Here is a 230,686-nt window from a genome sequence, read left to right as displayed (position 1 = left end):
GTGGCCGTCGGCCGCGCCACCCTGGACGCGGCCGGGGACGCCGGGAACCGCTGGATCTTCCCCGAGCTCACCGAGCGGGGCCTCGCGCCCTGGAACGGCGTCCGCTGGGTCGCCGTCGCCGGATCCGCGTCCCCCACCCACGCCGTCGACGCGACCCCGGGCCTGGAGCGGGCCGTGGCCTCGCTGCTCGAACACCGCGCCTACATCGAGGCGTTGACCGACGACGAGCCGGAGGCCTACGCGCGGAGCTTCCTGACGGAGGTGGCGCACTCCGTCGGCGAACGCTTCGACGGCCGGCCGGCGGTGGCGTTCGAACTGTTCCCCAGATAGCCGGCGCACACCGGCGCGTACGCGGGTGTGCGCCGGTCGGCGCAGGTCAGTAGGGTGGACCGAATGCGAGAACAGACGGTGGACCGGGACGACCTGCGCGGCGACTGCGAGAACTGCTTCGGACTGTGCTGCGTGGCCCTGCCGTTCGCCCGCTCCACGGACTTCGCGCTCGACAAGGACGCCGGGAAGCCCTGCCCCAACCTGGGCGAGGACCACCGCTGCGGCATCCACGCGCGGCTGCGGCAGAAGGGCTTCACCGGCTGCACCGTCTACGACTGCTTCGGCGCGGGGCAGAAGGTCTCCCAGGTCACCTTCGGCGGCCGGGACTGGCGCGCCGGCGGCCGTGAGCAGGTCCGCCGTATGACCGAGGCGTTCCCGGTGGTGCGCCAACTCCACGAGCTGTTGTGGTACTTGACCGAGGCGCTCGCCCACCCGGCCGCCCGCCCGGTCCACGCCGAGCTGCGCCGGATCCTGGCGAGGACCGAGGAGCTCACCCGGCGGTCGCCCGAGGAACTGGCCGCGCTGGACGTCCCGGCGCACCGCCAGGACGTCAACGTGCTGCTGCTGAGGACCAGCGAGCTGGCGCGGGCCCGAATACCCGGGCGCGGGAAGAGGGACCGGCGGGGCGCGGACCTGATGGGCGCCCGCCTCAAGGGCGCCGATCTGCGCGGGGCGAACCTGCGCGGCGCCTTCCTGATCGCCGCCGATCTCACCGGCGCGGACCTGCGCGGCGCGGACCTCATAGGCGCCGACCTGCGTGACACCGACCTCACGGACGCCGATCTGACCGACGCGCTGTTCCTGACCCAGCCGCAGGTCAACGCGGCCCGGGGGAGCGCCGGCACCCGGCTGCCGACGTCAGTCGAGCGTCCCGGCCACTGGACCGGACGCCGCTGACCCGGACGCCGCTGACCCGGGCGCCGCTGACCCGGGCGCCGCTGACCCGGGCGCCGCTGACCCGGGCGGCGTTGACCCGGCGGGCCCGGGAGCGCGCCGTCGTTCCAGGCCCAGCCGCAGCCCGTCCGGCATCAGCGTCAGCCGCTCGGTGACCCGCAGCCGGTAGGCCGGGTCGGGGCGCAGTTCGTAGCGGCGCAGCAGCAGACCCAGCACGAGCGTGGCCTCGTGCAGCGCGAACTGCCGTCCGATGCAGGCCCGTGCCCCCGTGCCGAACGGCTTGTAGGTGTGCGGGGCACGCGCGCGTACCGCGCCGGCGTCGAAGCGGTCCGGGTCGAACCGTTCTGCGTCCTCGCCCCAGACCTCGGGGTCGCGGTGCAGCATCGGCGTCAGCACCAGCGCCCAGCCGCCCCGCCGCATCGGATGATCGCCGGCCAGCACGGTGTCCTCGCGGGCCTCCCGCGCGAACGCGGGCGCGGTCGGCCACAGCCGCAGCGACTCGTCCAACACCCGCCGTACGTAACGGAGTTTGGCGACCTGTTCGTAGCCGGGTTGCGCGGCGTCTCCCCAGACCCGGTCCACCTCGGCGCGGGCGCGGGCGGCGACGTCGGGGTGGCGGGCGAGGTAGTGCAGGGCGAAGGAGAGCGCGCCGGAGGTGGTCTCATGGCCGGCGACGAGGAAGGTGATGACCTGGCGTCGCACGTTCAGCGCCGAGAGGTGTTCGCCGGTCTCCGGGTGGGCGGTCTCCAGCATCCGGTCGAGCAGGTCGCCCTTCCCCGGGCCGGTCTCGCGGCGGGCCTTCACCAGGTCGTCGACCGTGCGGTTGAGGTAGGCGATGTCGGCGTCGTTGCGGCGGGTGGCCCGTCTCAACAGCCGTGGCGAGGGAACGGTGTTGAGCCGCTGGGCGTAGCCGAGCGTGCCCACCATCGCCGTCACGAAGGGGTGCGGCCGGGACCGTTCGAAGGAGCCGAAGTCGTGCCCGAAGCCGGTGCGGGCGATCGTCTCCAGGGTCAGCTTGGTCATGTCGCCGGGCACGTCCACCGGCCGCCCCGCGTCGAGCACGCGGTCCCAGTGCCCGGTGAGCCGCTCCGCCACGTCCAGCATCATCGGGTGGTAGGCCGCCATCGCCTCCCGGCTGAACCCCGGGGCGAGCACGTCGTGCGCCAACTGCCAGTTGGGCTCGTGGTTGTACGCCGTGAACAGCGCGTCGCCCGCCACCGGCCGCAGGTTGGCGATGCCCAGCCCGACGTGCTTGGCGAACCGTGTCTCGTCCGCCATGTCGGCGGCGTAGCGCGCGCCCCACACGAACACGAACTCCCGGCCGAAGGCCCGGCGTCGGAACACGGGGCCGAGCCGGCGGGCGTGCCGCAGCGAGTCCTGGAGGGGCGTGCGCAGGCTCGCGCCGACCACGTCGCCGACCAGCGGGAGCCGGTACGGCGGATGCGGGATGCGGTCCAGCTCGGGCCACCCCAGCTCGGCGCCCCGGAACCCCTTCGGCGGCCCGCCCCCGGCCGCCGCCGCGGCCCCTCCCGTCACCCCTGCTGTCGTCTCCGCCATGACGCGATCCCCCTTGATCCAGCGGCAGGTCGAGCGTGTTGTGCGCGCGTGCGGAACCCGAGTGTTGTACGTGGGTTCAATAGCGCGCCCAGTGTCGTCCCGCCGTTGAACCGGCGTCAAGTAAAGTGCGGCCATGGCCGCGAACCCGGGGCGGCGCGTACGGCGTCGCCTCAGCACCGAGGAGCGCAGGGAACAGCTCCTGTCGGTCGGCGCGCGCCTGTTCTCGGAGGATCCCTACGACGAGGTGCGGATCGAACAGGTCGCCGAGATCGCCGAGGTCTCGCGGGGGCTGCTCTACCACTACTTCCCGACCAAGCGGGACTTCTTCGCGGCGGTCGTCGAGCGGGAGAGCGAGCGCATGCTGCGGCTGACGGCCGCGGTGCCCGGCGTCCCCGTCCGTGAGCAGCTCGCCGCGGGCCTGGACGCCTACCTGGAGTACGTCCACGCCCATGCCCACGGCTATCGCGCCTTCCACCGCGCCGACGCGGCCGGCGACCAGGCCGTGCGGCGCGTCTACCGGCGGGCCCTGGCCGCGCAGGAGGAGCAGATCCTGACGGCCCTCGCCGCCGACCCCGAGTTCGGCCCGCTCTTCGGGCAGCGAGCGGACGTCCGGCTGGCGGTGCGGGGCTGGCTGGCGTTCATCACGGCGGTGTGCCTGGAGTGGCTGCGGGGGGAGCGTGAAGCGCCCTCGCGCGAGCAGGTGCGCGAGCTGTGCGCGCGGGCGCTGCTGGGGGTCATCGCGGGCTGACCGGGCCGTCCGCGCGCCCAGACGTCTCACAGGTTGGCCCGCCCTGGTTGGCGTACACCGGGTTCTTCGGTAGGTTAGGCAAGGCTTACCTAAGGAGGTTCTGGGATGGGTGACAGCCACAGCTGGGCCGCCATGCCCGCCGCGGCCGAGCGGGCCCGGTCCGTGCTCGCCGCCTCGTGGTCCTGCGCGGTGACCGCGGACGGCGGACGTGAGGAGTTCGTCGGCGCGCACACCGTCGGCGAGGACGGGCGGGTGTTCCTGCGCGTGCCGGAGGACAGCGCCCTCCTCACGGCGGCGATCTGCGCGCCCCGCGGCGAGCCGTCCGCCGTGCTGGAGTTCGCGGACGTCGCCCCCGTCCCCCTTCGCAACCGTATCCGGTCCCGGCTCTGGCTGGCCGGCTGGTTCGCCCCCGAGGACGACGGGCTCGCCTTCCACGCCACCCGCGTCGTGCTGAAACAGCCCTCCGGGGCGGTCGTCGTCGACCTCGACGAGTTCACCGCCGCCGCGCCCGACCCGCTCGCCACGGCCGAGTCCCACCTGCTCACGCATCTCGCGGACGCCCACCCGGACGCCGTGGAGCGGCTCACCCGGCTCGTCCGGCGCGAGAGCCTGCACGGCGCGGTCCGCGTCCAGCCGCTCGCCGTCGACCGGCACGGACTGACGCTGCGCATCGAGCGGGCCCGCGCCCACGGCGACGTACGACTGCCCTTCCACAGCCCCGCCGACGACGTCGGCCAGCTCACCGAGCGCCTGCACGTCCTGCTCACCCAGGCCGCGGCCGCCGCCTGCCCGCGCGCCCTACAGCGGCAGCGCACAGACGGCGACGGGTGACGCGTACGGCTCGCCCGCGCGCCGCAGCCCGCCGTCGGCGGCGTCCACGCGGAACACGCCGACGGACCCGGAGCGCTGGTTCGCGGCGAACAGCAGGCGGCCGTCCGGGGAGAGCGCGATCTGCCGGGGGAATTCCCCGGCCGCCGGCACCGTGCCGAGCAGCCGCAGCCGGGCCCCGTCCGACTCGACCGCGTACCGGGCGATCGTGTCGTCGCCCCGGTTGGCGAGGTACGCGTACGCGCCGTCCGGCGTGACCGCGAACTGCGCCGGGTAGTTGACGTCCGCCTTCGCGCCCGTCGACTGCGGCCCGCCGATCGTCAGCCGGCCGGAGGACGGGTCGTAGGCGCAGACCGCGACCGTGTCGTCCACCTCGTTGGCGAGGTAGGCGTACCGGCCGCCCGGGTGGAACGTGAGATGGCGCGGACCGGCGCCCGGCCGGGTGTGCGCCCGCGCGACCTCGGTGAGCGTGCCCGACCCGGCGTCCAGACGGTAGGTGTACACGGTGTCGGTGCCGAGGTCGACGGCGAGGACGTGACCGCCGTCCGGCGCGGTGACGAACTGGTGGGCGTGCGGGCCCTCCTGACCGGGACCGGGCGCCGGCCGGCGGTGCACGACCAGGTCCGTGCGCTCGCCCAGCGCGCCCGAGGCGTCGATGGGGTGCACGGCGACGCTGCCCGAGCCGTAGTCGGCGCTCAGCAGCCAGCGCCCGCCGGGGTGCACGGACAGCTGGCACGTGTGCGCCCCGCCCGTCGCCCTGCTGCCCAGCACCGTGCGGTCCGACAGCCGTACGGCGGTCACCGCGCCGCGCTCCCGCTCGTTCACCGCGTACAGCGTGCGACCGTCCGGGTGCACCGCGAGGTACGACGGGTCCGGGACGCCGGTGATCGTGCCCGCGCCGGTGATCCGGCCCGACGCCGGGTCGTAGGCGGCGACGCCGATGCCCTTGCCGCCTCCGTCGGCGGAGGTGTAGGCGCCGATGTAGAGCGGACGGGGACCGGCGGGCGTCGCCGAGCCGTCGGTGGAGGCGCCGGTGGAGGCGCCAGGGGAGGCTTCGGGCGCGTTGGAGGCCTGTCCGGGGGCGGACGTCGGGCCGCCGCCGGTTCCCTGCCCGGCCGCGGGCGTCTCGTCCGCACCGCCGCACCCGGTCAGCGCCGGGGCCGCCGCAGTCGCCGCGGCCCCGCCGAGCACCCCGACGAACCGACGCCGACTCCAGCCGTCCGCCGCTTCCGTCCTCGTGCCCATGTCGCACCCCAGCTCGTCGTCCCACACGATCGTGACGCCCACCCTGACGCGAACGAACACCCGAACGCAAAACCGAGGACGGGCGTGCCGGGCCCCGCGTACGCGGCGTGATCCCAACGACGGGCCTAGGCGTCCGCCCGGTTCCGCCGCAGGCGGTCCGGTATGCGCAGCCGGTTGTGGAGCCGCTCCTGGATCCGGTACAGCCACGGCATGCGCCCGCGCTGCTCGCGGGTGGCGCGGTCCAGTTCCTCCAGGAGGCGGCGGGAGCGGTGCTCGGTGTCGAGCTCGTCGATGATCCGGTTGACCTCGGTCAGCACCGCGCCGTGCAGCTGCCACTGGCGGGCGTCCTGCTGGAGCTGCTCCAGCAGCAGCTGGGCCAGCTTGTCGCGGGTGGCCGCGGCCTGCCGCAGCTCCGCCGTCAGACGGGCTTCGGCGGCGTCCGCGTTCAGCGAGACCTGGGTGGTGACCAGCACCGCGAAGCTGACCACGGCGTCCGCGATCTCCGACAGCAGGCGTTCCAGCGTCGCGCCGGTCTCGGCCGGGAACAGCGGATCGGGCTCCGCCGCCGTCGCGGTGAGGGCGTCGGCGCCGAACGGGTCGGGCTCGCGTTCCTTGGCCAGGTCGGTGAGGGTGCGGGCGAGCACCCGCAGCACGACCGTGCAGATCTCCAGCGTGTCCAGACCGGTGCGCAGCACCACCCGGTGCAGGACGCCCTCCCGCACCCGGGGGTTCAGCCGCAGACTGTCCTCGGCCTGCCGCAGGGCCGCGTCCACCTCGACGATGTCGTGGTCGAGGCGGCGCGCCTCGTGCAGCCGGGCGGCGGCCTGCTCGGCGGGGGTGCGGCCGGCGGCCTCCTCGCCGACGCGCAGCATCAGCTGCCGGACGCGGCGGGCGAGTCCCTCGATCGACTCGCCGGCCTCCTCCACCCACACCGGGGGCGGCAGCAGCAGGTTGATCGCGAGCCCGACGACGGCGCCGATCAGCGTCTCCAGGACCCGCGCCCACGCCGTGTTGCCGATGGTGGTCACGCCCAGCACCAGCATGGCGCTGATCGCCACCTCCTGGACGTACTCCTCCACCCGCACCAGGTGCCCGACGGCCAGCGCCGCCACGATCACCAGCGCGAGGCTCCACCAGGTCAGCCCCACGAGCAGGCTGAACGCGATGGCGACCAGCACGCCCGCCACCACCGCGTTGACCCGGCGCACCCCGTTGGTGAGCGTCGCGAACAGGGTGACCTGGACGACGAGGAGCGCCGTCAGCGGCGCGGTGAGGGGGGCCGCCTCCGGACTGAGCCGGAGCGCGATGACGTAGGCGATCGTGGCGGCTGCGGCGGACCGCAGGGCCCGGACGACCACGGGGTCGCGATGGCGCTTGACGAACCGTACGAGCGGCGCGGTGCGCTCACGTACTTCTTCCATCCTCTGGCCAGTTCCCGTTCCTCAGCGACCTCGAACGTCTCACCGGCAAGGGGTCAGACGTCGAGCTTGTCGAGGAAGGCGGACAGGTTCGCCTCGGTGCGGGCGATCTGCTCCTCCAGCGTCAGGCTCTCCTCGAAACGACGCCCCGCGTCCAGGGCCTTCTTGCCCCGCAGGTAAAGGGAACAGGCCAGGTCGGTGCACATGTACAGCCCCACCGAGTTGCCCTCGCGGCCCGCCGCGCCGGCCTTGCGCGCCGTCATCAGCGAGACGCCGCCGCCGGGGTGGGTGGTCAGGCACAGCGAGCACATGCTGCGGTGCAGGAAGCCGCGCTGTGAGGCCGGGAAGCGCAGGGTCAGCCCGACGAGACGCCCTCGCCGCTCGGTGACGAGACAACTCCGGTCGGGAGCGCCGGGATCGCGCCACCCCAGGAAGTCCAGATCGCCCCACGGCCGCTCCCCGAGATCACGCGGCACGGCCAGCCGCTTGGCCTCCCCCTTGGAACAGTTGACGAACGAGTCGCGGATGTCGTGCTCGGTGAGCGGCCTCATGGGGGGAGTCTCCGTCTCCTAGGAAGGCTAGGTTTTCCAGCAGCATATGTAGGCAGGGAGCGGGACTTCCAGTGAATTTGCGTAAGGCTTCACGGAGAGCCGAGCGGCGGGACGGAAACTCGGATGCGGGTGCCCCGCGGCCACCCCTAGGCTGCGCTCACCGTTCGGTCGGGGCGCTGCGCCGGCCGTCAGGGGAGTGGAGAGGCACGGGGTATGAGCAGTCGACTGTCCGCGATCTGTTTCCACGCGACCGAGCCTTCGGGCCTGGCGCGGTTCTGGTCCGGGGTCCTGGGCTGGGAGCTGCTCGACGCTCCGGACGACGACGTGGAGCTCCTGCCCCCTGATCCCGCCGGGTTCCGCCTCCGCTTCGTGCCGGGCCAGGAGCCGAAGAGGGGCCAGAACCGGGCGCACTTCGACCTGACGAGCAGTTCCGCGGCGGAGCAGCGGCTCACGGTGGCCAGGGCGCTGGAGCTCGGCGGGAGGCACATCGACGTGGGCCAGCTCCCCGAAGAGGGGCATGTGGTGCTCGCCGATCCGGACGGCAACGAGTTCTGTGTGATCGAGGCGGGCAACACGTTCCTCGCCGACACCGGTTTCATCGGGGCGCTGGCCTGCGACGGCACACAGGCGGTCGGCTACTTCTGGAGCGAGGCGCTGCGCTGGCCGCTCGTCTGGGACCAGGACGAGGAGACCGCGATCCAGTCGCCGCACGGCGGCACGAAGATCACGTGGGGTGGTCCTCCGGTGGCGCCGAAGACGGGCGTGAACCGGCTGTACTTCGAGCTGGCGCTCCCCGCCGACGCCGACGCCGACCTGGAGACGGAGATCGACCGCTTGGTCTCGCTCGGCGCGAAGCGCACCGACACCGGCGAGGGGGACGGGACCCGGGTGCCGATGCTCGACCCCGACGGCAACGAGTTCTCCGTGCGCAGGCCCGGGTAGCGGGGCGTGATCTACAGATCCTCCGTCATCTCCGTGGCCGGCGTCACCGGCGTCGGCGGCCACACCCCCGGCGCCAGCACGCCCAGCGCGTAGGCGCGGGCCACCAGCTCCGTGCGGTTCGCCGCGTTCCAGCGGGTGGACAGCCGGCGCAGGTGGTAGGTCACGCCGTCCGGGGTGAGGCCGGTCTCCCGGGCGGCGCGGGCGGTCGTCGCGCCGCCGGCGAGGAGGGCGAGGATACGGGCCTCGGCGGCGGTCGCCCGGGGCGCGGGGGACGGCGGCGGGGGTTCGCCGTCGCCGAGGACGCGCAGCATGACCAGCAGGGCCGGCGTCTCGTCGACGGTGTCGCTCACCGGGTCCGCCGTCAGCTCGCCGTGGCGTACCGCGCCGTCGGGGCCGGGCCAGCGCACCGCCACCTGGTAGCGCGACCGGTGCCGCAGGCGAAGGGCCTCGGCGATGCGGTCCACCTGGGTCGCCTCCTCGGGGCGGAACAGATCGAGCACGTCCCGGCCGCGCAGCCGCCCCGGGGACGTACCGCACTCCGCCGCCATCGCCGGATTGGCGAGCAGGACGGCCCCGTACACATCGCACACCGCGACCGGCACCGCGACCCGGTCGAACAGGGTCAGCGCGCGGTTGCGCCAGACGACGGCGTCCTGCCCGTCCGCACCGCTCACGCCGCCACCCTCACACCGCTCACGCCGTTCACACCGTCACCCTCACACCGTTCACGCCGTCCCTCTCAACCCCGCACCGGATGCGCCGCCTGCCAGGCCAGTCTCCGGTCCGCGTCCTCGCCGACGCCAGGCTCACCAGCAGGTCCTCGACGGCCGTCCCCGGGGTCCAGGTGGCGTGGCCGGCGGCGAAGCGGGCCAGGTCGGGGCGGACGCCGTGGGCCAGGAGCAGATCGCGGCCGGCCCGCTCGTGCAGCGCGCCGGGGCCCGACAGCTCGGCCGGGTGCACGGTCTTGCCCACGTCGTGCGTGGCCGCGCCGAACAGCACCGCCCGCCGGTCCAGGGGCAGGCCGGGGCAGCGCCGGCCGGTCCACTCGACGAGCAGCGCGGCGACGTCGTGGACGGCCCGCAGATGGGCGACGAGCCGCGGCGGCGCGGCCACGACGGCCAGCAGCTCGGCGACCTCCGCGGGCAGCGGGCGCAGCGGGGGGTCCGTCGTCTCGTCCAGGGCGATCGACAGCACGTGCGCGGCGGTGGTCATCGGGACAGCCTAGTAACCGTCGTGGCAGCGCTTTCGCAACCCCTCGGGCTCGTTTCCCACTGCACGATCGTGTAGTGCCGGTGCGCGGCCCCCGTGCGTGAGTGGATCACGCTGGACGCGGTACGTCCGCACAGTGAAAGGCAGTTGTCGCGCCATGCCCCCCACCGCGCTGCACCCGCACCCCGCCGACGCCCCCGCGGGCGTCCCCGTCGTCGACATCACGGCCACCGGCCCCGGCCGCTCGCCCGTCCAGCAGGCCATGGACCTCATGCGCGAGCACGGCCCGCTGCTGGTGCGCCGATTGCACGGGCGGGACACCCTGTTCGTCGCCGACCTCGATCTGGTCGCCGACCTCGCCGACGAGCGGCGTTTCGCCAAGCACGTCGGGCCCGCCCTGGAGAACGTCCGCGAGTTCGCCGCGGACGGTCTGTTCACCGCCTACAACGACGAGCCCAACTGGGCGAAGGCGCACGACATCCTGATGCCGGCCTTCGCGCTCGGCTCGATGCGCACCTACCACCCGGTGATGCTGAAGGTGGCCCGCCGGCTCATCGGCGCCTGGGACCGCGCCGCCCTCGCCGGGCAGCCGGTGAACGTGCCCGACGACATGACCCGGATGACCCTCGACACCATCGGACTGGCCGGATTCGGCTACGACTTCGGGTCCTTCGAGCGGGACGAGCCGCACCCCTTCGTCGAGTCGATGGTCCGCTGCCTGGAGTGGAGCATGACCCGGCTCGCCCGCGTCCCGGGCGCGGACCACACGGCCGCCGACGCCGCCTTCCACGACGACGCCGCCTACCTCGCCCAGGTCGTCGACGACGTGATCGCCTCCCGCACCGGCGCGGGCCGCCGCAAGGACGCCTCACGCCCCGGCGGCGACGGCCAGGACGCCGACGACCTCCTCGGTCTGATGCTCACCGCCGAGCACCCGGCCGACGGCACCACCCTCGACACCACCAACATCCGCAACCAGGTCATCACCTTCCTCATCGCCGGCCACGAGACCACCTCCGGCGCGATGTCCTTCGCCCTGTACTACCTCGCCAAGCACCCCACCGCGCTGCGGCTCGTCCAGCGCGAGGTCGACGCCCTGTGGGGCGACACCGCCGACCCCGAGCCGACCTACGACGAGGTCGGGCGGCTGACGTACACCCGGCAGGTACTCAACGAGGCGCTGCGGCTGTGGCCGACGGCCGCCGCGTTCAGCCGGCAGGCCCTGGAGGACACCGTGCTCGGCGGGCGCGTCCCGCTCAGGGCCGGGCAGTCCGTCGTCGTCCTCGCGCCGATGCTGCACCGGCAGCCCGTCTGGGGCGACAACCCCGAGCTGTTCGACCCGTCCCGGTTCACGCCCGAGGCGGAGGCGGACCGCTCGGTGCACGCCTTCAAGCCGTTCGGCACCGGCGAACGCGCCTGCATCGGGCGGCAGTTCGCCCTGCACGAGGCGACCATGCTGCTGGCCATGCTCGTCCACCGCTACCGGCCGAGCGACCACGCCGACTATCGGCTCACGGTGAAGGAGACCCTCACCCTCAAGCCCGAGGGCTTCACCCTCACCCTCGCCCCGCGCACCCCCGCCGACCGCGTCCACCCCGAACTCCCGGGCATGGCACGGACCGAGGCCGCCCCCACGGCCGACACCGCCGCCCTCCCGGCACGGGTGCGCCCCGGCACCGCCGCGCTGTTCCTGCACGGCAGCAACTACGGCACCTGCCGCGAGTTCGCCGCCCAACTCGCCGACGAGGCGGCGGAGATCGGCTGCGAGACCCAGGTCGCCGCCCTGGACGCCTTCGCCGACAGGCTGCCCACCGACCGGCCCGTCGTCATCACGGCCGCCTCCTACAACGGCCGCCCCACCGACGACGCGACCGCCTTCGCCGCCTGGCTGGAGGAGACCCACGACCTGTCCGACGTCACCTACGCCGTGCTCGGCGTCGGCGACCGCAACTGGGCCGCCACCTACCAGCACGTCCCGACCCGCGTCGACGAGCGCCTCGCCGAACTCGGCGCCGACCGCCTCACCGACCGCGCCGCCGCCGACGCCTCGGGCGATCTCACCGGCGCCGTCCGCGAGTTCACCGCCCGGCTGCGCACCGCGCTCCTGGAGCGGTACGGCGACCCGGACGCCGTCACCGCCGCCGCCGGGCCGGACGACGCCGAGCCCACCGCCGCCTACGAGGTCCGCACCCTCACCGGCGGCCCGCTCGACGCCCTCGCCGCCCGCCACGGCCTCACGCCGATGACGGTCACCGAGGCGTACGACCTCACCGCGCCCGGACACCCGCGCCGCAAGCGGTTCCTCCGCCTCGCCCTGCCCGACGGCGTCACCTACCGCACCGCCGACCACCTCACCGTGCTCCCCGCCAACTCCCCGGCGCTCGTGGAACGCGCCGCCGCCGCGTTCGGCGTCGACCTCGACACGGTCCTGGACGTCCGGCCCACCCGCCCGCGCCGCGACGGCCTCGCCGTCGACCGCCCACTGACGGTACGTCAACTGCTGACGCACCACGTCGAGTTGCAGGAACGACCGAACGGCGCACAGCGGGCCTCCCTGGCCGAGGCCAACCCCTGCCCGCCGGAGCGCGCGGCCCTCGCCGCCCTCGCCGACGACGACCCGCGCACCCTGGTCGAACTGGCGGAGGACCACCCGGCGCTGCGCGGCGCGCTGAACTGGGCAGCACTGCTGGAGCTGTTGACCCCGCTGCGCCCCCGCCACTACTCCGTCTCCTCCTCGCCCGCCGTCGGCCCCCGCCACGCGGACCTGATGGTCTCCCTGCTGGAAGCCCCCGCGCGCTCGGGCAACGGCCTCTACCGGGGCACCGGTTCGGGCCACCTCGCCGGGCTCACGGCGGGCGACACCGTGTACGCCCGCGTCCAGCCCTGCCGCGAGGCCTTCCGCATCGACGCCACCGCCGAGACCCCCGCGCCCGTCATCATGGTGGCGGCCGGCACCGGGCTCGCCCCGTTCCGCGGAGCCGTCGCCGACCGTGTCGCCGCCCTCGCCTCAGGTGCTGAACTCGCCCCGGCCCTGTGCTACTTCGGCTGCGACGCGCCCGACGCCGACTTCCTGCACGCCGAGGAACTGCGCGCCGCCGAGACGGCCGGAGCGGTCGGTCTGCGTCCCGCGTTCAGCGCCGCCCCCGGGAACGGCGCGCTGTTCGTCCAGCACCGCATCGCCGCCGAGGCCGACGAGGTGTGGGACCTGCTCACCGCCGGGGCCCGGGTGTACGTGTGCGGCGACGGGACGCGCATGGCGCCCGGGGTGCGGGAGGCGTTCCGTACCCTGTACCGGGACCGCACCCCCGGCGCGGACGACACGGCCGCCGCGAACTGGCTCGACGAGCTGATCACGGCCGGGCGTTACGTCGAGGACGTGTACGCGGCCGGCTGAGACACGGGAAGAGGTGGGCGCACGGTGACGGACTCCTGGGCACGGGCCCGGCACATCCTCGAGACGGCCGGCATCCCGCCCGGCCGTCTGGCCCGCCTGCGCCCGCTCGGCGGCGGCACCTACAACACCGTCGAGGAACTCCGCCTCACCGACGGCGGCCGGTACGTCCTCAAGATCGCGCCGACCGCGCCGGGGCTGAGCCATGAGCGTGAACTGCTCGTCTCCGAGGCGGAGTTCTACCGAGTGGCGGCCGAAGCCGGCGTGACCGCGCCCCGGGTGGTCGCGCTCGACGGACCGCTCCTGCTGATGACCGCCTGCCCCGGCGACCCCTGGGACGAAGACCTCACCCCGGCCGAACGGGCCCGTCTGCGCACCGAGTTGGGGCGGCAGACGGCCCGTCTGCACCAGGTCGCGGGGACCGGCTTCGGCTACCCGTCCGGAGCCCTCGGCCCGCTCGCCGCCGACTGGCGCACCGCGTTCACCGCCATGCTCGACGCGGTCCTCGCCGACGCCCGCGCGTACGACGCCCGGCTTCCCCGGCCGGCCGACGAGGTCGCCGCCGTGCTGCGGACCGCGTACGACGCCCTGGACGAGGTCGCCGTGCCCCGCCCGGTCCACTTCGACCTGTGGTCCGGGAACGTCCTGGTGGACCGCTCGGCGGGGGAGCCGCGGATCGGGGGCCTGATCGACGGCGAGCGCATGTTCTGGGGCGACCCGCTTGCCGACTTCGTCTCCCTGGCGCTGCTGGGCGACATCCGCGAGGACGAGGCGTTCCTCGCGGGCTACCGCGAGGCGGGCGGGCGCGCCGAGTTCGACCGCCCCGCACGTCTGCGGCTGGCCCTCTACCGCGCCTACCTCTACCTGATCATGCTGACGGAGACGGTTCCCCGCGCGGTCGACGAGGGGCGCTGCCGCTGGGTCCTGGAGACCGTGGGCCCCGAACTCCTCGCCGCCCTGCGGGAGATCGGGAGCGCCACGGACGTCTCTCGGTCCGCTTAGTCCGAGCCTCTTAGCTCACCTCATGAACTAAGGGTCGGACGAACGGCGCGCCGAGCCCGCCCGCGGCGGTATGTTGCAGGTCGGGCAGGGTGTGAAGGAGAGGCGCATGACAGGGCGGAACGGGCGCACGGTACGCGATCTCAGGCGGGCGAACCGCACGGCCGTCCTCCAGCGCCTGTACTTCGACGGACCCCTCAGCCGCTTCGAGCTCGGCCCGGCCACCGGTCTGAGCTCCGGATCGGTCAGCAACGTCGTCGCCGACCTCGTCGCCGACGGACTGGTGGAGGAGGCCGGCAGCGTCGACTCCGACGGCGGCCGGCCCCGCACCCTCCTGCGTGTCGTGCCCGGCAGCGGCCACATGATCGGCGTGGACGTCGGCGAGACCCGGGTGCGGGTCGAGCTGTTCGACCTCACCCTCACCGAACTCGCCCGCGCGGAAAGGCCGTTGACCCACCACCGGTACGAGGTCGGCGGAATCGTCGGCCATGTCCGCGACGGCGTCGACGAGGTGCTGGCCACCGCCGGCGTCGCCCCCGCACAACTCCTCGGCATCGGCGTCGGCGTCCCCGGCATCGTCGAGCACACCCCCGAGCGGGGCGCCGTCGTGCACGGCCAGACGATCGGCTGGGACGCCGTCCCGCTGGAGCAACTGCTCCGCGAGGGCTCCCGGTCGTCCGGCGCCGTCCCGTACTTCATCGACAACGGCGCGAAGACCCTCGGCCAGGCCGAGATGTGGTTCGGCGGCGGACGCGGCGCCCGCACCGCCGCCGTCGTCCTCTTCGGCTCGGGCGTCGGCGCCTGCCTGGTCACCCCGGAGGCGGAGCACGGCCGGGCCGTCGAATGGGGCCATCTGACGGTACGGGTGGGCGGGCGGCGCTGCCGCTGCGGCGCTCTCGGCTGCCTGGAGGCGTACGCGGGGGCCGAGGCGCTCCTCGAACGCTGGCGCGAGGAGGGCGGCCGGCCTCCCGAGGACATCGACGAGGAGAGCGCGCTCACCGCGATGCTCGCCGCCGCCCACCCGCCCGACGGCCGCGCCGCCGACCCCGTCGCCCTGTCCGTCCTGGAGGAGACCGCCGAGTACGTGGGCGCGGGGCTCTCCGACCTCGTCAACCTCTTCCAGCCCGAACGGATCCTCATCGGCGGCTGGGCCGGCCTCCAGCTCGGCGCGCGCTTCCTGCCCGCCGTACGCCGGCACACCACCGCGTACGCGCTGCGCCACCCGGCCGGGAAGGTCACCGTCGAACTGGGCCGGCTCGGCCCCGACGCGGTCACCGTGGGCGCGGCGATCCTGCCGCTCGCCGACTTCTTCGCCCGGGGCGGCCGACGCCCCGAACCGCTGCCCGCGGGACCCACGCCCGCCTGGCGCACCGCGCTGGAGGAACGCGCCCCGCACTGAGGGTTTCGCCGGTCGGGGCGGAGGTACTCGCGGAGGGATCTACACATGAGGAGGACGCAGTGGCCGACCACCGCCTCGAAGGGCCCGGCGAGAACGGCTCCCCGGTCCCGCGCGACCTGCCCGACCAGCAGGCCACCGACGGCGAGGACCCCTGGGACGTCGCCCCCGCCCGCGCCGACGAGGAAGACCAGGGCGCCGGGGGAGACGCGGGAGACGGGGGAGCGGACACGGAGGGCGGACCCGCCGACGACGTCCCCGACACGGACGAGGCGGGCACCGGCCGTCAGGGCGCACCCCACTCGGCCACGGTCCACCCGGAACACCCCGTGCCGGAGGAACCGGCCGACTGAGCCGGCACCCGGCCGTCGACACCCGGCCGTCGACCCGACCGCGACCGACCCCCCGACCCGACCGCCGCCCACCGTCTCCGGTGGGCGGCGGTCCGCCGTCAGCCCACCTTCCGCCCCCGCATCGGCTCCGTCGGTTCGCCCTCGCCGGCCCGCATGCCGAGGAGGAACTCCTCCAGCACCTCCGTCGCCGTGTGCTGCGGACGCCACCCGAGTTCGACGCGCGCCCGGGTGCAGTCCATCAGGGGCAGGCGCAGCACCGCGTCGAAGAGATGCGGGGACGCGGGCAGCAGACGCAGGTTCCAGGCGGCGGCGATGGCCGAGCGGGCCGCCGTGCGGGGGAGCCGCACCGGACGGGCGTCGAACATCTGGCCGAGGAGTTCCGCGTCGATCGGCGGGTCGGCCGCCAGGTTGAACGCCCCGCGCACCTCGGTCCGCACCGCGAGCCGATACGCCTCGGCCGCGTCGTCGGTGTGCAGGGCCTGGACGCGCAGCCCCGGCACGTCCGGCAGGAACGGCAGCAGCTCAGGGCGCGCGATCTGCCCCGGCAGGAAACGCCCGCCGAAGATGCGCCGCTGCTCACTGGCCGACTCCCGCTTGAGGAGGAACGCCGGGCGCATCCGCACCACCCGCACCTCGGGACGGTCCCGTTCGAAGGTGTCCAGGGCCCGTTCCAGATACGCCTTCTCACGGCAGTAGGCGGCGTCCGGCCAGCCGTGGGTCGGCCATGACTCGTCCACCGCGCGGTCCTTCGGCCCCGGCGAGTACGCGCCCACCGACGAGGCGTGCACCAGGACCGGCACCCCGGCCGCGGCCACCGCCTCGAAGACCCGCATGCCGCCCAGCACGTTCGTCCGCCACGTCACCGCCGGATCGTGCGTCGGCTGGAACGCCCAGGCCAGATGCACCACCGCGTCCGCGCCCTCGAACACCTCGCGCGGGTCGGCCCGGTCGGAGCCCAGGTCGACCGCCGCCCACTCGGTCTTGGCGGGTGCCCAGTCCGGGACGCGCCGGGCCACCCCCACCACCGACGCGGTCTCCGGATCCTCCGCCAGGGCCCGCACCACACTCGTGCCGACATTGCCGGTCGCCCCCGTGACGACGACCCTCCTGCCCGACCCGTCGCTCACCGTCGTCTCCTCTCGCCCGTCGTCGCTGAACCGGGCGACCCGAGTACCCCGACCGCACGCACGAGAAAGCCCCGACCGGACGGGGGAATCACGGTCGGGGCGGTCCAGGCGTGGGCGCGGACGGCGGTCGCCTCTCGGCGAAAGGCTCCACAGGGCTTCAGCCGAACGATCGTCCCTGTGGGCGAATGGTGAGGCCCGGGGACACTGTCCCGTCCGCACCCACGGTCTGTTCAACGGGCGACCGGCGACCGGTGTTCCCGCACGTGTCCCCGTCCGCGGTAATCCGCGTCACTCGCCCCGTTTTCCCCCCCGGGCGCCCGGCAGCGCCTCCGCCCACAGGTTCTCCGCCTGGAGCAGCAGCGTCCCCAGTACGGCCGTGTGCGCCGCGCCCTGCCCGGCGTGGTCGCGCAGCGCTTCCTGGAGACGGCCGCGCAGCTCCGTCATCTCCGCCTGGCCGTCCTCGGCCTCCGTCCCGCCCTCGGCGGTCGGGGCGTGCTCGCCCAGCAGCCGTCGCGCCTCGCTCTCGCAGGCGTCGCCGATCAGCTCCAGCAGCCGGGCGTACACCTGGAGCGCCGCCGCCTCGGGCGGGGCGGGCGACCGCTCGTCGTCGGCGGCGACGACCAGCGTGCGGGTGAGGGCGGTGACATGGTCCGTGACCCGTTCCCAGCGGGCGTCCTCCGCCTCCGGGGGCGGGTTGAGCGGCACCCGGTGCAGCGCGCGCAGCGGGCCGCCCATCAGCCGGAGGCTCTCGCGGCACCAGCCGCGCGCCGCCCGCAGCCCGTCCCGCCGCCGCTCCAGCCGGTGGGCCGCGCTGGACCAGTCGGCGGCCGTCGACTCGTCCCAGTCGCCGTCCCGCAGCCCGTCGGCCACCGAACGCAGCACCTCGCCCGCCTCCCGCGCAAGCCACGCCAGGTTCTCCCGCACGTCCCGCAGATGCACCGGCGGCAGCACGAACGCGTTCACGGCGATCCCGATCACCGCGCCGAGCGCCGCCTGCTCCACCCGGTGCCCCACCGCCGACACCGACACCGCGCCGGAGGCCAGCGTGAACACCGCCGTGGTCGCCGCGTACACGCCCTGGTCGCCGAAGCGGGGCCAGTGCGCCAGCAGCATCAGCGGCGGCACCGACAGCGCGAGCGCGCCCAGCGTGTTCCCGGTGACGGCCTGCGCCGCCGAGGCGAGCAGCGTGCCCGTGCAGATCGCCGTCCACTGCTGGGCCGCCTGGCGCAGCGAGCCGTACACCGTGGCCTGCACCAGCACGATCGCCACCCAGGGCGCCATCAGCGCCATGGGGTCGCCCAGCCAGTCGCTCGCCACGAACCAGGCGAGCACCGCGGCCAGCGCCGCCTTGAGGGCCTGCACGATCAGGTCCCGTTCACGCCCCGGCCCGCTCCAGGCCGCGCGCACCGCGTGGCCTGCGGCGCCGGCCTCCCGGCGTACGGCCTCTCCCCACTGTGTCACGGGTACGTCCGTCCCCCGCGTCGCGACCTTGATGCTCATGCCAGCGGGCTGTCCTTCAGCGAGGCCAGCAGCTGGGCGGGGTCGGCGTAGACCGCCCGCGCGCCGGCTTCCTCCAGGTCCGCGCGCGGGATGCCTCCGCACAGCACGCCCACGCAGTGCACGCCCGCCTTGCTGCCGGCCCGCATGTCCCACACGGTGTCGCCGACGAGCACCGCGCGCTCGGCGGGCACCCCGGCCAGTTCCAGCGCGTGTTCGACGGGCTCGGGCGCGGGCTTGCCCTCCGTGACGTCGTCCGCGCTCGCGGTGGCGGCGATGGCCTCGTCGGCGTCGATGGCGCGCCGCAGCGCGGCCAGCTCCGAACCGCTCGCCGAGGTGGCGAGCACGACCGTCCAGCCGTCGCCGTGCAGCCGCTTCAGCAGCGACCCGGCGTCCCGCAGCGCGGGCAGCCGGTCGAAGTACTGCGCGTACAGGGCCTTGTGGGCGGCGCTCAGCTCGTCGGCCTCGCTCCCGTCCGGGCCGTCGCCGAGCAGATGGGCGACGAGATCGGCGGACCCGAGCCCGATGGCCCGGTGCACGGCGTGCATGGGCACCCGGTGCCCCGCTTGGCGGAAGGCCTCCCACCAGGTGACGACATGCAGGTGATTGGTGTCGACGAGGGTGCCGTCGACGTCGAAGACGGCGGCGCGTTTCATCCGTGGTCCTTTCTCCGTCGGCCCGTACGGGAGCCGACCCCGCGGGTACCCACCCCGCCCTGTGTCAAGCCCTCCCGGGCCGGCCCGTGCCGCCCGGTCCGCCGAGGTCAGGCGTCCGTCGTCCCCGGCGGCAGCCGCCCCTCCCGGGTCCAGGCCAGCAGGGCGTCGGCCGGCCAGGTCGTCACCACCCGCTCGGCGGGCACGTCGCACTCCTCCGCCCGTTCGCAGCCGAGGATCTGCCAGTCCAGCTGGCCCGGGGCGTGCGCGTCGGTGTCGATGGACAGGAGCGCGCCCGAGGCGACGGCCCGGCGCAGCAGCCGTCGGGGCGGGTCGAGCCGTTCGGGACGGCTGTTGATCTCCACGGCGGTGCGCGACTCGGCGCAGGCCGCGAACACCTCGTCCGCGTCGAACTGCGACTCCGGGCGTCCGCGCCCCGTCACCAGCCGCCCGGTGCAGTGGCCGAGCACGTCGGCGTGCGGATCGCGGACCGCGTTCACCATGCGCCGCGTCATCGCGCGGGCCTCCATGCGCAGCTTGGAATGCACCGACACCACGACGACGTCGAGCCGCTCGAGCAGTTCCGGCTCCTGGTCCAGCGAGCCGTCGTCGAGGATGTCGCACTCGATGCCGGTCAGCAGCCGGAACGGCGCCCAGGTCGCGTTGAGTTCCTCGACGACGTCCAGCTGGCGGCGCAGCCGTTCCGGCGACAGCCCGCGGGCCACCGTCAGACGCGGCGAGTGGTCGGTGAGCACCGCCCACTCGTGGCCGAGGGCTGCCGCCGCCCGGCCCATCTCCTCGATCGGGCTGCCGCCGTCCGACCAGTCGGAGTGCAGATGGCAGTCGCCGCGCAGCAGCGCCCGCAGCCGCGTGCCGCCGTCCGTGAGCGGCTCGCCGACCTCGCCCTCCAGCTTCTCCAGATAGGCGGGCGTCCGCCCGTCGAGCGCCTCGCGCACCACCTGCGCGGTCTTCGGCCCGACGCCCTTGAGCTGCTCCAGCGTCCCCGCGGACGCGCGTTCCCCGACCTCCCCGGCGGGCAGCCGCCGCAGCGCCCGTGCCGCGCCGCGGAACGCCCGCACACGGTAGGTCGGCGCCAGGGACCGCTCCAGCAGGAAGGCGATCCGGTCCAGGGCATCGACGGGATCCATCGCCACCTCCTCGCTCCCGGGTTCCCCCCGGCGCGCTCCGGACTCGCCCGAGTGATTCATACCGGTCGGTTGCGCTTTACCCTCTATGTCATGACCGAAAGTGCGAGCCCTTACATCTCCCACCCGCGGGTGACGGTGCTCGGAGTGCAGCCGGGCAGGTCGCCGTTCCGCATCGTGGAAATCGACGGCGAGGTGGTCGGCGAGGCGAGGACCGTCACCGACGTTCTCCAGACCGCCGCCGCGTTCGGCGTCACGGTCCACGACCTCGACGACCCGGACGTGGTGCGCTGGGTGGGCGGTGACCGTTACACCTGGACGCCGCGCTGACGGGTGTCAGGCGCGCCGCTCCCGCGCGTGCACGGCCCGGCTCATCCGCCGGCCGATGAGCAGGTAGCCGATCAGCGCGCCCGACGTGTTGAGGATGACGTCGTCGATGTCGAAGGCGCGTCCGGTCACCAGCGCGCCCTGCGCGAACTCGACGAGCAGCATCACCGACGCCGTCAGCAGCAGGACCCGCAGCAGCCCGCGCGCCTGCGGCGCGACCACCGGCACCAGGACGCCGAACGGCACGCCCAGCAGCACGTTCCCGCCGATCTGCTTCACCGCGTCGCGCAGCTCCGGCTGGTCCAGGTAGGCCCGCAGGGAGCGGCCCGGCTTCAGGTTGGAGTGCACGAGCGCCTCGGAGGCCGGGGAGGGCTCCAGGGTGAGACGGGCGAGCACGACGGCGAAGGCCACCATGAACGCGAAGGCGGCCAGTACGGCCAGGAGCCGCAGGGGGAACGGCAGCGGCCTGCGCTCGGACCGGGTCCGCCGCCCGTTCTTCTTCTCCGGCGGGGCGGGCGGCGCGGCGGACGCCGGGGGTGCTGCGGACGCCGGTTTCCCGGTCTTGGCGGTGCGCAGACGGAACACGCCCCGCGCGCGCTGTGCGGCGGTCCGCGGATGTGCTGCTGCCCGGGCCATGCGGTCCTCCAGTCTTCAACCTCGTTGAGTAGTAACGCGGTTACCCGCGAACGATCGGAGGATGCGGCCGGTCCCGTTCACCGCGCCGGAAGGGCGGTGAACGGGACCGGGTGAAGCGCAGTTCTCACGGTCGGGCGCCGTGGGTTCGTGCGGTCAGGCGCCGTAGGACACGCGCACCTCCTTGAAGCCGAGGGAGCGCAGCAGGCCCTGGAGCATGTCCGTGGTGTTGGACTCGGCGCGCGCGGTCAGCTCGCTGTCCTTCGCCGCGTCGCCGATGTGCTTGACGGCCAGCTTCTGCACGGCCTGCTCGCCGTTGGGGTTGTCCGAGAACAGGTCGCCCAGCCGGTCGAGGAGACCGCGCTGCTTGGAGACGGCGTAGGAGCGCTCGGGGTCGAGGGCCGGCGTGCCCAGCCGCGCGTGCGGCAGCCGGAGCGTGGCCGACGTGCGGTCCTCGTTGACCGTCACGTCCTTCTCGCCGACCTGGCCGAGGTCGACGTAGGCGTCCACGGTGCCCGCCCCGACGTACAGGGTGCGGGTGCCGCGGACCGCGTCGGGCAGGAACCTGGCGTCCTTCTCCAGGTCCACGACCACCTGGAAGTTGCCCGAGGCCGCCTCGTAGCGGCTCATGTCCTGGATGGACTGGAGCAGGGTGGGGCCCGTGCGGTCCCGGGTCTCGGTGCCGAAGAAGTCACGCAGTCCCGGCAGCAGGCTCAGCCGTATCCCGGCGAACATCACGGCGAGCACGACCACGACGGCCGTGAGCACCTTGGCCCAGCCGGGCATGCGCCTGGGCAGGCGTTTGATGGAAGTCGTCATGTCGACGCTCCTCCTTCCTGCTGACCGCATTCCCGCCAAATCCCGCGACAGACCGGGTTGTTGAAGAGCTGTGACGAAGAGCGGGACGTCCGGCCGGCCGAGCCGCGTCCGGCGGGGGGTGTCCCGCCTCACGGAACGGTGAGGATGACGGGGCCGGGAAGATCCGTCAGCATGTGAGATCGGAGCAGGAGAGCCCGCCGGACCGAGGTCATGCGAGGAGCCGATCGTGCGAGACATCTCCGTGTTCAGCGGCAGCGCCCATCCCGAGCTGGCCGCCGAGGTCTGCGCCCACCTCGGCGTCCCGCTGAGCCCCACCCGGGTGAGCAGGTTCGCCAACGACTGTCTGGAGGTCCAGCTCCAGGCCAACTGCCGGGAACGGGACGTCTTCCTGGTGCAGCCCCTGGTCAGGCCCGTCCAGGAGCATCTGGTCGAGCTGCTGCTGATGTGCGACGCGGCCCGGGGCGCGTCCGCCGGGCGGATCACCGTGGTGATGCCCCACTACTCCTACGCCCGCTCCGACAAGAAGGACGCGCCCCGTATCTCCCTGGGCGGGCGGCTGGTCGCCGACCTGATGGCGGCCGCCGGCGTGCACCGCGTCCTCGCCATGACGCTGCACGCCCCGCAGGTGCACGGCTTCTTCTCGATGCCCGTCGACCATCTGCACGCCCGCCGTGAGCTGGCCGCCCACTTCCGCCGCTACGACCTCACCCGCACCACCGTCGTCTCACCCGACCTGGGCAACGCCAAGGAGGCCGCCGCCTTCGCCCGGATGATCGGCGCCCAGGTGGCGGCCGGGGCCAAGCAGCGGTTCGCCGACGACCGGGTCACCATCAGTTCCGTGATCGGGGAGGTCGCGGGGCGGGACGTGATCGTCCTGGACGACGAGATCGCCAAGGGCAGCACCATGCTGGAACTGCTCGACCGGCTGAGGGAGCAGGGTCCGCGGTCGGTCCGCGTGGCGTGCACCCACGGCCTGTTCGCGGCGGGCGCGCTCAAGCGGCTCAGCGAGCAGCCCGACGTGCTGGAGATCGTGTGCACGAACACCGTGCCGGTGCCGGCCGAGGAGCACACCGACAAGCTGCGGATCCTGTCCATCGCGCCGGCCCTCGCGGAGGCCGTGCGGCGCATCCACAACGGGGAGTCGGTCAGCGCGCTGTTCGAGGCGCCCCGGGGCTGAGGGGCGGGGAGAGTGTGCGCCGAGCGCGGTCATAACGACCCCGACGCGGCCCCCGGCCGTTCCAGGGCCGCGTCCAGCGTCGGCGCGGGCGGCAGCAGCCGGGACAGGCCGGTGGCGCGCAGGACGCGCAGGGTCAGCGGGTGGGCGCAGACGAGGTGCAGATGACCGCCGTGGTCGACGACGCGCCCGCGGGCCCGGTAGAGGAGGCGCAGTCCGGAGCAGTCGAAGAACTCGATCCCGCTCAGGTCGATCACGACCCGGGGCGCGGGCGCCGCCGTGGCCGCGTCGAGGTGCGGGGCGATCTCGTTCGCTGCGAGGAGGTCGATCTCGCCCCGGAACTCCAGCACCGTGTACCCCCGGTCCTTGCGGACGCGCAGATGCGGGGTGTCCGCGGTGGGTTCCTGCTGCACGACGACATCGCCTCCAACACCGCGCTCCACCGGTCGGGAGCCTCCAACGGCGGGGAAGCGCACAGCAGTTCCCCGCCCAGCAAGTTACCCCCGATGGAGTGAATTCCAGCATGTTCGATTGACATATGTCTTCGAAATGCAACCGACTCTGCACGAGTTTTTTCGCATCGTGAGCGAAGGGGGTCTACGACAGCGCGTGCCACGCCTTGGACAGCGCCAGCCGGAACTGCTCGCTCTGGTGCGCCGTGAGATCCCGGACCATCCGCTCCTCCAGCTCCCGCACCGGCCCCTCGTGCCGCGCGAGCAGCTCGCGGCCCTCGTCGGTGAGCAGGATCAGCAGCTCCCGGCGGTTGCGCGGATTGCGCTCGCGCCGCACCAGGCCCCGGTTCTCCAGGGAGCGCACGAGATCGGCGATGGACTGGGCGGTCACGAAGGAGTCCCGGGCCAGCTGCGCGGCCGACAGCCCGTCGTGCCGCTCCAGCACGGTGAGCGCCGTGTACTGGAGCGCCGTGATCCCGGACGGCTTGACCAGCTCGTCCAGATGGGATCGCACGACGAGCTCCACCTGCTTCACCATGTAGAGGAGGGACGGGGGTGCCTTGGTTGTCTGGGTGCCGGCCATGAGAACGAGCGTAGAGCATTGACAGGAAACCTGTCTGTAATGAGACTGCGGACCAACAGGAATCCTGTTGGTTGAAATCTTGGCGACGATGCGGAGGAGTGGCGATGACCACCTTCGAGATCGACCCCGGCCGGCTCTTCGTCGGGGGACAGTGGCGCGAGGCCGCCGACGGAGCGCGCACCGAGGTGGTCGACCCGTCCCGCGGCGCGGTCGTGACCACCGTGGCGGAGGCGGGCGCCGCCGACGTGGACGCCGCCGTCCGCGCGGCCCGCGAGGCCTTCGACGCCGGGCACTGGTCCGGGCTCAGCGGACGCGAGCGCGGACGCGTGCTGCACAAGGTGGCGGAACTGATCCGCGCGGAGGCCGACGAGATCGCCCGGCTGGAGAGCCTCGACGTCGGCAAGCCGATCACCCTGGCCCACGCGGTCGACGTGACCAACGCGGCGAACGACTACGAGTACTACGCCTCCCTCGCCTTCACGCTGGACGGGGCCACCCGGGACGTCCCGATCAACGCGCACGCCTACACCAAGCGCGGCCCCCTCGGCGTGGTCGCCGCGATCACCCCGTTCAACTTCCCGCTGATCCTGTCCGGCTCCAAGCTCGCCCCGGCCCTCGCCGCCGGCAACACGGTCGTCCACAAGCCCGCCGACGAGACCCCGCTCAGCGCCCTGTACATGGCGGGGCTGCTCCAGCGCGCCGGCGTCCCCGACGGCGTCGTCAACGTGGTCACCGGCACGGGACCGGTCGCCGGCGAGGCCCTGCTGCGCCACCCCGGCGTCGACAAGATCGCCTTCACCGGCTCCACGGCGGTCGGCCGGCACGCCGCGAGCGTCGCCGGCGAGTCCCTCAAGCCCGTCACCATGGAGCTCGGCGGCAACGCCGCGCACATCGTGTTCGAGGACGCCGACCTGGAGAAGGCGGTCGGCGCGGTCATCAAGGGCTTCGTCTTCAACACCGGCCAGTTCTGCATGGGCGGCCCGCGTCTGCTCGTCTCCCGCCCGGTCTACGCCACCCTGCTGAACATCCTCGCCGCAGCCGTCCCCGGCGTCCCGGTCGGCGACCCGCGGCAGCCCGAGACCGTCGTCGGCCCGATGGCGGGGGAGAGGCACCTGCGCAAGGTCGAGGAGTACGTCGCCATCGCCCGCAAGGAGGGCGGCCGTATCGTCTGCGGCGGTGAACGGCTCGACCTCGACGGCGGCTACTACTACAAGCCGACCGTGATCGCCGACCTCCCCAACGACTCCCGGGTCGTCCAGGAGGAGATCTTCGGCCCGGTCCTCACCGTCCAGCCCTTCGACACCGAGGACGAGGCCGTCGCTCTCGCCAACTCGACGCCGTACGGCCTGGCTTCGGGTGTGCAGACCGGCAACCTGGCGCGCGCCCACCGGATCGCCGACCGGCTCCAGGCCGGCATCGTCTGGGTCAACGACTGGGCGATGCTCGACCCGGCCGTCCCCTTCGGCGGCGTCAAGGACTCGGGCTTCGGGCGCGAGTACGGCCCCGAGGCGCTCGCCTCCTACACCAAGGTCAAGTCCGTCGTCGTCTCGCTCGACTGAACGCGCTCGACTGAACGCGACCGATACTCAAGGGAGTTCGCAGGATGCCCCTCACCACCCGTGCCGCCGTCGTCGAGTCCGGCGGCGCCCCCTTCACCCTCTCCGACGTCGTCCTGGACGACCCCGCGCCGCACGAGGCGGTCGTCCGTCTGGTGGCGGCCGGCCTGTGCCACACCGACCTCGGCGTGGCGAGCGGCGGACTGCCCTTCCCACTGCCCGGAGTCCTCGGCCACGAGGGCGCCGGCGTGGTGGAGGCGGTCGGTTCGGCCGTCACCGGGGTGGCCCCCGGCGACCACGTCGTGCTGTCCTTCACCTCCTGCGGCGACTGCCGCAACTGCCATGGCGGGCACCCGGCTTACTGCTCCGCCTGGCTGCCGCTGAACCTCCTCGGCGGCCGTCGCGCGGACGGCACCAGCACCCTCAGCCGCGACGGCGAGCCGCTCGGCGGTCACTTCTTCGGCCAGTCCTCCTTCGCCGAACGGGCGTTGGTCGACGAGCGCAGCCTCGTCAAGGTCGACCCGGACGTGCCGCTGGCGTCGATCGCCCCGCTCGGCTGCGGTGTGCAGACCGGCGTCGGCGCGGTCTGGAACGTGCTGAAGCCGACCGCCGGCGGCACGGTCGTCGTCCTCGGCGCCGGCGCGGTCGGTCTGTCGGCGGTCATGGCGGCGGCGCTCTCCCCGGCCACCACCATCATCGCCGTCGACCGGGTCGCCGAACGCCTGGAACTGGCCAAGGAGTTGGGTGCCACCCACACCGTGGACGCCGGGTCCGCCGTCCTCGGGGAGGCGATCGCCGAGATCACCGGCGGCCAGGGCGCGGACGGCATCGTCGAGACGACCGGCAACGTCGGCGTGCTCCGCCAGGGCGTGGACGCGCTCGCCGCGCGCGGCACCCTGGTCGTCGTCGGCGCCCCGCCGTTCGGCACCGAAGTCGCCCTGGACGTCAACGGGTTGCTCGGCGGCAAGCAGGTCGTCGGCCTCACCCTCGGCGACAGCGAGACCCAGACGTTCATCCCGGCCCTCGTCGAGCTGGTCAAGGCGGGACGGTTCCCGCTGCACCGCCTGATCGGCACCTACGCGTTCGAGGACATCGACCAGGCGGTGCGGGACATGACCGAGGGCAAGACCGTCAAGCCGGTCCTGACCTTCTGAACCGCCCTGCGGAGGCCGTCAGTCGACCGTGAGGACCAGCTTCCCGGTGGTCCGGCCGGTGTCGCCGAGCCGGTGTGCCTCGGCGGCGTCGGCCAGCGGGAACGTCCCGGCGATCGTCGCCCGGAGCCGGCCCGCCTCGACGAGTTCCGCGATCGTCCGCATCCCGGCCCGGTCGGCGTCCACCAGCATCCGTACCGCACGGACGCCGAGCCGCTCGGCCTCGGCGGGGAAGTCGTCCGAGCCCACCGGCAGGATGGAAACGACGACCCCGCCCGGGCGCAGCACCCGCAGGGACGTCACCGAGGTCTGTCCGCCGAGCGTGTCCAGGACGACGTCGACGTCCTTCACGGCGTCGGCGAAGTCCGTCTCCCGGTAGTCGATCACCTCGTCGGCGCCCAGCTCCCGCAGGAAGTCGTGCTTGCCCGCGCTCGCCGTGCCGATCACGTACGCGCCGCGCTCCTTGGCGATCTGCACGGCCACATGGCCGACGCCCCCGGCCGCCGCGTGGATCAGCACCCGCTGACCCGCCCGCAGCTCCGCGTGCTCCACCAGGGCCTGCCAGGCGGTCAGCGAGACCAGCGGCAGCGCCGCCGCCTGCACATGGTCGATCCCGGCCGGCTTGTGCCACAGGGCGCGCACCGGGGCGACGACGTACTCGGCGTGCGCGCCGTGCCCGTACGGGTACGGCAGCATGCCGAAGACCTCGTCGCCGGGCCGGAAGGCGGCCACGCCGATGCCGACCGCCTCGACGACGCCGGAGACGTCCCAGCCCAGGACGAAGGGCGGTGCGCCGAGGAAGCCGCCGGTGGCGCGGTGCTTCCAGTCGGTGGGGTTGACGCCGGCGGCGCGGACGCGCACCAGCACTTGATTGGGGCCGGGCGCCGGACGCTCGAGCTGGATCTCCTGGAGGACCTCGGGGCCGCCGAGGACGTCCTGGCCGACGGCGCGCATGGTGTTCGCAGTGGTCATAGCCCCCAGCCTGCCCGGGACCGCCGTCCCGGAAAATGGCACGATTGCCAACTTCCGTTACGATCGTGCCATGCGCTTCCCGCACCGTGTCGTCGTCCTCGCCCTCGACGGCGTCTACCCGTTCGAACTCGGCATCCCGAGCCGCATCCTCGGCGCCGCCGACGGCCGTTACGAGGTGCTGACGTGCAGCGTCGACGGCGGGCCCGTGGACACCAACGCCGACTTCACGATCGGCGTGGAGCGCGGGCCGGAGGCGCTGGAGACGGCGGACACGGTGGTGATCGCGCCCGTCTCGCCCGAGCGGCTCACCGACGAGCTGCCGGACGGGGTCGCCGCCGCGCTCGCCCGGATCCGGCCCCACGCGCGCATCGTCTCCATCTGCACGGCCGCCTTCGTCCTCGCCGCCGCCGGACTCCTCGACGGACGCCGGGCGACCACCCACTGGTGCGTCGCGGAGAAGTTCCGTCGGCTGTATCCGCGGGTCCTGCTCGACCCGGACGTCCTCTTCGTCGACGACGGCCGGGTGCTGACGTCGGCCGGCGCGGCCTCCGGGGTGGACGTGTGCCTCCACATCGTCCGCGAGGACCACGGCAGCGACCTCGCCAACAAGGTGGCCCGCCGCTGCGTGGTGCCGCCCTTCCGCGACGGCGGCCAGGCCCAGTACATCGAGCAGCCGGTGCCCGAGGCCGGGGCGGCGAGCACGGCGGCCACCCGCGCGTGGGCGCTGGAACGCCTGGACGAGCCGCTCACCCTGACCGACCTCGCCGCCCACGCACGGATGAGCCTGCGCACCTTCGCCCGCCGCTTCCACGACGAGGTGGGCCTCAGCCCCGGCCGCTGGCTGATCCAGCAGCGCGTGGCCCGCGCCCGGCACCTGCTGGAGTCCAGCGACCTGACGGTGGACCAGATCGCCTCCCGCATCGGCTTCGCCACGGGCGCCTCACTGCGCCAGCACCTCCACGCGGCGATCGGCGTCTCCCCGCAGGCCTACCGCAGGACCTTCCAGGCGGCATCCCGCTGAACACCTCCAGCGGGTCGGTGGGGTCAGCGGCTCGCGTGGAGCGCGACCAGCAACTGCCATACCTGGTCGGCGATTTCGGCGGGGCCGGCGTCGAGCAGTCCGTGCAGCCAGTCCGCCAGCACTCCGGCGAAGGTCGCGGCGACGGCCGAGGCGACCAGCGGCGCGTCCGCCGCGCCCGCCCGCTGCCGCTCCCGCAGGCTGTACGCCCGCAGGTCCCGGTGCAGGACCCGGCCGAGCGGCCCGCCGCCGCCCGGGGTCAACAGGGCGCGGTACAGCGCCGCGTGCGGGGTCAGCGAGGCGAAGAACTCCGCGAGCGCCGCCGGGGCGCGCACCGGGTCGGGCCGTCCCTGCCAGGAGTGCAGCGCCTCCACGGCCTCGCGGACGACGTCGGCGCAGGCGTCGACCGCGAGGGCCTCCAGGTCGGGGTAGTGCACGTAGAAGGTGGCCCGGCCGACCTCCGCCCGCCGCACCAGCGCGGCCACGCCCACCTCCGCCAGCGGTCGCTGCGCGCACTCCGCCAGCAGCGCGGCCCGCAGCCGGGCCCGGGTACGGGCCGCCCGCGGGTCCTCGGGCTCGGCGCGGGTCATCCCGCGATCAGGACGGCGGTCAGGGCGAGGGCGCCGGGCAGCGCCTGCGCGACCAGGATGCGGCGGTTGGCCGTGGCCGCGCCGTAGACGCCCGCGACGATCACGCAGGACAGGAAGAACACCTGTACCCGGAAGCCGGTGGGATCGCCGGCGATCAGCCCCCAGACCAGCCCCGCCGCGAGGAACCCGTTGTAGAGCCCCTGGTTGGCGGCCATCGGGGCGGTGGCCCGCGCCATCTCCGCGTCGAAGCCGTGCAGGGCCCGGCCCGGCTTCTTCTGCCACAGGAACATCTCCATCACCAGGATGTAGAAGTGCAGCGCGGCGACCAGCCCGACCAGCACGTTCGCAACGGCTTCCATCGTCTCCCTCATCTTTCGCCCTCGTGGACGGACGTCCACTCCTGGACAGGTGTCCACTATAGCTGGACAACTGTCCAGGAAGTCCAGCGCGATCTTGCCGGGGGTCTGGCGGAGACTGAAGACATGACCACAACAGCCGCACGATCGCTTCGACAGCGCAGGATCGACACCTTGCACCGGCTGGAACACGACGTCGACGCCTGGGTCGCCACCGCCGCCGGGGACGGCGGGGCTCCCTACCTGGTCCCGCTCTCCTTCGTCTGGGACGGCGCGACCCTCCTCGTCGCCACCCCGGCCGCCAGCCGCACCGGCCGCAACCTGCGGACCACCGGCGTCGCACACCTCGGCATCGGCGCCACCCGGGACGTCGTCCTCGTCGACGGCACCGTCACCGCCGTGGAACCCGCGGATCTGCCGGAGGAGGACGCCGAGATCTTCGCCGCCAAGACCGGCTTCGATCCGCGCGAACTCACCACCGCCTACCTGTACTTCCACGTCCTGCCGCGCCGGATCCGGGCCTGGCGCGAAGTCGACGAGCTGGAGGGGCAGGAACTGATGCGCGACGGGGAGTGGCTGGTGGGCGACTGAAACCGGGGTATCCGCAAGGGTGGGGGCGGGACTCGACCGTCCCCGGTCCAAGACCTGCGGAGGAGACATGGCACTGGTGAACGCGGGGGTCGTGGTGCTCGACTGCGCCGAACCCGAGAAACTCGCCGAGTTCTACAAGGAGTTGCTCGACGCGGAGGAGACCGACGTCACCGCCAACCGCGTGGAGATCCTGGGTGCGGGCGGCACACGGCTCGCCTTCCGCCGCGACGTCAACGCGACCCCGCCGAGCTGGCCCCGCCCCGAGAACTCCCTCCAGGCGCACCTGGACTTCCTGGTCGACGACCTCGACGAGGCGGAGCGCGCGGTCATCGGCCTGGGCGGCCGGCCCCTGGAGACCAAGGGGGCCCCCGGCCCCTACGAGGAGCGAGGCTACGCCGACCCGGCCGGCCACTCCTTCACCCTGCGCCGAGTGGCGTCGACGGCCCCCAAACAGGGGTGAGACGGCGCGAGGAAGCGGGCGGGCCCTCGCCGCGAGGGAGAGGGCCCGCGTCGGACTCAGCGCGGGGTACGGGAGCGTGCCCGCACCTGGGTCAGTCCCGGCCGCCCTTCTCCTTCGACGGCCACACGCCAGTGGAGCGTTCGATGGCCTTCGCGCCGGTGCGGTCCGCGGCACTGCGTACCGCGGCGAAGATCGCGCCCTGGATCGCCGCGGCGAGCAGGACCTCCCCCCAGCCGCGGTCCCGGTCCAGGGCGTCGGGTGCGTCGTCCTCGTGCCGGATCGCCTTCCAGGCCTTGCGGAAGGCCAGCCCCGCCAGCGCACCGCTCGCCCAGCCCACCACGAAACCGACGGGCTGGTAGACGAGGGGGAGTTTCTGTTTCTTGCTCACGTGTGCCTCCTTGTGCGTAGGGATGAGTGCGTGGGGATGAGTGCGTAGGGATGAGAGCGTGGTCGGGGCGGGAGCGTCAGGGCCGGCCGGACGCCGGGACCTCCTCGCCCGCCCGCACCGGACCGGGCGGCGTCCCGTCCCCGAACGGACGCCCGCCCAGCTCCTGCCGGCCGTGCGGGGTCAGCCAGCCGGAGCCGTCGGGGCCGAGCGGCACGATCCGGGTCGGGTTGATGCCGGTGTGCACCCCGTAGTAGTGCCGCTTGATGTGGTCGAAGTCGACGGTGTCACCGAACCCGGGCGTCTGGAAGAGGTCCCGGACGTACGCCCACAGCACCTGATCCTCCGTCAACTTCCAGCGGTTGCACTTGAAGTGGCCGTGATACACCGCGTCGAACCGCACCAGTGTGGTGAACAGCCGGATGTCCGCCTCCGTGATCGTGTCGCCGACCAGATACCGCTGCCCGGCCAGCCGCGACGCAATCAGCTCCAGCCGCCGGAACACACCGGCGCATGCCTCCTCGTACTCGGCCTGCCCGCTCGCGAAACCCGCCCGGTACACACCGTTGTTGACGTCCTCGTACACCTCGGCCATGACCGCGTCGATCTCGTCGCGCCGCCCCTGCGGGTAGAGATCCGGCGCGCCGGGCCGGTGCAGCGCGGACCACTCGGTGGCGAGGTCCAGGGTGAGGCGCTGGTAGTCGTTGGTGACCAGCTGCCCGCTGGGCACGTCCACGATCGCCGGCACGCTCACCCCGCCGGGCGCGCCGGGCTCCCGCTTCTCGTAGGCCTCGGCGAGGTAGCGGATGCCGAGGACCGGGTCGCGGCCGTCGGGGTCCAGGGTGAACCGCCAGCTGCGGTCGTCCTGGATCGGGTCGGTGATCGCCAGGGACAGCGCGTCCTCCAGCCCGAGCAGCCGCCGCGAGATCACCGCGCGGCTCGCCCACGGGCAGGCGCGGCTGGCCACCAGACGGTACCGGCCGGCCTCCACCGGCCAGCCGTCCCGGCCGTCCGCGGTGATCCGGTCCGCGAAGTGGCTCGCGGACCGCTTGAACGCCTTGTGCCCCAAGGCGCGGTTCCCGTCGCCCCCGTCGCTCATGGTTCCTCCTGCTCGTGGTGCGTGCGTGCCCCCTCAACGCGTTCCCCGTTTTCCGCCGACGGCACGGTGTGAGCCCGATCGGCCGGGGCATCCGCCGGGGGTGACTGGGACACCCTCCGAACACGACACACGACAGCTCGCCGAGAACGGCGCGGTCCGCCGCGCCGAGAACGGCGCGGCGGACCGCAGAACCCGCGTCACCGTGCTGGTGGCGCTCGGGGCCAACCTGGTCATCGCCGTCGCCAAGGCCGTCGGCGGGCTGCTAGCGGGCTCACCGGCGCTGCTGTCGGAGGCGGCGCACTCCGTCGCCGACAGCCTCAACGAGGTCTTCCTCCTCGCCGCCCTGCGCCGCAGCCGCCGCCCCCCGGACCGCCGCCACCCCTTCGGCTACGGCAAGGAACGCTTCTTCTGGTCGCTCCTCGCGGCCGTCGGCATCTTCGTCATGGGCGGCTGCTTCTCCTTCTTCCAGGGCGTCGAGGCACTCAGAAACGGCGCGGAGGAGGAGTTCAGCGGCTATGTGGCGGGCCTCGTCGTGCTCGGCCTCGCCCTGCTCGCCGAGGGCGGCTCGCTGCTGCGGGCCCTGTACCAGGTGCGCCGGCAGGGCGGCGCCGCCGGACTGCGCGACCCCGCGCTGCGCACGGTCGTCGCCGAGGACGGCACCGCGGTGCTCGGCGTCACCCTGGCCGCGATCGGCATGGTCCTGCACATGGTCACCGGCCAGGTCGTGTGGGAGGCCTGCGCCTCGCTCGCGATCGGCGCGCTGCTCGTGTACGTCGCCTACGGTCTCGGCCGGGAGGCCCGCGACCAGCTCATCGGCGAGGCCGCCGACCCGGAGACCGCCGCCCGGATCCGCGCGCTGCTGGAGGCGCAGCCGGAGATCGACAGCGTGGAGGCGCTGTTCACCATGAAGACGGGCCTCGACTCGGCGTTGGTGGCGGCCCGCGTCGACCTGGTTCCGGGGCTGGACAGCGAGCGGGTGGAGGAGGTCGCCGTGCGCATCAAGCGCTCGATCGCCTGGACGGTTCCCGAGGCGGACCAGGTCTTCCTCGATGTGACCGACCGGCCCGCCGGCGAGGCAGCGGAAAGCCCCGCCGCGACGGGGGAACGCGGCGGGGCCTGAACTTCGGGTGCCCCGCCCGGGACGCGTCCATGCGCCCGGCGGAACAGATTTTTCTACGACTTTTTCCCGCGGCCCCCTTCGCCTTGAGAGCTCACCGGCACCTCACCGGCAGTTTCCGCAGGTCAGTGGCTGTCGGCCGGCTCCAGGACGAAGACGGGGATCTCCCGATCCGTCTTCTCCTGGTAGTCGGCGTACGGCGGATACGCGGCCACCGCGCGCTCCCACCACTCGGCCTTCTCCACCCCGGTCACCTCACGGGCCGTCATGTCCTGCTTCACAGGGCCGTCCTGGAGCTCCACCCTGGGATCGGCCTTGATGTTGTGGTACCAGACCGGATGCTTGGGCGCGCCGCCGAGGGAGGCGACGGCGGCGTACCGCCCTTCGTGCTCGACCCGCATCACCGGCGTCTTGCGGATCTTCCCGCTCTTCGCGCCCAGGGTGGTCAGCACGATCACGGGCCGCTTGGTGTTCTGAAGCGTCGTTCCCTCAGTACCGCCTGAGCGTTCGTACAGCTCCACCTGGTCGCGCACCCACTTCGTCGGGCTGGGCTCGTACTCGCCTTCGAGAGGCATGGCATCCTTCCCCTTCGCTCGCGTACTCGTCCCCCACCGAACCACAACACCGGTACGCCCGCCTTTCATCCGCGCCTTAGGTGGCGCCCCGTGTCACCACAGCATCCGCATCGCCAGCACCGTCATCACCCCGCTCGACGCCAGGGCCGTCGCCAACCGCCCGCGGTGGCCGGTCAGGGCTCGGCCCAGGAGTGCGCCGCCGCCGGCGAGCAGCAGCTGCCAGCTCGCCGACGCGGCGAACGCCGCCAGGACGAACACGGCCTGTTCCAGGGGGCGTACGGCGTCGGCGGTGCCGGTGCCGAGGACGAGCGCGGCGAAGTAGACCACGGTGGTCGGATTGAGGAGGGTGATGCCGAGCAGGCTCGCGAAGGCGCGGGCCGGGCTCGGTGGCGGCGGGTCGGACCGGGTGGCGAGGCGGTGCGCCCGGTACCGGCGCAGTGCGCTCACCGCGCTCCAGGCCGCCAGCGCCAGCAGCACGACGGCCGAGGCCCAGCGCAGCGGCGTCAGCACCGGCCGCAGCGCCACGGCGACGGCGGAACCGCCGACCGTCGCCAGCAGGGCGTAGAGCCCGTCGGCGGCGGCCACGCCCAGCGCGGCGCACACGCCGGTGCGCAGGGAGGTGCGTGCGGTGAGGGAGACGAGGTACGTCCCGACCGCGCCGACGGGAACGGCGATGCCGTACCCGGCGATCAGGCCGGCGACGAGCGCGGCCGTCACGGGCGCGCGGGATCGGGCCTCCGGTGACGCCCGGGCTGCTGCTGGGACCGCGCCGGAAGAGCGGCGACGGACGACAGCGGCGTGAGGGCTACGTGCGAGAACATGGCCAGATCATGAAGTCGGACGCGGACCGTCGGCAAGCCGTTTTCCGACGGCGGCGGGCCCGTTATCGTTCCCGCGTGACCGAACATGGTGGGAAGCCGTTCCTCTACGTCGTCGTCTGCGCCGCCGGGATCGCCGTCGACGTCGGCAAACTGATCACCGCCGCGCAGGAGCGGGAGTGGGAGGTCGGCGTCATCGCCACGCCCCTCGCCGCCGACGGGTTCTTCGACACGGCCGCCGTCGAGGCGCAGACCGGCCGCCCGATCCGCTCCGCGTGGCGGCGTCCCGGTGATCCGAGGCCCTTCCCCGCGCCCGACGCGGTCGTCGTGGCCCCGGCCACCTTCAACACGGTCAACAAGTGGGCGGCCGGGATCGCCGACACCCTCGCCCTCGGCACCCTGTGCGAGGCGGCCGGCCTCGGCGTGCCCGTTGCCGCGCTGCCCTGTGTGTCGGACGCGCTGGCCGCCCACTCCGCCTACCAGGACAGTCTGATACGGCTGCGCGGGATGGGCGTGCGGTTCGGGTACCCGTACTCGGGCGCGGAAGGAGAGGAAGGGGCGGGGGAGGAGTTCGGGTGGGAAGAGGGCCTCGACCTGCTGGGCTGACGCCGCGGTGAGCCCGCCGCAGGAGCACCCCGAGCCCGAGCACGACCCCGAGGCGACTCCGAGGCGACTCCGAGCACGTCAGACGGTGACCTCCGCGGCCGTTCCCGGTGACAGCCAGCGGAACCGTTCGCGCAGGTCCGCGGGCTCCCTCGTGAGCCGGGCCTCGACCGTGTCGCGGCCCTCCTGGAAGTGCGACCAGCCCTCGTAGTGCACCGGCAGCACGGTGTGCGGGCGCAGCGCCCGGCACAGCCGCACCGCCCGCTTCGCCGTCAGCGTGTACCGGACGGGCCCGGTGAGCGGGAAGCCCACCCCGCCCAGGTGCAGCAGGGCCGTGCCGACGGTGAGCCGGCGGGCCACCTCGCGCACCCCGCCGTACAGCACGGTGTCCCCGGAGATCCACAGCACCCCGTGCCGCTGGCCCTCCCAGCGCAGCGCGAACCCGGTGACCTCGCCCACCAACGGCCCTGACAGCGGCGGCCCGTGCCGGGCCGGGGTGGCCGTGACCTCGATCGCCGGCCGGCCCGGGGCCGGCTCCAGCCGCAGGGACGTCCACGGGGCGAGCCCCCGCGCCGTACCGCCGAGGCGTCTCGCCCCGGACGGCGTGGTGAGGACGACGCCGGCTTCGGGCAGCAGGGCGCGCCCTGCCGTGTCGAGGTTGTCGGCGTGGTGGTCGTGGGTGAGCAACACGGCGTCGATCGGCGGGAGTTCCTCCGGGCCGAGGGCGGGCCCGGCCGTCTTGCGGGAGGAGGTTCCCACGCCGAAGGAGTAGCGCCGTCCGGGCGGGTCGAACGTCGGATCGGTCAGCAGCCGCAGCCCGGCCGCCTCGATCAGCACGGTCGGACCCCCGATGTGGGTGACGCGAATCCCGGTCATGCGGTGGTCCCTTCATGGTCGGACACGGTGCGAGGACCCGGGCCCTGGGGCGGGCCCGGGGCGGACGACCGTCGGCAGGCCCGGGGCGGACGGCCACGGTGAGGCCCTGTGGTGGACGGCCGCGGTGAGGTCCCGGGGTGGACGGCGTGCCCGCCCCGGTCGGCACCCCGTCCTGGACGGCACCCCGCCTTAAACGGCACCCGGCAAGGAGCTGGACGGGCACCCCCGCCTTGGACGGGCACCCCCGCCCTGGACGGGCACCGCCGGACGCGTGAGCCTATTTCGCGTGTGCCAGTGCCCACTCCAGGGCGTGGTCGGCGACCTCCTCCCAGCCGGGTGCGGCCGGCAGCAGGTGGGGCCGGCCCGCGAACTCCTTCACCTCGGTGACCGTGTTCGACTTGTAGTGCCTCGCGTTGGACTGCTGCACCTTGGGCGGCATCAGATGGTCCTTCTCGCCCGCGATGAACAGCAGCGGCGCGCGGCCGTCGTTGTGGTAGTCGACGTACGTGCTCTGGTGGCCGGGGCGCAGGGTGGCCAGGGCGCTGTCCCAGAAGATGGCGCCCGAGGCGGGGACCGCGTAGCGCTCGTACAGCGCCAGCGACTCCTCCTCGGAGAACGTGTTGGTGAAGGCGTAGTGCCACTGCTCGGCGGTCAGACCGACCGCCCGGTGCCGGTTGGCCGGGTTCTTCAGCACCGGGAACGCCGCCTTGACCTGGGTCAGCGGCACCACCGCCACCCCTTCGGTCGGCGCGGAGTTGATCGCCACGCCCGCCGCGCCGTGGCCCCGGTCCAGCAGCAGCTGCACGAAGACGCCGCCGGCCGAGTGGCCGATGAGCACCGGGGGCTTGTCCAGGCCCCGGACCAGGGTCTCCAGGCTCTCCAGGATCTGCGGGACGGTGACCTGTTCGACCGGTGTGGGATCGGCGTTGAGGGACTCGACCTCCGCCTCGAACCCGGGATAGGCGGGCGCCAGGACGCGGAAGCCGCGCTTCTCGTAGTGGGCGATCCAGTGCTCCCAGCTCCGGGGCGTCACCCAGAAGCCGTGAATGAGGACGATGGTGTCCGGAGTGCTCATGACTGCCCCTTCCAGGAGCGTCGTAGGGTCAGCGGGTCGCGCGGTCGGCGGCGCGTATCTGCCGGACCACGGCGTCCGGGCGCGACATCATCACGACGTGCGAGGCGCCCCGGACCTCGACCGTGCGGCTGCCGGCGCGCCCCGCCATGAAGCGCTGCACGGCGGGCGGGATGACCCGGTCGGCGCCGGCGACGACGTACCAGGACGGCAGGCTCTTCCACGCCGGGACCCCGCTCGGGCTCCCCAACCCGCCCAGGCTGCCCGGCCGTTGGGCGGTCGCCATGATCCTCGTCCGGGACCGCGGCAGGTCCTGCGCGAACACGTCGTGGAACTTCGCCGGGTCGATGTAACCGTCCAGGCCGGGGTCCGGGCTGCCCGCGGGCACCGGGTAGGGGCGGGCGACGAGCGCGGGCTTCAGCCGGCTGCCGGGGTACTTGTCGGCCAGTTCGAGCGCCGTCTCGCCCTCGTCCGGCGCGAACGCGGCCACGTACACCAGCGCCTTGACGTGCGCGTGCCCGCGCCCGGCGTTGGTGATGACCTCGCCGCCGTAGGAGTGCCCGACGAGGATCACCGGGCCGGTGAGCGAGGCGACGACGCTGGAGACGTACGCCGAGTCGCCCGCGAGGTCGCGCAGGGGGTTGGCCGGGGCGATCACCTGGTAGCCGGCGTCCAGCAGGGAGGCGGTGACGGCGCCCCAGCCCGACGCGTCGGCGAACACGCCGTGCACGAGCACGACGGTGGGTCTCACGGTGCCGCCACCGCCGCTGCCGCCGGTGGCGGCGGACGCCTGGCCGGCCGCGCCCAGTGTGACGGCGCCGGCCGCGAGCATGCCGCCCAGGACACGGCGACGGGAGGTGTCTTCCATCGTTCCCCCTTCAGAAGAAGTCAGAAGAAGTCAGAACGAGCAGTCAATGACCGTTCGTGGAACAGGAGTTAAGGAGTTAAGGAGCAAAGGAGTTCAGGAGTTGAGGAACTCCAGTAGATCCGCGCCGAGTTGGTCCTTGTGGGTGTCCGTGATGCCGTGCGGGGCGCCCGGATAGACCTTGAGCGTCGCGTTCTTGATGCGGGCGGCCGACGCCTTGCCGCCCACCTCGAAGGGCACGACCTGGTCGTCGTCCCCGTGCACCACCAGCGTCGGCACGTCGATCGCGTCCAGGTCGGCGCGGAAGTCGGTCGCGGAGAACGCCGCGACGCACTCGTAGGCCCCGCGGTGCCCGGACTGCAACCCCTGCCGCCAGAACGCGTCCCGCACACCCTGCGAGACGTTCGCCCCGGGCCGGTTGTGCCCGAAGAACGGGCCGTCCGCCAGGTCCCGGTACAGCTGCGAGCGGTCGGCGAGCGAACCGGCCCGGATCGCGTCGAACACCTCGGCCGGGACGCCGTCCGGGTTGTCGTCGGTGCGCAGCATGAACGGCGGCACGGCCGAGACGAGTACGACCTGCGCGATCCGGGCGGTGCCGTGCCGGCCCACGTAGCGGGCCACCTCGCCGCCACCCGTCGAGAACCCGACGAGCGTGACGTCGCGCAGGTCGAGGCCGTCGATGAGCGCGGCCAGGTCGTCGGCGTAGGTGTTCATCTCGTTGCCGTGCCAGGTCTGGCTGGAACGGCCGTGCCCGCGCCGGTCGTGCGCGATCGCACGGAAGCCGTGGGAGGCGAGGAACAGCTGCTGCGCCTCCCAACTGTCGGAGTTCAGCGGCCAGCCGTGACTGAGGACGACGGGCCGGCCGACGCCCCAGTCCTTGTAGAAGATCTCGGCGCCGTCGGGCGTGGTGACGTGGGGCATGGGTGCTCCTGTCTGCTGGACGTGTCCGACAGGTCGATCCTCGTCCGGGAAGGGCGGCCCCCGTACCCCGTGAAGCGCGTAGTCATGACCGCGCGGACCGTGGTCCCGCCGTGCGCGGGGCGGACGCCGGCCGCCCGCGCACTACGCTCGGGATCGGCGAAGTACGCTCACGATCAGCTGTGGACCGACGTCAGGAGCGGCGACGATGCAGTACGTGAAGCTCGGTACGACTGGTCTGGACGTGTCCCGGATCTGTCTGGGCTGCATGACCTACGGGGTCCCCGACCGGGGCACGCACGAGTGGACCCTCGACGAGGAGGCGTCCCGCCCGCTGATCCGGCAGGCGCTGGACGCCGGGATCACCTTCTTCGACACCGCCAACGTGTACTCCGACGGCACCAGCGAGGAGATCGTCGGCCGGGCGCTGCGCGACTTCGCCCGCCGCGACGAGATCGTCCTCGCCACGAAGGTGCACGGCCGGATGCGGCCCGGCCCCAACGGCGGCGGCCTCTCCCGCAAGGCGATCCTGACCGAGATCGACCACAGCCTGACCCGCCTCGGCACCGACTACGTCGACCTCTACCAGATCCACCGCTTCGACGCGCACACCCCGGTCGAGGAAACGATGGAGGCGCTGCACGACCTGGTGAAGGCGGGCAAGGTGCGTTACCTCGGGGCGAGTTCGATGTACGCCTGGCAATTCTCCAAGATGCAGTACACCGCCGAACGGCACGGCTGGACGAAGTTCGCGTCCATGCAGAACCACTACAACCTCCTCTACCGCGAGGAGGAGCGCGAGATGCTGCCGCTCTGCGCCGACCAGGGCGTGGGCGTGCTGCCGTGGAGCCCGCTGGCACGGGGCCGCCTCACCCGCGACTGGGGCGCCGTCACCGGCCGCAGCGCCACCGACGACTTCGGCAGCCGCCTCTACGCGGACGGCGACCGCGCGATCGTCGAGGCCGTCACCCGCATCGCCGGAGCGCGGGACGTGCCCCGCGCCCAGGTGGCCCTAGCCTGGCTCCTGCGTCAGGCCACGGTGACGGCCCCGATCGTCGGAGCGTCGAAGCCCCGGCACCTGGAGGACGCGGTGGCGGCCGTCGAACTGGCCCTGACCGACGAGGAGTCGGAGCAACTGGAGCAGCCCTACGGCCCGCACCCCGTCGCCGGCCACTGAAGCGCCCCTGGCCCTTGAAGCGCCCCCGGCCACTTATGCGCCCCGGGGGCCGTGTCAGTGGGGCCCCTGCGGCGCGAACTCGGTGCCGCAGGGCCCCGCCCCCTCGCTCTCCGGCAGGGTCACCCGGTCCCCGCCCATCGACAGGGTGCGGTAGTACTGCCCGATGCGCTCGGCCGAGCGGCCGACGTAGTGCGCGATGAACGACCGGCGGAACCGGTCCCCGCTCCGGTTGGGCTGCGAACCGTGCACCAGACTGCCGGCGAAGAACAGCACGTCCCCCGGCGCCATGTCGACGGGCACCGCCGCGAGACCCGCCGGCGGCGGCACGTACTCCCGCGCGAACGACAGCTCCACGTCCGCCTCCTCCGGGCAGAACAGCCCCATGCGGTGCGTGCCCGGGACCACCTCCAGGCCGCCGTTCTCCCGGTCGATGACGTCACAGGCCAGCCAGGCCGCCACACAGGTCCCCGGCTCCACCCGCAGGTAGAAGTTGTCCTGGTGCAGCGCCTGCCCCCGGGCGCCGGGCGGCTTGAAGTAGAACATGCTCTGCGCGGCCAGCACCTCCTCCCCGAACAGCGTCTCCAGCACGTCCCGCAGCCGCGCGTCCAGCAGCGCCCGCCGGGCGAGCGGGACGAACTCGTGCGGCTGCATCACCCTCGGGTGGCGGTGCAGCGGATCGTCGCCGGGCCGCGGCTCGAAGTGCCCCGGCACCGGCCGCCCCGCCGCGTGCAGCGCGGTGAACTCCGCGCACAGCCGGTCCACCTCGTCGCGCCCGAACAACCCCCGTACGACGGTGAAACCGTCTTCCCGGTACTGCCGCAGCCCCTCCTCCGTCAGGATGGGGGCCGAAGCGCCGGCGGCGCCGATGTCCGTGACCGTCATGTGCGACCTCCCAGGTCGTGGGTCCCGCGTCCGCTGTCCCCGGCCCGTCACGCTAGGTCCCTGCGAGATCCGGGAGGATGCCCGTGCGTGCTGACGGCATGTCCGTGACTGCCGCGCCGGGGGACCCGTCCCCGCCGCCCGGCCTGGTGGTGGTGGGCCACTTCGACCAGGCCGCCGGATACGGCGCCAACCGCCCCGGAGGGTCCGACAGTTGGCTGTTCACCTGGACGACGGGCGGCCTCGGCCGGCTGCGCCAGGGCGGCACCGAGGTCCGGGCCCGCCCCGGCGACCTGGTCGCCCTCGCGCCGGGCGTCCCGCACCGCTACTCCACCGAACCGGGCGCGGACCGCTGGCGGTTCTGGTGGGCGCACTGCCAGGCCCGCCCCGCCTGGACCCAGTGGCTGCACCCGTACGGCGCGGGCGACGGCGTGTACGTCGTCCCCGCCGTCCCGCCCGCGACGCACCCCCGCATCGAGGCGGCCTTCAGCCGTATGCACACCGACGCCCGCCGCCCCGCCGGCATCACGCCGACGGCCGGACCCCACTCCCACTCCCACCCTCACACTCCCGCTTCCGCTCCCGCACCGGCCCCCACGGACCAGGACATCGCCGTCGCCCTCGGCGCGGTCGCGCGTGAACTCGCCCTGTGCGCACTGGAGGAGGCGGTGCTGCTCGCCACGGCCACCGCGGCCGCGGCCGCCGCCACAGCGCACGCGCACGCCTCCGCGACCGCCTCCCGGGTCCCGCCCGGCGTCGACGGCCGTGTCCGCCGGGCCCAGGAGCGGATCGCCGCCGACCCCGGCGCCCCGCACACCGTCCGCTCCCTCGCCCGGGAGGCCGCCCTCTCGCCCTCCCGCTTCGCCCACCTGTTCACAGAGCACGTCGGCCAGTCCCCGATGCGCGCCCTGCGCGAGGCCCGGCTGCGGCACGCCGCCCGCCTCCTGGAGAGCACCGGGCTGTCCGTCGAACGCGTCGCCACCGCGGCGGGGTTCGCCAGCCCGTTCCACTTCAGCCGGCTCTTCCGCGCCCGCCACGGGATGCCGCCCGGTGCGTACCGGGACGGAATGCGCGCCGCAATTGCGTCGCCAAAGGGACACCAATACAGGGACCGCCCCGAATGACGAGGAGCCCTCCCCGGCTCACTGACGTTTCGTCAAGACTATTCACGCGCTCGGGCAAAGCACGAAACCGCTGGATCACTTGTTCTGCCTGGTCCGCCTGTGCGAAGGTGTGCCGTGTCGGCGCACGGACAGCATTTTTCCCCGCGTGCGCACGAGGTGTCTCTCCCGTCCACACCCCCCACGCTTCAAAAGAGCTGCGCACTGCGGACGTTCGAGACACCGAACTTTGAGTGAGAGCATCCCGTCGCCCCACGGCGGGGGTCCCATACCGATTGGTATGGACCTGATGCCGTATGTCCCCGGAGGAATGCCGCCGTGAAAGACGCAGGCCTGTCGAATTCCCCTTCGGCGCGCCGCCTCGAGGTGACGGACGAACAGCTGAGCGCCGAGCTCAAGAACTGGTCGGGGGCGTCGCCCGCGCTGCACCCCGTCGGCGAACTGCTCGACCGGCACTGGGAAGCGGCCATCTCCTACGCCCGCCTCTGCGCCGACAGCGAGCGCGCGGCCGGCATGCTCACCACCGCCGCGTTCACCCGCCTCTTCGGCGAGACCCTGCGGCAGAACGGCCCCACCGCCGCCTGGCGCCCCTACCTCCTGGTCACCGTGCGCCGGATCGCCGCCGAGTGGGACTCCGACGGCCGCCGCGACCTGCTCCACCCCGAACTGCGCGCCGCCGAGGGCGACGCCGACCAGCTCGCCGCCCGGCTGCTCCCGCCGCCGAACCGCCGCCTGATCTCCCGCGCGTTCCAGCGACTGCCCCAGACCGCCCGCTGTCTGCTGTGGCACGCCGAGGCCGAGGTCGAGGCCCTCGCCTCCCCGGCCGCCCTGCTCGGCATGGAGGAGGAGGGCGCCCGCATCGAACTGCGCCGCTCCCGCGAGCGGTTGCGCGAGGAGTGCCTCCAGGTCCACCGCGAACTCGCCGTCGAGGAGGAGTGCCACCGCTACGACCGGCTGCTCGACGTCACCTGCCGCCGCGGCGGCGACGTCGACCCGGACCTGCGCGCCCACCTCGACCAGTGCCGGCACTGCGCCCACACCGCCGACCAGCTCCGCCAGTTCGAGGCCGACCTGGGCGCGGCGCTCGCCGAAGGCGTGCTGGGCTGGGCCGCGGGGGAGTACCGCGAGCTCAGAGCCGGCCGCGTCGACGCGCCCGTCGCCGAGCCCGAACGGCCGCGTCCCCGGATGATCGTGGGCGAGGCCTTCACGGACGACTCCTACCCGGCGCACCCCGGGCACCCCGCCCGTCCCGCGCACCCCGTCCCGTCCGCAGAGCCGGCCGAGCCCGCCGCGCACCCCGGGGCGGCCGCGTTCGCCGGGACCACCGCCGCTTCCGCCGCCGACGCGGGCCTCGGCGGCACGTTCCCCCCGTTCCCCACGGCCTTCACCGCCGCGCCGGACCCCGCGGCGGGTCCGCGCACTCCCGGGGCCGAGCTCGTCCCCGTCAACCCCCGCCCCCACTCGCGCCGTTCCGCGCAGAAGGCGGCCCGCCGCGCCCGCCGGCGCAACCTCGCCATCGCCGTCCTCACCGTCAGCGGCCTCGTCGTGCTGCCGCTCGTGCTGTGGTCCGCCCTCGGCTCGGACGGCGACGGCTCGGCCGCGGGCGACGAGGCCGCGGGGACGGCGGCGCCGGACACGGACGCCGCCGACGTCGACCCGTCCTGGGCCGGCGCCGCCGAGGAGAACCAGGGCACCCTGCGCGGCCGGCTGCACAACGTGTCGTCGGGGCTGTGCATCGGGATCACCGGCGGGAAGGCCGTCCAGGGCGCCGAGGCCCAGCTCGCCGTCTGCTCCTCCGCCGCCGACCAGCAGTGGACGTACGAGACCGACGGACTGCTGCGCAGCACCGCGGGCCCGGACCTGTGCCTCGACTCCCAGCTCGGCTTCTCGGTGCGGCTGTCCCCCTGCGCCGCCGCGTCCGCGCCGGAGGCCAAGAACGTCCGCTACGACTTCACCCTCCAGGGCACGCTGATCCCGCGCGGGAACCAGAACCTCGCCCTGGCCCCCGCCGCCACCGACGGCTCGGGCGCCCTCGTCCTGAAGAACCGTGCGGACGGCGGCGCGCAGCGCTGGGTGATCGACACCTCGCAGCCCGACCCGCAGATGCAGATCGTCAACTGGGACGCCGACAGCACCCTCATCGACACCTCGGGCGCGCCCGTCACGCCCAAGGCCGCGAAGAGCCCGGCCCCGAGCCCGGCGAACCCGTCGGCGTCCGCCCCGAAGCCGTCGGCCACACCGGCCCCGAAGTCCACGGAGACCGGTTCCTCGTCCGGTTCGGCGTCCGGCTCCGACGACGACTCGTGCTCGCCCTACGCCTGGTACTCCTGCTCCGGGAACGGCCAGCAGGGCTGGAACGGCGGCAACGGTCCCGGCGGCTACGGCTACGGAAACGGGTACGGGTACGGCGGTTACGGAAACGGCTACGGCTACGGCTACGGCGGTTACGGAAACGGCTACGGCGGAGGCCGCTGACCACAGCGCCGACGGGGCCGACAGGGCAGGCAGCGCCGGCAGTGCCGTCCGCCCGGCTCAGACCCCCAGCACCTGCACCGAAGCCCACAGCGCCACCACGGCCGGGATCAGCGTGGCCGGCACCGTGAGCAGTCCCAGCCGGGTGAACTCCCCGACCTCGACCCGCTCCTCGTGTCCCTGCACCACGCGCCGCCACAGCAGCGTCGCCAGCGACCCGGCGTACGTCAGGTTCGGGCCGATGTTCACGCCCAGCAGCACCGCGAGCACCGCCCCCGCGCCGGCCGGGGCGGCCAGCGGCGCCAGGACCAGCACCGCGGGCAGGTTGTTGATCAGGTTCGCCAGGACCGCGGCCAGCGCGGCCAGGCCGAGCAGCGCGAGCAGCCCCGAACCGCCGGGCAGGACGCGCTTCAGCGCGTCGGCGAGCCCGTGGTCGACGACCGCCCGTACGACGATGCCGAGCGCCAGCACGAACGCCAGGAACCCCGGGGCGGCGGACCGCACCACCGCCGTGGGCGTCACGCGCCGCCGCGCCAGCGCCCGCCCGGCCATGACGACGGCGCCCGCGAGCGCCGCCCACACCGGTTCGAGTCCGAGCGCGGACGCCACCACGAAGCCGGCGAGGGTGCAGCCGACGGTGATCAGCGCGAACAGCGGCACGGCGGGCGCGGGGCCGTCGTCCTCGGCGGGCTCGGCCGCCGGCAGGTCGGCGGCGAAGAAACGCCGGAACACCGCGTACTCCGCCGCGACCGCCACCAGCCAGGGCAGCGTCATCAGCGCGGCGAACCGGGTGAAGCTCAGCCCGCTCGCCGTGAACGCCAGCAGGTTCGTCAGATTGGACACCGGCAGCAGCAGCGAGGCCGTGTTCGACAGATGGGCGCACGCGTAGACGTGCGGCCGGGAACGCACCCCCATCCGGGCGGCGGTGGCGAACACCACGGGCGTCAGCAGCACCACGGTGGCGTCCAGGCTGAGCACGGCCGTGACGACGGAGGCCAGCACGAACACGGCCGTCAGCAGCCGCCGGGGGCGGCCCGCCGCCCGGCGCGCCATCCACGCCCCGCACGCGGTGAAGAGGCCCTCCACATCGCACAGGTGCGCCAGCACCAGCACCGCCGCCAGGAACCCGACCACCGGCCCGAGCCGCTCCGCCTCCGCCAGCGCGTGCTGCGGCGAGATCACCCCGGCCACGACGGCCAGCGCCGCGGCCGGGACCGCCACCAGGGCCTCCGAGCGGCCCGCGGGGCGCAGCACGGCCCAGGTGAGCGAGGCGACGAGCAGGGCGACGGACAGGACGACGGCGAGCGGGGCGTTCAGGGCGGATCTCCGGGGCGTGTTCGAGAAGGGGCGCCCCGCCATATAAACAGGCCCGGGTAAAAGCCGAGCCAAGAGCCCGGGGCCGGGGACCGACGGAGGCGGAGAGAAGCCGGAGGCGGAACCGATGGGGCGAGCCCGCCGAGTCCGGTGGGGCGAGCCCGCCGAGTCGGGTGGGGCGAGCCGCCCTCACTCCTCGTCGAACAGCGCCAGCTCCGCCCAGATCGTCTTGCCGTCGGCCGTGTGCCGGCTGCCCCAGCGCTGGGTGAGCTGGGCGACCAGCAGCAGCCCCCGGCCGCCCTCGTCCCAGGTCTTCGCCCGGCGCAGGTGCGGCGCGGTGTGGCTGTTGTCGGAGACCTCGCAGATCAGCGTGGCCGCGTCATGGATCAGCCGGAGCCGGATGGGGCGCGCGCCGTATCGGATGGCGTTGGTGACCAGCTCGCTCACCACCAGCTCCGCCGGGAACGTCGCCTCGCTCAGCCGCCAGCGGTCCAGCTGCTCGACGACCTGCTTGCGGATGGGCGCGACGAGCGCCGGGTCGGCGGGGATGTCCCAGGTGGCGACCTTCGAGGCGGGCAGCCCCCGGGTACGGGCGAGGAGCAGGGCCACGTCGTCGGCCGCGCCGCCCTGGGGCAGCAGGGCCCGCAGGACGCGGTCGCAGGTCTCGTCGAGGGAGTCCGTGTGCCCGGCCAGGGCGTCCCGGAGGCCTTCGTGATCGGCGTCCGCGTCGCCGGCGCGGGGCCCGATCAGGCCGTCGGTGTAGAACGCGAGGACCGAGCCCTCGGCCAGGGACAGCTCGGCCGACTCGAAGGGCAGCCCGCCCAGGCCCAGCGGGGGACCGGCGGGCAGGTCGACCTGGCGCGGGGCGCCCTTGGGCGGCAGCAGCACCGGCGGGGGATGCCCGGCCCGCGCCAGCGTGCAGCGCCGGGACACCGGGTCGTACACCGCGTACAGGCAGGTCGCCCCCATCTCCCCGGGGCTGCCGCCCTCGCCGCCGGCCTCCTCCGAGAGCCGCAGGACGAGGTCGTCGAGGTGGGTGAGGAGTTCGTCGGGGGCGAGGTCGATGTCGGCGAGGGTGCGCACGGCGGTGCGCAGCCGGCCCATGGTCGCGGAGGCCTGGATGCCGTGCCCGACCACGTCCCCGACGACCATGGCGACCCGCATCCCGGACAGCGGGATCACGTCGAACCAGTCGCCGCCCACCCCGGCCCGGGCGGCCGGCAGATAGCGGGAGGCGGCGTCGACGGCGGCCGTGCGGGGCAGCGAGCGCGGGAGCAGGCTGCGCTGGAGGGCGAGGGCGGTCTCCCGCTCGCGGGAGTAGCGGCGGGCGTTGTCGATGCAGACGGCGGCGCGCGCGGTGACCTCCTCGGCCAGCAGCACGTCGTCGGGGGAGAACGGGTCGGGCCGCAGGAAGCGGGTGAAGACGGCGACCCCGAGGGTCGCGCCCCGGGCCTGGAGCGGCACGGACATCGTCGAGTGGATGCCGTACTCGGCGATCCGCCGGAAGCGCCGGTCGTCCCAGGACAGCCACTCTGCCAGGTCGCCGGAGGGTGCGCCGGCCACCACGGCGCGGCCGGCGAGCAGGGAGGCGGCCTGCGGCGAGGTCTCCGGGTAGGCGTCCACATCGCCCGGCTGGACGACGGCCTCCGGCGCGCCCGGGTTGACCGAGTGGTGCGCGGCGCGCCGCAGCTGGACGGGGGCGGTCGGCGGACCGGCGGCCTCGCCCGCGTGCTCCTGCGGATCGAGCAGGTCGACGCTGACGAAGTCGGCCAGCGTGGGCACGCACACCTCCGCCAGCTCCTGCGCCGTCCGGGTGACGTCGAGGGTGCTGCCGACGCGCACGCTCGCCTCGTTGACCAGTTGGAGCCGCTCCCGGGCGAGGAAGTGCTCGGTGAAGTCGTGGGCGGTGACGCAGATGCCGCGCACCCGCCCGGCGGCGTCGGTGAGCGGCGCGATCCGGGCCAGCCAGGCGTGCGCCCGGTCCTCGCCGGTGGCCTTCATGAAGGTCTGCATCACCTGGCGCTCGCCGCTGGCGAGGGCGAGGCGCATGTAGTCCTCGATCTCCGAGTTCTGCGGCCGGCTGCCGATGTCGGTGGCGCGCAGTCCCCGGATGCGGGCGGAGGGCAGTTCGACGAGGTCGGCCATGGCGTCGTTGATGCCGCGCAGCCGCAGCTCCTCGTCGAAGATCATCGTGGCGCAGGGGGACTGGGTGAGGGCGGCCCGCACCAGCTCGTCGTCCTCCGGCGCGGGGTAGCCGCCGGCGAGCGGGGTCACGGCGAGCCAGGTGGCCGGGGCGTCGTCGCCGGGCCGTCTGAGGTGGGCGAGGACCCACACGGACACCGTGTGGCCGTCGCGGTGGCGCAGCGGGAGGGTGCCGCTCCAGCGCTCCTCGCCGGGCCCGGGACGCCGTGGCCGGGAGCCGACGACGACGGGTGCGTTGCCCTCGGCCGGTTCGTCGCCGCCGGCCCGTGCGTCGCCGTCGGCCGGTTCGTCGCCGTCGGCCGGTGCGTCGGCGAGCAGGGCGGCGGCCGGCCGGCCGACCACCTCGGACCGCTCGTAGCCGAGCAGCCGGCGGGCCCCCTCGCTCCAGCCCGTGAGCGTGCCGTCCTCGTGGATGACCGCCCGCGCCGTCGAGGCATCGTCGAACGGGTAGTCCGGGCTCATCGTCCCCACTCCATCGCGGACACTCACAGTGAACAAGCGGGCCACTTCAGTTCCACCTTAGTGCTTGTGTCCCCGGCAGGGAGGGGGAGTCCGTCCCCTCGCGGAACGGGGTGGTCAAGGGCGGAACCGGCCGAACGACCGGCGTGTGGGGGCCAGGGGACGGACGGCCCGAGCGGCACCCTTGACGGGCGGGCGCGGAACGACCTCAGATTCTGTTTGCTGACGATCAGTTGTGAGTACTTCTGGTTCCTGATGAGGGAGACGAGCCGCCATGACGGTCACTCGCAGATCGGTTCTGTTCGCCTCCACGGCGGCCCCCGTCGCCGGCGCGGTCCTCGCCACCCCGGCGTGCCATGCCGCCGGGCACGCCGAGAGCGCCTCGGGCCCCACGGGCCGCCGTACCCTCGCCCTGCGCGACGGCTGGCGGTTCGCCCAGGTGAACCCGGGCGGGATCACCGACCCGACCGGGCGGTACGCCGACGCCGCCGGCCCCGGCCACGACGACTCCGGCTGGCGGCGGGTGGCCGTCCCCGCAGGCTGGGCGCACGCCGACGGCGTCACCGAGAGCGTTCTCGCGGTCAAGTGGCAGAACCTGCTCCCCGGCAGCCGCTGGTGCTCCGACAGCGGCGCCTACCGCGAGACGGCCTGGTCGTCGCCGGGGCTCGTGCCGAAAGCTGCGGCGTTCCACGCCGGGTGAAATGCATCTCGGGCTCGCTCCGACCGGCGCCCGCACGCCGTCCGTCTCACCCCAGACCGCAAGTCCCTTCCCGCCGACGGCCGTTCGCTCGTCTTCGTCACCGCCGACGTCGTCGACGCGCGCGGGGTGGTCGTCCCCGACGCCGAGCACGTGATCACCTTCGAGGTGAGCGGAGGCTCCCTCGCCGGGCTGGACAACGGGCGCGAGGAGAGCGCCGAGCGCTACCAGGCCGGCACCCGGACCGCCTTCTGCGGCAAGGCACTCGCCATCGTCCGGTCGGGCACGGAACCCGGCGCCCTGAAGGTGACCGCGCGCGTGGACGGGCTGCGCCGGGGCACGGCCACCGTCCGCACCACGCACGCCCGTTCGGCGGCGACCACCCCCGCCGCCGCGTTCATGCCCGACCATCCCGCGCCCCTGAACTACCCGCACGCGGACGCCAGTTACTCCGGACGGCCGGACACCCTGCCCGCCGCCGTGCTGGACGGCGACCCCGCCACCGGCTGGTCCAACGCCTTCGCCAAGGCTGCCACCGCCCTGCTGCCCGCCTTCAACCAGGCACGGGCCCGGGACTGGATCTCGGTGGACTGGGGCCGGACGCGGAGCTTCGACCGGGTGGAGGTGTCGTTCACCGTCGGGCCCGCGCACAGCCTGCCCGCGGCGGTCGCCGTCGAGATCTGGGACGGCGAGCGGTACCGGCCGGCGACCGGGGCGGCCGTCGACTGGGCGCGGGCCTCGGACGAGCCCACCGTGATCACCTTCAACGCCGTCAGCGGCTCCCGGCTGCGGCTCACCCTGACCAGCGCCCGCCCCGGCGAGGTCCAAGGGGCGGTGCGCATCAGCAAGTTGGAGGCGTAGAGACAGGAGGGCTCCGGGCGGGACGGGACGGCAAGCCGCGCAACCCGTCCCGTCCGGACCGTTGACGGAGTGTCATGACTGCAACAAGCATGTCCTGCGACCGTCGTTGGGAGCGCTCCCATCTGTTGCGGAGGCGGCGTTCCCCCGAGGAGCCCAGGAGATCCGGACGTGAAACGACGCAGAACCACCCTGCTGTCCCTGGCGGCCCTGCTGGGCGGGGCGCTCACCGCGCTGCCCGTGCCGCAGGCCGGGGCCGAGGAGGTCGAGCAGATCAAAAACGGCGCCTTCGACGGCACCGCCGACGGATGGTGGACCGCCAACGTCACCGCCGGTCTCGCCGAGGGCGGGCTGTGCGCCGACGTGCCGGGCGGCACCGCCGACCGCTGGGACTCCGCCGTCGGCCAGAACGACGTCACGCTGACCAAGGGGGAGACGTACCGGTTCTCCTTCAAGGCCTCCGGCGTGCCCGAAGGACACGTGGTGCGGGCGATCGTCGGCCAGTCGGTCGCGCCGTACGAGACCTGGCAGGAGGCGAGCCCGGTGCTCGACGCGGCGGCCGGCTCGTACACCTACACCTTCACCGCGCCCGTCGACTCCGCCCAGGCCCAGGTCGCCTTCCAGGTCGGCGGCAGCGCCGACCCCTGGCGGTTCTGCCTGGACGACGTGTCCCTGCTGGGCGGGGTGCCGCCGGAGGTGTACCAGCCCGACACCGGACCCCGGGTCCGCGTCAACCAGGTCGCCTACCTGCCCGCCGGACCGAAGAACGCCACCCTCGTCACCGACGCGACCGCGAGACTCCCCTGGGAGCTGAAGAACGCCGCCGGGAAGACCGTCACCCGGGGCTGGACCGTGCCGCGCGGGGTCGACGCCTCCTCCGGACAGAACGTCCACTCCCTCGACTTTGGCGCGTACCGGGGGCGCGGCACCGGCTTCACCCTGGTCGCCGACGGCGAGACCAGCCGCCCGTTCGACGTCGACGCGAGCGCCTACGAGCGGCTGCGCCTGGACGCGGTCAAGTACTACTACACCCAGCGCAGCGGCACCCCGATCCGCGACGACCTGCGCCCCGGCTACGGCAGGGCCGCCGGCCACCTCGGCGTCGCCCCCAACCAGGGCGACACCGCCGTCCCGTGCCAGCCCGGTGTGTGCGACTACACCCTCGACGTCAGCGGCGGCTGGTACGACGCGGGCGACCACGGCAAGTACGTCGTCAACGGCGGCATCGCCACCTGGGAACTGCTGAGCACCTACGAGCGCTCCCTGCACGCCCGCACCGGCCGGCCGGCGAAGCTCGGCGACGGCACGCTCGCCCTGCCCGAGAGCGGCAACCACGTCCCGGACATCCTCGACGAGGCCCGCTGGGAGCTCGACTTCCTGCTGAAGATGCAGGTCCCCGACGGGCAGCCGCTCGCCGGCATGGCCCACCACAAGATCCACGACCAGCAGTGGACCGGACTGCCGCTGCTGCCGCACGACGACCCGCAGAAGCGCGAACTGCACCCGCCGACCACCGCGGCCACCCTGAACCTCGCCGCTGCCGCCGCCCAGGCCGCCCGCCTGTACAAGCCCCACGACAAGGCGTTCGCCGCCCGCGCCCTCACCGCCGCCCGCAAGGCCTGGACGGCCGCCCTCGCCCACCCCGACATCCTGGCCGACCCCGCCGACGGCACCGGCGGCGGCGCCTACAACGACAACGACGTGAGCGACGAGTTCTACTGGGCCGCCGCCGAGCTCTACCTCACCACCGGGGAACGGCAGTTCGCCGACCGCGTCCTGAACTCCCCGGTCCACACGGCCGACGTCTTCGGCCCCTACGGCTTCGACTGGGCCAGGACCGCCGCCGCGGCCCGCCTCGACCTCGCGACCGTCCCCAGCAAGCTCCCCGGCCGCGACAAGGTCCGCCGCTCCGTCGTCGCCGGCGCGGACAAGTACCTCGCCACCCTGCGCGCCCACCCCTACGGCACGCCCTACGCCCCCGACGGCAACCGCTACGACTGGGGCTCCGCCCACCAGGTCCTCAACAACGCCGTGGTCATCGCCACCGCGTACGACATCACCGGCGCCTCGAAGTACCGCGACGGCGCGCTCCAGAGCATGGACCACATCCTCGGCCGCAACGCCCTGAACATCTCCTACGTCACCGGCTACGGCGAGGTCAACGCCCACCGCCAGCACAGCCGTTGGTACGCCCGCCAGCTCGACCCGAACCTGCCCGACCCGCCCGCCGGCACCCTCGCCGGCGGCCCCAACTCCAGCATCCAGGACCCCTACGCGCAGTCCAAGCTCACCGGCTGCGTCGGGCAGTTCTGCTACATCGACGACATCCAGTCCTGGTCGACCAACGAGACCGCGATCAACTGGAACGCCGCACTGGCCCGCTTGGCGTCCTTCGCGGCCGACCAGGCATAGCGCTCCCGCCCTTCACGGTACCGTCCCGGCACCAGCGTGACCTGCGACTATTTACGGTGCGAGTACCCGAAAGGTACCGTGAAGGGCATGCCAGCCCTCAATGTGGAATTCAGCGATCGCGAGCTGGAGGACCTGCGGCAGATCGCCAAGGAACGCGGCACGTCGATGAAGGCGCTCGTCCGGGAGGCGGCCGCCGCCGACATAGCGCGGCACCGGGCGCTCCAGGAGGGCGCACAGGCCTTCCGGCAGTTCTTCGCCTCCCACGCCGACGAGTTCGCGGCGGCCTTCCCGGACGACGAGGCGCCCGTCCGGGGCGCGGGGCGGGTCGCCTGACCGATGACGCCCGTCATCCACATCGACGTGCCCTGGCTGCTCCAGCGGCACGAAGAGGTCCTGCCGGACCAGCCGACCGTCAACGACTTCTCCGCGCTGGTCGCCGCCGTCGCCCGGCACCGCGTCGACCCGCCCCGCCTCGGCGTGGACTCCGACCCGGCCTGGCGGGCCGCAGCGCTGCTGCACACCCTCGCCCTGCTCAAGCCCCTGCCCTCGGCCAACGCCCGCTTCGCCTGCGCCACGGCGGTGGCCTACATGTTCGTCAGCGGCGTCGGCATCGACCCGCCCTACGGCGCGCTCGTCGACCTGGCCCGTGACCTCTTCGACGGCAAGACCGACGTGTACGGCGCGGCCGACCGGCTGCGGTCCTGGCAGATCTGAGGGACTCGGATCCCTGACCCCGGTGAGGCGCGAGCCTCCCGGGCCGCCGGCCGAGGGCGGGAGGAACAGGGCCGGCGGCCGTTTCGCGCAGGAGAGCCGCCTTCCCGCGCGGGGCCTCCGAGGAAGGGCCGCGCACCCAGTCCACTACGCGGCGGCGCGCACCGGGAACGTGTGCGGCACGCCGGCGCGTGCGCGGGCTTCACACGGGGCGCACTGGGCGCGGGAAGCACGCGCGAAGGCGATGAAAGTCATGACGGAGAAAGAAAACGAGGCCCACAATCGGGCAGAAATTCACGGCCGTCTTATCGACTTCCTTTCAACAGTGGCCGGGAATCCCCGGCGGCTTGTTGTGTACGACTCAGTTGTGCGAAGGTGAACCACTCGTGCGGGGGGCCGGGGCCGGGCGCCCCGTGTTCGCCGGCGGAGGCGAATGCGTGCTCCCCGCCGCGCCAACAGGTACGTACCGAAGGACGCCGCTCAGTGCTCACCCCCCAACCTCCTCGCCCTCCCTACCCCCCGCCCGGCGGGGGCCCCGGAGAATCCGACGAGTCCCTCGCCGCGGGCACCCGCAGCGGCACGGACAGCGAGGTCGCCCAGTCCACCGCGCTGCTGATCGCGCGGCACTGGCAGCCGGTGCACGAGTACGCGGTCATCTGCCTCGCCTCCTCGACCGCCTCCGCGTCCATGGTCGCCACGGCCGCCTTCCACCAGGTCTTCGACCGGCTGAAGCTCGGCGAGCCGGGCACCGGACTGCGCCCGCGGCTCCTGGTGACCGTGCGGGACACGATCCGGATCTGGGCCGCCGACGAGGGACTGTCCGGGGTGCTGCCCGACCTGCGCAAGCCGGCGGGCGCCCGCGGCATGCGGACCGCCAAGTCGATGACCCCGGACAACCGGGTCCTCGCGGAACGCTCCTTCCAGGGCCTGCCTCCCGTCGCCCGCTGCGTCCTGTGGCACGTGGAGGTCGAGGCCGAGCCGATCACCGTCGCCGCCGGCCTGCTCGGCATGGACACCGACACCGTGACCTCCGTCCACGAACAGGCCCGCGACAAGCTCCGCGAGGGCTGCGTCCGCGCCCACAAGGAACTCGCCCCCAGCAAGGAATGCCGCTTCTACAACCGGCTCCTCGACGTCCCGATCGGCCGCGGCGGCGACCTCCTGCCCGACGTCCGCCAGCACCTCGACGCCTGCCGCTACTGCCGGGCCGCGGCCGAGCAACTCGGCCATTTCGAGGGCGACCTGGGCGTGCTGATCGCCGAGGCCGTGCTCGGCTGGGGCGCCCGCCGCTACGTCGACTCGCGCCCCGCCCGCCAGCAGGCCGTCCGGCTGCGCGGCTCCGCCCGGCACCGCGGCGGACGGCCGCGCGGAGGACGCCGCGCCGCCGCCGACGGGGGAGCGCGCGGGGGCGGACGCGCCCTGCTCGACCGCATACCCACCCCCGGCCGCCGCGGCTCCGGCGGACCGAGGTCCCCCAAAGCACTGATCACCGGCGTCGGTCTGGCCTCCGCCGGCCTGCTGACCACGCTGCTCGCCGCCGGCGTGTGGCCCGACGACGGGGGCGCCGACGCCGCCGCCTCCACGAGCTCCGCCGGCGGCACCGCCTCCGGCGCCGACTCCCAGACCGCGCCCGCCCCCGACGCCACGGCCCCGGACACCGCCCGGCTGCCCACCGTGCCCCGCGAGGCCCGGCTGCGCAACGCCGCCGCCGACCTCTGCCTGGACGTCCGCGGCGAGGCCCGCGCCGGCGCCGCCCTCGAACTCGCCGACTGCTCCGCCGAACCCGCGCAGCGGTGGTCCTACGAGGACGACGGGCAACTGCGCAGCGCCGCCGACCCCGCGCTGTGCGTCGACTCGCACGCGGACGCCGGGGTGGTCATCCTCGGCGAGTGCGCGGACGCCGGTGATCCCCGCGCCGACGACGTCCGCTACGACCTGTCCGCGCAGGGGGAGTTCCTGCCCCGCTGGGACGAGAACCTCGCCCTCGCCCCCGCCGGCGGGGAGCCCGGCGCCGACGTCGTCGTCAAGGTCCGCGACCGCTCCACGGGGCAGCGCTGGGTGACGGACGCGGGCACGGGTGCGGGTGCGGGTGCTCCGCAGGCTCAGCCGATCGAGTTGTCCGACCGTACTGCCTGAGCTGCGCGCGGCGCTCTGCGGGTTGTGCCGTAGCTGGTTGTCTGTTCGGCGCGGGTGCGTTGTGGCTGGTCGCGCCCCGCGGCGGAGCCGCATATCGGTACAGTCCCGCGCCCCCAGGCGGCGCTGTCGGGCCGTCTGGGGGCGACTCCCCGTCGGCGTCGGTGCTCAGTCGGTGCCCTGTTCCAGGTCTGTCGGGGTGATCGTGGTCGGGGTGGTGTGGCCTGACAGGGCTAGGGTGAGGTCCAGCTCGGCCAGGAGGCAGCGGATCACGTGCTCGACGCCCGGCTGTCCGTCCAGGGCGAGGCCGTAGACGTAGGGGCGGCCGAGCAGGACCGCCCGCGCGCCGAGCGCCAGCGCCTTGAAGACGTCGTCCCCGGTGCGCACCCCGCTGTCGAACAGCACGGTCAGCCGGTCGCCGGCCGCCGCCGCCACCCGGGGCAGCGCGTCGGCCGCGGCGACCGAGCCGGCCACCTGCCGGCCGCCGTGGTTGGAGACCACCACGCCGTCCATCCCGGCCTCGGCGGCGAGCAGGGCGTCGTCCGGGTGCAGGACGCCCTTCAGGACGATCGGGCCGTCCCAGTGCTCCCGCAGGAACGCCAGATCCGGCCAGGTCTTGCCCGGGTCGGCGAACAGGTTCACGAAGTGCAGCACCGCCGCGTTCGGATCCTCGTGCACCGGACGGGCCAGGCCCGCCAGGAACGCCGGGTCGGTGAAGTGGTTTGCGGTGCCCACGCCGTGCAGGAACGGCAGATACGCCTGGTCGAGGTCGCGTGGCCGCCACGCCAGCAGCGGGGTGTCCAGGGTGACGACCAGCACCGTGAACCCGGCCGCCCGCGCCCGGCCGAGGAAACTGCGGGTCACCTCACGGTCCTTGGACCAGTACAGCTGGAACCAGCGCTCGGCGTCGCCCATCGCCTCCGCCACCTGCTCCAGCGGCGTGCTCGACGCCGACGACAGCACGAACGGCACCCCCTGCGCGGCGGCGGCCCGGCCGGCCGCGCACTCCGCCTCCGGATGCATGATCGACAGCACCCCCACCGGAGCCAGGGCCAGCGGCGCGGGCAGCGAGCGGCCGAGCAACTCCACCGACAGATCCCGCTCATGGACGTCCCGCAGCATGCGCGGCACGATCCGGCGCCGTGCCAGGGCGGCCCGGTTGGCGAGCGCCGTGCTGCCGTCGCCCGCGCTGCCCGCGACATAGCCGACCGGCCCCGGGCCGAGCCGCCGCTCGGTCAGCTCCTCCAGCCGGGTCAGATCCGTGGGCAGCCGGGGGACCGCGCCCGTCATGCCGTTCAGGTAGATCTCGTACTGGAAGTCCGCCCAGTGCTTCGCCATCCGTACGTCCGCCTCTCGACATCGCCGACCGCTGATCGTCGACCGCCGACGATACGGCGACGCCCGTACGGATGAAATGCCCACGGCCCAGGCACCGACTCAGGGTGAACGCGGGGGAGCCGCCGGGCGGGGCGCGGCCGGGAAGCGGAATGTTTCCGGACGATTAACGAGCCTATGAAAACCGGTCACTTCGGCGAACCGGGGGATCACGAAGCGCTTGCTTGCGGGGTTGTAACGTTCGAAGTCCGTCACTTCACGCCACTACTTCAACACGAAAGGTTACTGAAACCTGTGGGGTCGATGTGAGATTCGGCTGCTTTCTCGGCAGACTCGCGCTCGCCGCGTCCGGCACCACCGACGCCGGACCGGCGCACTCCCGAATCGAGCGGAAGGATGCACACAATGCGGAACACCGCGCGCTGGGCAGCGACCATCGGCCTCACGGCCGCCGCCGTCTGCGGACCCCTGACCGGGTCCTCGGCGATCGCCGCCCCGGCCGCCCCGGACTCGCTGTACGCCCCGTCGGCCCTGGTGCTGACCATCGGGCACGGCGAGAGCGCCGCCGCCGTCAGCCCGGCCCGTGCCGTCACCCTGACCTGCGCGCCCGGCCCCTCCGGCAGCCACCCGGCCCCCGCCCTGGCCTGCGCCGAACTGCGCGCCGCCGGCGGTGACTTCGAGGCGCTGGCGAGCGGCACCGGCAACGTGATGTGTACGAAGCAGTACGACCCCGTCGTCGTCACCGTCGACGGCGTATGGCAGGGCAAGCGCGTCTCCTACGAGCGCGGCTTCGCGAACGAGTGCCTGAAGAACTCCTCCGGGAGTCGCCTCTTCGCGTTCTGAGACCGGGATCGCGTGGCTCTCGTGGACGCCGCTGGAGGCTCGTGACGTGGGGAGTACGAGCCACTGAACACGGGACATCGCGATCTCGCCCCCCAGGGGCCGGCCGGGCGGAGTGGGGCCGCCCGCCGGCCCCTGGGATCACCGTCCGGGGACACACCGTCCACGGACGGCGACCACCTCAGGGCCTGTCCGGCGCGATCCGCCGGGCAGGCCCTGTGCGTGGTCGTGGCGGTCGCGCGGCAGACGTCACGCGCGGTCGCGGTGGCTGGTGTCGCACCAGGGGTAGCGGCGGCTGCGGCGGCAGGTGCACAGGGCGACCCGGAAGCGGTCGGAGGCGACGACGGTGCCGTCCTCCAGCTCCACCTCCACCGGGCCCTCCACGAGCAGGGGGCCCTTGCGCTGCACGGTGATCCGGCGGGGCCGGTCAGCTGGGGAGTTCGGCACGGACCACCACCAGTTCCTCGTCGTCCTCGTCGGCGGAGAGCAGCCCCCGGCGGCGCAGCCAGTCCGCGCGCGAGCGCAGGACCGGGCCGAACGGTATACGGCGGCGGCGCGTCACGGAGGCCTTGAGCCCGGTCGCGCGCAGCCGCGCGAGGGTGGTGTCGGGGTCGCAGAGCGCGGAATGCACCATCAGCAGCACCCCGCCGGGCCGCAGCAGGGCGGGCGCCTCACGGCAGATCCGGTCCAGGACCAGCCGGCCGTCCCCGCCGGCGTCCCAGGCCCGGGCGGACCCGCGCGGCTCGCCGGCGTCGGCCGGGACCGGGGCCGGGACGTACGGCGGGTTGGTCAGGATGAGGTCGAAGGACTCGCCGCGCACGGGGTCGAAGAGGTTCCCGCGCAGTACGCGCAGCGGCAGGCCGGCCCGCCGGGCGTTCCAGCGGGCGACGCACACCGCCCGCCGGGACACGTCCACGGCGGTGACCCGGGTGTCCCGCCGGGCGGCCTCCAAGGCCAGCGCGCCGGAGCCCGTGCCCACGTCCAGGACGTCCGCGCCGCGGGCGAGCGGCTCTTCGGACAGCGCTCCCGTCAGCAGCTCGGTGTCCTCCTGAGGGGCGTACACGCCCGGGAGTACCAGGTGATTCACCTCGACCAAGTACCCCGACAATCAGGAAATATGAGCCATCTCGGAATTGAGGGGAGCGCGCAGGGAGGAGCGTCCCGCGCGCCAGGCGGTGAGCAGGCGGTCGCCGAGGCGGTCCTCCAGCAGGCCGGTGACGCCGATGCCGAAGGCGATGTCAGGGGCCAGGTGCGGTTCCTCCTCCAGCAGGCCGCCGATGACGTCGTGCCGTACGACCTGCTCGTGGACGGCGTCGGCCTCCACGTGCTCGTCGTAGAAGTGCGCGGCGGCGGGGCCGGCGTCCGCGCGGCGCATGGCCTCGGCGAGGCGGCGCGAACCGGGGGAGGAGGTGATCTCGACGGTGGCGAAGTGGCCGACGAGCGCGCCGCGCAGGGAGCGGTGCAGGCCCAGCAGGGACATCAGGTTGACGGTGGCCAGGGTCTCGGCGCAGGCCGCGTCGAGGTAGCGGCCGTACGCGGTGTCCAGGCCGAGGTCGGTCATCAGGTCCGCGAAGAGGCGGGCGTGGACGCGGTCGGGGCGGCCGCCGCCGTACTCGTCGAACTCCACCGCCGCCATCGCCGCCTTGGCCCTGCCCCACAGCCTGGGCAGCACCCAGGCGTGCGGGTCGGCCTCCTTGAGGTGGTAGAGGGAGCGCTGCGCGGCGTACTCCCGCAGCTGCCACAACTCGCCCTCGTCGCGCAGGAAGTGGGAGACGCCGGTGCCGTCGACCGGCTCGACGAGGAGTTCCGCGAGCGCGTCTTCGACGGTGTCGTGGACGGGGGTGTCGGCGCGCAGGGCCGTGAGGAACGTGTCCTCCAGCGCGGCGCGGACCTTCAGCAGGGCGGGATCCCATTCGCGCTCGGGGCTGACTCCGGCGAAGCCTCTGTAGTGCAGCTCGTAGCAGAGGTACAGGGCGAGCTGGAGGTCGTCCCCGTACGGCGACGCCTCGCCGACCGCCTCGACGGGGGGAAGCGGGCCGGTGCCGAGCAGGTACCCCCGCACCGCGGCGGAGAGCGGGCCCCGTCCGGCGGGGAGGCGAGGACCTGCGGGATCGTATGCCATACGGGCCGGGTACCCCACGACCAGGTGTGTCATCCGACGGGGTGGCTGCGCCCCGGGCTGCCTGGCTCACGCCGGGTTCTGCGGGGACGCGCGACCCGCGGTTCGAGGGGCAGCGTGGGTACGGGCGGACCGAGGGCCGGATGCCCGGCCCGGCGCTGCCGGGGCGCCGGGCTGCGGGGGCCGGCGGGTCGTGGGGTGGATGGTCAGTCGCCTGTTGCGTTTTCTTGGGCCTGGGTGTTTGGGGTTGCCGCCTCGGCGGCCTCGCCTCGGTGACCTCGTTCCTCGGGGGTGTCTTCCGAGCGGAGTTCGGCTTCCTCTATTTCGCGCAGTACCTCTTCGAGCGCGGTCTCGGCGGGGTGGTGTTCGGAAGGCTCGTTGTGCTTGTGCTGGGGGTCGTCCGACATGGGTTGCTCCTTTCCTCGGGTCAGTTCTTCGTCGCCGCGATCCGCAGCGGCACCGGCTCAGCGGGCGGGGCCTCCTCGGAGAGGCGGGTGACCTCCGCCCACCAGGACGAGCCGTCCTCGATGTGCCGCAGCAGCACACCCTCGCGGATCGCCCACGGGCAGACGGTGACCGTCTTCAGCCCGATCAGCTTCATCGCCGTGTGCCCCACCACCGCCCCCGCGAGGCTCTGCGCCGCGCGCGGTGCGGAGATGCCGGGCAGCCGGGCCCGCTCGGCGGCGGGCAGCGCGGCGAGCCGGGCGACCGCCGTGCCCAGGTCCCGCGAGTCCAGGGTGCGCGGGACGAACGGCCCGTGCCGTCCGGGCGGCGCCCCGCACAACCGTCCGAGCTGCTGGAACGTACGGGAGGTGGCGACCGCCGTGCGCGGCCCCTCCCAGCGGATCCGGGCGGCCACGTCCCGCAGCTGATGGCGGACCTTGCGCCGCAGCGCGTGCACCAGCTCCGGGGACGGCGGGTCCTGCCCCGCGAAGTGCTCGTGGGTCAGCCGTCCGGCCCCGAGCGGCAGCGAGGCCACGAAGTCCGGCAGCCGGCCCCGTCCGAACGCCACCTCGAACGACCCGCCGCCGATGTCCATCAGCGCGAGCGGCCCCGAGCGCCAGCCCATCCAGCGGCGGGCCCCGAGGAACGTCAGCTCGGCCTCCACCTCGCCCGGCAGGGTGCACAGCGGCACGCCGGTCCGGGAGCGGACCGTGCGCAGCACCTCCCGCCGGTTGGGTGCGTTGCGCACCATGGCGGTCGCGAAGGCCAGCGGGCTCGTCGCCCCCCAACGGGTCGCGGTGCGGCTCGCGGCGGCGACCGACGCGACGAGCTGCTCCACGGACTCCTCCGGGATGGGCTCGCCGGGCTTGACCCGTTCGGACAGCCGCAGCCGCCACTTGGCGGTGTGCACCGGCAGCGGGACCCCGTCCTGGGCATCCGCCACCACCAGCCGCACCGTGTTGGACCCGACGTCCAGGACACTGATTCTCATGACCGTTCGAGTACCCAGGCTTACACCTTCATGCTCCACGCTCCACGCCGGGGCGCACGCCCGTCACGTCATCTGACGCCGCACCAACTCGTGCAGCCGCCCGCCCGTGTCGGCCAGCAGCCGCGCCGGCGGCCCCTGTTCGGCGACCTTGCCGTTCTCCATGACGACCACCCGGTCGGCGTCCATCACCGTCGACAGCCGGTGCGCGATGACGACCCGGGAGGCGTTGAGCTTGCGGGTGCTCTCGATGACCGTGCGCTGCGTCTCGTTGTCGAGCGCGCTGGTCGCCTCGTCGAAGAAGAGGATGCGCGGCCGGCGGATCAGCGCCTGCGCGATCATCAGCCGCTGCCGCTGCCCGCCGGAGACCGACCCGCTGCCCGAGACGATGGTGTGCAGCCCCATCGGCATCCGCTTGATGTCCTCGGCGAGCCCCGCCAGTTCGGCCGCCGCCATCGCCTCCTCCGGCGTGTACGACCCGGTGCCGCAGATGACGTCCAGGATCGAGCCGGTGAACGGCTGGGCGTGCTGGAGGACGACCCCGCACTGCCGGCGCACCGCCGACTGGTCCAGGGCCGCCAGGTCCTGACCGTCGTACAGCACACTGCCCGACAGCGGACGGTCGAAGCCGATGAGCAGCCGGAGCAGGGTGGACTTGCCGCAGCCGCTGGGCCCGACGATCGCCACGAACTCGCCCGGCCCCACCTCGAAGGAGACGTCGTCCAAGACGAGCGGGCCGTCGTCGGAGTAGCGGAACGACAGCCGCCGGGCCTCCACCGCGCCGGACAGCGGGCCCGGCCGGGTGCTCGCGGCCCGCACCTCGGGCGTCGCCGCCAGCACCGGCCGGATCTCCTCGAACAGCGGCAGCGCGGCCACCGCCGACACGAACGCGCCGGTCAGCGAGGTCACCGAGGTCAGCAGCATCGTCATCGACGTGTGGAAGGTGAGGAAGTCCGCCGCCGACAGCGCGCCGCGCGCCGGACCCGCCAGCAGCATGAACATCAGCAGCGAGCACAGCGGCAGATACACCGCGCCCAGCACCGTGCTGAGGTTCTTGATCCGGCCCAGCCGCTGCTGGAGCTCACGGCTGCGGGCGAACCGTTCCGCCCAGGCCGCGTACGCGTAGTTCTCGGCGGCGGCCACCCGCAGCTTCGGCAGCCCGCGCAGGGTCTGGAAGGCCTGGTTGTTCAGCTTGTTGGAGAGCGTCACCAGCCGCCGCTGCCAGCGCACCTGCCACAGCCCGAGCCCCAGGAAGACGGCGGCCACGACGACGAGCATGCCGATCGCCGCCATGGCCATCGGGACGCTGTACCAGAGCAGCAGCCCCAGGTTCATGGCGCCGATCGTCGACGCCTGGGCGACCGACGGGCCGAGCCCGGCCAGCAGCCGGCGGATCCCGCTGATGCCCATCGCCGCGCTGGCCAGCTCACCGGTCGAGCGTTCCGCGAAGAACTTCGTCGGCAGCCGCAACAGCCGGTCCCACACCGCCGGTTGCAGCGTCGACTCGATGCGGCCCTCCAGCCGCAGGATGGTGAGGTTCTGGAGCAGCATGAACGCCGCGGCCACCACGCTGCTGACCATCACCGCCAGACAGATCTGGACGATCGGCTCCGACTGGGCCCTCGGCACGTACTCGCCGAGCACCTTGCCGGTGGCGATCGGCACCAGTGCCCCGATCGCCACCGTCACCAGCCCGCTGAGCAGCAGACGCGTCAGGTCCCGGCCGGTGCCGCGCATGCTGAACCGCAGCAGCCCGAGCGGCGTCAGCCGCTTCTCCGGCAGCGGCCGGTAGAACATGACGGCCCGCGGCTCGAACTCCTCCGCGTTCGCCTTCTCGACCGGCGTCTCCCGGCCCGTCGCGGGATGGACGGCGACATAGCCGCCGCGCCGCCACAGCAGCGCGACCGGCGCGCCGGACAGCGCCCGGACGCCGACCAGCGGCCCGACGTCGTCCCGCCACCAGCGCCCGTCGAGGCGTACGGCGCGGGTGCGCACCCGGGAGGCGAGGGCGATCTGCTCGACCGGGTCGAGGCGTTCGTCGTCGTCGCCCGCCGGGGCGGGTTCGACGAGGCTGATCCCGGCGGCCCGCGCGACCAGCCGGCACGCCGCGAAGGTGGCGTCCGCGTCGGCGGCCGTGGCGCGCCGGCGCCCCCGGTCGTCGTGCCGGCCGGGGCCGCCGTTCCCGCCGATCGACGCCAGCAGCGTCCGGTCGGCTTGCGCGCGCACCGCCTCACCGGCCTCGATGCCGGCGGCCGTGCGGGTCTCGTGGGTGCGTTCCAGCTGCTCGATCCAGCGGTCCAGGGTGGTCAGCAGGCGGTACTGCTGGTCCACCATGGACTGCCACACCGCCGGGTCCATCAGCAGGTCGGCTGCGGCGTCCGCGCCGTACAGCGAGCCGTACTGCACGCTGCCCGGCGGCACCTGCATCCAGAACACGTCGTCGTCGTCCCCCATGCTCGAACGCGCTCGCACGGGGGCACCCCCATCTTCCGAAGGCCCTTCCGAGGCCATCGGCGCCTGGAAGAGGACGGAGAGGCCGCGGCCCACGCCCAGCGCGAGGGCGTACTCCAGCGGGCTCGACGTCGGCGGCACGTACTGCGGGTTGCCGTACTCGTCGTAGGACCAGGTCTGGGTGCTCGCGGGCTGGTACAGCTCGCGCAGGCCGATGCGGTGGACCACGCAGTCCCGCAACGGGCGCGCCACCAGCGTGTGATGGGGCCCGGCGACCGGGCCGAGCAGCAGCGCGCCCGCCTCGAGCCGGCCCAGATGGTGCCAGTGGCCCTGCTGCTGGGCGTCCACCGCGAACAGGTCCAGCGCGCCCGCCGCGACCAGCCACAGCACCTGCGGGCCCTCGAGGTCGAGCCGGCCGGAACCCGAGCAGTCGGCGGGCGCGCCCGTCCCGCCGAGCGCGGCGAGCACCACGTCGCCTTCGTGCATGGCCGTCACCGCTCCCTGACCAGCGCCGCGTACGCCCCGCCGCGTGCGAGGAGTTCCTCGTGCCGTCCGCGCTCGACGACCGCGCCGTGCTCCAGGACGACGATCTCGTCGCTGTCGCGGACCGTGCTGAGCCGGTGCGCGATCACCACGCACGCGCAGCCGCGCCGGCGCAGGTTGTCCATCACGATCAGCTCGGTCTCCGCGTCCAGCGCGCTGGTCACCTCGTCCAGGACGAGGATGCTCGGCCGGCGCACCAGCGCACGGGCGATCTCCAGCCGCTGGCGCTGACCGCCGGAGAAGTTGCGGCCGTCCTGCTCCACCATGCTGCGGATGCCGCCGGGCCGCCGCATGACGACGTCATGGAGGGCGGCGTCCCGCAGGGCGTCCACCACGGCCTCGTCCGGGACCGACGGGTCCCACAGCGCCACGTTGTCGCGGACGGTGCCCTCGAACAGGAACACCTCCTGGTCGACGAAGGAGACGGAGGCGGCCAGCGCCCCGCGCGGGATGTCCTCCAGTCGCCGGCCGTCGATGCGGATCACGCCCTCCCACGGCGTGTACAGGCCCGAGATCAGCCGGGACACCGTCGACTTGCCGCTGCCCGAGCCGCCGACCAGCGCCACCTGCCGCCCCGGCCCGACGGTCAGGTCGAAGCCGGTCAGCAGCGGCTTGTCCAGGGGGCTGTAGCCGAAGGCGATGTTCTCGAGCTCGACGTGCCCGTGCAGCCGCCGCGTGGAGTCGGCGCCGCCGGGACGGTCGTAGAGCGGGTCGGCGCGGAAGCTCTCCACGTCCTTCAGCCGGGCCACGTCCGCCGCGAAGTCCTGGATACGGCCCGCGACGCCGTTGAGCCGGGTCAGCGGGGCGGTGAAACGGGTGACCAGCGCCTGGAAGGCGACCAGCAGGCCCACCGAGATATGCCCCTCGATCGCCCGCATCCCGCCGATCCACAGGATCAGCGCGCTGTTCAGCGTGGCGAGCGTCGGCGCGACCACCCCGAGCCAGGCGCTCGGCACGCCGAGCCGCTGCTGCTCCTCCAGCGTGGTGGCGTGCTGCCCGGCCCACTTGCGGAAGTAGCCGTCCTCCCCGCCGGTCGCCTTCATCGTCTCGATCAGCTGGAGCCCGGTGTACGCGGTATTGGTGAGCCGCGCGTTGTCCGCGCGCAGCTTCGCCGTACGGGTCGCCCGCAGCCGGATCACGATCCGCATGGCGACGATGTTCAGCAGGGCCACGCCGACGCCGACGAAGGTGAGCTGCGGGTCGTAGGTGTAGAGGAGGGCGGCGTACAGGACGACGACCACGGCGTCCACGCCCGCCGAGGCGAGGTCGCGGGCCAGGGTCTCGGCGACGGCGTCGTTGGACTGGAGGCGCTGCACCAGGTCGGCGGGGCTGCGCTGGGAGAAGAACGTCACCGGCAGCCGCAGCAGATGGCGCAGGAACCGCGCGCTGGACAGCGTCGAGGAGATGGTCCGCCCGTGGTGCAGGTTGGCCTGCTGGAGCCAGGTCAGGGCGAGGGTGAGCAGCACGCACGCACCCATGGACGCGAACAGCACGTCCAGCAGCGAGGTCTGCCCGCCGATCAGGAACATGTCGATGTAGGTCCGGCTGAGCGCCGGGACCGCCGCGCCCACCAGGACCAGCAGCAGGCTCGCCAGGACGGCGGCCGGCAGGGTGCCCGCGGTGCCGCGCAGCCGGGCCGGCATCGCCCCGAGCACCCCCGGCCTGCGTCCGCCGCGCTGGAAGTCCTCGCCCGGCTCCAGCACCAGCACCACACCGGTGAAGCTGCCGTCGAAGTCCTCCATCGGCACGAAACGCCGGCCCTTGCCGGGGTCGTTGACGAACACGCCCCGGCGGCCGAAGCGGCGGCCCATGCCGTCGTAGACGACGTAGTGGTTGAACTCCCAGAACAGGATCGCGGGCGCCTTCACCTCGGCGAGGGCGGCCAGGTCCATCTGCATGCCCTTGGCCGTCAGCCCGTAACTGCGGGCGGCCTTCAGGAGGTTGCTGGCGCGCGAGCCGTCGCGGGAGACACCGCACGCGATGCGCAGCTCCTCCAGCGGGACGTGCCGGCCGTAGTGGCCGAGGACCATGGCGAGGGAGGCGGCGCCGCATTCCACGGCCTCCATCTGGAGGACCGTGGGCGTGCGGACGGTCTTGCGGCGGGGCTTGGGGACGGTCCGGCGGGGCGGCGCGGCACGCCGTCTGCCCCGGGTCTCCTGCGCGGTGGTCACGGAAGCAGCCAATCGACGGGACGCTGGTCGGCCAGCCGGATCGAGCCCGTGGCCATGGTCATGGAGGCGAGCGGGTACGGCGGACCGTCCGCGGAGGACCAGCGGTAGCCGCTCTTCGTCGAGGCGGAGGGGTCCAGCCGGACGAGGACGGCCACCGGGCGGCCGTCCTCGGTGAACTGCTCGCCCAGCTGGCTGTCGCCGAGGTACGCGCCGATCTGCCGCGCCGACTGCGCCGTGCGGTCCACCGACTTCACATGGCCGCGCAGCACGCCGTACTGCTGGGCGGGCACGGTCTGCACGGTCAGGTCGACGGCCGCGTTCTCGGGGATGGCGGCGGCGTTCTCCGCGGGGACGTACACCGTGGCGTACAGCGGGTCGTCGGCGTCGGCGACCTTCTCCACGGCGGCGACGTTCGCGCCGGTGGAGATGATCTGCCCGATGGTGGCGGCGAGCGCGGTGATCCGGCCCGCGGCGACCGTGCGCACCACGGTCTCACCGTCGGGCGTACGCACCTTCAGGACGGGGGAGTTCGCCGGCAGCCGCTGGCCCTCGCGTGCGAGGACGGCGGTGACCTGGCCGGCGGCGGGGCTCTGGAGGACATAGCTGCCCTCGCCGTGGGTGAGGACGGCGGGTGCGCTCACGGTGGAGGCGACCGAGCCGGTCACCGCCCACACGGACGCGGCCGCGAGGGCGACCAGGGTCACCGACAGGACCAGCCATCCCTGGGGGCGCGCGAACCGCACCGGCAGGTCGAGTTCCTCCGGCGACTGGAGCTTGGCGAGGGCCTGTTGGCGGAACTGCACGGGCTTCTCTCGGGAAGTTTCGGGACGTCGGGGGTTTCCGGGACGCCGACGAGTCCCGGAGCCGAGGGACGGCTCCGGGACTCAGAAGGTCACACGTGGTGCGATCAGAGACCGGCGACCAGGTTGGTGACCGGGGCGGTGTTCAGGCCGGTGACACCCTCGACGGTGCCGACGGCCGTGTCGACCACGCCGGAGACCGGGGCGATGCCGTCCACCAGGCCGGTGACGGTGCCGAGGGCGTTCACGGACAGGCCGCCGGAGACGTTGTCGAGGTCGGCGTCGGCGATCTCTACGGTCTCAACCTGGGGGGTGGAGTTCATGGGGGAACTTCCCTTCATATGGATAACTCGTAAGGGGGGAGCGGCCCCCTCTGGGGACAGATGACGGCCGCGACCGCGGACGCCGGGCCCCGTCTCCGGGAGCCGCTGCGGCCTTGCGGTGCGATGGATCAAAGCAGGAAGACCGCCGCCGCTTCCAATCAATCACTGCTCTCACCAGGGAACTTGCGTCACAGGAGCGTCGAACGGTGCAGGTTCGCGCACCGCTTGTCGGCGACTTCTTCACACCTCGCCCGGCCTCGGCCCGCCCCGCCCGCCGGTACAGGCGCGGCGAATCCGACACACCCGCCCCAATGACGTGGAGAGGGGCGCACGGATGTGCAGAACCCCCGCTTCCCGTGACCCCCATGAGCATTCGATGTGCAGATTCTCTGAAGCAGGGATTCCGCTTGCCGTGCTGGACGGAGCGTCAGCGTCCGGCTCCGGACGGTGTTCCCTTGGCCCGAACCGCGTCCACTCCTGAACCGGCGTCAGGCTCTCCGGGCGAGGACCGAATGATTCAAGACATTCGAATCGGCCATCGCGCGCCCGAACGAGCCCGAACGAGGGGGATCGCCGCCCCGTCGTCATCGACGCGAAGGCCCCCCGGGCGGCCGGCGCGGCGATCACGGCGGCCGAGTGGGCCGAGGCCGTCAGCGCCCGCCCCGACAGCCCTCGCCCTCCCCTGCCGGCGTCCGTGACCAGGGGAGACGCGGAACGGCGCGGTCCGCCCCGAGGCCGCCCCCGAGGAGGCCCGCGACGGGCCCCCGGCACGCGAAGCCGCCGGAAAGGATCTTGTCGGCTTCGGCGGTCGTCATCGTCATATGGGCGATTGCTCCTCGGGCGGTTCGGTCGGCCCCCGGTCATGGCTGATTCATCGTTCTGCAAAGAGAGTTGGCAAACGGAATGAACACCGGACGGGCTCCCCGCGTACTCATCGGCAACCAGGCGCCGCTGTACGGAGCTGCCGACCACCGGCAGCCAGACCCCGTCCCCCAGGAGGTCGAGTTTTTTGAGTCACAAGCGAATTCCGAAGCGTAAGGCCGCGATCGCGGTAGGCGGCGTGGCAGCGCTCGGCGCGGCGGCACTCCTGCTCCCCAACGCCAACGCCTCCCAGGACGGCAGCAACAACGCCGCCGCGGCCGCGCCCAAGACGCTGAAGGCGTCGGACGCCTCGGACCTCGCCTCGCAGCTGGAGAAGCTGCTCGGCGACGCCTTCGCGGGCTCGTACTACGACGCCGGTCAGCAGCAGCTGATCATCAACGTGGTCGAGGTCTCCGGTGACGACAACAACGTCATCGTGCAGGCGAAGAAGGCCGGCGCGCAGGTCCGCCAGGTGGAGAACAGCACGGCGGAGCTCAAGACGGCCTCGCAGACCCTCAAGGCCAAGGCGACCATCCCGGGCACCTCGTGGGCCGTCGACCCGAAGACGAACAAGATCCTCGTCACGGCCGACTCCACCGTCACCGGCAGCAAGTGGGACCAGCTGGAGTCCACCGTCAAGAGCCTCGGCGAGGGCACGGCGACCATCAAGAAGTCGGCCGGCACCTTCAAGACCTTCGCCTCCGGCGGCGACGCCATCTTCGGCGGCGGAGCCCGCTGCTCCCTCGGCTTCAACGTCACCGCCGGCGACGGCTCCCCGGCCTTCCTGACGGCCGGTCACTGCGGGGTCGCGGAGGAGGCGTGGGCCGACGCGGAGAACGGCGAGCCGATCGCCACCGTCGACCAGGCGGTCTTCCCCGGCGAGGGCGACTTCGCACTCGTGAAGTACGACGACCCCGCCACGGAGGCCCCGAGCGAGGTCAACCTCGGCGACCAGACGGTCCAGATAACCGAGGCCGCCGAGGCGACGGTGGGCACCGAGGTCTTCCGCATGGGCAGCACCACGGGCCTCTCCAACGGCCAGGTCCTCGGCCTCGACGCCACGGTCAACTACCCCGAGGGCACCGTCACCGGTCTCATCCAGACCAACGTCTGCGCCGAGCCCGGCGACAGCGGCGGCTCGCTGTTCACCCAGGACGGCCAGGCCATCGGCCTGACCTCGGGCGGCAGCGGTGACTGCACCGTCGGCGGTGAGACCTTCTTCCAGCCGGTGACCACCGCTCTGGAGGCCGTCGGCGCGACCCTCGGCGCCGCCGGTGCGGGCGCGGGCGCCGGCGCGGAGGCCGGCGCCGGTGAGGAAGCCGGTGCGGGCCAGGAAGCGGGCGCGGGCGCCGGTGAAGAGGCCGGTGCCGGTGAGGAAGCGGGCGCGGGCGCCGGTGAAGAGGCCGGCGCGGGCCAGGAGGCCGGTGGCGAGAAGGCCGGCCAGCAGGTAGGCGGCCAGGACGCGGGCCAGGAGGCCGGCGGTGAAGAGGCCGGCCAGGAGGCAGGCCAGGACGCGGGCCAGGACGCGGGCCAGGAGGCCGGCGGCGAGGAGGCCGGTGCGGGCGCCGAGAACGGTCAGAACGACAAGCACTGATCCCGGTACCTGACGCGGACCCGCCGTCGGCCCGATCCAGCGGTTCCGGCTGACGGTGGAACGGTCCGGCCCTCCGGCGGGAGGGCCGGACCGACAGGCGCACGGCGGCCGATGCCCCACCATCGGCCGCCGTCGCGCGCGCCGGCGACCACCAGCGACTGACGACCCGTCAACTCCGTTCGTGTACAACTCTGCTCGTGTACAACTCTGTTGGGCACACAGCGGCTGACGTCCCGTCAGTCGCTTCCGCGTGCCCGCAGCAACAGCAGCGCCACGTCGTCGATCCGCTCCTCCGTCGCCGCGTAGTGCCCCACCAGCCCGTCGGCCAGCTCCTCCAACGGCGACTCGCCGGCCTGCGCCAGCCGCCGGCCCAGTGCGGCCACCGCGTCCTCGATGTCCACGCCCGGCGACTCGATCAGCCCGTCCGTGTAGAGGGCGAGGACACAGCCGGGGGAGAAGTCCACCTCCGTGGTCGCGTACGTCGCCTCGCCGTCGATGCCCAGCAGCGGACCGCCCGCCAGGTCGAGGACCTTCACCCGCCCGTCCGGCCGGCGCAGCAGTGGCGGCGGGTGCCCCGCCCGCGCCATCACCGCCCGCCCCCGGCCCGGATCGAGCCGCAGGTACAGACAGCTGGCGAACAGGTCCGAACCCAGGTCGAACAGCAGCCGGTTGGTGCTGCGCATCACCTCACCCGGCTCCTGTCCCACCGTCGTGTACGCGCGCACCGCGGTGCGGATCTGCCCCATCATCCCGGCCGCGGTCACGTTGTGGCCCTGGACGTCCCCGATCACCGCAGCCGGCAGCGGCCGTGACGACACCAGGTCGTAGAAGTCGCCGCCGATCTCCATGCCCCGGGTGGCCGGCAGATAGCGCGCGGTCGCCTCGATCCCGGGCAGCGCCGGCAGCGAGTGCGGCAGCAGCGCCGCCTGAAGCCCGTGGGCCAGCTGATGCTTGACGTCGTAGAGCAGCGCCCGGTCCAGGGCCTGCGCGATCAGCCCCGCCAGACTCGTCAGCACCGCCCGCTCGTGCGTGGAGAACGCCCGGGGCTCCGCGTACGCCAGCACACACGCCCCGACCGGGCGGCCGGACGCGATCAGCGGAAGGAAGGCCCAGGCCGCGAAGCCGTCGGGTGTCGCGTGCCGGGCCGGGTAGAGGCGCTCCAGCTGCCGCCGGGAGTCGAAGAACGCCGGCACCCCGTGCGAGACGGTGTGCGCGCCCGGCGTCGGCGCGTCGAGCGCCATCCCGTCGAACCGCTCCACCACCCGCGGATCGGGATACCCGTGGTGCCCCAGCACCCGCATCCGGCCCGCCCGCGCCCCCAGCAGCGTCAGCGCCCGGCTGCCCACGGCCGGCGCGATCTCGTCCGCGACCAGCCGCACCACGTCCTGCACGCTCACCGTCTCGGTCAGCGCCCCCGCCAGACTCAGCGCCTGCGACATCGACACCAGCCGGGCCGGCGCGTCCCCCTGCCCGGCGCGGGACGGCCCCGGCTCCGCCACACCGCGGGCCCGGCTGATCCGCACGCTGATCCCCGTGGTGCTCGGATACAGCCGGAACGACAGCCACTCGGAGGGCGGGCGCAGCGCCACGAACGAGGTGGCGTCCTGGCCGATCAGCGCGGCTCGGTAGCGCTCCTCGTACACGGGGTCGTTCAGCCAGGGCACCGACGCCCACAACTGCGTGCCCAGCAGCCCGCCCACCGGGACGCCGAGCAGATCGGCCGCCGCCCCGTTGGCGAAGCCCACCCGCCCGGTCAGATCCAGCGAGCACATCCCGTACGGCAGCCGCGCCACCATCCGCGCCGCCTCCACCGAGCCGAGCGTGCCGGCGACGCCGCCCAGCGGTCCCGCCTCCAGCGGATCCGTCTCCGCCCGCACCGAGCGGTTCTGCTCCGCCGCCCGCTCCAGCCGCAGCGCCAACCTTTCGCAGGCCGCCTCCAGGTGCTGCCGCTCCCCGTCCGCCAGCTCCGGCGGATGCGAGCCGGGCCAGGTCACGTAGACCGCGCCGTACACCTTCGTCCCGGTCGCCACCGGCATCGCGGCCAGCGCGAAGGGGTACGGCAGGACGACGGCGATGCGCGGATAGCGCCGGGCCATGTCCTCCTCGCCGCCCACCCACACCAGCCGGCGTTCGCGCACCGCCTCCGCGACCGGGATCGGCGCGCTCAGGCCCACCCGCTCCCAGGGGGCCGCGAAGGACCGGGGGAGCCCCGCCATCACCGCCATCTCCAGCACCGGCTCGTCACCCGGACGCAGGTACACCGCGCCGGAGTGCGCCCCGACGCCGTCCATCATCGACGTCAGCGCCAGCGACAGCACCGGTTGGCCGACCGGGGCGGCGACGGCCGCCGGCGGTCCGCCGGACGTCTCTGCCGAGGACACGGCGACCACCTCCTCGCCCGGCCGCACGCTCCCGGGAACCCGGGCCGCACGCTCCCGGGACCGGAGCCGCATGTTCCCAGGAACCAAATCTGCCCCCTGACGGCCGCTCGCGCACGGCGGACGGGCCCGCGGCGACGCACAGGGGCTGCGCGAACGTCACATAAGCGCTGTAATACCGACGTGGTCAGTGAGGGCGCTGCGGAGCGCGGAACGGGAGCGCTGCGTGCCGAGGCCGCCCTCAGAACGATCGCCTCCGACCCCGCCGCGCCCGGACGACTGCGCCGCGTCCTCGAACAGGCGCTCGTCTTCTCGGGCGCCGCCCTCGCCGCCGTCTACGCCCCCGCCGACGACGGCGACGACCTCCGTCTGGTGGAGTCGGCCGGCGTCCCCCGCACCCTCTACGGCCTGCGCGCGAGCTACCCCGCCGACGGCCGCTCCCCGGCCGCCCGCGTCCACCGCGAGCGACGGCCCCTCTGGCTCGGCCCCGCCCCGCCGGCCGGGAACGCCGATCCGCGTCCGGCGTCCGCCCGGGACGCCCACCTCGCCGCGCTGCCCCTGCCCGGCGGCGGCTGCCTCCTCGCCCTCGGCGAGCGCCCCGGCGGCTTCGACACCGACGACCGCGCGTGCCTCGACCTCGTCGCGGAGGCCGTCGCGGATGTCGTCAGGGACGCCGCCGTCCTCCCCACGACCGCCGCCCGCGCCACCACGACCTCCGCCCTCCCCGTCGAGAACGCCGAGAGCGGCCCCGGCGACTTCAGCCTCGCCATGGACAGCGGCCGGGTCGAGGCCGGCGACGCCCTCCTGGAGCTGTTCGGGCTGAGCCGGGCCGGCTTCGACGGCCGGGTGGAGACCCTCCTCGGCCTCACCGTCCCCGAAGACCTGCCCTCCCTGATGTCCGTCGTCGAGGCCGACCACATGACGATCGGCGAACGCGAACTGGAGTTCCGGGTGCTGCGGTCCGACGGCCCGCCCCGCTGGGTGCGGCTGCGCGGCCGGCTCCTGCCCGGCGGCACGGGCCGCCCGGCCCGCCTGGTCGGCACCGTCGCCGACGCCTCCACCCTGCGCTCCGCCGTCACCGACGTGGCCCGCGTCCAGCGGCTCGCCGCCTCGCTCGCCGCCGCCCGCACCGTCCGCGACGTCAGCCAGGCCGTCGTCTCCGCCCTGCGCGCCCCGCTCGGCGCCGACCGGCTGGCGCTGGCCGAGCTGGAGAACGACCGCCTCGTCGTCACCGTCCTCGACCCGCCCGAACCCGAGGCCTGGCCCGACCTGTGGCGGCTGGAGTGGCGCACCGAGTGGCCCGACGCGCCCGTGCGCGCCATGCCCACCCTCGCCTCCGCGCTGCGCGAGAGCCGCACCCGGATCTGGCCCGCCGGCACCGCCCTGGAACCCGCCCTCGCCGACGTCGGCCCCGGCGGCCTCGCCGTCCTCCCGCTGTCCGCCGCCGGGCGCATGGCCGGCGCCTGCCTCATCGGCTGGGACGAGCCGCACGAGTTCCGCCCCGAGGAACGCGCCCTGCTCACCGCCACCGCCGGCCTCGTCGGACAGGCCCTGACCCGCGCCCACGCCTTCGACGCCGAACACGAACTGGTCGGCATGCTCCAGCGCCAGCTGCTCCCGCGCCGCCTGCCCAGACTCCCCGGCGCGGTCGCCGTCGCCCGCTATCTGCCCGCCACCGCGGGGCTGGAGGTCGGCGGTGACTGGTACGACGTGATCCCGCTGTCCGACCACCATGTCGCCCTCGTCATCGGCGACGTCCAGGGACACAGCACCGCCGCCGCCACCCTCATGGGCCAGATGCGCACCGCGCTGCGCGCCTACGCCACCGAGGGGCACCCGCCGGACGTCGTCGTCGCCCACGCCAACCGCCTCCTGGTGGAGATGGAGACCGACCTCTTCGCCACCTGCTGCTACGTCGACGTCGACATGGAGGCCGGCACGGCCTGGTCCGTGCGCGCCGGGCACCCGCAGCCCGTGCTGCGTCACCCGGACGGCTCCACCGAGATCGTCGAGTCCGAGGGCGGGCCGCCGCTCGGCGTCATCAGCCAGACCGACTTCCCGATGACCCCGCTGCGGCTGCTGCCCGGCACCGTCGTCGCCCTCACCACCGACGGGCTCGTGGAGTCCGCCGACATGGACATCGACATCGGGATGGAACGCCTCGCCCAAGGGCTGTCCGTCTCCGACCCCGCCCACCTCGGCCTGGTCGCAGACGCCCTCCTCGGCAGCGCCCACCGCGGCGACGACGTGGCCCTCCTCCTCATGCGCTACGACGGCATGGCCGTCAAACCCCTGCGCGAGGGCTGGACGGTGTGGCGGGTCCCCGAGGCGGCCCGGCACGCCCGCCGCTTCACCCGGCGAACCCTGCGCGCGTGGGGCGTGCCCGCCGACGCCATGGACGCGGCCCTGCTCGTCGTCTCCGAACTCGTCACCAACGCCCTCGTCCACACCGACGGCCGGGTCCGGCTCGACCTCGGCCTGATCAGCCACCGCCTGCGCCTCGCCGTCACCGACGCCTCGCCCCGCACCCCGGTCAAGCCGCCCGGCCTCACCTGGGAGGCCACCGGCGGCCGGGGCATCCTCCTGGTGGAGGCGGTCTCCGACGCCTGGGGAACGGTGCCGGTCAGCGGCGGCAAGCAGGTGTGGAGCGAGATCCCGCTGGAGGAGCACCCCCAGGGGTCCCCCGACTGACCCCCAGGGGTCCCCCGACTGACTTTCCAGGGGTCCCCCGACTGAGGGAAAGCACACACCGCCGGGGGAGTGAGAGACGCGCGGGCGGGGCGTGTCCTGCCGAGGGCCGGGTACCCGGCGTGCATGGACACCATCGCCTCCGCCTACCTGGCGGCCTCCGGAAAGTCCGCGCTGGCGGTCGTCGCCTTCATCGTGGTCGGCGTCGTGCTCGTCGGCGCGCTGATCTGGGCCGTCCGGCTCGGTATCCGCGTACGCAGGCGCGAGCCGGGGCCGCCGCAGCCTCATGAGCAGCCCCGGATGCCCGCGTCCGGTCCCGTCCGTGAGAGCAGCCAGGCGCGCGAGCCGAACGAGATGCCGCACCCGGAGGAGGGCCGCCGCCTCACTCCGCACGAGCTGCGGCCCACCGGCAGCCGCCCCCGCACGGAGGAGGACTCCGGCGGCTCGTTCGGCGGCGGTGGATCCGGCGCCCGCTGATCCGGGCAAAGAGCTGATCCCGACACAGAAAGGCAGTGAACCGCAGTGACCTCGCAGCTCGAGGAGAAGCCCACCGTCCGCCGGCCCGAGACCGGCTGGGCCAGAGCCCGCCGCCTCCGCCGCGCCGGCGCCGCCCCGCGTACCTGCCTGCCCGCCGTGGAGCTCCCGGGCGCCGCGCCCGCGAGGCCGTACGGCGCGGAAGGCAACATCGTCAGGGGAGACGACTGAGCGGACGGACCCCGAACGACCGAGGGGCCGACGAGTCGATGGACCGAGCGCCGAGGAGGTGACGGCGTGCGCCTTCTGCTGATGTCCGACACCCATCTGCCGAAGCGCGCCAAGGCCCTCCCTGCCCCGCTGCTCGACGAGCTGCCGCGCGCCGACGTGGTGATCCACGCAGGTGACTGGGTGGACACGGCCACCCTCGACCTGCTGGAGCGGCGCAGCCGGCGGCTCCTCGCCGTGTACGGCAACAACGACGGCCCCGCATTGCGCGCCCGGCTCCCCGAGGTCGCCCGCGCCGACCTCGGCGGGCTGTGCTTCGGTGTCGTCCACGAGACCGGGCCCGCCCAGGGCCGCGAGGCCCGCTGCGCCGCGCTCTTCCCCGATCTCGACGTCCTCGTGTTCGGGCACAGCCACATCCCCTGGGACACCACCGCCCCCGGCGGACTGCGGCTGCTGAACCCGGGGTCCCCGACCGACCGCCGCCGTCAGCCGCACTGCACCTATCTGACCGCCGCCGTCGACGACGGCCGTCTCACCGACGTCGTCCTCCACCGGCTGCCGCCCCGGGCCCCGGCCGGCTGACCGTTAATCCGTTGCCGTCCCGCTCTCCGCTCTGGTGGACTGCGAGTGATCCGTCACCGCGGGAATCCCGCGGGAACCCCGCAGGAACCAGGAGCCGAGATGCGAGCAGCGTTCATGTCCCCCCAGGAAGGAACCCCTCCCACTCCCAAGGACATGACGCTTCGTGCACCTGCTCAACCTCGGAATCCTCGCCCACGTCGACGCCGGTAAGACCAGCCTGACCGAGCGCCTGCTGCACTCGGCGGGCGCCATCGACGAGATCGGCAGCGTCGACGCCGGCAGCACCCGCACCGACACCCTCGCCCTGGAACGGCAGCGGGGCATCACCATCAAGGCGGCGGTCGTCTCCTTCCCGGTCGACGACGTCACCGTCAACCTCATCGACACCCCCGGCCACCCCGACTTCATCGCCGAGGTGGAACGCGTCCTCGGCGTGCTCGACGGGGCCGTCCTCGTCGTCTCGGCGGTGGAGGGCGTGCAGGCGCAGACCCGGGTCCTGATGCGCACCCTGCGCCGGCTGCGCATCCCGACGCTGATCCTCGTCAACAAGATCGACCGGCGCGGCGCGCGCCCCGAGGGCGTCCTGCGCGAGCTCCGCGCCCGGCTGTCGGCACCGGTCGTCCCCATGGGCACGGTGTCGGACGCCGGCACGCCCGTCGCCGCGTTCCGGCCGGGCCGTCTCGCCCCGGACGTCCTCGCCGACCACGACGACGACCTGCTGGCCGCGTACGTCGACGGCTCCCTCGCTCCGCAGCGGCTGCGCGCCGCGCTCGTCGCCCAGACCGGGCGGGCCCTCGTCCACCCGGTCTGGTTCGGCTCGGCCGTGACCGGCGCGGGCGTGCCCGAGCTGATCGCCGGCGTCAGGGAGCTGCTGCCCCCGGCGGCCGGGGACCCCGGGGGCCCGCTGTCCGGGACCGTCTTCAAGGTGGAGCGGGGCCCGGCGGGGGAGAAGGTCGCCTACGCGCGCCTCTTCTCCGGCACCCTGCGCACCCGCGACCGCGTCCCCTTCGGCCACGAGGAGCCCCGCCGGGAGGGCAAGGTCACCGCGATCAGCGTCTTCGGCCGGGGCGCCGACGCACGGGACGCGCGGGAGGAGTCGGTCGCGGCGGGCCGTATCGCCCGGCTGTGGGGCCTGGCCGAGGTGCGGATCGGGGACAGCCTCGGCGTGCCGCGCACCCCGCCCGGCCACTTCTTCTCGCCGCCCACCCTGGAGACGGTCGTCGTGCCCGGCCCGGACACCGACCGCCGCTCGCTGCACCTCGCCCTCACCCAGATGGCCGAACAGGACCCGCTGATCGGCCTGCGCCACGACGAGATCCGCCGGGAGACCTCCGTGTCGCTCTACGGCGAGGTGCAGAAGGAGGTCGTGCAGGCCACCCTCGCCGACGAGTACGGCCTGCACGTCACCTTCCGCGAGACGACGCCCCTGTGCGTCGAGCGGCCGGCGGGCAGCGGGGCGGCGGCCGAGTTCATCAAGAAGGACGCGAACCCGTTCCTCGCCACCGTCGGTCTGCGCGTGGACCCGGCCCCGCCGGGCAGCGGCGTCAGCTTCGGCCTGGAGGTGGAGCTGGGCGCGATGCCGTACGCGTTCTTCAAGGCGGTCGAGGACACCGTCCGCGAGACCCTCGGCCAGGGGCTGCGCGGCTGGCGGGTCGACGACTGCGCGGTCACCATGACCCACTGCGGCTACTGGCCCCGCCAGAGCCACGCGCACCAGGGCTTCGACAAGAGCATGTCCAGCACCGGGCACGACTTCCGCGGTCTCACCCCGCTGGTGCTGACCGAGGCGCTGCGCAGGGCGGGCACCCAGGTGTACGAGCCGATGCACCGCTTCCGGGTGGAGGCCCCGGCGGACACGCTCGGCGCGCTGCTGCCGGTGCTCGCCGCGCTGTGGGCCGTGCCGCGCACGACGGACACCCGGGGCGCGCTCTGCGTCCTGGAGGGCGCGGTGCCGGCCGCCCGGGTGCACGCCCTGGAGCAGCGGCTGCCCGGACTGACGCGCGGGGAGGCCGAGTTCGAGAGCGCCTTCGACCACTACGCGCCGGTCGTCCACGGCACGGTCCCCGAACGCCCGCGCACCGACCGCAACCCGCTGAACCGGAAGGAGTACCTGCTGAACGTGACGGGCAGGACGGGCGGTTGATGCGACGGGCACCCGAACAAGGCGTGCAGGAAGGGTGGTTGAGGTGAGCGAAGTTCGACCTTACTCGTGAGTCAGAAGCTATTGACGGTGTCCGGAAATCGCCCGACTGTAGTGGACATGCCGAATATCCGGGCACGTCTGCTCGTTGTTCTGGTTGTCCTCTGCGGATTCCTGACGGTGGCGGGCACTCCGACCGCCTCCGCCGCCACCGTCCCCGACTCCCTCTCCTTCGACGGCACCCCCCTCACCGTCTCCGGCGGCCGCTTCGTCGACGCCCACGGGCGCGAGGTCGTCCTGCGCGGCTACAACGTCTCCGGCGAGACCAAGCTCGCCGAGAACAAGGGCCTGCCCTTCGCCTCGGTCGCCGACGCGAGGAAGTCGGCGACCGCCCTGCGTGCCCTGGGCGGCGGCAACTCCGTCCGCTTCCTGCTCTCCTGGGCCTACGCCGAGCCGGTGCGCGGCCAGGTCGACCCCGCCTACCTGGCCGCCGCCACCGACCAGATGCGCGCCTTCCTCGACGCCGGCGTCCGCGTCTACCCCGACTTCCACCAGGACCTGTACTCCCGGTACCTGTTCGACCCGGACAGCTGGTACACCGGCGACGGCGCCCCGCAGTGGGCCGTGGACCTCGGCAACTACCCCGACGAGTCCTGCGGCATCTGCTTCCTCTGGGGGCAGAACATCACCCAGAACGGCGCGGTGAAGGCCGCCCAGCGCGACTTCTGGCACAACGCGTACGGCCTCCAGGACGCCTTCCTCACCACCGCCCAGCGGACCATGGCGTACGTCAAACAGAACCTGACCGCCGAGCAGTTCGCGGGCGTCGTCGGCTTCGACCCGTACAACGAGCCGTATGCCGGCGCTTACGACTCCGGCCAGAACAGCCGCAGTTGGGAACGCGACCTGCTCTGGCCCTTCTATGTGAAGTTCCGGGCCCGGATGGACGCGGCCGGCTGGCAGGACAAGCCCGCCCTCGTCGAGCCGAACCTCTTCTGGAACGGCAACGTCAGCAAGGAGGAAGGCGGCCTCCTCGACGCGGGCGTCCTCGGCTCCCGCTACGTCTTCAACACCCACTTCTACGACCAGAAGGCCATCTCCGGGATCCTGATGTGGGGCAAGGCCGCCGACGGCCAGTACGTCACCGACTTCGGCACCGTCCGCGACCGGGCGGCGGCGGCAGGCACGGCCGCCGTCGTCAGCGAGTTCGGCCACCCCCTCGCGGGCACCGTCGCCGACAAGGCCCCGACCGTCCTCAAGGCCATGTACCAGGCCCTCGACTCCCGCGTGAAAGGCGCGAGTTGGTGGAACACCCCGGCCGCCTCCGGACCCGTCCTCTCCGGCCAGCAGTGGCAGTGGGACATCTACAACGGCCGCCACCGCGAGCTGATGAACGGCAACCCCGACAAGGTGCTCACCGCGGGCGACGCCTGGAACGACGAGGACCTCTCCGCCGTACGCCTCGACGACGCGGGCAAGGCGACGCTCCGTCAGGACGCCCGGCTCCTGGACCGGGTCTACCCGAGCGCCACCGGCGGCACCACCCTCGCCTTCACCTACGAGGACCGCTCCCGCGACGGCTCGACCACCCTCACCTGGAACCCGGTGCCGAGCTCCCTGCCCAGCACGGCGCAGCTCGTCGGCTCCGGCCAGTACGGCCTACTGGTGTGGCGGTCGAACGGCAGCGCCGCCCCCACCGAACTGCACCTGCCCGCCTCCTTCCCCACCGCCGCCACCACCGTCGTCTCCGACCTCGGCACGGTGTACGGCCCGCCCGCGTACACGAGCACCGCCAAGATCGGCGCGGCCCCGGAACCGGGCGGCACGGGCAGCCGCCGCCTGCTGCTCACCGCCCCCGACTCGGGCGCCGTCCACTACGCCCTGGTCACCAACGGAGCCACCGCACCGTCCGCCTCCCTGCTGGCCGCGGCCCGCTCGGAGCTGTCGGCCTGGGTGACGCAGAAGCTGGGATAGACGACGGGGACGGACGACGGCGCCCCCGGGTGGTCCCGGGGGCGCCGTCCTCCAAGGAGGGTCCGTCAGTTGCCGGGGCCCGTCCAGCCGGCGTCGACATGGCCCAGCCGCACCCGCTGCGGGTGGTCGCCCACCGGCACCGAGAGGACCTTTCGGCCGGTGGCGAAGTCGATCGCCGTGACCTGGTCCGAGCCGCTCTCCGAGACGACGCACTGCTTGCCGTCGCCGCTGACGGTCGCCCAGTAGGGCTTGGACGCGGTGACGAGCGGACCCTGCTGGAGGGTTGTGCGGTCGACGACCGTCGCGTAGTCGTCCATCGTGCCCGCGACGCACAGCTTGCCGCCGTCGGGACTCATCGACAGGCCGTGGTGGCGCGAGTCGTTGACGAACGTGGTGCGGTCGTCGCTGGTCGCGGGGTTCTTGGGCAGGGTCTTCGTCCGGGTGATCTTGTCCGTGGCGATGTCGTACTCGAAGAAGCCGTTGAAGAACGAGACCTGGAAGTAGAGCTTGGACTCGTCCGGGGAGAACGCCGCCGGGCGGACGGCGTCCGAGTAGTCCGTCAGGCCGATCGTGTTCAGGCGCTCGCGCATGTCGACCACCTTGACCTGCCGGTACGTCGTGGCGTCGACGACGGTGATGCGCCGGTCGCCCTTCGTCCAGTCCAGCCATGGAGCGTCGAGCGCGGTGTTCACGTCGCCGATCGACATGGTCCAGATCTGCTTGCCGTCCTTGGTGAAGATGTTCTCGTGCGGCTTGTCGCCGGTGGAGTACGAACCGAGCTGTCTGCCGGTGGTGATGTCCAGCACGTGCACGGTGTTCGAGGTCGAGGCGGAGACCGCGACCCGGGTGCCGTCGGGGGAGACGGCCATGTGGTCGGAACGGTAACCCGACACCGGGAAACGCCAGTTCACGGCCCCCGTCGAGACGTCGATCGAGACGACGTCGGCGAAGCTAGGCCGGGACACGACCACCGACGAGCCGTCGGGCGTGGAGTACATGTCGTCGACGAACTGGTCGTGACCCTCACCGACGCTGTTGCGGATGGTCATGAAGGCGATCCACCGGACGGGGTCGGCGTTGATCTCCGCCATCCGCTGGTCCTTGTCGGGAATGACGTTGATCCGGCCGATCTTGGCGAAGTCGCCGGTGGACCTGATGACGTCGGCGGTGCCGTCCCAGTTGTTGGCGACGAACAGCACCTCGCGCAGCGCCGCGGCGTCCGGGCCGGCCGTGGCGGAGCTCGCGGGGGCTGCGGCGGCCAGGACGAGGGCGGCGGCCAGGGAACCGAGGTGCCTTGGTCTGAGGGCGGACATGACTGCTCTCCTCCGGGTGGGGGCGGTGCGTGGGCGCGCGGAAGGAAGGAGCCGAATCTGAACACGGCTGCGTTCAGAATGGACTTACTGGAAAGTAAGGAAGGAGGGCCCTTCGCCACAAGACTGTGCGCACGACAAAATCGGACCAGGAATCGATGAGGGAGGGCCAGTGGCGGGCAGGCTGAGAGCGCCGACCGGCCGATACGCGGGCAAGACGGCCGAGCAGCGGCAGGCCGAGCGACGCCGGAGATTCCTCGACGCGGCGCTGCGGCTGTTCGGCGACGCCCCGGGCTACCGGGGCACGACCGTCGCGGCGCTCAGCGAGGCCGCCGGCCTGTCCACCCGCCAGTTCTACGAGGAGTTCCACACCCTGGAGGACGTCCTCGCCGCACTGCACCTCCAGGTCAACGCCTGGTCCGAGGAAGCCGTCCTGGCGGCCGTCGCCGCCGCCGACGGCCTCCCGCTCGCCGAGCGGGTCGGCGCGATCTTCCGCGCCTACGCCGACAGCGTCACCGCCGACCCGCGCCGCATCCGCATCACCTTCGTCGAGATCGTCGGCGTCAGCCCCCGCATGGAGGAACAGCGCCTGGCCCGCCGCGCCCAGTGGGTCGACCTCATCTGCGCGGAGGCGACCGCGGCGGCGGCCCGCGGCGAGGCGGCCCCGCGCGACTACCGCCTCGCCGCGGCGGCCTTCATCGGCAGCGTCAACGGCCTCCTGCACGACTGGAGCACCGGCTGGGTCGACGCCACCGTGGAGGAGGTGGTCGACGAACTGGTCCGCCAGCTCCTGCACATCCTGCGCCCCCCGGCTCCGGACGGCCCCGGCCCCGGTCGGCCCTGACCGCCGCTACTCGTCCCAGGCCTGGATCATCGTCTGCTCGACGATCTTGCCGTCGCGCAGCGAGATCATCGACTCGGCGAACACCCGGACCCCGTCCGCGTATTCGCAGGACTCGGTGAAGGCGGCCCGGTCGCCCTGGACGACGCAGGCCTCCAGCCGGTGCGTCATGTCACGGCTGTAGACGTCGTCGAGCATCGCGGCGATCTCGTCACGGCCGTGCAGGACGGTGGGCCTGCTGGGCTGGCTGTCGCGGTCCACGACGCGCAGTTCCGCGTCGTCCGCGTAGAGCGACAGCAGCGTCGCCGGGGTGCGCCCCTCGACGCCCCTGCGCAGTGTCTCGGTGTCGAAGGCGGAGCCTGCCGCGGTGCCCATGGTGACCTCCCTGTCGGGCCCGCGGACCCAGGGGGCGGGCCGCCGGGCCCTCACCTTCGAGGCTCCTCCGCCGGCCCGCCCCCGGCAAGCCCTCGACGCCGTCGTCCGCCTGTCGGGTGAGCGCCGCCCCGCGCCCGTGTCCGCGAGGACCCGTGTCCCGTTGCTGAGGGCATGATCTCCACTCGACGCATCGTCGCCGCCGCCGTTCTCGCCGTCGGGGTCACCGGCCTCGCGGCGCCCATGGCGAACGCGGCCGAAGCCCCGGCCGGCGGCCGACTGAACCCGATGACCCTCCTCGACTCGCTCGCCGCCAACGACATCCCCGCCGAACACCGGGACGAACTGCCCCCGGTGTCCCGGCAGTTGGGTGAAGTGAACAAGGTGACCGAGCTGCGCAAGCTGAACGAGCTGCACCAGGTCACCGACCTCGTCGCCCCCGTCACCGCGCTCCTGCCCGTCGTCCAGGCCTGATCCGAACCCCACCGCGCCCGCCCGGACCCCGGGCGGGCGGCGGCCCCGCCTCACTCGGCCCTGGCGAGGAACCGCGTCACTCGGCCGTGGCGAGGAACTGCGTCGCCGCCAGCTCCGCGTACAGCGGATCGGCCGCCACCAGCTCACGGTGCGTGCCCACCGCCCGCACCCGGCCCGCGTCCATGACGACTATCCGGTCGGCCGAGGTGACCGTCGACAGCCGGTGGGCGACGACGAGGACGGTGGTCGTCCGGGCCACGTCCGCGACCGTGTCGCGCAGCGCCGCCTCGTTCACCGCGTCCAGCTGCGAGGTCGCCTCGTCGAGCAGCAGCAGACGCGGGCTGCGCAGCAGGGCGCGGGCGATGGCCACCCGCTGACGCTCCCCGCCCGACAGCTTCGTCCCCCGGTGCCCGACCAGCGTGTCCAGACCCTGCGGCAGCCGCGCGACCAACGTGTCCAGCCGCGTCGTCTTCAGCACGCCCCGCACGGTCTCCTCGTCCGCCTCCGCGTTCCCCAGCAGCAGATTGTCGCGCAGGCTGCCCGACAGCACCGGCGCGTCCTGCTCCACGTACCCGATGGCCGACCGCAGCGAGGGCAGCTCCCAGTCCGCGAGGGCACGGCCGTCCACGCTGATCGTGCCGGACTCGGGCTCGTAGAACCGCTCGATCAGCGAGAACACCGTGGTCTTGCCGGCCCCCGACGGGCCGACGAACGCGGTCATGCCCCGCGCCGGCACCTCGAACGTCACCCCGTGGTGCACGTACGGCAGGTCCTCGGCGTACCGGAAACGGACGCCGGCGAAGGCCAGCGAGGCCGGCTCGGCGGCCGGGGACGGCAGCGGCGCGGGCCCCGCCGCGGGCTCCGCGGGCAGCCGCAGCGCCTCCTGGATCCGGCTCAGCGCGGCGGAGCCCGTCTGGTACTGCGTGACCGCCCCGACGACCTGCTGGATCGGCGCCATCAGATAGAAGACGTACAGCAGGAACGCCACCAGCGTCGCCACGTCGATCGCGCCCGTCGCCACCCGCGCCCCGCCCACCGCCAGCACCGTGATGAACGCCGTCTGCATCGCCAGCCCGGCCGTGTTGCCCGCCGCCGCCGACCACTTCGCGGCCCGCACGCTCTGCCGCCACGACTCCTCGGCCGCCGCGTGCAGCGCCCGCTCCTCCCGCTCCTCCGCGCCCGACGCCTTCACCGTGCGCAGCGCGCCGAGCACCCGTTCCAGTGAGGCGCCCATCACGCCCACCGCGTCCTGCGCCTCGCGGCTGGCCCGGTTGATCCGCGGCACGATCGCGCCCAGCACCACGCCCGCGCCCACGATCACCGCCAGGGTCACCGCGAGCAGCACCGGATCCACCACCCCCATCAGCACGACCGTCGCCACGAGCGTCAGCCCGCCCGTGCCGAGGCCGACCAGCGAGTCGGTGGTGACCTCCCGCAGCAGCGTCGTGTCGGAGGTGATCCGGGCCATCAGATCGCCCGGCTCGCTGCGGTCCACGGCGGGTATCCGCAGCCGCAGCAGATACGACGACAGCGCCCGCCGGGCCCCGAGCACCACCGACTCGGCCGTGCGCCGCAGGACGTACGAACCCAGCGCGCCCAGCGCCGCGTTGGCGACCACAAGACCCGACAGCGCGAGCAGCGCGCCCGTGATCGGACGGTCCCGCCCCAGATCCTCGATCAGCCCCTTCGCCACCAGCGGCAGCAGCAGTCCCGTCGCCCCGGTGACCAGCGAGAGCACCGCCCCCGCCAGCAGGGCCCGGCGGTGCGGTCGTACATAACCCAGCAGCAGCCGCCACGGGGGCTGGACAGCGGCTGTCTCTGCGTTGCTCACGGGGCTCCTCGTCGCCGGTCCGGACACGGCGTTCAGGCTACGTCGACGGCCTCCCGGCATGGCCGGAACCAGGTCGTCCGCCCGATGACCGGCCCCGATCGCCGTGCTCTTACCGATCAGTCACCCGTAGGGTCGGAGGTGGGACGGACCGCCGCCTACGAAAGGGGCAGGACCATGGCGCAGGAAGTGCGCGGAGTGATCGCACCGGGCAAGAACGAGCCGGTACGGGTGGAGACGATCGTGGTGCCCGACCCCGGGCCCGGGGAAGCGGTGGTGAAGGTGCAGGCCTGCGGGGTCTGTCACACCGATCTGCACTACAAGCAGGGCGGGATCAACGACGAGTTCCCCTTCCTGCTCGGGCACGAGGCGGCCGGCGTGGTGGAGTCCGTCGGCGACGGTGTCACCGACGTCGCCCCCGGCGACTTCGTGATCCTCAACTGGCGGGCGGTGTGCGGACAGTGCCGGGCCTGTCTGCGCGGCCGGCCCTGGTACTGCTTCGACACCCACAACGCCCGCCAGAAGATGACCCTCACCGACGGCACCGAGCTGTCGCCGGCCCTCGGCATCGGCGCGTTCGCCGAGAAGACGCTGGTGGCGGCCGGCCAGTGCACGAAGGTCGACCCGGCGGTGTCGCCCGCCGTGGCCGGACTACTGGGCTGCGGCGTGATGGCCGGCATCGGCGCCGCGATCAACACCGGCAACGTCGGCCGCGGCGACTCGGTCGCCGTCATCGGCTGCGGCGGGGTCGGCGACGCGGCGATCGCCGGGGCGAACCTGGCCGGCGCGGCGCGGATCATCGCCGTCGACATCGACGACCGCAAGCTGGAGAAGGCCCGCGCCATGGGCGCCACCCACACCGTCAACTCCAAGGAGACGGACCCGGTCGAGGCGATCCGCGAACTGACCGGCGGCTTCGGCGCGGACGTGGTCATCGAGGCGGTCGGCCGTCCGGAGACCTACCGGCAGGCCTTCTACGCCCGCGACCTCGCCGGCACGGTCGTCCTCGTCGGCGTGCCCACACCGGAGATGAAGCTCGAACTGCCGCTGCTGGACGTCTTCGGACGCGGCGGATCGCTCAAGTCCTCCTGGTACGGCGACTGCCTGCCCTCCCGGGACTTCCCGATGTTGATCGACCTGCACCAGCAAGGTCGCCTGGACCTCGGCGCGTTCGTGACCGAGACGATTCAACTCGACGAGGTGGAGAAGGCGTTCGACCGGATGCACCACGGCGACGTGCTGCGCTCGGTGGTGGTGCTGTGATGTCCGCGCGCATCGAACGCCTCGTCACCTCAGGCCAGTTCAGCCTCGACGGCGGCACCTGGGACGTCGACAACAACGTCTGGCTCGTCGGCGACGACCACGAGGTCGTCGTCATCGACGCCGCCCACGACGCCGAGGCCATCGCCGAGGCCGTCGGCGACCGCCGGCTGACGGCCATCGTGTGCACCCACGCCCACAACGACCACGTCGGCGCGGCGCCCGCCCTCGCCGACCTCACCGGCGCGACGATCTGGCTGCACCCCGACGACCTGCCGCTGTGGAAGCTGACCCACCCCGACCGCGAGCCCGACGCCCATCTGGCCGACGGCCAGGTCATCGAGGCCGCCGGCGCCGACCTCACCGTCCTGCACACCCCCGGGCACGCGCCCGGCGCGGTCTGCCTGCACGATCCCGGGCTCGGCGTGCTCTTCACCGGCGACACCCTGTTCCAGGGCGGCCCCGGCGCCACCGGCCGCTCCTACTCCCACTTCCCGACGATCATCACCTCGATCCGCGACCGCCTGCTGACCCTCCCGCCCGAGACGAAGGTCCTCACCGGCCACGGAGACCCGACCACCATCGGCGCCGAGGCTCCCCACCTGGAGGAATGGATCGCACGGGGCCACTGAGGCGCCGGACGACCCTAGGATCACCCACATGACGACGACCACCACGTTGGTGACCCTCCATGACACCCGCGTCCTGCGCTGCGCCCCCGAAGGCCCGGCGCTCGACGGCGAGAGCGCGGCGCTCGACCTGATCGGCGACGCGTTCGGGCAGGACGCCGAGGTCGTCGCCGTGCCCGCCGAACGGGTGGCGGAGGAGTTCTTCCGGCTGCGGTCGGGGGTCGCCGGCGCGGTGGTGCAGAAGTTCGCGAACTACCGGCTGCGACTGGCCGTCGTCGGCGACGTCTCCGGGTACGTCGCCGACAGCTCCGCCCTGCGGGACTTCGTGCACGAGTCCAACCAGGGCCGCCAGCTGTGGTTCCTGCCGGACGACGCGGCTCTGGAGGAGAGGCTGCGGCCGGCCGGGTGACCGGGCGGAACAGCCGGGCGACCGGGCCGGAAAAGGCGACAGGAGGTGTCCGGCTTCCGCGCGATCCTCGATGACGACATCGACGGAACACGTACGGGAGGTCGGACATGTCCGGTCCGCTGGAAGGCAAGGTCGCGCTGGTCGCCGGGGCGAGCAGGGGCGCGGGGCGCGGCATCGCCGTGGAGTTGGGGGCGGCGGGCGCCACCGTCTACGTCACCGGGCGCACCACCCGCGCCCGCCGCTCCGAGTACGACCGCCCCGAGACGATCGAGGACACCGCCGACCTGGTCACCGCGGCCGGCGGCCAGGGCATCGCCGTCCCCGCCGACCATCTCGACCCCGCGCAGGTCCGCGCGCTCGTCGACCGCATCGACGCCGAGCGGGGCCGCCTCGACGTCCTCGTCAACGACATCTGGGGCGGCGAGAACCTCTTCGAGTGGGACACCCCGCTGTGGGAGCACGACCTCGACAAGGGGCTGCGGCTGCTGCGGCTCGCGGTCGAGACCCACGCGATCACCAGCCACCACGCCCTGCCGCTGCTGCTGCGCCGCCCCGGCGGCCTGGTCGTCGAGGTCACCGACGGCACCGCCGAGTACAACCGCGACACCTACCGCGTGAACTTCTTCTACGACCTCGCCAAGGCGTCCGTCCTGCGCATGGCCTTCTCCCTGGGCCATGAACTCGGTCCGCGCGGCGCCACCGCCCTCGCGCTCACCCCCGGCTGGCTGCGCTCGGAGATGATGCTCGACCACTACGGCGTCCGCGAGGACAACTGGCGCGACGCCCTTGACCGCGTCCCGCACTTCGCCATCTCGGAGACGCCCCGCTACGTCGGCCGGGCCGTCGCCGCGCTGGCCGCCGACCCCGAGGTGTCCCGCTTCAACGGGCGGTCGCTGTCCAGCGGCGGCCTCGCCCCCGTCTACGGCTTCACCGACCTCGACGGCAGCCGCCCGGACGCCTGGCGCTACCTCGTCGAGGTGCAGGACCCGGGCAAGCCGGCGGACACCGCCGGGTACCGCTGACGGCCCACACGACGGCGGCTCACCGGTCGGACGCCGGGGGCGCTGGGGACGCCGGGGACGCTGGGGGTGCCTGGGACGCCGGAGGTCCCGGAGACGCCGGGGGTGCCGGAGACACTGGGGACGCTGGGGGTGCCGGAGGCGCTGGGGACGCTGGGGGTGCCGGAGACACTGGGGACGCCGGGGACGCCGGGGGTGCCGGGGGTGCCGGAGACGCCGGAGACGCTGGGGACGCCGGGGGTGCCGGGGACGTCGGAGACGCCGGGGGTGCCGGAGACGCCGGAGACGCTGGGGACGCCTGGGGTGCCGGGGATGTCTGGGACGGCAGGGACGCCGACCAGCGGGCCGGGTGCCCCGGCGGCAGTCCCAGATCGTCGCGTACGGCCGCGTAGTAGCCCTCCCGAGCGGCCCGCTGCCGTTCCAGCAGCGGCGGCCAGGCGGCCGGTTCGCGCGTGCCCGCCCGCACGAACCGCTCCATCTCCATCACCACCGTCACCCACTCCCGGGCCCGCTCCACCACCTCACGGCTGCCCAGCATGATCAGCGCCTCGCCGGTCGGGTCCCGCCCGTCGATCGCCTCCGCCATCAACGGCTCCGCCTCCGCGAAGGACATCGGATGCGGATGCGGGTCGTTGCCGAGGTGCGCGGCGACCCGGTACGTCAGCACGACCGACTTCTTCAACGTCCGCGCGTAGTCGGAGTACACGGCGAGCCGTCGCTCCTCCCACCGGGCCGCGCGCTCGCGCCGGAACCGCTCCCGGTCGCTGCGCGCCAGCGCCAGGTAGGAGCCCAGAGCGCCGATCACCACACCGACGAGTGCGGGCAGTTGCTGGAGGAACGAGGTCACTCGAGCACGCTACCGGCCCGGCCCTGACACAAAGTTCACTGTTTCGTCACAGCTCGCGGAGGACTACAACCGCCGTCGCTGCCCACTGGTCTAGGAAGTCGAGATCGCCGTACCACGCCAGGAAGAAGGCAGCCATGGGGGACATACGCAGACGAGGAGCCGTCGTGCTCGGTGTCACGGGGCTCATAGCGCCGTTGACGCTCGCACTCGGCACGACGCCCGCGCAGGCCGCGAGTTGTTCGACGCAGGCCGGGCCGTACCAGAAGCAGGTCGAGAAGTTCCTCGGCCGGCCCGTGGACGGCAAGCAGTCGGCCGCCGACTGCAAGGCGATCCGGGCGTTCCAGAACAAGCACGGCATCACGCCGAACATCGGCTACGCGGGACCCGTCACCTGGGGCGTGATGGATCTCATGAACAAGCAGAAGGCCGTGGGCAACAAGCCCAACAAGGCCGGCAAGTGCCCCACCAACAAGGGCCGCATCGCCTGCGTCGACCTCACCCTCCAGCTCAGCTGGATCCAGGACGGAAGCAAGCTCGTCTACGGGCCCGTCCCGGTCCGCACCGGCCGCAACGGGTACGAGACCCGCACCGGGCTGAAGAAGATCTACTGGCGGAACATCAACCACGTGTCGACGATCTACCACGTGCCGATGCCCTACAGCCAGTTCTTCGACGGCGGTCAGGCCTTCCACTCGGTCGGCGTCAGCATGTGGAACCCGCCGGGCTCGCACGGCTGCGTCAACATGACCAAGACCGCCGCGCAGAAGTACTGGTCCCTGCTGAGGAACGGCGACGACGTCTTCGTGTACGGGCGCAAGCCGGGGACGTGACCGGCGGACCGGGCAGGTGAGGCGGACAGACGGACGTGATCAGTGACACGTCCGTTTTGTCCATTTGGCTTGGGTATCACTCACGTTGCCTTCACCTGCCACGCCGTAAGATTCACACCATGTCCACCACTGTCGAACACCTCTCCGAGCGATCGGCCGAAGAGGTCAACGAGGAGATCAGGGCCCTGTGGCTCCGATCGGGCGGGACACTGAGCGGCGAGCAGCGCGAGGAGTACCAGCGGCTCGTCCTGGAGTGGGCCGCCGCGGCCGATCACCCCCAGGTCGTCGAGTAGTACCGCTGGTAGGCCTTGCGGTCCTGCTCCGCGCGGATGTAGCGCGTGGCGACCAGCGCGACCAGACTTCCCGCGATCACCAGCAGCCCCGGACCGACGTTGCGGGGATCCACCAGGCGGGACGCGAGGGTCGCGCCGTCCGTTCCGCCCGTCGCCGGGGTCGTCGAGCCCGGCGAGGTCCCGCCCGAGGCCGCCCCGGCGGCGCCCGTCGGCGAGGACGTCGGCTGGGAGCCGTCTCCCGACGGCGCGGCCGACGCGCCGTTCTGGACGTCGGAGGGCGCGGCCACGATCAGCTGCACGGCCAGCTGGGACAGCGCCTTCGTCACCGGCTGGAAGTACGTCGTGCCGCCCGAGTTGCAGTCGCCGCTGCCGCCCGAGGTGATGCCGAGCGCGATGCCCTCGGAGAACATCGGGCCGCCACTGTCCCCGGACTCGGCGCACACGGTCGTCTCGATCAGCCCGGAGACCGTGCCCTCCGGGTAGTTGACCGTCGCGTCCAGGCCGGTGACCTCGCCGTCGCGCAGCCCGGTCGTGCTGCCGCTGCGGAACACCCGCTGCCCGACGGCCGCGTCGCCGACGCCCGTGATCCGCACCCCGTTGCCGTTGCCGATGGCCACCACGTCGGCCCCCTGGCCGGCCTCCCCGCTCGCGTACTGCACGAGGGAGAAGTCACTGCCGGGGAAGTTGGAGTTGACCGTCTTGCCCAACGCCCGGTTGCCCTGGTTGTCCGCGAACCAGGTGGCCCCGGTGGGCCCGCAGTGCCCGGCGGTGAGGATGAAGTCGTTCGACCCGTTGGTCACGTTGAAGCCCGCCGAGCAGCGTCCGCCGGTCGACAGGATGGGCAGCGCCCCGTTGATCCGGGTGGTGAACGTGCCGGAGGTGCGCTCCATGCGCACATAACTGCCGATGCGTGACGCGACCTTCGTCATCTGCGACCAGTCGGAGGCGGACACCGTCTTGTCGCCCCGCACCACCACCTGGTTCCTCCGGTAGTCCAGCACCCACGCGGTGCCCGGCACCTTCGGCGCCGAACGCAGCGCCGCCGTCGCCGACCTCAGCTCGTTCATGCTGTGCCCGACGACCTTCGCCTGCGCGCCCGCCTCGCGGACCGTGGCGGCGGTCGTCTCGTCCGTGACGGCCACGACCGGCCGCCCCTCGTCGTCGATCCAGGTGCCCGCGGTGCGGGCGGTCCCGAGCGTCTTCACCAGGTTCGCCCCGGTGCCGTCGGCGGACTGCGCCGCATCGCCCGTCACCGCCGAGGTGACGGGCGTCTCGCTCGCCATGGCCGCCTGCGTGACCATGGCTCCTCCGAGGAGGAGTCCGCCGACGGCCGCCAGCCGTGTCGCTCGCCGGACGATCCGCCGTCGTACGTGCCTCATGCATGGCTCCCGAACCAGAACGCGCGGTCTCAACACCGCGGGGCCCTCCGGTCGTTGAGCGCCCTCATCTCCATACGGGCACGGGAGCCGCAGCGTTCACCCGGCGCGTGATCATTTACGGTTTGCGGGCCACCCCGCCGAACATGGCGACCTCGTCCGGCAGCGCCCCGCCGGTTCCCTCCGGACGCCAGCGCGAGCAGGACACCACACCCGGTTCCAGCAGCTCCAGGCCGTCGAAGAAACGGGCCACGTCCGCGGGGGTGCGCTGGGTCAGCTTCGGGGTGCCGTGCTCGTTCCAGAACCTCACCGCCTCGTCCACGTCCGGCATCGCCGGGGAGGTGACGGTGTGCGACAGCACCAGATGGCTGCCCGCCGGGAGCGCGTCCGTCAGCCGGCGCACCACGCCGTACGGGTCCTCGTCGTCGCCGACGAAGATGACCACGCCGAGCAGCATCAGCGCCACCGGCCGCTCGAAGTCCAGTGTCTTGGCGGCGTGTTCGAGGATCGCGTCGACGTTGCGCAGGTCCTCGTCGAGATAGTCGGTGCGGCCCTCGGGGGTGCTCGCGAGGAGGGCGCGGGCGTGCGCCAGGACCAGCGGGTCGTTGTCGACGTAGACGATCCGGGAGTCCGGGGCGGCCCGCTGGGCGACCTCGTGCGTGTTGTCCGCGGTGGGCAGTCCGGTGCCTATGTCGAGGAACTGGCGTATCCCCACGTCGGCCACCAGATGGCGTACGGCGCGGCCGAGGAAGAGGCGGTCGGCGCGGGCGTACTCGCCGATGCCCGGGTGCAGCCGGCGGATCTGGTCGCCGGCCGCCCGGTCGACCTCGTAGTTGTCCTTGCCGCCCAGCCAGTAGTTCCAGATACGGGCGGTGTGCGGCTGCGAGGTGTCGATGCGCTCGCGGGAGGACTGCGCCGCCTTGGCGCCGACGGCGGTTAAGTGCTCGGTCACGGATCAGCTCCTGTGATGGGTGCCGGCTCGGTCGAATCGGGCCCCGGCTCGTTCATATGCCGGGGTCAACCAGCAATCTAGACCGCAGAGCCCACCCGCGCCCCCGGCCCCGGGGTTTCCCGGCCACGGGTCCCGCCCGCCGGCCACGGGTCCCGGCCGCGTGCCCTGGCCGCCGGCCGCGGGTCCCCGGCTGCACGCCCCGGCTGTCGGCCGCGGGTCCCCGGCTGCGCGCCCCGGCCGCCGGCCGCGGGCCGTGCGCCTCGGCCGCGTGCCCCGGCCGCACGCCCTGGCCGCCGGCCGCGGGTCGCCGGCCGCACGCCCCGGCCGCGCGCCCCGGCTGTCGGCCGCGTGTCGTGCGCCTTGGCTGCACGCCCTGGCCGCCGGCTGCGGGTCTCCGGCTGCACGCCCTGGCCGTCGGCCGCGGGTCTCCGGCTGCATGCCCCGGCTGTCGGCCGCGTGTCGTGCGCCTCGGCTGCACGCCCTGGCCGTCGGCCGCGGGTCTCCGGCCGCATGCCCCGGCTGCCGGCCGCGGGTCTCCGGCTGCGCGCCCCGGCTGTCGGCCGCGTGTCGTGCGCCTCGGCTGCACGCCCCGGCCGCCGGCTGCGGGTCTCCGGCTGCACGCCCCGGCTGCCGGCCGCGGGTCTCCGGCTGCACGCCCCGGCTGCCGGCCGCGGGTCCCCGGGCCGCGACCCACTGCGCTCGTTGCCCCGCAGGCTCCGCACGGCCCGCAGGCCCGGACGGCACGCTCGGCTCCGCAGGCCCCGCAGGCCCCGCAGGCCCCGCAGGCCCCGCAGGCCCCGCAGGCCCCGCAGGCCCCGCAGGCCCCGCAGGCCCCGCAGGGCCCGTAGGGCCCGTAGGGCCCGCACGGTACGCGGGCCGAGTGTCAGGAGGGCGCCTATCTTGTGGCCATGACCAGGATCCCGCACGAGATGTCCGGTGAACCGAATCCCCTTACCCTCCTCACCCTCGACCGGCTCCGCCGGCGTACGAGCCTGAAATGGCGCACGTACCCGGCCGACGTGCTGCCGCTGTGGGTCGCGGAGATGGACGTGCCGCTCGCCGGACCCGTGGTCCGCGCGGTCGAGGACGCGCTCGCCCTCGGCGACACCGGCTATCCCGCGGGCACCCGCTACGCCGAGGCGCTGGCCGCGTTCGCCGGGAAGCGGTGGGGATGGCACGGCCTCGCGGTCGAGCGGACGGCGATCGTGCCGGACGTGATGCTGGGCGTCGTCGAGATGCTCAAGCTGGTGACCGGCCCGGGGGACCCGGTGATCGTGAACCCGCCGGTGTACCCGCCGTTCTTCCGGTTCGTCGCCCATATGGACCGCCGGATCGCGGAGGCGCCGCTCGGCGCGGACGGACGGCTCGACCTGGACGTCCTCGCGCGGGCCTACCGGCGGGCCGTCGCCGGCGGCGGGCGCGCCGCGCATCTGCTGTGCAGCCCCCAGAACCCGACGGGCACCGTGCACACCGCCGAGGAGCTGGCCGCCGTCGCGGCGCTCGCCGAGCGGTACGGGGTGCGGGTGGTCGCCGACGAGATCCACGCCCCGCTCACGGCGGGCGGCGTCGACTTCGTGCCCTATCTCCAGGTGCCCGGCGCGGAGAACGGGCTGTCGCTGACGTCCGCGTCGAAGGGGTGGAACCTGGCCGGGCTCAAGGCCGCCCTCGCCGTCGCGGGCCCCGCTGCCGCCGCCGACCTCGACCGGCTGCCGGAGGAGGTCGGCCACGGGCCGAGCCATGTCGGCGTCCTCGCCCACACGGCCGCCCTGCGCGACGGCACGGCCTGGCTGGACGCCCTGCTGGCCGGCCTCGACGCCAACCGCCGGCTCCTCGCCGACCTGCTCGCGGAACAGCTGCCCGGCGTCGCGCACCGGCCGGGCGAGGCCACCTTCCTGGCCTGGCTGGACTGCCGTGCGCTGGGCCTCGGCGACGATCCGGCCCAGGTGTTCCTGGAGCGCGGCCGGGTGGCGCTCAGCGGCGGCCTCCCGTTCGGCACGGGCGGCGCCGGGCACGTACGCCTGAACCTGGGGACGTCACCGGAGATCCTGACGGAGGGGGTACGCCGGATGGCGGCGGCACTGCGCTGACGCCCGGTCCCTGAAGCCCGTTGCCCGGTCACCGAAGCCCGGTGTCTCGGGCGGCCGTTCAGAGCCGCTCGCCCTCCTGGAGCTCCACCCCGTCGACGGTGACCCGGTCGGTCCGCTCGGAGCCGCCGACGACGCGGATCCAGCTGTCCACGACCAGTTCGCGGTCGTGCAGCTGGATCTTGAACCCGCCGTACATGCCGGGGACGGGGAACCAGAGCGCCGGCCGGTCGGTCTCGGTGAGCACCTCGACCTCCGGCAGGCGCATCCCGTTCCGGGTGGCCAGGTCGGTGCGGCCGGCGCCGCCGCCGGCGCGGTGGCGGACGAGCCGGTGCAGATGGTGCTGGAGCGGGCCGAGCGCCTCCGGCGGCAACTCCCGTCTGGGGGCGGGCTCCAGCAGCCCCGTCAGGTGCCCGTGCCCGCGCTGAGCGGCGATGTCCACGGCACGGGCCCCGTCCGCCGCCCTGAGGGTCCGCCAGGCACCGTACCCCCACAGGCGCTCGACGGTCTCGACGGGAGCGCCGTGCCAAGCGGCCTGGTGGAGCGGCCGGTAGCCGCTACGACCGTCGAGCCGCGCGGAGTTGACCGCGACCGGTTCCTCGTCGAGCACATCGAAGACGACGTCCCAGTCCCCGTCCCGAGCGGCGTCGGCCAGCCGGTCCCGCCGCACGACGAGCCACTCCTTGTACGACTCCCGCCGGGTGACCCCGTCCCACTGAGCCATCTGTGCGTCCGCCATGCCCGGAGTCTATGAGAAGCGCCGCCGACATGATCGTCCCCGGCGTTTCGCGGGCGGGCCCTAGACTTCCCGGTATGGACGAGACGTCGGTGGAGTCGCTCGCGGCGGGCAAGTACCTGCTGGTCACCAGCTACCGCAAGAACGGAAGCACCGTCGCCACCCCGGTGTGGGTGGTCCGCGACGGGGACGCGCTCGGGGTCTGGACGGTCACCGACTCCTGGAAGGTGAAGCGGATCCGGGCCCGCGGCGACGTTCTGGTCGGCCCGTGCGACGTGCGCGGGCGGCCGACCGGGAAGCAGACGGAGGCCACCGCAGAGCTGTGCGACGCGGCGACCACTGCCCGCTACCGCAAGCTGATCGCCCGCAAGTACGGCATCTCGGGCCGCCTCGTGCTGCTCGGCAGCCGGCTGCGCCGGGGAGCGGCCGGCACGGTGGGGATCCGCATCACCTTGTGACGTGCGGGGGCCGGACCGTCGGCCCCCGCACTCACATCCCTACGACGCGTCCAGCACCGTGCCCGCGAGCACAGGCGCGTTCGGCCGTGGCAGGCCCTCGAAGTCGTCCAGCTCCATGAGCAGCGACTCCGCGGGCTCGGCCACCCGGTCGGTCACCGTCGGCACGGTCACCTCGACGCTCGTCGTCCCGGCCGGGATGTCCTGCCCCAGCCACAGCACCTCGTGCAGCGGGCGCTCCGGGTCGGCCTCCACGCCGTTGGCCAGGAGCCACTCCGGGTCCACGTCCTTGGTGGACAGCTCCGTGCCCTCGGTGACCTGCTGCACCGTGATCGGCTGCCACAGATCCACGCCGGCGGGCTCGGACAGCGTCAGCCGCCAGGTCAGCGCCTGCCCCTCGGTCACCCGGTCCGCGACGGGCGTCACGGTGATCTTCGGCTCGGGGTCGTCGTTCTCGGCGGTGACCCCGCCCCGGTGCGAGCCGACGACCGCGCCCTTGACCGCCTTCACGGCGATGTCCTGGCGCAGGTCGTAGGCGAACAGGGTGTCGCCCTTCACCTGGACCGGCACGTCGATGGCGTTGCTGCCGGGCCGCACCGTGACCAGCTTGTCCGTGCCGAGCCCGGTGTCCCGGTCGAGGACGTACACCCGGACCTGGCCGACGCCCCGCCCGGAGATCTCGACCGGGATGCGGTAGGTGCGGGTGCCCGAGTCGCCCTCCTTGACGATCGTGCGGCCGACGTCGACACGCGGCAGCTTCGGCGCATGCACCGCGGGAGTGCCGGGGGCCCAGCCCCAGGCGTCCATCAGCCAGGCCTTCCCGGACGCCGAACGCGGCGTCAGGTCAAGGGACTTGACGTGCTTCAGGTCGAGCTTGGCGCGCACGGCGGGGGTCAGCGGGACGCGGACCTCACGCGCCCAGTACGAGGAGGTGCGGTCGCTGCCGGGCAGCCCGTCCACCCGTACCGTGCCCAGCGCGGCCCGGCGTCCGGCGGCGTCGGTGACGGCCACGTCGAGCCGGGTGCCGGTGGTGTTCGGCGGCACGAAGACCCGCAGCGCGAGTTCCTTGGAGCCGGCGAGGGAGAGCGGCGCGGCGGGCCGCACGCGGGCCGTCGCGCCCGGCGCCGACCAGTCCAGTGCCACCGCGCGGCGGCCGGTCTCGCGTCCGGCCTCCCACCAGGCGAAGTGCGGTGACCTGCCGGGGGTCTCCGGGTTCAGGCAGGCGGCGTCCGGGGCGGGGTCGATGGCCGAGCAGAGCCGGGCGCCGGTCACGGTCACCGGTCCGTCGGGCAGGAAGCCGCCGGTGCGGCGCGCGCCGGTCGCGTGGGCGAGGACCCGGGCGGGGTCGGCGGAGGGGGCCCGCCTGCCGGAGCCGTCGAGCAGCGGACGCGCCCGGTCGTCGCCGGCGACGAACAGCCGGGCGGCGGCGGCGATGTAGGTCGCGCCGGCATGGTGCTGCTGGTCGGCGGTGAGCCGGGTGGCGGCGCCCGGCGCGCACACCGGGTCCGGCTGGTCCCCGTCGTCTCCGAAGTCGTCCCAGGCGGGGGCGGCCGCGGTGCCCGGGGTCCATTCGCTGTTGAAGTAGTTGTGGTTCGCGCCGACCATGTAGAGCGCGCTGTGCAGCGCCGCGCCCTTGCTGACGCCGCGCGTGCCGTCGACGTACACCTCGCCCTGGAGGTCGGACACATCGCCGTCGCAGCCCGGCAGGATCGTCGCCGACGGCACGTCCGCGACCGGATTCTGGCCGAAGATCGTCGGTCCGATGAGGACGGTGCCGCGGATCTTCCAGCGCACCGGGCCCTTGTAGCCGTCCTGGGCGGCGGGCGCCGGGTAGAGGCTGTCCATCGCGGCGCGGTTGACGCCCTCGCCGCCGCGCGAGTGGCCCACGAGCAGCACGCGCGAGAGGTCCGCCTTCGGGGCCTTGCGGACGGCCGCGGGGGCGGCGGCCGGGTTGGCGGACCAGCCGGCCCAGCGGGCGAGGTGCTGCCGGACCAGGGAGGAGCGGGCCTGGGCGCCGGCGTCGTCGACGTCCGCGTCCTGGCCGTTGACGCCGTTGGCGGAGATCGACACCGTCACATAGCCCTGGGAGGCCAGCAGTTGCTGGTCCTTCAGGTAGCCCTTGTAGCTGGGGATGCTCTTCGTGTCGGTCGGGCAGGGCCAGTCGATGGAGATGTAGTCGGGGTCGTCCGGCTTGAAGCAGGTCGTGTGCCGGCCGTGCAGGAACAGCGCGAGCGGGCGCTTGCCGGTCGCTCCCTTCGGCGCGACGACGACCGCCTGCATCTCGATCGGGGCGGCGAACCCGGGCAGCTTCACCGGGTCGAGCGTGTACTCGCCGGTGACGGTGCGGTACCCGCCCGGCTTGCCGGGGTCGACGGAGTTGGCCGGAAGCGCGGCGGGCGGAGCGGCGGCGGCGCGCGAACGCCTGCCCCGGTCGGCGGAGTTCTGCGCGGGAGCGTCCAGGCGGCGGCCGGCGGCCAGCACCTGGAGGTCCTTCAGGGGGCCGGGGCCGGCCTCGTCGAGGGCGAGCCGGAACGTGTGGCCGTCCTTGTCCGGCGTCGGCACGCCGAGCAGCCGGTCCGCCGCGTGGAACTCCACCCGGGCGTCGCCCGCGGGGACGCGGGTGGGTGAGCGCCACACCAGTTCCCGTGCGGCGCCCTCGCCGCCGATCCGCCATCCCGGCGGCAGCGCGCTGTCGGCGGCGGTGGTCGACGGTCTCGTCTCGGAAGGGGGTTGGGCCTGCGCCAGTCCCGGTGTTCCCGCCAGGGCCGCGAGCGCGGCCACGGCGGTGACACCTATTCGCCGGGTTCGCCGGGCACGGATCAAGGGTCCACTCCTCACCACTGTGAGCGCGGGAGCCCCTTTCCGTTTCAGGAGCTCCTCGCGTCACGGAGGAACCCCGAAAACGCCCTGTGGGTTGCCTGTGGCCCGGAACCGGTCGACGGGACCGACAGGATCCGGTCACCGCGGCCGGCGTGCGCGCGGGCCGGGTGACGCGGCGTCAGCGCCAGCTGCGGAACGGCTCGTCGGCGAGCTGGAAGACCGGCTCGCCCCGTACCGGGTCCTTGGCCGTGGCGAGCCGGACGCGGGCGCCGTTGTGGACGCCGATGAGCGGGCCCATGACCCTGCCCCGCACCACGAAGCCCTCGGCGAGCTCGATCAGGGAGACGTTGCGGGCGGAGGGGGTGTTGCGGTGCACGACCGTGGCGTGCCGGACCGTTCCCAGGCCCTCGCTGCGCTCCGTGCTCAGGTCGCTGCCCTGGCACACCGGACACAGCAGCCGGTGGTACATGGCGGTGCCGCACCAGGCGCAGCGCTGGAACCAGATCGTCTCCCCGTCCGTGCCCCGGCGGTCGAGGACGCCGGCAGAGGAGCCGGCTGCCTGCTGAGCGGCGCTTCCTGAGTGGTGGTACACGCTGGTCAACTCCCTGCACTTGGGCCGGAATCCACGTGCGCGGATCGCCCGTGCACGGACGTGCGCGGTTCACCGTGCCACCGTGCACGCGCTCAGCGTATGGCACTCAGTGCCACGCGTAAAGGCACTGCGTACCCCGAAAATTCAGTCCCGGGCGAGGGCCGTCTCGATCTCCTGCACCACCCGCCACAGCGGCGCCCCCCGCCGCGCCACCACCACGACGACGTCCTCGGGGCTCCCGGGGCCCTCGGCCCCCACGGCCGACTCCCGCGCCGCGGCGGCGGCCGGCGCCGCGGCGAACGCCGACTGCACGTACCCCAGCGCGTGGTCCACGGTCGCGCTCGCGTCGCCCTGTCCGTCCGAACGCAGCCAGGAGCGCAGCGCGTTGTTGTGGGCGGCGACCACGGCGGAGGCGATCACGTCGGCCCGCAGGTTCCCGTCGGCCCGCCCGGCGAAGCGGGCGCGCAGATACTCGGCGAGGGCGCGCTCGTAGCGCCACACCACCGACAGCTCGTACGCGCGCAGCCCCGGCACCTTCTTGGTGAGCCGGTAGCGCTGCACGGAGAAGGAGGGGTTCTCGGCGTACATGCGCAGCACCAGCCGGGCGGCGTCGCACACCCGGCGGACCGGCTCGTGGGCGTCGTCGCTCGCCGCGAGGTAGGCGGTCATGTCGGCCAGGCAGCGCTCGTGGTCGGGGAAGACCACGTCCTCCTTGGAGGGGAAGTAGCGGAAGAAGGAGCGCCGGCCCACCCCCGCGAGGGCCACGATGTCGTCGACGGTCGTCTGCTCGTAGCCCCGCTCCAGGAACAGCCGGAAGGCCGCCGCGACCAGGGCGTCCCGCATGGGCGGCTTCGCGGCGGCCGGCTCCGCGCGGTCACTGGGGCTCATGCCAGGGAACGTAACACCCGGCCGCCCCCGATGGCACTCGGTTCCCTCCCGGGGGAACCGAGTGCCCCCGCTGTCACTGCCGTTCCGCGGCCTCCACGACGTTGGTCAGCAGCATGGCCCGCGTCATCGGACCCACGCCGCCGACCGGCGGGGCGAAGGACCCGGCGACATCGCTCACGTCGGGGTGGACGTCGCCGAGGATGCCCTCCACCGTGCGGGTGAGGCCGACGGACAGCACCGTCGCGCCGGGCTTGATCCAGTCCGGGGTCACCAGGTGCGCCACCCCGGCGGCGGCCACGACGACGTCCGCGACGCGCGTGTGCGCGGCCACGTCCTGGGTGGCCTCGTGGCACAGGGTCACCGTGGCGTGCTCGGTGGCGCGGGTCAGCATCAGGCTCAGCGGACGGCCCACGGTCACCCCGCAGCCGATCACGCAGAACTGCTGGCCGGTGATCGCCACATGGTTGCGGCGCAGCAGGTCGATGATGCCGCGCGGGGTGCAGGGCAGCGGCCCCGGTATGCCCAGCACCAGCCGGCCCAGGCTGGTCGGGTGCAGGCCGTCGGCGTCCTTGACCGGGTCGATCAGCTCCAGCACGGCGTGGGTGTCGATATGGGCGGGCAGCGGCAGCTGCACGATGAACCCCGTGCACGCCGGGTCGTCGTTCAGCCGCAGCACGGCGGCCTCGACGTCGGCCTGGGAGGCGTCGGCGGGCAGCTCGACGCGGATCGACGCGATGCCGACCTGGGCGCAGTCGCGGTGCTTGCCGCCGACGTAGGAGCGGCTGCCGGGGTCGTCGCCGACCAGGATCGTGCCGAGCCCCGGGGTGATGCCGCGCTCCTTCAACGCCTGCACACGGAGGGCGAGTTCGCTCTTGATGTCGGCTGCTGCGGCCTTGCCGTCGAGGAGTGTTGCGGTGGTCACGGGAGTCGCGAGCCCTTCGGGAGACAGGTGCGGACGGGTCTGACGGGTCTGACAGGAGAGGACGACGGTGCGGAACCGGGTCCACGTCCCGGTCCCCGAGCCGCCGTCGCCCGGTCCCCGAGCTGCCATCGTACGTCCCGCCCGCCTCCCGCCCGCCGTCCGTCCCACCCGCACGGCACCCCCACGGCAGCCCCTCGGCACCCCGCTGCGGTGCCCCGGTCCCCGCCGCGTACCCTGCCGGGACCGTCCCGCACCCCGGCCGAGGAGTCCCGTATGTCCGCCGCCCGCGACCGTCTCCTCTACGTCACCGACCTGGCCTACCCGGCCCGCGGGCGGCGCTACGGCGACGAGGACGTCTTCCTCGCCTCCCGGCTGCGGGCCGACTTCGACCTGGCCCTGTGCCATCCGCTGGACGCGGCGGCGCTGATGGACGCCTTCGACGCCGTCGTCGTCCGCAACAGCGGGCCCGTGCTGGGGTACCGCGAGGCCTACGACGCCTTCCGCGAGCGCGCGTCGGCCACGGGGGCACGGGTGTACAACCCGCTCACCGGCCGCGCCGACATGGCGGGCAAGCAGTACCTCCTCGACCTGTGCGCGCGGGGTTTCCCCGTCGTCCCCACCGTCGACCGCTCCGGGGACCTGCACCGGCTGCCCGACAGCGACCGCTACGTCGTCAAGCCCAAGCTCGGCGCGGACTCGGTCGGCCTGCGCGTCGTCGGCCCCGACGCCCTGCCCGCCCTGGCCGACGGCGCCGTGCTCGTCCAGCCGTACGTCGTCTTCGCCTACGAGGTCTCCTTCTACTTCGTCGACGACGACCTCCAGTACGCCCTGTACGCCCCGGACCCCGAGCGCCGCTGGGAGCTCCGGCCCTACGAACCCACCGCGCGGGACGTCGAGTTCGCCCGCCGGTTCATCGACTGGAACGGCCTCGCGCACGGTGTCCAGCGCGTCGACGCCTGCCGGGCGCCCGACGGCGCGCTGCTGCTGGTGGAGCTGGAGGACCTCAACCCGTACCTGTCCCTGGACGCCCTCGACGACACCGGCCGGGACGCCTTCGTCGCCGCGTTCACCCGCTCCCTGCGCCGCTTCCTCGCCCGCTGACCCGTCGCGCCCGCTGACCCGTCGCGCCCGCCGAACGCTGAACCCCGTCGCCCGCGCGCCCGTATCTCTCCCCGGGGACCCACCGGAGGGAGAGAGCGTGCCGACACCGGACGGACCCGGGGAGCCTTTCGAGCGCCCGGTCCTGGAACCCATCCGGGTCCTGCGACCGCGCAACACCGACGCCCTGGCGGAGCTGTTCCGCGAGATGACGGAGGACACCGACGCCTACGAGGCGGTGCCGCTGCCGCAGCCGCGGCCCGGCGCGGAGGCGGACACGGAGGAACTCCCGCCGGTGGGCCGCCGCGCCGCACCCCGACGGGAGCGCCGCGCGTCGCCGGGGGAGCGCCGCGCCCCGACGCGGCAGCGCCGGACGCCGTCGCGGCAGCGCGGCCAGGCGTCCCGCGGGCGCGGCGGCGACCCGGCCCGGCGGCGGCGCGGCGACGACCGGGCGCGGCGACCGGCGGACGAGCCCTACCGGGACCGCACGGCCGGACCGCACCGGATCGCCATCGCCGCCCTCGCCGTGCTCGCGGCGGCGCTCGTCGGCTTCGCCTGCGCCCTGCTGCTGCCCGCCCGCGGCGGCCAGGCCGCCGCGCAGACGCCTCCGGCCGCCCCCGCTGCCCCGGCCAGCCCCGCGCCGACGGCCACCCCGCCCGCCGCGACCGCACCGGACGGCGGCGGCACACTGAGCGAGGGCGACAGCGGCCCGCAGGTCACCGACCTCCAGGAACGCCTGCGCCGCATCCCGAACGTCTACGACGGCGGGGCCACCGACGGCCGCTACGACACGGTCCTCACCGAGGCCGTGGCCCGCTTCCAGCTCTGGTACGGCATCCGCGGCGACGAGACCGGCGTCTACGGCGACGACACCCGCCGCGACCTGGAGTCCCGCACCGGATGAGGGCGCGCTACCCGGCGCGCTACCCGGCCGTCTCCGTCTCGTCCGCCGGCACCCGGATGTCGAGCACGCACACGTCGTCGCGCCGTTCCGGATCCAGCATCGCGCCGAGCAGTCCGCCCAGCGGCGTCGGCCCGACGGACCCGGACGCCGTGGCGGCGCGGGCGAGCCGCTCCAGGCCCCGGTCGATGCTCTCCGAGGGCCGCTCCACCAGGCCGTCGGTGTACAGCACGATCCGGTCGCCGGGGGCGAGCAGGCACTCCGCCTCCTCGTAGCGCGGGTCGTCGCGCGCGCCGAGCAGCACCCCGTAGGGCCGGTCGAGGTAGCGGACCTCGCCGTCGCGCAGCAGCAGCGGCGGCGGATGCCCGGCCTGCGCCCACAGCAGCCGCCGCTCGGCGCGGCTGTAGCGGGCCAGGATCATGGTCGCCGTGCCGTGCGAGTCGCGGGAGTGCAGCAGCAGCGCGTTGAGCCGGACGAGCGCGTCGGTCAGCGAGGAGCCGGTGATGATCATGCCCTTGGCGGTGAAGCGCAGCAACGCCATCGCGGCGACGGCGTCCATGCCGTGCCCGGCGACGTCACCCACCACGAACAGGGCGTCCCCGTCGGGCAGTTCGATGGCGCTGAACCAGTCGCCGCCGACGTTGAGGCCGGACTGCGCGGGCAGGTAGGCGATGTCGACGCGCAGCCCGGCCACCCGGACGGGCCGCTTCGGCAGCGGCAGCAGCGCGTCCTGGAGCCGGGCGGCCACCGTCCGCTCGGCCTGGAGCGCGCCGTGCTGGGTGAGGTTGGCCCGCTCGCTCGCGACGAGCGCTATCTCGGCGTTGCGCTGCGCGGTCAGGTCCTGGACGAAGCCGTGCACCTCGACGGGCGTGCCGTGACGGTCCGACACCGCCTCGGCGACCACCCGCAGATGCCGGACGCCCTTGCGGGTGAGGACGCGCATCGGCACGTCACACGGCCGCCCGGCCCGCAGCAGCTCCCCGATGGCCCGGGTGAGCGCGGGAGCCTCCTCGGGCAGGGCGAGGCCGGGGAGCTGGGCGAGGAGCACCGCGCCCTGCCCGGGGTCGCGGTCGAGGATGGAGAAGACCTGCGAGGACCAGGTCATCTCACCGGTGACCAGGTTCCAGTTGGCCCAGCCGAGGTTGCCCAGCCGCTGCACGTCCGCGAGGCGCTGCTCCTGCCGGTCGGAGGGGTCGTGCCGGATCCAGCTCACCACCAGCCCGTCGCCCAGCGGCGCGGCGCGGGCCGACACCGTCGCCGGCTCGGCGATGCCGGCGGACGTGTGCTGCCGGACGAACGGCTCGCTCTCGTAGGGCTGTCCGGAGTCCAGCGCGGCCAGGCAGCCCGGCCACAGCGGTTCCCCGGTGACGGAGGGCCAGCACTCCAGGAAGCGCAGACCGAGCAGTTCGCGCCCGCTGCGGCCCACGGCGTCGAAGGCCCCGGCGGTCGCCGCGTCGACGAGGAAGTCCTCCACGTCGCCGGCCGGGGTGCGCAGCGGTGACAGCAGCACCGCGGGGACCGGCAGCCGGTCGAACACCGTCTGCACGGAGTCCGGGACGGTGCCCGGCGTGGGGCCCTGCCACGGTCCGAACGTGCGCAGCGCGCCCGCGCACAGTCGGGCGGCGTCCAGCAGATGGCGTCGGACCTCGGGGGTGAACGGACCCTCGCGGCGGCGCAGTACGCCCAGGGCGATGTCGGCGGAGTGCCCGGTCACCACCGGCAGCCAGGCCCGGGTGGGCCACCGGTCGGGCGGGTCCCCGATCAGCAGGTACCGTTCGCGGTCCTCGCGCAGGTTCTCCAGCCAGCGCGGCTTCCCGCTGTCCAGGGCGTCGAGGGCGGCGATCCCGGTGACCGGCGGCACCCGGCTCCACTGGCCGGCCAGGATGTCGTCGATGCCCGCGTGGCCCACGAGTTCGAGCCCGCCGACGGACAGCCGCGCGAAGATCATGACCGCGTCGGCCCCGACGCCGGGGGCGAGATGCTCCAGCAGGCAGCCGGCGAGGTCCTGGGGGCCGCCGACGCGGACGAGCGCCCGGCCGAGCCGGCCGAGGGCGGCGGCGGCGTCGGCGGCTTCCGGGGGAGCCTCCTCGGTGGGGTCCTTCCCGGTGCCGGCCGGGTCCGGTCCCGGGGCGGCGCCGGTCGTGCCGCCCAGCCCGCCCAGGCCGCCGAGGGTGATCCAGCACTCCTCCAGCAGCGTGCGCCGCGCCTCCTCGGCCCGCCGGTGCAGCTCCTCCTGTGCGGCCTCCGGTGAGCAGCCGGTCTGCGCCATCACCGCGCCCTTGGCCCGCTCCACCACCGCCGAGGAGGCCGCCAGTTCCTGGAGCCGGTCCATCTCGGCGCGTTGACGCGCCACGACCCGGGTCAGCGCCGCCATGTCGGGCATGGTGCCGGACTCCGTGGGCCGGGCGGATTCGCTCGTCACGGCACGAGCATGGCACACGCACCCGCATTCGATCGCGGTCTTGCGTCAACGCCGTCGCCAGCGACGATGACCTCACCGCGGCCGGAGCGGAGGGTGCCGTTCAGCGTGTGCAGGAGTGGTCCACGAGCGCCTCGGTGACGGCGCGGACGCTGCGCGCGATGTGCTGGAGCTGCATGACCTCGGCCGCGTAGAGCTTGATGGTGTGCTCGATGACCGACTCCGGGAGGCCGAGCCGCGGCAGGTCGGCCCGCGCGGTCTGGAGGGCGGTGCGGGCCACCCGGATCTCGTGCTGGACCTGGATCTGCGCATGGCGGGCCAGCAGGACCGGGTGCCGCAGCAGCGCCGGATAGCTGGCGTAGCGCGCGGGCACCAGTTCGCGCAGCCACTTGGCGGCGGAGCGTTCCCAGTCGTAGCTGCCGGGGGTCTTGACCTGGCACGGCCAGTCCGGGCTGATGCGCGTCGTCGTCAGGGGCATGATCATCGCTTCCGGGTGTACGGCGTCGTGACGGGTGGTCCGACGTTGTGGGGCGGCCCCGGCCTAGGGGATGACCGGGGCCGCCACAGGGCCTCGCGCCGGCGAGGCCCCGGACGCCCTCGCGCCGACGTGGGTAGGGGACGGCGGCTTCGGGTGTCCGTTCTGGAGCCCTTGGCGGGCTGTGGAGCCGTGAGCAGTATTTATATATGCCATCGGCTTTGCAAGACGTATGAAAACATTCATGCGCGAAATGCCGACAATGATCCGATCGTGCGTTTCGCTGACCGGGGGGTGCGGGGAAAGCGGCGGGACGGAGCGGCGGAACATTTCCGGGCCGTGGCTACTCCCGCAGGAAGAAGTGGTGCTGCTCGGCGATCTGCTCGTACTCCTCCAGCCGCGCCTGAGTGCGCTCGGGCCCCGCGTCCGTCATGGCCTGGAGCAGCGCGGCGGCCATCACGCCGGGTGCGGCGTAGGAGTCGAACACCAGCCGGGAGCCGGTCCCGGTGGCGAAGGTGACGTCGGCCTCGTCGGCCACCGGACCCAGCGCCAGATCCGTCACCAGCGCGACCTTCAGACCGGCGCTGCGCGCGACCCGCACGGCGGTCAGCGTCTCCTGGGCGTGCCGCGGCATCGAGAACGCCAGCACCCAGGTGCCGCCCGCCTCCCGGGACTGGAGCAGCGCGTCGTACGCGACGCTGCCGCCCCGGGTCACCAGCCGCACGTCCGGATGGACCCGGCGGGCGGCGTAGGCGAAGTACTCGGCCAGCGAGGCCGAGATGCGCAGGCCCAGCACGGTGAGCGGGGTCGAGGCCGACAGTCGCCGGCCCACGTCGATCACCTGGTCGGGGTCGGCGAAGTCACGGCGCAGGTTCTCCAGGTTCTCCAGCTCCGCGTCGACCGCCGCCTGGAGCTCGTTGCTCCGGTTCACCTCGGCGGCGGCCGGGCCCCCGGCCAGGGTGCCGAGCGCGATCGACTGGAGCTTCTCCCGCAGCGCCGGATACCCGCTGAAGCCGACCGCCGCCGCGAACCGGGTCACCGACGGCTGGCTCACGCCGACCCGTTCCGCGAGATCGGTGATCGACAGGAACGCGGCCTCGGTGATGTGCTCGATCAGGTACTGGGCGATGCGCCGTTGCCCCGGGGACAGATGGGGCCCGTCGAAGAGCGCCCTGAGCCGGGACGTCGGGGACACCTCCGCCTCCGGTCCCGTCCTGCCCGAGGTGATCGTGGATGCCTGTGCGCGTGCCTGCTGAGGCGATGGCACCGGTGGTCCTCCTTTGTCTCCCACGAAGCTCAACATAGCCCACGGACCGCGCCGCTCCGGGTGTCGTGAGCGGCGGGTGCGGAGCATGCCGGGCGGCGCCCTCACCAGGAGGGCGACCCGCGGGGGAGACAGGTCCTCGGACCACCGGATCCATGGACCACCGGATCCATGGACCACCGGATCCTCGGACCACCGGAGCGGCGGGAGCGGAGGAGGACCGGGCGCGTCAGGCCCGCTCCGCTCCCGCCGTCAGGGCGTCACCGCCGCACGAGTCGTACCGACAGTCCGTCTGCCGTGTAGACGGGTACGGCCCGCAGCGTGTCGGAGTTCAGCTCGACGCGCGCGAACCGGCCGCGCAGCGCGCGGGCGCCGAGCACACGGACCGTGCTGCCGTCCGCCGGGGGCTCCTGCGCGTCCAGGTGCAGCGACAGCACGCTGTCCTCGCCCAGCACGACCCGCCGGTCCACGGTCAGCACCTCCTCGTCACGGCCCGCGCGCAGTGTCGGCGCCAGCGTGCCCGCCTCCAGCGCGAACAGCCCCCGCACCCGCGTCGGTTCGTCGATCCGCAGCGTCCCGCCCAGCACGCGCAGGTCACCGCGGCCCAGCGCGTCCGCCGCCGCCGAGACGAGCACGCCGTCCTCCACGACCGTGTCGCCCCGGTACCCGTTGCGGCCGGTCAGGGTGAGCGTGCCGGTGCCCTTCTTCGTCAGACCGCCGTGGCCGTCGATGTCGTTGCGCCAGACGTCGGCCGCCCCGAAGCCGCCGGCCGCCGCGTCCAGCGTGACCGTCACGTCGGAGTCGAACGCGCCGTAACCGTCCGACGCCGCGAACAGGTTGAGCCGGCCCCACTGCTCGAAGCCGTCCAGCAGCACGTACCCGGCGGACAGCGCGGTGGTGCGCAGCACCTCCCGGCGCTGGGCCGCGGACAGGTACGGCAGCCGGGTCTCCAGCAGCACCTCCGCGCCCTTGGGCACGGTCAGCGGCGCGTCCGGGCCCTCCTGCCGGAGGATGTAAGTGAGGCGCGGCTCGACCGCGCGGGCGTTGGCCTCCCGGTCGGCGTACGGGTCGCCCGCGTCGGAGTGGGCGTGGGCGAACAGGGTGTCGGGCGTGGTGCCCGTGCGCTGCGTGAAGTAGGCGAGGGCCTGCGCTCGCGCCGCCGCCTTCAGCTCGGCGTTGGCCGGGTCCGCCAGCGCCGCCGCGGCGAGCGCGGTGGCCATGACGCGTCCGCCGAGGACGTCGACGGTGGAGTGCATGCCGGAGACGATCCGGGTGTGGCTCAGCTCGAGGGCGCGGGTCACCAGCTCCTGGAACCGCTCGGGCACGGCGTACGCGAACGCCAGGGACGCCAGGTGGAAGGCGTTGGTGTGCCCGCTGGGGAAGCCGCCGTCGTCGACGGGCGAGGTGCTGCGCTGGCGCAGCAGCTGGGTGACGACCTTGACTTTGGAGTCGTAGACGGGGTAGCCGAGCGCGTCGGTTCGCCCGGTGTCGACGACCTCGCTGTCCTCGTTCATGCGCCACGGTCGCGGGTACTGGAAGGCGTACTTGCCGGGGTTGCCGGAGGCGAACGGGCCGCGCACGGTGTCGACCAGCCGGGCCACCTGTCCGAGGTCCGAGGTGTAGGAACCGGCGCCGATCGCCGAGCCGGCCGGGGCGCCGGCGGGGACGGCGTCGCTGATGGTGGTCGGCGGCGTGGTCTCGGGGGCGGCGGTGATCGAGGTGACCGCCTTGGCGCCCTCCCGGTAGAGGCCGGCGAGCGGGCCCAGCGCGGCGATCATCGCGTAGCTCTGGTGCTGGCGGTCGTAGACGAAGGCCTCCCTGGCCTGCGCCTCCGTGCGGGCGGTGGTGACGCGGACGCTGTAGCGCACGTTGGCGCGCAGCACGTCGGGGCGCAGCGGCGTTCCGGTGTTCCAGGCGGAGCCCGTCTTCCAGACCTCGGCCATGCCGCCGAGGATCCGCACCACGGCGTTGGTCTCGGGCGTGAGGTTCGCCGTGATGTTCGACTTGTAGTCGTCCACGAACGCGAGCGGCGCGGTGGCGGCCTTCGCGTCGGCGGCGCCCAGCCAGGACACCAGGGTGGGGGCCGCGACCAGGGCGGCGGATCCGCCCAGGGACGCCTTGAGGAAACCTCTTCTGTTCACGGCCACGGGCGAGGACGTGCGGTGCCCGGCGGGTGACGGCATGGATGTGCCTCTCTCGAGTGGTAACGGCCGTGCGGCCGGGGAGGACGTGCGACGGGAAGACGTGCGGTGAGAAGACATGAGACGAGAAGACGTGCGAGTGAGGCGAGAAGCCGTGCGAGGGGGTATACGTGCGATCCGGTGCGCGGATGCGGGTTTCTGACGATCCGTGAGCCCGGATGGTGCGTTCGTTCGAAGATCTACGGCCGGGCCGTGTCCCCGCGACGAGAGCCCGGCGACCACGACATGTCCCACAGGTGAACGGCGGACCCCGCCCGCCTCCGCGCCGCCTCACAGCAGCCCCCGCGCGAGGGCCACCGCCCCCTGTACCGGGGGAGTGCGCAGGGGCTGGGCCCGAGCGCCGGGGGCGGCGTCGGCGAGGGCGGTCGTGAAGGAGTCGTACAGGCCGGGCTGGGCCAGGATCGTGCCGCCCGCCACCACCACGTCGTCGACCGCGACTCCGCGGGCGGCGAGGCGGGCGACCAGGGCGGCGAGGGAGCGTCCGGCCTCGGCGATCACGCTCCGGGCGAGCGGGGAGCCGTCGGCGGCGGCCGTGAACACGGCGGGAGCGTGCCGGCCCCACTCGGCGGAGACGTGCGAGGCGGCCTCCAGGGCCGCGCCGAGCGCCGGGACCTCGGCCACGCCGAACGAGGCGACGAGCCCGCGCGCGAGGGCGTCGGGCTCCTCCCCGCGGTCGTGCGCGGCCCACACCGCGCGGGCCGCCTCGCGGACGAGACCGGCGGCGCCGCCCTCGTCGCCGAGGACCGCGCCCCAGCCGCCCACCTGGACGGGTGTGCCGTCGGGCAGCCGGCCCACCGCCACCGAACCGGTGCCGGCGACCAGGCCGACGCCCTTGTCCAGACCGGCGGCGGGGACGAGGAGCTCGGCGTCGCCCGTGACCAGCGCGGGCGCGTCGAAGTGGAGTTGCAGCGCGGTGCGGAGCTGCGCGCACTGGCGTCGGGTCTCGCAGGCGTGGGCGCCGACGGCCACGGCGGACGGGCGCGCGCCCGCGGGGAGCGCGTCGGCGACCAGCGCGGCCAGCCAGCCGGCGGCGGCCACCGGGTCCTGCGGCCGCCATCCGGCGCTGGGGCGGACGAGGTCGGCCACCGGGGTGTCGCCCGCGAGGGCGCTCAGCTGGGTCTTGGTGCCGCCCACGTCGATGCCGACCACGAGGTCGCACGCGGGGAGGGAGTCCTGCACGGATCCTCTTTCGTCGTTGCGCGGGGCTGCGACGGCGGGCGAACCGTGCCGGAGGAAGGGCGGAGAAGAAGAACTAGGGAAGCCCCGGGACGGGCTTCTGACGGACCACGGCAGGCGAGTACCGTGACGTTCGTTAGGAAGTTAACTAACGAAGTACAGTGCGTCAAGAGTGCGTTGCGCATCCGAGCGCCGGCCGGTTTTCCCGGGCCTTCTCCGGGCCGCCGGGGCGGGCGCGCGTGACGCCACCGCATCCCGTCGCCGCCTCCCGGGGAGAGCTACGACCCCGGGAGCGCGGCCCGTGAACCGAGTGGGGGAAGTGTGGAACTCGACATGGCAAGGACCCCCCGCCTGACCGAGAGCGCGAGCGCGGTGTTCACCGTGCTCGCCGAGGCGGGCAGCGCGACCCGGCCGCAGCTCGCGAGCCTGGCGGGCCTGTCCAAGCCGACGGTGTCCTCCGCCGTCGCGGAACTGGAGAGCGCCCGGCTCGCCGCCCACTCCGGCACCGCCTCCAGCGGCACGGGCCGCTCCGCCGCCGTCTACCGCCTCGGGCCGGCCGCCGGGGCCGTGCTCGCCGTCGATCTCGGCCCGGCCCTCACCCGGGTGCGCGGCTGCGCCCTGGACGGCGCGCCGCTCGCCGAGGCGACCGGCTCTCGGGCCGCCGCCGCCGACGTCGTGCGCGAGGCGCTCGACGCGCTGCCCGCCGACGCGCCGCTGCGCGCCATCGTCGTCGCCGTCGGCGACGTCACCGCGCGGGAGGGCGCCGGCATGCGCCCGGCGACCGCGAAGGCGGGCCCCGTCTTCGACGCGGTGGCCGTCGCCCTGCCGCCGGGCGTCCCCGTCCACCTGGAGAACAACGTCAACTGCGCCGCGCTCGCCGAGCTGCACGAGGGCGCGGCCCGGGGCCGGGACACCTTCGGCTATCTGCGCATCGGCGTGGGCATCGGCCTCGGCATCGTCGTCGGCGGCCGGGTGCTGCGCGGCGCGAACGGCGCCGCGGGAGAGCTGGCCCGGCTGCCCTATCCCTGGGACGACGGCAGTGAGCCGCGCCGTGAGGCCCTGGAGGAGTACATCGGCGCCCGCTCCCTGCTACGGCGGGCCGCCGAGGCCTGGGGGGACGGCGACGGGCCGTGCCCGCGCACCACGGAGCGGCTCCTCGCCCTCGCCGGCGCGGGGCGGCCCACGGCCCGCGCGGTGATCGACCGCCACGCCGCGGACGTGGGCCGGCTGACCGCCGCGGTGACCGCGGTGCTGGACCCGGGCCTGATCGTGCTGGGCGGCAGCACCGGCGCCGACCCGCAGCTCCTGCCCGGCGTCCGCGCCGAGCTGGAGCGGCTGAGCTGGCCCACCGAGGTGGTCAGCAGCACGGTCGGCGATCTGGGCACCGTCGTGGGGGCCGCGCGGCTCGCCGTCGCCTGGGGAGTCCAAACCGTGACCGATGCGGCGGGGACGAAGGATTGACGGCCTCCGACTCGGTCTGCCAATGTCCGGACAAGCGCTTTCTAAGTCGGCCGGGACGCCGACTCAGGGTGAGCGTCCCGCCCGTACACGAGGTACGGCAGCCACGCGAGGGCGTGCTCGCGTGACGACGGCCATGGCGGCCGGGGATCCGCACCCGTCAGGATGGCGCGCGGCCGGGCGAGGCCGTGCCCCCGGAAAGCGAAACCTCCCGCAACACAAATGCACCCGTGCCGCTCGGCTGGCGCCGTGCTTCCTCCGCTACGACGAAAAGGGATCGAAGATGACGACTTTGGGTGTGCGGCGCTCCCGCCGACTCGGCCGCGGCGGCATACGCCGCCTGGCTCCCCTCGCTGCCGTGGCCACGACAGGTGCCCTGCTGCTCTCCGCCTGTGGCGGGGGAGGCGACTCGGGCGGCACCTCCAAGTCGCTGACGTTCTGGATCTCCACGGTTCCGGGGCAGGACGCGGGCTGGAAGAAGGCGGTGGCGGACTACAAGAAGGAAACCGGCGTCGACGTCAAGCTCGTCAACATCCCCTACGACGGCTACGAGGCGAAGCTGCGCAACGCCGCGCAGGCCAACTCCCTGCCCGACGTGGCGGCGGTGCCGAAGGTGGACCCGATCTGGTCGAGCAAGCTGCTCGACCTCAAGGACATCGCCAACAACAAGAGCAACAAGATCAACGGCAACTTCGTCGCCAAGGACTCGTCCGGGAAGGTGCTGTCCATCCCCTCGGACATCACCGCGTCCGGCATGTTCATCAACAAGTCGCTCTTCGAGAAGGCCGGCGTCTCCTACCCGACCTCGCCCTCCAAGACCTGGACCTGGACCGAGTTCATCAAGGCGGCGAACGAGGTCCGGGAGAAGACCAAGGCCAAGTACTCCCTGACCTTCGACCAGTCGCCGTCCCGACTCCGCGCCATGGTGTACGAGATGGGCGGGCAGTACATGCACGCCGACTCCTCCGGCAAGTTCTCGGCGGACGAGGCGACCAAGAAGGCCGTGAACACCTTCGTCGGATGGAACGACGACAAGACCATGCCGAAGTCGGTGTGGACCAGCGGCGCCGACCCGTCGGCCATGTTCCAGAGCGGTGACGTCGTCGCCTACTGGTCCGGCGTGTGGCAGGTCGCCTCCTTCGCGGAGAGCATCACGAAGTTCGAATGGGCGAGCGTCCCGACCCCCGCCGAGCCGGTGCAGGCCAGCGACGTCAACAGCGGCGGCATGGTCGTGGGCTTCAACAACAACGGCGACGCGGCCACCGCCGCGAACAAGTTCATCTCCTGGCTGTACGAGCCCGAGCACTACAAGGCGCTGTGCGAGGCGTCCGGGTTCCTGCCGGTCGAGAGCGGTCTGAACCCGACGTACCCCTTCAAGTCCGAGGCGGCGCAGGCGGCGTTCAAGCTCTACAACGAGTCGATCCCGCTCTACGCCCCCATCTCCGGCTACTTCAACGTCGCGCAGACGAACTGGGCGCTGAAGGGCAAGAGCCTCACCGACGACCCGACCAAGGCGGAGATCGGCAAGGCGATCAACGGTGAGCAGTCGGCCGACAAGGCCCTGGAGAACATCGTGGCCGGCTACAACCAGCAGGTCGGCGGCGCATCGTAGGCCCCAGGTCCGGGCGGCGGTACGAGCCACTGCCGCCCGGACCCGGACCTCCGCGTGATGCCGGGCTCATGGCGTGAGCCCACCGCTATCCCATCCACCAGCACGGAGTCAGGAAGATGACAAAACGAGCCTCGGACGTGTCCGTGAGCCCGCCCAGGAGCCGCAGCAAGTACACCCTCGCGCCGCTCGTCCTCATCGCGGCCAACGTCGTGCTCTTCGCGCTGTTCTTCGTCTGGCCGGCGGTGATCGGGCTCGTTTACTCCTTCACGAACTACACGGGCATAGGGGCGTTCCAGTTCGTCGGACTGGACAACTACCAGAAGCTGCTCGGGGACTCGACCTTCTACGCCGCGACGACCCGCACGCTGCTGTACACCGTGCTCTTCGTTCCGCTGAACTTCGTGCTCTCGCTGCTCATCGCCAACGTGCTGGTGAGCAAGCACGCCAAGGGCGCTTCGGTCGCCCGCCTCTTCTTCTTCATCCCGTGGCTTCTGTCGCCCATCATCGTGGGCGTCCTGTGGCGATGGCTGTTCGGTGAGAACTTCGGCCTGGTCAACTACCTCATCGAGAAGGTCGGCGGAAGCGCCGTCCCGTGGCAGTCGAACGCGGACCTGTCACTGATCGTGGTCGTGGTGGCGGCGGCCTGGGCCTGGACGGGCTTCTCCATGCTGCTGTTCATCGCGGCGATCAAGAACGTGCCGACGTCGTACTACGAGGCGGCCGCGCTCGACGGCGCCGGTCCGTGGCGCCAGTTCATCAGCATCACGCTGCCGAGCATCGCGCCCACCTCCTTCATCGTCATCCTGCTCAACACGATCCACGCGATGAAGGAATACGCGGTGTTCGCCTCCCTCAACAACGGCGGACCCGGAACGTCGAACAACCTGCTCGTCCAGTACATCTACCAGACCGGCTTCAAATCGGGCCAGATCGGCTACGCGAGCGCCGCGTCGTTCGTGCTCATGCTCATCCTGATGGCCGTCGCGATCATCCAGATGATGGTCAACCGGCGGGTGGAGAACCGATGACAACCACAGACATGCCGCGCAAGGTCGACGCCGGTTCCGCACGGGCCGCCTCCAAGAAGAGGTCCCGCGGCTCGGCAACCGGCGGGCTCCGGCGCGCGATTCCCGCGACGACCCTGCTGTGGGTCCTGGCGGGCCTCTACGGGATCCCGGTGCTGTGGTTCGTCCTCAGCTCCTTCAAACCGGCGGGAGACCTGTTCTCCCTGCCGCTGACGGTGTTCCCGGACGACCCCACCGTGTCGGGTTACAAGGCGGCGTGGGCGAGCGCCAACTTCTCCCAGTACTTCATCAACACGACCCTCGTGTGCGTGATCGCGACGATCCTCACGGTGGGAGTCAGCTGCTGCACCGGGTACGCGCTGGCCAAGTACGACAACAAGTGGCTCAAGGTCTTCTTCGTCGGCATCCTGGCCACCACGATGCTGCCGGCCGAGGTCATGCTCGCCCCACTGTTCCTGGTGGTCCGCGACCTCGGCTTCTACAACTCGCTCTCCGGCATCATCCTCCCGGCCCTGCTCACCGCGACCGGCTGCTTCATGTTCCGCCAGTTCTTCCTGACGGTCCCCGACGAACTCATCGAGGCCGCCCGCATCGACGGCGCGCGCGAACTGTCGATCTTCCTGAGGATCATGGTGCCGCTCTCCCGGCCCATCATGCTGACGCTCGCCATCCTGTCGTTCCAGTGGCGGTGGAACGACTACATCTGGCCGCTGCTGATGCTGAACGACCCCGAGAAGTTCACCGTGCAGATCGGCATCCAGAGCCTCGTCGGGGCGCAGAACATCAACTGGTCGGTGCTGCTCGGCGGATCGGTCATCTCCATGGTCCCGCTGATCGTCGTCTTCCTGGTGTTCCAGAAGTACGTCATGAACGCCGACATCAACGCCGGACTGAAGGACTGACCCACCCGTGCATCTCCCTCACCAGCGCGGCCCGTTGCACGACCTCCCGGACACCCCGGAGGCGTACGACGCCGTCCTCGCCGACGTCGTCGAGCAGGCCCTGCGGCGGATCACGCCGGAAGGCGGTCTCGAACACCCCGACTGCGTCGACGACATCGGCGACACCTCCCTCGGCATCACCTCGCTCCTCGCGCTCGCCTGGCAGCGCGGCAAGGACCCGAGGCTGCCGGAGGCGGTCCGCCGCAGCCTCGCCTTCCATCTGCGCGAGCGGGTCTACCGCGAGGACAACCCCGGCTACCCCAACCTGAGGGTCCGCGACTCGCGGCTGCCGTACGCCCGTTACACGCTGGCGGCCGGCGCGCATCCGATCGGCGACTGGCCGAGCACGGTGTGGGCGCTGCTCCAGGCCGTGAACGTCCTCGACAGCGCGGACGGCCTGGTCGACGACGGCCCGCGCGCGGAGCTGCTGGAGGTGGCGCGCGGCTACTGGCGCTGGCTCACCGAGGCGACCTTCTTCAACCCGCAGGAGGCGGGCAACCAGGCCATCGGCTGTGTGGTGGGCGGGCTGATGCTGGCCCGCCACCTGTCGCCGGCGGAGGCCGGACCGGTCCGCGCGCGGGCGCTGGCGCTCTACACCGACGAGATCCGCGCCCACCGGGTCCGCGACCGGGGCGCCCTGCTGCCCCCCGAGCACGGCGGCGCCTACGACAACAACTACGGCCCGATCTCCCTGTCCTTCCTCGCCCAGGCCCACCGGGTCAGCGGCGAGGAGGTCTTCGCCGAGGACGGCGACGCGCTCGCCCGCTACATCGACGCCCGGCTCACCGGCGGCGGCTTCGACAACGGCGGCCCCCGCTACAGCGAACAGCACTCCGCCTTCGAGTCCGTCCTCGGCCTGCGCTACTTCGGCCGCCGCATCGGCTCCGACCTCGGCCGCTACCGGGGCGACAGCCGCTGGGAGCGCCACGCGTGCAAGGCGGACGGCGGGGTCGACGGCCACTTCGCGTGGATGCTGGTCTGGCAGATCCAGGACGACACCCCCTGGCAGCGCACGCCCTCGGAGTCCTTCAAGCGCCACCAACTGCGCGCCGGCACGGTCTCCGTGGCCTTCGACGACCGGATGACCCCCTCGCTGATCGAGGCGGGCGGCAGCTACCTCCTGCCCGCCGCCGTCGGCCGCCAGCACGGCTTCGGGCCCGTGACCGACGGCTTCCTGCTCTGCCGCCCCATGGGCGAGGTCCGCGTCCGCGACGCGCGCGCCGGCGGGCTCACCGCCAAGCTGGTCACCAAGCCGGTCGTCGGCCGCGACCACGTCCTGCGGTACGTGCGCTCCCTGTACGTCACCGACGGCGCGACCCTGTGGACGACGGTCGCCGTGGAGCGCCTCGACGGCGACCCGTACCTGCTGGCCGGCCTGCCGTACGCCGAGGACGACGGCGACCGGGTACGGCGCACCGCTCACACGGAGGCCGCCTCCGCCGGCGCCCTGCGCCTGACGCACCCCGAGACCCAGGGCCCCGACCGCTTCGACGCCCGCGCCGAACTCACCCAGGAACAGGCCGCGTTCGCCCTCGCCGCCGACCCCCGCGGCTATGGCGACCCCGACGAGGGATGGAAGCACCTGATCGCCTCCTCCGCCCTGGAGGCGGGCCCGGTCCCCGACGCCCCGGACGACCTGCACGTCTTCGCCGTGCGCTACGGCTCGCCCGACCCGCTCACGGTGACGGTCGAGCGGGGCGAGGACGGGATCACCGTACGGACATCCCGCTTCACCGCCGTCCTCGGCCCCGACGACGCCCACGGCGAACCGGAGCTGACCCTGCGCCCGTCCTGACCGCCCCGTCCGAGACGGACGGGCAGCCCCGACTCAGACGGGCAGCCCCAGCAGCCCCCAGCCCCGGCGCGCCGCCTCGGCGACCACGACGGCCCACTCCCGCAGGAGCGCGGCGAAGGCGTCGAAGTCCGGGATCCAGCCGCCGGGGCGCGCCGCGTGCCGGTCGTAGGCGACGCGGAGTCCCTCCAGCAGGGGCTCCGCCCGGGCCCAGCAGCCGGCCGTCACGGGCAGCAGCGCGGGCGGACAGGCGAGCAGCGGACGCGGCCACCAGGGCTCGGGGTCCGACGGGAAGAGCCCCGCCGCCGGCGGCTCGTCGCTCTCCAGGAGCAGGGGGGAGAGGAAACCGTCCAGGGCCTCCCGCAGCGCGGGAGCGGCGTACGCCCGCGCGGCGTCCCAGCCCTCGGCCGCCCAGAAGTGCGGCTTGTACGAACCGGTGGTGCCGTGGAACTCGTAACGGCCGCACCAGGGCACCTTCGGCGAGGCGGGGAACACCCAGCCCGCTCGGGGCTCCGCCTCCCATGCGGCGTCCTCCGGGCAGGCCGCCTCGTGCAGCGCACGGAGCCGCTCAGCCGGCGGCGTCCGCGCCAACCGCCCCCAGTCCACCGCCAGCACAGTCATGTCCAGTCCCATCCGGCGAGCCTAGGCGGACCACCAGATCCGCCCGCTCCCGTGTCGCCGCCACCAGCTCCGCGTTGCGCCGGTCCGGGCCGAGCACCCAGGACAGCGCCTCCTCGGGGCCCTTGCCGAACTCCTCGTGCCGGGCGACCAGCCGGCGGATCCGCTCCTCCTCGTCCGTCTCGCAGAACCACACCTCGTCCAGCGCCGCCCGCACCCGCGCCCACGCGCCCGTGCCCAGCAGGAGGTAGTTGCCCTCCGTCACGATCAGCCGCGCGGCCGGCGGCACCGGGACCGCGCCCGCGAGCGGCTGCTCCAGCACCCGTTCGAAACCGGGCGCGTACACGACGTCCTCGCCGCCCGCCTCCTCCCGCAGCCGCCGCAGCAGCGTCGCGTACCCGGCCGCGTCGAACGTGTCGGGCGCGCCCTTGCGGTCACGCCGCCCGAGCCGGTCCAGCTCGGCGTCGGCGAGATGGAAGCCGTCCATCGGGACGTGCGCCGCCCACGGCTCGCCGGCGCCGTTCAGCTCCCGCACCAGGCGCTCGGCGAGGGTCGTCTTGCCCGCGCCGGGGCTGCCGGCGATGCCGAGGAACGCGCGGTCGCCGCCCCGGACCAGCCGACGGGCGCGCGTCAGCAGTTCGTCGAAAGTGAGCACACAGCAGAGTGTCGCAGTCTCCTGGTAGGAGACCCGGAGGGGGAGAGGAGGAGTACGTGCCCGAGGACGAGAAGCTGATCCGCGCCCTGATCACCCGCTGGGCCGACGCCGTGCACCGCGGTGACATCTCCGCCGTCCTCGCCGACCACGCCGAGGACCTGGCGCTGTACTACGTCACCCCGCCCCATGAGGGCATCCGGGGGCTCGCCGCCTACCGGGTGCTCTGGCCGCCGTTCTTCGCCTGGCAGGCGCTGGGCGCGCTGTTCGAGATCGACTCCCTGGACGTCGTCGCCGGCGCGGACGTCGCCTACGCCCACGCCCTGGTGCGCTGCGGCACCCCCGAGGAGCTCGCCGAGCGGCCCGCGCTGCGGCTGCGCCTGACGTTCGGCCTGCGCAAGGAGAACGGCCGCTGGGTCGTCGCACACGAGCACCACTCGTTCCCCCACGACTGAGGCGCCCCGCGGCGGGCCGATGTGGCGCGCGCCACATCGATGGCGGCCCCGTGCGGGGGAACGGGGACCTGTATGACGACGACGCTGGGACTCCCGGACACCATCCAGGCCTGCCTGTTCGACCTCGACGGGGTCGTCACCAAGACGGCCGTGGTGCACGCCGCCGCCTGGAAGGAGGCCTTCGACGCGTTCCTGCGCGAACGCGACGGCGCGGACTTCCGGCCGTTCGACCCGTCCCACGACTACGCCGAGTACGTCGACGGACGCCCCCGCGCCGACGGCGTCCGCACCTTCCTCACCTCACGCGGCATCACCCTGCCCGAGGGCGGGCCCGACGATCCGCCGGACGCGGACACCGTCCACGGCCTCGGCAACCGCAAGAACGACCTGCTGCTGGAGAAGATCCGCACCCAGGGCGTCGAGCCCTACGCCGGCACCCTGCGCTACCTCGCGGCCGTCCGCGCCCGCGGCCTGCGCACGGCGATCGTCTCCTCCAGCGCCAACACCCGCGACGTGCTGCGCTCGATCGACGCCGAGAACCTGTTCGAGGTGCGGATCGACGGCGTCGTCGCCGCCGAACGCGCCCTGCCGGGCAAGCCGCGCCCCGACACCTTCCTCGCCGCCGCACGCGACCTCGGCGTCGAACCGTCCCGCGCAGCCGTCTTCGAGGACGCGCTCGCCGGCATGGACGCCGGCCGCTCCGGGCACTTCGGATACGTCGTCGGCGTCGACCGGACGGGGCAGACCGACGCCCTGTACGCGCACGGAGCCGACATCGTCGTCAAGGACCTGGCCGACCTGGCCGACCTGGGGGGAAACGAGTGATCACCGACCGCTCCTACGCCGTCGATCCGTGGTGCGTCCGCGAGACCGACCTCAAACTCGACGTCCTCGCCCAGAGCGAGTCCGTGTTCGCCCTGTCCAACGGGCACGTCGGCTGGCGCGGCAACCTCGACGAGGGCGAACCGCACGGCCTGCCCGGCACCTACCTCAACGGCGTCCATGAACTGCACCCGCTGCCCTACGCCGAGGCCGGCTACGGCTACCCGGAGTCCGGGCAGACCGTCATCAACGTCACCAACGGCAAGATCGTGCGGCTCCTCGTCGACGACGAGCCCTTCGACCTGCGCTACGGTCGCCTCATCTCCCACGAACGCGTCCTCGACCTGCGCCGGGGCGTCCTGGAACGCACCTGCGAATGGACCTCGCCCGCCGGGTCGACCGTCCGGGTGCGCTCCACCCGGCTGGTCTCCCTCACCCAGCGGGCCGTCGCCGCCGTCGCCTACGAGGTGGAGGCCGTCGGCAGCCGCTCCCGGGTCGTCATCCAGTCGGAGCTGGTCACCAACGAGAGCCTGCCCGACCCGAACGGCGACCCGCGCGCCGCGAAGGCCCTGAAGTCGCCGCTGGAGCCCGAGGAGGACGTCGCCGTAGGCCACCGGCTGCGCCTGGTGCACCGCACCAAACGCAGCGGCCTGCGCGTCGCCGTGGCCGCCGACCACGACATCAGCGGCCCCGAACGCACCACCACCAGCAGCGAGAGCAACGTGGACGTGGCCCGGCTGACCGTCACCTCCGTGCTGGAGCCCGGCGAGACGCTCCGCGTCGAGAAACTCGTCGCGCACGGCTGGTCCGGCGTCCGCTCCCGGCCCGCCATGAGCGACCAGGTCGAGGCCGCCCTCGCCGCCGCCGGACACAGCGGCTGGCAGGGCCTCCTCGACGACCAGCGCGCCTACCTCGACGACTTCTGGGCCCGCGCCGACGTCGAGGTCGACGGCGACGAGAAGATCCAGCAGGCCGTCCGCTTCGCCCTCTTCCACGTCCTCCAGGCCGGCGCCCGCGCCGAGGGACGCGCCATCCCCGCCAAGGGCCTGACCGGCTCCGGCTACGACGGCCACGCCTTCTGGGACACCGAGACGTTCGTCCTGCCCCTGCTCACCTACACCGCGCCCGAATCCGTCGCCGAGGCGCTGCGCTGGCGGCAGAACACCCTGCCCGCCGCGCGCGAGCGCGCCACCCAACTCGGCCTGCGCGGGGCCGCGTTCCCCTGGCGCACCATCGAGGGCTCCGAGGGCTCCGCGTACTGGCCGGCCGGCACCGCGGCCTTCCACGTCAACGCCGACATAGCCGACGCCGTCGTCCGCTACGTCGCCGCGACCGGCGACGCCGGCTTCGAACGGGAGACCGGCGTCGAACTCCTCGTGGAGACCGCCCGCCTGTGGCGCTCCCTCGGCCACCACGACGCGCACGGCGTCTTCCACATCGACGGCGTCACCGGCCCCGACGAGTACAGCGCCGTCGCCGACGACAACACGTACACCAACCTCATGGCCCGCGCGAACCTCCTCGCCGCCGCGGACGTCGTCGAACGCCACCCGAAGGAGGCCGCCGGGCTCGGCGTCGACGAGGAGGAGAGCGCGACCTGGCGGGACGCCGCCGGCGCCGTGCACCTCCCCTACAACGACGAACTCGGCGTCCACGAGCAGCACGCCGGCTTCACCCGCTACCAGCGCTGGGACTTCGCCGGCACCCGCGCCGACCAGTACCCCCTGATGCTGCACTTCCCCTACTTCGACCTCTACCGCAAACAGGTCGTCAAGCAGGCGGACCTGGTGCTGGCCATGTACACCTGCGGCAGTCACTTCGACGAGGAGCAGGTCGCCCGCAACTTCGCCTACTACGAGCCGCTGACCGTCCGGGACTCCTCCCTGTCGGCGTGCGGCCAGGCCGTCGTCGCCGCGCAGGCGGGCCATCTCGGCCTCGCCTACGACTACACGGCCGAGGCCGCGCTCATGGACCTGGAGAACCTCCAGCAGAACACCCGCGACGGCCTGCACATCGCCTCCCTCGCCGGCACCTGGACGGCGCTGGTCGCCGGATTCGGCGGACTGCGCCGCGACGGCGAGACCCTGCGCTTCGCGCCCCGCCTGCCCGAGCAGTTCAGCCGCCTCGCCTTCTGCCTCCAGCTCCGGGGCCGCCGGCTGCGCGTGGAGGTAGGCCCCGACAAGGCCGCCTACACCCTGCTGTCCGGCGAACCGATGACGATCCACCACCACGGCAGCCCCCTGCACCTGAACGGCGACGGACCCGTGGTGCGCGCGGTGCCGCCGCAGCGCAGCCGGCCCGCCCCCGAACAGCCGCCGCACCGCAGCCCCGACGGCCGCTGACCGCCGGGCTGCTGCACCTGGCCGATCTCCACCCTGCGCGACCACCCGGACCGGGCTACTTTGACCGTGTTTCACGCGGTTCACCGGTTCTGTTTCACGCGGTTCACCGGTTCCTGTGCATGCGGTTCGCCGGTTCCCGCGCATCCGGAGACGAGGGGTGGAGATGGCCCACGGCACGAACGCCCTGCTGGCCGGACGGCGGCGCGGCGCACCGGCGACGGCGCCCGGCACGCCCTGGCGGGCGCGCGCCCTGTGGCCGGTCGCCGCCGTGGCCGCCGCCTTCGCCCTCGCCCAACTCCTCCTCGTCGGCCCGGGGCTGCGCCTCGGCTGGGACGAGACCGTCTACGTCAGCCAGGTCTCCGCCCAGGCCCCGCCCGCCTTCTTCAGCGCCCCGCGCGCCCGGGGCGTCTCCCTGCTGGTCGCGCCGGTCGCCTCCTGGTCCACCTCCACCGCACTGCTGCGCGTCTACCTCGCGCTGCTGTCGGGCCTCGGCCTGTACCTCGCCCTGCGGGCCTGGCGCGGACTCTTCCCGGCCCGCGTCCTCGCCCTCGCCGGCGCGCTCTTCGCCACCCTGTGGGTGACCCTCTTCTACGGCCCGGCGGCCATGCCCAACTACTGGGTCGCCCTCGGCGCACTCGGCTGCGCCGGCTGCCTCCTGCGGGCCCGCGCCGACCCCCGCGACCGCGCCGCCCTGTGGGGCGTGGCCGCCGGCGCGGCGCTCATGGTCTGGATGCGGCCCACCGACGCCGCGTGGATCGCGCCGCCGCTCCTCGCCCTCGCCCTCGCGGGCCGCCATCTGCGCCTCGCTCTCGTCCTCCTCGCGGGCCTGGCGACCGGCGCCGTCCAGTGGGTGATCGAGGCGTACCTCGGCCACGGCGGCCCCGCCCAGCGGCTGGCCCAGGGCTCCCGCATCCAGGGCGGGCTCGGCTGGAACCTCGCCGTCGACGACCAGCTGCGCGGCCTCATCGGCCGGGCCCTGTGCCGCCCGTGCACCGGCCCCCTGCCCAGCCCGGTCATCTGGGGCTGGTGGGTCCTGCTGCCGCTGCTCGCCGCCGTCGGCCTGACGGTCGCGGTCCGGGCCCGGCGGACCGCGCCCACGCTGCTCCCGCTCGTCTGCGCCACGACGGCCGCCGTGCCCTACCTGTTCCTGATCGGGTACGCGGCGCCCCGCTTCCTCCAGCCCGCCTACGCGCTCCTCGCGATCCCGGTCGCCGACGCCCTGTCCCACCTCGTCACCCGGCCGGCCGGCCGATGGCGACCCGTCGCCGCGACCGTCGTCGCCCTCGCCCTGACCGGCCATCTGGCGGTGCAGTACGTCGTCCTGGACCGCCTGGTCGCCCGCACCGCCGCCGACCGCGACGACTGGGCCCGCACGGCGGCCCACCTCCACCGGCTGGGCGTGCGCCCGCCCTGCCTGCTCACCGGCACCGAGGCCATCCCCGTCGCCTACTACGCCGGCTGCGCCTCGGCCGCCCCCAGCGGCAACAACGCCAACACCACCGAGGCCGGCATCCGGGCCACGGCCCGCCGCACCCCGACCGCGGCCCTCACCCCACCGGGCGAACCCCCGCCCGCCTACGCCCGCACCTGGACCCCGCACCGGTCGGCGGGCCTGGACTTCTACACCGCCCCACGGCCCCCGGGGGACGACGGCCCGGGATGAGACGGCCGTAGGGGAGCCGCACGGCACGCGCAGGCAGGGGCTGCGGGGCGGCGGGGGCGGCGGGCTCCGGGTCGGCGGTGGCGGTTCCGCCGGGTTCGGGTCAGCCGGTGAGGGGCGGGGAGCCGGTGAGGGGCGGGGAGTAGGGCCGACGGGGGTGCCGGGACGCCGTCAGAGATTCACGACCGTCTCGGTGACACCGCCCCGCCCGTCCGGTTCCACCCGGTACAGCCGCGCCCCCGGCGTCCGGGCGACCGTCCGCGTCGGGACGCCGTCCGTGAACAGCGCGCCGACCCCGTCGTCCAGCGCCCACCCGGCGGGCAGTTCGCCGGTCGCCACCGCCCGCCGGTAGGACGGACGGCGGCCCGGCTCACTGTCGTAGTGCGGGCACACCGAGCCGGGCAGCAGGCCCAGCCCGTCCGGCAGGAAGGTCAGCGGGCCGAACGAGTCCGTGTGCGAGCCCCGCGCCCAGCAGTTGGCCCCGGCGCTGATGCCGCACAGCAGCGTCCCGCGCCGGTACGCCTCGGCCAGCAGCTTGTCCACGCCATGGACTCGCCACACTGCCAGCAGGTTCGCCGTGTTGCCCCCGCCCACATAGACGACGTCCTGGGCGAGCAGAAAGGCGCGCAGTGACACGTCGTCCAACTCCCGCCGGAACAGGCGCAGTACGGACGGCTCGCAGTCCCGCGCGGCGAAGGCGGCGAGGAACCGGTCGGCATAGCCCTCGGCGTCGCCGCTCGCCGTCGGCACGAAGCAGACCTTCGGCCGCGGGCCACGCGCGTGAGCGAGCGCCCAGTCGTCGAGCACACCGTCCGCGTCGGTGGAGAAGCCGCCGCCGAGCAGGGCGATCCGACGCGAGCCGGACTCCGCGAACTCGCCCTGCTCGCCGGGGCCTTCGGGCGCGCGGGGCCCTTCGTCAGGACAGGGTTCTTCGCGCGCGCAGGGTTCTTCGTGCTCGTGGGGGAAGGGCATGCCCCATTCTCGCGCGCCACGCATCTCAGCTCCGCAGCCCCCACTCCTTGCGCCACCGCGTGATCTGCTGCACCGGCTCCCCGGTGTACGACCACGGCGTGCGGGTGGCGCGGCGGCCCAGCATCTCCAGCAGGGGCGCCGCCACGTCACCCGTTCCCGCCGAACAGGCCGCGTGCGTGAGGTAGTTGAAGTCGCGCAACTCGCCGGGGACGATGTCGCTCTCCTTACGGCCCGTGATCCAGCGCTCCCACGTGCGGCGCACGTCGCCGACCGCGCCGTCGTGCGCCCAGTGCTGCCCGAGCCGTACCGCCGTCGACCGGTCCTGCGCCGAGTCGAGGGCGTGGCGGTACTCCTCGACCCGCGCGTACTGCACCAGCACCGGCAGCGCGCAGCCCGGCGGGGCCACTCCGGCCGCGTCCCGCGCGAAGTCGTACATCAGGCCGTGCGAGCCGTGCCAGCGCGCCGAGTAGTAGTGCAGCACCTGGAGGTGGCCCTCCGTGCTGTACGGGTCCCGCTGGTGCAACTCGTCCCACCAGCGCGCCAGTTCCGCGCGCCGCACCCCCGCCGTGTACAGCCGCGCCACCGAGATCAGCGAGATCCACGGCGTCGGATCGTCCAAGTAGGCCTCGCTGGCCGCCAGACAGGCCAGCACCGCCGTGTCGACGCGCTGCTGGTCGATGGGCACGCCCCGGCCGGCGGCGATGGCCAGGGTGAAGGCGCGGGCGGTCTCGGTGGCCGCCCGCAGCACCAGCGCGTCGGCGCTGCGCGGCTCCGCCGCCAGCCAGGCCTCCACGGTCGAACTGCCCGTGCAGGCCTGGGCCAGCTGCCGTACCCGGTGCCCGCGGGCGAGCCAGTCGGGGCCGGTCGCGCGCAGCAGGTCGCGCAGGCCCTGCCAGCGGCCGATCACGATGTCGTGCCGGGTGGAGGAGAGGGCCGCGTCCCCGCAGTCGGGGTCGAAGTCGGGAGCGAAACGGTCTCGCGCCATCGGGTCCCCCTCTAGAAGTCGGTGGGAAGGCCCTCGTGGGCGGCGGAGTGCGCGGGCGCGGGACCTCCCGGCACATAGTCGGCGGTGACCGTCCGCGAGGCGTCCAGCCGGGCCGGACGGTAGTACTCGCTGCCCTTGCGCCAGTACCAGAGCATCGGCACCAGCCCGATCGCCAGCCCGCCGAGGCCGATCGCGATCGCCGAGGTGCTGAGCTCGCCGAGCGCCTCCACGAAGACCCAGAACATGAACAGCGCGCCGCACAGCGGCCACAGCCCGCCGAAGAGGAAGTCGGCCGGCGACTTCAGCAGCATCTTGCGGTAGGCGACGACGGCGGCGAGCCCCGCGAGCCCGTAGTAGACGGCGATCTGGAGGCCGATCGCCGAGATCGCGTCGGCGAGGATGTCGCCCACCGAGCCGAGCGCGTTGGAGGCGACGAACATCACCAGCGCCACCGCGCCGACCACGGCGATCGCCACCCACGGCGTGTTCCACCGGTGGTGCACCCGGCCCAGCGCGGACGGCATCGTCCGGTCCCGGCCCATCGCGAACAGCGAGCGCGTCACCTGGATGAGGGTGGTCTCCAGGGTGGCGACGGTGGACAGCATCACGGCGACGATCAGCAGCTTGCCGCCCCAGCCCGGCCAGACCTCCTCACCGAGCACCGCCAGCACGTTCGCGCCGTTCTCCTCGATCTGCCGGGCGCTGAGGATGATGTTCACCGCGATGGTGAACACCTCGAACAGCAGGAAGACGATGCCCACCCCGATCAGGCCCGCGAGCCCGGTCGTGCGGCGGCTGTCGCGGGTCTCCTCGCTGAGGTTGCTGGTCACGTCCCAGCCCCAGTAGTAGAACGCCGCGACCAGCGCGCCCGAGGCGAAGCCGGACACCCCGTCGAAGTGGCTGAAGCCGAGCCACGACCAGTCGAAGACCCGGGCGGTGTCGGAGTGGAGGAAGGCCAGCACCGCGAACAGCGCCAGGATCGCCAGCTCCACGCCCGACATGATGAGCTGCGCCCGCACGGTCAGCCGGGCGCCGCCCAGCACCACGCCCAGCATGATCAGGAACCAGACGGCGCCCACGACGGTCGACAGCGCCGTGTTCTCGGCGAGGCCCTCGTCGAACAGGGAGAGCGTCATCGACCCGGCGGGCAGCGACCCCGCCACCATGAAGATCGTCGCCGACATCACCAGCGCCCAGCCGCTGACGAAGCCGAGGAAGGGGTGGAGCGTGCGGCCCACCCAGGAGTAGCTGGCGCCGGCGTTGACGTCGATCCTGCTCAGATAGCTGAACGCCAGCGCGATGCCCAGCATGGGTATCGCGCAGTACAGCAGGGCTGCCGGACCGGCCACGCCCACCGCGCCGGCGAGGACCGCGGTGGTGGCGGCGATCGAGTAGGCGGGGGCGCTGCCGGCGACCGCCATCACCACCGTGTCGAACGTGCCGAGGACATTCGATTGCAGCCCTCTGCTGCTGTTGCTCATGGTCGCGCTGCTTTCCGTCGTGCACACCGTCGGCCCGGGGGTGAGCCGGGCCGACGCCGTAGAAGGGGAGTGGGGGATGGTGCTCCGCCGCGGACCGCAAGGGATGGCCTGGGGACGTGGACAGGGAAAGGCTCCCGGTGGATACCGCCCACCTTGTGTTGGGGGACGGTCACACCGAGTGTGCGAGTGATGATAGCCCCAACGGTTGAGCTTTCAAGATTGAACGGGTGGGTAATCTCCGCCGGCCGTGAAGGGAGGCTGCCGGGGTTGGGGCCCGTGCGGCCGGGATACCCGGACGACGCACGAGACGACACCAGCCCCAGGGAGGCACCCGCCATGGGTACGGAGCCCGAGACCACCGCCGACGACGCCTACCAGCCCACCGGCACCAACGAGGAGCAGGCAGACGCCGCGCCGCTCGACCTCCAGGACGCGCTCGACGAACGCACCTACGACGACACCCTGGACGAGGGCTACTCGCCACCGGAGAGGCCGCTCGGCGTCACCAAGTACGGCACCACGGCGGCCGAACAGCACGAGGGCGAGACCCTGGACCAGCGTCTCGCGCAGGAGGTCCCGGACGTCTCCGAGCCCCTCGGCGACGGCGTCGGCGACCTGCCGAGCGGCGAGGGCGAGCCGGTCGACCCGGAGGCCGGCGACGCCCGCGCCGGCCGGCTGGTCGCCCCTGACGAGGGTGCGCACTCCGCCGCCACCAAGGAGGAGGTCGCCGAGGACGTCGGCATCGACGGCGGCGCGGCGGGCGCGGAGGAGGCGGCCGTCCACGTCGTGGAGGACCGCGACCTGCCGTAGGCGCCGCGGCTCGGAGCGCGCCGCGGGCGCGGTCCGGCAAGTCCCCGATCCGGCAAGTCCCCGGTCCGGTCCGGCTGTCAGTCCCCGATGTGGTCCAACTGGCGCAGCCGGTTGGTCGCGTCGAGGGCGGCTACCTTGTAGGACTCCGCGAGCGTCGGGTAGTTGAACACCGCGTCGACGAGGTAGTCGACCGTGCCGCCCAGCCCCATCACGGACTGCCCGATATGGATCAGCTCGGTCGCGCCGGCGCCGAAGCAGTGCACGCCGAGCAGTGTGCGGTCCCCGGGGGAGACCAGCAGCTTGAGCATGCCGTGCGCGTCGCCGAGGATCTGCCCCCGGGCCAGCTCGCGGTAGCGGGCGATGCCCACCTCGAACGGCACGCAGTCCTCGGTGAGTTGGTCCTCCGTCCGGCCGACGAAGCTGATCTCCGGGATGGTGTAGATGCCGATGGGCTGGAGCCGGTGCATCCGCCCGACCGGCTCCCCGAAGGCGTGGTAGGCGGCGGCGCGGCCCTGCTCCATCGACGTCGCGGCCAGCGCGGGGAAGCCGATGACGTCGCCGACGGCGTAGATGTGCGGCACCTCGGTGCGGTAGTGCTCGTCCACGGCTATCCGCCCGCGCCGGTCCGCCGCGAGCCCCGCCCGCTCCAGGTCCAGGCCGTCGGTCAGCCCCTGCCGGCCCGCCGAGTACATCACCGCGTCCGCGGGGATCTTCTTGCCGCTCTCCAGCACCGTCAGCGTGCCCCGCGGATGCCGCTCCACGGCGGCCACGGTCTCCCCGAACCGGAAGGTGACGGCGAGGTCCCGCAGGTGGTACTTGAGCGATTCGACGACCTCGACGTCGCACATGTCGAGCATCCCGGCCCGCTTCTCCACCACCGTCACCTTGCTGCCGAGCGCGGCGAACATGCTGGCGTACTCCATGCCGATCACGCCGGCGCCGACGATGACCATGGACCGGGGGACCCGCTCGATCGTCAGCACGTTGTCGGAGTCGAGGATCGTCCGCCCGTCGAACTCCACGCTCTCCGGCCGCGCGGGCCGGGTGCCCGTCGCGATCACGATGTGCTCGGCGCTGATCAGCCGCTCTTGTCCGCCGGCCTCCTGGAGGGAGACGGTGTGCTCGTCGACGAACCGGCCGGTGCCGGAGAACAGGGCGACGTGGTTGCGGGACAACTGGCTGCGGATGACGTCGACTTCACGCCCGACCACGTGCTGGGTGCGGGCGGTGAGATCGGCGACGGTGATGTCCTCCTTCAGGCGGTAGCTCTGTCCGTAGAGGTCGCGCTGGGTGAGACCGGTGAGGTACAGCACGGCCTCGCGCAGGGTCTTGGAGGGGATGGTGCCGGTGTGGAGGGAGACCCCGCCGAGCATGTCGGGGCGGTCGACGACGGCGGCGCGGTGGCCGAGTTTGGCGGCGGCGATGGCGGCCTTCTGGCCGCCCGGACCGGATCCGAGGACGAGCATGTCGAAGTCGGGCATCCTCCGGAGTCTGACAGGCCGAAGCCCCCCGACGAAAGGCCGAACCACCGACATCCCGCACCGAGAACGTCGTCGACCGACCGATCGCGGGGCGGGCCCCGCCCGGCTCAGGGCAGCAGCTTCTCGATCGCGTCGGGCCCCTCCTCGTCGAGCTTGCGGCGGGCCCATTCCAGGTTGCGGGGGGTGAGGTCGCGGCCCGCGGCGAGGACCATGTCCTCCGGGGACACCTCGGTGCCGGTGCGTGTGTGCAGCAGGGCGTCAGGGGTGACGCGGTCGGAGGACGGCCGGGAGGCGCCGGGCTGTGGGGTCGACATGATGTGTGCTCCTCGGTCCGGAGGGCTGCTTCGGGCCCGTGCGGTCATCGCGTCCACAGCGGGTCCACTAACACCATTCATCGCGGGAGCGCAGCCTGCATCCGGAGGCGGGTCCGGAGGCGGGTCCGGAGGCGGGTCCGGAGGTGGTACGGCGGGTGTTTCGGCACGGGGGAAGCGCTTTACGTAGTCAGGTGGTGACCTAGGGTGAGCTGGTGGCACTCCCGTCGCCGGGAGGGGCTCACGAGATCAACGGGCAGCCGCGTTCCGGCCATTGACAGGTTTGCGGATCCCGTGCTGGTGCATCCGGAAGTCATAGACGCATTCGCACGCACATGGGAGGAACCGTGGGCATCATCGCCTGGATCCTGATAGGCCTGCTCGCCGGCGCCATCGCCAAGCTGCTGCTGCCCGGGAAGGACCCGGGCGGCATCATCGTCACCATGCTCATCGGGGTCGCCGGCGGTCTGCTCGGCGGCTGGCTCGGCAAGGTGATCTTCGGCGTCGACTCGATCGACGGGTTCTTCGACCTGTCCACCTGGATCGCCGCCATCGTCGGCTCGCTCATCCTGCTCATCCTCTACCGGGCCGTCACCGGCAACCGACGCTCGCACCGGCACGCCTGAGCGTCGAGCCGCACCGGCACGCCTGAACGACATGCCTGAACGACACGCGGCATCGGCCGTACGTCACCGCCCGCTCAGCCCGCGTCGCCGCCCAGCAGGGCCTCGGCCTCGGCGAGCACCTCGGTGACCCGCAGGCCGAACGCGGCGTCGCAGGCGTGCGGACGCCCCTCACGGGCCGCGGCGCACAACGCGTCCGCGGCCCGGCCGAGCGCCGTCCCCGCGTCCGCCGCGCTCTCCGGCAGCCGCGCGACCCCCGCCGCGCCCCGCAGCTCCACGGCCGAGCCCGACGCCTCGGGCGGAGCCGTCAGACTCAGCGTCAGGGTGCTGGATGCCCCGCCGGAGTGGTCCAGGACCACCTGCACGGTGTCGCCCGGCCCTCGTACCGCGGCCGCCACCCGACGCACCTCGCCGAGCACCGGCAGCAGCACCGACAACGCGTGCGGACCCACGTCCCACAGCGCGCCCTTCTCCCGGCGCCACGGCGTGGCGAACGGATGGCCGTCCCCCGTGAACACCGCGCCCAGCCACTGCGCGTGAGCCGTGAACCACCCCTGCGCCGCCGCCTGTTCGGCGATCCAGGCCTCCGGCTCGGGCAGGAACCGGGTGGTGAAGAAGACCACCGACGCGACCCCCGCCTCCCGCACGGCCCGCTCCAGCGCCCGCGCCCCCGGCACCGTCGTGGCGACGGGCTTGTCGAGCAGCAGGTGCCGTCCCGCCCCGGCGGCCCGCACCGCCAGCTCCGCCTGCACGTCCGGCGGCAGCGCCACCGCCACCGCCTCGACCTCCGCGAGCAGCGCGTCGACGTCGTCGTAGGCGCGGATGTCGTGCCGGTCGGCGAGTTCCTTCGCCGCGTCGGGGCGGCGGCCCCACACGCCGGCGAACTCCAGGCCGTCGTGCGCGGCCAGGACGGGGGCGTGCACCATGTGCGCCCAGGGGCCGGTGCCGAGCAGACCGATGCGCATCTCGCTGACTCTCCCTGCTGCCGGTCGACGGGACGGCCGACCCCGTGGAAACGGCGCAGGCCGTGTGCGAGCCTCGCACACGGCCTGCGCCGTCGGGTACCCCGGGGTTGCGTCCGGGCCGCCGGTCGGACGGCCCTCAGGCCGCCCGCGGCTCCGGCCGGACCTCCCGGGCCGGCCCGTCCACGGCCGGTTCCCGGACCTCGTTCTCGCCCTCGGCCCCGCCCTCGTTCCCGCCCCGGACCAGACGCAGATGCCGCTTGCGCGCGGCGTGCCGGCGCTTGGCCGGGGCGGGGACGGGGGCGGCGGAGGCCAGTGAGTGGAGATGGTCCTCCACGCGGTCCATGACCGCGAGCAGCACGGACAGGAGCGGCAGCAGCAGTACGGCGACCCACAGCACGGGACTCTCCTCGTCAGACGACGGAGACCGGGTGCCTCGAATCGGCTCGCTGATGCCTGCGAATCTGCTTACGCCGAGGATTCCAACAAGGCGTCCGCGTGGGCGAGTCCGCTCTCGACGGAGATCTCGCGCACCGTCTGCGGCGTCCGCACCGTGGCGAACGCGACCCCGCCGCCGTCCTCTTGGCGCAGACAGCCGTACACGCCGGGCCGCGGCAGGCTGTTGTACGCCCAGGGCGCGGAGAAGTAGTAGGCGCCGGTGTCGTGCAGCACGACCCAGTCGCCCTCGGCGAGTTCGGGCAGCGGGCGTTCGTGCGCGACGACGTCCCCGGCGAAGCAGAGCGGCCCGGCGACGTCGTGCGGCAGCACCGGCCCCTCCTTGGGCGTGCCGTCGGGGCCGTACGCGCTCACCCGCACCGGCCAGGCCTCCGGCATGAAGACGGTACGGGTGGCGACCTGCGCGCCCGCGTGGGTGACGGCGACGCGCCGCCCGCCCGCGTCCTTCACGTACTCCACGCGCGCGGCGAGGAAGCCGTTCTTGGCGAGCAGGGAGCGGCCGAACTCGGTGACCAGCCGGTAGCGGCCGTCCAGCAGGGCCGGCTCGGCGGCGGTGAGCGCGGCGACGTACGCGGCGTAGGTCGGGGTGACGCAGTCGTCGGCGAAGTTCACCGGCAGCCCGCCGCCCAGGTCGAGACTGGTGATCCGGCGGTGGCCGACGCGGTCGTCGATCTCCTCGGCCAGGCGGTGCAGCGTCGCGAGTCCCCGGGCGATCAGGGGCAGGGGGCAGCCCTGCGAGCCGACGTGCGCGTGCAGCCGGGTGAGCCAGGGCCGCCGTACGAACGCCTCGACGACCCGTTCGCGGGCGCCCGGGTCGCGCAGGGCCACGCCGAACTTGGAGTGCGCCGTCGCCGTGCTCATCGCCCCGATGGCGCCCGCGCCGACCTGCGGATTGACCCGCAGCCCGACGACGGAGGCGGAGCCGGTCGGGCGCAGCTCGTCGATACGGTCGAGTTCGGCCAGGTTGTCGGCGTTCAGCGCGACGCCCAGCGCCAGGGCCTCGCGGATCTCCTCGCGGGTCTTGGCCGGCGAGTCCAGCACGATCCGCGCCGGCGGGAACCCCGCGTCCAGCGCGAGCCGCAGCTCACCGGGGCTCGCCACCTCGCAGCCCATGCCCGCGTCGGCGAGCAGCCGCAGCACCGGGACCAGGGCGCAGGCCTTCGCCGCGAAGGTGTGCAGCACGTCCGGGACCTCCCCGAACGCCTCGTGCAGTCCGTCGACGCTGTCCCGCACGCCCTGCACGTCGACGAAACCGGCGAGCGGCCGGTCGGCGCCGAGCAGCCCGTCGGCGACGGCCTGGCGGACGGCGGCGGCGATGCCGGCGGCTTTCGCGGTCGGGCCGGCTGCGGGCGTCGAGGCCGGTGCGGTTGCCGCTGTCGTCGTCGTGGTCCTCGAGGTCGTTCGGGTGGTGGTCTCGGTGGGGAGTGACACGTCCCGGTCTCCTTCGCTGGAGTGCGTCAGGGCGCCGCCGGGGCGGGCGGTATCTCCAGCTTCGCCCCTGCGCGGGCCCCGCGTCTTTGGCCGTCCGTCCAAAGACAACCGGAACCTTCGTGTCCGCGCACAAACCGCCGCCGACGGCTCCCGGTCTGCGGGCCGTCAGTCGGGCGGGGGAGCGGCTGCCAGCCGCGCCGCCAGGGTCAGCAGCAGCCGCGCGTCCGGATCGTCCAGGTCCACGCCGTGCCGCTCCCGCACCCGGCCGAGCCGGTACCGCAGCGTGTTCGGGTGCACGACGAGCCGACGGGCCGCCGCCGCGACGTCGCCGCCCGCGTCGAGGTACGCCGCCAGGGTCCGCACCAGCTCCCCGCCGCCCGCCAGGTCCGCGCGGATCAGCTCGTGCACCGGGCCGCCGCCGGACGCCCACACCGGCCGCACCGCGTCCAGGATCCGCAGCACCTCCACCGACGCGCCCGCCCCGGCGGCGTCCGCGTACCGCGCCGGCCGGGGCGCTCCCGCCGCCGCGGCCCGCGCCTCCCGCTCCCGCAGCGCCCGCACGACGAGCACGGCCCGCTCGTACGACTCCGCCGCCCGCTCCGGCGTCGCCACCGGACCGACGCCCAGCCACACGGGGGCGCAGTCCGGCAACGACGACACCGCCGCGTCGAGTTCCCGTACGACGGCCAGGACGGCGGCCTCGTGATCGGCGGCCGACGCGTCCCCCGTCAGCAGCAGCGAGAGCCGGTCGCCGTCGCGCAGCACCCCGGTGCCGGGGCGGTGCGCGGCGAGCTCCAGCACCAGGACCTCCAGGGCGCGGTCGTCGGCCCGCCGGGCCGACCGCGCCGACTCCCGCTCGGCCACCACCGCCGCGCACGGCGCGTCCGGGGACAGCCCCAGCGACCAGGCGTGCGTACGGCGGTCCCCGAGGCCGTGCAGCAGCCCGCGCAGGGCGGTCTCCCGGCGGTGCGCCGTACCGCTCTCGCGCAGTCGCTCCCGTACCAGGAGCGGGGCGGCGAGGCCGGCGGCCGTGCGCAGGTGGCGGGCGGCGTCCGGGGCGAGGGCCGCGCCGTCCGCGGCGGCCCAGATCGACCCGAGCACCTCCCGCCCGCTGCGGACGGCCACCACCAGCCGCTCGGGGATGTCGCCGTCGGCGGGGCGGTGCAGGACGTCCGGCGAGGTCCACAGGGCGCGCAGCAGACCGCTGCGGCGCAGCTCCGCGACCCGCCAGTCCGGCACCCGGCCGCCCAGGATCACGGCGCGCCGCAGCGGGTCGGCACCGGGGCCGGTGGCGGAGTGCGCCAGCACGCGCAACTGCGTGTCCTCGATCGTGATCGACCCCTGCACATACGCGGCCACCCGCGCGGCCAGCACCGCGAGCGACGGGATCGTCTCCGGGCCGGGCGGCACGCCCTCGCCGTCCCCGGCGTCGTCGAGCCCGGCCCGCGCGTAGGAGAGGGCCGACCGGAGCAGCCCGGCGACCTCGGCCCAGCCGACGTCGCCCACCCGGGCGAGGAGGGCGACGCCGGCCTCGCGGGCGGCGGCCAGGGTCTCGGCGCTCGGCGTCGTGTCGCCCAGGACGACGGCGCACGCCCCGCGCCGTGCCGCCTCGCGCACGGTGCCGGCGTCCGACGCCGCGCCCACGGCCAGCAGCAGGGTGCCGCGTCGGCCGGGAGCCAGGTCGTCCATGCCGACGGCGATCCGGTGCACCTCGGCGTCCCGCGAGGGCGCGCACAGGAGACGGAGGGCGTTGCCGTCCTCGAACGCGAGCAGGGCGCGGAGGGTGGTGGGCGCGCGGTTCGGGGGCTCCTCGGTGGGCGAGGGATCGCCGCCGTTGGTGGGCGAGGGGTCCTCGGTGGTGGAGGGGTCGTCGGTGGGCGAGGGCTCATTGGTGGGCGAGGGCTCGTCGGGGGCTGTTGCGTTCACCGGTCTGCTCTCCCGCTGTCGGCGGCGGCGCGACTCGCCGTCGTCTGGTCGCGGTCGAGGATAGGGACCGTTCGCTTCCGTCTGCCGGAAGGCCGGTGACATCGCCGGTCCCCGCCCCGGCCGGTCGCCCCGACAGTGGCACCTCCAGCGCGTCAACGGGCCCGCCCCGCCGGGCGGCCCGCCACGGCAGAGAGGACGACTCGTCGTGCAGCACACGGACTCCCCCCGTCAGCGCAAGGCCCCCGCCCCTCAGCGCAAGGCCCCCACGCGTGCCGCCCACCGCACACCGCACGGTTCCCGCCGCTTCGCCGGCGTGGCGGCGGCGATCGCCGCCGTCGTCGGCCTCACCACCCTCACCGGCCCCGGAGCGCATGCCGCCGACAACCCCTACGAGCGCGGCCCTGCGCCCACCACCGCCAGCATCGAGGCGGCACGCGGCCCGTACGCCGTCTCGCAGACCTCCGTCTCCCGGCTCACCGTCACCGGCTTCGGCGGCGGCACGATCTACTACCCGACCAGCACCGCCGACGGCACCTTCGGAGCCGTCGCCATCTCACCCGGCTACACCGGAACCCAGTCCTCCATCGCCTGGCTGGGGCCGCGGCTGGCCTCCCAGGGCTTCGTCGTCTTCACCATCGACACGAACAGCACACTGGACCAACCCGCCTCCCGAGGAAGCCAGTTGCTCGCCGCCCTGGACCACCTCACCCGGTCGAGCACCGTCCGGGACCGCGTCGACGCCGCCCGGCTCGGCGTCATGGGCCACTCGATGGGCGGCGGCGGCAGCCTCGAAGCCGCCAAGACGCGCCCCGCGCTCCAGGCGGCGATCCCGCTGACCCCGTGGAACCTCGACAAGACGTGGCCGGAGCTCAGCACGCCCACCCTGATCGTCGGGGCCGACGGCGACAGCGTCGCGCCGGTCTCCAGCCACGCCGAGCCGTTCTACACCTCCCTCCCGGCCTCGCTGGACCGGGCCTATCTGGAGCTGAACGGGGCCACCCACTTCACGCCGAACACGTCGGACACCACGATCGCGAAGTACAGCGTCTCGTGGCTGAAGCGGTTCATCGACGACGACACCCGCTACGAGCAGTTCCTCTGCCCGCTGCCACGGCCGAGCCTGACGATCGAGGAGTACCGGGGCAACTGCCCGCACGGCTCCTGAACCCGAACAGCACATAGGAGGGCGGCGGTTGACGCTTGACGGGTCGAACCGCCGTCCGCCGCTGTGCCCGTGCACGGCACGGACCGCGCGTCGTTGGGCGACCGCACACACCGCACGGCCTCCCGAACCCGCGAACTCACAGGTGACGGACGGAAAGCGCTCGCACAGCCGCGTGGACGCACGGCTTCCGCCCCACGTGACGGGTGCCTACCGTCCCGAGAATGACCGGACAGACGAACGTGGGCGGCGTACGGCTCGTGACCGGCGAACCAGGCTGCGGCCGCACGTGGTTCCTCGACAGGGCGGCCCGCGCGTTCACCGCCGGGCCCGTGGTGCGCGTACGGGCCGACCCGGCGCGGTCGGCCGTGCCCGGCGGCGGACTGCGCACGCTGCTGCGCGCATTGGACGGGGTTGCGGGGCGCGAGCACTCGGCGCGGGCCGCCGCCTCGGCGGGCGCACTGGTGGACGCGCTGCGCGCCGCCGCGCCCCTGCTGGTGTGCGTGGACGACGCCCACCTGTGGGACGCGGTGAGCCGCGCCGCGCTGGGCCGCGCCGCCGCCCGCCTGCGGGACGCACCGGACGTGGCCCTGCTTCTCACCGTCCCCGAACACCGGTTTCCCACACCGGAGTTCGCCGGGCTCCCGACGCTCCGCCTGGACCCGCTGTCCCCGACGGACGCGGCGGCCCTGCTGGAGCGGGTGACCGGCGGCGCGATCGACGCCGGCGTCCGGGACGACGTCGTGGACGCGGCGGAGGGCAACCCGGCGCTCCTGCTGGCCGTCGTACGGCGGCTGTCGCCCGCCCAGTTACGGGGTGAGCGCCCCTTGCCGCGCCCGCCGGCCGACGGCGAGGTGCTCAGGGACGTGGTCGGCGGCCACCTGACCGGCCCGACGACGCCCGAGCAGGACGACGTCCTGCTCACGGTCGCCGCCGCGGTCCGGGACGCCGGGGAGGAAGGGGTCGAGCCGGGACTCGTCCTCCGCGCGGTGGAACGCCTGCGCGGCGACGGGCCCGGATCCGCACGGTGTTCCGAGCCGCCGCCGGAACTGCTCGCCGTGGTCGACGGAAAGGCCCGTTTCCGCAGCGAGTTGCTGCGCCGGGCGCTGTACGCGGGGGCGTCGGACGAACGGCGGCGAGCCGCGCACCGGGCGCTGGCGCGGACGCTGGCGGAAACCGAGGGCGGCTCGCTCCGCGCACTGCTGCACCACGCATGGTCCACCGACGGCTCCGCCTGGCCGTCGAACACGCCCGCGCACGCCCGGAGTTCACCCGCGCACGACCGGAGTTCACCCCCGCACGCCCGGAGTTCACCCGCGCACGACCTGGCGTCCGAACTGTGCGCTGCCGCAGCCGACTCGGCCGCCCCGCGCACCCTGCGCTGCGCCGCCCTCACCCGCGCCGCCGAGTTGACCGGCGACGGCCCGCGGCGGGCCGAGCGCTACACCGCCGCCGCCGAACAGGCCCTCCTCGGCGGGCGCGCGCACCGGGCGCTGCGGCTGCTCGACGCCGCCCGGACCGGCACCGCGCCCGCCGCCCTGCGAGGCCGCGCCGAACTGCTGCGCGGGACGACCGTGTTGTACGACGGCCCGGTCGATGAAGCCCAGGCCGCACTGCTGTTCGCCGCCTCCCTGCTGACCGTCGACGCACCCGGAGCGGCGCACACCGCCACCCTCGCCGCCTTTGACGCGGCATGGGCGGCGGGCGACCCCACGGCCTGCCTGAGAGCACTCGAACGACCCGAGGAGATGTCTCGGAACACCGCCATCGGCGACTACCGCCGAGGCCTGCGGGCCCTGCTCGAAGGGGACTTCGTCCGGGCCGCCGAGTCGCTGCGGCGGGTCGTGGAGTGCGTCGAAGAGGTGGACGAGCCGGAGGCGGGGCTGCGGGCGGCGGGAGCCGCGCTGATGCTGGGGGACCTCGTCGCCGCCCGTCGGGCCGGCGCCCGTGCGCTCGTCGCCGCCCGCGCGGGGGACGCCGTCACCGTCGTCCCCCGCGCCCGGGAGTACCTCGCCTATGTCGAACTCCGCGCCGGACGCCACGCCTTGGCCCGTACACACGCCGAGGAAGGGCTGCGCGCCGCGCTGCGGGCCGGTCAGCGGAACACCGCCGCCCACCATCACGCCGTACTGGCGCTGGCCGCGTCGATCGAGGGGGACGCCCGCCTCGTGGACGGGCACGTGGCCGCCGCGCTGTCGACGGCCCGGCGGCACGGCCTCGCGCAGACCGCGACCCTGGCGGAGTGGGCGGCGGCCCGCGCCGACCTGGGGCGTGGCCGCCCGCGTGAGGCCGCCGCCAGGCTCGGGCCGCTGGTGCGGCCGGGCCCGCGCCGGGGCCACTTCGCGGTGTGGACGCTCGCCGTGCCCTGCTTCGTGGAGGCCGCGGTGGCGGCCGGCCGGGCAGACGGCCCCCGGAAGGCCGTCGACGAGGTCACCCGGGAGGTCGTCGACGAGTTCGCCCGGTGGGCCGCCTTCGGGGCCGACCCGCAGGCCCCCGCCCAACTCCTGCGCTGCCAGGCTCTGCTGGCCCCGCCCGAGCGGACCGACGCGCTCTACCGGCAGGCGCTCGACCTCCACGACACCGTCGGCGGCGACTTCGAACGGGCCCGCACGGAACTCCTCCACGGCAAGTGGCTGCGCCGGGGCCGACGGCTGCGCGAGGCCCGCGAACGGCTCGCCGCCGCCCTCGTCGGCTTCGAGCGCTGCGGCGCCCGCGCCTGGACCGAGCAGACCCGCGCCGAACTGCGCGCCAACGGGGTGGCCGCGGACCCGCCGCACGACGGTGACGGCGCGCGGGGCGCGCACGGCATGGACGGCGCCCTCACCCCGCAGCAGCTGCGCATCGCCCGCCGCGTCGCCGAGGGCGCGACCAACCGGGAGGTGGCCCTCGCCCTGTCCGTGAGCACCCGCACCGTCGACTACCACCTGAGGAAGGTCTTCGCGGCCCTCGGCGTGCGCTCCCGCGTCGAGCTCGCGCGCCTGGTGGAACAGGCCCGCCTGGGCGGACGAGCGGAAAAGAGCGGTGCACACCTCTAGGGACCGACCGGACGGTATGTCATCCTTCGGGGCAGGACGAGCCAGCCGGCAGGGGACCGCGCGGACTCCACGGCCGACCCGGCGCCGCAGGAGCGCCGCGCGGGAACCGCCGGGACACCGACCCCGGGGGAGGACCGCGATGCACCACGCCCTACGGCCCCGAACCACGTTGCGCCCCGCGCCGGCCGGCCCGGCCCCACGGCCGCGCCCGCTGCGCGTCCGGTCGCTGATCGACGCCGACGCCCTGCGCGTCCTGCACCGCTCCGCACGGGTGCTGCTGGACGATCTGCCCGACCTCACCGACCGGCTCGTGGCCGCCCTCCAGGAACTGGAACCCGCCTACCGGGTGGCCGTGGAGAACGACCTGGGCGCCACCTGGCAGGAGGTTCACCGCTCGCTGCGGCACAGTGTGTCCTCGCTGCTCGACCCGCGCGGCCACCGCGACGCGGCCCGCCGCTGCTCCTGGCGGATCGGCGCCTGCCGCGCCGAACAGGGCCTCCCGCTGGACGCCCTCCTGCACGCCTTCCGCCTCGGCGGCTCACTGGTCTGGCAGGGCTTGGTCGAGGAGACCTCACGCAGCGCCCCCGAGGACGTGCGCCTCCTCGTGCACGTCGCCTCCGACGTGTGGAACTTCGTCGACGAGCACTGCACCCTCGTCGCCGACGCCTACCGCCAGACCGAACGGCAGCTCGCCTGGCGGCGCGAGAACCGGCTGCGGCTGCTCGCCACCGCCCTCCTCGACGGCGCCAGCCGCATCGCCGACCTGCCGGAGACCGCGCAGGCGCTGGACCTTCCCGAGCAGGGCCGTTACGTCGTCGTGGCGGTCGCCGGCGGCACCCCGGCCGCGGCCGCCGCCGCCCGCGCCGCCGCGGCACGCGGGCGTCGCGCGCACTGGCATTCGGGGGCCGACGTGGACTACGGCATCGTCCTCCTCGCCGGTGCCGGTGCCGGTATCGATGCCGGTGCCGACGCCGATGCCGCCCTCGCTGTCGACGCCTGCGCCGATGCCGACGTGTACACCACAACCGTCGCCCACGCCGGCCCCACCGCTACCGCCACGCCCACAGCCACCACCTGCGCCGACGTCGACGCCGGCCCCGTTCGCGACGGCGTCGCCCCCGGCCACACCTCCTCTTCCACCGTCCGCGTCGGCGTCAGCACCGCCGTGTCAGGGCTGGCCGCCGTGGGCGACGCCCGCCGCCTCGCGGACACCGCCCTGCGCATGTGCCCCCCGACCGGCGGCACGGTCCGCCTCACCGAGCACCTCCCCGCCGCCCTGGTCGTCTCCTCGCCCGAACTGGCCGACGCCCTCGCCGAGCGCGTCCTCGGTCCGCTGCGCGCCCTCGAACCCGCCGACGCGGCCGTCCTGTTGGACACCCTCGCCACCTGGCTGGCGTGCGACGGCTCCGCGCAGCGCGCGGGGGAGCGCCTGTACTGCCATCGCAACACCGTCCTCAACCGCCTCCGCCGCTACGAACAGCTGACGGGCCGCTCCTTGTCCCGCCCGGCCGACGTGGTGGAGATCAGCCTCGCCCTGACGGCACGACTCGCCCTCTGACCAGCGCACGCCGTCCCGCACCACCCCGTCGCGCCGTAGGGGTGCTTGCACTATGCCCGTCCGGGGCGCGCGGCCTGGCACCGCACCTCGCCGCGTTGCCGATACACCACGTGGCTCCTCCCCCACTCTCGGCTTCGCTCGAGCGGGGGGACCCCCATCGCGGGCGCTCCGGCGCCTTGCGATGCACGGCACCGGACCACGCGCCCTGATCGGACGCTCATAGTGCAAGCACCCCTTCCCCGCCGTACCGCCGCGCCAACCCCGCCGACCCCGTGCGCCCACCCCCTCTGGGCAGCCGCACAACCCCTCCGCCCCCGTGCTGGGCCCGCGCAGCGAGCACGGCGCAGCGGCTGTACGGCGTCCCGTCGCCGTGCTGTCGTGAGCTCCTCTTCCACCGAAGCGCCGTGCCGCACCGGTACGGCCCCGAGGAGCCGCGATGCCCGAAGCACCACCGCAGGATCCGCCCGAGCTGCACGTCGAGGGGCTCGACGTGGCGTACGGGCGGGCCCTGTCAGCCCTGCGCTCCGTGTCCCTGACCGTCCCGCACGGCGCGGTCGTGGCGCTGCTCGGCGCGAACGGCGCCGGCAAGACCACCCTGCTGCGGGCCGTCTCGGGCACGCTGCGTCTGCACCGGGGCACCGTCACCGCCGGCCGTGTCCGCTACGGCGACACCGTGCTGGACGGACGCGACCCGGTCGCCGCGGTCCGCGCCGGCGTCGTCCAGGTACCCGAGGGCAGACGGGTCTTCGCCGGCCTCACCGTGGAGGAGAACCTGCGCGCCGGCGGCCTCGGCCTCGGCCGGCGCGCCCCCGCCCTGGTCCGTGAGGGACGAGACCGCGTGTACGGGTTGTTCCCCGTGCTCGCCGAGCGCAGCCGCCAGGCCGCCGGACTGCTCTCCGGGGGCGAGCAGCAGATGCTCGCCATCGGCCGCGCCCTGATGGCCGCACCCCGGCTGCTCCTGCTCGACGAGCCCTCCCTCGGCCTCGCGCCCCGCATGGTGTCCCGCATCGCCGAGGTGATCCGCGGGATCAACGCCCAGGGCACCGCCGTCCTGCTGGTCGAGCAGAACGCCGGGATGGCGCTCGCCCTCGCCGACCACGCCCACGTCCTGGAGGTGGGCGAGGTCCGGCTCTCCGGCCCCGCCGGGGAACTCGCCCGCACGGACGCGGTACGCCGCCTCTACCTGGGCGAGACGGCGGACGAGCCGGCCCCGGCCCCGGCGGCGGCCGGCGCAACAGGCAGCACGGCCGTCTCCAGCCCTCCCGGCGACCAGAGCGACCAGGGGGCCGCGTGAACATCCGCGCCATCGGCCGCACGACCGCCCGCCCCGCCCCCGTCCCCTCCCGTGACCCCGGCTCCCCGGCCGGCCCGCCCCCCGAGCTCGACGTCCGTGAGATCACCGTCCGCTTCGCCGGCCTCACCGCGCTGGACACCGTGTCCTTCACCGTCGCCCCCGGCTCGGTGCACGCGCTCATCGGGCCCAACGGGGCCGGCAAGTCCACCTGTTTCAACGTGCTGTCGGGGCTGTGCCGGCCCGCCGCCGGTCAGGTCCTGCTCGGGGACGCCGAGTTGACCGGGCTCGCCCCGCACCGTATCGCCGCCCTGGGCGTGGCCCGCACCTTCCAGAACATCGTCACCACCGAGGGCACCGTCGCCGACAACCTGATGCTCGGCCGCCACGCCCTGTCCCGTGCCGGCTTCGCCGCCAGCGCCCTGCGCCTGCCGAGCGCCGTGCGCGAACAGCGCGAGCACCTCGACCGGGCCCGCGAGATCGCCGAACTCACCGGCCTCGCCGGGCACTTCGACACCCCCGTCGCCCTGCTCTCCTACGGCGACCGCAAACGCGTCGAACTCGCCCGCGCCCTCTGCCTGGAACCCCGGGTCCTGCTGCTCGACGAGCCCGTGGCCGGCATGAACGCCGCCGAACGCGCCCGCACCGCCGAGGTCGTCCGCACGGTCCGCGAACGGCTCGGCCTGTCCGTGGTCCTCGTGGAGCACGACATGGGCCTGGTCATGCGCCTCGCCGACGAGGTCACCGTCCTCGACTTCGGCCGCCCCCTCGCCCACGGCGCGCCCGACGAGATCCGCCGCCACCCCGACGTCCTGCGCGCCTACCTCGGCACCGGAGCGCCGGAAGAGCCCCCCGACGCCCCCGAGGCCAACCCCGACGCCCCCGAGACCGACCCCGACGCCCCCGAGGCCGACCCCGCCGCGCCGGCCGACCCCGACGCGCCCCAGGAGGACGCCGCACCGTGACCACCCTCCTCGACACCCTGCTCAACGGCCTCGCCCTGGGCGCGGTCTACGCGCTCGTCGCCCTCGGCTTCGTCGTCATCTTCAAGGCGTCCGGCGTCCTCAACTTCGCCCACGGCTCCCTGCTCCTCCTCGGCGGCTACCTCGTCGCCGTCCTCCACGACGACCTCGGCTTCGCCGCCGCCCTCGCGGTGGCCGTCCTCGCCACCGCGGCCGTCGCCGGGGCCCTCGACCGGCTGCTCCTGCAACGCGGCGACCCCGATCCGAAAGCCGCACATGTGCAGACGATCGTCACCATCGGCGTGGACATCGTCCTGCTCACCGACCTGGCCCGGCGCATCGGCGGCGACCTGCTCAGCCTCGGCGACCCCTGGGGCGACGCGGTGACCGGCCTCGGCCCGGTGACCGTCGCCGACAGCAGGCTCGCCGCGATCGTGGTCTCCGCGGCCGTCATCGCCGCCGTCTTCGCCCTGTTCCGGTTCACCCCGTGGGGGCTGTCCCTGCGGGCCGCCGCCGAGGACATGGAGGCGGCGGCCCTGATGGGCGTACGGCTGACCCGGGTGCGCATGCTCGCCTGGTGCCTGGCCGGCGCCCTCGCCGCCCTCGCCGCCGTGTTCCTCGCCGCCTTCCCGGCGCCCGGTCTGGAACGCACCACCGGTCAGATCGCCCTCAAGGCGTTCCCCGCCGCGATCCTCGGCGGCATGGCCTCCCCGCCCGGCGCCCTCGCCGGCAGCCTGCTGATCGGCCTGACCGAGGCGCTCGTCGCCGGCTACCAGTCCGAACTGCACGTGCTGGGCGAGGGGTTCGGCGATGTCGCGCCCTACGCCGTGATGGTGGTCGTGCTGCTGGTGCGGCCCACCGGACTGTTCGGCGCGAAGGGAGCCGTCCGTGTCTGAGTTGATCCCCAGGTGGACCCGACTCCTGCTGCCCGTCCTCGCGCTGTGCGCGCTGCCCTTCTACCTCGACGCCTTCTGGCTGCGCATCGGCCTGTTCTCGATGGCCGCCGCCATCGGCGCCGTCGGCCTCGGCCTGCTCTCCGGCACCGCGGGCCAACTCTCCCTCGGCCACGCCTTCTTCCTCGCCGTCGGCGCCTACGGCTACACCTGGCTCGCCGGTGACCCGGGACCGTCGCTGCCCCCGGCGCTCGCCGCCGTCCTCGCGGTGCTGCTGGCCGGCGCGGCGGGCGGCCTGTTCAGCCCCGTCGCCGGGCGGGTGCGCGGCATCTACCTGGGCGTCGCCACGCTCGCGCTGGTCTTCCTCGGCCACCACGTGCTGCTGACCGCCGACTCCGTCACCGGCGGCTTCAACGGCCGCTCCGTGCCGCCGCTCACGTTCGGCGGGTTCGGATTCACCGCCGACGACCCCGAACTCGTCCTGCTCGGCGTGCCGTTCGGCGCGGAGGAACGGCTGTGGTACCTCGGCCTCGCCCTGCTCGCGCTCACCTGGTTCACCGCGCGCGGCCTGCTGCGCGGCCGTCCCGGACGCGCCCTGGCCGCCGTCCGCGACAGCGAGACCGCGGCGGCCGTGATGGGCGTCAACGTCGCCCGCTACCGCTCCGGCGCCTTCGTGGTGTCCTCGATGTACGCCGGGCTCGCCGGGGTGCTCCTCGCCCTGTCCTTCCGCCGTGTCGTGCCCGACTACTTCGGTCTGGCCCTCTCGGTGGACTACCTCGCCATGATCGTCCTCGGCGGTCTCGGCTCCGTGGCCGGGGCCACCGCGGGAGCCGTCTTCGTCACCGCGCTGCCCCTGCTGATGACCCGTTACGCCGACCAACTGCCCCTGGTGGCCGCCCCCGGCACCGGCGGCGAGGGCGCGATCGGCCCGACCGAGGCGGCCCGCTACCTCTACGGCGCGGCCATCGTCATCGTCCTGCTCTACGCGCCCGACGGACTGCACGGCCTGGTCCGCCGCCTGCGTGCCCGTGTCCGCCGCGCGTCCGCCGCGGACGGTCACCCCGAGGGCCCCGATCCCGGCCCGGACGCCACAGCCTCCGCCGCCTCCCCCTCCGCCTCTCCCGACCCTGACGCCACTTCCGACTCAGCCGCACGACCCAAGGAGCACACCCCGTGAACCCGAAGCACCGCACCCCCGGCCCCGCCCTCGTCGCGGCCCTGACGGCCCTGCTTCTCGCGGCCACCGGTTGCAGTTCCAAGGCGGACGGCGGCAAGTCGTCCGACGGCGCCGGCGCCGACGGAGTGAAGTCGGGCCCGGGCGTCACCGCGGACACCATCCGGCTCGGCGCCCTCACCGACCTCACCGGCCCCTACGCCACCCTCGGCAAGAGCATCGTGCAGGCCCAGAAGATGTGGGCCGACGAGACCAACGCCGCCGGCGGCATCTGCGACCGCAAGATCGAGATCGTCGTCAAGGACCACGGCTACGACGTGCAGAAGGCCGTCACCGCCTACGCCGACATCTCCCCGGACGTCGTCGCCCTGCCGCAGGTCATCGGGTCCCCGGTGGTCGCCGCCCTCCTCGACGACATCGAACGCGACCGCCTCCTCACCTTCCCGCAGGCCTGGGCGGCCTCGCTGCTCGGCAAGGACTCCGTGCAGGTCGTGGGCACCACCTACGACGTCGACATGATCGCCGCGGTGGACTTCCTCACCCGCGCCAAGGGCCTCGCCAAGGGCGCCACGATCGGCCATGTCTACTTCGAGGGCGACTACGGGAGCAACGCGCTCGAAGGCTCCACGTACGCCGCGGAGAAGGCCGGCCTCAAGGTCGTCGGCCAGAAGATCAAGGCGACCGACACCGACCTCTCCGCCCAGGTCACGGCGTTGCAGAAGGCCGGTGTCAAGGCGGTCCTGATCAGCGCCGGGCCCGCCCAGACCGCCTCCCTCGTCGGCGTCGCCGCCTCCCGGGGCCTCAAGGTGCCCGTCGTCAGCAGCGCCCCCGGCTTCGCCCCGCAGCTGATGAAGACCCCGGCCGCGCCGGCCCTGACGGCCATGCTGAACGTGGTCAGCGCCGCGCCCGCCGTCAGCTCGGACCTGCCCGGGGTCCGCCGTATGGTCGCCGCCTACGAGAAGAAGTTCCCCGGCTCGCAGGTCGACGCGGGCGTGCTGTCCGGGTACAACGCCGCCCAGCTCCTCGGCGCCGACCTGAAGAAGGCCTGCGCGGCCGGCAGCCTCGCCCGCGCGGACGTGGTCAAGGCGCACCGCTCGCAGAAGAGCGCCGACACCGGCCTCGGCAGCCCGCAGGACTTCTCCGACGTCGCCAAGCCCGCCGCGCTGTCTACGTACGTGCTGAAGCCCGACGCGAAGGCGGCCGGCGGACTGGCCGGCGTCGAGGACGCGCACACCGCGCCGGGGGTGGAGGAGTACCTGAGCGGCCGGTCCTGACCGCTCGCGGGGGCACGGTGCCTGACGGCCGATCAGGGGGCCGAATGGCTGAAATCGTGCCCCTGCAAGGTGATTTGTGCCTCCGGTACGCATAATTCGCCCGGGTCCGGGCACACGCTGCCCACTACACCTGGAGAGAGGGGCGCTCGTGATCGTTCCGGACCCGAAGGCCGTCAGGACGCTGCTGACCCGGTACGCGTCGCTGAAGATCGCACAGGCGGAGCGGGAGCGGCCGGAGACGGCTCGCGAACTGGAGGACGTCACCTACACGTTGTGCGTGCTCATGGGCACCTCCGACGTCCGCGAGGCCGTCGCCACGGCGGACTCGCTGCTCGCCGCGGCGGTGAGGGGGCCGGCGATCCCGGCCCCGAAGCGGGGGACCGATGACGAGGAGAGCGGGCTTCCCCTGGCCGTCTGAGCCCCACCGCTCCGGCCCGCCCGAGCCCCGGTCGCGTCGGCTCGGGTGACTCACCGAACCGGTCGTGCCGGCTCAGGGAACCGCCGAGCCGCAGCAGTCCACATGCCTGGAGTCGCTGTCCGGGCCGGGACCGGCCAGCCACTCCGCGATGGTGCGGGCGATCGGCTGGCCGGTCTCCACCTCCACGAAGCCGAACTGGCCCGACTGATTGCACTCCAGGAACCACCAGGTCCCGTCCGCGTCCTCCGCGAAGTCGAAGGCCCCGTAGGCCAGTTCGGCCTCCCGCAGATACGTCCGCACGGCGTCGGCGAGGCGTGGCGGCGCCTCCACCGGTCGCCACGGCTCGGTGGACGGCGCGAAACGCACGTCCACCGCGTCGGGATCGCCGTCCGGGGCCGTCGCCTTGCGGGCGGCCAGCAGCCGGTCGCCCACCGCCGTCAGCCGGATGTCGGCCCGCTTGGCGACCCGGCGCTGGAGCAGCGTCGGGCCGTAGGCGACGGCGGCGAAGTCGGCGCCGGGCGGGACCCGGGTGGTGGGCACCGCCCGGGGCGGGTCCTGCGGATGCGCCCCGGACACCGGCTTGACCACCAGGTCCGGATAGCGCTCCGCGAAGTCCCGGGCCGCCTGCGGGAACGTCGTGATGAGCGTCGCCGGCACGGGCAGACCGCTGCGCTGGGCGAGCCGCAGCTGCCAGGGCTTGTGCCGGGCCCGCCGGGCCGCGTCCGGATGGTTCATCCAGCGCGCCCCGCTGCCGCGGAGCATCCCGTACAGCGCCTGCGAGGCCTCCTCCGTGAGCCACGCGGACGGTTGGGACGCCCGGACCGCCGCCGTACCGGGCCGGCGGACCCACACGGACCGCAGCGAGTCGAGACTCACCAGCCGCCCGGCTGACGACAGATGACCCCGGAACGCTCCGTGCACGTACTCCGCGGAGAGTGCGACGGTATGGGTGAGATCGGCGGGGTCCAGCCGTACGACGGGGACACCCGCGGCGTTCAGGTGGACGACCACCATGTCCGCCGTGACGTCCTCTTCGCAGGTCAGGATGAGCACGGTCATGTTCTCGGCCCGCGCTCAGTCGTCGAAGTGCGTCTTGGAGCCCGCCGTCGAGGTGGTCGTCCCCAGTTCTCTCAGCAGCGCGTGGTCACGAGCTGCGATCCGGCCGTCCAGGAGCACGTTCAACTGCAGTCCGGGGTCATAGGCGTACGGAGTTGCGAACTCCAACTCCACCGCGGGGCGTGCGTAGTTGAGCGCGAACGGTTGCATCGTTTCTCCCTCGTCGGTACTGCCTCGATCAAGCGGTGCCGCTGTGCGACGTCACTCGGGCCCGCTGGTGTGGTGCGACCTTCAGTGACTTATACGAATCGAACGGGTGCTTGGTTTCCTTACTCTCCGTGATCGTCACGGATTTGGGGCACGGCGACGGGAGCTGAGCTGGGGTGACGAGTCCGGAAGAAGGGGAAAATTCCTTCCGTGGCGGTCAGTTGGCGACTCCGGCACGGCCGGGCGTGCCGTCGGGGGAGCGGTCCGGGGGCCGGCGAAGGGTCCGCAGGGCCAGCAGGAGGACCCCGATGTCGTCGAGGTACACCGGGTCGGGCAGCGCGTCGAAGGGCAGCACGAAGTAGGCGACCGCGCCCCAGAACACCCAGCGCGGACCGGTCGGCAGCCCCGCCCGGCGCAGGTTCCGACGGGCCCTGACCAGGCGTATCAGCATCCAGGCGGCCGCGGCGAACAGCGCCGCCGCGAGTACCGCCGCGACGGCGACGAGCGTGGTGGTCGTATCCACGGGCCCTCCCTGTGCGCGATCCGACGCGCGGTGTCCGCTGGTTCCCCCGGCCCCCTCCATGGGGGGCCTCCCGGCTTTCGGATTCCCCGTACTCGATTGCCGAATTCCCCCTTTCCGGTGGGAATATCGCGGTGACCGGACGCCGGTTCGAGGCCCGACCGGGCGACCGGGGCGGACCGTGACGGGTGAGGCGGAAGTCACACGAATTCCGTGCCCGAGTGGTGAGGAATGTCCGATGATCCAGGTTTAGCGGCCGAGTTCCCCGAGTTCCGTCAGCACCCGGTCCGGGGTCAGCGGAAGTTCGCGGAGCCGTACGCCGGTCGCGTGATGGACGGCGTTGCCGATCGCCGCCGCCGTGCCCACGATGCCGATCTCGCCGATCCCCTTGCCGCCCAACGGGTTGAGATGCGGGTCGTGTTCGTCGATCCAGTGCGCCTCGACGTCCGGCACGTCCGCGTGCGCGGGCACGTGGTACGACGCGAGGTCGGACTCGATGAAGTCGCCGAAGGCGGCGTCCATGGTGCTGCCCTCGGTGAGCGCCATGCCCAGGCCCATCGTCATGCCGCCGACGAACTGGGAGCGCGCAGTACGGGAGTTGAGGATCCGGCCCGCCGCGTACACCCCCAGCAGACGCCGCACCCGCACCTCGCCGGTCACCGTGTCCACGGCGACCTCGGCGAAGTGCGCGCCGAACGCGTGCCGGGCGTAAGGGCTTTCGGCGTCCGCCGCACCGGCCGTGTCGGCGTGCGCGGCCAACCCGTGCTCGGGGACCGGGCCGGGGAAGCCCGCCAGGCACTCCGCGAGCCGCACGCACGCCTCATGGACCGCCCAGCCCCAGGACGCGGTGCCCGAGGAGCCGCCGGCCAGCGAGGCGGACGGCAGATCGCTGTCGCCGACCCGGACCCGGATCCGCTCCACCGGCACGCCGAGCGCGTCCGCCGCGATCTGAGCGAGCACCGTACGGGCGCCCGTGCCGATGTCGGTGGCGTTGGTCTCGACGAGGAAGCTCCCGTCGGGCAGCGCCCGCGCCGCGGCGCTCGAGGGGCCCACCAGCACCGGATAGGTCGCGGCGGCCACCCCCGTGCCGATCAGCAGCGGCCCCTGCGCGCGCGTGCCGGGCCGCGGGTCGCGCGCGTCCCAGCCGAACCGGCGGGCGCCCTCCCGCAGACACTCGACGAGATGCCGGCTGCTGAACGGCCGCCCGCTCTCCGGTTCGGTCTCCGGCTCGTTGCGGACCCGCAGCTCGATCGGGTCCATGCCCAGCTCGACGGCGAGTTCGTCCATCGCCGACTCCAGCGCGTACATGCCCGGCGCCTCCCCGGGCGCCCGCATCCACGACGGCGACGGCACGTCCAGCGCCACCACGCGGTGCAGCGTGCGGCTGTCGGGGCAGGCGTACATCACGCGCGCCGGCGTCGCCGCCTGCTCCACGAACTCCTTGATCCGCGAGGTGTGCGTGACGACCTCATGGACGAGGGACGTCAGCCGGCCGTCCGCGTCCGCGCCCAGACGCAGCCGGTGCACGGTCGGCGCCCGGTGCCCCACCGTCGAGGGCAGGAAACGGCGGGGGAGGGCGACCGTCACCGGACGTCCGGTGTGCCGGGCGGCCATCACCGCCAGCACCACGTCCGCCCGGGGCGTGCCCTTGGACCCGAAACCGCCGCCGACGTGCTCGGCGACGACGGTGATCCGCTCCTCCGCCAGCCCGAACAGCCCGGCCAGCACCGCCCGTACGGTCGTCGTGCCCTGGCTGGAGGTGTGCACGGTCAGCCGCTCCCCGTCCCAGTGCGCGGTGCTGGCGTGCGGCTCCATGGGGTGGTTGTGCAGCGGCGGCACCCGGTAGCCGACGTCGACGCGCGCCGCCGCCGTCGCGAACGCCCGCTCCGGGTCGCCCTGTTCGGTGACGGCCGGATACCCGCCGTTCGCCTCCTCGGGCACGTACGCCCGCGGGTGCGCGGCCGAGAGCCTCACATCGTGCGGCTCCTCGACGCACGAGACGCGCACCGCGGCGGCACCGGCCCGCGCCGTCTCCGGGCTGTCGGCCACCACCAGGGCCACGCACCAGCCCCGGTGCGGGATGTCCGGGCCCTGGAGCACGGCGAGCGTCGCATCGTCCGGCTCGCCCAGGCGCGGCGCGTTCTCGTGGGTCAGCACCGCGACGACGCCCGGCAGCCGCAGCGCCTCGGAGGCGTCCACCCCCGTCACCCGGCCCCGCGCCGCCGTCGCCGGCACCGGACGCGCGAACAGCCTCCCGGGGGAGGGGAATTCGGCCGCGTACCGGGCCGTCCCCGAGACCTTCTCGCGCCCTTCGAGCCGCTCGACGGGAGCGCCCACCACCGTGCCGGTCATGACCCCTCCCCGTCCGGAACGAGCCGTGCCGGCTCCCCTTGCGATACCAGCCGCGTCAGCACGTCGACGGCGACATTGCGGGCGAGCGGCACCTTGTACGCGTTGTCGCGCAGGGGCCGCGCCGCCGCCAGTTCGAGGCCGACGGCGTGCTCGAACGCCGCCGGCGTGGCCGCCGCGCCCAGCAGGGCCTCCTCGGCCCGTCGGGCCCGCCAGGGCCGGTGCGCCAGCGCCCCGAACGCGATCCCCGCGTGCGCGACGACGCCGTCCCGCACCTCCAGCACCGCGGCGACCGACGCCAGCGCGAAGGCGTACGACGCCCGGTCGCGGGCCTTGCGGTACGCCGACGGCAGCCCCGCCGTCGCGGCCGGCAGCACCACGCCGGTGATCAGCTCGCCCGGCTCGATGACGGTGTCCCGCTCCGGACGGTCCCCGGGCAGCCGGTGGAACTCCGCGGCGTGCACCCGGCGCACCCCCGCGAGACCGTACAACTCGACCTGCGCGTCCAGCGCGGCCAGCGCCACGGCCATGTCCGACGGGTGGGTGGCGACACAGTGCTCGGAGTGCCCGAGCACGGCGTGGTCGCGGTTCACCCCGTCCAGCGCACCGCAACCGGTGCCCGGATCACGCTTGTTGCACGGCTTGGAGACGTCCTGGAAGTAGGGGCAGCGGGTGCGCTGGAGCAGATTGCCGCCCGTGGTGGCCGCGTTGCGCAACTGCCCCGACGCGCCCGCGAGGAGCGCCTGCGACAGCGCGGGGTAGCGCTCGCGGACCAGGGGATGCGCCGCCAGGTCGCTGTTGCGCACCAGCGCCCCGACCCGCACCGAACCGTCCGGCAGCTCCGTCACCTCGTCCATCGGGATCCGGGTGACGTCGATCAGGGCGGCGGGCTCCTCCACGCCGAGCTTCATCAGGTCGACGAGGTTGGTGCCGCCGCCCAGATAGCGGGCGCCGGGGTGGGAGGCGTAGGCGTCCGCGGCCTCGGCGAGGCTGCCGGCCCGTACGTAGGCGAACGGTTTCACCGGATCACGTCCTCGACCGCGTCGACGATCCGGGGATACGCGCCGCACCGGCACAGGTTGCCGCTGAGCCGCTCACGGATCTCGTCCCGGCCCAGCGGGACGGGCCCGGCGGGTGCCCGTGGATCCGTCACCTGCGAGGGATGGCCCGCCTCCGCCTCGGCGATCGCGCCGATTGCCGAGCAGAGCTGCCCCGGCGTGCAGTACCCGCACTGGAACGCGTCGCGCTCCACGAACGCCCGCTGCAACGGGTGCGGCTCCTCGCCGTCGCCGGACAGCCCCTCGACGGTCGTGACGTCGCAGCCGTCCAGGGACACCGCGAGCAGCAGGCAGCTGTTGACCCGCCGCCCGTCCACGAGGACCGTGCACGCGCCGCACTGCCCGTGATCGCAGCCCTTCTTGGCCCCGGTCAGCTCCAGATCCTCCCGCAGCAGGTCCAGCAGGACGCGCCGATGGTCGACGGTGAGGGTGTGCGGCTTGCCGTTGACGCGCAGGGTCGTGTCGGAACGGTGCGGGGTCGTGTCGGAAGGATGGGGAGGCGGTGCGGACGCGCCGCCCGCGGGACCGTGCTCGCTGCCCATGTCTGGATCCCTTCCCGAAGCCCCGTCCTGCCGTGGCAACCGCGTATCCATCCCGGGCGGGCCGACACGTGCGGAGGCGGGGGAATCGGAGGGGGTGACGGTGGGTCGGCGAAGGGGTGACGGTCGGTGGTGGCGGGACGGCGCGCGGTGCGGTGCCAGGGGTGGGCGCGGTGTCAGGGGTGTCAGCGGTGTCATGGCGGAGGCGAGCCCGGCACCGCGCGGCTAGCGGTCGGCCGCCGCCTGCTCGTCCGCCTTGACGTGTCCTTCGACGTCTCGTTCGACGCCCGCTGTGACGCCGTCCGCGGTCTCCACCGCCGCCGTCCGGGTGGGCCGGGGAGCGGGCAGAGGGCGCAGCCCCTTCGCGGTCTCCCTGAACCGCTCCAGGGTCCGGCCCAGATGCTGGAACGGGGAGCCGCTCGCCTTGGCCTGCGGCTGGGGCCGCTCACCGGCCGCGGCCGCCGCCTCGCGGTAGGCGGCGAGCGCCTCGTGGGCCTGTTCGGCGGCCTCCCGGTACAGGTCCCGGGACTGCGTCATCGCCTCCAGCGCCTCGGAGTACATCGCCACCAGCTCCCGTTCCCGGGCCAGCTCCTCCTCGAGAGTGAGCAGCTGCCACTGCTCCCGCAGCGCGGTCAGCGCGGCCTCGCCGCCGTCCGGCAGCGGCCTCGGCAGGTCGGCGAACCGCCGTACGGCGTCCAGGAGTTCGGTGGGGTGCGTGCCGTCCAGGAACATGTTGCGGACGCAGAAGCCGGCACGGTCGTAGTCGGCCGGGGCGGGGGAGCCGGGCAGCACCACGGCCCCGCCGCGCGGCAGCTCCACGTCGAAGTCGCGCAGCGCCCAGTTCACGGTGCGCAGCTGGTGCGGCGCGGCGCGGTGCTCGACCACGCGGTGGTGCAGACCGGGCGGCAGGAGCGGCACCAGGGACCGGCGGCCCCGCTCGTCGGGCGTCATGGCCTCGTGCACCAGGACGTGCACGGTCCAGGTGTCGCGCAGGGCGCTGCGCAGGGTGCGCTTGACGTCCTTGTCGTCGGCGGGGAGCGGGTTGATGTCCAGGTAACGCTGGCCGGTGACCGTCTCATGGCCGAACGGGGCGTCGGCCTCCCACGGCCAGAACATGGCGGCGGGCGAGGGCCGGCACAGATCCCAGGGACGCTCGGCCTCCGCGACCAGCGTCCATTCCTGCCCGCGCCCCGACCACTCCGAGAGGGTCAGCCGGGCGCGGACGGTCACGTCGTCGGGCAGCACCCAGCGAGCCTCGAAGGCGAGTTCCCCGTCGGCGGCGTCGGCGTCGGACAGCTCCAGGAAGTCCAGGATCGTCGCGTCGTCCTTGAGGGACCGGAGGTGCTTGCGGAGGACGTCCGGCGCGGCGGGCCCGGTGTGACGGCCGCGGGCCAGCCACACCGTGGAGGGAGTCGGTGGCGGGACGGTCGGGGAGGTGAGCATGAGTCCATTCGTGAGAGCGGGGACGACGTACGGCTGTCAGTATCGTCGCCGAGGGCGGGTGGGTGATCAAGCGGGGCCCGTGGCACGCCGGTGGAACCCGCCGCTGTGCGCCTTCCCCGCCGGGCGGCGCGTCACGCGCCCGAATGGGGGCACTTGTCCAGCGGCCCGTGCGCCGGGGCGGCGCGCATCGCTTCGCGCGGGTGTGTGCTCCGCGCGCACGGGGTGTGCGCCGTTCACCACGTCCACCCCCGACACACCCATGGCCCCACCCACGCCGACCCACCGAGAATCGACCGGTGAACAGGGCTCGCTCACCATCCGCGTCGGGGCGAGCCCTGTTCCCTGCCGCGGTGCTGATCGGCCACGAAGGGACCTACCGCGAACAGGGCATATATGCCTACGATGGGCCAAACCTCTGCCGGGACTGGGGCGCCGCAGCGCGCCGCAGGCACCGCGCGCCCTGTTCGCAGGCGGCTCTGAAGAGGTACACCATGACCTGCACATCCAGCGGACCCCTGGCAATCTCCGACTGGCGCGCCCAAGCCGCGTGTGTCGGAGAGGACCCCGAGATCTTCTTCCCCCTCTCGGACCTCGCGGCCCCCGGCACGGAAGCCACCCTGGCCCGGGAGATATGCGGCCGCTGCCCCGTGATCGTCGTCTGCCGCGCCTGGGCGCTCGACCACGGCGAGGACGACGGCATCTGGGGCGCGACGACGGCCGCCCAGCGCCGCGCGATCCGACGAGCGGCGACGGAGCCGATCGTCGTGACCAGGCACCCCGGCGGCGAGACGGAGGAGGAGCCGCTGTGAGCGAGGTGCGTCAGACGGCGTCGACCCGCCAGGCGATCACACCGTTAGCCTCCTTGTCGCCGTCCACGTCGATACGGAGAGGACTCCCTCCGGTGATCCTCTGCTGCCCTCGCCCAACCGGGGCTCGGCATGTAGGCGACGGCTGAGCCGCTGCCTCGGACGCGCTCGGGCCCAGGAGACCGCGAGGAACCGCCGGCCGCACCGTCGCTGCCCCTGTCGCCGGCACCCGTACACGCGGCGAGCAGGAACGCCGACGCGGCCACAGCAAAGGTGACGAGCCGGGTGGTTCGCAGGTTCGAGCAGGTCATGTCCGGGCGGGGTCGCTCATTCTGCACGGTCATTCTGCACGGTGTTCACCGCGCGGGAGTCAGTTCGGCCTCCTGCTGGGGCTGTTCCTCGTGAGGCGGCTCTTCCCCGTGCGCCTCAGGCGCGCCGAACCACGCCACGGCGACCGCGCCCGCCACCGCCAGGGCGAAGCCGAGCATGGCCATCCAGGCGAGACCGGGCCGTGAGGCGTCGCCGAGCCACAGCACGCCGATCGCGCCGGGCAGCACGGTCTCACCGACGACCAGGGCCGCCGTCGCCCCGTTGACCGAACCGATCTGCAAGGCGACGGTGTGCAGGTACATCCCGCCGACGCCGGCCGTCACGATGGCGTACAGGGCCGGGTCCGTGAGCATGACGGTCAGGTCGAAGGGGGCGACGCCGTTCAGGACGCGGACGCCGACGCCGAGCGCCCCGAACCCCAGCCCGGACAGCAGGCCGGCGAGGATCGCGGCGCGGGGACCGAGGAGACGCACCGCGAGCGTGCCGAGCACCATCAGGGCGATCGAGATCGCGAGGAGCCACCAGTGCGTGGAGATCGGGGTGTCGTGTCCGCTGCCCTCCTCGCCCGCCGCCGTCGCGAGCAGGACGAGCGCCACGCAGACGACCCCGATGGACGTCCACTCGGCCCGGGTCAGCCGAATGCCGAGGAGCCTGATGCTCAGCACGGCGGTGATGATCAGGTTGGCGCTGATGACGGTCTGCGAGAGGAACAGCGGCAGCAGCCGGGCGGCCAGCGCACCCAGCGCGAAGCCCACGAAGTCCAGGACGGTACCGACGACGAACTCCCAGGTCATCGCGGCTTTCGCGGTCGAGGAGAGGCTGGGTCCGCCGTACTGGGTGTGGGCGCTGCTCGCCGCATGGCTCCGCGCGGCCCTGCGCGATCCGACGGCTTGCAGGACCGACCCTGTGCCGTAACAGACGGATGCCGCGACGGCGGTCAGCAGGCCGATCAACACGATTCGCTCCGTTCCCGAGGGGCACCGACTCAGCCCCGTCTCGGTTGACCAGACGGCTTATGGGCACGGGGCGTTGCCTCGCCCGCCGGAGCAGCGGCCTTTTCGATCACGTCGAGCCGGTCGAGGACGTGCGTCATGTCCTCGGCGCGCGAGCGCCGGAAGAAGGGTGCTCCGGGAACGCCGCGCGGTGCCGGAGGCGTATGCCTCGGCCATGGCGTGGAAGGAGCGCTTGGGGGCGAGGCTGCCGTCAGGCATCAGCTTGCACACCCCGAAGGAGGCCATGTCGAGGTCGAAGCGCGGGTCCTCGTGGTGCGGATACTCGTAGCCGGCGAAGGTGAACCAGAACGCGGTGTCCACGCCTTCCTCGTCGAAGACGGCGAGCATCTCCCGCAGGTAGTGGGCCTGTTCCTCCTCGTCGCGGACGAAATCGCCGTTGACGCGCGGCGGTTGGGCGTCGTGGTCGACGACGTCCACCCAGCCCATGCCGCCGCGCTCGGCTGCGCCTCGGTAGGTGCAGCAGCCGAACTCGGTCGCCGCGAGCGGCTTGCCGTGCCGGGCATACGCGCGCAGGCCCTGCCGGAAGGCGTCGCCGGCATCACCGTAGGCGTCCGCGCTGACGATGTCGAAGGGCGCCCAATCGACCTGCTCTCACGTTCCGGAGGCGTAGGTGATCTTTACGCGGAACCGTCAACAACAGTCCGCTGAGCGAATCCTGGCGCACCGCTCCCGGCCGGCCCGCCTGGACCGAGCTCGCGCACCAGACCCGCGACGAGCTGACCGTCAATCTGACGAGAGCACGGCGCACCGGTCGGACGCCCGCCACCTGACCGGCGAACGCCCGCGTCGGCGAGGGTCGGCACGGCATCGTTCGAGGTCGGAGCGAGAGCGAGGTCAGCGGGTGCGCTGGTAGTGGCGGCGTGCCTTTTCGCGGTTGCCGCATACGGCCATCGAGCACCAGCGGGCGCGGTTGGCGCGGCTGCGGTCGAGCAGGAACAACTGGCACTCGTCGTTGGCGCAGGGGCGGAGCCGGCCGGGCGCCTGCTGCTCGACGGCGGCCCAGGCGAGAACCGCCTCGACGGCCAGCCGGGCGTGCGGGGGAGTCTTGACCGTCCACTGGAGACCGTCCGAAGTGATCTCCGGGATCTGGTGGACCCCTTCGAGCAGCGGGCTCAACGCGGCGGGTGAGCGTTCCGCGCGCACGACGTCCCGCAGGACGTCCCGCGTCTCGCGCAGCAGGGCCAGTTCCGCGAGGCTGCCTTCGCCGCCGTGCTCGCGCGCCCAGCGTCTGCCTTCTGCCGCCTCGCCGAGCGCGTCCCGTTCCTCGCCGGCGATCAGTGGCCTGCTGTTGAGCAGGTCGAGCAGCGTGTCCATCGGTCTCCACTCTCTCTCTAACCACATAGAGTCCTTTGACAGGTTAGCTCATCCTGTGCTTGCATGAGGAGAACTAACCGGATCAAGCAATCAAAGGGGTTAGACATGAGCTCGGTGCACCACCGGACCGCCACCGTCGACGGCCACGAGATCTTCTACCGCGAAGCCGGCCCCGCAGACGCCCCCACGATCGTCCTGCTGCACGGTTACCCGACCAGCTCGTTCATGTTCCGCGAGCTCATTCCGCTGCTGGCCGACGACTACCACGTCATCGCGCCGGACCACCTCGGCTTCGGCCACTCCGACGCCCCGCCGGCAGGGGAGTTCACCTACACCTTCGACGCGCTCGCCGAACTCACCTCCGGGCTGCTCGACCGACTGGGCCTGGACCGCTACGCCCTCTACGTCCAGGACTACGGCGCGCCCATCGGGTGGCGCCTCGCGCTCAAGCACCCCGAACGGATATCCGCCCTCGTCACCCAGAACGGCAACGGCTACGAGGACGGCTTCGTCGAGTCGTTCTGGACCGACGTCTGGGCCTACGGGGCGAACCCCGGTCCGGACACCGAACCCGCCGTCCGCGCGGCGCTGAGCCTCGACGCCATCCGCTGGCAGTACGTGCACGGCGTGCCCGACCCGAGTGTGGTCAGCCCGGACACCTGGGAGCACGACTTCGCCCTCGTATCGCGCGAGGGCAACGACGAGGTCCAGCTGGCGCTGTTCCGCGACTACCGGAACAACCGCCCGCTCTACCCGCTGCTGCACGAATTCCTGCGCACCGGCGAGGTCCCGGTGCTCGCCGTGTGGGGCCGCAACGACGAGATCTTCGGCCCGGCCGGAGCACGAGCCTTCGCCCGCGACGCCAAGGACGCGGAGGTGCACCTGATCAACGGCGGCCACTTCCTGCTGGAAAGCCACCTGGACGTCGTCGCGGGATACCTGCGCGGCTTCCTCGGACGGGTGCTGACCTGAGCGGACGCCGTCGGCAGGCACCGCAGCCAGCTCAACGGGCACCGGACTCGCACCCACCCGGCCGCCCGGACGCCTGCGGATCACCGGAGCACCACCGTGACGCCGCTCTGCTCGAGGAGTCCGCCGCTTCAGTTGAGGTAGTCGGCGATCATGTCGGCGAATTCGGCCGGGGTGATCACGCGGAGGCCGAGGTCCTTGGCCTTGGCCCGCTTGGATCCCGCGCCGTCTCCGGCGACGACGAGGGTGGTCTTCTTCGAGACGCTGGAGGAGGAGCGGCCGCCGGCGCGTTCGACCAGCTCGTTCATCTGGTTGCGGGAGAGTTTCTCCAGGGGGCCCGCCATCGCGCCGGTGACGACCACGGTCATCCCGGCCAGCGGCCCGCCCGCAGGCTCGGTGTCCACCGCGTTGCCGCCGGACGGCGCGGGCGGGGTGGCCCCGGGCTCGGTCATGTTCACCCCGGCGGCGGCGAGTCTGTCGATGAGCGGGGCGAGTTCGGCGAGTTCCGCGACGATCGAGGGTGCCTTCTCGGTGCCGATCCCCTCGACCTGCTGCATCGCCTCCGCGTCCGCAGCGCGGATGTGGTCCATCGTGGCGAAGTGCCGCGCGATCCGGCGGGACATGGAGCGGCCCGTGCCCCGTACCCCGAGCGCGCACAGCACCCGCGACAGCGGCCGGCTCTTGGCCGCGGCGAGGGCGGCGAGGAGGTTGTCGGTGCTGGTCTCTCCCATCCGGTCCAGGCCCAGCAACTGCTCGCGGGTGAGGCCGAACAGGTCGGCGAGATCGGCGACGAGGCCCGCGTCGACGAGCTGGACGACGCGCGTGTGGCCGAGCCCCTCGATGTCGAGCTGGTCGCGGCCGGCCGCATAGGACAGTGCGGCGACCAGGTGGCAGTTGCGGCCGTTCTCGCAGCGCCAGCGCTGCTCCCTGCTGTCGACGCCGGCCCCGCAGCGCGGACACGCTTCGGGGAAGACGATGGGCTGTTCGTCCCCGGTGCGCAGATGCGCGACGGGGGCCTCGACGCGGGGGATGACGTCACCGGCCCGGTGGACCATGACGTGGTCGCCCAGACGCAGGTCGCGCCGGGTGATGTCGGCCGGGTTGTGGAGGGTCGCGTAGGTGACGGTGGCACCGTCGATCTCGACCGGCTCCAGCACCGCACGCGGGGCGATGACGCCGGTGCGGCCGACGTTCCACTCCACCTCCAGCAGCCGGGTGATCTTCTCGACGGCGGGCAGCTTGTAGGCGATCGCCCAGCGCGGCGCGCGCGTCCCGGATCCGGCGCTCCGCTGGTCGGCGGCCAGGTCGGCCTTGACGACGATCCCGTCGATCCCGAAGGGCAACTCCGCCCGCGACGCGGCGATCTCCCGCACCCGGGCCAGCACCTGCTCGACGGTGTCGGCGGTGATGCCGGGCACCGCGGTGGTGGCGGTGGTGTTGACACCGAACGCGGCGGCCTGCGCCATCAGCTCGCTGTGCGCGAGTCCGCCCAGCCGCGCGGCGAGCTCCGTGTCGGTGTCGGCCAGGGGCAGCAGGCCGTAGCCGAAGAACGTCATCGGCACGGTGTAGGCGCGCTCCCTGGCTCGCAGCGTGCCGGCCGACGCGCCGCGCGGGTTGGCGAACGGCTGACCGCCGTGCGCGGTGCGCACCTCGTTGGCATGCTCGAACTGGGCGGTCGTCATCAGGATCTCGCCCCGCACCTCCACCGTGACCGGCTCGGCGAGTTCGTCCGGCAGGCCCTCGATGGTGCCGATCGCGTGCGAGACGTCCTCCCCGGCCGTCCCGTCCCCGCGGGTGATCAGCTGCCGCAGGCGGCCTCCGGTGTAGCGGGCGGCGACCGCGAGCCCGTCGAGCTTCGGCTCGACGCTGAACCGCTCGACCTCATGGCCGATGCGGCGGGCCAGCGAGGCCGTCCAGGCGGTGAACTCCTCCGGCGAGAACACGTTGTCCAGGCTCAGCATCGCCACCGTGTGGGGGACATCGCCCTGGACGGCGCCGCCGGCGACCTTGCCCGTCGGCGAGTCGGGCAGCACCTGCTCGGGATGGTCGGCCTCCCACGCGGCGATGCCGCGCACCAGCCGGTCGTAGGCGTCGTCGTCCAGCGCCGACGTCCCGCCCGCGTAGTAGCCGGCCGACGCCTTCAACGCGTCCTCGACCGCCTGCGCGTAGGCGGCGGCATCCGTGATCACTGCGGCTGGTGTCGTCATACCCGCCATCCTGCCTGCCACCACTGACATCGCCCCTGGCGACGAGACCGATCAGCTACGGGCATGGTCGGTCTCGCCCCGCCCGACCGGCTCAGTCCTCGGACAGGAGCCAGCCGATGCGCAGCTCTTTCGCACCCGGACGGAACGTCCGCGTGAGCTCGGCGCGCTCGGGGTCGTTCTCGGGGAGGTTGTCGGCGAGGAGGGCCTGCGCGGCGATGGTCTGGGGCCGGGCGCCGAGTGCGGCGCGCAGGTGGAGTGAGCGGCGCAGCATCGCGATCCGTTCGACGGGCTCCTTGTGCGGTGCGAGGTGCCGGATGACGTACGACTCGAAGTAGCCGTCGCCGTACTTCGTCGCGATCTCGAGAGCCGTCTCGTAGCGCGGGATCACGTCGGCCGCGTTCTCGTCGACGTTGTCCAGCAGGACGGCCCAGTGGTACTCGGCCCAGCCGCGCTGCTTCTCGTCGCCGCTCTCGACCACCGCGCGGTAGCCGGCCTCGGCCACGGCGCGGTCGTCGGGGCGGGGGTCACGCCGGAACAGCAGGCGGCTGTAGGCAAGTCGCGCCGTGAGCAGGTGCGCGGTCGGCGATGAGGGATCGAGCGCCCCGACCGCCTTCTCGGCCTCCTCGTGACCCTCGATCCGGAAGAACCAGCGATCGACGGCGATCTCCGCGCGCAACTCGGGCTCGGCGTCCGGGCCGAGGGCGGCGAGCGCGGCGTCCCACTCCCCGAGCATGTGCAGGCGGCGGGCCACGTACGGTGACTACATTGGGAACGTGACGCGGTTGGCCGTCGAGTTGGCCAATACCGGGACCCTCGACCGACGAGGCGAACTGGTCGCCGCGTTCTTCGCGGAGCACGAGATCACTCCACCGCCGGACGGCGCCTACGGCGAGCTTCCGGACCTCGTGCGCGCGGCCCTGGCGCAGGCGGTCGACGGCGCCGCCCCCGACGCCGTGCACCGCCTGCTGCGCGACTATCCGCCGGAGATGCACCTGTCCGACCACGACGGCCTCGGCTGGCACGTCCACTTCAGCCGCAACGGCTCACCGGCCGAGCGCTGGGCCGGCCAGATGATCGCCGCCAAGCTCGCCCTGGTCGCGGCCGGGGATCCGGCGGTGACGCTGGGGCGCTGCGCCGCGGCCGGCTGCGGAAACTACTTCGTGGACCAGTCACGGAACCGGACGCGCCGATTCTGCTCCAACACGTGCGCGAGCCGGACGACGGTCGCGGCCTATCGGTCCCGGGCGGCGAAGAACTCCTAGTCCGTCAGAACGTGCTGCGGCTCCGCGCACAACTCGGTCGTCCTCGAACTGCGAAAACGCAGACAGGGAGCCCAGGTTCGGGACCTGCGCTGCTCGACATGCCGGCGCCGTCGGGCCGCACGCACTGCTCGGGCGCTGCGCCCGGCCGTCGCCGCGCTCGTCCGACAAATTCGCTACCCGGCGGCCGGAGCGCCGTGATACACAACCGCCGTGCACAACAACTTGGAGTTCCCCGAGGTCCTGCGGCTGATCGAGGACCGCTCGGCCGCGTTCCGCGCCGCGATCGCGTCCGCCCCCGACCTCGACGTCCAGGTCCCGTCCTGCCCGGACTGGACGCTGCGCGAACTGGCACAGCACCTCGGCGACGGCCGCCGCCGCCAGGCCGCCGTCGTCGCGGCGGGTCCGGGCGCCGAGCCCCCGGCGAGGACGGACCCGAAAGGCGCCGCGACCGCGCCCCGCGACCGCGAAGCCCTGGACGCCTGGCTCGCCGAGTCGACCGAGCTCATGCTCGACGCGATGCGTGAGGCCGGCCCGGACCGCGGCTGCTGGACCTGGTGGGGCCGCTCGCAGGCCCCGGAGACCAGCGGAGCCGTGGCCCGGCACCAGATCCAGGAGCTCGCCGTCCACACCTACGACGCCCAGCTCACCCAGGGCATCGCGCAGCCGCTGCCGACGGACGTCGCGGTCGAGGGCGTCGACGAGTTCCTGACGACCGTCTCGGCGACGACCGTCCCCTGGCCGTTCAAGCCGGCGACCATCGACCTGCACGCGACCGAGGGCCGCTCCTGGCGCCTGACCCTCGACGCCGACGGCGTCCGCTGCGACGACCTCGCCGCCGACGCGGAGCCGGGCGACATGGCGATGCGAGGCGCGGCGAGCGAACTGGTCCTCTACTTCTACGCGCGCGTCCCGCTCGACGGCCTGGAGACCACCGGCGACACCGAGCCGATGGAGCAGCTCGCGGACTGGGACCCGAACGCGTAGAACGCGCACTTGCGAGGCATCCGCCGGTGGTGCGCGCGTTCCTGCGGGCCCGCTGTTCAAGGGCGAAGGGCGCTCGCTCGTCCTGACGCCCGTCTGACGCCCGGTCAGGCGTCGGGGTCGACTTCGGGGTGCGTGAACCGCATGGGCTTGCCCAGCGACCGGGCGTAGGCGATCTCGGCGCGGGTGCTGTCTCCGATGTAGTCCCCGACCACGAGCACCTCATCAGCGAGCCGGATCTTCGCCCGGTGCAGATCGTCGAGTCGAACCTTCAGCGCCTCGGCCTCGACGGGATCGGACCATAGTTCGTGCGGCGACTTCATGTCACAGCCCGGTTTGACGACGATCTTTCCGGCTTTGGTCTCCCGTAGATCGGCCTCGTTCATCTCGGTCATGAAGCGGGTGGAGCCGCAGATCGCGACGATACGCGGGAGGCTCAACAGCTTCTTCGCGTCGGCGAGTTTCTCCTCGGGGGTGCGCAGTCGTGGGTCTGACACGCGTTCCTCCTGGTGGTGCGGCCTTTACGGGCAGCGGGCAGGCGAGGGCGCACACCCGGAGGTGTCATAGCCCGCGTCATGCAACGCATCCTCGGCTCGATACGGCGGCGGCGAGGTGCCCGGCCCCGAGATCGGGGTCGGGCACCTCGCCTTGCTGCTGTCCCGTCGACTACGGCGCGTCCACCAGGATGCGTCCGTCGGCGGGGGTGCGTACCACGCCGTTGGCGTAGGCGGATTCCACGCGGGCCTGCTCAGCCGCGTTCGGTACCGCGTTCCTGCAACTGGTGCCCGGGCTGGAACCCGACATCAACTGGGAGCACGGGCCGGGCTTCGTGTCGGGCAGGCCCAGGTTGTGGCCGATCTCGTGGGCTGCGATACGGATCTTGTCGTAGCCCTGGGTGACCGCCTGACTGCCGAGTTCGACACGGGCCTGACCGCCCGGACGCACCGGTCCGAGTGTCGCCTGCGGCCAGCCGCTCGTGGCCACGATCTGGATCTCGGCTCGGGTTCCCGGCGCGGCCTCGACCAGCTTCACGTTGTCGACGTTCGAGTTCCACACGGCGACCCCGGCGGCGATCGCCGCCTCCCAGCCCACGGCACGGCTGTCGTCGTAGCGGAGTGTCACTGTCGCTGCCGAGGTCTTCGACCCGGCCGACCCGTGCGCGGACGCGGCGTTCGCCGTCGGCGCCGTGATCAGGGTGACCGCTGCGGCGGCGCCGGCGGCCCTCAACCATAAGGAGTGCGGCATTGCTGTCCCTTCACTCGTGGGGGCTCGGCTCCGTACGGAACCGAAAGTGCGGGAGGGCGGCGACTGCCGACGGACCTGGCCCGGTGGGCAGTCGCCGAATCTCCCGGGGGATTCGGAACGTGCCCATCACCGCGCACTGGGCATGCCCCTGTCAAGTACGGTGAAGCAGGTTCCGGCGCGGCGATGAGCCTGCGGGCGTCGGCAGGTCTATCTCTTCAGAGAGACATCTCTTGAGAGAGACAACCGACGCACCGGGAGTAAGCCATGGGCCTCATCGACATCGAGCTGTTCGCGACCCTCGACCTCGTCGGGCAGGCGCCCGGCGGCCCCGACGAGGACCCAGTGGGCTTCCCGTTCGGCGGCTGGCAGGCGCCCCTGCTGGACGAGGTCGCCGGGGCGCAGATCGGCGCCGCGTACGAGGGCACGGACGCCCTCCTGCTCGGCCGCCGGACGTACGACATCTTCGCCGCCTACTGGCCCCACCAGGAGGGCGGCGAGGACGACGAGATCGCCGCACTCTTCAACAGCGTCCCGAAGTACGTGGCCTCTCGCGGAAGGCCCGACCTCTCGTGGGCCGGGTCCACGCAGCTCGGCCCGGACCTCGCCGAGTCCGTGCGCGAGATCCGTGACCGGCACGAGCACGTGAAGGTCGTCGGGAGCCTGAACCTTGTGCAGACCCTCCTGCGCGAGAAGCTGTTCGACCGTCTCGACCTCTGGCTGCATCCGATCGTGCTCGGCGTCGGGAAGAAGGTGTTCGAGGACGGCGCGGTGCCTGCCAACGTCACGCTCCTCGCACCCCCGGCGGCCAGCCCTAAGGGCACCGTGTACCTGCGGTACGGGCTTGCCGACGGCATTCCCGCGACGGGGGACATGAGCGCACCCGATCGCGGTGCCCGGAGCGACAACTGAGGCCATCCGCACGCTCGGTGGGCCCGTGCCGCTGCGGAACGGGCCCCCGGATACCGGCCGCCCCGGATGCCCACCCTGCCCTGGGCCGGAGAGGCCCCAGGAGGTGAGGGCGACCTGAGCACACAGAACGCCAGTCGGTCGGCATCGTCGCCGCCGCCGGAGTGGCACGCGTGCCGGAGACCTCACGTGCCGTACGGGTATCTTCCGCTACGTCGTCGAGCGCACCCGCTCAGCCGGCTGAAGTGCCATCGCTTGCACCGGTATGCGGAGCTCCTCGGCGGAACTCCGCAGCACCACCATCCGACCCTCCAGGCGCAGCGCCGCACGCCCCTTTCCGCGCAGAACCAGTGCAGCAGCCGTGGACTACGCATCTATCCAGGTCTCGTCGGCCGATGCCCGGCCGGTGTCCCCGCTCAAAGACTCGCTGACCAACATCGCCGCTGCGATCGAGTAGGCGCGCAGGCGGTCACCAGGGATCTCGCGGGCGGTGAAAGAGGTTTGGAGCTTCTTGAACAGGGCGCAGAAGGTCAGCGGCTGCTGCGGATCGCACAGCGCGCCGATGTTCCCCTTCGGCACGCCCCATATCCGCAGCGCGGCTGCCGAATCGCCCTCGGCGGCGAGCTGAGCGCCGTCCGTGAGCCACGGCTCGCCCAGCTCGCGGCCCGCCTGGTCGAGGAGGTTCAGGTACCACTCCGGTGAGCGACACTGGAGTTCGTCGAAGACCTCTATGGTCCTCAGATACGAGGGGTCGAGTGGAGTGTGGACGGGGGCCGACCCGATCATCCCGGAGCTGAAGGGGACGGCTGACGCCCCGGTGCTGGAGGCGGCTTCGGTCACGGCCAGGGCCGAGCCGAAAGACTCCTCGGCGAGCTTGCGCTCTGCGAAGTTCATCTCCCGCAGCAGCGCGGCTGCCCGCTGTCGGGCGGGCGGATGGCTGGCACCTCGGCGGACGAAGAGTGCCTGTTCGGTGACGTGCACGGCCAGCGTCCCGATGGCGGCTCCGACGGCCCCAAGAGCAGCCTGCCCACCCCCGGGTGGCAAATCGTCAAAAAGCTGTTCGCACGCGCGCCGGACGACCCGCAGCGCATGCAGGTCTGCCTCCGCCTCCAGCTGGTGGCTTTCGGAACACACAGGCAGGTACTCGTCGGGCGCGAAGGCGCTCACCGAAGACGCGTGCCCCAGGACGTAGTGCGCGAGTTCGTGGGCTACAACGAACTGTGCGGCCAGGTAATGGAAGAGGCCGGCGGCTTGCGTGGCCTCCGGTTCCAGCCGGATCTCCAGTTTCCCCGCGATCCCGAACACCCGCTGCTGAGTGTTGTAGTAGCGCAGCAACCCGGTCAGCACCTGCGGCACAGGGCCGAGCTGCCCGGCCAGGCCCATGGCCTGGGCGTACAGCCCGCACAGGCTGAAGGTCGCGTCCGAGACGGCGACGAGCCCCGAGCCGTCGGTGAAGCGGGTCATCCGGGCGGAGAACGCCTCGCGCTTGAGGGCAACGGCCCACACACCGTCCAGGGTTGCGCGGCTCGTCCCGAGGTCGGCCAGGGCGTCCTTCGTCTGCTGGACCAGCTCCGTGAGGAACGCACCTACGGGGTCGTCGGGCGATGTGGGGCCGGTCGCGCCGAACTCGGCCATCATCGTGTCAAGCTGCTGGAGCCCGTAGTCGTCCCCCAGCTCCGTGAGCCGCTCGCGCATCTGCGTCAACTGCCGGGCCCGGTTGACCTGGAGCTTCTGGTATTGCTGGAAGGCAAGGCTCCCGCCGCTCACGGGGAGAGCTCCGGAGCCGGGGCGTTGCGGCAGAACACGCCAAGCCCGACCCGGCCCACGAGTACCGCGATCAGGACGGTGGTCTTGGCGTCGCCCGCGAAGTCAGCGATCAGTTCCTGCACGGTGAAGGCGTCGATGAGCCGGTCCGTGGACGTCGTGCCGAGGAACGCCTGAGCCTTCTCGTGATGGCAGATCCGGCGCTGGAGCTCTGCGTGCTTGTCCGCGAACCACTCCTTGCCGAACTCCCGATGGCTCTCCTCATCTTCCGGAGACAGTCCAAGGCCCTCGCCCAGGAGTTCCGCCCCCAGCAGGGCATACAGTTCATCATCGGTCTTGTCCCAGTAACTCTCGACCGTGGCCATGCGCCCCGCCCCCCACACGCTCGTACGACTGCCGACCGGCGGCATGCTAGCTATCCCGGCCACCGTCCGGGGGCGGATCAGCCCAAAACCCATCCGTTGGGGTTGTCCCCTAAAGGTTGTGCTTGCCGCGTGCTCGGACCTGCTTGTGGGACGGGATGACCAGTCCGGTGCCCTACATGTTCCAGAGGAATTTGCCAAACCCCTCACCTCCCCTCGGTACGTTCCGTAACCTCGGGATCACGCTCTCGGTACGGCTGTGCGTGGAACGCGTCGGTGTGCCCTGTTCGGACTCGTGACGTGGTGCCACCGGCCGTCGTCGGGCCGGTGACAGCCGGGCCCGACGCCAACGCGCCCAAAGGAGACTGGTCATGGCCGTCGAGGCCGAGGTCCTGAACGAACTGCACCGGCTGCGCACGCGTATGCCCCAGCTGACGGGGGCGCTGGCGGCCAGCGTCGACGGCTTCGTCCTCGCCCAGGACATGCCCGGCGTTCAGCCCGAGAGTCTCGCGGCCCTCACCGCGGCGGCCCTCGGCGTCGGCTACCGGATGGTGGACCTCACGGCCCGCGGCGAGTTCTGCGAACTCCTCGTGCGCGGGGCGGGAGGCTACGTCGCCACCTACGCGGCCGGCCCCTCCGCCGTGCTGACCCTGCTCGCCGACGACCGGGCCAACGTCGGCCGACTTCACCTGGAGGGCAGGCGCAGCGGGGCGCACATCGCCGGGCTGATGGCGGCCCGGCTCGCACCCGGCCATGCCGTCCCCAACCACCCCGCCCGGCCGCAGGACCCCCCTTCCGTCACCCCGTTACGGGCCCTGGGGTCGTTACCGGTGCGCATCCCGCGCCAGTTCAGGCCCCTCCGGGGACCGGAACACGGCAACAGCTGAAGGGCGTTGATTTCTCGTCTCGTCCCGCTACAGCTACAGCTCTCGGTCGCGGTCCCTGCGTCGCGTGACCCCCCGTCGTCGGGCGGAGGGGCGGTCCGGGGCCTGGGAGGACGTCGGGGCCGTCGCGGGTGCGCTGAAGCCGCCGGGTACCAGACGCGGTGGTGATGCCACGCTCGGAGGAACGGGCGCCGCCTGCTCCGTGTTCGGCGGCTGCCCCGTGGCCTGCGGCTCCGCGTCGGTCCGTCGGGGCGGCGATGCCGCCCGGCCGAGTACGCGCGTGTGCGTCATCAACGGCGCGCACGCCGAGCACACTTCGCTGAGCGTCCACACCTGACCCACGGCCGGGTTGTGCCGCAGCACCAGCACCACCGAGCCCGCGCACGCGACCCGCACGCCCTCGTGCAGCGCGCACCGCTCGCGGCGGCACCAACATGCGGCGTCGTGCCGCACCGCCGCCGCCCTCGCGTGCGCGGCGGCGTGGGCCTCGGCGAAACGGCGCAGAGCGGTGAGATCGCGGGAGCGCGGCGGCATCGCGCACGCCGACGAGCACGTGACCGACGCGGTACGGTCCCGGTGCCCGACCACGCGGATCGTCCAGGAACGCCCGGGACGGCGGGCTGACGGGACGTCAGGGTACATGAGAGCCAAGACCGCATGTCCTTCGTGGGAGGTGAGCAGACGGGAGAGGGAGGCACCCCGAGCCGGTTCCGGCCCGAGCGGGTTCCGGCGAAAGCCGGTCCGGCACTGCCCGCCGGAAGTGACCCCGTTCACAGCATGCCCGTGGGCCGACACACCCATTCGCGCCCTGCTCCCTCTGGCCGATGCTCCTGAGGCGCGCCGTACCTCTAAGCTCCCCCCCATGAGCGCAGGGGGTTCCGACAGACGCGTGATCGACGGCCGGTTCGAGCTGGTCGCGCGGCTCGGTGGTGGAGGCATGGGCGTGGTCTGGCGCGCCCGCGACCTGGCGTTGCACCGCGACGTCGCCGTGAAGGAGGTGCGTCCGCCGGATCCGGGACTGGCCGAATACGACCCTGAGGGCGCCCGCGTGCTCCGCGAGCGCGTGCTGCGGGAGGCCCGCGCGCTGGCGCGCGTCCACCACCCCAACGTGGTCACGATCCACCACATCGTCGACGGCGGACACGGCGGACACGGCGGACACGGCGGACACGGCGGAGACGGCGGAGAGGCCGGGGACGGCGGAGACGGCGCCTACCCGTGGCTCGTCATGGAGCTGGTGACGGGCGGCTCGCTCCAGGACCGCTTGGAACGCGGCACGTTGACCCCCGTCGAGGCCGCCCGCCTCGGCCGCGACGTGCTGTCCGCGCTGCGCGCCGCGCACGCCGTCGGCATCGAGCACCGTGACGTCAAGCCGGCCAACGTCCTGCTCCGCCCCGACGGCCGCCCCGTCCTCACCGACTTCGGGATCGCCGCCGTACGCGAGTTCACCGGGCTCACCGCCACCGGCGCCGTCATCGGCTCACCCGACTTCATGGCTCCCGAGCGGGTCAGCGGCAAGGAGGGCGGACCCGCCGCCGACCTGTGGTCGCTGGCGATGCTGCTCTACGTCGCCGTCGAGGGCCACCACCCGCTGCGCCGCGCGAACACCCTGGCCACGCTGGCCGCCGTGCTCGGCGAGGACGTGCCGGCCCCGCGCCACGCCGGCCCCCTGACCGACGTCCTCACGGCCCTCCTCGTCAGGGACCCCCGTCTCCGCCCCGACGCGGACCGGGTCGACCGCATGCTGACCGCTGCCGCTGCCGCGACGGAGCCCGCCCCGCCTCCCTCGACTCCGGCCCCCGCGCCGCCGTCCCCCGCCCCCGGCGCGACCTCCTACCCCCTCGCACCCCCGGCCCCCAACCCCTACGCGCCGCCCGCCGCCCCCTGGGCCGGACCGCCCGGTGCCGCCGCCGTCGTGGTCACCCAGGCCCCCCGCCCCGCCGGGCGTTCGCGCCGGGCCCGCGCGGTCGTGGGCGGCGCGGCCGTCGTCGGAGTGGTGCTCGCCGGGACGCTGGTGTACACGCTGCTGCCCGGCCTCGACGGGCGCGAGAGCGGGACCGGAGGGACGGACGCCTCCCGCAGCGCCGGGCCGACCGCTTCGGGCGCCGCGCGCGGCACCGGCGCGGCGGCCACCCCCAGCGCCGCGGCGGCCGACCCCGGAGGGACCGGGAGCGGGAACGACGACCAGGGCGAGGGCACGGGCACGGTCCGGCTCCTCACCGCCGACGGCCTGCGCACCACCGTCGCGAAGCTCACCGACGCCATGGGCGGCGGCAAGATCACCAGCCTCACCGTCTACGACGACTACGCCATCGCCAACGCGCCCGTGAAGGGCCGCCCGAAGCTCTACGACCGCTACCAGTACCGGGGCGGCGACGTGGCGGTGAAGGACGGGCCCGGCGGCACGGTCATGGACGGCGACATACCCGTCGACCTGGCCGCCTTCGACTGGGACGCCGTCGCCAAGCTGATCGCCGGGTCCGGCCGGACGCTGGGCGTGCCCAAGCCGACGATCCGCTACCTGGTCGTCGACCCGGGCTCCACGATCTTCGGCTCGGACCCGAGGCTGCGCGTCTACTTCTCGGACGACTACGGCGGCGCCTACCTGGAGGCCGACGTCCGCGGCGATGTCATCGAGACCCACCCGCGCGAGGACGGCGGCTAGCCGCCCACCTTGCCGCCCACCCCGCAGCCCACCGCGCCCCCGCGCCTCAGTGGGGGAACGCGCGCGGCTGCCGCAGGCGGGGCAACTCGTCGCGGAACTCCTCGATGCGGGTGCTGATCTGCCGCATGAGGACCGTGTCCTCGATGCGGTCGAGGTAGAGGTTGCGCTGGGCCAGGGCGGGCGCGTCCACGCAGAAGTACATCGCCATCAGCGGGTTCACGAACAGCTCGCTGTCCCGCGTCCGCTCCGTGAACCGTACGTCGCCGAACTCGCCGCGCACGGCGGCGGCGATGGAGCCGTTGACGATGCTCGGGTGGTCCGGCGTGCACGCGCGCGCGTGAGCCACCGCGTCGACGTACAGGGCGCCCTCTCGGCTGTCGCGCGGCACGGAGAACGCGCCGAGGTAGCCGCCGTCGCGGTCCAGTGCGGCGAGGTTCTCCAGCACCAGCGCGTGGTTGACGCCGTGGTAGGCGTCCACGCCGAAGCCGAGGCACGCCACCAGCCGGTGCGCGACCTCGTCGAGGCCGTGCACGGCGGCCAGGCTGGCCATGTCCTCCTCGGGCGTGCCCAGTCCGTGTTCGTCGCCGCGCATGAGGATGTCCGTCCCGCCGTCGACGAGGACGACGGCGTCCACTCCGCCCAGGTGGTCCAACAGCGCGCGGTAGGCGGTCCGCAGCGGGGTCACGCCGGTGCGGCCGAACGCGTACACCGTCGGGGGCAGCCCGTGCCGCTCCAGCCAGCGGGCCAGGGTGCGTTCGGGGAAGTAGTCGCCCCGGGCGGCGGTGTCCGGGCGGACGACGGCGACCTCCGGCTCCAGCCATACGTCGGAGTCCAGGCCGTACAGGTCGGAGAAGGACAGGTTGGCCAGGTGGACGTCCTTGCCGGCCGACCGCAGGGCCAGCGCGAGGGGCAGGCCGGCGTAGACGTCGAAGCCGCCGCCCGCGCCGGCGACGAGTATCCGCCGCGCGTCGCGCAGCCGGGTGAACAGGGGAGGCTCATGGAGGGAGAACACGCCGGGACGCTAACAGGCGTCGATCACGCGGCCCACCGAATTGCCCGCCGCCGCACGGTGGTTGGGGGCGCGGGGACGAACGGGAGGACGGACGGGAGGACGAACAGGAGGACGAACGGGAAAGGGCCCGGCGGCTACTGTGCCTCCGGACCCTTCAACTCCCTGGATACTCAAGCCCCTTGGACCGCGCTCACGGCCCCGCTCAAGCCCCTCGAACCACGCTCACGCGCCGCTCTCCCGCAGCATGTCCTCGCGCTCGACGATCTTCACGCGCTCGCGGCCCTGCGGCTCGCCCAGCGCCTTCTCGGCGGCGTCCAGCTTGTACCAGCCCTCCCAGGTGGTGAAGCGGACGTTCCGCTCGGTGAGGAACGCGTCCACGGCCTCCGGGGCGGGCGAGGACGGCGTCTGGAGGCGTCCGCCCGCGAAGTCGGCCAGCAGGTTCGACACCGTCTCGTTGGCGTCGCCCTTGGTGTGGCCGATCAGGCCGACCGGGCCGCGCCGGATCCAGCCGGTGACGTACACCGACTGGAGGTGCGCGCCGCTCTCCTCGATGACGCGGCCGCCCTCGTCCGGGACCGTGCCCGAGTCGATGTCCCAGGGCAGCTTCGGCAGCTTCTCGGACAGGTAGCCGACCGCGCGGTAGATCGCGGTGACGTCCCAGTCCTTGAACTCGCCGGTGCCCTTGACGTTGCCGGTGCCGTCCAGGGCGGTGCGCTCGGTGCGCAGGCCGACGACCTTGCCGTCCTCGCCGAGGATCTCCGAGGGCGACTCGAAGAAGTGCAGGAACAGCTTGTGCGGACGCTCGCCGATGTCGCGGATCGCCCAGTTCTCCAGCGTCTTGGCGACCATGTCGGCCTGCTTGTTGCCGCGCCGGGTCTGGATCGAGCCCTCGTCGTAGTCGATGTCCTCGGGGTCGACGATGACCTCGATGGTGGGGGAGTGGTCCAGCTCCCGCAGCTCCATCGGGGAGAACTTCGCCTGCGCCGGGCCACGGCGGCCGAAGACGTGGATCTCCAACGCCTTGTTGGCCTTCAGGCCCTCATAGACGTTCGCCGGGATCTCCGTGGGCAGCAGCTCGTCCGCCGTCTTGGCCAGGACGCGGGCCACGTCGAGGGCGACGTTGCCGACGCCGAGGACGGCGACCTTCTCCGCCTCCAGCGGCCAGGTGCGCGGCACGTCCGGGTGGCCGTCGTACCAGGAGACGAAGTCCGCCGCACCGTAGGAGCCGTCCAGCTCGACGCCCGGGATGGACAGCTCGCGGTCCGCCATCGCGCCCGTGGAGAAGACGACCGCGTCGTAGAAGGCCCGCAGGTCGTCCAGGTTGATGTCGGAGGGGTAGTCGACGTTGCCGAAGAGACGGATCTGCGGCTTGTCGAGGACCTGGTGCAGGGCGGTGATGATGCCCTTGATCCGGGGGTGGTCCGGGGCCACGCCGTAACGGATCAGTCCGAACGGGGCCGGCATCCGCTCGAAGAGGTCGATGGACACACCGGGGTCGGCGGCCACATCGGACTTGAGCAGCGCGTCGGCGGCGTAGATCCCGGCGGGGCCGGCTCCGACGATGGCTACCCGCAGGGGGCGGGGCATGATCAGGTTCCCTTCGAGCGGCGACAGATCGACTCGGGGGAAGCCTAAACTAAGGCAAACCTTACCCGGTACGGGGGTCCGGTCTATGGACTCATAAACATCATTTATGAGCCATTACGCCATCCGTCACGCCGTCCGTCACGGCATCCACTACGGCATCGAGTCCCCTGCTGCCGGCCGGGGCAGCGGCTGCTCCGCCCAGATCACCTTGCCCTCGGCGGTGTAGCGGGTGCCCCAGCGGTCGGTGAGCTGGGCGACCAGGAACAGGCCGCGGCCCCCCTCGTCCGTCATCGCCGCGTACCGCAGATGCGGCGAGGTGTTGCTGCTGTCGGAGACCTCGCAGATCAGCGTGCGGTCCCGCAGCAGACGCACCCCGACCGGACCGCTGCCGTAGCGGATCGCGTTGGTGACCAGCTCGCTCAGGATCAGCTCCGTCGTGAACGACAGCTCCTCCAGCTCCCACCGCGCCAGCTGCCGGGCCACCGCCGCCCGCACCTCGCCGACCGCCGCCGCCTCGATCGGGACCTCCCACTCGGCGACGCGGTCCGCGCCGAGCGCCCGGGTACGGGCGACGATCAGCGCGATGTCGTCGTTCGGGCGGGCCGGCAGCAGCGACTCCAGGACCGCCTGGCAGGTCTCCTCCGGGGAGCCGTCCGCCCGCCCGAGGGCGCTGCGCAGCCGCTCCAGGCCCGTGTCGATGTCCTGCTTGCGGTCCTCGACCAGCCCGTCCGTGTACAGCACGAGCCGGCTGCCCTCCGCCAGCTCCAGCTCCGCCGTCTCGAACGGCAGCCCGCCGAGCCCGAGCGGCAGCCCGGCCGGGACGTCCGGGTACTCCACCCGCCCGTCCGGGTGCACCAGCGCGGGCGGCGGATGCCCCGCGCGGGCCACGATGCACCGCCTGGACACCGGGTCGTAGATGGCGTACAGGCAGGTCGCGCCCGTGACCGGCGCGGCGCCGCCGTCCGTCGTCTCGTCCTGGTCGATCCGGGCGACCAGCTCGTCCAGCAGCCCGAGCAGCTCCTCCGGCGCCAGGTCCAGCGCGGAGAAGTTGTGCACGGCGGTGCGCAGCCGGCCCATGGTCGCCGCCGCGTGCAGCCCGTGCCCGACGACGTCCCCGACGACGAGCGCGACCCGTGCGCCGGACAGCGGCAGCACGTCGAACCAGTCGCCGCCGACGCCCGCCTGCGCCGGCAGATAGCGGTACGCGATGTCCAGCGCGCCCTGCTCGGGCAGGCTGCGCGGCAGCAGACTGCGCTGGAGGGTGACGGCCATGCCGTGCTCGCGGGTGAACCGGCGCGCGTTGTCGATGGAGACCGCCGCGCGCGCCACCAGCTCCTCCGCGAGGACGACCTCCTCCGGGTCGAACGGGGCGGGCCGCTCCGAACGCCAGAAGCTGACCACGCCCAGCACCAGGGAGCCCGCCCGCACCGGCACCGTGATCAGCGAGTGGATGCCGAACTCCACGACCTGCTCGGTCCGTTCCAGGTCCTGCGCCCGCCAGCCCGGCGACTCCGCCAGCCGGGCCTCCAGGACGGGCCGCCCGGAGTCGAGGGTCCGCGCCTGCGGAGCGCTGTCGACGAACCGGATCCGCTCGCCCACCGCGTACAGCGGAGCGCCCTTGCGGACCGCGCTCATCGCCGAGCGCCGCAGCGTGGCCCGCGCGTCCGGCTCCTCGCCCTCAAGGACGGCGTCGAAGAGGTCCACGGTCGCGAAGTCCGCGAACCGGGGCACGGCCAGCTCCGTCAGCTCCTCCGCCGTCCGGTTCACGTCCAGGCTCGTCCCGACGGTCACCCCGGCCGCGTACAGCAGGTCCAGGCGCTCGCGGGTCGCCTCCGCCCGGCCCGACAGGGCGCGCAGCTCGGTGGAGTCGCGCAGGGTGGCGACGCTGCCGGCCGGGCCGCCGGCGACGTCGGTGGGCCGCTGGTTGATCGCCAGCAGGCGGTCACCGACCAGGCGCACCTCGTCGGTGACGGGCTGCCCGGAGGCGAGCAGCGCCGCCGTTTCGGCGTCCAGACCGAGGGAGAGCACGTCGCGGCGCTCGGCGTCGGGGGGCAGGTTCAGCAGCCGGTGCGCCTCGTCGTTGGCGAGCAGCAGCTCGCCGTCCCCGCCGACGATGATCACCCCTTCGCGTACGGCGTGCAGCACCGCGTCGTGGTGCTCGTACATGCGGGTCATCTCGCGCGGGCCGAGGCCGTGGGTCTGCCGCAGCAAGCGGCGGCTGACCAGGGCGGTGCCGCCCGTGGCCAGGGCGAGGGCGACGCCGGCGGCGGTCAGCACCAGCGGGAGCTGCCGGTCGGCGTTCCCGCCGACACGGGCGGTGGTGATGCCGGCCGACACCAGGCCCACGACGGTGCCGTCCGCGTCCTTCACGGGCACCACCGCCTGCACGAGCCGGCCGATCGTCCCGTCGATCTCCTCGACGACCGTGCCGCCGTCCTGCGCCGGTTTCAGCGTCCCGACGAACTTCTTGCCGATGCGGTCCGGCTTGGGGTGCGTGTAGCGCGTGCCGTCGGTGTCCATGACGACGATGAAGTCGACCGCCGCCGCCTCGCGGGCCGCCTCGGCGCGCGGCTGGAGCAGGACCGTCGGGGCGGGACTGCGCAACGCCGCGACGATTCCCGGGGAGTTGGCGAAGGTCTCGGCGACGGCGAGGGAGCGGTTGCGGGCTTCCTGCGTCGTGTCGTGCCGCGCCTGGAGCACCAGGGCCACCACCGCGGCGACGACCACCAGCAGCACGACGACCACTTGCAGGACGAACACCTGCGCGGCGAGACTGCGCCGCCCGAGCGCAGTCTCGGGCGTACGCCGCCCCTGCGGGTCCCGGGGACGACGGGCCGGCCGGGCATCCGATCGCCCCAGGAGTCGGACCATGTGCCATTCCTACACTGCCCGGCCGTATGAGGCGAGAGGCGTTACGCAGGGTGATGGACCGCGGGGGCGGGGTGTCCGGAGTGTCTGGAGTGTCTGGAGTGTTCCGGCGTCCGGGGTGCCGGGAGTGTCCGGAGTGCCTTGGTCCGTCCGCTCCGTCCGCTCGGTCCGCTCGGTCCGCTCCGTCCGCTCGGTCCGCTCGGTCCGCTCCGTCCCCTCGGTCCGCTCCGTCCGCTCGCTCCGTCCGCTCGCTCCGTCCGCTCGCTCCGTCCGCTCGGTCCGTCCGTTCGGCCCGGGGCAGTCGGCTCCGTCACTTCTCCTCGTCCGGAGCGGGAGGCGGGAGGCGGGTGGCCAGGAGCAGGGCGATGTCGTCGGGGCGGTCGGGGGTCTGGCGGGCGGTCGCGGTGAGGCGGTCGGCGACGTCGGCCAGCGCGCGGCCCGGCGCGCCGGCGTCGGCCAGTGCCGTGCGCAGGGCGGCGACGCCGTCGTCGATGTCCTGCCCGGGACGTTCCACCAGCCCGTCCGTGTACAGCGCGAGGACCGCGCCCGGATCGAGACGCAGCTCCGTCACCGGGTAGTGGGCGCGCGGATCCACCCCGAGGACGACCCCGCCCCGCAGATCCACGACCTCCGTACGGCCGTCGGGGTGGCGCAGCAGCGGCAGCGGGTGCCCGGCGCGGACCGCCCGGGCCAGACCGGTGACCGGGTCCAGACGGATGTAGCAGCAGCTGGCGAAGTGACCGGGGTCGAGGTCGATGAGGAGCAGGTTGGTGCCGCCCATGACCTCCTCCGGCGGCCGGTCGCCCAGCGCGAACGCCCGCACAGCGCTGCGCAGTTGACCCATGGTCGCCGCCGCCTGCACCCCGTGCCCCTGCACGTCCCCGATGACCAGGGCGAGCCCGTCCCCCGCCTCGACGACGTCGTACCAGTCGCCGCCCACCTCCATGCCCTCCGTGCCGGCCAGATAGCGGCCCGCGGTCTCCACGCGCGCGTGCTGCGACAGCCGCCGGGGGAGCAGCGCCTGCTGGAGGCCGCGGGCGAGGGCGGCCTCGGTGTCGTAGCGCTGGGCCTTCTCCATCGCGTGCGCGATCAGTCCCGCCATGGCGGTCAGGACCGTGCGCTCCTCGGAGCTGAAGCTGCGCGGCCGGTCGAAGCCGAGGATGCACGAGCCGACCGGCCGGCCGGAGGCGATCAGCGGCAGGAAGGCGCGCGCGCCCACCGCCGCGTCCAGCGCGATGCCCGGATAGGCCTCGGACAGCTGCTCCATCGAGTCGAAGAACAGCGGCCGCCCGGTGGTCAGCGTCTCCACGCCGGGCAGCCGCGCGTCCAGTCCCACGCCCTCGAACGGCGCCAGGAACCCTTCCGGGAACCCGGCCTCCCAGGCCAGGTACAGATGCCGCTCCTGGAGCAGGTAGATCGCCAGCCGCCGCCCGCCGAACGCGGGCAGCAGCTCCTGCATGACCACCGCCGACACCTGCCGCGCGGTCACCGCCTCGGTCAGCGCGATGGCCAGCACGATCGGCCGGTACGGCGGTGACGTGGTGGCGGCGGCGTCCGGCGCGGGCGTCTCGGCCTCGGGGTCGGCCCGCGCCCCGTCCGCGGGCCGCTCCGGGTCGTGCGCGACACGGTTGGCCGGGACGGCGGTGCAGGTGAGCAGGTCCGGCCCGGGATAGACGGCCATGCTCAGCCAGTCGCCCTCGTACGGCCGCGGACCGGACTCGGCGTCGTCGCCCTCGGCGGGCGGGGGCCGTCGGATGTGGAAGTGCACCGGCTCCGGCGACAGCAGCGCGCCCCGCAGATGCTCCTCGCAGGCCGACCGGTTCAGCCAGGGCACGGCGTCCCACAGGGACCGGCCCACCATCCGGGCCCGCTCCCCGCCCAGCAGATGGGCGGCGCGGGCGTTGGCGTAGACGATCAGCCCGAGCCGGTCCAGGCAGAACACGCCCTCGGGCAGCAGATCGGCCGCTCCGTCGGCGAGTGCGCCGGGGCCGGGGTCGATCAGGACGCCCGTGACCGGGGTGGGCGCGTTCGAGCCGGACGCCCACAGCTCCAGCAGTCGCACGCTCCCGTCGGCGGTGCGGACCTGCACCGGCAGGGGCGGCGGTCTTCCCTGCGCGGCCTCCCGCAGCAGCCCCGGGAGCTGGTGGGCGTCCATCGGGTCCACGGCGCGGGACAGCTCGCGCAGGGTGTCCGGCGACCGGTCCGGCGGAAGACCCAGCAGGATGCGCGCGGGCTCGTCGGTGGTGACGGCGTCGCTCGCCGGGTCCCAAGCGAGGTGCCCGACCCGCCCCGGGGCCGGTCCGGCGGCCGGCGGACGGACGCACAGCGGCTCGTCGTCCCAGGTGACGGGACGCCCCTCGGCCCGCAGCCGCAGCAGGGACGCCCCCAGGGAGTCGGCCACCCGGGCGAGCCGCTCGCGCTGTGCCTGCACCTCCCCGCCGTCGGAGGCTGCCGGGCGCAGGACGGTCATCACCCCGAAGGCGTACCCCTCCGCCACGACCGGCACGTTGAGCGTCCCGAACTGGAACGGCAGCCCCGCCGCGAACTGCGGATACCGGCGCATGGCCTCGGTGGCGTTCGCCAGCACCACCGGCACCCCCAGCCGATGCGCGTCCGATACCGGGAACGGCCGCTCCACATGCACCCGCCACCAGGGGCGGAACAGCGGCCCGGGCAGCCCGGCGAGGACCGCCAGCCGCAGCATGTGCGTGCCGGAGCACAGGTACACGCCGGCGGCGTATCCCTCGGCGGCACGCAGGGCGTCCGCCGTGACCCCGGCCAGCAGAGCGGCCGGCGGCCCGGGCGGCTCCCGCTCGTCCCCGGCGCTCCCAGTCATCGCTACCTCGTCCCTGCGCCGCCCAGCGGGCGACACAGCAAGAATGCGCCATGTCGACGGCGGTGTGCATCCTGGTGCGCGGGGCGGAAAAGGGCGATCTGGGGCGTCCGTCAGCGGTACGCCGTCCGTCTGCGCGCCGCCGGCCGGGGTATCCGCGCGCCATGAGTGAGATCACCGAGGGCGGGATACTGATCGGCTCCTGCTCCTGGACGGACCGCGCGCTCGTCGGCAGCGGCTGGTACCCGGCCGGGCGGCGGGACGCGGAGGGGCGGTTACGGCACTACGCCGAGCGCTTCCCGATCGTCGAGGTCGACGCCACGTACTACGCCCTGCCCTCCGAACGCACCAGCCGCCTCTGGGCGGAGCGCACCCCCGAAGGGTTCGTGTTCGACGTGAAGGCCTTCTCCCTCCTGACCGGTCACCCCACCCGGTCCGCCGTACTGCCTCCTGGGCTGCCCGGCGACGTGCGCGACCCGAGGACGCTGGACGAGGTGTGGCGGCGGTTCGCGGACGGCATCCGGCCGCTGCGGGAGGCGGGACGGCTCGGCGCGGTCCTGTTCCAGTTCCCGCCCTGGCTGCGGCCCGGCGCGCGGGCGCGCGGGATCCTCGACCAGTGCGCCGCGCGCACCGCCGGCTGGCCGGTCAGCGTCGAGTTCCGGCACCCCGACTGGTGGCGCGGCGACCAGGAGGCCAGGACCGTGGAGCTGCTGCGCTCGTACGGGTTCGCCGCCGTCGCCGTCGACATGGAGCCGTCGCTGCCGTCGGCGATCCCACCGGTCACGCCCGTCACCTCCGCGCGGCTGGCGGTCGTGCGCTTCCACGGCCGCAGCCCCGCCTGGGGGACGGGGAGCAAGGAGGACCGCTTCCGGCACGAGTACACCGACGACGAACTGCGCGAGTGGCTGCCCAGGGTGCGGGCGCTGGCCGCACGGGCCGAGCGGGTGCACGCGCTGTTCAACAACTGCTGCGCGGACGCCGCCGTCCGAGCGGCGGCGCGGATGCGTGAACTGCTCGGACAGTGAAGGCCGGCGGGCCTGGCGGTCCCGGCGGGCCTGGTGGCCCCGGCGGGTCTGACGGCCTGGCGGGTCTGGCGGCCCCGGTGGGCCTGGTGGCCCCGGCGGGCCTGGCAGGGCCTAGTGGCCTGGCGGCCCCGGTGGCCCTGGTGGCCGCGGTGGCCCCGGCGGGCCGGCGTGCCGGGGGCCGGCGGTCCGATCCGGGGCCCGCCGACGTGTCAGCCGGTCGCCTTCAGCGTGCTCTTGGCGAGCTGGTACGCCGGCAGCATCGCCTCGTGCTCCCCGGTGTCGAGGCCGCCGAGGTGCAGGACCACCGGACCCTCGGGCGTGTTGACGGCGAGGGCCCGCTCCTTCTTCGACTCCTCCAGGATCTTGCTGGTGGTGATGTACTCCACCTCCGCGCCGCTCAGACCGCCCGCCTTGAACGCGCTGTACCGGGCCCCGCTCGGCGCGGTCCCGGCCTTGACGAACTGCTCCAGCACGGCGCGGGCGTCGGCGTCGCCCGGCTTGCCGGTCCAGACCCGGAGGTAGCCGATGTTCCCGGCGGGCTTGGCGTCGATCTCGCAGGCCATGGTGACGGGCCCCTGGTGCAGGAGCGCCTCGGCGAGTTCGTCCGTCAGCTCGTTGCCCGTGTCGCCCTTCCGGTCGGCGGCGGCGATGGCCTCCGCCTCCCAGGACTTCGCCGTGTCGAAGGTGACGGGAAGTTCACACGCGGACCCGGCCGCCCCGACGCTCCCCCCGCGCCCGACCGCGCCCTTCGCCGTCTCAGTGGCCGTGGCCGTAGCCGCGGCCTCGGACTCCGCGCCGGCGGACACCCCGGCCCCGGCCGAGCCCTTCCCTCCCTCTCCGCAACCCGTCGCCACACCCGTCAGCAAGACGGCCGTCGCCAGCCCTCGCCACCCGTTCCCCACCCCGATGCGCACCGCTGTGTCTCCTTTCGATACCGGCCGAGCACTGTATCCGAGAGCGGGAGTCACGGGTTGCCACGCAGCAGTGCGCGGGCGAAGGGCTCGCCGGTGCGACGGGCGTACGCCATGCGCTCCTTGACCTCGCGGAGGGTACGCGGCCGCCACCCCGGCCCGCCGCAGCAGCTCTTGTGGAACCGGATCCCCGCGTTGAGCAGCACGGACAGCACTCGCCAGGCATCCGTGTCCCGCCGCCGAGGCGCGGCGAACGCCGAGCCCGCGTGAATCATCGCCCGCGCACAGCGCGGACACCGCCGCTCACGCTCGCTGCCGTAGGGCTGTTTGTACGAGGCGCGGCACGGCAGACACACGTATGAGGTTTTTCCATGACCCATGGCGGCAGGGTAGGCGCGGGTGCGGGCGACCGCCGCGCCATTTTCTGTACGCGGCCCAGCGGTCACCTCTTGGACGCGGCCTGGGAGTCACCCGACGACCGTGCCGTGCGGCGGTGGGCCGCGACTCGTTCTCGGGTGGCGCAGCGGCGGGTGCAGTAGCGGCGTTCCGGGCCGCTGCCCTGGGTGATGAAGACGTGGCCGCAGGACGGGGAGGCGCAGATTCGGCCGGGCGGGCGCTGGCGGTCCCAGAGGAGGACCGTCAGGGCCAGGCAGGAGGAGGCGAGGAACCACTCGTCCCACGGCCCGTCGTCCGCGCGGTCGAGGTGCGGGTGCCAGGGGGTGCGGCCCGCGTGGGCGGTGAGGCGGAGCGTGCCGGTGTGCTCGCGGAGGAGCCCGTTGAGGGCTGCCGCCGCGGCGTCGACGTCCCCGGCGGCGAACACCTCGCGCAGCCGCGCGCCCGCCGCCCGCATCCCTTCGACGTCCTCGGCCGTGAGGTCGAGCGGCTCGGGCTCGCCGTGCGCGCGCAGGACGTCCGCGACCGACGCGACGGTGGTGGCGGCGGCGGTCGGGGTGTCTTCGAGGGCGTTGAGCAGGGCGGCGGTGCGGCGGGCGACCGCCAGGACGGAGTGGCGGGTGGACCAGTCGGGGTCGGTGGGTGGGAGCACGCGGGCAATGTAACGCATCTTGAGAAGGTTTGAGTTACCTGCGTAACGTCCTGGCGGTGAAGAAGCGTTACTTACTGCCCTGGTATCTGAGCGGGGCGCTCACCGCCCGCACGGGCGACGAGATGTCCGGACCGGCGCTGCTGCTCGCGGCCTACGCCCTCACCGGCTCCGCGGCGGAGGCGTCCGCGCTGCTCGCGGCGGCCACCGTGGCGGCCGCGGCGGGCGGGCCCGTCCTGGGCGCCCTCCTCGACCGGGCCGAGCGGCCGGGCCGCCTGCTGGCCGCGGCGCTCGCGGCGCACGCCGCGGGCCTGCTGGCCGTCCTGCTGGCGCTCGACCGCCTTCCGTTCCCCGTCACCCTCCTCATCGCCGTCCTCACCGGCCTGCCGGGCCCGGCCCTCTCCGCCGGCTGGACGGCCCGACTGCCCACGCCGACACCCCGGGCCGCCGCTCTCGACGCGATGACGTTCCACGCGGCGAGCCTGGCGGGCCCGGCCCTCGCGGCCCTCGCGGCACGTCTGCTGGGCGCGCCGGCGGCGGTGGCGGGGGCGGCGGCCCTGATGTGGGTGGCGGCGGGTGTCGCGCTGCGGTTGCCGGGGAGGGGAGGTGTCGCGACCGTCGCACGTGGTGGGGTTGGTGGTGCCGGTGGGCGGCGGGTCGGTGGTTCGCTGGGCGTTCGGCTCGTCGCCGGTACTCGGTACGTCCTCGCGCATCGGACCCTCGCCGCGGTCACCCTCGGGTCGGTCGTCTCCTGCGCCGGGCAGGGGGTGCTGACGGCTTGTGTCCCGTTGCTGGGTGAGCGTGTCCTCGGCTCCGCCGCCGCCGGGGCCCTGCTGCTCTCGCTGTCCGCCGCCTCCGCTCTCGTCGCCAACGCCGTCCACGCGCGCTGGGCGTCGGCCCTGGATCCCGTACGGGTGATGTGCGGCGGGGCGCTGTTGCAGGCGGGCGGGGCGCTTCTGGCGGCGCTCGCGATGGCGACGGTGACGGCGGCGGCGACGGTGACCGCGACTTCGGCAGTGACGGCCACGGCGGCCGGCGGGCGTCCGGCTGCCGCGGGCGTGGTCGCCCTCGTCGTCGCCGCCGCCGTCCTGAGCGGCGTCGGTGAAGGGCCGCAGCTCGCCGCCCTGTTCGCCGTACGTCATCGGGAGTCGCCTGAGCGGCTGCGCGGTCAGATCTTCGCCACCGGGGCCAGCGCGAAGATCACCGGGTTCGCGCTGGGCGCCGCAGCCGGCGGCCTGCTCGGCTCGTGGTCGCCGGCGGGCGCCCTGACGGTCGCCGCGGGGCTGCAACTCGTCGCGGCGCGGGTCACCTTGGGGCGCAGGTGAGGTGTGCGGGGCAGGGGTGGGGACGGGTGGGGTGGGGGTGGGGCGGGCTGTCGCGGCGGCGGGAATGCGGATGCCCTGGCCGCTGTTGTAGCCCGTGACTGGCATGCACCGCTCAATGCGGGCGACGCCGGTGAAAGGAGATCCCCATGGCACGCAGCACGACGCGTCCCGTCGTCACCCTGAAGTCGACGGCCGGAACCGGGGCCACCTACGTGACCCGCAAGAACCGGCTCAACGACGCCGACCGCCTGGTCCTGCGCAAGTACGACCCCGTGGCCGGGCGGCACGTCGCCTTCCGCGAGGAGCGATGACGAAGGCCCCGGCCCGCCGGGACTGAACCGACCGGAGGCACCCCTCAGTGCCGGGCACCCTTCAGCGCCCGGCACCTCTCACCGCCCGGCCCCGCTCGCCGGGCGGACCCGGCCCCGCCGTCCTACGGTGGTGGAGCGACCGGTTCCCCCGGGAATCCGGTCCGCTCCCGGCCGGCGCCGACTTCCCCCATGTCCACTCCGGCCGGGATCCCGCTCGCCCGATGAGGGGAACCCCTTCCGGCATGGGCAACACCGCACTGATCGTGATCGACATGATCAACACGTACGACCACAAGGACGTCGAGTCGCTCCTGCCGTCGGCGCGCCGGGTCGTCCCGGTCGCTGCGGGACTCCTCGAACGCGCCCGCCGCGCCGACGTCCCCGTCGTCTACGTCAACGACAACTTCGGTCAGTGGCGCTCCCATCACGGCGAACTCCTCACCACCGCCCTGTCCGGGCCGCACGCCGACCTCGTCGAGCCGCTGCGCCCCGACGACGACTCCCTCTTCGTCCTCAAGGCCCGCCACTCGATCTTCTTCGAGACGCCGCTGGGCTATCTGCTCCACCAGGAGGGCGTCGACCGGCTCGTGCTCTGCGGCCAGGTCACCGAACAATGCGTCCTGTACTCGGCCCTCGACGCCCACATCCGCCACCTGGACGTGACCGTGCCCCGGGACGCCGTCGCCCACATCCACGCCGACCTCGCGGACGCCGCCCTGCGGATGATGGAACGGAACATGGGGGCGCACGTCTGCGACAGCGACGAGCTGTGGGCCACCTGAGGACAGGTCGACTCGCAGGCCGAACCGCAGAGCGAACCGGAGGCTCAGCCCCTGGTCGAGCCCCACGCGAGCCGCAGATCAAGTCGTCTACCAAACCGCTGGTCAGCGCGCAAGACAGCGCTTTCTGCTAAGAGCTTCATGTGAATTTCTGAGTCTGTTGAACACTTCTGAGTCCAGCTGCGTATAGGGCCGGGGGGATTTCATGCCCTGACCGCCGACGAAGCTTTGGAGCACTCCGTGGGACACAACAGGCGCAGGCGCCCGACGGGCGGACGGCGCGCGACCTTTGCCGCGGTCGCGTTGATGTTGGGCGGTGGCGGGCTGATGGCCGCGAACGTCTACGCGTCCGCGACCGAGGACGACGCCGGTGGGCCCTGGACGTCGGGTTCCGTCACCATCGACTGCCCGGATGTCGGCAACCGGTTGACGAACGTGCCGGAGCAGGCCTCGGCGGAGGTCGACCGCGAACTCGCCGTACTGGACGAGCAGATCGCCGCCGCCTACCGCCAACTCCAGAACTCCGCGCAGTCCGTCCGCCAGGACGTCGGCTTCGCCGACAACGCGGTGATGAACCCGTTGAAGGAGAAGCGCGGCGCGACCATCGAGCGCATCGGCATCGCTCTCGACCGCGTCGGCGACCGCCCCGAGGGTCTCTCGGACCTCGCCGCCTGCTCACTGCGCACCGCCGACGACCGGGCCGGCGAGGGCGACCAGGGCGGCGACGGCCAGAACCAGGGTCAGGACCAGGGGGAGAACCAGGGTCAGGACCAGGGCGGCGATCAGGGTCAGGACCAGGGTCAGAATCAGGGCGGCGATCAGGGTCAGGGCCAAGGCCAGGACCAGGGCGACGGCCAGCAGAACGGCGACGGCCAGCAGGGCAACGGCGGGCAGCAGGGCAACGGCGGGCAGGCGGGCAACGGCCCCGTCGCCGCCGACTTCACCGACATCACCGCCGTCCAGGCCGGACAGCAGGCCGCCGACCCCGGTTCCGGCCCGTCCGGCGGCACCTTCGCCTCCAGCTGCGGCGTCAACGCGAACGGCCTGTTCAACTCGGACAACGTGATCGTGGCCCCGGGCGTCTCCAACGGCGCCCACCACTTCCACGACTACATCGGCAACCAGTCCAACGACGCCTTCGCCTCCGACGAGGACCTGGCGAACGCCGAGACGACCTGCGTGGACCAGGGCGACCGTTCCACCTACTACTGGCCCGTCCTGCGTCTTCAGAACGGCACCCAGGAGCAGGACGCCAACTCTCCCGGCGGCGGCATCGAGGGCAACGCCGGTGAGATCGTGACGCCCAAGGAAGTCACCCTCACCTTCGTCGGCAACCCGCAGTCCAAGGTCACGGCCATGCCGCGGCTGCTGCGCATCATCACCGGCGACGCCAAGGCGTTCGTCAACGGCACCGCCAACGCCAACTCGTCCTGGAGCTGCACCGGCTTCGAGGACCGGCAGCTGAAGGACAAGTACCCGCTCTGCCCGAACGGCAGCGACGTGGTGCGCACGTTCCGCTTCCAGAGCTGCTGGGACGGCGCCAACATCGACAGCGCCAACCACCGCACCCACGTGGCCTTCGCCGCCGCCGACGGCGGTTGCCCGTCCGGCTTCAAGGCCATCCCGCAGCTGGTGCAGCGCATCGTCTACGACGTCGACGCGCCCAGCCTCCAGGACGGCGGCCGGACCACCCCGCTCTTCGCGGTGGACTCCTTCCCCGAGCAGCTGCACAAGCCGGTCACCGACCACGGCGACTTCATCAACGTCTTCGACGAGGACCTGATGAACGAGATGGTCGACTGCATCAACGAGGGCCGCACCTGCGGCGCGGGCACCGGCGGCGACAACGGCGGCGGCGACAACGGCAACGACAACGGCGGCGACGACAACGCCGGCGGCAACGGCGGTAACGACGACAACAACGGCGGTAACGACGGCAACGCCGGCGGCGACACCGGCAACAACAACGGCGGAAACGGCAACGGCGGAAACGGCAACGCCGGCGGCGGCAACGACAACAACAACGGCGGCAACGACAACGCCGGCGGCAACGACAACGGCAACGCCGACAACGGAAACGCCGGTGACGACAACGCCGGCAACGACAACGGCGCCGACCAGGGCGGAGCCGACACCCAGCAGCCCCCCGCCCAGAACCCCCGCACCGACACGGCTGCGGGCGGCACCGGCGCCGCCGACATCCCCCGTACCGCCGAGCCCCGCTCCGCCACGCAGCCGACCGCGAAGTCGACCCAGGCGGCGCCCGCTCCCGCAGCCGGCACGCAGGGCGAGGTCGGCGCCCCCGCGACCGCTCCCGCCCAGTCCGCGCCCGCCGGCGTCGTCGGCGGCGCGGGCGACGCCGGGAACGCAGGCAACACGGGCAACACGGGCAACACGGGCAACGCGGGTGACGCCGGTGACACCCCGGTCCTGCCCGCGCCGCAGGCCCAGGGCGGACTGGCGGACACCGGTGCCAGCCTGTGGCCCGCGGCCGCCGGCGGACTTCTGGTGATCGGCGGCTTCGTCGTCCTGCGCAGGGCCGCGAGCCGCCGCAACTGAGGCCCCGCGGCACGGTATATGTCGCCCGGAGTGACCCCACCGGTCGCTCCGGGCGACACTGGCTTCCGGGAGGTCGGTGCGCGGCACGACCAGGGGAGCTGCCATGAACCACCCAGACCGCACAGACCGCACAGACCGCACAGACCACATCGACTACGTCGACGAGGACTACGCCACCGCCTACGACCTCGGCTCCTACGGCCGGCCCGTCACGACCTCGTCCCCCGAGGCCCAGCGCTGGTTCGACCGCGGCCTCGTCTGGTCGTACGGCTTCCACCACGAGGAGGCCGTCGCCTGCTTCGAGGCCGCCGCCCGCGCCGACCCCGACTGCGCCATGGCGTACTGGGGCGTCGCCTACGCGCTCGGCCCGAACTACAACAAGCCCTGGGAGTTCTTCGACGACCAGGACCTGCGTCGCACGGTCGCCCGCACCCACGCCGCCGTGGAACTCGCCCACGAGAAGGCCGCGGGCGCCGACCCCGTGGAACGGGCCCTCATCGGCGCGCTGCGCGCCCGCTACCCGCAGGACCGCCCGGCGGAGGACTGCGCGGTGTGGAACCCGCCCTACGCCGACGCCATGCGCGTCGTCCACGAGCTGGCCCCCGACGACCTCGACGTGGCCGCGCTCTACGCCGACGCCCTGATGAACCTGACGCCCTGGCAGCTGTGGGACCTGGGCACGGGCGAACCGGCCGAGGGCGCGCGCACGCTGGAGGCCAAGGCCGTCCTCGACCGGGCGCTGCGCGCCGAGGACGCGCTCGACCACCCCGGCCTGCTGCACTTCTACATCCACCTGATGGAGATGTCGCCGGCCCCCGAGGTCGCCCTGTCCGTCGCCGACCGGCTCCGCGAGCTCGTCCCCGACGCCGGGCACCTCCAGCACATGCCCTCGCACCTGGAGGTGCTGTGCGGGGACTACCGCGCGGTGGTCGCGGACAACGCGCGGGCGGTCGCCGCCGACGAGAAGTACCTCGCCCGGAGCGGCGCGATGAACTTCTACACCCTCTACCGGGCGCACAACCACCACTTCAGGATCTACGGCGCGATGTTCCTCGGCCGGTCCCAGGTCGCCCTGGACGCCGCCGCCCGACTGGAGGCGGCCCTTCCGGAGGAGCTGCTGCGGGTGGAGAGCCCGCCCATGGCGGACTGGCTGGAGGCCTTCCTCGCCATGCGGGTGCATGTGCTGATCCGCTTCGGCCGCTGGGACGACGTCCTCGACCTGCCGGAGCCCTCCGACCCGCGGCTGTACAGCATGACCACCGCCATGCGGCACTACGCGCGCGGAGTGGCGTTCTCCGCCACCGGCCGCATCGACGAGGCCGAGGCCGAACGCACGCTGTTCCGGGAGGCCGTCCCGCGGGTCCCGGAGACCCGCATGCTCTTCAACAACACCTGCGCCGACATCCTCGCCATCGCCGCCGCGATGCTCGACGGCGAGCTGGAGTACCGCAAGGGCCGCCACGACGCCGCGTTCGCCGCCCTGGAGCGGTCGATCGCCCTGGACGACGGCCTCCCCTACGACGAGCCGTGGGGCTGGATGCAGCCCACCCGGCACGCGTACGGCGCGCTGCTCCTGGAGCAGGGCCGGATCGCGGAGGCCGAGGCCGTCTACCGTGCCGACCTCGGCCTCGACGACTCCCTGCCGCGCCCCTCCCAGCACCCCGGCAACGTCTGGTCGCTGCACGGACTCCACGAGTGCCTGGTCCGGCTCGGCAAGCGGGAGGAGGCGCGGATCGTGGCCCAGCAGCTCAAGTTCGCGTCCGCCGTGGCCGACGTGCCCGTCGAGGCGTCCTGCTTCTGCCGTCTCGACACCGTCGGCGGGCCCGCCGCTGCACCCGGCTGCTGCGACATGGACAATTGATCGACAGCGCTGTCCGGGCCGGACGGCCGCGACAGAGGAATCAGGCCGAACAGCCGGAACGGGGGCCTCGGAGCATGGCGGGCGCAGGGTGTCGGAGCATGGCGGGCGCAGGGTGAACGAGACGCGTACGACGGGGAGAACGGCCGATGCCAGGCCGTCCACCGGGATCGGCCGCGCCCGCGGCTGGGCCCGGCTCGCGCTGCTGCTGGTCGCCGGCTGCGCCGCCGTCGTGGCGGCGGGCGCGGGATCCGGCGGCTGGCTGGTCCTCCTCATCGGGTTCGCCGGCCTGGCGGTCGCCGGGGCCGGCGTGTGGTGGGTGCTCGCGCGGCGCGGCGGGGCCCGGCTGCTGGGCGGCCTGCTGGCCGTGGCGGCGCCGGTGGCCGTGCTGGTGCTGTACGCCGCGTCGGGGCTGTGGGTGGTCGCGGTGGGCGCGCTCGCGCTGTGGGCGGCGGCCCTGGCCTCCGCGCGGACCTCGCTGCGCATCCTGCGCCGCCCGCGCGGCATGCACACCCGAAGGTCGCCGCGGCCCCGCCGCCCGGTGCTGATCATGAACGTGCGGTCGGGCGGCGGCAAGGTCGAGCGGTTCGGCCTCGTCGCACGGGCCGAGCAGCTCGGCGCCCGGGTGGTCCTGCTCGGCCAGGACACCTACGTCGACCCCGCCACGGTGGCCCGGCAGGCCGTGGCCGACGGCGCGGACCTGCTCGGCGTGGCGGGCGGCGACGGCACCCAGGCGCTCGTCGCCGCGGTGGCCGCCGAGCACGGCATCCCGTTCCTGGTCATCGCCGCCGGCACCCGCAACCACTTCGCCATGGACCTCGGGCTGGACCGCACCGACCCCGTGCGCAGCCTCGACGCCCTCACCGACGGGGTGGAACTCCGCGTCGACCTGGGCGAGGTGAGCGGGCGGGCGTTCGTCAACACCGTGTCCTTCGGGGCGTACGCGGAGATCGTGCAGAGCCCCGAGTACCGCGACTCCAAGGCCGCCACCGCCCTGGAGCACCTGCCCGAGCTGCTCGCGGGCGACGGCGGCGCCACCCTCGACGTCCGCGCCGACGACGCCCGTGTGCACGCCCCGCAGGCCCTCCTGGTCAGCAACAACGCCTACGCCCGCGCCGATCCGCTCGGCGGCGGCCGCCGTCCCCGGCTGGACGCCGGACTGCTCGGGGTGATCGGGGTGCGGGTGGACAGCGCGGCCCAGGCCGCCGAACTGGCCCTGCTCGGCGAGCGGGCCAGCGGCATCACCTCGCTCACCTCCCTGCGCGTGGTCGTCGAGGCCGACCGGGACACCATCCCGGTCGCCATCGACGGCGAGGCCGTCGAGCTGCCCACGCCGGTCGTGTGCAGCGTGCGGGCGGGCGTGCTCCGGGTGCGGGTGCCCCGGCACCGGCCCGGCGCCGCCTACGCGCCGCCGACGGTCGACTGGCGGCGTATCGTCCGCCTCGCGCTCGGCCATCCCGACCCCCGCACTCTCAAGGACTCCTACGATGTCTGACCGCCCGCAGAACTTCTCCGCCGTGCGTCTGGTCCGTGACCTGGCCACCCTGGACCAGGCCCTGTACGAGACGGTCACGGTGACCCGGACGCCCACGCTGGACACCGCGTTGCGCCGGCTGTCCGGGGCCGCAGACCACTCCAAGCTCTCCTTCGCCGTCGCCGCCGGCCTGGCTCTCGGCGGGGGCCGTCCGCGCCGTGCCGCCGCGCTGGGCGTCGCGGCGATCGGCGTGGCGTCGGCGACGGCCAACCTGCTCGGCAAGCGCCTCGTGCGCCGTCCGCGCCCGCACCGGGCCGTGGACTCGCCGTTCCCGGGGCGGCACGTGCCGATGCCGGACTCCGCGTCCTTCCCGTCCGGACATACGGCGTCGGCGGTCGCCTTCGCCGCCGCAGTCGGCCCGGCCTTCCCGGCCGCCGCGGTCCCCCTGGGCCTCCTCGCCTGCGCGGTCGGCTACTCCCGCGTCCACACCGGCGTCCACTACCCGGGCGACGTGGTGGCCGGCGCCCTCCTGGGCACCGGCTCAGCGGCCCTGGTCCTGGCAGCGGCATCCCACTTCACGGACTGAACTTCACGGACTGAACGGGGCCAGGGGGTGCGCGGTGCCTCGCCTCAAGGGTGCGCTGCCGCCCCCCTAGGGCCGCGCTGCCGCCCCCTAGCGGCGTTCGCAGTGCAGGAAGACGTGGGGCTCCGGGGACGACTCGGGGTGGGTCGGGGTGAACAGGGTGTTCTCCTCGGACAGCAGCGTCAGGCCTGCCTGCGTTGCCGTCTCGACGAAGGCCGGGGCGGGGAAGCTCGTCACCCGGACGGGGCGGCCCATGAAGACGGCGTCCACGCCCTCCACGTCCAGCGGCACCGTGGCCAGCACGAGGCTGCCGCCGGGCCGCAGGGCCCGCGCGAGGCGGCCGATCAGGGCGGCCTGCTCCGCGCGGGTCATCTGGAGCAGCGAGAAGTACACGCAGACCGCGTCGAACGAGCCATCCTCCAGAGGGAGTTCCCGTACGTCCGCGCAGCGGAAGGTCGCGGCGGGGACCTGCCGGGCGGCGAGGTCCACCATGACGGGGGAGACGTCGACGCCCAGGACGTCGTGCCCCGCACCCGCCAGGGTCTCCGCCGTCGGCCGACCCGTGCCGCTGCCGACGTCCAGCACCCGGCTGCCCGGCGCGAGCCGCCCCATCAGCCACTCCAGCGACCGCCGATGCGCCTCCGAGTGCGCGAACGCCTTCTCGTACGCCGATCCCAGCGCGTCGAACACCGCCGCCGCGCCTCGCGCGTCGTTCCCACCGGTCAACTCGGACCTCCCCGTCGCATGAGCGGATGCCGCGCATCCTCGCACTCCCACCGCGCTTCGGCCAGGCCGCAGGCTATACGGAGAGTGACACTGCTCACGGCGTCGTGGGGCCGCTACCGCCCTTGACCCATCAATTCAGGCCTTTGTCGGGGACGGCTTGCGGAAGCGGCCGGAATCAGAGTTTCCGCTACCGTCAGTAACATGATCCACTCTCACTTCCAGGTGGAGCTACTGGCAAGTAGCTCCGGTTTCTGATGTCCCGTCGCTGATCCGTCGTTTCTGTTCGGAGGACTCCCATGCCCTCTCCCGAGGAAGCCTTGCAGCAGGCTCGTGCCACCTACGAGGAGCACGCCCGCACCTGCCGCCAGTGCCACTTCGACACCGTGCCCTGCGCGGTCTCCAAGCACCTTCTGCGTGCCTACAACAACGCCCGCCGGGAGCAGATGCGGGCCAACTCGGGGGCGCACTGAGGCTGCGCGGGCGACCAGCCCCCGCCTGCCCCCGAGAAACAGCCGCCGTCAGGTCAGGGACGGCGGCTGCTTCCGTGTCAGGGGCAGGTTGAAGACCGTTCAGGCGGGACGCACGGCCCCGCGCAGCGCGCCCTCGCCGAGGCTGTGCACCGAGTCCTCGCGGATACGGGCGCCCGGGCCGGGTGCGTGGATCATCATGCCGTCGCCGGTGCACACACCGGTGTGGCTCAGGTCGTCGTGGAAGAAGACGAGGTCCCCGGCCCGCAGATCGTCCAGGCCGACCGGCGTGAACGCCCGCGCCTGGTCCACGGCGGACCGCGGCAGGGTCACCCCGGCGGCCTTCCAGGCCGCCTGGGTGAGGCTGGAGCAGTCGTACGATTCCGGCCCCGTCGCGCCGATCACGCACGGCCGCCCGAGCTGCGCACGGGCGAAGGAGAGCGCCTTGTCGGCCTTGCCGAGGTAGGCGGTGCCGGTGGCGTGGGCGGTGACGTCGGCGGGAGCCGTGGGCAGCGGGGACGGGGCGGCGAACGCCGGTGCCGGGGGCGCGGCTTGGGGCGCGGGGGGTGCGTAAGTGGGCTGCGCGGCCTGGGGCATCGCCGGGGCGTACGCGGGCGTCGGCAGCGTCACTTCGGGGACCGCCGGGGCGTACGAGGGCGCGGGGAGCGGGACTTGGGGTGTCGGCAGGACGAACCCCGGTGCGGCGGGCGCGGCTTGAGGCTGCTGCGCGGGGAGGCCGGCGGGGGCGGGCGCGAGCAGGTCGCCGTAACTGGCCGCCAGGAGACCCGTCTCGGGGGCGGGGAAGCCGCCCACGGGGGCGCCCAGGCTGGGGTCGAGAGCACCGGGTCCGGCCGCGGGGGCGGGAGTCGCGGTCCTCGCGGCGGGGAACTGACCGGTGCCGTCGGCTCCCACGGTGGGGAACTGGCCGGTGCTGTTGGCGCTGACGGCGGGGAACTGCCCGGTTCCCGTGGGGTCCACGGCCGGGAACTGCCCGGTGTCGGCGGCGCCCACCACCGGATACTGGCCCGTGCCGGTGGGGTCCACGGCCGGGAACTGCCCGGTGTTGTTGCCCCCCATGGTCGGGAACTGGCCGGTGCTGTTGGCACCGACGGCCGGGAACTGGCCCGTGCCGGTGGGGTCCATGGTGGGGAACTGGCCGGTGTTGGCGGAACCCACGGTCGGGAACTGCCCGGTGTTGTTGCCACCCACGGTCGGGAACTGGCCCGTGCCGGTGGCGTCCACGGTCGGGAACTGGCCGGTGTTACTGGCTCCCACGGTGGGGAACTGGCCGGTGTTGTTGCCACTCACGAACTGGCCTGTGTTGCCCGGCTGTTGGCCTGCTGCCCAGGTGTTCGTCGTGGCCGTCCGGTAGGACGGGAGTTCCCCGGTGTCCCAGGTCTGCTCGGCGGGGCGCGCCTCCAGCGCAGGGAGGGCCGCCGCCGGCTGTGCGATGCCGCGGGCCAGTATCTCGCGGGCCGTGTCGAGCTTCCGCCGTATCTGCTCCTTGGAGGTCCGCAGCGAGGACTGCGGCGCGGCGGGAGCGGACGCGGGAAGGGCGGCCGGGGCCGAGGCGGGGGCGGCCGGGAGGGCCCTGGGCTCCTCCTGCCGGGGCGAGGGCACCGCAGGCAGCGCGGCGACGGCGCGACCCGTCAGCTCCGGAGTCCGCCGCTCGCCGGACTCCGGCTCGCGTCTGCCGCCGGACGGCAACTCCCGCCGCGCGGCGGCCTCCAACTCCCTTACGGTGTCGGAGCCGGCCGGCTGCTCGGCACGCGGCGGCCGGGAAGGACGCTCGGGCATGCGGTCGGCGGGAAGGGTGGCCGGGGTGACCGGTCCGAGCCGGTTGCGGGCCATGTCGAACCACTGCCGGGCCACGGCTTCCAGCGAGGGGTCGGCCGCCGCGCGGCGGGGGCTGTTGGCGACGGAGGAGACGGTCCTGCGCGCGCCGTTCTTCTGGGCGCGGGTGGCGTTGAAGGTGCCCGAGTCGTTCTCCGCCCGGTCGTAGAGGGAGGAGACCCGCTGCTGGATCTCCGCGCGGCTCGGCGTGCCGGCGTCCTCGAAGCGTGCGGAACCCTTGCCCGTGGGGAGGGTGCGATCCGTCGCCATGGAAGACGTACTCCTTCCGTGCTCCGCCGGCCGAGTGGGCGGATGAACGGTCCCCGGCTCCGGCCGTACCAGTGGTGCCACGGACTCGGCGGCGGCTGCGCGGCCGGCGGGGTTCGCCGGAGTCGATCGTGCGGCCTCGTGCCAACCTAGCCAACTTGTGTGTCTAGTGTGAAGATTGAAAGCGGTGAATGTCCGATACGTAATCGTGACTTTCGTCTCTTCCGGCCGGAACGACGTTTGGCTCGCCCCGACTTGACCGAATCGCGACTCCGCAGGTCGGGGGAGGGGCAGGGCTGGTCCCAGGGCAGTCGGCGCGGGCCGGTGGGGTCAGTCGCCGCGTGTCTCCGGTTCGGCGCGGCGGGCGCGGGAGACCTCGTCCTGGATCAGCAGGGAGAGCAGGGACGCCACCGTCAGCCCCGCCTCGGCCGGATGCCGCAGCACCTTGCCCGGCTCGATCCGGTACGCGTTGCCCCGGCCCTCGCGCCGGTGCGACAGGTAGCCGTCCTGCTCGAGGTCGGAAATGATTTTCTGGACGGCGCGTTCGGTGAGCCGGCAGTGCGCCGCGATGTCACGGATCCGTGCGGTGCGATTGTCGGCGATGACCGCCAGCACACGGGCGTGGTTCGTCAGGAACGTCCATCCGGTATGCGGCTCAGGCACTCCCTCCATGGGGCGATCCTACGGCCGGGCATTCATGTATACAAACGCCGGAACTCGATTTCATGTATCGGTTGACGTGTGACAGGTGTCCGGGCGAATCTGGAGTCACTGGAAGGGTGACCGGGGGAGGCGGTCATGGCAGAGCCTGCGTACGACGCGAAACGCCCCGCGCGGATCTCGTCCGGACCGGAGTTCACCCTCCAGGCGGACGGCGACCGTGTGGTCGTGGCGGTGCGCGGCGAACTCGACCTCGACTCCGTCGACCGGCTGGGACAGGCCCTGCGCGCGGCGCTGACCGCGGCGGCTGACGGCGTCGATCTGGACCTCGGCGACGTGGTCTTCTGCGACTGTTCCGCCCTCAATGTGCTGCTCGGGTTGCGCGAGCGGGGCCTGAAGCAGGGGAAGACGGTCGGCATCCGCTCGGCCGGCCCCGTCGTCGCCCGCCTGCTCACCCTGACCGGCACCGACATCCTGTTCGCCACCCCGGCAGCCCCGACCGCCCCCTCGGCCCAGGACGCCCCTCCCGGCGGCGGCGACCCGTTCGACCCGGAAGACGCCGAAGGCACGGAAGACACCGACGGCGGCACCCCTGACCGCGACCCGGACGGCGTGGAGCAAGAGCTGCGCATCGAGGTCGTCCAGCTGCGGCGGGCCATGCAGACCCGCCCGGTCATCGACCTCGCCCGCGGCATCCTCATGGCGTCCTTCGCGCTGAGCGCCGAGGACGCCTGGCGGGTTCTGGTCGAGGCCTCCCAGCGCACCAACACCAAGCTCCACCACCTCGCCGGGGAACTCGTCTCCGCGGTGCGGGGCGGGCCGCCCGCGGAGGACGTGCAGGAACAGCTCGCGGCCGCCGTCGCCAAGGTGCGGTCGGAGCCCCTGCCGACCGACCGCACCGAGCACCACTACGAGTGAATCGATCGCGCCGACGAGTGAATCGCACGCGCCGACGAGTGAATCAGTCGCGTCGACGAACGATTCGAGCGCCGAACCTTGTGCACCCCGCGCTTTCGCTCGTAGATTTCGGGCATTCGTCCGCCCGTCCGAACCGGGGTGTGTCATGGACCGTGCCCGACTGCGTCAGCTGCTGGCCCAGGAGACCGCGGACGCCGAGCGCCGCAACCCCCGCTCCCGCGCCGCCCACGCCGACGCCGACCACCTGTTCGGCCGAGTGCCGATGACCTGGATGAACAAGACCGCCGGCGCGTTCCCCCGCTACCTGGACTCGGCGCGCGGCGCGCGCGTCCGGGACCTCGACGGACACGAGTACGTCGACTTCTGCCTCGGCGACACCGGGGCCATGGCCGGCCACTCGCCCGCCGCCGTCGCCGACGCCGTCCAGCACCGCTTCGCCGCGCTCGGCGGCGCGACCGCGATGCTGCCCACCGAGGACGCCGAACGGGTCGGCGCGGAGCTCACCCGCCGCTTCGGACTGCCCCGCTGGAGCTTCTCCCTGACCGCCACCGACGCCAACCGCTGGGCGATCCGCCTCGCCCGCGCGATCACCGCCCGCCCGAAGATCCTGGTCAACAGCTACTGCTACCACGGCAGCGTCGACGAGTCCCTGATCGTCACCGGCCCCGACGGCCACGGCGTCACCCGGCCCGGCAACGTCGGCGCGCCCTGCGACGTCACCCTCACCAGCCGGGTCGCCGAGTTCAACGACCTGGACCACCTGGAACGCGAACTCGCCCACGGCGACGTCGCCGCCGTCCTCATGGAACCCGCCCTCACCAACATCGGCATCGTCCTGCCCGAACCCGGCTACCTCGCCGGCGTCCGCGAGCTGACCCGCCGTCACGGCGTACTCCTGATCAACGACGAGACGCACACGTTCTCCGCCGGCCCCGGCGGCTGCACCGCCGCCTGGCACCTGGAGCCCGACGTGCTGACCATCGGCAAGGCCATCGGCGGAGGCATCCCGGCCGGCGCCTACGGCCTCTCCGCCGACCTCGCCGACCGGCTGCTCGGCCGCGCCGACCTCGACCTCGTCGACATGGGCGGCGTCGGCGGCACCCTCGCCGGCAACGCCCTCTCCGTCGCCGCGATGCGGGCCACCCTCGAACTCGTCCTGACCGACCAGGCGTTCGCCCACATGCACACCCTCGCCGAGCGCTTCGAGACCGGCGTGCGCGCGGGCATCGACGCCCACCGCCTGCCCTGGTCCGTCAGCCGCCTCGGCGCCCGCACCGAGTACCGCTTCACCGCCCCCGCGCCCCGCACGGGCACAGAGGCCGCGGCCGCCGGCGACACCGAGCTGGAGGACTACCTCCACCTCTACCTCGCCAACCGGGGCATCCTGCTCACCCCGTTCCACAACATGGCCCTCATGTGCCCCGACACCACCGAGCGGGACGTGGACGCGCACACCGAGCTGTTCGCCGCGGCACTGACCGAACTCGCCGGCTGACACCAGGAAACGGAGACGGGCGTGGACGAGATCGACCGGGCCATCCTGCGCGAACTCCAGACCGACGGACGCATCGCGTACGCCGACCTCGGCCCCCGGGTCGGCCTGTCCGCCTCCGCCGCCCGCCAGCGGCTGCAACGGCTGCTGGACTCACGCGCCGTCCAGGTCGTCGGCGTCACCGACCCGATGGCCATGGGCGGCCAGGCCATGGCACTCCTCGGCATCACCGCCGACGGCGACCCGCGCCCCGTCGCCGACGCGCTGGCCGCCCACCCCGAAGTGGTCTACTCGGTGCTCACCTCCGGCGGCTTCGACCTGTTCGCCGAGGTCGTCAGCCCCACCGCCAAGGACCTGCTGGACTTCGTCAACGACACCGTCCGGCAGACCGACGGCGTCGGCGCCGTCCAGGCCTTCCCCTATTTCGCCATCCACACCCACCGCTTCCTGTGGGACGTCGGCTGAGTCGGGGCGGACCTCCCGGCAACGGCGTCCGCTGAGGTCAGGGCCGCTTCCGGCGTCCGCCCCGGCGTCCGGTAGAACTGGATGACATGCGCATCGACCACGACCCCGAGGCCCTTGGCTCGCGAGCCTTCTACCGGCTGCTCACCGCCGTCGTCGTGCCCCGGCCCATCGCCTGGGTGTCGACCCTGTCCGCCGACGGCGTCACCGCCAACCTCGCCCCGCACTCCTTCTTCACCGTCGCCTGCACCGACCCGCCGATCGTCCAGTTCACCTCCGTCGGCCGCAAGGACTCGCTGCGCAACATCGAGGCCACCGGCGAGTTCGTCGTCAACCTCGCCCCCGAGCCGCTGTTCGAACAGATCAACGCCAGCGCGGTCGACTTCCCCGCCGAGGAGGACGAGTTCGACGCCGTCGGCATCGAACGCGAGCCCTCCCTGCGGGTCGGGCCGCCCCGCGTGGCCGCCTCCCCGGTCGCCCTGGAATGCCGGCTCCACTCCACCCTGGGCATCGGCAACTCCACGCTCGTCCTCGGACAGGTCGTCCACGCCGTCGTCGACGAGGACGTCCTCGTCGACGGCCACCCCGACATCCGCAGGCTGCGACCGCTGGCCCGGCTCGGCCGCGACGAGTGGAGCACCGTCGGCGAGATCCACGAACTGGCCCGCATCCCGTACCGCGACTGGCCGAAGAAGGCCTAGCGCACGTTCGGGTTCGGCCCCTGACGGCGGGCTCTCTGCGAGGATCGGCGCATGACGATCCGTACTCCTGCCGACGACTCCGGGCGCGCGTGCCGGTCGACGGCCTCGGCGCTCCCGCTCACGTCGGCGCTCTCGCTCGGCTCGGTCGGCTCCTTCCTGTCCGTGGGCTCGGTGGGCAGCGTGCTCTCCGTCGGGTCCGTGGGGAGCGCGCTGTCGGTCGGCTCGGTGGGCAGCGCGTTGTCCGTCGGGTCCGTCGGCAGCTCCCTGTCCGTCGGCTCGGTCGGCAGTTGGCTGTCCGTGGGGTCGGTGGGCTCCGCCGCGTCCGTCCTGTCGGTGGGGGCCTGGCGGGGGGAGCAGCTGCCGCTTCCCGGTTCGGTTGCCCGTTCGGCGCTGTCACGGTGGTCCGCCCGCAAGGGTGCTCTCGCGGCGGGCGGTGCGGTGGTCGCCGGACTGACGATCGCCGGGCTGGCGGTTCTCGGGGGCTGGGCCTTGCGGTCGGGTGCGGGGGCGGGTGCGGGAGTGGGGTCGAGGTCGGGGCAGCGGGCCGTCGACGGTGGCTGAGCGGGGGGTGGCGAGGCGTCAACCGGTCGGTGTCGCAGCGCCCTTCGCGGCTCGCGCACCGCGTCCGTCCTGGCCAGCCCTCCCGGCCCTGCCGCCCTTCCCGTCCTTCCCGTCCGTCCCGCGCCACTCGCGGGGCGACACGCCGTAGGCGCCGCGGAAGACGCGGCTGAAGTGGGCGGGGTTGGCGAAGCCCCACCGCTGGGCCACCGCCGAAACCGTCGGAGCCGACGCGTCACGGCGGCCCAGCTCACGGGCGCACTCCGACAGCCGGCGCTGCTGGATCAGCCGGGCGACCGTGACGCCCTCCCCCTCGCCCTCGAACAGCCGGTGCAGATAGCGCACGGAGATGTGGTGAGCGGCGGCGACCGTGTGCGGGGACAGCGCCGGGTCCCGCAGATTGCGGTCGATGTGGGCGCGGACCCGCTGGACGAGGTGCTCGTGCGTGCCGGCGTCCCGCTCCGCGCCCTGGCGCGTCCGTACGTCCACGAGCGTGCCGAACAGGTCCACGACGCTCGCGGCCAGCCGCGCCGCGACGGCCGGGGAACAGGCGGGCACGGAGGCGGTCAGCGCGGTCAGGAACGACACCAGCAGCGCGCCCAACCCCTCCGTGGCGGCGATCGCGCTGCCGGTGACCTGCCGCAGCTCCTCCTCCGTGAGCCCGACGGTCCGTCGGGGCATGTGGACGACCCGCGCGGAGAAGGGCTCCGGGCAGTCGAGGGAGTACGGGCGCGTCGTGTCGTAGACGACGAGGTCGCCGGCGCCTACGTCGGCCTGCCGGCCGTCCTGGACCAGCGTCGCCCTCCCCGCCGTCAGGACGCCGACCGCCACGTAGTCCGCCTCGGCCCGGGAGATGTGCCGGTGCGTGCGGGTGGCGCGCTGCGGGTCGGCGTCCAGGGAGGAGACCCTCAGGTGGCCCAGGCGGGCCGTGGAGATCCGGCCGGAGAACGGGCCGTCGTCGCGCGCGGTCACCGTCATCGGCACCAGCGCCCGGCTGAGCGCGTCGCGCCAGTAGGCGAGCTTGTCCTCGTCGGGGACCGAAGCCGTCGTCAGCACCAGGTTCACCCGGTTCTCCTCTCCACCCTGTGCGGTACCGGCGGAGACCTCCGATCCATGGCGCTGCGGGTGGCGCCGGGCCGTGCGCGGGCCGGGTGGGCCCGCCGCAGCCGATCGCCGGGGGTGGGCGGCGACGCTGCCGCCCGGTCTCCCCGCCGCCTTCAGCCAAGCAGCGGCGCACACCTGCCTCCAGGCAGGAACCAGGCAGAATCCGCGCGACGGCGGACCCGCGCGGGCGCGGTGCGCTGTGGGAACAGCTCGGTGCGCTCCAGGACAAGACGCGGGGGAGCGGACGGGCCGAGGATGACACCACGACGAGGGAATCCCACCTGCTCGGCGACCCCCTCACTCCTCCCGCCTCCTTCCCCGCGCTGCGGCGGCATGGGGACGAGGGCGGGAGGTCGGGGGCGTCGGCGAACGCGTGGGGTGTCAGGGGGCGTCGGGTTGGGGAGGGGCGGCGGCCGGCCGGTGGGGGTGCGGGTCGGCCGCTGGTTGTGGGTCGGCTGTTGGAGGTGAACTGGGCGCTGGATGTGGTCCGGCCGTCGAACATGGACGGGGCGCTGACGTGTGTCGGCTGCCGACGTGCACTGTCGGCCGGCGTGCATGGGCGGTCGGCCGGGATCGGGTGCTGGTCACCGTCCCGTCGGTCGAGTCGGGTTGGGTCGGGTGACGGGTGGTCGGCGGTTCCCGGCGGGGCGGTCGGCGTCGGCGAGCGGTGACCGGATCTGATCGGGGTCGCCAGGGCCGGCGCTGCCTGCGTCGCCCGGAGGCGGTCGGCCGGGCCGCGTGCTGCCGTGCTGCCGTGAGCCGGGAGGAGCGTCGGCCCGGAGCGCAGGGCGGCGACCAGAGGGCTGCCGCGGCACCGGGCGGATCACCCCGCGGTGTCCCGCACGGCCGGTGTCGAGCAGTCAGCCTGTGCCGAGCAGCCGAGCAGCCGAGCAGCGTCGGCCGGTGTCGAGCGGCGTCGGTCCTTCAGGCCGGGTCCGCCCCTGCCGCCTCCGCCGTCCCCTCGGCGGCGGGCGACGCGAGGCGGGCCAACCGGGTGCGGGACTCCGCGACGGGCTTCGGGTCGGCGTCAGGGCCCAGGGAGATGCAACGGGCGAAGGCCTCACGGGCCTCGTCCGGACGCCCCGCGGACAGCAACGCCTTGCCCAGATTCGCGAGTTGACGGCTCTCCAGGGCCACGTTGCCGTTCTCCCGGCAGATCGCCACGGCGGTGCTCAGATACTCGACGGCCTGGGTCCACTGGCCCAGCGCGGCATGGCTGCCGCCCATCCCCGCGAGCAGCGAGATCCGGGCGACGTCGGCGATGTGCGGTTCCAGCCGCTCGCCGGCCCGCTCAAGGAAGCCCAGCACCCGTTCATAGGCGGCGATGGCCTCCTCGTTCAGATCCTGGTCCCGCAGGATCATCGCGTGCCCCAACTGGGCCTGGATACTGCCGTGCTGGTCGCCGTCGGCCTCGAACAGCAGCGCCGCGCGGTGGAGATGGTCCGCGGCCGGGGTGAGATCCTCCAACTGCCGGAACGCCCAGCCCCGGTAGAGATGGGCCCATGCCTCCTGCCGGGTGTGCGCGGCGCTCCGAGCGACGGCGAGCGCCTCGGCGGAGGCCGTCAGACTGTCCCGTTGGCGGCCCTCGCACACGAGCAGCGCCCACGCGTGATAGTTGACCTGCGTCGCCACCAGGACCGGATCGGCCAGCGCACGCGCGCTGCGGGCGGCGTCGCCGAACACCTCGGGCCAGTGCCCCCAGAAGATCCACTGGTCGGAGAACCAGTGCAGCGCCTCGGCCACCTCCACCACGGTGGCGTGCTCCCCGGCGGTCGCGCACGCGCGCAACGCCGCCAGCCAGTTCGCGCCCTCCGCCTGGAGCCACCGGCGGGCCAGGTCGGCGCTCGACAGGTCGACGGCGCTCCGCCAGCCGGCCGGGGGAGCACCGTGGTCCGGCTCGAACCAGCGGCCCGCGACCACCGCCGTCTCCAGCAGCCACCGGTACAGGGCGGCACGCGCCTCTCCGGCGTCGACGGCGCTCTCCTCGGCCTCCAGCCGGGCGCGCGCGTACAGGCGCAGCAGGTCGTGGAGCCGGTAGCGGTCGCCGTCCGTGCCCAGCAGCCCCGTCTCGACCAGTTCCTCCAGGGTGTCCTCGGCGTCGAACACCTGCTGCCCGGTCAGCGCCGCCGCGCCGACGGCGCCGACGTCCGGGCCCGGCACCAGCGCCAGCCGCCGGAACAGCCGGGCGGCCGACGGAGTGAGCTGGCGGTACGACAGGTCGAAGGCGGCGTCCACCCGGACGTCGCCGGCGGCCAGCGCGTCCAGCCGCCGGTCGTCCGCGGCGAGACGGTCCGCCAGCCGCCGGACCGTCCAACCGGTGCGCGTGGCCAGCCAGTTGCCCGCCACCCGCAGGGCCAGCGGAAGATGCCCGCAGCGTTCGGCGACCTCGGCGAGGGCGGCCGGATCCGCCTCGGCGCGCTCCGCGCCGACGAGGACGGTCAGGAACGCGGCGGCCTCCCGCGGGCTCAGCTCGCCCAACGGCAGCCGGTGCACGCTCTCCAGACCGGTCAGCATCCGCCGGCTCGTCACCACCACCATGCCCGCACCGGCCGCCGGCAGCAGCGGCCGCACCTGCCCCTCGTCCCGGGCGTCGTCCAGCACGAGCAGACAGCGCCGCTCCGCCAACAACTGCCGATACAGGGCCACATGACCCTGCGGTCCGGCCTTCACGAGGTCTCGGTCGGCGACTTGGAGGGCCTTGAGCACGCCGAGGACCAGCTCGGCCGGGCCGGGCGGATCGTCGTCCGTGCCCCGCAGGTCCAGGATCAACTGGCCGTCGGGGAAACGGTCGGCGAGGTCCCGCGCGGCGTGCAGCGCGAGCGTCGTCTTGCCCGTGCCCGGCGGTCCGGAGACGGCCACCACCGGCGGCCGGTCGTTCCCCTCGCCGCCGGCGAGGACGGACAGTCGTCCCAACTCCCTTTCCCGGCCCACGAAATCGTCGATGCCGCGCGGGAAGGCCCGCACGCCGACCGGGCTGTACCCGGCGGTGCGGCCGGCCCGCGCGGCCGAAAGGAGCCGCTCCCGGAGCGCCTCGTCCAGGCCCAGTCCGTCGGCCAGCGCGGCGACCGTCCGTCGCTGCGGAGCCGCCCGCCGCCCCCGCTCGAGATCCCCGATCCCGCGCACGCTCACGCCCGACGCCTCCGCAAGACCCTCGATGGTCTGCGACGCGGCCAGCCGCAACTCCCGCAACAACGCCCCGAACGCCGCGCGCTCCCCGCTCGCGCCCGCGCGCTCCCCCTTCGATCCCGCGCGCTCCCCGCTAAACCCCGCCCGCTCCCCGCTCAACCCCGCCCCTTCTGATCGTCACGCTCCCTCCACGCCCCCGAGCATGATCATCTGAATTCTAGGGCCCTCCCGGCGACCGCCGCGGGAGAAGGAGCGGCGTCCGGCAGCCCCCGGCGGACGCTCCGACGGCCGTCCCGAGGGCGTTGTCAGTGGTCGCCGGTAGTTTCGTTCTTGTCGCGCCGAGTCGGGCGTGACAGTCCCCCTGTGCTGCGCCGACACGGCGTGACACCGCTGTGCGCTGCAAAGGAGATGGTGCGTTGTCGGACTGGGAGAAGTCGAGCACGGCCCGGGTGGTGCCGCCGGCACACCCGCGCAAACTCGCCAAGGTCCCCTTCGTCGAACTGGCGGACGGACGCCTCCAGGGCGTGGTCTCCAGCGGCTCGGACATCGAGCGCGTGTACGTCTCGTCGGTCGCCGCCGGCAGTTACGCGTTCGCGTGCAGCACCAACAACAACCGCCCCTGCGGGGGCGCGCGCGGCTCGTTCTGCAACCACATCCGCGCCCTGATCACCGAGGCGGTCCTCCAGTACGGCGTCCAGCGCGTCGCCCGCTACCTGCGCGTCGAGCCGGTCGACGAGGAGACCGACGCGGCGGCCCTCACCTCCTCCATGACCGGCGCCGGCCCCGCACAGGCCGACGGGAAGACGATGGCGGCCCCCGTCTTCAGCCGGTTCCTGCGCCACCTCGCCTACCTCGAACTCGCGCCCACCACGGCCCCGTTGCCGGAGATGCAGTGGTTCCCGCCGACCAGGGCGACGACGACGGCCACGCCCCCGCGTGACGTCGACGCGAGCGCGGCGGAGGACGCGGGAGAGGAAACGGAGTACCTCGCCGAGCCCGTCTACGGCCTGGACGAGGCACTCGCGGCGGTCGACGCCCTCGACCGCGCCCTCGTCGGGGGCCTGCTGCGCCCCCGCCCGGAACGCGCAGCCGACCTGGTGGAACTGGCCCGCGCCGTGGCGGGCACGCCCCTGGCCGGCCGGGTCGCCGAAGCGGCGGAGAAGGCCGCCGCCGGCGCCGCGAGCGAGGACCACTTCCTGGCCCTGGCCGCCGCCCGCACCGCCCTGCTCGGCGCCGCCCACGACGCGCTCACGGCCCGCCTCGACGAGGTGACCGGCCGCCCCCGCGGCGAAGCCGCCGCCGTCGAACCCGGCGAACGGGACACGGTCAACCTGCTGCTGGCCGCCCGCACCTGGCTCGCCGACCTCGCGCGCACCGGCTGGCAGGGCATCGACCACGAACTCGCCGGCGCAGCCGCCCCGATCGTCTCCGCGATGCTCCCCGACCCGGCCCTGCGCCGCCTCGCCACCCTGCTCGACGGCTTCGCCGCCGAACTCGCCGCCTCCTGCCCCGGCACTGCCTTGGAGCGGTTCCCGGCGCGCCGCTGGGGCGACCTGTGGGCGCGCGCCCTGCTGCTCACCCGGCCCGGCGCGGCCGAGCCCACGGCCGTCGTCGCCGCCACCGGCCGACTGCTGCCGCTCGGCGTCGACCTGCACGAACACGCCACCGCCGCACAGGCCCAGGTGTACGCGGTGTTCGAGCCGGCGGACGGCGGCCCGCCCCGCTTGGTCCGTGCGAGCGTGTCCGCGCCGAAGCCGGACACGATCGTCGCGGCCGGCGTCTGGCAGCTCCTGCGCCCGCACCTGTCCCTGCTGACGGCCCTCGGCGAAGGCCGGGCCATGGACCTCACCGACATGCCCCTCACCGACGGCGGCGACCTGATCTGGGACGAGGAGCGGGCCCGCCCGGGTGAACCCGCCGAAGCGTTCGCCACCGCCCGCGTCGCCCTGCCGGCCGCGACCGCCCCGCCGACCCCGCCCCTGGACCGGCACCCCGCGCGCCTGGCCGAACCCGTCTTCCTGGAGGGCTACGGCGTCCGGCAGGACGGCGACGCGCTCACCTTCACCGTCGCCGGGCGGCCCCTGACCGTCGACACCGACCGCATCCCGGCCGCAGGACCGCTCACCCCCGAGGCCGTCGCGGCCTCCGGCGCCTGCTTCGGCCTGCTCCGCTGGGACGACGGGACGTTCCGCGTGCAGCCGCTCGCCGTCGAGACGACCGTGCGCAAGAAGACGGTCGCCGTCCAGGCCGGCGCCTGGGCCGGCGGCACCGCCGACAAGGCCGGCGTCAGGGCGGAGAAGGCCGCGACGGACGCCGTGACCGTGCTGCGGGAACGGGCGGGAAGGCTGCTGCGGAAATGACCGAGCCCATGAACGAAGAGGCGACCGAGGCGGTCAGGGGACAGGCGACCGAGCCCGCCAAGGAACTGGCGATCGAGCCCGCCAAGGAACTGGCGACCGAGCCCACCGAAGAGCACGGGGACCCCCGCGCGGCGGCCCCGCACGACAACCGGCGTCAGGTCCTCTACTGGCGGCTGCTCGCCCGGCTCTTCGACCCCGAGGAGCAGGCGGCGCTGGAGTCCGCGAGCCTCGCCGTCGTCGAGGACCTCGGCCTGCCGGCCGCGCTGCTGGACCCGCAGGCCTCCGTCGACTCGATCGTGCAGCGCCACCCCGAACTGGCCGCCGACTTCGACGGGTTGATGGTCCCCGAACACGGCGACAGCACGGACGGCGGCGAGGACGAGGCCCCGGACGGGGGACGCGACCGGCCCGCCGAGGTGCGGCGCGCGGCCCTGGTCTCCAAGGTGCTGCTCAACGTTTTCGCCACCGGCAGCGGACCCGTCAGCGCCGGACAGCTGTCGCGCTGGCAGTCCGACGCCGGCTGGCTGGAGCGCGCCCTCGGCTGCACGCCCGGCGACCTGCGCGGCGGACGCACCTCCGGCAACCGCGCCCCTGGGGACCACGCCTCCGGCCGCCACACCACCACGCCCGACCTCAGCACGCTGATCCCGCAGATCGGACCCGAACTCGGCGCCCTGGAAGCCGATCTCGTCAAGCGCATGCGGCTGCGCGAGGTGCTGGCCGACCCCGCGCTCGCCGCCCGGCTCACCCCGAGCATGTCGCTGATCGAGCAACTCCTGCGCGACAAGAACAACTTGTCCGGCGTCGCCCTCGCCAACGCCAAGGCGCTCATCCGCCGCTTCGTCGACGAGGTCGCCCAAGTGCTGCGCACCCAGGTCGAGAAGGCCACCGTAGGCTCCATCGACCGCTCGATCCCGCCCAAGCGGGTCTTCCGCAACCTGGACCTCGACCGCACGATCTGGAAGAACCTCACCAACTACAGCCCGGAGGAGGAACGGCTCTACGTCGACCGCCTCTACTACCGGCACACCGCCCGCAAGACGACACCGCAGCGGCTGATCGTGGTCGTCGACCAGTCCGGCTCGATGGTCGACTCCATGGTCAACTGCACCATCCTCGCCTCGATCTTCGCCGGGCTGCCGAAGGTGGACGTCCACCTCATCGCGTACGACACCCGGGCCCTCGACCTCACCCCGTGGGTGCACGACCCGTTCGAGACGCTGCTGCGCACCCAGCTCGGCGGGGGAACCGACGGCACGGTCGCCATGAACCTGGCCCAGCCGAAGATCGCCGAACCGCGCAACACCGTCGTGGTGTGGATCTCCGACTTCTACGAATGGCAGAGCGAGCCGCTGTTCGAGAGCATGTCCGCCCTGCACCGCTCCGGGGTCAAGTTCATCCCCGTCGGATCGGTCACCAGCTCAGGGCGCGGCAGCGTCAACCCGTGGTTCCGCGAACGCTTCAAGGACCAGGGCACACCGGTGATCTCCGGTCACATACGCAAGCTCGTGCATGAGCTCAAGAACTTCCTCACCTGAGACCACCTCACCTGAGACGCCCCTCAGCGGAAACCCCTCTACCTGAAAGGCCTGTTGATGTCCGACCTGTTGCGCGCCCCCGCCGAGCTCAAGTACGCCGAGGAACTGGACTGGCTGGAGTCGATCGATGACGGCCCCAAGCCGTTCTCCTGGCGTCTGTCCCCCAAGATGGTCCGGCTGTTCATCCTCGGATCGGAGCGCGCCGACGGTCTGGACCGGGAGATCGCGCAGAAGTGGTTCGGCGACCGCAGCTTCGTCGAGCGGTCCATCGTCACCCTCGCCTCCGACCGCGGCCTGCTGCTCATCGGCGACCCCGGCACCGGCAAGAGCTGGCTCGCCGAGCTGCTGTCCGCCGCGATCTGCCGCAACTCCACCCTGGTCGTGCAGGGCACGGCCGGCACCACCGAGGACCACATCAAGTACTCGTGGAACGTGTCCATGGTGATCGCCAAGGGGCAGTCCCGCGAGTCGATGATCCCCTCGCCGATCATGACCGCCATGGAGGCGGGCTCGATCGGCCGCTTCGAGGAGCTCACCCGGTCCACCAGCGACGTCCAGGACGCGCTCATCTCGATCCTCTCCGAGAAGTACATCTCCGTCCCCGAACTGGGCAGCGACGGCGACAGCGACAACATCGTGTTCGCCAAGCCCGGCTTCTCCGTGATCGCCACCGCCAACAGCCGAGACCGGGGCGTCAACGACCTTTCCTCCGCGCTCAAGCGCCGCTTCAACTTCGTCCGCATCCCCGTGGTGACGAACAAGAAGAGCGAGGCGGAGATCGTCCGCTTCCGCACCGAGGAACTCCTGCGCCGCCACCAGATCGAGCTGGACGTGCCGCCCACCCTGCTGGACGTGCTGCTCCAGAGCTTCGCCGACCTGCGCGCCTCCGCCGCCGCGGCCGGCAGCGACGACGAGAAACTGGAGTCCGCGCTGTCCACGGCCGAACAGATCGGCGTCCTGGAGGACGCGATCCTGCACAGCAACTTCTTCGGCGAGCGCGCCCTCACCGCGCACACCCTCGCCTCCTCCCTCGTCGGGTCGCTGGCCCGGCGTGAGCCCGAGGACCTCGCCATCCTCAACAAGTACCTGCACGGTGTCGTCGAACCCCGCAGCAAGGAAGAGGGGGGCTCCTGGCCGGAGTTCCTGGAGGGCGGCCGCGACGCGATCGCGACCCTGTCGTGAACGGCGGCACGAGCGGCGGCGCCTTCGAGGCGCTGCGCGGCCAACTCCACGACGCCGCCACCGCGTTCGCCGACGGGCCCGGCGCGCTGGAGGGCATCCTGCGGGGCATCGTCGACGACGTCGAGCGCGCCGTGCGCGAACCGCTGGAGATCTTCCCCGTCTGCCACCACTCGCCCGCGTCGGCGCTCGCCATGGCGCGCCGGCTGCGCGAGAAGCAGCCGAAGGTGGTCTACCTGGAGCTGTGCGAGGACATGGCGCCGCTCCTCACCGAACTGCGCAACTGCCGCCTCCCGGTGGCCGTCCAGTCCTTCGCCACCGAGATCGAGGGGTTCCCCGCCGACTGGTCGCCGCTGTCGGTGGTCGCCCCGGTCACCGAGGCCTCCGCCGAATACCAGGCGATCGCCTACGCCCTCGACACCCCCGGCGTGGAACTCGTCCTCGTCGACCGCTCCTCCGACCACGTCTTCCAGTGGGAGAACCCGACCGCCGAGGAAGCCCACCCCGACACGCCGGCCGCCGACCAGGACACCGCCCTCCACGGCGACGCGGTCGGCGTCGAGATCGGCGACCTGCGCCCCCGCTTCGCCGAACTGGAGGAGCACCTCCTGCGCCACGGCCGGGTGAGGCACTGGTCGGAGTGGTGGCACCAGTTCGTCGAGGTGCCCCTCGGCGACGGCGACCACGACACCTACCGGCAGGTCATGCTGCTCATCGGCAGCCTCTTCCGGCGGCTCGCCCCGGGCGACGCGCGGCGGGTGCGGGTCGACGAGGACCGCGAGCGGTACATGTGGACCCGGATGCGCGAACACCTCGCCGCGACCGGCGCCGACCCCGCCGACTGCCTCTACGTGTGCGGCGCGTTCCACGCGGCCAGCCGCGTCGCCGAGTTCGGCGTCCACGGCGACGACGCCTTCACCATCACCCCGCGCACCGACACCAAGTGGCGGCACGGGCTCATCCCGTCCAGCAACGCGGCGATCGAGGCGCAGTTCGGCCTGGCCGCCGGCTCGGTCTCCATCGCCGCGACGGAATGGGCGAAGAACCTCAAGCGCACCGGCGTCCGCCCGTACCGGCTGCAAGGCCAGACGGGCGCGAAGAAGACCACCGCACCGCGCAAGGCGCTGACCGCCCCCGTCCCCGCTCCGGCCTCAGCCGTCCCCGCGGACCGGCTCACCGGCTTCCTCCAGCGGCCGCCCGCCCTCGACCCGCTCGACGAGGCCGAACTGCTCGGCTGGTCCGTGGACATCGTGCGGGCCGCCCGGCGCAACGGCTACCTCGCCTCCACCGCCGACGCCATCGCCGTCTTCGAGACGTCGATCCTGCTGGCCGGCATGCGCGACCGCGTCAAGCCGACCCCGTACGACTTCCAGGACGCGGCGGTCACCTGCATCGAGAAGGACGCCGTGCCCGGGCGGCGGGACGTGCGCCGGCTCGTCGAGATCATGATGGGCGGCGACCGGACCGGCCAGGTCGGCTACGACGCGCTGCCGCCCCTCGCCCGCGACGTCCACGACCGCCTCGCTCCGCTCGGCCTCCGGCTCCAGCAGCGGGGCGTCCAGCGGGCCCTGCTCGACATCGCCGCACGGCCCGAGCTGGAGCGCTGCTCCGACGTGCTGTGGATGTTGCGCCGGCTGCTGCCCCAGGGCGCGGCCCGGCCGATCATGGGCGACCGCGGCTTCGGCGAACGCCCCATCCAGGAGTCCTGGGACCTGGCGCTCGGCACCCACCAGCGGGCCCTGATCGAACTCGGCTACGAGGGCGTCAGCATCGAACAGGTCCTGGAGCAGCGGCTGCGGCGCGTCGCGTACGCTCCGCAGGCCACGGCGGCCCAGGTGCTGGAGGCCGTCGAGGACGCCATCCTCTACCTGCGCAGCCGCCGCCTCGCCGACGAACTGGGCACCCGTGCGCTGGAGGTCCTGGCGGGGGAACGCAGCGTCGACGGCGCGCCGGAGGTGCTGCGCCGGATCCGCCGGCTGCTGGCCCACTACCGCACCAGCGAGCCCGTCCTGCCGCCCTGGATCGAGTCGTTCGTCAAGACCGGCTACGCCCACTACTGCACCCTGCTGCCGACGGCGTTCACCGACGAGGACGCCACCGTGCGCCAGGTCGCGGCCATGCTGGGCTTCCTGTTCGGCATGGAGGGGCTGGCCCTCTCCCTGGGCTGCGACCGCGCCCAGCTCGAACTGGCCCTGGCCCAGTGCCACCCCGAGGAGCCCGCCCGGACGGCGCTGCTGTGGGCGGCCCAGACCCACCTGGGCACCCTGTCCCGCGCGGCCCTGCGCTCCCGCTGCGACGACCTGCTGGCCAACCCCCTGGCGCTGTCCGCCTACCCGCGCTACCTCAGCGGCTTCGTACAGGCCCTGGAACCGGTGCCCGCGCTGGCCGACTTCGTCGTGGAAGCCGTCTCGAACGCCTTCGCCCGCCTCCCCGACCCGGTCCTGCTGCCCTGGCTGCCCACCCTCATCACCACCCTGCGCACAGGCGGCGCCGAACTGGCCCCCCTCCTGATCCGCGAGGCCGGCCGCCTCTTCCCACCCCGCCTCCCCGACCTGGACGCCTGGACCCCACCCTGGCTCCTGCCCCAACACCAGCCGACCCCCCACCCCGAGTCGGCGCAGGCCCCCACCCACACCCTGAAACTCCTCACCGAACACCCCGAAACCTGCGACGCGGTGACGCACCTCCTGGGCTACGAAGCCACCTGGCCCACCCCGGAACCCACCGCCCCCGGAGCCGCCCTCCTCACCCGGCACCTCGCCACCACGAACGCATTGGAGACCCTGCTGACGATCACCTGACACCCAGGGCGCCCACCAACCGGCGGATCGCGCCCACCCCCAACGCCGGGTTGGCGGCGGCGTGATGAGCGAGCTCCTCGTCGTCGAGAAGCTCCGCGAGCCTCGCCGCCGGCAGCTTCGGATGCCGTGCGCCGGCCGCCCGCACGACAGGGTCCGGATCCCTGGTGAGCCGATCAGCGGCATCGGGGGCGAGCCGAGGATCGCGGGCCGCGAGGACGCGGACCTCGGGATCCTCGTCGACGGCGTGGACGGCCAGACCGTCGGTCGGGAAGTCCGGCCGGGCGACGAGGTCGGCGCGGCCGGGGCCGGTGTACTCGAGGAAGCAGCGCAGCATCAGCTCCGCCGGAGCGTCGGGATGGTGCTGGGCCAGCAGGACGCGCACCCCCAGGTCGTCGTCGGCGGCGAGGCGCCGCATCAGATCCGCCGGCAGGGTGTGCACGCTCGCCGCACGCCTGCGCAACAGCGGATGACCGGAGAGCGCGTTCCGGCGAGCGGCTTCGGGGTCCGCGGGGGTCAGGGGCGCGGGCCAGTAGTAGAAGGGCCCGTCCACCCGGACCTCGTAGTCGATGCCGGCCCGTTCCTCCTCGGTCCAGGCCGGATGGACGGAGACGGCCAGCCGCACTTTCGGGTCGGGGTCCTCGGCGAGGGCGCGGAGCTCGGCGGGCGCGAGGTCCGCGCGGCCCGCGATCTCCTCCCGCACCTCCGCGTCCGGATCGGCGGCCAGCAGGACCACCACATCGGCGGGGAGGCTCGTGTTGCCCGCGATCATCGACTTCTCGTCGGGTCCGGCGGGACGGGCGAGGACCCCGTCCACGACGGCCCGGCTGAGGGGGAGGTTCATGAGAGTGTGGTTGCGGGCGTGGCACGAGTGGGCGGGGAGCGCGGACTCCACCCACGCAGGATCCTCGTTGCGCGCGTGCCTGCGCGCTCTCTCCCGTACCTCGTCGTCGGGATCCTCCAGCAGCGCCGCCCGGATCCCGGCGGGCAGCGACGCCCACCCGTCGAAGCCCCAGGCCCGCGCCTTCGCGACCGGGTGCGTGGGCAGGGCACGGCGCAGATCCCTCGAGAACTGCTGGTAGAAGGGCCCGCCCAGCTCTTCGTTGCCGTAGGTCTCCATCATGTGGACGACGGTGTCGTCGGGCAGGGGCGGAGCGGACCCGGTGGGCCGGGGTCCGTCGGCGAGGTGGGCGCGGACGAACCACTCGGGGTCGTCCACCAGCCGCGCCCGCTGCACCGGTTCGACATGGGGGTTGCGGGCGAGGAAGCTGCGGGTGTGGCGGTCGGGGTGTGCGACCACCGCCGTGACGACCGCCTCGGGCAGGTCCCGGTCCCGGCACAGGACCATGCGCACGGCGAGCGGAGCGTCCGCCAGCAGCCGCAGCAGCACGTCCTGGGGAGTGGACGGATTGAGCGCGAGGCCGGCCAGACGGCGCGTGGCCAGATCGGCTTCGTCCCAGATGTCTTCCGGTGTGGGAATGCTCCGGCCCCCCTGTGCGGATCCCCGTCACGGCGAACGGGCCCCCTGCCGCGGTGGCAGGGGGCCCATGAGCGTAACTTCTCGACTTCCGCCGTGGGGAGGAGGAGTCGAGGTGAAGGCCTACCGGTGCGGCAGGCCGATGGTCAGGATGCCCTGGGGTTTGGTGCCGGGGGTGTTGTTGTAGACCGTTTCGCCTGTGGACTTCTTCCAGATGTGGAGGGCGAAGGTGGACGGGGTGTCCGTGGCGGTGACGCGGAAGGCGTAGCCCTTTGCGCCGTTGAGCGTGCCGGAGCCCTGGAGGACGGCTCGGGGGCCGGTGACGACGAGCCAGTCCAGGTCTGTCGAGTGGAACGACAGGCGGGCCGGGGCGAGGTCGAAGGTGAGGCCTCCGGCCGGGGCGGTGGCGGTCGGGAGGTAGCCGGCGGCGAGGGAGAAGAACGCCTTGCCCGTCAGCGCCGGCTTCGCCGGGTACGCGCCGGCCGGGGAGTCGAGCAGGCCCGCGCCGACCACGGGGCCCGCGGCGCGGTCGTACACGATCAGCTCGGGGAGCGTCGTGCCGGCCGCTGCTCCCTCGTCGTCCGTCACGGTGACGACGGGGCGGTGGATGCCCGGCCGGGTGTAGGTGTGCTCGGCGCGGCAGCCGGTCGCGGTGACCTTGCCGGCGGCCGGCTTCGTGCCGTCCTTCCAGTCGACCGTGCAGGTGTGGGTGTCGGAGGCGCCGGCATCGGTGAACGCGGCGGTGACGACGGCCTGTTGGCGGACCGGCAGCGCGGTCCTGGCGGCCGAGGCGGCGGTGATCGCCGGGGCCGCGTTGCTCACGGTGACGGTCGCCGTGTCGCTGCTGCGGCCCGCGGTCAGGGTGACCCGGTAGGCGCCGTCGTCGGTGCAGGTGAGCGTGGTCCGGGCGGCGGCGGGGTCGGCGACGGCGCAGGGCGCGCCGGCCTGGACGGTCCACTTCGCGGGACCGGCCCCGGAGACCGTGCCGGTGAGCGCGATCGCCGCGCCCTCCGTCCCGGTCGCGTCCGGTCCGGCGTGGGCGATGCTCACCGGGTCGACGCCCGTCAGCGTGGGCACGACCTTCTTGATCAGCCCGTTCGCGTCGAACTCCAGCCTGTCCACGGTGGTTTCGCGGTGGGTGCCGTCACCGCCGGGGATGGCGAAGCGGTGGTAGGCGATGTACCAGTCGTCGGTGCCGGGCACCTGCGTCACCGAGTGGTGGCCGGGGCCCTTGACGCCCAGGGAGAGGTCCTTCTCCAGGATCACGCCCCGCTTGGTCCACGGGCCGGTGGGGGAGGGGCCGGTCGCGTAGGCGACGCGGTAGTTCTCGTCCCGGGTGTCGTTCTCCGACCACATGAAGTAGTAGACGCCCTCGCGCTTCACGACGAAGGAGCCCTCGTTGTAGCCGCTCGGGGTGATGTCCTTGATCTTCGAGGCGTCGAAGGAGGTCATGTCCGCGTTGAGCGGGACGACGTATCCGCGCCCGTTGCCGAAGTACAGGTACGACTGGCCGTCGTCGTCGGTGAAGACCGCCGGGTCGATCATCTGGCCGCTCAACTGGCCCGCCTTCAGGAGCGGTTTACCGAGCGCGTCCTTGAAGGGTCCGGTGGGCGAGTCCGACACGGCGACGCCGATGTTCGCGTCGGCGGAGAAGTAGAAGTAGTACTTGCCGTCCTTCTCCGCCATCGTCGGCGCCCAGGCCCTGCTGTCCGCCCAGGACACGTCGGGGCCCAGGTCGAGGATGACGCCGTGGTCCTTCCAGTGGACCAGGTCGGTGGAGGAGTACGCCTTGAACTGCGTGCCGCTCCAGCCCTCGAAGCCGTCGGTGGTCGGGTAGAGGTAGAAGGTGTCGCCGAAGCGGACGATGTTGGGGTCGGCGGTCAGCCCCGGCAGCACCGGGCTCTTCATGACGAGCGCCGACACCGTCCAGGTGCGCTTGACGCCGTCGGAGCCGGTCACCTCGTACGTCACCGGCTTGCTGAAGTCCTGGACGCTGCCCGAGGCCGGGCTGACGGCCGCGCCGCGGGCGAGTGTGAACTGCGGTGCCAGCGCGGTGAGATCGGTCCCCTCCTTCATCGGCAGGGTGATCCGGCTGTGCGCGTCGTCGACGATCGCGTCGACCTTCAGCGAGGGGTGCGTCGCCTTCGCGATGCCCGCGGTGTTGCCGCTGAGCTCCATGACCTCCGCGGCCGACAGCGCCCGGCCGTAGACGCGGAAGTCGTCGACCTCGCCGCCGAAGTACGGGTCGGCCGCGTACAGGGACCTGCCGATGTAGCCGCTGTAGTCCTTGGCCGAGTCGTACAGTTCGGACGGCTTGACGCCGGTCGTCGCGCGGGCCGCCTCGACGCCGTCGACGTAGAGGACCATCGTCCCGGTCGCGCCGTCGAGGGTGACCGTCACGTGCCGCCACTGGCCGGGCGTGAGCGGGGAGCCTGCCGTCAGCTTGGACTCCGCCGACCAACTCGCCTTGGTGATGGCCGAGTAGAGGCTGGATCCGCCGTTGGAGGGGGTGGCGAAGAGGTACTTGTCGCTGTCAGGGCCGAGGCCGAACAGCCACTGGAAGCTGCTGCCGCCCTTCCACTTGGCGTACGTCGACACGGTGACGCTGTCGACGCCCTTCAGCACACCGTTCGGGATCTTCACGTACGGGGAGGTGGCGGAGTCGCCGGACATGCTGAACGAGCCGCCGTGCACGCCGGCGCCGAAGGCGGGCGTGCGGACATAGGTGCCGTGCAGGCCGTGGCCGCTGGAGTCACGGGCGATGCTGCCGGAGGTCTCGTCGAAGCCGTAGTGCAGGAGCAGGTCGGCGGGCACGTCCGGGCCCTCCGTCGAGACGGTGACCTGGGCGCGGACGGCCGTGGCGGACCCGTCCGAGAGAGCGCCGGCCACGGTGAAGGAACCGGCCTGGGCGTACGCGGAGGCGGGCACCTCGTCCCAGGTGACCGCGACGGGACGGCGCACGCCGTCGGCGTACTCGGCGATCACGGTCGCGGGCAGTACCGGGGCCTGGCCGACGCGCGTCTCGACGGTGACGTCCTCGACGTCCGTCACGAGCTGGTCGGGCTGGTAGGCGCGCAGCAGCCGGTCGTACTCGGCCTGCGTGACCGGCAGGACGGTGCCGTGCCGGGGCCTGGCGGGCAGGTCGTAGCCGGTGGACGGGGTCCAGACGCCGGAGTCGAGGTCGGTCGTCTCGAAGGGGATGTACCCGCGCCCGCCGAACTCGTCGAGGAAGGCGTACCACTTCTCCTCGGTGTTGGACTTGAACGCGAGCGGCCCCTCGGCGGCGCTCATCGCGCCCTTGCCGATGCCCTCGGCGACCGGGTCCCAGGACAGGTCGAGGAGGGAGTCGCTCTTCTCCTCGAAGATGAACTTGCTGTTCGGCGTGGAGGAGCTGTTGTTCCGCTCGTCCTTGGAGAGCCGGTAGTAGGTGTCGTCGTGCCGGATCACCGTGGAGTCGATGACCGAGTAGCCGCGGTCGATCCACACCCTGGGCTCGCTGAACGTGTAGAAGTCACGCGTCGTCGCGTACATCATCCGGTTGTACGTGTCGCCGCTGTGCGCCTCGTTGTCGTACAGCTTCGACGCCCAGAAGACCACGTACTCGCCGCGCGCGGCGTCGTAGAACGCCTCCGGCGCCCAGGTGTTGCCGGCGCTGTCGGGGGAGACCTTCACCAGGCGCTGGTTCGTCCAGTGGACGAGGTCGGTGGACTCCCACACCATGATGGACTTGCTGCCGGTGCGCTGGGCGGCGTCCCAGTCGCCGTTGCCGTAGATCCTGAGGTCGGTGGCGATCTGGTAGAACTTGTCGCCCTCGGGGGAGCGGATGATGAACGGGTCGCGCAGGCCCTGCTCGCCGAGGGACGAGGTCAGCACGGGCTGCCCGTCGTTCAACTCCCGCCACTTCAGCGGGTCGTCGCCCTTGCTGAGGGCGAAGTAGAGCTGTTCGCCGTCCGAGGTGCCCTCGCCGGTGAAGTAGCTGAAGAGATAGCCCTTGAGGGCGGCGGACGCCGGGAGTTCGGGGACCTTCGCGGTGAACACGCGGGTCGCCTTCGCCGCGCCCTTGGTGACGGTCGCGGTCAGTTCGACGGAGGTCGCGCCGGCGCCGTGCGCGGGCCGGTGGACGATCCCGTCGGCGGCGACGACGTCCGGCCGCGCGGAGGACCAGGCGACGGCGGTGCCGTAGGAACCGGCCGTGGGGAGAGTGAGGTTGCCGCGCGCGTCGTCCAGGTTGCGCACGGTCAGCGCCTCGGCGGCCTGCCGGGCGGAGGTGGCGTCGTCGAACGCGGCGAGGACCGTGACGTCGAAGGACCTGATGGCGGTGACCGTGCCCTTCTTCAGGGTCGCGGTGAGCGTGGCGCGGCCGTCCGGCTCGCCGGCGGCGGGGCGGGTCACCTTGCCGGCGGCCGACACCACGTCCGGCGCGTCGCTGGCCCAGCTGATCGCCGAGCCGCCCGCCGGGCCGGTCCTCGGCAGGGCGAGGTCGGCGATGACGGCGCTGGTGTCGCCGAGGTCCAGGGCCGCCTTGTCGTCGGCGACGCCCTGCGTGGCGACGGGCAGGGACAGCTGCTCCACCTCGGCGGCGGCCAGGGCGCGGTCGTAGACGCGGAAGTCGCGCATCCGCCCCTTGAACAGCTTGTCGCTCGAATAGACCGACTTGCCTATGTAGTTGGCGGTGGTCGTGCCGGAGCCGATGGCGCCCGGGGTGGCGGTGACCGAGGTGTTGCGGGCGACCTCGACGCCGTCCTCGTACAGGATGCCGGTGGTGCCGGTCTGGGTGTAGGCGATGTGCTTCCACACCGAGCGGGTGAGGTTGCGGGAGTCGGCGGGCTTGGTGGTCTGCTCGGTCGACCAGTTGCCGGTGGCGATCGAGGTGCGGAAGGAGTTGCCGGTGGTGAACAGGTAGCCGTTGCCGGTGCCGCCGCTGGTGTTGCCGAAGCCGTAGAGGAAGTACGGGGTGCTCTGCGTGGCGTCGATCAGCACGTCCGTGGAGACGGTGATCGCGCTCATGCCCTTCATGACGTCGTTCGGGGCCTTGACGTAGGTGTCGGTGCCGTTGAAGGCGAGGCCCTGGCCGGGGGTGGACCAGTCGGCGGTTCCCTGGACCGTGCCGTCGCGGCCGTGCCCGGAGGAGTCGACCGTGCCCGACGGGCCGTCCAGCTTGTACCGCAGGGCCAGCCCGTCGGTGATGTCCGCGACTTCGGCCGCCTGTACGGGAGTTGCCGTTCCTGCGAGACCGAGGAGCAGTGATCCGGCGGTGAGTCCGGCGAGGCTCGTCCAGCGTCTCGTTCGGCGTCTGGCTCGGCTGCGGAGTGGGGGGATGTGCGTCATGTCGGCCCGCCGTTTCAGCTGTGTGACGTGGTGTTGCGAGAGTGTCAAACGGGCTGTGGCGCGGCGTCAAGAGATCTCGAACGATGTCCGACCGGTCGAACGGACGGGTTGCCGCTCAGGTACCGCTCAAGAGGCCCTGTTCAGGCGCGCGTCGACGACTCCAGCCAGGAGGTGAGCGCCCACCACCAGTGCACGGTGCTCAGCGCGCCCTCGGCGGGCAGGTCGGTCAGGGAGGCGTCCGTGATCTGCCGGAGCCGGCCGAGCCGGTAGCGGACCGTGTTCGGGTGGGTGAACAAAGCCGCGGCGGTCTGGTCGAGACGGCGTCCGTTGTCGAGGAACGCCAGTGCGGTGAGGGCGAGTTGACGGTGGAAGTCGTTCGCCGGGTCCAGGGAGCCCAACATTCGCTCGCTCAACAGACCGCCCAGCAAGGGCTGTTCGGCGAGGGCCAGCCGGGCGGCGAAGTCCGTCACCTCGTGCAGTCCGCGCAGCCCCTGACCCCGGCCCAGTTCCACGGCCCGCACGCACAGTCGGTACAGCGCGGGCAGTCCGTCCGGGGCGGCGGCCGGCGCGACCATGACGAGCGCGTCCGGGCCGAGATCCCCGGGCTCCGGGGCGCGCGACGACAGGCCCGCGAGCTGTCCCTCGATCAGCGCCGTCACCCCGCGCGCCGGACGCAGCGTCCGCGGCCCGGCGGGAAGGGCGGCGAAGCAGCGGTAGCGGCCGTCGGCGTCCGCGTGCACCCCCGCCCGCTCCAACTCCTGGGCGTGCGGGGGAGCTTCACCAAGGAGTGCCTGGCGCAGCAGCCGGGTGCGGACCGCGTCCATGGCGCGCGGCGAGTCGTGCTCCGCCGCCCGGTAGCCGTGCACCACATGCCGCTGTAGCGCGTCGCTGTACTCCTGGAGCCGCAGCACCACCGTCAGCAGCATGCCGTCCGGCACCCCGGCCGCCCGGCAGCGGTCGACGGTGATCTCCACCGCGCGCGTCAGGGCCGCCTGCACCCCGCGCAGGACGGCCGTCATCGCCACCCCCTGCACGGCGCGGTCCGCGCCCAGCAACAGGGCCGCGGTGAAGTCCTGTTCGTCGACCGACCCGGCCCGGTCCAGGGCGGTGAACCAGGCGCCGGCCGCGTCGATCATCGCGGCCACGTGCGAACGGGTGGCCTCTTCGGTGATCCGGGACAGCTCGGGGGAGCGGGTGCGGGCCGCGCGGACCAGCTCACCGCACACGTCCGAGTCGGCGGCCATGCTCCGCAGGACCGCCGTGACCGGCTCCGGTCCATGGACGACGGTCATGGTCCCCTTCCCGCCCGGCCGCTGTCGCCGGGCCACAAACAAGCGAGGTCCTCGTTGACTCCCGCGCACTACCGCACCGCTGTGACAGCCTGGTTTCCTGTTGGGCTACCGACGGTAACAGCGCAGTCGGCGCATGAAAACCCTCCGGTAACACCCGCCGGTAACACGCGTCGGCAACACTCACACCCGCCGGTGATCCCCCCGTCTCACCGCGCATCCTCCCCTGGAAGGCCGCCCATGGAACACACGGAGACCTCCGCCTCCTCCACCACCGGCATCTCCCGTCGGCACGCCCTCACCATGGCCGGCGGCGTCATCGCGGCGACGGCCCTCACCCAGACCACCGGCTTCGCCGCCGCCGCGGAGTCCCAGAACGCGGACGCGATCGTCGTCGGACACGGCCTCGCCGGACTGGTCGCCACGGCCGAACTCGCCGCCGCCGGGCGCAAGGTGCTCCTCCTCGACCAGGAACCCGAGGCGAGCCTCGGCGGCCAGGCCTTCTGGTCCTTCGGCGGGCTGTTCTTCGTCGACTCCGACGAGCAGCGCACCATGGGCGTCAAGGACTCCCACGACCTGGCCTGGCAGGACTGGCAGGGCACGGCCGGCTTCGACCGGGGCGTCAACGACCCCGCGGGTCAGGACTACTGGGGCTACAAGTGGGCCCAGGCCTACGTGGACTTCGCATCGGGGGAGAAGCGGTCCTGGCTCGCCTCCATGGGCATGCAGTGGTTCCCGATAGTCGGCTGGGCCGAGCGCGGCGGCGGCCTCGCCGACGGACACGGCAACTCGGTGCCCCGCTTCCACGTCACCTGGGGCACCGGCCCGGCCGTCGTCGAACCGTTCGAGAAGAAGGTGCGCGCCGCCGTCGCCTCCGGCAAGGTGACCTTCAAGTTCCGCCACCGCGTCGACGAGCTCGTCACCACCGGCGGCGTCGTCACCGGCGTGCGCGGCGCCGTCCTGGAGCCCAGCAGCGTCGGCCGCGGCAAGCCCAGCTCCCGCACCGTCGTCGGCGACTTCGAACTGCGCGCCCCGATCGTCGTCGTCACCTCCGGCGGCATCGGCGCCAACCACGACCTCGTCCGCCAGAACTGGCCCGCCCGGATGGGCACCCCGCCCAAGTTCATGGTCACCGGCGTCCCCGCGCACGTCGACGGCCGCATGCTGGCGATCACCCAGAGGGCCGGCGGACGCATCGTCAACCCCGACCGCATGTGGCACTACACCGAGGGCCTGCGCAACTACGACCCGATCTGGCCGGGTCACGGCATCCGCATCCTCCCCGGCCCCTCCTCGATGTGGTTCGACGCCACCGGCAAGCGGTTCTCCAGCCCCGACATCCCGGGCTACGACACCCTGCACACCCTCAAGACGATCACCGACACCGGGTACGACTACTCCTGGTTCGTCACCACCCAGAAGATCATCGCCAAGGAGTTCGCGCTCTCCGGCTCCGAGCAGAACCCGGACCTGACCGAGAAGAACATCTGGATGCTGCTCTCCCGGATCTGGCAGACCCCGGAGCCCATCGAGCGGTTCAAGGCCAAGGGAGCGGACTTCGTCGTCGCCTCGACCCTCCCCGAACTCGTCACCGGCATGAACAAGCTGACCGGCGCCGGACTGATCGACCTCGCCGGCCTCAAGCGGCAGATCGAGGCCCGCGACCGCGAGATCGACAACCCGTACACCAAGGACGCCCAGGTCATGGGCATCCGCAACGCCCTCGACTACCCCGGGGACACGCTCAGCCGCACGGCGGCGATCCACAAGATCCTCGACCCGAACGCCGGACCGCTGATCGCCGTGCGTCTCAACATCCTCACCCGCAAGACGCTCGGCGGACTCCAGACCGACCTCTCCGGCCGCGTCCTCGGCACGGCCGGAACCCCCGTTCCCGGCCTGTACGCGGCCGGAGAGGTCGCCGGCTTCGGCGGCGGCGGCGTCCACGGCTACCGCTCCCTGGAGGGCACCTTCCTCGGCGGCTGCATCTTCTCCGGCCGCCAGGCAGGACGGGCGGCGGCAGCCGCGCTCTGACGACATGACCCGCGTAGTGCTCCGAGCACACGGCCCCTCGGCCCCGTATGGATCACCGCTCGGCTCGGCTCACCCGCTGAGCCGAGTGGCCCGATTCACATGGCACTCCCGTGACGGCACCGACACGATGGTCCCGTCACCGGCAGGCTGAAGGGATCCAGGATGTTCCGCAAGGTGCTGGTCGCCAACCGTGGCGAGATCGCGATCAGGGCGTTCCGCGCCGGCTATGAGCTGGGCGCGCGCACCGTCGCCGTCTTCCCCCACGAGGACCGCAACTCGCTGCACCGGCTGAAGGCCGACGAGGCCTACGAGATCGGGGAGCCGGGACATCCGGTGCGCGCGTATCTGTCCGTGGAGGAGATCGTCGGCGCCGCGCGCCAGGCGGGCGCGGACGCCGTGTACCCGGGGTACGGGTTCCTCTCCGAGAACCCGGAACTGGCCCGCGCCTGCGAAGAGGCGGGCATCACCTTCGTCGGGCCCGACGCCCGCACCCTGGAGCTGACCGGGAACAAGGCGCGCGCCGTCGCCGCCGCCCGCGCGGCCGGCGTACCGGTGCTGGGCTCCTCGGAACCCTCCAACGACGTCGAGGAACTGGTCCGCGCCGCGGACGAGATCGGCTTCCCCGTCTTCGTGAAGGCCGTCGCGGGCGGCGGCGGACGCGGCATGCGGCGCGTCGAGGACCCGGCGCAGCTGCGGGAGTCCGTCGAGGCCGCGTCCCGCGAGGCGGCCTCCGCGTTCGGCGACCCCACCGTCTTCCTGGAGAAGGCCGTCGTCGAACCCCGCCACATCGAGGTGCAGATCCTCGCCGACGGCGAGGGCAACGTCATCCACCTGTTCGAACGGGACTGCTCGCTCCAGCGCCGCCATCAGAAGGTCATCGAGATGGCGCCCGCCCCGAACCTCGACCCGGAACTGCGCGACCGGATCTGCGCCGACGCCGTCCGCTTCGCCCGCGAGATCGGCTACCGCAACGCCGGCACCGTCGAGTTCCTCCTCGACCGCGACGGCAACCACGTCTTCATCGAGATGAACCCGCGCATCCAGGTCGAGCACACGGTCACCGAGGAGGTCACCGACGTCGACCTCGTCCAGGCCCAACTGCGCATCGCCTCCGGCGAGACGCTCGCCGACCTCGGCCTGTCGCAGGACACGGTCAAGCTGCGCGGCGCGGCCCTCCAGTGCCGTATCACCACCGAGGACCCGGCCAACGGCTTCCGCCCCGACACCGGCCGCATCAGCGCCTACCGCTCGCCCGGCGGCTCCGGCATCCGCCTCGACGGCGGAACCACCCACGCGGGTACGGAGATCAGCGCGCACTTCGACTCGATGCTGGTCAAACTCACCTGCCGGGGCCGGGACTTCCCGACCGCGATCGGACGGGCCCGGCGCGCCGTCGCCGAGTTCCGCATCCGCGGCGTCGCCACCAACATCCCCTTCCTCCAGGCCGTCCTGGACGACGCCGACTTCCAGGCCGGGCGCGTCACCACATCGTTCATCGAGCAGCGCCCGCACCTGCTCACCGCCCGCCACTCCGCCGACCGCGGCACCAAGCTGCTCACCTACCTCGCCGACGTCACCGTCAACAAGCCGCACGGCGAACGCCCCGAGCTGATCGACCCCACCACCAAGCTGCCGCCCCTGCCCGACGGCGAGCCGCCCGCCGGCTCCCGGCAGCGCCTGGTCCACCTCGGCCCCGAGGGCTTCGCCCGCTGGCTGCGCGAGTCCCCGACCATCGGCGTCACCGACACCACCTTCCGCGACGCCCACCAGTCGCTGCTGGCCACCCGCGTCCGCACCAAGGACCTCCTCGCCACCGCCCCGGTCGTCGCCCGCACCCTGCCCGGACTGCTCTCCCTGGAGTGCTGGGGCGGCGCCACCTACGACGTCGCCCTGCGCTTCCTCGCCGAGGACCCCTGGGAGCGGCTGGCCGCACTGCGCGAGGCCGTCCCCAACATCTGCCTCCAGATGCTGCTGCGCGGCCGCAACACCGTCGGCTACACCCCCTACCCGACCGAGGTCACCGACGCGTTCGTGCAGGAGGCCGCCGCCACCGGCATCGACGTCTTCCGCATCTTCGACGCCCTCAACGACGTCGGCCAGATGCGCCCCGCCATCGACGCCGTGCGCGAGACGGGCACCGCGGTCGCCGAGGTCGCCCTCTGCTACACCTCCGACCTGTCCGACCCGAACGAGCGCCTCTACACCCTCGACTACTACCTGCGCCTGGCCGAGCAGATCGTCGAGGCCGGCGCCCACGTCCTCGCCATCAAGGACATGGCGGGCCTGTTGCGCGCCCCCGCCGCCGCCACCCTCGTCTCCGCGCTGCGCCGCGAGTTCGACCTGCCGGTGCACCTGCACACCCACGACACCGCGGGCGGCCAGCTCGCCACCTACCTCGCCGCGATCCAGGCCGGCGCGGACGCCGTCGACGGGGCCGTCGCCTCCATGGCCGGGACCACGTCCCAGCCGTCGCTGTCGGCGCTCGTCGCCGCCACCGACCACTCCGAGCGCCCCACCGGCCTCGACCTCCAGGCCGTCGGCGACCTCGAGCCGTACTGGGAGGGCGTCCGCAGGATCTACGCCCCCTTCGAGGCGGGCCTCGCCTCCCCGACCGGCCGCGTCTACCACCACGAGATCCCCGGCGGACAGCTCTCCAACCTGCGCACCCAGGCCGTCGCGCTCGGCCTCGGCGACCGCTTCGAGGACATCGAGGCCATGTACGCCGCCGCCGACCGCATCCTCGGCCGCCTGGTCAAGGTCACCCCGTCCTCCAAGGTGGTCGGCGACCTCGCCCTGCACCTGGTCGGGGCCGGCGTCAGCCCCGAGGACTTCGAGTCGGCGCCGAACACGTACGACATCCCCGACTCCGTCATCGGCTTCCTGCGCGGCGAACTCGGCACCCCGCCCGGCGGCTGGCCCGAGCCGTTCCGCACCAAGGCCCTCCAGGGCCGCGCCGAGCCCAAGCCGGTGACCGAACTGACCGTCGAGGACCGCGAGGGCCTGGAGAAGACCCGCCGCACCACCCTCAACCGGCTGCTGTTCCCCGGCCCGACCCGCGACTTCGACACCCACCGCCAGGCCTTCGGCGACACCAGCGTCCTGGACAGCAAGGACTTCTTCTACGGTCTGCGCCCGGGCAAGGAGTACGCCGTCGACCTCGAACCCGGGGTGCGGCTGCTGATCGAGCTCCAGGCGATCGGCGAGGCCGACGAGCGCGGCATGCGCACCGTGATGTCCTCCCTCAACGGCCAGCTCCGCCCCATCCAGGTCCGCGACCAGGCCGCCGCCTCCGACATCCCGGTCACCGAGAAGGCCGACCGGTCCAACTCCGGCCATGTCGCCGCCCCCTTCGCGGGAGTCGTGACGCTGGCGGTCGCCGAGGGCGACGAAGTGGAGGCCGGCGCGACGGTGGCCACCATCGAGGCGATGAAGATGGAGGCCACCATCACCGCCCCGAAGGCCGGCCGGGTGAGCCGGCTGGCCATCAACCGCATCCAGCAGGTGGAAGGCGGCGACCTGCTCGTCGAGGTCGGGTGAGCCGACCGGCGCGCGGGGGCCGGCCCGGCCGGCCGGCCCACCGCGCTCACTCCCCGGCGGCCACGTAGCTCACTCCCCGGCGGCCACGTACCGCCCGAACTCGTCGTCCTCCTCCGCCTCTTCCCGCTCGTCGAGGTTCACCCGCACCCCGAAGGGCTCCAGCGCCTCGCGCAGCCGGGCCGTCATCGGCTCGGACAGATAGTGGTGGTGGAGGTCCAACTCCTCGAGGTGCGTGAGCGGCTGGCCGGTGAGCAGCGCCTCGGCGCCGGCGTCGCCCAGGGTGCCCAGACTCAGGTCCAGGGCGCTGAGCCGGGCCACGACGGGCGCGCTCGCCACCGCCGCCGCCACCTCGTCCTGGAGGTCGCAGTTGCGCAGGCCCAGGCGGCGCAGCGACGGCAGCCGCCCGCCGTCCAGGACCGGGGCGAGGTCGGCGACGGTGGCGGTGCGGCCGTAGTCCTCCGTGCCGAGCCACAGGTCCAGACGCTCCAGCGCGGGCAGGTCCGAGGCGGCGACGCCCCGGGCCACCTCGGCGGGCAGCCCGCCGTTCTCCAGGCGCAGGACCCGCAGGCCCTCGTGGCGCAGGGCGTGGAGCCGAAGGCCCGGCGCGTCGCCGAAGCCGCCGCCCGAGCCGCGCACCCCGAGTTCCCTCAGCCGCGGATAGGCGGCGAGGACGGGCGTCACGTCACCCTGCACGATCCAGGAGAGCTCGGACTCCTCGAAGGTGAGATCGGCGAGGTAGACGGCCTCGAGGCCGGTGAGCCGGTCGGCGGCCCCGGCCAGCAGCTTCACCGTCTCCGCGGGGTCTGCGGCGTCGTTGTCGGTGCCGTAGGCGCCGGGGCCCAGCACCAGGGCCCGCACCCGGGCGGGGTCGACGGTGTCCAGGAAGCGCCGCCAGCCCTCCTCGAAGCTCTCCCCGAACACCCCCTCGTCGAGGATCGACAGCCGCCAGGCGACCGTCTCCGCCGCCGGTAACGGCGACGGCGGCGCGTCGGACGCCGGAAAGGTGTGGACGGGCAGTCCGTGCAGCTCCGTGATGTGGTCCAACTCCGGGGCCCTTCATGGTCGGACGGCGGCCGGCGCCTCACGCGCCGACCCGATGGCCGCCCTTTCTACCAAGGCCCGCCGACAGCCCTACGCGTCGGCCGCCGCCCCCGGCCGGATCAGTCCGCTCTCGTACGCCAGGATCGTCACCTGGACCCTGTCCCGCAGCCCCAGCTTGGACAGCAGCGCGTTCACGTGCGTCTTCACCGTCCCGACGGTCACCCCCAGCGCCGCCCCGATCTCGGCGTTGGTCAGCCCCGACGCGATGCGCAGCAGCACCTCCCGCTCCCGGGGCGTCAGCGAGGCGAGCACCCCGGTCACCGCCGGCGGCTGCGGCGCGCCCTGCGCGAACGCGTCGATGAGCCGGCGCGTCACCGTCGGCGCGAGGATGCCCTCCCCGGAGGCGACGACCCGGATCGCGGACAGCAGGTCCTCCGGCAGGGCGTCCTTGAGCAGGAACCCGGACGCCCCGGCCCGCAGCGCCTCGTACACGTACGCGTCCAGGTCGAAGGTGGTCAGGACCAGCACCCGCGGCCGGCTCTCCAGCGCGGTGACCAGGCGGGTCGCGGTCAGACCGTCCATCCCGGGCATCCGGACGTCCATCAGCACCACGTCGGGCGACTCCGCGGCCGCGAGCGACACGGCCGACGCCCCGTCCCCCGCCTCGCCGACGACCGTCAGATCGGGCTCGGCGTCCACGATGGCGGCGAATCCGGCGCGGACCACCGCCTGGTCGTCGACGACCATCACGCGTACGGCGACGGGGACACCTCCTGGACGGGCGCCGGACCAGGCCCGGCGGACAGCAACACCCGTACGATACCGGCCTGTTCGAACACGATGCTCCCCGGTCCCGAGCCGGCCTGCACCCGCAGCCGTTCGGCGACCGGCCCGGTGACGGCCAGCCGCACGCCGGTCACCGTCACCCGCAGGGTGTCCCGTCGCCGCTTCAGCACGACCCGGGCGGGCTCCCGGTCGCCCGCGCCCAGAGCCGCCTCGACGATCCGGTACGCCGACAGCGCCACCGAGGGCGGCAGACTCCGCGCGGCCTCCGGAAGCCCCCGCAGCGTCACCTCCCGCCCGCCCGCGCGCAGCCGCCGGCACAGCTCGTCGAGATCGGCGACCGTCGGCGCCGGGGCGAGCGGCCGCCCGGCGTCCTGCGGGCCGCCCAGCCCGCGCAGCAGCTCCCGCATCGCGCCGAGCGCCGCACGGGCCTCCACGGCCACCTCGTCCAGCCGCCCCCGGCGCGCCCGGTCCACCACGACCGCCGTACGGTCCAGCACCGCCTCCCGCAACCGGGCCGCCAGCCGGTGCCGTTCGGCCTCCGCGGCCCGTTCCGCGTGCCACAGCGAACTCGCCAGCGCGAAGTCCTCCTGGAACAGCACCCGCAGCCGTCGCCCCCGCACCGCGAGACCCGCGCCCCACACCGCCGCGAACACGGCCGCCAGCGGCAGCGACAGCAGCACGAACATCACCCCGCCCGCGAACCACGCGGCGGCGCCCGTCACCTCCTCGTCCGCGGCCGCAGTCGCGAGCAGCACCCCGCTCAGCGAGGCCGCCGCCGCGCCCACCGCCGGCCAGGTCCGTCCCGCGCCCCGGCCGTACACCGCCAGCGCGTACACCGCCAGCAGCTCCGCGAGCGCCCCGGCCGCGAAGAACTGCGACACCCGCGGCGGCAGGGACGTCAGGGCCACGGCCGGGGGCCACAGCCACGCCGTGCCCAGCACACCGAGCAGCGCACCCCAGGGCGCACGCCGACGCCACAGCAGCGGCAAGGCGTGCAGCGCCAGCAGCACGCTCAGGACGAGCAGACCCGGCACCGCCCCGCGCAGACTCGCCGCCGTCCAGTCCTCCGCGACGGCCAGCGCGAACGCCGGCGGCAGGGCCGACGCGGCGAACACCAGGGCGGGATCGGCGAGCCGCTGCTCCCGCAGGACGTCACGCCGGTCGCCCTTCTCGCCCTCCTTGCCCTGACGCCACGGCCCCGTCCCGTCGGGCAGCGTCGCCCGCACCCGCCAGCCCCCGCCGGGCTCGGGCCCCGCCGTCAGCTCACCGCCGACCGCCGCCGCCCGTTCCCGCATCCCCGCGACCCCGCGCCCCGACCCCAGACCGCCCACCGCCTGCGGCGCGGGGCCGCGCGGGGGAGCGTTGTCCACGGTCAGCTCCAGCACGCCGTCCCCGCGCCGCACGCTGACCCGCGCGGCGCAACCCGGCGCGTACCGCAAGGAGTTGGTGAGCGCCTCACGGACGATCCCGTGCACCGCCTCCGCCGCCGGACCGGCCAGGTCCGCCGGCAGCTCGGCCGCGATCGGACGCCCCAACCGGCCGAATCCGGCGATCAGTTCCTCGATCCGGGCGGACATGGGCCGCGGGTCGGGGCGTTCGGCGTCCCGCAGCAGCCCGACCAGCCGCCGCAGGGACGTCAGGGTCTCCGCACCGGTGCGCTCGGCGAACTCCAGCGCCTCGGTCGTCAACTCCGGTCTGCTGCCGCCCAGTCGGAGCGCGGCGTCGGCCGTGATGACGACCGACGTCAGATGGTGGGCGCTCACGTCGTGCAACTCGCGGGCCAGCCGCCGCCGTTCGGTGTCGCCCGCCAGCCGCCGGTTCTCCTCCGCCCCGGCCAGCCGACGGGCCGCCCGCGACCGCGCCTCGAGCCACTGGCGCCGGCCCTCGCCGAGCCCCGCACACACGACGTACACGAGCGCGGCCAACGCCCACTCCGAGACGAGCGCCGGCCGCCACCCCACGTCCACGAGGGACAGCAGCCACTCGACGCCCACGCCCGCGGCGACCGCCCGCAGCGCCACCGGCAGCGGACGGCGCACCGCCACCGAGTACAGCGCGATCATCGGCCCCAACCCGAAGTGGCCGTCCCGCCATATCAGTTGGCCCACCAGGAACGCGCCCAGCGTCCACGCCAGTGCCCGGACCGGCGTCCGCCGCCGCAGGCCCAGCGCGGCCGTCTCCACCGCCGTCACGCACACCATGCCGACCAGGCCCGCCGTGCCGGGCGTCGCCTCGCCGGCCAGGGCGGCCCCGGGCCACAGCCACGCCGCCTGTCCGACCGCGAGCAGGGCGGGCAGCAGCCAGTTCCGTATCGTCTCCATGTCGCCACGAGCGTAGGACGGGGCACGGACGCGCCGCGCCCCTCCCCGGCACGAGACCGGTCTCTACCCTCCGGTGGAGACGCCGTTCGTGCCCGGGACCGATGCCGGGCCCCGACCCGCCGGAGAGGCTTGCCGACATGACGAACCCGCCCGCCGCCCCGATGGGCCCGCCTGTTCCGGCGACGCCGCACCCGGCCCCCGCACCGGACCCTCAGCTCCCCGAAGCGCTCGCCTACCACCGGCTGGCCCGCATATCGGCCCGGCACCGATGGTGGCGTCCCGTCGTCGGCACCCTGTTCGCGGCCGTCGGGGTGCTCCTCGCCACGATGGTGCTGTACGGCGTCGCCGAGGTCTGGGGCGCCGTGCGGGACTATCCGCAGGACCGGGACGGCATGGTGGAGTTCGGCGACATCCCGGGGACCGCCCTCGACCTCGTGGGCATCGCCGTGGCGATCCCGGTGGTCCTGCTCACGGTGCGCTGGATCGGCAGCCGCCCGGCCGGCACGGTGTCGTCCGTGACCGGCGGCCTGCGGTGGGGGCTCATGGGCCGGTACACCCTGGCGGCCGTCGCCGTCGTCGCCGTGACCGGCGGCGTGACGTTCCTGCTGCCCGGGGACGGCGAACCCGTGCGGTGGGCGGGCTGGGGGTTCTTCCTGCCCGCGCTGGCCATGCTGCTCGTCCTGGTGCCGTTCCAGGCCGCCGCCGAGGAGTACGTCTTCCGCGGCTGGCTCACCCAGGCCGTGGGCGCCTACGTCCGCTCGCCCTGGTTCGCGGTCGTGCCGCAGGCGGTCCTGTTCGCCGCGGCCCACGGCTGGGGCACGCCGTGGGGCTTCGCCGACCTGGTCGTGTTCGGCGTGATCGCGGGCCTGCTGACCGTGCGCACGGGCGGACTCGAGGCGGCGGTCGTGCTGCACGCGGTGAAC

The 230,686-nt window shown here is 73.5% G+C and carries 193 protein-coding genes and 3 pseudogenes (2 of these 196 only partly in view); 96 read left to right on the top strand and 100 right to left on the bottom strand.

The genetic code is table 11. From position 1 onward, the window contains the following. On the top strand, positions 1-330 hold the final stretch of the coding sequence (locus tag ACFYX4_RS16535) for a PIG-L deacetylase family protein (protein WP_389332579.1). It extends 414 nt beyond the left edge of the window; 330 of the gene's 744 nt are visible here — the last part of the coding sequence; the start codon falls outside the window, past its left edge; the stop codon is at positions 328-330. A 63-nt stretch (positions 331-393) separates the two neighbouring features. Beyond that, positions 394-1,227, top strand: coding sequence for a pentapeptide repeat-containing protein (locus ACFYX4_RS16530; RefSeq protein ID WP_389332577.1), 834 nt, complete (start codon positions 394-396; stop codon positions 1,225-1,227). Here ACFYX4_RS16530 and ACFYX4_RS16525 read toward each other — a convergent pair. Next, positions 1,189-2,781 carry a cytochrome P450 gene (locus tag ACFYX4_RS16525; RefSeq protein ID WP_389332574.1) on the bottom strand — a complete coding sequence of 531 codons (1,593 nt, stop codon included), beginning with the start codon at positions 2,779-2,781 and terminating at the stop codon, positions 1,189-1,191. The genes ACFYX4_RS16530 and ACFYX4_RS16525 overlap by 39 nt on opposite strands. 133 nt (positions 2,782-2,914) lie before the next feature. Here ACFYX4_RS16525 and ACFYX4_RS16520 point away from each other — a divergent pair, with 133 nt between their 5' ends. Further along, positions 2,915-3,529 (top strand): TetR/AcrR family transcriptional regulator, encoded by a 615-nt coding sequence (locus ACFYX4_RS16520; protein WP_389332571.1) that lies wholly within the window; start codon positions 2,915-2,917, stop codon positions 3,527-3,529. A 105-nt stretch (positions 3,530-3,634) separates the two neighbouring features. Further along, the gene (locus tag ACFYX4_RS16515; protein ID WP_389332568.1) at positions 3,635-4,360 is read left to right on the top strand and encodes a DUF2470 domain-containing protein; all 726 of its coding nucleotides are present in this window, start codon (positions 3,635-3,637) and stop codon (positions 4,358-4,360) included. On the opposite strand, the gene ACFYX4_RS16510 is transcribed toward ACFYX4_RS16515, so the two are convergent. The 3 genes from ACFYX4_RS16510 to ACFYX4_RS16500 all read right to left on the bottom strand — a co-directional run bounded on the left by ACFYX4_RS16510 (position 4,328) and on the right by ACFYX4_RS16500 (position 7,571). After that, positions 4,328-5,602, bottom strand: a complete 1,275-nt coding sequence (locus ACFYX4_RS16510) for a lactonase family protein (protein WP_389333026.1) — start codon at positions 5,600-5,602, stop codon at positions 4,328-4,330. The genes ACFYX4_RS16515 and ACFYX4_RS16510 overlap by 33 nt on opposite strands. A 125-nt stretch (positions 5,603-5,727) precedes the next feature. Continuing rightward, positions 5,728-7,023: an aromatic acid exporter family protein gene (locus ACFYX4_RS16505; RefSeq protein WP_389332565.1), complete on the bottom strand. Its 1,296-nt coding sequence runs from the start codon at positions 7,021-7,023 to the stop codon at positions 5,728-5,730. A 53-nt stretch (positions 7,024-7,076) separates the two neighbouring features. Beyond that, complete coding sequence (locus ACFYX4_RS16500; RefSeq protein ID WP_389332562.1) at positions 7,077-7,571, bottom strand: FBP domain-containing protein; 495 nt, start codon at positions 7,569-7,571, stop codon at positions 7,077-7,079. Positions 7,572-7,784: 213 nt separating this feature from the next. Here ACFYX4_RS16500 and ACFYX4_RS16495 point away from each other — a divergent pair, with 213 nt between their 5' ends. Beyond that, entirely contained in the window at positions 7,785-8,513 is a 729-nt protein-coding gene (locus ACFYX4_RS16495) for a VOC family protein (RefSeq protein WP_389332559.1), read from the top strand. A gap of 11 nt (positions 8,514-8,524) precedes the next feature. Here ACFYX4_RS16495 and ACFYX4_RS16490 read toward each other — a convergent pair whose 3' ends face one another. Together ACFYX4_RS16490 and ACFYX4_RS16485 are read right to left on the bottom strand one after the other, a co-directional pair. Continuing rightward, positions 8,525-9,187: a PAS domain S-box protein gene (locus ACFYX4_RS16490; protein ID WP_389332556.1), complete on the bottom strand. Its 663-nt coding sequence runs from the start codon at positions 9,185-9,187 to the stop codon at positions 8,525-8,527. A 28-nt stretch (positions 9,188-9,215) separates the two neighbouring features. Further along, positions 9,216-9,725, bottom strand: a complete 510-nt coding sequence (locus ACFYX4_RS16485) for an HD domain-containing protein (protein ID WP_389332553.1) — start codon at positions 9,723-9,725, stop codon at positions 9,216-9,218. 154 nt (positions 9,726-9,879) lie between these two features. Here ACFYX4_RS16485 and ACFYX4_RS16480 point away from each other — a divergent pair, with 154 nt between their 5' ends. The 4 genes from ACFYX4_RS16480 (at position 9,880) to ACFYX4_RS16465 (ending at position 15,861) form a co-directional block, all read left to right on the top strand. Next, positions 9,880-13,116 (top strand): cytochrome P450, encoded by a 3,237-nt coding sequence (locus tag ACFYX4_RS16480; protein WP_389332550.1) that lies wholly within the window; start codon positions 9,880-9,882, stop codon positions 13,114-13,116. A 24-nt stretch (positions 13,117-13,140) separates the two neighbouring features. After that, a complete protein-coding gene (locus ACFYX4_RS16475; RefSeq protein ID WP_389332547.1) occupies positions 13,141-14,115 on the top strand; it encodes a phosphotransferase family protein in 975 nt (324 codons plus the stop codon). Positions 14,116-14,221: 106 nt separating this feature from the next. After that, the gene (locus tag ACFYX4_RS16470) at positions 14,222-15,511 is read left to right on the top strand and encodes an ROK family protein (protein ID WP_389332544.1); all 1,290 of its coding nucleotides are present in this window, start codon (positions 14,222-14,224) and stop codon (positions 15,509-15,511) included. Positions 15,512-15,570: 59 nt separating this feature from the next. Beyond that, positions 15,571-15,861, top strand: coding sequence for a hypothetical protein (locus ACFYX4_RS16465; RefSeq protein WP_389332541.1), 291 nt, complete (start codon positions 15,571-15,573; stop codon positions 15,859-15,861). 98 nt (positions 15,862-15,959) lie between these two features. Here ACFYX4_RS16465 and ACFYX4_RS16460 read toward each other — a convergent pair whose 3' ends face one another. The 4 genes from ACFYX4_RS16460 to ACFYX4_RS16445 form a co-directional block, all read right to left on the bottom strand. Continuing rightward, on the bottom strand, positions 15,960-16,988 hold the full coding sequence (locus ACFYX4_RS16460) for an SDR family oxidoreductase (protein WP_389332538.1): 1,029 nt from the start codon (positions 16,986-16,988) through the stop codon (positions 15,960-15,962). Positions 16,989-17,276: 288 nt separating this feature from the next. Beyond that, entirely contained in the window at positions 17,277-18,488 is a 1,212-nt protein-coding gene (locus tag ACFYX4_RS16455; RefSeq protein WP_389332535.1) for an aromatic acid exporter family protein, read from the bottom strand. Further along, on the bottom strand, positions 18,485-19,141 hold the full coding sequence (locus ACFYX4_RS16450; RefSeq protein ID WP_389332532.1) for an HAD family hydrolase: 657 nt from the start codon (positions 19,139-19,141) through the stop codon (positions 18,485-18,487). The genes ACFYX4_RS16455 and ACFYX4_RS16450 overlap by 4 nt, the downstream gene beginning before the upstream one ends. A 107-nt stretch (positions 19,142-19,248) precedes the next feature. Beyond that, a complete protein-coding gene (locus tag ACFYX4_RS16445; RefSeq protein WP_389332529.1) occupies positions 19,249-20,286 on the bottom strand; it encodes a PHP domain-containing protein in 1,038 nt (345 codons plus the stop codon). A 90-nt stretch (positions 20,287-20,376) separates the two neighbouring features. Here ACFYX4_RS16445 and ACFYX4_RS16440 point away from each other — a divergent pair, with 90 nt between their 5' ends. Beyond that, positions 20,377-20,613, top strand: a complete 237-nt coding sequence (locus ACFYX4_RS16440) for a hypothetical protein (RefSeq protein ID WP_389332526.1) — start codon at positions 20,377-20,379, stop codon at positions 20,611-20,613. 6 nt (positions 20,614-20,619) lie between these two features. On the opposite strand, the gene ACFYX4_RS16435 is transcribed toward ACFYX4_RS16440, so the two are convergent. Both ACFYX4_RS16435 and ACFYX4_RS16430 read right to left on the bottom strand, forming a co-directional pair. After that, positions 20,620-21,246 carry a VanZ family protein gene (locus ACFYX4_RS16435; protein WP_389332523.1) on the bottom strand — a complete coding sequence of 209 codons (627 nt, stop codon included), beginning with the start codon at positions 21,244-21,246 and terminating at the stop codon, positions 20,620-20,622. A 153-nt stretch (positions 21,247-21,399) separates the two neighbouring features. Further along, positions 21,400-22,062, bottom strand: coding sequence for a DUF4230 domain-containing protein (locus ACFYX4_RS16430; RefSeq protein ID WP_389332520.1), 663 nt, complete (start codon positions 22,060-22,062; stop codon positions 21,400-21,402). 226 nt (positions 22,063-22,288) lie between these two features. Between ACFYX4_RS16430 and ACFYX4_RS16425 the strand changes: the two genes are divergently transcribed. Then, positions 22,289-23,239 (top strand): ribose-phosphate diphosphokinase, encoded by a 951-nt coding sequence (locus tag ACFYX4_RS16425; protein WP_389332517.1) that lies wholly within the window; start codon positions 22,289-22,291, stop codon positions 23,237-23,239. Positions 23,240-23,268: 29 nt separating this feature from the next. Here ACFYX4_RS16425 and ACFYX4_RS16420 read toward each other — a convergent pair whose 3' ends face one another. Together ACFYX4_RS16420 and ACFYX4_RS16415 are read right to left on the bottom strand one after the other, a co-directional pair. Continuing rightward, on the bottom strand, positions 23,269-23,649 hold the full coding sequence (locus ACFYX4_RS16420; RefSeq protein ID WP_389332514.1) for an anti-sigma factor antagonist: 381 nt from the start codon (positions 23,647-23,649) through the stop codon (positions 23,269-23,271). 184 nt (positions 23,650-23,833) lie between these two features. Continuing rightward, positions 23,834-24,271 (bottom strand): MarR family winged helix-turn-helix transcriptional regulator, encoded by a 438-nt coding sequence (locus ACFYX4_RS16415; RefSeq protein ID WP_389332511.1) that lies wholly within the window; start codon positions 24,269-24,271, stop codon positions 23,834-23,836. Between the two features lie 104 nt (positions 24,272-24,375). Between ACFYX4_RS16415 and ACFYX4_RS16410 the strand changes: the two genes are divergently transcribed. Next, a complete protein-coding gene (locus ACFYX4_RS16410; RefSeq protein ID WP_389332509.1) occupies positions 24,376-25,830 on the top strand; it encodes an aldehyde dehydrogenase family protein in 1,455 nt (484 codons plus the stop codon). 44 nt (positions 25,831-25,874) lie between these two features. Then, positions 25,875-26,981: an NAD(P)-dependent alcohol dehydrogenase gene (locus ACFYX4_RS16405; RefSeq protein ID WP_389332506.1), complete on the top strand. Its 1,107-nt coding sequence runs from the start codon at positions 25,875-25,877 to the stop codon at positions 26,979-26,981. An 18-nt stretch (positions 26,982-26,999) separates the two neighbouring features. Here ACFYX4_RS16405 and ACFYX4_RS16400 read toward each other — a convergent pair whose 3' ends face one another. Further along, complete coding sequence (locus tag ACFYX4_RS16400; protein WP_389332503.1) at positions 27,000-27,950, bottom strand: NADP-dependent oxidoreductase; 951 nt, start codon at positions 27,948-27,950, stop codon at positions 27,000-27,002. 70 nt (positions 27,951-28,020) lie between these two features. Here ACFYX4_RS16400 and ACFYX4_RS16395 point away from each other — a divergent pair, with 70 nt between their 5' ends. Next, positions 28,021-28,971, top strand: a complete 951-nt coding sequence (locus ACFYX4_RS16395; RefSeq protein WP_389332500.1) for a GlxA family transcriptional regulator — start codon at positions 28,021-28,023, stop codon at positions 28,969-28,971. Between the two features lie 23 nt (positions 28,972-28,994). Here ACFYX4_RS16395 and ACFYX4_RS16390 read toward each other — a convergent pair whose 3' ends face one another. Together ACFYX4_RS16390 and ACFYX4_RS16385 are read right to left on the bottom strand one after the other, a co-directional pair. Beyond that, positions 28,995-29,558, bottom strand: a complete 564-nt coding sequence (locus ACFYX4_RS16390) for a TetR/AcrR family transcriptional regulator (protein WP_389332497.1) — start codon at positions 29,556-29,558, stop codon at positions 28,995-28,997. Then, complete coding sequence (locus tag ACFYX4_RS16385; protein WP_389332494.1) at positions 29,555-29,917, bottom strand: DUF1304 domain-containing protein; 363 nt, start codon at positions 29,915-29,917, stop codon at positions 29,555-29,557. Before ACFYX4_RS16385 ends, ACFYX4_RS16390 begins: the two co-directional genes overlap by 4 nt. A 123-nt stretch (positions 29,918-30,040) precedes the next feature. Here ACFYX4_RS16385 and ACFYX4_RS16380 point away from each other — a divergent pair, with 123 nt between their 5' ends. Together ACFYX4_RS16380 and ACFYX4_RS16375 are read left to right on the top strand one after the other, a co-directional pair. Beyond that, positions 30,041-30,505, top strand: coding sequence for a pyridoxamine 5'-phosphate oxidase family protein (locus tag ACFYX4_RS16380; protein ID WP_389332491.1), 465 nt, complete (start codon positions 30,041-30,043; stop codon positions 30,503-30,505). A 67-nt stretch (positions 30,506-30,572) separates the two neighbouring features. Continuing rightward, positions 30,573-30,965, top strand: a complete 393-nt coding sequence (locus ACFYX4_RS16375; protein ID WP_389332488.1) for a VOC family protein — start codon at positions 30,573-30,575, stop codon at positions 30,963-30,965. 91 nt (positions 30,966-31,056) lie between these two features. On the opposite strand, the gene ACFYX4_RS16370 is transcribed toward ACFYX4_RS16375, so the two are convergent. Together ACFYX4_RS16370 and ACFYX4_RS16365 are read right to left on the bottom strand one after the other, a co-directional pair. Beyond that, positions 31,057-31,353, bottom strand: a complete 297-nt coding sequence (locus ACFYX4_RS16370) for a DUF4235 domain-containing protein (RefSeq protein WP_389332485.1) — start codon at positions 31,351-31,353, stop codon at positions 31,057-31,059. 76 nt (positions 31,354-31,429) lie between these two features. Further along, entirely contained in the window at positions 31,430-32,449 is a 1,020-nt protein-coding gene (locus ACFYX4_RS16365) for a glutathione S-transferase family protein (RefSeq protein ID WP_389332482.1), read from the bottom strand. Here ACFYX4_RS16365 and ACFYX4_RS16360 point away from each other — a divergent pair. After that, entirely contained in the window at positions 32,448-33,569 is a 1,122-nt protein-coding gene (locus ACFYX4_RS16360) for a cation diffusion facilitator family transporter (RefSeq protein ID WP_389332479.1), read from the top strand. The two genes, ACFYX4_RS16365 and ACFYX4_RS16360, sit on opposite strands and share 2 nt — an antisense overlap. 122 nt (positions 33,570-33,691) lie before the next feature. Here ACFYX4_RS16360 and ACFYX4_RS16355 read toward each other — a convergent pair whose 3' ends face one another. Both ACFYX4_RS16355 and ACFYX4_RS16350 read right to left on the bottom strand, forming a co-directional pair. Next, positions 33,692-34,141 carry a nitroreductase family deazaflavin-dependent oxidoreductase gene (locus tag ACFYX4_RS16355; protein ID WP_389332476.1) on the bottom strand — a complete coding sequence of 150 codons (450 nt, stop codon included), beginning with the start codon at positions 34,139-34,141 and terminating at the stop codon, positions 33,692-33,694. 93 nt (positions 34,142-34,234) lie between these two features. After that, positions 34,235-34,858: a LysE family transporter gene (locus ACFYX4_RS16350; protein WP_389332473.1), complete on the bottom strand. Its 624-nt coding sequence runs from the start codon at positions 34,856-34,858 to the stop codon at positions 34,235-34,237. 179 nt (positions 34,859-35,037) lie between these two features. Between ACFYX4_RS16350 and ACFYX4_RS16345 the strand changes: the two genes are divergently transcribed. Further along, positions 35,038-35,565 carry a flavoprotein gene (locus ACFYX4_RS16345; protein ID WP_389332470.1) on the top strand — a complete coding sequence of 176 codons (528 nt, stop codon included), beginning with the start codon at positions 35,038-35,040 and terminating at the stop codon, positions 35,563-35,565. Between the two features lie 78 nt (positions 35,566-35,643). On the opposite strand, the gene ACFYX4_RS16340 is transcribed toward ACFYX4_RS16345, so the two are convergent. From ACFYX4_RS16340 to ACFYX4_RS16325, 4 genes are all read right to left on the bottom strand, one after another. Then, positions 35,644-36,438 carry an MBL fold metallo-hydrolase gene (locus ACFYX4_RS16340; RefSeq protein WP_389332467.1) on the bottom strand — a complete coding sequence of 265 codons (795 nt, stop codon included), beginning with the start codon at positions 36,436-36,438 and terminating at the stop codon, positions 35,644-35,646. Positions 36,439-36,715: 277 nt separating this feature from the next. Beyond that, positions 36,716-37,513 (bottom strand): alpha/beta hydrolase, encoded by a 798-nt coding sequence (locus tag ACFYX4_RS16335; RefSeq protein ID WP_389332464.1) that lies wholly within the window; start codon positions 37,511-37,513, stop codon positions 36,716-36,718. Between the two features lie 28 nt (positions 37,514-37,541). Beyond that, positions 37,542-38,378 (bottom strand): alpha/beta fold hydrolase, encoded by an 837-nt coding sequence (locus ACFYX4_RS16330; RefSeq protein ID WP_389332461.1) that lies wholly within the window; start codon positions 38,376-38,378, stop codon positions 37,542-37,544. A gap of 93 nt (positions 38,379-38,471) precedes the next feature. After that, the gene (locus ACFYX4_RS16325; protein ID WP_389332458.1) at positions 38,472-39,296 is read right to left on the bottom strand and encodes an alpha/beta fold hydrolase; all 825 of its coding nucleotides are present in this window, start codon (positions 39,294-39,296) and stop codon (positions 38,472-38,474) included. A gap of 205 nt (positions 39,297-39,501) precedes the next feature. Between ACFYX4_RS16325 and ACFYX4_RS16320 the strand changes: the two genes are divergently transcribed. Then, entirely contained in the window at positions 39,502-40,470 is a 969-nt protein-coding gene (locus ACFYX4_RS16320) for an aldo/keto reductase (RefSeq protein ID WP_389332455.1), read from the top strand. Between the two features lie 54 nt (positions 40,471-40,524). Here the strand turns inward: ACFYX4_RS16320 and ACFYX4_RS16315 are convergent, their stop codons facing one another. Continuing rightward, on the bottom strand, positions 40,525-41,352 hold the full coding sequence (locus tag ACFYX4_RS16315; RefSeq protein ID WP_389332452.1) for a phytanoyl-CoA dioxygenase family protein: 828 nt from the start codon (positions 41,350-41,352) through the stop codon (positions 40,525-40,527). A 98-nt stretch (positions 41,353-41,450) separates the two neighbouring features. Here ACFYX4_RS16315 and ACFYX4_RS16310 point away from each other — a divergent pair, with 98 nt between their 5' ends. Beyond that, positions 41,451-42,473 carry a helix-turn-helix domain-containing protein gene (locus ACFYX4_RS16310; RefSeq protein ID WP_389332449.1) on the top strand — a complete coding sequence of 341 codons (1,023 nt, stop codon included), beginning with the start codon at positions 41,451-41,453 and terminating at the stop codon, positions 42,471-42,473. 315 nt (positions 42,474-42,788) lie between these two features. Then, positions 42,789-44,945: a ricin-type beta-trefoil lectin domain protein gene (locus tag ACFYX4_RS16305; RefSeq protein ID WP_389332446.1), complete on the top strand. Its 2,157-nt coding sequence runs from the start codon at positions 42,789-42,791 to the stop codon at positions 44,943-44,945. A gap of 57 nt (positions 44,946-45,002) precedes the next feature. Here the strand turns inward: ACFYX4_RS16305 and ACFYX4_RS16300 are convergent, their stop codons facing one another. Then, a complete protein-coding gene (locus ACFYX4_RS16300) occupies positions 45,003-46,301 on the bottom strand; it encodes an SLC13 family permease (RefSeq protein ID WP_389332444.1) in 1,299 nt (432 codons plus the stop codon). A gap of 144 nt (positions 46,302-46,445) precedes the next feature. Beyond that, positions 46,446-48,920 (bottom strand): SpoIIE family protein phosphatase, encoded by a 2,475-nt coding sequence (locus ACFYX4_RS16295; RefSeq protein ID WP_389332441.1) that lies wholly within the window; start codon positions 48,918-48,920, stop codon positions 46,446-46,448. Positions 48,921-49,191: 271 nt separating this feature from the next. On the opposite strand from ACFYX4_RS16295, the gene ACFYX4_RS16290 reads away from it, so the two are divergent. The 6 genes and pseudogenes from ACFYX4_RS16290 (at position 49,192) to ACFYX4_RS16265 (ending at position 55,731) form a co-directional block, all read left to right on the top strand. Beyond that, complete coding sequence (locus tag ACFYX4_RS16290; RefSeq protein ID WP_389332438.1) at positions 49,192-49,617, top strand: hypothetical protein; 426 nt, start codon at positions 49,192-49,194, stop codon at positions 49,615-49,617. A gap of 30 nt (positions 49,618-49,647) precedes the next feature. Further along, positions 49,648-50,475, top strand: a pseudogene (locus tag ACFYX4_RS16285) (discoidin domain-containing protein); the annotation flags it as partial. Between the two features lie 168 nt (positions 50,476-50,643). Then, positions 50,644-52,884: a glycoside hydrolase family 9 protein gene (locus tag ACFYX4_RS16280; protein WP_389332435.1), complete on the top strand. Its 2,241-nt coding sequence runs from the start codon at positions 50,644-50,646 to the stop codon at positions 52,882-52,884. A gap of 87 nt (positions 52,885-52,971) precedes the next feature. Further along, positions 52,972-53,217 (top strand): hypothetical protein, encoded by a 246-nt coding sequence (locus tag ACFYX4_RS16275; RefSeq protein ID WP_389332432.1) that lies wholly within the window; start codon positions 52,972-52,974, stop codon positions 53,215-53,217. Positions 53,218-53,220: 3 nt separating this feature from the next. Next, positions 53,221-53,598 (top strand): toxin Doc, encoded by a 378-nt coding sequence (locus tag ACFYX4_RS16270; RefSeq protein ID WP_389332429.1) that lies wholly within the window; start codon positions 53,221-53,223, stop codon positions 53,596-53,598. A gap of 480 nt (positions 53,599-54,078) precedes the next feature. Continuing rightward, positions 54,079-55,731: a ricin-type beta-trefoil lectin domain protein gene (locus ACFYX4_RS16265; RefSeq protein ID WP_389332426.1), complete on the top strand. Its 1,653-nt coding sequence runs from the start codon at positions 54,079-54,081 to the stop codon at positions 55,729-55,731. A gap of 165 nt (positions 55,732-55,896) precedes the next feature. Here ACFYX4_RS16265 and ACFYX4_RS16260 read toward each other — a convergent pair whose 3' ends face one another. Continuing rightward, the gene (locus ACFYX4_RS16260) at positions 55,897-57,066 is read right to left on the bottom strand and encodes a lactate 2-monooxygenase (RefSeq protein WP_389332423.1); all 1,170 of its coding nucleotides are present in this window, start codon (positions 57,064-57,066) and stop codon (positions 55,897-55,899) included. A gap of 402 nt (positions 57,067-57,468) precedes the next feature. On the opposite strand from ACFYX4_RS16260, the gene ACFYX4_RS16255 reads away from it, so the two are divergent. Continuing rightward, entirely contained in the window at positions 57,469-57,906 is a 438-nt protein-coding gene (locus tag ACFYX4_RS16255; protein WP_389332420.1) for a protease inhibitor, read from the top strand. Between the two features lie 246 nt (positions 57,907-58,152). On the opposite strand, the gene ACFYX4_RS16250 is transcribed toward ACFYX4_RS16255, so the two are convergent. The 9 genes from ACFYX4_RS16250 to ACFYX4_RS16210 all read right to left on the bottom strand — a co-directional run bounded on the left by ACFYX4_RS16250 (position 58,153) and on the right by ACFYX4_RS16210 (position 67,742). After that, the gene (locus tag ACFYX4_RS16250; protein ID WP_389332417.1) at positions 58,153-58,350 is read right to left on the bottom strand and encodes a CDGSH iron-sulfur domain-containing protein; all 198 of its coding nucleotides are present in this window, start codon (positions 58,348-58,350) and stop codon (positions 58,153-58,155) included. Next, positions 58,331-58,966: a HemK2/MTQ2 family protein methyltransferase gene (locus tag ACFYX4_RS16245; RefSeq protein WP_389332414.1), complete on the bottom strand. Its 636-nt coding sequence runs from the start codon at positions 58,964-58,966 to the stop codon at positions 58,331-58,333. Before ACFYX4_RS16245 ends, ACFYX4_RS16250 begins: the two co-directional genes overlap by 20 nt. A 45-nt stretch (positions 58,967-59,011) precedes the next feature. Then, positions 59,012-60,025, bottom strand: coding sequence for an iron-containing redox enzyme family protein (locus tag ACFYX4_RS16240; RefSeq protein ID WP_389332411.1), 1,014 nt, complete (start codon positions 60,023-60,025; stop codon positions 59,012-59,014). Positions 60,026-60,228: 203 nt separating this feature from the next. After that, entirely contained in the window at positions 60,229-60,429 is a 201-nt protein-coding gene (locus ACFYX4_RS16235; protein WP_389332408.1) for a hypothetical protein, read from the bottom strand. Between the two features lie 20 nt (positions 60,430-60,449). After that, entirely contained in the window at positions 60,450-61,457 is a 1,008-nt protein-coding gene (locus tag ACFYX4_RS16230) for a Ppx/GppA family phosphatase (RefSeq protein WP_389332405.1), read from the bottom strand. A 63-nt stretch (positions 61,458-61,520) separates the two neighbouring features. Continuing rightward, positions 61,521-64,400 (bottom strand): NHLP bacteriocin export ABC transporter permease/ATPase subunit, encoded by a 2,880-nt coding sequence (locus ACFYX4_RS16225; RefSeq protein ID WP_389332402.1) that lies wholly within the window; start codon positions 64,398-64,400, stop codon positions 61,521-61,523. Next, the gene (locus ACFYX4_RS16220; protein ID WP_389332399.1) at positions 64,397-66,619 is read right to left on the bottom strand and encodes an NHLP family bacteriocin export ABC transporter peptidase/permease/ATPase subunit; all 2,223 of its coding nucleotides are present in this window, start codon (positions 66,617-66,619) and stop codon (positions 64,397-64,399) included. Before ACFYX4_RS16220 ends, ACFYX4_RS16225 begins: the two co-directional genes overlap by 4 nt. After that, positions 66,616-67,422 carry an HlyD family efflux transporter periplasmic adaptor subunit gene (locus ACFYX4_RS16215; RefSeq protein ID WP_389332396.1) on the bottom strand — a complete coding sequence of 269 codons (807 nt, stop codon included), beginning with the start codon at positions 67,420-67,422 and terminating at the stop codon, positions 66,616-66,618. The genes ACFYX4_RS16220 and ACFYX4_RS16215 overlap by 4 nt, the downstream gene beginning before the upstream one ends. A gap of 104 nt (positions 67,423-67,526) precedes the next feature. Continuing rightward, on the bottom strand, positions 67,527-67,742 hold the full coding sequence (locus ACFYX4_RS16210; RefSeq protein WP_351098600.1) for a type A2 lantipeptide: 216 nt from the start codon (positions 67,740-67,742) through the stop codon (positions 67,527-67,529). A gap of 1,009 nt (positions 67,743-68,751) precedes the next feature. On the opposite strand from ACFYX4_RS16210, the gene ACFYX4_RS16205 reads away from it, so the two are divergent. Next, complete coding sequence (locus ACFYX4_RS16205) at positions 68,752-70,197, top strand: S1 family peptidase (protein WP_389332393.1); 1,446 nt, start codon at positions 68,752-68,754, stop codon at positions 70,195-70,197. Positions 70,198-70,433: 236 nt separating this feature from the next. Here ACFYX4_RS16205 and ACFYX4_RS16200 read toward each other — a convergent pair whose 3' ends face one another. Then, a complete protein-coding gene (locus ACFYX4_RS16200) occupies positions 70,434-72,587 on the bottom strand; it encodes a SpoIIE family protein phosphatase (RefSeq protein WP_389333023.1) in 2,154 nt (717 codons plus the stop codon). Between the two features lie 171 nt (positions 72,588-72,758). Between ACFYX4_RS16200 and ACFYX4_RS16195 the strand changes: the two genes are divergently transcribed. The 6 genes from ACFYX4_RS16195 (at position 72,759) to ACFYX4_RS16170 (ending at position 80,661) form a co-directional block, all read left to right on the top strand. Beyond that, a complete protein-coding gene (locus ACFYX4_RS16195; RefSeq protein ID WP_389332390.1) occupies positions 72,759-75,266 on the top strand; it encodes a SpoIIE family protein phosphatase in 2,508 nt (835 codons plus the stop codon). 123 nt (positions 75,267-75,389) lie between these two features. Further along, on the top strand, positions 75,390-75,740 hold the full coding sequence (locus ACFYX4_RS16190) for a DUF6479 family protein (protein ID WP_389332387.1): 351 nt from the start codon (positions 75,390-75,392) through the stop codon (positions 75,738-75,740). A gap of 45 nt (positions 75,741-75,785) precedes the next feature. Further along, complete coding sequence (locus ACFYX4_RS16185) at positions 75,786-75,968, top strand: hypothetical protein (protein ID WP_389332384.1); 183 nt, start codon at positions 75,786-75,788, stop codon at positions 75,966-75,968. A 66-nt stretch (positions 75,969-76,034) separates the two neighbouring features. Continuing rightward, complete coding sequence (locus ACFYX4_RS16180) at positions 76,035-76,547, top strand: metallophosphoesterase family protein (RefSeq protein ID WP_389332381.1); 513 nt, start codon at positions 76,035-76,037, stop codon at positions 76,545-76,547. 163 nt (positions 76,548-76,710) lie between these two features. After that, complete coding sequence (locus tag ACFYX4_RS16175; protein WP_389332378.1) at positions 76,711-78,690, top strand: GTP-binding protein; 1,980 nt, start codon at positions 76,711-76,713, stop codon at positions 78,688-78,690. Between the two features lie 117 nt (positions 78,691-78,807). Beyond that, on the top strand, positions 78,808-80,661 hold the full coding sequence (locus ACFYX4_RS16170; protein WP_389332375.1) for a cellulase family glycosylhydrolase: 1,854 nt from the start codon (positions 78,808-78,810) through the stop codon (positions 80,659-80,661). Between the two features lie 65 nt (positions 80,662-80,726). On the opposite strand, the gene ACFYX4_RS16165 is transcribed toward ACFYX4_RS16170, so the two are convergent. Continuing rightward, complete coding sequence (locus ACFYX4_RS16165) at positions 80,727-81,974, bottom strand: YncE family protein (protein WP_389332372.1); 1,248 nt, start codon at positions 81,972-81,974, stop codon at positions 80,727-80,729. A gap of 169 nt (positions 81,975-82,143) precedes the next feature. Between ACFYX4_RS16165 and ACFYX4_RS16160 the strand changes: the two genes are divergently transcribed. Next, positions 82,144-82,815, top strand: a complete 672-nt coding sequence (locus ACFYX4_RS16160) for a TetR/AcrR family transcriptional regulator (RefSeq protein WP_389332369.1) — start codon at positions 82,144-82,146, stop codon at positions 82,813-82,815. A gap of 6 nt (positions 82,816-82,821) precedes the next feature. Here ACFYX4_RS16160 and ACFYX4_RS16155 read toward each other — a convergent pair whose 3' ends face one another. Beyond that, a complete protein-coding gene (locus ACFYX4_RS16155) occupies positions 82,822-83,187 on the bottom strand; it encodes a nuclear transport factor 2 family protein (RefSeq protein WP_389332366.1) in 366 nt (121 codons plus the stop codon). Between the two features lie 171 nt (positions 83,188-83,358). On the opposite strand from ACFYX4_RS16155, the gene ACFYX4_RS16150 reads away from it, so the two are divergent. After that, positions 83,359-83,658 (top strand): hypothetical protein, encoded by a 300-nt coding sequence (locus ACFYX4_RS16150; RefSeq protein WP_389332363.1) that lies wholly within the window; start codon positions 83,359-83,361, stop codon positions 83,656-83,658. A 76-nt stretch (positions 83,659-83,734) separates the two neighbouring features. Here ACFYX4_RS16150 and ACFYX4_RS16145 read toward each other — a convergent pair whose 3' ends face one another. After that, a complete protein-coding gene (locus tag ACFYX4_RS16145) occupies positions 83,735-85,489 on the bottom strand; it encodes an ABC transporter ATP-binding protein (protein ID WP_389332360.1) in 1,755 nt (584 codons plus the stop codon). A gap of 174 nt (positions 85,490-85,663) precedes the next feature. On the opposite strand from ACFYX4_RS16145, the gene ACFYX4_RS16140 reads away from it, so the two are divergent. The 4 genes from ACFYX4_RS16140 to ACFYX4_RS16125 all read left to right on the top strand — a co-directional run bounded on the left by ACFYX4_RS16140 (position 85,664) and on the right by ACFYX4_RS16125 (position 88,806). Next, positions 85,664-86,749, top strand: coding sequence for an S-(hydroxymethyl)mycothiol dehydrogenase (locus ACFYX4_RS16140; RefSeq protein WP_389332357.1), 1,086 nt, complete (start codon positions 85,664-85,666; stop codon positions 86,747-86,749). Next, complete coding sequence (locus ACFYX4_RS16135; RefSeq protein WP_389332354.1) at positions 86,749-87,378, top strand: MBL fold metallo-hydrolase; 630 nt, start codon at positions 86,749-86,751, stop codon at positions 87,376-87,378. The genes ACFYX4_RS16140 and ACFYX4_RS16135 overlap by 1 nt, the downstream gene beginning before the upstream one ends. Before the next feature lie 28 nt (positions 87,379-87,406). Further along, positions 87,407-87,784 (top strand): DUF4180 domain-containing protein, encoded by a 378-nt coding sequence (locus tag ACFYX4_RS16130; RefSeq protein ID WP_389332351.1) that lies wholly within the window; start codon positions 87,407-87,409, stop codon positions 87,782-87,784. Between the two features lie 107 nt (positions 87,785-87,891). Continuing rightward, positions 87,892-88,806, top strand: coding sequence for an SDR family oxidoreductase (locus ACFYX4_RS16125; protein WP_389332348.1), 915 nt, complete (start codon positions 87,892-87,894; stop codon positions 88,804-88,806). Between the two features lie 310 nt (positions 88,807-89,116). Here the strand turns inward: ACFYX4_RS16125 and ACFYX4_RS16120 are convergent. Beyond that, positions 89,117-89,650, bottom strand: a pseudogene (locus ACFYX4_RS16120) (hypothetical protein); the annotation flags it as partial. A 134-nt stretch (positions 89,651-89,784) separates the two neighbouring features. Here ACFYX4_RS16120 and ACFYX4_RS16115 point away from each other — a divergent pair. Next, positions 89,785-90,480 carry a L,D-transpeptidase family protein gene (locus tag ACFYX4_RS16115; protein ID WP_389332345.1) on the top strand — a complete coding sequence of 232 codons (696 nt, stop codon included), beginning with the start codon at positions 89,785-89,787 and terminating at the stop codon, positions 90,478-90,480. A gap of 119 nt (positions 90,481-90,599) precedes the next feature. Continuing rightward, positions 90,600-90,773: a hypothetical protein gene (locus ACFYX4_RS16110; protein ID WP_389332342.1), complete on the top strand. Its 174-nt coding sequence runs from the start codon at positions 90,600-90,602 to the stop codon at positions 90,771-90,773. Here the strand turns inward: ACFYX4_RS16110 and ACFYX4_RS16105 are convergent. Continuing rightward, on the bottom strand, positions 90,752-92,152 hold the full coding sequence (locus ACFYX4_RS16105; protein ID WP_389332339.1) for a S1 family peptidase: 1,401 nt from the start codon (positions 92,150-92,152) through the stop codon (positions 90,752-90,754). The two genes, ACFYX4_RS16110 and ACFYX4_RS16105, sit on opposite strands and share 22 nt — an antisense overlap. Positions 92,153-92,267: 115 nt before the next feature. Next, the gene (locus ACFYX4_RS16100; protein WP_389332336.1) at positions 92,268-93,101 is read right to left on the bottom strand and encodes an SAM-dependent methyltransferase; all 834 of its coding nucleotides are present in this window, start codon (positions 93,099-93,101) and stop codon (positions 92,268-92,270) included. Between the two features lie 908 nt (positions 93,102-94,009). On the opposite strand from ACFYX4_RS16100, the gene ACFYX4_RS16095 reads away from it, so the two are divergent. Beyond that, entirely contained in the window at positions 94,010-95,188 is a 1,179-nt protein-coding gene (locus tag ACFYX4_RS16095; protein ID WP_389332333.1) for a MalY/PatB family protein, read from the top strand. 58 nt (positions 95,189-95,246) lie between these two features. On the opposite strand, the gene ACFYX4_RS16090 is transcribed toward ACFYX4_RS16095, so the two are convergent. Further along, the gene (locus ACFYX4_RS16090; protein WP_389332330.1) at positions 95,247-95,924 is read right to left on the bottom strand and encodes an ankyrin repeat domain-containing protein; all 678 of its coding nucleotides are present in this window, start codon (positions 95,922-95,924) and stop codon (positions 95,247-95,249) included. A 74-nt stretch (positions 95,925-95,998) separates the two neighbouring features. Between ACFYX4_RS16090 and ACFYX4_RS16085 the strand changes: the two genes are divergently transcribed. Next, a complete protein-coding gene (locus ACFYX4_RS16085) occupies positions 95,999-96,379 on the top strand; it encodes a PPOX class F420-dependent oxidoreductase (RefSeq protein ID WP_389332328.1) in 381 nt (126 codons plus the stop codon). A 39-nt stretch (positions 96,380-96,418) separates the two neighbouring features. Here the strand turns inward: ACFYX4_RS16085 and ACFYX4_RS16080 are convergent, their stop codons facing one another. The 4 genes from ACFYX4_RS16080 to ACFYX4_RS16065 all read right to left on the bottom strand — a co-directional run bounded on the left by ACFYX4_RS16080 (position 96,419) and on the right by ACFYX4_RS16065 (position 101,598). Continuing rightward, positions 96,419-99,157: an alpha/beta hydrolase family protein gene (locus ACFYX4_RS16080; RefSeq protein ID WP_389332325.1), complete on the bottom strand. Its 2,739-nt coding sequence runs from the start codon at positions 99,155-99,157 to the stop codon at positions 96,419-96,421. Positions 99,158-99,374: 217 nt separating this feature from the next. Continuing rightward, positions 99,375-99,788, bottom strand: a complete 414-nt coding sequence (locus tag ACFYX4_RS16075; protein WP_389332322.1) for a Zn-ribbon domain-containing OB-fold protein — start codon at positions 99,786-99,788, stop codon at positions 99,375-99,377. A 144-nt stretch (positions 99,789-99,932) separates the two neighbouring features. Further along, a complete protein-coding gene (locus ACFYX4_RS16070) occupies positions 99,933-100,631 on the bottom strand; it encodes a TetR family transcriptional regulator (RefSeq protein ID WP_389333020.1) in 699 nt (232 codons plus the stop codon). Positions 100,632-100,749: 118 nt separating this feature from the next. Beyond that, positions 100,750-101,598, bottom strand: a complete 849-nt coding sequence (locus ACFYX4_RS16065) for a bifunctional methylenetetrahydrofolate dehydrogenase/methenyltetrahydrofolate cyclohydrolase (RefSeq protein WP_389332319.1) — start codon at positions 101,596-101,598, stop codon at positions 100,750-100,752. A 273-nt stretch (positions 101,599-101,871) separates the two neighbouring features. Between ACFYX4_RS16065 and ACFYX4_RS16060 the strand changes: the two genes are divergently transcribed. Continuing rightward, complete coding sequence (locus tag ACFYX4_RS16060; RefSeq protein ID WP_389332316.1) at positions 101,872-102,699, top strand: hypothetical protein; 828 nt, start codon at positions 101,872-101,874, stop codon at positions 102,697-102,699. Positions 102,700-102,796: 97 nt separating this feature from the next. Next, positions 102,797-103,600: a peptidoglycan-binding protein gene (locus ACFYX4_RS16055; protein ID WP_389332313.1), complete on the top strand. Its 804-nt coding sequence runs from the start codon at positions 102,797-102,799 to the stop codon at positions 103,598-103,600. 19 nt (positions 103,601-103,619) lie between these two features. Here the strand turns inward: ACFYX4_RS16055 and ACFYX4_RS16050 are convergent, their stop codons facing one another. From ACFYX4_RS16050 to ACFYX4_RS16030, 5 genes are all read right to left on the bottom strand, one after another. Further along, positions 103,620-105,971, bottom strand: a complete 2,352-nt coding sequence (locus ACFYX4_RS16050) for a SpoIIE family protein phosphatase (RefSeq protein WP_389333017.1) — start codon at positions 105,969-105,971, stop codon at positions 103,620-103,622. A 148-nt stretch (positions 105,972-106,119) separates the two neighbouring features. After that, positions 106,120-106,500 carry a hypothetical protein gene (locus ACFYX4_RS16045; protein WP_389332310.1) on the bottom strand — a complete coding sequence of 127 codons (381 nt, stop codon included), beginning with the start codon at positions 106,498-106,500 and terminating at the stop codon, positions 106,120-106,122. A gap of 334 nt (positions 106,501-106,834) precedes the next feature. Continuing rightward, entirely contained in the window at positions 106,835-107,758 is a 924-nt protein-coding gene (locus tag ACFYX4_RS16040; RefSeq protein WP_389332307.1) for a MurR/RpiR family transcriptional regulator, read from the bottom strand. Positions 107,759-108,015: 257 nt separating this feature from the next. Then, positions 108,016-109,938 (bottom strand): phosphatase PAP2 family protein, encoded by a 1,923-nt coding sequence (locus ACFYX4_RS16035; RefSeq protein ID WP_389332304.1) that lies wholly within the window; start codon positions 109,936-109,938, stop codon positions 108,016-108,018. A 288-nt stretch (positions 109,939-110,226) separates the two neighbouring features. Continuing rightward, positions 110,227-111,135, bottom strand: a complete 909-nt coding sequence (locus tag ACFYX4_RS16030) for an N-acetylglucosamine kinase (protein ID WP_389332301.1) — start codon at positions 111,133-111,135, stop codon at positions 110,227-110,229. A 330-nt stretch (positions 111,136-111,465) separates the two neighbouring features. Between ACFYX4_RS16030 and ACFYX4_RS16025 the strand changes: the two genes are divergently transcribed. The 5 genes from ACFYX4_RS16025 (at position 111,466) to ACFYX4_RS16005 (ending at position 117,963) form a co-directional block, all read left to right on the top strand. Next, a complete protein-coding gene (locus ACFYX4_RS16025; protein WP_389332298.1) occupies positions 111,466-112,593 on the top strand; it encodes an ROK family transcriptional regulator in 1,128 nt (375 codons plus the stop codon). Positions 112,594-112,873: 280 nt separating this feature from the next. Beyond that, complete coding sequence (locus ACFYX4_RS16020) at positions 112,874-114,202, top strand: ABC transporter substrate-binding protein (protein WP_389332295.1); 1,329 nt, start codon at positions 112,874-112,876, stop codon at positions 114,200-114,202. 116 nt (positions 114,203-114,318) lie between these two features. Then, the gene (locus ACFYX4_RS16015; protein ID WP_389332292.1) at positions 114,319-115,230 is read left to right on the top strand and encodes a carbohydrate ABC transporter permease; all 912 of its coding nucleotides are present in this window, start codon (positions 114,319-114,321) and stop codon (positions 115,228-115,230) included. Continuing rightward, positions 115,227-116,129, top strand: a complete 903-nt coding sequence (locus ACFYX4_RS16010; protein WP_389332289.1) for a carbohydrate ABC transporter permease — start codon at positions 115,227-115,229, stop codon at positions 116,127-116,129. Before ACFYX4_RS16015 ends, ACFYX4_RS16010 begins: the two co-directional genes overlap by 4 nt. A gap of 7 nt (positions 116,130-116,136) precedes the next feature. Beyond that, positions 116,137-117,963, top strand: coding sequence for a hypothetical protein (locus tag ACFYX4_RS16005; RefSeq protein ID WP_389332286.1), 1,827 nt, complete (start codon positions 116,137-116,139; stop codon positions 117,961-117,963). 33 nt (positions 117,964-117,996) lie between these two features. On the opposite strand, the gene ACFYX4_RS16000 is transcribed toward ACFYX4_RS16005, so the two are convergent. Together ACFYX4_RS16000 and ACFYX4_RS15995 are read right to left on the bottom strand one after the other, a co-directional pair. Then, complete coding sequence (locus ACFYX4_RS16000) at positions 117,997-118,593, bottom strand: hypothetical protein (protein ID WP_389332283.1); 597 nt, start codon at positions 118,591-118,593, stop codon at positions 117,997-117,999. Continuing rightward, entirely contained in the window at positions 118,529-119,233 is a 705-nt protein-coding gene (locus ACFYX4_RS15995; protein ID WP_389332281.1) for a nucleoside/nucleotide kinase family protein, read from the bottom strand. Before ACFYX4_RS15995 ends, ACFYX4_RS16000 begins: the two co-directional genes overlap by 65 nt. 56 nt (positions 119,234-119,289) lie before the next feature. On the opposite strand from ACFYX4_RS15995, the gene ACFYX4_RS15990 reads away from it, so the two are divergent. From ACFYX4_RS15990 to ACFYX4_RS15975, 4 genes are all read left to right on the top strand, one after another. Continuing rightward, a complete protein-coding gene (locus ACFYX4_RS15990; RefSeq protein ID WP_389332278.1) occupies positions 119,290-119,685 on the top strand; it encodes a YybH family protein in 396 nt (131 codons plus the stop codon). Between the two features lie 72 nt (positions 119,686-119,757). Continuing rightward, positions 119,758-120,510 (top strand): HAD family hydrolase, encoded by a 753-nt coding sequence (locus ACFYX4_RS15985; RefSeq protein WP_389332275.1) that lies wholly within the window; start codon positions 119,758-119,760, stop codon positions 120,508-120,510. Then, entirely contained in the window at positions 120,507-122,849 is a 2,343-nt protein-coding gene (locus tag ACFYX4_RS15980) for a glycoside hydrolase family 65 protein (RefSeq protein ID WP_389332272.1), read from the top strand. Before ACFYX4_RS15985 ends, ACFYX4_RS15980 begins: the two co-directional genes overlap by 4 nt. 163 nt (positions 122,850-123,012) lie before the next feature. Continuing rightward, a complete protein-coding gene (locus ACFYX4_RS15975) occupies positions 123,013-124,512 on the top strand; it encodes a hypothetical protein (RefSeq protein WP_389332269.1) in 1,500 nt (499 codons plus the stop codon). Between the two features lie 168 nt (positions 124,513-124,680). Here ACFYX4_RS15975 and ACFYX4_RS15970 read toward each other — a convergent pair whose 3' ends face one another. The 3 genes from ACFYX4_RS15970 to ACFYX4_RS15960 are packed head-to-tail and all read right to left on the bottom strand — an operon-like array spanning position 124,681 to position 127,947. Beyond that, entirely contained in the window at positions 124,681-125,481 is an 801-nt protein-coding gene (locus ACFYX4_RS15970; protein ID WP_389332266.1) for a Type 1 glutamine amidotransferase-like domain-containing protein, read from the bottom strand. 25 nt (positions 125,482-125,506) lie between these two features. Then, on the bottom strand, positions 125,507-126,466 hold the full coding sequence (locus ACFYX4_RS15965) for a hypothetical protein (protein ID WP_389332263.1): 960 nt from the start codon (positions 126,464-126,466) through the stop codon (positions 125,507-125,509). Positions 126,467-126,477: 11 nt separating this feature from the next. Beyond that, the gene (locus ACFYX4_RS15960; protein ID WP_389332260.1) at positions 126,478-127,947 is read right to left on the bottom strand and encodes an APC family permease; all 1,470 of its coding nucleotides are present in this window, start codon (positions 127,945-127,947) and stop codon (positions 126,478-126,480) included. 336 nt (positions 127,948-128,283) lie between these two features. Between ACFYX4_RS15960 and ACFYX4_RS15955 the strand changes: the two genes are divergently transcribed. Then, entirely contained in the window at positions 128,284-128,757 is a 474-nt protein-coding gene (locus ACFYX4_RS15955) for a DUF5709 domain-containing protein (RefSeq protein ID WP_389332257.1), read from the top strand. A 77-nt stretch (positions 128,758-128,834) separates the two neighbouring features. Here ACFYX4_RS15955 and sthA read toward each other — a convergent pair whose 3' ends face one another. Next, entirely contained in the window at positions 128,835-130,238 is a 1,404-nt protein-coding gene (gene sthA, locus ACFYX4_RS15950) for a Si-specific NAD(P)(+) transhydrogenase (protein WP_389332254.1), read from the bottom strand. A 107-nt stretch (positions 130,239-130,345) separates the two neighbouring features. Next, positions 130,346-130,552 carry a hypothetical protein gene (locus tag ACFYX4_RS15945; RefSeq protein ID WP_389332251.1) on the bottom strand — a complete coding sequence of 69 codons (207 nt, stop codon included), beginning with the start codon at positions 130,550-130,552 and terminating at the stop codon, positions 130,346-130,348. Positions 130,553-130,896: 344 nt separating this feature from the next. Here ACFYX4_RS15945 and ACFYX4_RS15940 point away from each other — a divergent pair, with 344 nt between their 5' ends. Further along, positions 130,897-131,175, top strand: coding sequence for a GlsB/YeaQ/YmgE family stress response membrane protein (locus ACFYX4_RS15940; RefSeq protein ID WP_389332248.1), 279 nt, complete (start codon positions 130,897-130,899; stop codon positions 131,173-131,175). A gap of 74 nt (positions 131,176-131,249) precedes the next feature. Here the strand turns inward: ACFYX4_RS15940 and ACFYX4_RS15935 are convergent, their stop codons facing one another. The 4 genes from ACFYX4_RS15935 to ACFYX4_RS15920 all read right to left on the bottom strand — a co-directional run bounded on the left by ACFYX4_RS15935 (position 131,250) and on the right by ACFYX4_RS15920 (position 135,794). Next, on the bottom strand, positions 131,250-132,137 hold the full coding sequence (locus ACFYX4_RS15935; protein ID WP_389332245.1) for a Gfo/Idh/MocA family protein: 888 nt from the start codon (positions 132,135-132,137) through the stop codon (positions 131,250-131,252). A gap of 136 nt (positions 132,138-132,273) precedes the next feature. Beyond that, complete coding sequence (locus tag ACFYX4_RS15930) at positions 132,274-132,534, bottom strand: hypothetical protein (RefSeq protein ID WP_389332242.1); 261 nt, start codon at positions 132,532-132,534, stop codon at positions 132,274-132,276. A gap of 68 nt (positions 132,535-132,602) precedes the next feature. Further along, on the bottom strand, positions 132,603-134,021 hold the full coding sequence (locus ACFYX4_RS15925; RefSeq protein ID WP_389332239.1) for a diaminopimelate decarboxylase: 1,419 nt from the start codon (positions 134,019-134,021) through the stop codon (positions 132,603-132,605). 165 nt (positions 134,022-134,186) lie between these two features. Then, complete coding sequence (locus tag ACFYX4_RS15920; RefSeq protein ID WP_389333015.1) at positions 134,187-135,794, bottom strand: PucR family transcriptional regulator; 1,608 nt, start codon at positions 135,792-135,794, stop codon at positions 134,187-134,189. A 466-nt stretch (positions 135,795-136,260) separates the two neighbouring features. Between ACFYX4_RS15920 and ACFYX4_RS15915 the strand changes: the two genes are divergently transcribed. From ACFYX4_RS15915 to ACFYX4_RS15875, 9 genes are all read left to right on the top strand, one after another. Then, positions 136,261-137,112, top strand: coding sequence for an alpha/beta hydrolase (locus ACFYX4_RS15915; protein WP_389333012.1), 852 nt, complete (start codon positions 136,261-136,263; stop codon positions 137,110-137,112). Positions 137,113-137,333: 221 nt separating this feature from the next. Then, a complete protein-coding gene (locus ACFYX4_RS15910; protein ID WP_389332237.1) occupies positions 137,334-140,144 on the top strand; it encodes a LuxR C-terminal-related transcriptional regulator in 2,811 nt (936 codons plus the stop codon). Between the two features lie 139 nt (positions 140,145-140,283). Further along, complete coding sequence (locus ACFYX4_RS15905; protein ID WP_389332234.1) at positions 140,284-141,702, top strand: PucR family transcriptional regulator; 1,419 nt, start codon at positions 140,284-140,286, stop codon at positions 141,700-141,702. Between the two features lie 436 nt (positions 141,703-142,138). Beyond that, a complete protein-coding gene (locus ACFYX4_RS15900) occupies positions 142,139-142,996 on the top strand; it encodes an ABC transporter ATP-binding protein (protein WP_389332231.1) in 858 nt (285 codons plus the stop codon). A 101-nt stretch (positions 142,997-143,097) separates the two neighbouring features. Next, positions 143,098-143,958: an ABC transporter ATP-binding protein gene (locus ACFYX4_RS15895; protein ID WP_389333009.1), complete on the top strand. Its 861-nt coding sequence runs from the start codon at positions 143,098-143,100 to the stop codon at positions 143,956-143,958. After that, positions 143,955-144,851, top strand: a complete 897-nt coding sequence (locus ACFYX4_RS15890; RefSeq protein WP_389332228.1) for a branched-chain amino acid ABC transporter permease — start codon at positions 143,955-143,957, stop codon at positions 144,849-144,851. The genes ACFYX4_RS15895 and ACFYX4_RS15890 overlap by 4 nt, the downstream gene beginning before the upstream one ends. After that, positions 144,844-146,025 (top strand): branched-chain amino acid ABC transporter permease, encoded by a 1,182-nt coding sequence (locus ACFYX4_RS15885; protein ID WP_389332225.1) that lies wholly within the window; start codon positions 144,844-144,846, stop codon positions 146,023-146,025. The genes ACFYX4_RS15890 and ACFYX4_RS15885 overlap by 8 nt, the downstream gene beginning before the upstream one ends. Next, positions 146,022-147,296, top strand: coding sequence for an ABC transporter substrate-binding protein (locus ACFYX4_RS15880; RefSeq protein ID WP_389332222.1), 1,275 nt, complete (start codon positions 146,022-146,024; stop codon positions 147,294-147,296). The genes ACFYX4_RS15885 and ACFYX4_RS15880 overlap by 4 nt, the downstream gene beginning before the upstream one ends. 148 nt (positions 147,297-147,444) lie before the next feature. Next, positions 147,445-147,714 carry a DUF5133 domain-containing protein gene (locus ACFYX4_RS15875; protein ID WP_389332219.1) on the top strand — a complete coding sequence of 90 codons (270 nt, stop codon included), beginning with the start codon at positions 147,445-147,447 and terminating at the stop codon, positions 147,712-147,714. A 72-nt stretch (positions 147,715-147,786) separates the two neighbouring features. Here the strand turns inward: ACFYX4_RS15875 and tgmB are convergent, their stop codons facing one another. From tgmB to ACFYX4_RS15840, 7 genes are all read right to left on the bottom strand, one after another. Further along, entirely contained in the window at positions 147,787-148,773 is a 987-nt protein-coding gene (gene tgmB / locus ACFYX4_RS15870) for an ATP-grasp ribosomal peptide maturase (RefSeq protein WP_389332216.1), read from the bottom strand. A 15-nt stretch (positions 148,774-148,788) separates the two neighbouring features. After that, a complete protein-coding gene (gene tgmA / locus ACFYX4_RS15865; protein WP_389332213.1) occupies positions 148,789-148,980 on the bottom strand; it encodes a putative ATP-grasp-modified RiPP in 192 nt (63 codons plus the stop codon). A gap of 214 nt (positions 148,981-149,194) precedes the next feature. Continuing rightward, on the bottom strand, positions 149,195-149,500 hold the full coding sequence (locus ACFYX4_RS15860) for a YkvA family protein (RefSeq protein ID WP_389332210.1): 306 nt from the start codon (positions 149,498-149,500) through the stop codon (positions 149,195-149,197). Positions 149,501-149,746: 246 nt separating this feature from the next. After that, positions 149,747-151,849: a xanthine dehydrogenase family protein molybdopterin-binding subunit gene (locus ACFYX4_RS15855; RefSeq protein WP_389332207.1), complete on the bottom strand. Its 2,103-nt coding sequence runs from the start codon at positions 151,847-151,849 to the stop codon at positions 149,747-149,749. Further along, a complete protein-coding gene (locus ACFYX4_RS15850) occupies positions 151,846-152,868 on the bottom strand; it encodes an FAD binding domain-containing protein (RefSeq protein ID WP_389332204.1) in 1,023 nt (340 codons plus the stop codon). Before ACFYX4_RS15850 ends, ACFYX4_RS15855 begins: the two co-directional genes overlap by 4 nt. After that, on the bottom strand, positions 152,865-153,446 hold the full coding sequence (locus tag ACFYX4_RS15845; protein WP_389332201.1) for a (2Fe-2S)-binding protein: 582 nt from the start codon (positions 153,444-153,446) through the stop codon (positions 152,865-152,867). Before ACFYX4_RS15845 ends, ACFYX4_RS15850 begins: the two co-directional genes overlap by 4 nt. A 222-nt stretch (positions 153,447-153,668) precedes the next feature. Then, positions 153,669-154,886 (bottom strand): hypothetical protein, encoded by a 1,218-nt coding sequence (locus ACFYX4_RS15840; protein WP_389332198.1) that lies wholly within the window; start codon positions 154,884-154,886, stop codon positions 153,669-153,671. Between the two features lie 491 nt (positions 154,887-155,377). On the opposite strand from ACFYX4_RS15840, the gene ACFYX4_RS15835 reads away from it, so the two are divergent. Continuing rightward, positions 155,378-155,695 carry a WhiB family transcriptional regulator gene (locus ACFYX4_RS15835; protein ID WP_389332195.1) on the top strand — a complete coding sequence of 106 codons (318 nt, stop codon included), beginning with the start codon at positions 155,378-155,380 and terminating at the stop codon, positions 155,693-155,695. A 353-nt stretch (positions 155,696-156,048) separates the two neighbouring features. Here the strand turns inward: ACFYX4_RS15835 and ACFYX4_RS15830 are convergent, their stop codons facing one another. The 3 genes from ACFYX4_RS15830 to ACFYX4_RS15820 form a co-directional block, all read right to left on the bottom strand. Then, positions 156,049-156,978: a hypothetical protein gene (locus ACFYX4_RS15830; protein WP_389332192.1), complete on the bottom strand. Its 930-nt coding sequence runs from the start codon at positions 156,976-156,978 to the stop codon at positions 156,049-156,051. A 57-nt stretch (positions 156,979-157,035) separates the two neighbouring features. After that, positions 157,036-157,461, bottom strand: a complete 426-nt coding sequence (locus tag ACFYX4_RS15825; protein ID WP_389332189.1) for a hypothetical protein — start codon at positions 157,459-157,461, stop codon at positions 157,036-157,038. Between the two features lie 408 nt (positions 157,462-157,869). Further along, on the bottom strand, positions 157,870-158,349 hold the full coding sequence (locus tag ACFYX4_RS15820; protein WP_389332186.1) for a CGNR zinc finger domain-containing protein: 480 nt from the start codon (positions 158,347-158,349) through the stop codon (positions 157,870-157,872). A gap of 105 nt (positions 158,350-158,454) precedes the next feature. Between ACFYX4_RS15820 and ACFYX4_RS15815 the strand changes: the two genes are divergently transcribed. Then, on the top strand, positions 158,455-159,321 hold the full coding sequence (locus tag ACFYX4_RS15815) for an alpha/beta fold hydrolase (protein ID WP_389332183.1): 867 nt from the start codon (positions 158,455-158,457) through the stop codon (positions 159,319-159,321). Positions 159,322-159,449: 128 nt separating this feature from the next. Here the strand turns inward: ACFYX4_RS15815 and ligA are convergent, their stop codons facing one another. Beyond that, positions 159,450-161,525, bottom strand: coding sequence for an NAD-dependent DNA ligase LigA (ligA, locus tag ACFYX4_RS15810; protein ID WP_389332180.1), 2,076 nt, complete (start codon positions 161,523-161,525; stop codon positions 159,450-159,452). Positions 161,526-161,616: 91 nt separating this feature from the next. Further along, positions 161,617-162,276 (bottom strand): hypothetical protein, encoded by a 660-nt coding sequence (locus ACFYX4_RS15805; protein ID WP_389332177.1) that lies wholly within the window; start codon positions 162,274-162,276, stop codon positions 161,617-161,619. A 22-nt stretch (positions 162,277-162,298) separates the two neighbouring features. On the opposite strand from ACFYX4_RS15805, the gene ACFYX4_RS15800 reads away from it, so the two are divergent. Together ACFYX4_RS15800 and ACFYX4_RS15795 are read left to right on the top strand one after the other, a co-directional pair. Then, the gene (locus tag ACFYX4_RS15800) at positions 162,299-162,787 is read left to right on the top strand and encodes a CGNR zinc finger domain-containing protein (RefSeq protein WP_389332174.1); all 489 of its coding nucleotides are present in this window, start codon (positions 162,299-162,301) and stop codon (positions 162,785-162,787) included. A gap of 210 nt (positions 162,788-162,997) precedes the next feature. Then, complete coding sequence (locus tag ACFYX4_RS15795; protein ID WP_389332171.1) at positions 162,998-163,771, top strand: maleylpyruvate isomerase N-terminal domain-containing protein; 774 nt, start codon at positions 162,998-163,000, stop codon at positions 163,769-163,771. A 104-nt stretch (positions 163,772-163,875) separates the two neighbouring features. Here ACFYX4_RS15795 and ACFYX4_RS15790 read toward each other — a convergent pair whose 3' ends face one another. Both ACFYX4_RS15790 and ACFYX4_RS15785 read right to left on the bottom strand, forming a co-directional pair. Beyond that, entirely contained in the window at positions 163,876-164,265 is a 390-nt protein-coding gene (locus ACFYX4_RS15790) for a hypothetical protein (RefSeq protein ID WP_389332168.1), read from the bottom strand. A gap of 169 nt (positions 164,266-164,434) precedes the next feature. After that, on the bottom strand, positions 164,435-165,013 hold the full coding sequence (locus ACFYX4_RS15785; RefSeq protein WP_389332165.1) for a snapalysin family zinc-dependent metalloprotease: 579 nt from the start codon (positions 165,011-165,013) through the stop codon (positions 164,435-164,437). 264 nt (positions 165,014-165,277) lie between these two features. Here ACFYX4_RS15785 and ACFYX4_RS15780 point away from each other — a divergent pair, with 264 nt between their 5' ends. Continuing rightward, entirely contained in the window at positions 165,278-165,922 is a 645-nt protein-coding gene (locus ACFYX4_RS15780; protein ID WP_389332162.1) for a dihydrofolate reductase family protein, read from the top strand. A 363-nt stretch (positions 165,923-166,285) separates the two neighbouring features. Here ACFYX4_RS15780 and ACFYX4_RS15775 read toward each other — a convergent pair whose 3' ends face one another. Together ACFYX4_RS15775 and ACFYX4_RS15770 are read right to left on the bottom strand one after the other, a co-directional pair. Then, a complete protein-coding gene (locus ACFYX4_RS15775) occupies positions 166,286-167,686 on the bottom strand; it encodes a hypothetical protein (protein WP_389332159.1) in 1,401 nt (466 codons plus the stop codon). Beyond that, the gene (locus tag ACFYX4_RS15770) at positions 167,683-168,048 is read right to left on the bottom strand and encodes a hypothetical protein (protein ID WP_389332156.1); all 366 of its coding nucleotides are present in this window, start codon (positions 168,046-168,048) and stop codon (positions 167,683-167,685) included. The genes ACFYX4_RS15775 and ACFYX4_RS15770 overlap by 4 nt, the downstream gene beginning before the upstream one ends. 368 nt (positions 168,049-168,416) lie before the next feature. Here ACFYX4_RS15770 and ACFYX4_RS15765 point away from each other — a divergent pair, with 368 nt between their 5' ends. Together ACFYX4_RS15765 and ACFYX4_RS15760 are read left to right on the top strand one after the other, a co-directional pair. Beyond that, positions 168,417-168,932, top strand: a complete 516-nt coding sequence (locus ACFYX4_RS15765; RefSeq protein ID WP_389332153.1) for a roadblock/LC7 domain-containing protein — start codon at positions 168,417-168,419, stop codon at positions 168,930-168,932. An 859-nt stretch (positions 168,933-169,791) separates the two neighbouring features. After that, entirely contained in the window at positions 169,792-171,594 is a 1,803-nt protein-coding gene (locus ACFYX4_RS15760) for a serine/threonine-protein kinase (RefSeq protein WP_389332150.1), read from the top strand. A 46-nt stretch (positions 171,595-171,640) separates the two neighbouring features. Here the strand turns inward: ACFYX4_RS15760 and ACFYX4_RS15755 are convergent, their stop codons facing one another. From ACFYX4_RS15755 to ACFYX4_RS15740, 4 genes are all read right to left on the bottom strand, one after another. After that, positions 171,641-172,606, bottom strand: a complete 966-nt coding sequence (locus tag ACFYX4_RS15755; protein ID WP_389332147.1) for a DUF1152 domain-containing protein — start codon at positions 172,604-172,606, stop codon at positions 171,641-171,643. A gap of 222 nt (positions 172,607-172,828) precedes the next feature. Next, positions 172,829-174,193, bottom strand: coding sequence for an FAD-dependent oxidoreductase (locus ACFYX4_RS15750; protein WP_389332144.1), 1,365 nt, complete (start codon positions 174,191-174,193; stop codon positions 172,829-172,831). A 150-nt stretch (positions 174,194-174,343) separates the two neighbouring features. Then, positions 174,344-177,064 (bottom strand): SpoIIE family protein phosphatase, encoded by a 2,721-nt coding sequence (locus tag ACFYX4_RS15745; protein WP_389332141.1) that lies wholly within the window; start codon positions 177,062-177,064, stop codon positions 174,344-174,346. A gap of 307 nt (positions 177,065-177,371) precedes the next feature. Beyond that, positions 177,372-179,897 (bottom strand): SpoIIE family protein phosphatase, encoded by a 2,526-nt coding sequence (locus ACFYX4_RS15740; RefSeq protein ID WP_389332138.1) that lies wholly within the window; start codon positions 179,895-179,897, stop codon positions 177,372-177,374. A gap of 161 nt (positions 179,898-180,058) precedes the next feature. Here ACFYX4_RS15740 and ACFYX4_RS15735 point away from each other — a divergent pair, with 161 nt between their 5' ends. Further along, on the top strand, positions 180,059-180,919 hold the full coding sequence (locus ACFYX4_RS15735; RefSeq protein ID WP_389332135.1) for a DUF72 domain-containing protein: 861 nt from the start codon (positions 180,059-180,061) through the stop codon (positions 180,917-180,919). A gap of 209 nt (positions 180,920-181,128) precedes the next feature. On the opposite strand, the gene ACFYX4_RS15730 is transcribed toward ACFYX4_RS15735, so the two are convergent. From ACFYX4_RS15730 to ACFYX4_RS15720, 3 genes are all read right to left on the bottom strand, one after another. Next, positions 181,129-181,833 carry a lipoprotein gene (locus ACFYX4_RS15730; protein WP_389332132.1) on the bottom strand — a complete coding sequence of 235 codons (705 nt, stop codon included), beginning with the start codon at positions 181,831-181,833 and terminating at the stop codon, positions 181,129-181,131. 50 nt (positions 181,834-181,883) lie between these two features. Then, positions 181,884-182,210, bottom strand: a complete 327-nt coding sequence (locus ACFYX4_RS15725; protein WP_389332129.1) for a deoxyxylulose-5-phosphate synthase — start codon at positions 182,208-182,210, stop codon at positions 181,884-181,886. Positions 182,211-182,272: 62 nt separating this feature from the next. Then, on the bottom strand, positions 182,273-182,893 hold the full coding sequence (locus tag ACFYX4_RS15720; protein ID WP_389332126.1) for a CGNR zinc finger domain-containing protein: 621 nt from the start codon (positions 182,891-182,893) through the stop codon (positions 182,273-182,275). 38 nt (positions 182,894-182,931) lie between these two features. Here ACFYX4_RS15720 and ACFYX4_RS15715 point away from each other — a divergent pair, with 38 nt between their 5' ends. The 7 genes from ACFYX4_RS15715 to ACFYX4_RS15685 all read left to right on the top strand — a co-directional run bounded on the left by ACFYX4_RS15715 (position 182,932) and on the right by ACFYX4_RS15685 (position 191,764). After that, entirely contained in the window at positions 182,932-184,197 is a 1,266-nt protein-coding gene (locus ACFYX4_RS15715; RefSeq protein ID WP_389332123.1) for an MFS transporter, read from the top strand. Between the two features lie 146 nt (positions 184,198-184,343). After that, on the top strand, positions 184,344-184,508 hold the full coding sequence (gene rpmG / locus ACFYX4_RS15710) for a 50S ribosomal protein L33 (RefSeq protein WP_389332120.1): 165 nt from the start codon (positions 184,344-184,346) through the stop codon (positions 184,506-184,508). 242 nt (positions 184,509-184,750) lie between these two features. Beyond that, entirely contained in the window at positions 184,751-185,290 is a 540-nt protein-coding gene (locus ACFYX4_RS15705; RefSeq protein ID WP_389332117.1) for an isochorismatase family cysteine hydrolase, read from the top strand. Between the two features lie 324 nt (positions 185,291-185,614). Continuing rightward, the gene (locus tag ACFYX4_RS15700; RefSeq protein ID WP_389332114.1) at positions 185,615-187,846 is read left to right on the top strand and encodes a DUF1996 domain-containing protein; all 2,232 of its coding nucleotides are present in this window, start codon (positions 185,615-185,617) and stop codon (positions 187,844-187,846) included. 103 nt (positions 187,847-187,949) lie between these two features. Further along, positions 187,950-189,707 (top strand): hypothetical protein, encoded by a 1,758-nt coding sequence (locus ACFYX4_RS15695; RefSeq protein ID WP_389332111.1) that lies wholly within the window; start codon positions 187,950-187,952, stop codon positions 189,705-189,707. A gap of 112 nt (positions 189,708-189,819) precedes the next feature. Then, entirely contained in the window at positions 189,820-191,199 is a 1,380-nt protein-coding gene (locus tag ACFYX4_RS15690) for a diacylglycerol/lipid kinase family protein (RefSeq protein ID WP_389332108.1), read from the top strand. Then, positions 191,192-191,764, top strand: a complete 573-nt coding sequence (locus tag ACFYX4_RS15685; protein ID WP_389332105.1) for a phosphatase PAP2 family protein — start codon at positions 191,192-191,194, stop codon at positions 191,762-191,764. The genes ACFYX4_RS15690 and ACFYX4_RS15685 overlap by 8 nt, the downstream gene beginning before the upstream one ends. A gap of 87 nt (positions 191,765-191,851) precedes the next feature. On the opposite strand, the gene ACFYX4_RS15680 is transcribed toward ACFYX4_RS15685, so the two are convergent. After that, positions 191,852-192,487, bottom strand: a complete 636-nt coding sequence (locus ACFYX4_RS15680; RefSeq protein WP_389332102.1) for a class I SAM-dependent methyltransferase — start codon at positions 192,485-192,487, stop codon at positions 191,852-191,854. A 296-nt stretch (positions 192,488-192,783) separates the two neighbouring features. On the opposite strand from ACFYX4_RS15680, the gene ACFYX4_RS15675 reads away from it, so the two are divergent. Further along, the gene (locus ACFYX4_RS15675; RefSeq protein ID WP_389332099.1) at positions 192,784-192,957 is read left to right on the top strand and encodes a hypothetical protein; all 174 of its coding nucleotides are present in this window, start codon (positions 192,784-192,786) and stop codon (positions 192,955-192,957) included. Positions 192,958-193,056: 99 nt separating this feature from the next. Here ACFYX4_RS15675 and ACFYX4_RS15670 read toward each other — a convergent pair whose 3' ends face one another. Next, complete coding sequence (locus ACFYX4_RS15670; RefSeq protein WP_389332096.1) at positions 193,057-195,057, bottom strand: C40 family peptidase; 2,001 nt, start codon at positions 195,055-195,057, stop codon at positions 193,057-193,059. Positions 195,058-195,384: 327 nt separating this feature from the next. Continuing rightward, positions 195,385-195,726, bottom strand: coding sequence for a helix-turn-helix transcriptional regulator (locus ACFYX4_RS15665; RefSeq protein ID WP_389332093.1), 342 nt, complete (start codon positions 195,724-195,726; stop codon positions 195,385-195,387). Between the two features lie 126 nt (positions 195,727-195,852). Here ACFYX4_RS15665 and ACFYX4_RS15660 point away from each other — a divergent pair, with 126 nt between their 5' ends. The 5 genes from ACFYX4_RS15660 (at position 195,853) to ACFYX4_RS15640 (ending at position 199,848) form a co-directional block, all read left to right on the top strand. Then, positions 195,853-196,632: an ANTAR domain-containing protein gene (locus ACFYX4_RS15660; protein WP_389332090.1), complete on the top strand. Its 780-nt coding sequence runs from the start codon at positions 195,853-195,855 to the stop codon at positions 196,630-196,632. Positions 196,633-196,777: 145 nt separating this feature from the next. Continuing rightward, positions 196,778-198,127 carry a transaminase gene (locus ACFYX4_RS15655; RefSeq protein ID WP_389332087.1) on the top strand — a complete coding sequence of 450 codons (1,350 nt, stop codon included), beginning with the start codon at positions 196,778-196,780 and terminating at the stop codon, positions 198,125-198,127. A gap of 21 nt (positions 198,128-198,148) precedes the next feature. After that, entirely contained in the window at positions 198,149-198,589 is a 441-nt protein-coding gene (locus ACFYX4_RS15650; protein WP_389332084.1) for an Lrp/AsnC family transcriptional regulator, read from the top strand. A gap of 86 nt (positions 198,590-198,675) precedes the next feature. Then, on the top strand, positions 198,676-199,287 hold the full coding sequence (locus ACFYX4_RS15645) for a flavin reductase family protein (protein WP_389332081.1): 612 nt from the start codon (positions 198,676-198,678) through the stop codon (positions 199,285-199,287). Between the two features lie 51 nt (positions 199,288-199,338). Further along, positions 199,339-199,848 carry a hypothetical protein gene (locus ACFYX4_RS15640; protein ID WP_389332078.1) on the top strand — a complete coding sequence of 170 codons (510 nt, stop codon included), beginning with the start codon at positions 199,339-199,341 and terminating at the stop codon, positions 199,846-199,848. Positions 199,849-199,866: 18 nt separating this feature from the next. Here the strand turns inward: ACFYX4_RS15640 and ACFYX4_RS15635 are convergent, their stop codons facing one another. Together ACFYX4_RS15635 and ACFYX4_RS15630 are read right to left on the bottom strand one after the other, a co-directional pair. Next, the gene (locus ACFYX4_RS15635) at positions 199,867-200,910 is read right to left on the bottom strand and encodes a helix-turn-helix domain-containing protein (RefSeq protein ID WP_389332075.1); all 1,044 of its coding nucleotides are present in this window, start codon (positions 200,908-200,910) and stop codon (positions 199,867-199,869) included. A gap of 963 nt (positions 200,911-201,873) precedes the next feature. Then, positions 201,874-204,234, bottom strand: a complete 2,361-nt coding sequence (locus tag ACFYX4_RS15630) for an ATP-binding protein (RefSeq protein WP_389332072.1) — start codon at positions 204,232-204,234, stop codon at positions 201,874-201,876. A gap of 233 nt (positions 204,235-204,467) precedes the next feature. Here ACFYX4_RS15630 and ACFYX4_RS15625 point away from each other — a divergent pair. The 5 genes and pseudogenes from ACFYX4_RS15625 to ACFYX4_RS15605 all read left to right on the top strand — a co-directional run. After that, positions 204,468-204,989, top strand: a pseudogene (locus tag ACFYX4_RS15625) (hypothetical protein); the annotation flags it as partial. A gap of 93 nt (positions 204,990-205,082) precedes the next feature. Next, complete coding sequence (locus ACFYX4_RS15620; protein ID WP_389333006.1) at positions 205,083-206,435, top strand: hypothetical protein; 1,353 nt, start codon at positions 205,083-205,085, stop codon at positions 206,433-206,435. Continuing rightward, a complete protein-coding gene (locus ACFYX4_RS15615; RefSeq protein ID WP_389332069.1) occupies positions 206,432-207,973 on the top strand; it encodes a VWA domain-containing protein in 1,542 nt (513 codons plus the stop codon). Before ACFYX4_RS15620 ends, ACFYX4_RS15615 begins: the two co-directional genes overlap by 4 nt. A 57-nt stretch (positions 207,974-208,030) precedes the next feature. Beyond that, positions 208,031-209,155 carry an AAA family ATPase gene (locus ACFYX4_RS15610; protein ID WP_389332066.1) on the top strand — a complete coding sequence of 375 codons (1,125 nt, stop codon included), beginning with the start codon at positions 208,031-208,033 and terminating at the stop codon, positions 209,153-209,155. Next, positions 209,152-211,953, top strand: coding sequence for a hypothetical protein (locus ACFYX4_RS15605; protein WP_389332063.1), 2,802 nt, complete (start codon positions 209,152-209,154; stop codon positions 211,951-211,953). The genes ACFYX4_RS15610 and ACFYX4_RS15605 overlap by 4 nt, the downstream gene beginning before the upstream one ends. Here the strand turns inward: ACFYX4_RS15605 and ACFYX4_RS15600 are convergent. The 3 genes from ACFYX4_RS15600 to ACFYX4_RS15590 form a co-directional block, all read right to left on the bottom strand. Next, a complete protein-coding gene (locus tag ACFYX4_RS15600) occupies positions 211,946-213,340 on the bottom strand; it encodes a hypothetical protein (protein ID WP_389332060.1) in 1,395 nt (464 codons plus the stop codon). The two genes, ACFYX4_RS15605 and ACFYX4_RS15600, sit on opposite strands and share 8 nt — an antisense overlap. 210 nt (positions 213,341-213,550) lie before the next feature. Beyond that, positions 213,551-218,755: a family 43 glycosylhydrolase gene (locus ACFYX4_RS15595; protein ID WP_389332057.1), complete on the bottom strand. Its 5,205-nt coding sequence runs from the start codon at positions 218,753-218,755 to the stop codon at positions 213,551-213,553. A gap of 140 nt (positions 218,756-218,895) precedes the next feature. Continuing rightward, positions 218,896-220,047 carry a helix-turn-helix domain-containing protein gene (locus ACFYX4_RS15590; RefSeq protein ID WP_389332054.1) on the bottom strand — a complete coding sequence of 384 codons (1,152 nt, stop codon included), beginning with the start codon at positions 220,045-220,047 and terminating at the stop codon, positions 218,896-218,898. Between the two features lie 237 nt (positions 220,048-220,284). On the opposite strand from ACFYX4_RS15590, the gene ACFYX4_RS15585 reads away from it, so the two are divergent. Together ACFYX4_RS15585 and ACFYX4_RS15580 are read left to right on the top strand one after the other, a co-directional pair. Beyond that, a complete protein-coding gene (locus tag ACFYX4_RS15585; protein WP_389332052.1) occupies positions 220,285-222,078 on the top strand; it encodes an FAD-binding dehydrogenase in 1,794 nt (597 codons plus the stop codon). A 162-nt stretch (positions 222,079-222,240) separates the two neighbouring features. After that, on the top strand, positions 222,241-225,615 hold the full coding sequence (locus ACFYX4_RS15580) for a pyruvate carboxylase (protein WP_389332049.1): 3,375 nt from the start codon (positions 222,241-222,243) through the stop codon (positions 225,613-225,615). Between the two features lie 69 nt (positions 225,616-225,684). Here ACFYX4_RS15580 and ACFYX4_RS15575 read toward each other — a convergent pair whose 3' ends face one another. From ACFYX4_RS15575 to ACFYX4_RS15565, 3 genes are all read right to left on the bottom strand, one after another. Then, positions 225,685-226,659, bottom strand: a complete 975-nt coding sequence (locus tag ACFYX4_RS15575) for an STM4015 family protein (RefSeq protein ID WP_389332046.1) — start codon at positions 226,657-226,659, stop codon at positions 225,685-225,687. Between the two features lie 87 nt (positions 226,660-226,746). Then, positions 226,747-227,403, bottom strand: coding sequence for a response regulator (locus ACFYX4_RS15570; protein ID WP_389332043.1), 657 nt, complete (start codon positions 227,401-227,403; stop codon positions 226,747-226,749). Continuing rightward, on the bottom strand, positions 227,403-229,763 hold the full coding sequence (locus ACFYX4_RS15565) for a histidine kinase (protein WP_389332040.1): 2,361 nt from the start codon (positions 229,761-229,763) through the stop codon (positions 227,403-227,405). The genes ACFYX4_RS15570 and ACFYX4_RS15565 overlap by 1 nt, the downstream gene beginning before the upstream one ends. A 137-nt stretch (positions 229,764-229,900) precedes the next feature. On the opposite strand from ACFYX4_RS15565, the gene ACFYX4_RS15560 reads away from it, so the two are divergent. Further along, positions 229,901-230,686, top strand: the 5' portion of a protein-coding gene (locus tag ACFYX4_RS15560; protein ID WP_389332037.1) for a type II CAAX prenyl endopeptidase Rce1 family protein. 624 nt of this gene lie beyond the right edge of the window; the window shows 786 of its 1,410 coding nt (coding positions 1-786); it begins with the start codon at positions 229,901-229,903; its stop codon lies beyond the right edge, outside the window.

Origin of the sequence: Streptomyces sp. NPDC002328, from assembly GCF_042890065.1 — a bacterium.
GTDB lineage: Bacteria > Actinomycetota > Actinomycetes > Streptomycetales > Streptomycetaceae > Streptomyces.
Note: the sequence above shows the minus strand (reverse complement) of the source record. Positions and strands in the feature narration are given on the sequence as shown.

Coding starts and splice junctions, on each gene's coding strand:
- ACFYX4_RS16530 (WP_389332577.1), top strand. CDS start 394: ATGCGAGAACAGACGGTGGACCGGGACGACCTGCGCGGCGACTGCGAG.
- ACFYX4_RS16525 (WP_389332574.1), bottom strand. CDS start 2,781: ATGGCGGAGACGACAGCAGGGGTGACGGGAGGGGCCGCGGCGGCGGCC.
- ACFYX4_RS16520 (WP_389332571.1), top strand. CDS start 2,915: ATGGCCGCGAACCCGGGGCGGCGCGTACGGCGTCGCCTCAGCACCGAG.
- ACFYX4_RS16515 (WP_389332568.1), top strand. CDS start 3,635: ATGGGTGACAGCCACAGCTGGGCCGCCATGCCCGCCGCGGCCGAGCGG.
- ACFYX4_RS16510 (WP_389333026.1), bottom strand. CDS start 5,602: ATGGGCACGAGGACGGAAGCGGCGGACGGCTGGAGTCGGCGTCGGTTC.
- ACFYX4_RS16505 (WP_389332565.1), bottom strand. CDS start 7,023: ATGGAAGAAGTACGTGAGCGCACCGCGCCGCTCGTACGGTTCGTCAAG.
- ACFYX4_RS16500 (WP_389332562.1), bottom strand. CDS start 7,571: ATGAGGCCGCTCACCGAGCACGACATCCGCGACTCGTTCGTCAACTGT.
- ACFYX4_RS16495 (WP_389332559.1), top strand. CDS start 7,785: ATGAGCAGTCGACTGTCCGCGATCTGTTTCCACGCGACCGAGCCTTCG.
- ACFYX4_RS16485 (WP_389332553.1), bottom strand. CDS start 9,725: ATGACCACCGCCGCGCACGTGCTGTCGATCGCCCTGGACGAGACGACG.
- ACFYX4_RS16480 (WP_389332550.1), top strand. CDS start 9,880: ATGCCCCCCACCGCGCTGCACCCGCACCCCGCCGACGCCCCCGCGGGC.
- ACFYX4_RS16470 (WP_389332544.1), top strand. CDS start 14,222: ATGACAGGGCGGAACGGGCGCACGGTACGCGATCTCAGGCGGGCGAAC.
- ACFYX4_RS16455 (WP_389332535.1), bottom strand. CDS start 18,488: ATGAGCATCAAGGTCGCGACGCGGGGGACGGACGTACCCGTGACACAG.
- ACFYX4_RS16450 (WP_389332532.1), bottom strand. CDS start 19,141: ATGAAACGCGCCGCCGTCTTCGACGTCGACGGCACCCTCGTCGACACC.
- ACFYX4_RS16445 (WP_389332529.1), bottom strand. CDS start 20,286: ATGGATCCCGTCGATGCCCTGGACCGGATCGCCTTCCTGCTGGAGCGG.
- ACFYX4_RS16440 (WP_389332526.1), top strand. CDS start 20,377: ATGACCGAAAGTGCGAGCCCTTACATCTCCCACCCGCGGGTGACGGTG.
- ACFYX4_RS16435 (WP_389332523.1), bottom strand. CDS start 21,246: ATGGCCCGGGCAGCAGCACATCCGCGGACCGCCGCACAGCGCGCGCGG.
- ACFYX4_RS16430 (WP_389332520.1), bottom strand. CDS start 22,062: ATGACGACTTCCATCAAACGCCTGCCCAGGCGCATGCCCGGCTGGGCC.
- ACFYX4_RS16415 (WP_389332511.1), bottom strand. CDS start 24,271: ATGGCCGGCACCCAGACAACCAAGGCACCCCCGTCCCTCCTCTACATG.
- ACFYX4_RS16410 (WP_389332509.1), top strand. CDS start 24,376: ATGACCACCTTCGAGATCGACCCCGGCCGGCTCTTCGTCGGGGGACAG.
- ACFYX4_RS16405 (WP_389332506.1), top strand. CDS start 25,875: ATGCCCCTCACCACCCGTGCCGCCGTCGTCGAGTCCGGCGGCGCCCCC.
- ACFYX4_RS16400 (WP_389332503.1), bottom strand. CDS start 27,950: ATGACCACTGCGAACACCATGCGCGCCGTCGGCCAGGACGTCCTCGGC.
- ACFYX4_RS16395 (WP_389332500.1), top strand. CDS start 28,021: ATGCGCTTCCCGCACCGTGTCGTCGTCCTCGCCCTCGACGGCGTCTAC.
- ACFYX4_RS16390 (WP_389332497.1), bottom strand. CDS start 29,558: ATGACCCGCGCCGAGCCCGAGGACCCGCGGGCGGCCCGTACCCGGGCC.
- ACFYX4_RS16385 (WP_389332494.1), bottom strand. CDS start 29,917: ATGGAAGCCGTTGCGAACGTGCTGGTCGGGCTGGTCGCCGCGCTGCAC.
- ACFYX4_RS16380 (WP_389332491.1), top strand. CDS start 30,041: ATGACCACAACAGCCGCACGATCGCTTCGACAGCGCAGGATCGACACC.
- ACFYX4_RS16375 (WP_389332488.1), top strand. CDS start 30,573: ATGGCACTGGTGAACGCGGGGGTCGTGGTGCTCGACTGCGCCGAACCC.
- ACFYX4_RS16360 (WP_389332479.1), top strand. CDS start 32,448: ATGGTTCCTCCTGCTCGTGGTGCGTGCGTGCCCCCTCAACGCGTTCCC.
- ACFYX4_RS16365 (WP_389332482.1), bottom strand. CDS start 32,449: ATGAGCGACGGGGGCGACGGGAACCGCGCCTTGGGGCACAAGGCGTTC.
- ACFYX4_RS16355 (WP_389332476.1), bottom strand. CDS start 34,141: ATGCCTCTCGAAGGCGAGTACGAGCCCAGCCCGACGAAGTGGGTGCGC.
- ACFYX4_RS16340 (WP_389332467.1), bottom strand. CDS start 36,438: ATGACCGGGATTCGCGTCACCCACATCGGGGGTCCGACCGTGCTGATC.
- ACFYX4_RS16335 (WP_389332464.1), bottom strand. CDS start 37,513: ATGAGCACTCCGGACACCATCGTCCTCATTCACGGCTTCTGGGTGACG.
- ACFYX4_RS16330 (WP_389332461.1), bottom strand. CDS start 38,378: ATGGAAGACACCTCCCGTCGCCGTGTCCTGGGCGGCATGCTCGCGGCC.
- ACFYX4_RS16325 (WP_389332458.1), bottom strand. CDS start 39,296: ATGCCCCACGTCACCACGCCCGACGGCGCCGAGATCTTCTACAAGGAC.
- ACFYX4_RS16320 (WP_389332455.1), top strand. CDS start 39,502: ATGCAGTACGTGAAGCTCGGTACGACTGGTCTGGACGTGTCCCGGATC.
- ACFYX4_RS16315 (WP_389332452.1), bottom strand. CDS start 41,352: ATGACGGTCACGGACATCGGCGCCGCCGGCGCTTCGGCCCCCATCCTG.
- ACFYX4_RS16310 (WP_389332449.1), top strand. CDS start 41,451: ATGTCCGTGACTGCCGCGCCGGGGGACCCGTCCCCGCCGCCCGGCCTG.
- ACFYX4_RS16300 (WP_389332444.1), bottom strand. CDS start 46,301: ATGGCGGGGCGCCCCTTCTCGAACACGCCCCGGAGATCCGCCCTGAAC.
- ACFYX4_RS16295 (WP_389332441.1), bottom strand. CDS start 48,920: ATGAGCCCGGACTACCCGTTCGACGATGCCTCGACGGCGCGGGCGGTC.
- ACFYX4_RS16290 (WP_389332438.1), top strand. CDS start 49,192: ATGACGGTCACTCGCAGATCGGTTCTGTTCGCCTCCACGGCGGCCCCC.
- ACFYX4_RS16275 (WP_389332432.1), top strand. CDS start 52,972: ATGCCAGCCCTCAATGTGGAATTCAGCGATCGCGAGCTGGAGGACCTG.
- ACFYX4_RS16270 (WP_389332429.1), top strand. CDS start 53,221: ATGACGCCCGTCATCCACATCGACGTGCCCTGGCTGCTCCAGCGGCAC.
- ACFYX4_RS16260 (WP_389332423.1), bottom strand. CDS start 57,066: ATGGCGAAGCACTGGGCGGACTTCCAGTACGAGATCTACCTGAACGGC.
- ACFYX4_RS16255 (WP_389332420.1), top strand. CDS start 57,469: ATGCGGAACACCGCGCGCTGGGCAGCGACCATCGGCCTCACGGCCGCC.
- ACFYX4_RS16240 (WP_389332411.1), bottom strand. CDS start 60,025: ATGGCATACGATCCCGCAGGTCCTCGCCTCCCCGCCGGACGGGGCCCG.
- ACFYX4_RS16235 (WP_389332408.1), bottom strand. CDS start 60,429: ATGTCGGACGACCCCCAGCACAAGCACAACGAGCCTTCCGAACACCAC.
- ACFYX4_RS16230 (WP_389332405.1), bottom strand. CDS start 61,457: ATGAGAATCAGTGTCCTGGACGTCGGGTCCAACACGGTGCGGCTGGTG.
- ACFYX4_RS16210 (WP_351098600.1), bottom strand. CDS start 67,742: ATGAACTCCACCCCCCAGGTTGAGACCGTAGAGATCGCCGACGCCGAC.
- ACFYX4_RS16190 (WP_389332387.1), top strand. CDS start 75,390: ATGGACACCATCGCCTCCGCCTACCTGGCGGCCTCCGGAAAGTCCGCG.
- ACFYX4_RS16170 (WP_389332375.1), top strand. CDS start 78,808: ATGCCGAATATCCGGGCACGTCTGCTCGTTGTTCTGGTTGTCCTCTGC.
- ACFYX4_RS16165 (WP_389332372.1), bottom strand. CDS start 81,974: ATGTCCGCCCTCAGACCAAGGCACCTCGGTTCCCTGGCCGCCGCCCTC.
- ACFYX4_RS16155 (WP_389332366.1), bottom strand. CDS start 83,187: ATGGGCACCGCGGCAGGCTCCGCCTTCGACACCGAGACACTGCGCAGG.
- ACFYX4_RS16150 (WP_389332363.1), top strand. CDS start 83,359: ATGATCTCCACTCGACGCATCGTCGCCGCCGCCGTTCTCGCCGTCGGG.
- ACFYX4_RS16140 (WP_389332357.1), top strand. CDS start 85,664: ATGGCGCAGGAAGTGCGCGGAGTGATCGCACCGGGCAAGAACGAGCCG.
- ACFYX4_RS16135 (WP_389332354.1), top strand. CDS start 86,749: ATGTCCGCGCGCATCGAACGCCTCGTCACCTCAGGCCAGTTCAGCCTC.
- ACFYX4_RS16130 (WP_389332351.1), top strand. CDS start 87,407: ATGACGACGACCACCACGTTGGTGACCCTCCATGACACCCGCGTCCTG.
- ACFYX4_RS16125 (WP_389332348.1), top strand. CDS start 87,892: ATGTCCGGTCCGCTGGAAGGCAAGGTCGCGCTGGTCGCCGGGGCGAGC.
- ACFYX4_RS16115 (WP_389332345.1), top strand. CDS start 89,785: ATGGGGGACATACGCAGACGAGGAGCCGTCGTGCTCGGTGTCACGGGG.
- ACFYX4_RS16110 (WP_389332342.1), top strand. CDS start 90,600: ATGTCCACCACTGTCGAACACCTCTCCGAGCGATCGGCCGAAGAGGTC.
- ACFYX4_RS16105 (WP_389332339.1), bottom strand. CDS start 92,152: ATGAGGCACGTACGACGGCGGATCGTCCGGCGAGCGACACGGCTGGCG.
- ACFYX4_RS16095 (WP_389332333.1), top strand. CDS start 94,010: ATGACCAGGATCCCGCACGAGATGTCCGGTGAACCGAATCCCCTTACC.
- ACFYX4_RS16090 (WP_389332330.1), bottom strand. CDS start 95,924: ATGGCGGACGCACAGATGGCTCAGTGGGACGGGGTCACCCGGCGGGAG.
- ACFYX4_RS16085 (WP_389332328.1), top strand. CDS start 95,999: ATGGACGAGACGTCGGTGGAGTCGCTCGCGGCGGGCAAGTACCTGCTG.
- ACFYX4_RS16070 (WP_389333020.1), bottom strand. CDS start 100,631: ATGCGGGACGCCCTGGTCGCGGCGGCCTTCCGGCTGTTCCTGGAGCGG.
- ACFYX4_RS16060 (WP_389332316.1), top strand. CDS start 101,872: ATGTCCGCCGCCCGCGACCGTCTCCTCTACGTCACCGACCTGGCCTAC.
- ACFYX4_RS16050 (WP_389333017.1), bottom strand. CDS start 105,971: ATGGCGGCGCTGACCCGGGTCGTGGCGCGTCAACGCGCCGAGATGGAC.
- ACFYX4_RS16045 (WP_389332310.1), bottom strand. CDS start 106,500: ATGATCATGCCCCTGACGACGACGCGCATCAGCCCGGACTGGCCGTGC.
- ACFYX4_RS16035 (WP_389332304.1), bottom strand. CDS start 109,938: ATGCCGTCACCCGCCGGGCACCGCACGTCCTCGCCCGTGGCCGTGAAC.
- ACFYX4_RS16025 (WP_389332298.1), top strand. CDS start 111,466: ATGGCAAGGACCCCCCGCCTGACCGAGAGCGCGAGCGCGGTGTTCACC.
- ACFYX4_RS16020 (WP_389332295.1), top strand. CDS start 112,874: ATGACGACTTTGGGTGTGCGGCGCTCCCGCCGACTCGGCCGCGGCGGC.
- ACFYX4_RS16015 (WP_389332292.1), top strand. CDS start 114,319: ATGACAAAACGAGCCTCGGACGTGTCCGTGAGCCCGCCCAGGAGCCGC.
- ACFYX4_RS16010 (WP_389332289.1), top strand. CDS start 115,227: ATGACAACCACAGACATGCCGCGCAAGGTCGACGCCGGTTCCGCACGG.
- ACFYX4_RS16000 (WP_389332283.1), bottom strand. CDS start 118,593: ATGGGACTGGACATGACTGTGCTGGCGGTGGACTGGGGGCGGTTGGCG.
- ACFYX4_RS15985 (WP_389332275.1), top strand. CDS start 119,758: ATGACGACGACGCTGGGACTCCCGGACACCATCCAGGCCTGCCTGTTC.
- ACFYX4_RS15975 (WP_389332269.1), top strand. CDS start 123,013: ATGGCCCACGGCACGAACGCCCTGCTGGCCGGACGGCGGCGCGGCGCA.
- ACFYX4_RS15970 (WP_389332266.1), bottom strand. CDS start 125,481: ATGCCCTTCCCCCACGAGCACGAAGAACCCTGCGCGCGCGAAGAACCC.
- ACFYX4_RS15965 (WP_389332263.1), bottom strand. CDS start 126,466: ATGGCGCGAGACCGTTTCGCTCCCGACTTCGACCCCGACTGCGGGGAC.
- ACFYX4_RS15960 (WP_389332260.1), bottom strand. CDS start 127,947: ATGAGCAACAGCAGCAGAGGGCTGCAATCGAATGTCCTCGGCACGTTC.
- ACFYX4_RS15955 (WP_389332257.1), top strand. CDS start 128,284: ATGGGTACGGAGCCCGAGACCACCGCCGACGACGCCTACCAGCCCACC.
- sthA (WP_389332254.1), bottom strand. CDS start 130,238: ATGCCCGACTTCGACATGCTCGTCCTCGGATCCGGTCCGGGCGGCCAG.
- ACFYX4_RS15945 (WP_389332251.1), bottom strand. CDS start 130,552: ATGTCGACCCCACAGCCCGGCGCCTCCCGGCCGTCCTCCGACCGCGTC.
- ACFYX4_RS15935 (WP_389332245.1), bottom strand. CDS start 132,137: ATGCGCATCGGTCTGCTCGGCACCGGCCCCTGGGCGCACATGGTGCAC.
- ACFYX4_RS15910 (WP_389332237.1), top strand. CDS start 137,334: ATGACCGGACAGACGAACGTGGGCGGCGTACGGCTCGTGACCGGCGAA.
- ACFYX4_RS15905 (WP_389332234.1), top strand. CDS start 140,284: ATGCACCACGCCCTACGGCCCCGAACCACGTTGCGCCCCGCGCCGGCC.
- ACFYX4_RS15900 (WP_389332231.1), top strand. CDS start 142,139: ATGCCCGAAGCACCACCGCAGGATCCGCCCGAGCTGCACGTCGAGGGG.
- tgmB (WP_389332216.1), bottom strand. CDS start 148,773: ATGACCGTGCTCATCCTGACCTGCGAAGAGGACGTCACGGCGGACATG.
- tgmA (WP_389332213.1), bottom strand. CDS start 148,980: ATGCAACCGTTCGCGCTCAACTACGCACGCCCCGCGGTGGAGTTGGAG.
- ACFYX4_RS15855 (WP_389332207.1), bottom strand. CDS start 151,849: ATGACCGGCACGGTGGTGGGCGCTCCCGTCGAGCGGCTCGAAGGGCGC.
- ACFYX4_RS15845 (WP_389332201.1), bottom strand. CDS start 153,446: ATGGGCAGCGAGCACGGTCCCGCGGGCGGCGCGTCCGCACCGCCTCCC.
- ACFYX4_RS15840 (WP_389332198.1), bottom strand. CDS start 154,886: ATGCTCACCTCCCCGACCGTCCCGCCACCGACTCCCTCCACGGTGTGG.
- ACFYX4_RS15835 (WP_389332195.1), top strand. CDS start 155,378: ATGACCTGCACATCCAGCGGACCCCTGGCAATCTCCGACTGGCGCGCC.
- ACFYX4_RS15825 (WP_389332189.1), bottom strand. CDS start 157,461: ATGGGCTGGGTGGACGTCGTCGACCACGACGCCCAACCGCCGCGCGTC.
- ACFYX4_RS15820 (WP_389332186.1), bottom strand. CDS start 158,349: ATGGACACGCTGCTCGACCTGCTCAACAGCAGGCCACTGATCGCCGGC.
- ACFYX4_RS15815 (WP_389332183.1), top strand. CDS start 158,455: ATGAGCTCGGTGCACCACCGGACCGCCACCGTCGACGGCCACGAGATC.
- ligA (WP_389332180.1), bottom strand. CDS start 161,525: ATGACGACACCAGCCGCAGTGATCACGGATGCCGCCGCCTACGCGCAG.
- ACFYX4_RS15785 (WP_389332165.1), bottom strand. CDS start 165,013: ATGCCGCACTCCTTATGGTTGAGGGCCGCCGGCGCCGCCGCAGCGGTC.
- ACFYX4_RS15780 (WP_389332162.1), top strand. CDS start 165,278: ATGGGCCTCATCGACATCGAGCTGTTCGCGACCCTCGACCTCGTCGGG.
- ACFYX4_RS15770 (WP_389332156.1), bottom strand. CDS start 168,048: ATGGCCACGGTCGAGAGTTACTGGGACAAGACCGATGATGAACTGTAT.
- ACFYX4_RS15765 (WP_389332153.1), top strand. CDS start 168,417: ATGGCCGTCGAGGCCGAGGTCCTGAACGAACTGCACCGGCTGCGCACG.
- ACFYX4_RS15760 (WP_389332150.1), top strand. CDS start 169,792: ATGAGCGCAGGGGGTTCCGACAGACGCGTGATCGACGGCCGGTTCGAG.
- ACFYX4_RS15750 (WP_389332144.1), bottom strand. CDS start 174,193: ATGCCCCGCCCCCTGCGGGTAGCCATCGTCGGAGCCGGCCCCGCCGGG.
- ACFYX4_RS15745 (WP_389332141.1), bottom strand. CDS start 177,064: ATGGTCCGACTCCTGGGGCGATCGGATGCCCGGCCGGCCCGTCGTCCC.
- ACFYX4_RS15740 (WP_389332138.1), bottom strand. CDS start 179,897: ATGACTGGGAGCGCCGGGGACGAGCGGGAGCCGCCCGGGCCGCCGGCC.
- ACFYX4_RS15735 (WP_389332135.1), top strand. CDS start 180,059: ATGAGTGAGATCACCGAGGGCGGGATACTGATCGGCTCCTGCTCCTGG.
- ACFYX4_RS15725 (WP_389332129.1), bottom strand. CDS start 182,210: ATGGGTCATGGAAAAACCTCATACGTGTGTCTGCCGTGCCGCGCCTCG.
- ACFYX4_RS15720 (WP_389332126.1), bottom strand. CDS start 182,893: ATGCGTTACATTGCCCGCGTGCTCCCACCCACCGACCCCGACTGGTCC.
- rpmG (WP_389332120.1), top strand. CDS start 184,344: ATGGCACGCAGCACGACGCGTCCCGTCGTCACCCTGAAGTCGACGGCC.
- ACFYX4_RS15705 (WP_389332117.1), top strand. CDS start 184,751: ATGGGCAACACCGCACTGATCGTGATCGACATGATCAACACGTACGAC.
- ACFYX4_RS15700 (WP_389332114.1), top strand. CDS start 185,615: ATGGCCGCGAACGTCTACGCGTCCGCGACCGAGGACGACGCCGGTGGG.
- ACFYX4_RS15695 (WP_389332111.1), top strand. CDS start 187,950: ATGAACCACCCAGACCGCACAGACCGCACAGACCGCACAGACCACATC.
- ACFYX4_RS15685 (WP_389332105.1), top strand. CDS start 191,192: ATGTCTGACCGCCCGCAGAACTTCTCCGCCGTGCGTCTGGTCCGTGAC.
- ACFYX4_RS15675 (WP_389332099.1), top strand. CDS start 192,784: ATGCCCTCTCCCGAGGAAGCCTTGCAGCAGGCTCGTGCCACCTACGAG.
- ACFYX4_RS15670 (WP_389332096.1), bottom strand. CDS start 195,057: ATGGCGACGGATCGCACCCTCCCCACGGGCAAGGGTTCCGCACGCTTC.
- ACFYX4_RS15665 (WP_389332093.1), bottom strand. CDS start 195,726: ATGGAGGGAGTGCCTGAGCCGCATACCGGATGGACGTTCCTGACGAAC.
- ACFYX4_RS15660 (WP_389332090.1), top strand. CDS start 195,853: ATGGCAGAGCCTGCGTACGACGCGAAACGCCCCGCGCGGATCTCGTCC.
- ACFYX4_RS15655 (WP_389332087.1), top strand. CDS start 196,778: ATGGACCGTGCCCGACTGCGTCAGCTGCTGGCCCAGGAGACCGCGGAC.
- ACFYX4_RS15645 (WP_389332081.1), top strand. CDS start 198,676: ATGCGCATCGACCACGACCCCGAGGCCCTTGGCTCGCGAGCCTTCTAC.
- ACFYX4_RS15640 (WP_389332078.1), top strand. CDS start 199,339: ATGACGATCCGTACTCCTGCCGACGACTCCGGGCGCGCGTGCCGGTCG.
- ACFYX4_RS15615 (WP_389332069.1), top strand. CDS start 206,432: ATGACCGAGCCCATGAACGAAGAGGCGACCGAGGCGGTCAGGGGACAG.
- ACFYX4_RS15610 (WP_389332066.1), top strand. CDS start 208,031: ATGTCCGACCTGTTGCGCGCCCCCGCCGAGCTCAAGTACGCCGAGGAA.
- ACFYX4_RS15595 (WP_389332057.1), bottom strand. CDS start 218,755: ATGACGCACATCCCCCCACTCCGCAGCCGAGCCAGACGCCGAACGAGA.
- ACFYX4_RS15590 (WP_389332054.1), bottom strand. CDS start 220,047: ATGACCGTCGTCCATGGACCGGAGCCGGTCACGGCGGTCCTGCGGAGC.
- ACFYX4_RS15585 (WP_389332052.1), top strand. CDS start 220,285: ATGGAACACACGGAGACCTCCGCCTCCTCCACCACCGGCATCTCCCGT.
- ACFYX4_RS15580 (WP_389332049.1), top strand. CDS start 222,241: ATGTTCCGCAAGGTGCTGGTCGCCAACCGTGGCGAGATCGCGATCAGG.
- ACFYX4_RS15570 (WP_389332043.1), bottom strand. CDS start 227,403: ATGGTCGTCGACGACCAGGCGGTGGTCCGCGCCGGATTCGCCGCCATC.
- ACFYX4_RS15565 (WP_389332040.1), bottom strand. CDS start 229,763: ATGGAGACGATACGGAACTGGCTGCTGCCCGCCCTGCTCGCGGTCGGA.